The organism is Microbacterium sp. HA-8, assembly GCF_046111165.1.
In the GTDB taxonomy this organism is placed as follows: Bacteria; Actinomycetota; Actinomycetes; order Actinomycetales; family Microbacteriaceae; genus Microbacterium.
On the sequence record NZ_CP162025.1, the window covers coordinates 3,528,252 to 3,725,004 of the forward strand.

The 196,753-nt window shown below is 67.8% G+C and carries 178 protein-coding genes, 1 tRNA gene and 3 pseudogenes (1 of these 182 running past the window's edge); 70 read left to right on the top strand and 112 right to left on the bottom strand.

Annotated elements, in window-relative coordinates; genetic code table 11:
• The 7 genes in view from cysD to AB2L57_RS16880 are tightly spaced (at most 13 nt apart) and all read left to right on the top strand, a layout consistent with a single transcriptional unit that may run on beyond the window.
• A protein-coding gene (cysD, locus tag AB2L57_RS16850) for a sulfate adenylyltransferase subunit CysD (protein ID WP_409047637.1) crosses the window boundary here: on the top strand, positions 1 to 36 show its 3' end. It extends 909 nt beyond the left edge of the window; only the last 36 of its 945 coding nucleotides appear in the window; its start codon lies off the left edge, out of view; its stop codon occupies positions 34 to 36.
• Positions 36 to 1,358, top strand: coding sequence for a sulfate adenylyltransferase subunit 1 (locus AB2L57_RS16855; RefSeq protein WP_409047638.1), 1,323 nt, complete (start codon positions 36 to 38; stop codon positions 1,356 to 1,358). Before cysD ends, AB2L57_RS16855 begins: the two co-directional genes overlap by 1 nt.
• Before the next feature lie 13 nt (positions 1,359 to 1,371).
• Complete coding sequence (locus tag AB2L57_RS16860) at positions 1,372 to 2,208, top strand: ABC transporter ATP-binding protein (RefSeq protein WP_409047639.1); 837 nt, start codon at positions 1,372 to 1,374, stop codon at positions 2,206 to 2,208.
• The gene (locus AB2L57_RS16865; protein WP_409047640.1) at positions 2,198 to 3,052 is read left to right on the top strand and encodes an ABC transporter permease; all 855 of its coding nucleotides are present in this window, start codon (positions 2,198 to 2,200) and stop codon (positions 3,050 to 3,052) included. Before AB2L57_RS16860 ends, AB2L57_RS16865 begins: the two co-directional genes overlap by 11 nt.
• Positions 3,049 to 3,801, top strand: coding sequence for a uroporphyrinogen-III C-methyltransferase (gene cobA / locus AB2L57_RS16870; RefSeq protein ID WP_363331360.1), 753 nt, complete (start codon positions 3,049 to 3,051; stop codon positions 3,799 to 3,801). Before AB2L57_RS16865 ends, cobA begins: the two co-directional genes overlap by 4 nt.
• Positions 3,798 to 5,195: an FAD-dependent oxidoreductase gene (locus tag AB2L57_RS16875; RefSeq protein WP_409047641.1), complete on the top strand. Its 1,398-nt coding sequence runs from the start codon at positions 3,798 to 3,800 to the stop codon at positions 5,193 to 5,195. The genes cobA and AB2L57_RS16875 overlap by 4 nt, the downstream gene beginning before the upstream one ends.
• Complete coding sequence (locus AB2L57_RS16880; protein WP_409047642.1) at positions 5,192 to 6,175, top strand: NAD(P)/FAD-dependent oxidoreductase; 984 nt, start codon at positions 5,192 to 5,194, stop codon at positions 6,173 to 6,175. The genes AB2L57_RS16875 and AB2L57_RS16880 overlap by 4 nt, the downstream gene beginning before the upstream one ends.
• On the opposite strand, the gene AB2L57_RS16885 is transcribed toward AB2L57_RS16880, so the two are convergent.
• Together AB2L57_RS16885 and dcd are read right to left on the bottom strand one after the other, a co-directional pair.
• Entirely contained in the window at positions 6,169 to 7,875 is a 1,707-nt protein-coding gene (locus tag AB2L57_RS16885) for a BCCT family transporter (protein ID WP_409047643.1), read from the bottom strand. The genes AB2L57_RS16880 and AB2L57_RS16885 overlap by 7 nt on opposite strands.
• A gap of 25 nt (positions 7,876 to 7,900) precedes the next feature.
• A complete protein-coding gene (gene dcd, locus AB2L57_RS16890; protein WP_292813788.1) occupies positions 7,901 to 8,506 on the bottom strand; it encodes a dCTP deaminase in 606 nt (201 codons plus the stop codon).
• 215 nt (positions 8,507 to 8,721) lie between these two features.
• On the opposite strand from dcd, the gene AB2L57_RS16895 reads away from it, so the two are divergent.
• The 3 genes from AB2L57_RS16895 (at position 8,722) to AB2L57_RS16905 (ending at position 10,499) form a co-directional block, all read left to right on the top strand.
• A tRNA-Gly gene (locus tag AB2L57_RS16895) sits at positions 8,722 to 8,792 on the top strand.
• A gap of 52 nt (positions 8,793 to 8,844) precedes the next feature.
• Positions 8,845 to 9,411, top strand: coding sequence for an AAA family ATPase (locus AB2L57_RS16900; RefSeq protein WP_292810451.1), 567 nt, complete (start codon positions 8,845 to 8,847; stop codon positions 9,409 to 9,411).
• Between the two features lie 134 nt (positions 9,412 to 9,545).
• Positions 9,546 to 10,499, top strand: coding sequence for an aldo/keto reductase (locus AB2L57_RS16905; RefSeq protein ID WP_409047644.1), 954 nt, complete (start codon positions 9,546 to 9,548; stop codon positions 10,497 to 10,499).
• A gap of 74 nt (positions 10,500 to 10,573) precedes the next feature.
• Here the strand turns inward: AB2L57_RS16905 and AB2L57_RS16910 are convergent, their stop codons facing one another.
• Complete coding sequence (locus AB2L57_RS16910) at positions 10,574 to 11,416, bottom strand: ribokinase (RefSeq protein WP_409047645.1); 843 nt, start codon at positions 11,414 to 11,416, stop codon at positions 10,574 to 10,576.
• A 125-nt stretch (positions 11,417 to 11,541) separates the two neighbouring features.
• Here AB2L57_RS16910 and AB2L57_RS16915 point away from each other — a divergent pair, with 125 nt between their 5' ends.
• Positions 11,542 to 12,504: a nucleoside hydrolase gene (locus AB2L57_RS16915; RefSeq protein WP_409047646.1), complete on the top strand. Its 963-nt coding sequence runs from the start codon at positions 11,542 to 11,544 to the stop codon at positions 12,502 to 12,504.
• A 24-nt stretch (positions 12,505 to 12,528) separates the two neighbouring features.
• On the opposite strand, the gene AB2L57_RS16920 is transcribed toward AB2L57_RS16915, so the two are convergent.
• On the bottom strand, positions 12,529 to 13,428 hold the full coding sequence (locus AB2L57_RS16920) for an EamA family transporter (protein ID WP_409048642.1): 900 nt from the start codon (positions 13,426 to 13,428) through the stop codon (positions 12,529 to 12,531).
• On the bottom strand, positions 13,419 to 14,675 hold the full coding sequence (locus AB2L57_RS16925; RefSeq protein ID WP_409047647.1) for a serine hydrolase domain-containing protein: 1,257 nt from the start codon (positions 14,673 to 14,675) through the stop codon (positions 13,419 to 13,421). The genes AB2L57_RS16920 and AB2L57_RS16925 overlap by 10 nt, the downstream gene beginning before the upstream one ends.
• An 82-nt stretch (positions 14,676 to 14,757) precedes the next feature.
• Here AB2L57_RS16925 and AB2L57_RS16930 point away from each other — a divergent pair, with 82 nt between their 5' ends.
• Positions 14,758 to 15,063 carry a DUF2470 domain-containing protein gene (locus tag AB2L57_RS16930; RefSeq protein ID WP_409047648.1) on the top strand — a complete coding sequence of 102 codons (306 nt, stop codon included), beginning with the start codon at positions 14,758 to 14,760 and terminating at the stop codon, positions 15,061 to 15,063.
• 53 nt (positions 15,064 to 15,116) lie between these two features.
• Positions 15,117 to 15,773, top strand: coding sequence for a heme oxygenase (biliverdin-producing) (locus tag AB2L57_RS16935; RefSeq protein ID WP_409047649.1), 657 nt, complete (start codon positions 15,117 to 15,119; stop codon positions 15,771 to 15,773).
• Positions 15,774 to 15,785: 12 nt separating this feature from the next.
• Here AB2L57_RS16935 and AB2L57_RS16940 read toward each other — a convergent pair whose 3' ends face one another.
• On the bottom strand, positions 15,786 to 17,162 hold the full coding sequence (locus AB2L57_RS16940) for an ATP-dependent RecD-like DNA helicase (RefSeq protein ID WP_292810468.1): 1,377 nt from the start codon (positions 17,160 to 17,162) through the stop codon (positions 15,786 to 15,788).
• Positions 17,163 to 17,240: 78 nt separating this feature from the next.
• Between AB2L57_RS16940 and AB2L57_RS16945 the strand changes: the two genes are divergently transcribed.
• Entirely contained in the window at positions 17,241 to 18,356 is a 1,116-nt protein-coding gene (locus AB2L57_RS16945) for a hypothetical protein (protein WP_409047650.1), read from the top strand.
• A gap of 18 nt (positions 18,357 to 18,374) precedes the next feature.
• On the opposite strand, the gene AB2L57_RS16950 is transcribed toward AB2L57_RS16945, so the two are convergent.
• The 3 genes from AB2L57_RS16950 to AB2L57_RS16960 all read right to left on the bottom strand — a co-directional run bounded on the left by AB2L57_RS16950 (position 18,375) and on the right by AB2L57_RS16960 (position 21,185).
• Positions 18,375 to 20,354 (bottom strand): cytochrome c oxidase assembly protein, encoded by a 1,980-nt coding sequence (locus AB2L57_RS16950; RefSeq protein WP_409047651.1) that lies wholly within the window; start codon positions 20,352 to 20,354, stop codon positions 18,375 to 18,377.
• Between the two features lie 128 nt (positions 20,355 to 20,482).
• The gene (locus AB2L57_RS16955) at positions 20,483 to 20,770 is read right to left on the bottom strand and encodes an HU family DNA-binding protein (protein ID WP_292810473.1); all 288 of its coding nucleotides are present in this window, start codon (positions 20,768 to 20,770) and stop codon (positions 20,483 to 20,485) included.
• A gap of 265 nt (positions 20,771 to 21,035) precedes the next feature.
• Positions 21,036 to 21,185, bottom strand: coding sequence for a hypothetical protein (locus tag AB2L57_RS16960; RefSeq protein WP_292810475.1), 150 nt, complete (start codon positions 21,183 to 21,185; stop codon positions 21,036 to 21,038).
• Positions 21,186 to 21,198: 13 nt separating this feature from the next.
• Here AB2L57_RS16960 and AB2L57_RS16965 point away from each other — a divergent pair, with 13 nt between their 5' ends.
• Complete coding sequence (locus AB2L57_RS16965; RefSeq protein WP_292810478.1) at positions 21,199 to 21,978, top strand: alpha/beta fold hydrolase; 780 nt, start codon at positions 21,199 to 21,201, stop codon at positions 21,976 to 21,978.
• A gap of 64 nt (positions 21,979 to 22,042) precedes the next feature.
• Here AB2L57_RS16965 and rpsN read toward each other — a convergent pair whose 3' ends face one another.
• The 16 genes from rpsN to AB2L57_RS17045 form a co-directional block, all read right to left on the bottom strand.
• A complete protein-coding gene (gene rpsN / locus AB2L57_RS16970) occupies positions 22,043 to 22,348 on the bottom strand; it encodes a 30S ribosomal protein S14 (RefSeq protein ID WP_292810480.1) in 306 nt (101 codons plus the stop codon).
• 3 nt (positions 22,349 to 22,351) lie between these two features.
• On the bottom strand, positions 22,352 to 22,522 hold the full coding sequence (gene rpmG / locus AB2L57_RS16975) for a 50S ribosomal protein L33 (RefSeq protein ID WP_013584775.1): 171 nt from the start codon (positions 22,520 to 22,522) through the stop codon (positions 22,352 to 22,354).
• Positions 22,522 to 22,758: a 50S ribosomal protein L28 gene (gene rpmB / locus AB2L57_RS16980; RefSeq protein WP_047543954.1), complete on the bottom strand. Its 237-nt coding sequence runs from the start codon at positions 22,756 to 22,758 to the stop codon at positions 22,522 to 22,524. Before rpmB ends, rpmG begins: the two co-directional genes overlap by 1 nt.
• A 175-nt stretch (positions 22,759 to 22,933) precedes the next feature.
• A complete protein-coding gene (locus AB2L57_RS16985; protein WP_409047652.1) occupies positions 22,934 to 24,268 on the bottom strand; it encodes a DUF222 domain-containing protein in 1,335 nt (444 codons plus the stop codon).
• 75 nt (positions 24,269 to 24,343) lie between these two features.
• Entirely contained in the window at positions 24,344 to 25,114 is a 771-nt protein-coding gene (locus AB2L57_RS16990; protein ID WP_409047653.1) for a DNA-3-methyladenine glycosylase, read from the bottom strand.
• A complete protein-coding gene (locus tag AB2L57_RS16995; protein ID WP_409047654.1) occupies positions 25,111 to 26,529 on the bottom strand; it encodes a hypothetical protein in 1,419 nt (472 codons plus the stop codon). The genes AB2L57_RS16990 and AB2L57_RS16995 overlap by 4 nt, the downstream gene beginning before the upstream one ends.
• Entirely contained in the window at positions 26,519 to 27,439 is a 921-nt protein-coding gene (locus AB2L57_RS17000; protein ID WP_409047655.1) for a DUF1980 domain-containing protein, read from the bottom strand. Before AB2L57_RS17000 ends, AB2L57_RS16995 begins: the two co-directional genes overlap by 11 nt.
• Positions 27,432 to 28,505 carry a permease gene (locus tag AB2L57_RS17005; RefSeq protein ID WP_409047656.1) on the bottom strand — a complete coding sequence of 358 codons (1,074 nt, stop codon included), beginning with the start codon at positions 28,503 to 28,505 and terminating at the stop codon, positions 27,432 to 27,434. The genes AB2L57_RS17000 and AB2L57_RS17005 overlap by 8 nt, the downstream gene beginning before the upstream one ends.
• Complete coding sequence (locus AB2L57_RS17010) at positions 28,492 to 28,905, bottom strand: Fur family transcriptional regulator (protein ID WP_409047657.1); 414 nt, start codon at positions 28,903 to 28,905, stop codon at positions 28,492 to 28,494. The genes AB2L57_RS17005 and AB2L57_RS17010 overlap by 14 nt, the downstream gene beginning before the upstream one ends.
• A 10-nt stretch (positions 28,906 to 28,915) precedes the next feature.
• The gene (locus AB2L57_RS17015) at positions 28,916 to 29,779 is read right to left on the bottom strand and encodes a metal ABC transporter permease (RefSeq protein ID WP_409048643.1); all 864 of its coding nucleotides are present in this window, start codon (positions 29,777 to 29,779) and stop codon (positions 28,916 to 28,918) included.
• Positions 29,780 to 29,802: 23 nt separating this feature from the next.
• Positions 29,803 to 30,615, bottom strand: coding sequence for a metal ABC transporter ATP-binding protein (locus AB2L57_RS17020; protein WP_409047658.1), 813 nt, complete (start codon positions 30,613 to 30,615; stop codon positions 29,803 to 29,805).
• Positions 30,612 to 31,625, bottom strand: coding sequence for a metal ABC transporter solute-binding protein, Zn/Mn family (locus AB2L57_RS17025; protein ID WP_409047659.1), 1,014 nt, complete (start codon positions 31,623 to 31,625; stop codon positions 30,612 to 30,614). The genes AB2L57_RS17020 and AB2L57_RS17025 overlap by 4 nt, the downstream gene beginning before the upstream one ends.
• Positions 31,626 to 31,737: 112 nt before the next feature.
• On the bottom strand, positions 31,738 to 33,084 hold the full coding sequence (locus tag AB2L57_RS17030) for a dihydrolipoamide acetyltransferase family protein (protein WP_292810499.1): 1,347 nt from the start codon (positions 33,082 to 33,084) through the stop codon (positions 31,738 to 31,740).
• 136 nt (positions 33,085 to 33,220) lie between these two features.
• Complete coding sequence (locus AB2L57_RS17035) at positions 33,221 to 34,204, bottom strand: alpha-ketoacid dehydrogenase subunit beta (protein ID WP_292810502.1); 984 nt, start codon at positions 34,202 to 34,204, stop codon at positions 33,221 to 33,223.
• Positions 34,201 to 35,331, bottom strand: a complete 1,131-nt coding sequence (locus tag AB2L57_RS17040; RefSeq protein WP_409047660.1) for a thiamine pyrophosphate-dependent dehydrogenase E1 component subunit alpha — start codon at positions 35,329 to 35,331, stop codon at positions 34,201 to 34,203. The genes AB2L57_RS17035 and AB2L57_RS17040 overlap by 4 nt, the downstream gene beginning before the upstream one ends.
• A gap of 5 nt (positions 35,332 to 35,336) precedes the next feature.
• Positions 35,337 to 36,467 carry a histidinol-phosphate transaminase gene (locus AB2L57_RS17045; protein WP_409047661.1) on the bottom strand — a complete coding sequence of 377 codons (1,131 nt, stop codon included), beginning with the start codon at positions 36,465 to 36,467 and terminating at the stop codon, positions 35,337 to 35,339.
• Positions 36,468 to 36,566: 99 nt separating this feature from the next.
• Between AB2L57_RS17045 and AB2L57_RS17050 the strand changes: the two genes are divergently transcribed.
• Genes AB2L57_RS17050 through AB2L57_RS17060 form a run of 3 tightly spaced genes read left to right on the top strand, consistent with a single transcriptional unit; the run spans position 36,567 to position 37,592 of the window.
• Positions 36,567 to 36,773 carry a ribbon-helix-helix protein, CopG family gene (locus tag AB2L57_RS17050; protein ID WP_409047662.1) on the top strand — a complete coding sequence of 69 codons (207 nt, stop codon included), beginning with the start codon at positions 36,567 to 36,569 and terminating at the stop codon, positions 36,771 to 36,773.
• Positions 36,770 to 37,144, top strand: a complete 375-nt coding sequence (locus AB2L57_RS17055; RefSeq protein ID WP_409047663.1) for a type II toxin-antitoxin system death-on-curing family toxin — start codon at positions 36,770 to 36,772, stop codon at positions 37,142 to 37,144. The genes AB2L57_RS17050 and AB2L57_RS17055 overlap by 4 nt, the downstream gene beginning before the upstream one ends.
• Before the next feature lie 55 nt (positions 37,145 to 37,199).
• Positions 37,200 to 37,592, top strand: coding sequence for a phage holin family protein (locus AB2L57_RS17060; protein ID WP_409048644.1), 393 nt, complete (start codon positions 37,200 to 37,202; stop codon positions 37,590 to 37,592).
• On the opposite strand, the gene AB2L57_RS17065 is transcribed toward AB2L57_RS17060, so the two are convergent.
• A complete protein-coding gene (locus AB2L57_RS17065; protein ID WP_409047664.1) occupies positions 37,564 to 39,063 on the bottom strand; it encodes a hypothetical protein in 1,500 nt (499 codons plus the stop codon). The two genes, AB2L57_RS17060 and AB2L57_RS17065, sit on opposite strands and share 29 nt — an antisense overlap.
• Positions 39,060 to 39,314 carry a hypothetical protein gene (locus AB2L57_RS17070; protein ID WP_409047665.1) on the bottom strand — a complete coding sequence of 85 codons (255 nt, stop codon included), beginning with the start codon at positions 39,312 to 39,314 and terminating at the stop codon, positions 39,060 to 39,062. The genes AB2L57_RS17065 and AB2L57_RS17070 overlap by 4 nt, the downstream gene beginning before the upstream one ends.
• A gap of 186 nt (positions 39,315 to 39,500) precedes the next feature.
• Here AB2L57_RS17070 and AB2L57_RS17075 point away from each other — a divergent pair, with 186 nt between their 5' ends.
• Together AB2L57_RS17075 and purB are read left to right on the top strand one after the other, a co-directional pair.
• The gene (locus tag AB2L57_RS17075; RefSeq protein ID WP_409047666.1) at positions 39,501 to 40,052 is read left to right on the top strand and encodes a low molecular weight protein-tyrosine-phosphatase; all 552 of its coding nucleotides are present in this window, start codon (positions 39,501 to 39,503) and stop codon (positions 40,050 to 40,052) included.
• Positions 40,049 to 41,428 carry an adenylosuccinate lyase gene (gene purB / locus AB2L57_RS17080; protein ID WP_409047667.1) on the top strand — a complete coding sequence of 460 codons (1,380 nt, stop codon included), beginning with the start codon at positions 40,049 to 40,051 and terminating at the stop codon, positions 41,426 to 41,428. Before AB2L57_RS17075 ends, purB begins: the two co-directional genes overlap by 4 nt.
• A gap of 170 nt (positions 41,429 to 41,598) precedes the next feature.
• Here purB and AB2L57_RS17085 read toward each other — a convergent pair whose 3' ends face one another.
• Complete coding sequence (locus AB2L57_RS17085; RefSeq protein ID WP_409047668.1) at positions 41,599 to 41,907, bottom strand: amino acid transporter; 309 nt, start codon at positions 41,905 to 41,907, stop codon at positions 41,599 to 41,601.
• The gene (locus tag AB2L57_RS17090; RefSeq protein WP_409047669.1) at positions 41,904 to 42,575 is read right to left on the bottom strand and encodes an acyl-CoA synthetase; all 672 of its coding nucleotides are present in this window, start codon (positions 42,573 to 42,575) and stop codon (positions 41,904 to 41,906) included. The genes AB2L57_RS17085 and AB2L57_RS17090 overlap by 4 nt, the downstream gene beginning before the upstream one ends.
• A 98-nt stretch (positions 42,576 to 42,673) precedes the next feature.
• Here AB2L57_RS17090 and AB2L57_RS17095 point away from each other — a divergent pair, with 98 nt between their 5' ends.
• Together AB2L57_RS17095 and AB2L57_RS17100 are read left to right on the top strand one after the other, a co-directional pair.
• Entirely contained in the window at positions 42,674 to 43,114 is a 441-nt protein-coding gene (locus AB2L57_RS17095) for an iron chaperone (RefSeq protein ID WP_292810525.1), read from the top strand.
• A 73-nt stretch (positions 43,115 to 43,187) separates the two neighbouring features.
• On the top strand, positions 43,188 to 44,447 hold the full coding sequence (locus tag AB2L57_RS17100) for an NAD(P)/FAD-dependent oxidoreductase (protein ID WP_409047670.1): 1,260 nt from the start codon (positions 43,188 to 43,190) through the stop codon (positions 44,445 to 44,447).
• A 74-nt stretch (positions 44,448 to 44,521) separates the two neighbouring features.
• Here the strand turns inward: AB2L57_RS17100 and AB2L57_RS17105 are convergent, their stop codons facing one another.
• From AB2L57_RS17105 to AB2L57_RS17115, 3 genes are all read right to left on the bottom strand, one after another.
• Positions 44,522 to 45,313, bottom strand: coding sequence for an alpha/beta fold hydrolase (locus tag AB2L57_RS17105; RefSeq protein ID WP_292810528.1), 792 nt, complete (start codon positions 45,311 to 45,313; stop codon positions 44,522 to 44,524).
• A 36-nt stretch (positions 45,314 to 45,349) separates the two neighbouring features.
• Positions 45,350 to 46,819, bottom strand: coding sequence for an SDR family oxidoreductase (locus AB2L57_RS17110; RefSeq protein WP_292810530.1), 1,470 nt, complete (start codon positions 46,817 to 46,819; stop codon positions 45,350 to 45,352).
• 70 nt (positions 46,820 to 46,889) lie between these two features.
• Entirely contained in the window at positions 46,890 to 47,450 is a 561-nt protein-coding gene (locus AB2L57_RS17115) for a helix-turn-helix domain-containing protein (RefSeq protein WP_409047671.1), read from the bottom strand.
• A 66-nt stretch (positions 47,451 to 47,516) separates the two neighbouring features.
• Here AB2L57_RS17115 and AB2L57_RS17120 point away from each other — a divergent pair, with 66 nt between their 5' ends.
• A complete protein-coding gene (locus AB2L57_RS17120) occupies positions 47,517 to 49,148 on the top strand; it encodes an FAD-dependent oxidoreductase (protein ID WP_409047672.1) in 1,632 nt (543 codons plus the stop codon).
• 43 nt (positions 49,149 to 49,191) lie between these two features.
• Here AB2L57_RS17120 and AB2L57_RS17125 read toward each other — a convergent pair whose 3' ends face one another.
• The 3 genes from AB2L57_RS17125 to hxlB form a co-directional block, all read right to left on the bottom strand.
• Positions 49,192 to 50,520: an MFS transporter gene (locus tag AB2L57_RS17125; RefSeq protein ID WP_409047673.1), complete on the bottom strand. Its 1,329-nt coding sequence runs from the start codon at positions 50,518 to 50,520 to the stop codon at positions 49,192 to 49,194.
• Between the two features lie 206 nt (positions 50,521 to 50,726).
• A complete protein-coding gene (gene hxlA / locus AB2L57_RS17130; protein WP_409047674.1) occupies positions 50,727 to 51,350 on the bottom strand; it encodes a 3-hexulose-6-phosphate synthase in 624 nt (207 codons plus the stop codon).
• Between the two features lie 48 nt (positions 51,351 to 51,398).
• Positions 51,399 to 51,977 carry a 6-phospho-3-hexuloisomerase gene (gene hxlB / locus AB2L57_RS17135; RefSeq protein WP_409047675.1) on the bottom strand — a complete coding sequence of 193 codons (579 nt, stop codon included), beginning with the start codon at positions 51,975 to 51,977 and terminating at the stop codon, positions 51,399 to 51,401.
• Between the two features lie 100 nt (positions 51,978 to 52,077).
• On the opposite strand from hxlB, the gene AB2L57_RS17140 reads away from it, so the two are divergent.
• On the top strand, positions 52,078 to 52,902 hold the full coding sequence (locus tag AB2L57_RS17140) for a LuxR C-terminal-related transcriptional regulator (RefSeq protein ID WP_409047676.1): 825 nt from the start codon (positions 52,078 to 52,080) through the stop codon (positions 52,900 to 52,902).
• Positions 52,903 to 53,148: 246 nt separating this feature from the next.
• On the opposite strand, the gene AB2L57_RS17145 is transcribed toward AB2L57_RS17140, so the two are convergent.
• Positions 53,149 to 53,907 carry an SDR family oxidoreductase gene (locus AB2L57_RS17145; RefSeq protein WP_409047677.1) on the bottom strand — a complete coding sequence of 253 codons (759 nt, stop codon included), beginning with the start codon at positions 53,905 to 53,907 and terminating at the stop codon, positions 53,149 to 53,151.
• 153 nt (positions 53,908 to 54,060) lie between these two features.
• Here AB2L57_RS17145 and sigJ point away from each other — a divergent pair, with 153 nt between their 5' ends.
• The gene (gene sigJ, locus AB2L57_RS17150; RefSeq protein ID WP_409047678.1) at positions 54,061 to 54,993 is read left to right on the top strand and encodes an RNA polymerase sigma factor SigJ; all 933 of its coding nucleotides are present in this window, start codon (positions 54,061 to 54,063) and stop codon (positions 54,991 to 54,993) included.
• 34 nt (positions 54,994 to 55,027) lie between these two features.
• Here sigJ and AB2L57_RS17155 read toward each other — a convergent pair whose 3' ends face one another.
• Positions 55,028 to 55,294, bottom strand: coding sequence for a 2TM domain-containing protein (locus AB2L57_RS17155; protein WP_409047679.1), 267 nt, complete (start codon positions 55,292 to 55,294; stop codon positions 55,028 to 55,030).
• 117 nt (positions 55,295 to 55,411) lie between these two features.
• Here AB2L57_RS17155 and AB2L57_RS17160 point away from each other — a divergent pair, with 117 nt between their 5' ends.
• Complete coding sequence (locus tag AB2L57_RS17160; protein ID WP_409046856.1) at positions 55,412 to 56,623, top strand: integrase; 1,212 nt, start codon at positions 55,412 to 55,414, stop codon at positions 56,621 to 56,623.
• A 124-nt stretch (positions 56,624 to 56,747) separates the two neighbouring features.
• On the opposite strand, the gene AB2L57_RS17165 is transcribed toward AB2L57_RS17160, so the two are convergent.
• Positions 56,748 to 57,362 (bottom strand): TetR/AcrR family transcriptional regulator, encoded by a 615-nt coding sequence (locus tag AB2L57_RS17165; protein WP_409047680.1) that lies wholly within the window; start codon positions 57,360 to 57,362, stop codon positions 56,748 to 56,750.
• Positions 57,363 to 57,555: 193 nt separating this feature from the next.
• On the opposite strand from AB2L57_RS17165, the gene AB2L57_RS17170 reads away from it, so the two are divergent.
• Positions 57,556 to 57,969, top strand: coding sequence for a hypothetical protein (locus AB2L57_RS17170; protein WP_409047681.1), 414 nt, complete (start codon positions 57,556 to 57,558; stop codon positions 57,967 to 57,969).
• Positions 57,970 to 58,283: 314 nt separating this feature from the next.
• On the opposite strand, the gene AB2L57_RS17175 is transcribed toward AB2L57_RS17170, so the two are convergent.
• Positions 58,284 to 59,270 carry an aldo/keto reductase gene (locus AB2L57_RS17175; protein ID WP_409047682.1) on the bottom strand — a complete coding sequence of 329 codons (987 nt, stop codon included), beginning with the start codon at positions 59,268 to 59,270 and terminating at the stop codon, positions 58,284 to 58,286.
• Positions 59,271 to 59,362: 92 nt separating this feature from the next.
• Positions 59,363 to 60,253 (bottom strand): helix-turn-helix domain-containing protein, encoded by an 891-nt coding sequence (locus tag AB2L57_RS17180; RefSeq protein WP_409047683.1) that lies wholly within the window; start codon positions 60,251 to 60,253, stop codon positions 59,363 to 59,365.
• A gap of 154 nt (positions 60,254 to 60,407) precedes the next feature.
• On the opposite strand from AB2L57_RS17180, the gene AB2L57_RS17185 reads away from it, so the two are divergent.
• Positions 60,408 to 61,253 (top strand): aldo/keto reductase, encoded by an 846-nt coding sequence (locus AB2L57_RS17185; RefSeq protein ID WP_409048645.1) that lies wholly within the window; start codon positions 60,408 to 60,410, stop codon positions 61,251 to 61,253.
• A gap of 93 nt (positions 61,254 to 61,346) precedes the next feature.
• Positions 61,347 to 61,841: a flavodoxin gene (locus AB2L57_RS17190; protein WP_409047684.1), complete on the top strand. Its 495-nt coding sequence runs from the start codon at positions 61,347 to 61,349 to the stop codon at positions 61,839 to 61,841.
• Here the strand turns inward: AB2L57_RS17190 and AB2L57_RS17195 are convergent.
• A protein-coding gene (locus tag AB2L57_RS17195) for an IS5 family transposase (protein WP_409047506.1) occupies positions 61,824 to 62,721 on the bottom strand; the annotation gives its coding sequence in 2 pieces (ribosomal slippage) (positions 61,824 to 62,385 and positions 62,384 to 62,721; 900 coding nt in all). The genes AB2L57_RS17190 and AB2L57_RS17195 overlap by 18 nt on opposite strands.
• A 773-nt stretch (positions 62,722 to 63,494) precedes the next feature.
• Between AB2L57_RS17195 and AB2L57_RS17200 the strand changes: the two genes are divergently transcribed.
• The 6 genes from AB2L57_RS17200 to AB2L57_RS17225 all read left to right on the top strand — a co-directional run bounded on the left by AB2L57_RS17200 (position 63,495) and on the right by AB2L57_RS17225 (position 70,753).
• Complete coding sequence (locus AB2L57_RS17200) at positions 63,495 to 64,970, top strand: GH32 C-terminal domain-containing protein (protein ID WP_409048646.1); 1,476 nt, start codon at positions 63,495 to 63,497, stop codon at positions 64,968 to 64,970.
• A gap of 80 nt (positions 64,971 to 65,050) precedes the next feature.
• On the top strand, positions 65,051 to 66,385 hold the full coding sequence (locus AB2L57_RS17205) for an ABC transporter substrate-binding protein (protein WP_409047685.1): 1,335 nt from the start codon (positions 65,051 to 65,053) through the stop codon (positions 66,383 to 66,385).
• 106 nt (positions 66,386 to 66,491) lie between these two features.
• The gene (locus AB2L57_RS17210; RefSeq protein WP_409047686.1) at positions 66,492 to 67,370 is read left to right on the top strand and encodes a carbohydrate ABC transporter permease; all 879 of its coding nucleotides are present in this window, start codon (positions 66,492 to 66,494) and stop codon (positions 67,368 to 67,370) included.
• Positions 67,370 to 68,281 carry a carbohydrate ABC transporter permease gene (locus tag AB2L57_RS17215; RefSeq protein WP_409048647.1) on the top strand — a complete coding sequence of 304 codons (912 nt, stop codon included), beginning with the start codon at positions 67,370 to 67,372 and terminating at the stop codon, positions 68,279 to 68,281. The genes AB2L57_RS17210 and AB2L57_RS17215 overlap by 1 nt, the downstream gene beginning before the upstream one ends.
• A gap of 16 nt (positions 68,282 to 68,297) precedes the next feature.
• Complete coding sequence (locus AB2L57_RS17220) at positions 68,298 to 69,287, top strand: LacI family DNA-binding transcriptional regulator (RefSeq protein WP_409047687.1); 990 nt, start codon at positions 68,298 to 68,300, stop codon at positions 69,285 to 69,287.
• Positions 69,284 to 70,753 (top strand): glycoside hydrolase family 32 protein, encoded by a 1,470-nt coding sequence (locus tag AB2L57_RS17225; RefSeq protein WP_409047688.1) that lies wholly within the window; start codon positions 69,284 to 69,286, stop codon positions 70,751 to 70,753. The genes AB2L57_RS17220 and AB2L57_RS17225 overlap by 4 nt, the downstream gene beginning before the upstream one ends.
• A gap of 70 nt (positions 70,754 to 70,823) precedes the next feature.
• Here the strand turns inward: AB2L57_RS17225 and AB2L57_RS17230 are convergent.
• Positions 70,824 to 71,843 (bottom strand): annotated as a pseudogene (locus AB2L57_RS17230) (IS3 family transposase); the annotation flags it as partial.
• A gap of 88 nt (positions 71,844 to 71,931) precedes the next feature.
• On the opposite strand from AB2L57_RS17230, the gene istA reads away from it, so the two are divergent.
• Positions 71,932 to 73,494 (top strand): IS21 family transposase, encoded by a 1,563-nt coding sequence (gene istA, locus AB2L57_RS17235; protein WP_409047689.1) that lies wholly within the window; start codon positions 71,932 to 71,934, stop codon positions 73,492 to 73,494.
• A complete protein-coding gene (locus AB2L57_RS17240) occupies positions 73,491 to 74,237 on the top strand; it encodes an ATP-binding protein (protein ID WP_409047690.1) in 747 nt (248 codons plus the stop codon). Before istA ends, AB2L57_RS17240 begins: the two co-directional genes overlap by 4 nt.
• A 126-nt stretch (positions 74,238 to 74,363) precedes the next feature.
• On the opposite strand, the pseudogene AB2L57_RS17245 reads toward AB2L57_RS17240, so the two are convergent.
• Positions 74,364 to 74,707, bottom strand: a pseudogene (locus tag AB2L57_RS17245) (transposase); the annotation flags it as partial.
• Positions 74,708 to 74,851: 144 nt separating this feature from the next.
• Here AB2L57_RS17245 and AB2L57_RS17250 point away from each other — a divergent pair.
• Positions 74,852 to 76,282, top strand: a complete 1,431-nt coding sequence (locus AB2L57_RS17250; protein ID WP_409048648.1) for a glycoside hydrolase family 32 protein — start codon at positions 74,852 to 74,854, stop codon at positions 76,280 to 76,282.
• A 547-nt stretch (positions 76,283 to 76,829) separates the two neighbouring features.
• Here the strand turns inward: AB2L57_RS17250 and AB2L57_RS17255 are convergent.
• The 5 genes from AB2L57_RS17255 to AB2L57_RS17275 form a co-directional block, all read right to left on the bottom strand.
• A complete protein-coding gene (locus tag AB2L57_RS17255) occupies positions 76,830 to 77,750 on the bottom strand; it encodes a carbohydrate kinase family protein (protein WP_409047691.1) in 921 nt (306 codons plus the stop codon).
• Complete coding sequence (locus AB2L57_RS17260; protein ID WP_409047692.1) at positions 77,747 to 78,079, bottom strand: putative quinol monooxygenase; 333 nt, start codon at positions 78,077 to 78,079, stop codon at positions 77,747 to 77,749. The genes AB2L57_RS17255 and AB2L57_RS17260 overlap by 4 nt, the downstream gene beginning before the upstream one ends.
• On the bottom strand, positions 78,076 to 78,876 hold the full coding sequence (locus tag AB2L57_RS17265) for an ATP-binding cassette domain-containing protein (protein ID WP_409047693.1): 801 nt from the start codon (positions 78,874 to 78,876) through the stop codon (positions 78,076 to 78,078). Before AB2L57_RS17265 ends, AB2L57_RS17260 begins: the two co-directional genes overlap by 4 nt.
• Positions 78,873 to 79,907 carry an ABC transporter permease gene (locus AB2L57_RS17270; RefSeq protein WP_409047694.1) on the bottom strand — a complete coding sequence of 345 codons (1,035 nt, stop codon included), beginning with the start codon at positions 79,905 to 79,907 and terminating at the stop codon, positions 78,873 to 78,875. Before AB2L57_RS17270 ends, AB2L57_RS17265 begins: the two co-directional genes overlap by 4 nt.
• Before the next feature lie 113 nt (positions 79,908 to 80,020).
• The gene (locus tag AB2L57_RS17275; RefSeq protein ID WP_409047695.1) at positions 80,021 to 81,130 is read right to left on the bottom strand and encodes a substrate-binding domain-containing protein; all 1,110 of its coding nucleotides are present in this window, start codon (positions 81,128 to 81,130) and stop codon (positions 80,021 to 80,023) included.
• Positions 81,131 to 81,302: 172 nt separating this feature from the next.
• On the opposite strand from AB2L57_RS17275, the gene AB2L57_RS17280 reads away from it, so the two are divergent.
• Both AB2L57_RS17280 and AB2L57_RS17285 read left to right on the top strand, forming a co-directional pair.
• Entirely contained in the window at positions 81,303 to 82,310 is a 1,008-nt protein-coding gene (locus tag AB2L57_RS17280) for a LacI family DNA-binding transcriptional regulator (RefSeq protein ID WP_409047696.1), read from the top strand.
• A 250-nt stretch (positions 82,311 to 82,560) separates the two neighbouring features.
• Positions 82,561 to 85,980, top strand: a complete 3,420-nt coding sequence (locus AB2L57_RS17285; RefSeq protein ID WP_409047697.1) for a GH32 C-terminal domain-containing protein — start codon at positions 82,561 to 82,563, stop codon at positions 85,978 to 85,980.
• Between the two features lie 318 nt (positions 85,981 to 86,298).
• Here the strand turns inward: AB2L57_RS17285 and AB2L57_RS17290 are convergent, their stop codons facing one another.
• Positions 86,299 to 88,050, bottom strand: coding sequence for a PfkB family carbohydrate kinase (locus AB2L57_RS17290; protein ID WP_409047698.1), 1,752 nt, complete (start codon positions 88,048 to 88,050; stop codon positions 86,299 to 86,301).
• Positions 88,047 to 88,769, bottom strand: coding sequence for a TnsA-like heteromeric transposase endonuclease subunit (locus tag AB2L57_RS17295; protein WP_409047699.1), 723 nt, complete (start codon positions 88,767 to 88,769; stop codon positions 88,047 to 88,049). Before AB2L57_RS17295 ends, AB2L57_RS17290 begins: the two co-directional genes overlap by 4 nt.
• 250 nt (positions 88,770 to 89,019) lie before the next feature.
• Here AB2L57_RS17295 and AB2L57_RS17300 point away from each other — a divergent pair, with 250 nt between their 5' ends.
• Genes AB2L57_RS17300 through AB2L57_RS17315 form a run of 4 tightly spaced genes read left to right on the top strand, consistent with a single transcriptional unit; the run spans position 89,020 to position 91,038 of the window.
• Complete coding sequence (locus AB2L57_RS17300) at positions 89,020 to 89,373, top strand: MarR family transcriptional regulator (RefSeq protein ID WP_409047700.1); 354 nt, start codon at positions 89,020 to 89,022, stop codon at positions 89,371 to 89,373.
• A 52-nt stretch (positions 89,374 to 89,425) separates the two neighbouring features.
• The gene (locus tag AB2L57_RS17305; RefSeq protein WP_409047701.1) at positions 89,426 to 89,815 is read left to right on the top strand and encodes a hypothetical protein; all 390 of its coding nucleotides are present in this window, start codon (positions 89,426 to 89,428) and stop codon (positions 89,813 to 89,815) included.
• A gap of 28 nt (positions 89,816 to 89,843) precedes the next feature.
• The gene (locus AB2L57_RS17310; protein WP_409047702.1) at positions 89,844 to 90,248 is read left to right on the top strand and encodes a hypothetical protein; all 405 of its coding nucleotides are present in this window, start codon (positions 89,844 to 89,846) and stop codon (positions 90,246 to 90,248) included.
• Positions 90,241 to 91,038 carry a hypothetical protein gene (locus AB2L57_RS17315; protein WP_409047703.1) on the top strand — a complete coding sequence of 266 codons (798 nt, stop codon included), beginning with the start codon at positions 90,241 to 90,243 and terminating at the stop codon, positions 91,036 to 91,038. The genes AB2L57_RS17310 and AB2L57_RS17315 overlap by 8 nt, the downstream gene beginning before the upstream one ends.
• Here the strand turns inward: AB2L57_RS17315 and AB2L57_RS17320 are convergent.
• Positions 91,030 to 92,904, bottom strand: a complete 1,875-nt coding sequence (locus AB2L57_RS17320) for a DUF262 domain-containing protein (protein WP_409047704.1) — start codon at positions 92,902 to 92,904, stop codon at positions 91,030 to 91,032. The genes AB2L57_RS17315 and AB2L57_RS17320 overlap by 9 nt on opposite strands.
• A 193-nt stretch (positions 92,905 to 93,097) precedes the next feature.
• Between AB2L57_RS17320 and AB2L57_RS17325 the strand changes: the two genes are divergently transcribed.
• Together AB2L57_RS17325 and AB2L57_RS17330 are read left to right on the top strand one after the other, a co-directional pair.
• Positions 93,098 to 93,445: a hypothetical protein gene (locus AB2L57_RS17325; protein WP_409047705.1), complete on the top strand. Its 348-nt coding sequence runs from the start codon at positions 93,098 to 93,100 to the stop codon at positions 93,443 to 93,445.
• Positions 93,414 to 94,651, top strand: a protein-coding gene (locus AB2L57_RS17330) for an IS3 family transposase (protein ID WP_409047706.1) whose coding sequence is annotated in 2 segments (ribosomal slippage) — positions 93,414 to 93,693 and positions 93,693 to 94,651 — 1,239 coding nt in all. Because the reading frame shifts where the segments join, the coding sequence is not laid out codon by codon here. The genes AB2L57_RS17325 and AB2L57_RS17330 overlap by 32 nt, the downstream gene beginning before the upstream one ends.
• A 1,606-nt stretch (positions 94,652 to 96,257) precedes the next feature.
• On the opposite strand, the gene AB2L57_RS17335 is transcribed toward AB2L57_RS17330, so the two are convergent.
• From AB2L57_RS17335 to AB2L57_RS17375, 9 genes are all read right to left on the bottom strand, one after another.
• The gene (locus AB2L57_RS17335) at positions 96,258 to 98,108 is read right to left on the bottom strand and encodes an ATP-dependent nuclease (protein WP_409047707.1); all 1,851 of its coding nucleotides are present in this window, start codon (positions 98,106 to 98,108) and stop codon (positions 96,258 to 96,260) included.
• Between the two features lie 20 nt (positions 98,109 to 98,128).
• Positions 98,129 to 101,518 (bottom strand): DUF499 domain-containing protein, encoded by a 3,390-nt coding sequence (locus tag AB2L57_RS17340; RefSeq protein ID WP_409047708.1) that lies wholly within the window; start codon positions 101,516 to 101,518, stop codon positions 98,129 to 98,131.
• A gap of 5 nt (positions 101,519 to 101,523) precedes the next feature.
• Complete coding sequence (locus tag AB2L57_RS17345) at positions 101,524 to 104,355, bottom strand: DUF1156 domain-containing protein (RefSeq protein WP_409047709.1); 2,832 nt, start codon at positions 104,353 to 104,355, stop codon at positions 101,524 to 101,526.
• Positions 104,352 to 107,951 carry a helicase-related protein gene (locus AB2L57_RS17350; protein WP_409047710.1) on the bottom strand — a complete coding sequence of 1,200 codons (3,600 nt, stop codon included), beginning with the start codon at positions 107,949 to 107,951 and terminating at the stop codon, positions 104,352 to 104,354. The genes AB2L57_RS17345 and AB2L57_RS17350 overlap by 4 nt, the downstream gene beginning before the upstream one ends.
• Positions 107,952 to 108,021: 70 nt before the next feature.
• The gene (locus AB2L57_RS17355) at positions 108,022 to 108,204 is read right to left on the bottom strand and encodes a helix-turn-helix domain-containing protein (RefSeq protein ID WP_275277692.1); all 183 of its coding nucleotides are present in this window, start codon (positions 108,202 to 108,204) and stop codon (positions 108,022 to 108,024) included.
• A gap of 48 nt (positions 108,205 to 108,252) precedes the next feature.
• A complete protein-coding gene (locus tag AB2L57_RS17360) occupies positions 108,253 to 109,062 on the bottom strand; it encodes a hypothetical protein (RefSeq protein ID WP_409047711.1) in 810 nt (269 codons plus the stop codon).
• Entirely contained in the window at positions 109,055 to 109,462 is a 408-nt protein-coding gene (locus tag AB2L57_RS17365) for a hypothetical protein (RefSeq protein WP_195692258.1), read from the bottom strand. Before AB2L57_RS17365 ends, AB2L57_RS17360 begins: the two co-directional genes overlap by 8 nt.
• Before the next feature lie 47 nt (positions 109,463 to 109,509).
• Positions 109,510 to 109,890 (bottom strand): hypothetical protein, encoded by a 381-nt coding sequence (locus AB2L57_RS17370; RefSeq protein ID WP_409047712.1) that lies wholly within the window; start codon positions 109,888 to 109,890, stop codon positions 109,510 to 109,512.
• Positions 109,891 to 109,962: 72 nt separating this feature from the next.
• Positions 109,963 to 110,244 (bottom strand): helix-turn-helix domain-containing protein, encoded by a 282-nt coding sequence (locus AB2L57_RS17375; RefSeq protein ID WP_269268607.1) that lies wholly within the window; start codon positions 110,242 to 110,244, stop codon positions 109,963 to 109,965.
• A 213-nt stretch (positions 110,245 to 110,457) separates the two neighbouring features.
• Here AB2L57_RS17375 and AB2L57_RS17380 point away from each other — a divergent pair, with 213 nt between their 5' ends.
• Positions 110,458 to 111,099 carry an NYN domain-containing protein gene (locus AB2L57_RS17380; RefSeq protein ID WP_036295197.1) on the top strand — a complete coding sequence of 214 codons (642 nt, stop codon included), beginning with the start codon at positions 110,458 to 110,460 and terminating at the stop codon, positions 111,097 to 111,099.
• Between the two features lie 21 nt (positions 111,100 to 111,120).
• Here AB2L57_RS17380 and AB2L57_RS17385 read toward each other — a convergent pair whose 3' ends face one another.
• The 4 genes from AB2L57_RS17385 to AB2L57_RS17400 are packed head-to-tail and all read right to left on the bottom strand — an operon-like array spanning position 111,121 to position 116,858.
• Positions 111,121 to 111,537, bottom strand: coding sequence for a hypothetical protein (locus tag AB2L57_RS17385; RefSeq protein ID WP_409047713.1), 417 nt, complete (start codon positions 111,535 to 111,537; stop codon positions 111,121 to 111,123).
• On the bottom strand, positions 111,530 to 113,635 hold the full coding sequence (locus AB2L57_RS17390; RefSeq protein WP_409047714.1) for a hypothetical protein: 2,106 nt from the start codon (positions 113,633 to 113,635) through the stop codon (positions 111,530 to 111,532). Before AB2L57_RS17390 ends, AB2L57_RS17385 begins: the two co-directional genes overlap by 8 nt.
• A complete protein-coding gene (locus tag AB2L57_RS17395; RefSeq protein ID WP_409047715.1) occupies positions 113,632 to 115,446 on the bottom strand; it encodes a hypothetical protein in 1,815 nt (604 codons plus the stop codon). The genes AB2L57_RS17390 and AB2L57_RS17395 overlap by 4 nt, the downstream gene beginning before the upstream one ends.
• A complete protein-coding gene (locus AB2L57_RS17400; RefSeq protein WP_409047716.1) occupies positions 115,443 to 116,858 on the bottom strand; it encodes a tyrosine-type recombinase/integrase in 1,416 nt (471 codons plus the stop codon). The genes AB2L57_RS17395 and AB2L57_RS17400 overlap by 4 nt, the downstream gene beginning before the upstream one ends.
• 51 nt (positions 116,859 to 116,909) lie before the next feature.
• Between AB2L57_RS17400 and AB2L57_RS17405 the strand changes: the two genes are divergently transcribed.
• The 3 genes from AB2L57_RS17405 (at position 116,910) to AB2L57_RS17415 (ending at position 121,764) form a co-directional block, all read left to right on the top strand.
• Positions 116,910 to 118,577 (top strand): class I SAM-dependent DNA methyltransferase, encoded by a 1,668-nt coding sequence (locus AB2L57_RS17405; protein WP_409048649.1) that lies wholly within the window; start codon positions 116,910 to 116,912, stop codon positions 118,575 to 118,577.
• Positions 118,574 to 120,559: a DEAD/DEAH box helicase gene (locus AB2L57_RS17410; protein ID WP_409047717.1), complete on the top strand. Its 1,986-nt coding sequence runs from the start codon at positions 118,574 to 118,576 to the stop codon at positions 120,557 to 120,559. The genes AB2L57_RS17405 and AB2L57_RS17410 overlap by 4 nt, the downstream gene beginning before the upstream one ends.
• Before the next feature lie 149 nt (positions 120,560 to 120,708).
• A complete protein-coding gene (locus AB2L57_RS17415; protein WP_409047718.1) occupies positions 120,709 to 121,764 on the top strand; it encodes a GIY-YIG nuclease family protein in 1,056 nt (351 codons plus the stop codon).
• Here AB2L57_RS17415 and AB2L57_RS17420 read toward each other — a convergent pair.
• Entirely contained in the window at positions 121,735 to 122,406 is a 672-nt protein-coding gene (locus AB2L57_RS17420) for a winged helix-turn-helix transcriptional regulator (protein WP_409047719.1), read from the bottom strand. The two genes, AB2L57_RS17415 and AB2L57_RS17420, sit on opposite strands and share 30 nt — an antisense overlap.
• 69 nt (positions 122,407 to 122,475) lie before the next feature.
• On the opposite strand from AB2L57_RS17420, the gene AB2L57_RS17425 reads away from it, so the two are divergent.
• The 4 genes from AB2L57_RS17425 to AB2L57_RS17440 all read left to right on the top strand — a co-directional run bounded on the left by AB2L57_RS17425 (position 122,476) and on the right by AB2L57_RS17440 (position 126,139).
• Positions 122,476 to 122,862 (top strand): hypothetical protein, encoded by a 387-nt coding sequence (locus AB2L57_RS17425; protein WP_048544915.1) that lies wholly within the window; start codon positions 122,476 to 122,478, stop codon positions 122,860 to 122,862.
• Positions 122,859 to 123,191 (top strand): TfoX/Sxy family protein, encoded by a 333-nt coding sequence (locus tag AB2L57_RS17430; protein WP_147051082.1) that lies wholly within the window; start codon positions 122,859 to 122,861, stop codon positions 123,189 to 123,191. Before AB2L57_RS17425 ends, AB2L57_RS17430 begins: the two co-directional genes overlap by 4 nt.
• A gap of 75 nt (positions 123,192 to 123,266) precedes the next feature.
• The gene (locus AB2L57_RS17435; protein ID WP_409047720.1) at positions 123,267 to 124,253 is read left to right on the top strand and encodes an IS481 family transposase; all 987 of its coding nucleotides are present in this window, start codon (positions 123,267 to 123,269) and stop codon (positions 124,251 to 124,253) included.
• Between the two features lie 380 nt (positions 124,254 to 124,633).
• Positions 124,634 to 126,139 carry an IS1634 family transposase gene (locus AB2L57_RS17440; protein WP_409047721.1) on the top strand — a complete coding sequence of 502 codons (1,506 nt, stop codon included), beginning with the start codon at positions 124,634 to 124,636 and terminating at the stop codon, positions 126,137 to 126,139.
• Between the two features lie 571 nt (positions 126,140 to 126,710).
• On the opposite strand, the gene AB2L57_RS17445 is transcribed toward AB2L57_RS17440, so the two are convergent.
• Positions 126,711 to 127,043, bottom strand: coding sequence for a helix-turn-helix transcriptional regulator (locus tag AB2L57_RS17445; RefSeq protein ID WP_045246029.1), 333 nt, complete (start codon positions 127,041 to 127,043; stop codon positions 126,711 to 126,713).
• A gap of 78 nt (positions 127,044 to 127,121) precedes the next feature.
• On the opposite strand from AB2L57_RS17445, the gene AB2L57_RS17450 reads away from it, so the two are divergent.
• Positions 127,122 to 129,158, top strand: a complete 2,037-nt coding sequence (locus tag AB2L57_RS17450; protein WP_048809453.1) for a heavy metal translocating P-type ATPase — start codon at positions 127,122 to 127,124, stop codon at positions 129,156 to 129,158.
• Positions 129,159 to 129,197: 39 nt separating this feature from the next.
• On the opposite strand, the gene AB2L57_RS17455 is transcribed toward AB2L57_RS17450, so the two are convergent.
• The 15 genes from AB2L57_RS17455 to AB2L57_RS17525 all read right to left on the bottom strand — a co-directional run bounded on the left by AB2L57_RS17455 (position 129,198) and on the right by AB2L57_RS17525 (position 142,810).
• Positions 129,198 to 129,593, bottom strand: a complete 396-nt coding sequence (locus tag AB2L57_RS17455) for a DUF4307 domain-containing protein (RefSeq protein WP_045246023.1) — start codon at positions 129,591 to 129,593, stop codon at positions 129,198 to 129,200.
• 10 nt (positions 129,594 to 129,603) lie between these two features.
• The gene (locus AB2L57_RS17460; RefSeq protein ID WP_045246025.1) at positions 129,604 to 131,583 is read right to left on the bottom strand and encodes a cytochrome c oxidase assembly protein; all 1,980 of its coding nucleotides are present in this window, start codon (positions 131,581 to 131,583) and stop codon (positions 129,604 to 129,606) included.
• 129 nt (positions 131,584 to 131,712) lie between these two features.
• Positions 131,713 to 132,729 carry a c-type cytochrome biogenesis protein CcsB gene (gene ccsB, locus AB2L57_RS17465; RefSeq protein ID WP_045246027.1) on the bottom strand — a complete coding sequence of 339 codons (1,017 nt, stop codon included), beginning with the start codon at positions 132,727 to 132,729 and terminating at the stop codon, positions 131,713 to 131,715.
• Between the two features lie 313 nt (positions 132,730 to 133,042).
• Entirely contained in the window at positions 133,043 to 134,662 is a 1,620-nt protein-coding gene (gene lnt / locus AB2L57_RS17470; RefSeq protein WP_101305216.1) for an apolipoprotein N-acyltransferase, read from the bottom strand.
• Between the two features lie 3 nt (positions 134,663 to 134,665).
• Complete coding sequence (locus tag AB2L57_RS17475) at positions 134,666 to 135,607, bottom strand: cytochrome c oxidase assembly protein (RefSeq protein WP_045246896.1); 942 nt, start codon at positions 135,605 to 135,607, stop codon at positions 134,666 to 134,668.
• Positions 135,604 to 137,292, bottom strand: a complete 1,689-nt coding sequence (locus AB2L57_RS17480; RefSeq protein WP_045246897.1) for a cytochrome c biogenesis protein ResB — start codon at positions 137,290 to 137,292, stop codon at positions 135,604 to 135,606. Before AB2L57_RS17480 ends, AB2L57_RS17475 begins: the two co-directional genes overlap by 4 nt.
• Positions 137,273 to 138,040, bottom strand: a complete 768-nt coding sequence (locus tag AB2L57_RS17485) for a cytochrome c biogenesis CcdA family protein (RefSeq protein WP_045246898.1) — start codon at positions 138,038 to 138,040, stop codon at positions 137,273 to 137,275. The genes AB2L57_RS17480 and AB2L57_RS17485 overlap by 20 nt, the downstream gene beginning before the upstream one ends.
• Positions 138,037 to 138,636 (bottom strand): TlpA disulfide reductase family protein, encoded by a 600-nt coding sequence (locus tag AB2L57_RS17490; protein WP_135012743.1) that lies wholly within the window; start codon positions 138,634 to 138,636, stop codon positions 138,037 to 138,039. Before AB2L57_RS17490 ends, AB2L57_RS17485 begins: the two co-directional genes overlap by 4 nt.
• Positions 138,633 to 138,968 (bottom strand): DUF6804 family protein, encoded by a 336-nt coding sequence (locus AB2L57_RS17495; RefSeq protein WP_045246900.1) that lies wholly within the window; start codon positions 138,966 to 138,968, stop codon positions 138,633 to 138,635. The genes AB2L57_RS17490 and AB2L57_RS17495 overlap by 4 nt, the downstream gene beginning before the upstream one ends.
• Positions 138,965 to 139,498 carry a signal peptidase II gene (locus AB2L57_RS17500; RefSeq protein ID WP_045246901.1) on the bottom strand — a complete coding sequence of 178 codons (534 nt, stop codon included), beginning with the start codon at positions 139,496 to 139,498 and terminating at the stop codon, positions 138,965 to 138,967. The genes AB2L57_RS17495 and AB2L57_RS17500 overlap by 4 nt, the downstream gene beginning before the upstream one ends.
• Before the next feature lie 77 nt (positions 139,499 to 139,575).
• Positions 139,576 to 139,851 carry a zf-TFIIB domain-containing protein gene (locus tag AB2L57_RS17505; protein WP_045246902.1) on the bottom strand — a complete coding sequence of 92 codons (276 nt, stop codon included), beginning with the start codon at positions 139,849 to 139,851 and terminating at the stop codon, positions 139,576 to 139,578.
• Entirely contained in the window at positions 139,848 to 140,564 is a 717-nt protein-coding gene (locus AB2L57_RS17510) for a copper resistance CopC family protein (RefSeq protein WP_048809232.1), read from the bottom strand. Before AB2L57_RS17510 ends, AB2L57_RS17505 begins: the two co-directional genes overlap by 4 nt.
• Positions 140,565 to 140,577: 13 nt before the next feature.
• Positions 140,578 to 141,585: an NAD(P)-binding domain-containing protein gene (locus AB2L57_RS17515; RefSeq protein WP_231902747.1), complete on the bottom strand. Its 1,008-nt coding sequence runs from the start codon at positions 141,583 to 141,585 to the stop codon at positions 140,578 to 140,580.
• A gap of 11 nt (positions 141,586 to 141,596) precedes the next feature.
• The gene (locus AB2L57_RS17520; protein ID WP_045246904.1) at positions 141,597 to 142,265 is read right to left on the bottom strand and encodes a thioredoxin domain-containing protein; all 669 of its coding nucleotides are present in this window, start codon (positions 142,263 to 142,265) and stop codon (positions 141,597 to 141,599) included.
• A gap of 92 nt (positions 142,266 to 142,357) precedes the next feature.
• Positions 142,358 to 142,810: a hypothetical protein gene (locus tag AB2L57_RS17525; protein WP_045246905.1), complete on the bottom strand. Its 453-nt coding sequence runs from the start codon at positions 142,808 to 142,810 to the stop codon at positions 142,358 to 142,360.
• Positions 142,811 to 143,304: 494 nt separating this feature from the next.
• Here AB2L57_RS17525 and AB2L57_RS17530 point away from each other — a divergent pair, with 494 nt between their 5' ends.
• The 6 genes from AB2L57_RS17530 (at position 143,305) to AB2L57_RS17555 (ending at position 148,462) form a co-directional block, all read left to right on the top strand.
• Positions 143,305 to 143,610: a hypothetical protein gene (locus AB2L57_RS17530; RefSeq protein ID WP_409047722.1), complete on the top strand. Its 306-nt coding sequence runs from the start codon at positions 143,305 to 143,307 to the stop codon at positions 143,608 to 143,610.
• 2 nt (positions 143,611 to 143,612) lie between these two features.
• Complete coding sequence (locus tag AB2L57_RS17535) at positions 143,613 to 146,069, top strand: glycoside hydrolase domain-containing protein (protein WP_409047723.1); 2,457 nt, start codon at positions 143,613 to 143,615, stop codon at positions 146,067 to 146,069.
• The gene (locus AB2L57_RS17540) at positions 146,066 to 146,668 is read left to right on the top strand and encodes a hypothetical protein (RefSeq protein ID WP_409047724.1); all 603 of its coding nucleotides are present in this window, start codon (positions 146,066 to 146,068) and stop codon (positions 146,666 to 146,668) included. Before AB2L57_RS17535 ends, AB2L57_RS17540 begins: the two co-directional genes overlap by 4 nt.
• 40 nt (positions 146,669 to 146,708) lie before the next feature.
• Complete coding sequence (locus tag AB2L57_RS17545) at positions 146,709 to 147,134, top strand: DNA-binding response regulator (RefSeq protein WP_409047725.1); 426 nt, start codon at positions 146,709 to 146,711, stop codon at positions 147,132 to 147,134.
• Positions 147,135 to 147,193: 59 nt separating this feature from the next.
• Positions 147,194 to 147,634, top strand: a complete 441-nt coding sequence (locus AB2L57_RS17550; protein ID WP_409047726.1) for a zinc ABC transporter ATPase — start codon at positions 147,194 to 147,196, stop codon at positions 147,632 to 147,634.
• Between the two features lie 78 nt (positions 147,635 to 147,712).
• Entirely contained in the window at positions 147,713 to 148,462 is a 750-nt protein-coding gene (locus tag AB2L57_RS17555) for a hypothetical protein (protein ID WP_409047727.1), read from the top strand.
• Positions 148,463 to 148,858: 396 nt separating this feature from the next.
• Here the strand turns inward: AB2L57_RS17555 and AB2L57_RS17560 are convergent, their stop codons facing one another.
• From AB2L57_RS17560 to AB2L57_RS17580, 5 genes are read right to left on the bottom strand one after another with little or no spacing between them, the layout of a single operon-like run.
• On the bottom strand, positions 148,859 to 149,053 hold the full coding sequence (locus AB2L57_RS17560) for a hypothetical protein (RefSeq protein WP_101305229.1): 195 nt from the start codon (positions 149,051 to 149,053) through the stop codon (positions 148,859 to 148,861).
• Positions 149,050 to 151,467 carry a TniQ family protein gene (locus AB2L57_RS17565; protein WP_409047728.1) on the bottom strand — a complete coding sequence of 806 codons (2,418 nt, stop codon included), beginning with the start codon at positions 151,465 to 151,467 and terminating at the stop codon, positions 149,050 to 149,052. The genes AB2L57_RS17560 and AB2L57_RS17565 overlap by 4 nt, the downstream gene beginning before the upstream one ends.
• Complete coding sequence (locus tag AB2L57_RS17570; RefSeq protein WP_409047729.1) at positions 151,467 to 152,645, bottom strand: AAA family ATPase; 1,179 nt, start codon at positions 152,643 to 152,645, stop codon at positions 151,467 to 151,469. The genes AB2L57_RS17565 and AB2L57_RS17570 overlap by 1 nt, the downstream gene beginning before the upstream one ends.
• Positions 152,642 to 154,792 carry an integrase gene (locus AB2L57_RS17575; RefSeq protein ID WP_409047730.1) on the bottom strand — a complete coding sequence of 717 codons (2,151 nt, stop codon included), beginning with the start codon at positions 154,790 to 154,792 and terminating at the stop codon, positions 152,642 to 152,644. Before AB2L57_RS17575 ends, AB2L57_RS17570 begins: the two co-directional genes overlap by 4 nt.
• Before the next feature lie 34 nt (positions 154,793 to 154,826).
• On the bottom strand, positions 154,827 to 155,585 hold the full coding sequence (locus AB2L57_RS17580; RefSeq protein ID WP_198553656.1) for a TnsA-like heteromeric transposase endonuclease subunit: 759 nt from the start codon (positions 155,583 to 155,585) through the stop codon (positions 154,827 to 154,829).
• Positions 155,586 to 155,849: 264 nt separating this feature from the next.
• Here AB2L57_RS17580 and AB2L57_RS17585 point away from each other — a divergent pair, with 264 nt between their 5' ends.
• Complete coding sequence (locus tag AB2L57_RS17585) at positions 155,850 to 156,167, top strand: hypothetical protein (protein ID WP_045246937.1); 318 nt, start codon at positions 155,850 to 155,852, stop codon at positions 156,165 to 156,167.
• 111 nt (positions 156,168 to 156,278) lie between these two features.
• On the opposite strand, the gene AB2L57_RS17590 is transcribed toward AB2L57_RS17585, so the two are convergent.
• From AB2L57_RS17590 to dnaB, 6 genes and pseudogenes are all read right to left on the bottom strand, one after another.
• Positions 156,279 to 157,478: an IS30 family transposase gene (locus tag AB2L57_RS17590; protein WP_409048650.1), complete on the bottom strand. Its 1,200-nt coding sequence runs from the start codon at positions 157,476 to 157,478 to the stop codon at positions 156,279 to 156,281.
• 290 nt (positions 157,479 to 157,768) lie between these two features.
• Positions 157,769 to 158,704, bottom strand: a pseudogene (locus tag AB2L57_RS17595) (IS481 family transposase); the annotation flags it as partial.
• A 97-nt stretch (positions 158,705 to 158,801) separates the two neighbouring features.
• Positions 158,802 to 159,674 (bottom strand): SMODS domain-containing nucleotidyltransferase, encoded by an 873-nt coding sequence (locus AB2L57_RS17600; protein ID WP_054678985.1) that lies wholly within the window; start codon positions 159,672 to 159,674, stop codon positions 158,802 to 158,804.
• Entirely contained in the window at positions 159,671 to 160,609 is a 939-nt protein-coding gene (locus tag AB2L57_RS17605) for an S-4TM family putative pore-forming effector (protein WP_156366342.1), read from the bottom strand. The genes AB2L57_RS17600 and AB2L57_RS17605 overlap by 4 nt, the downstream gene beginning before the upstream one ends.
• Positions 160,606 to 161,430 carry an SMODS domain-containing nucleotidyltransferase gene (locus AB2L57_RS17610; protein ID WP_054678980.1) on the bottom strand — a complete coding sequence of 275 codons (825 nt, stop codon included), beginning with the start codon at positions 161,428 to 161,430 and terminating at the stop codon, positions 160,606 to 160,608. The genes AB2L57_RS17605 and AB2L57_RS17610 overlap by 4 nt, the downstream gene beginning before the upstream one ends.
• Before the next feature lie 97 nt (positions 161,431 to 161,527).
• Positions 161,528 to 162,868 carry a replicative DNA helicase gene (gene dnaB / locus AB2L57_RS17615; RefSeq protein ID WP_409048651.1) on the bottom strand — a complete coding sequence of 447 codons (1,341 nt, stop codon included), beginning with the start codon at positions 162,866 to 162,868 and terminating at the stop codon, positions 161,528 to 161,530.
• Positions 162,869 to 163,546: 678 nt separating this feature from the next.
• On the opposite strand from dnaB, the gene AB2L57_RS17620 reads away from it, so the two are divergent.
• Both AB2L57_RS17620 and AB2L57_RS17625 read left to right on the top strand, forming a co-directional pair.
• Positions 163,547 to 164,440, top strand: a complete 894-nt coding sequence (locus AB2L57_RS17620; protein WP_409047731.1) for a hypothetical protein — start codon at positions 163,547 to 163,549, stop codon at positions 164,438 to 164,440.
• A gap of 81 nt (positions 164,441 to 164,521) precedes the next feature.
• Positions 164,522 to 165,700, top strand: a complete 1,179-nt coding sequence (locus AB2L57_RS17625; RefSeq protein ID WP_409047732.1) for a hypothetical protein — start codon at positions 164,522 to 164,524, stop codon at positions 165,698 to 165,700.
• Between the two features lie 295 nt (positions 165,701 to 165,995).
• Here AB2L57_RS17625 and rplI read toward each other — a convergent pair whose 3' ends face one another.
• The 4 genes from rplI to rpsF form a co-directional block, all read right to left on the bottom strand.
• A complete protein-coding gene (gene rplI, locus AB2L57_RS17630) occupies positions 165,996 to 166,448 on the bottom strand; it encodes a 50S ribosomal protein L9 (RefSeq protein ID WP_409047733.1) in 453 nt (150 codons plus the stop codon).
• A 10-nt stretch (positions 166,449 to 166,458) separates the two neighbouring features.
• Positions 166,459 to 166,713 carry a 30S ribosomal protein S18 gene (gene rpsR, locus AB2L57_RS17635; RefSeq protein ID WP_292815389.1) on the bottom strand — a complete coding sequence of 85 codons (255 nt, stop codon included), beginning with the start codon at positions 166,711 to 166,713 and terminating at the stop codon, positions 166,459 to 166,461.
• Between the two features lie 105 nt (positions 166,714 to 166,818).
• Positions 166,819 to 167,331 carry a single-stranded DNA-binding protein gene (locus AB2L57_RS17640; protein WP_292815392.1) on the bottom strand — a complete coding sequence of 171 codons (513 nt, stop codon included), beginning with the start codon at positions 167,329 to 167,331 and terminating at the stop codon, positions 166,819 to 166,821.
• A gap of 4 nt (positions 167,332 to 167,335) precedes the next feature.
• The gene (rpsF, locus tag AB2L57_RS17645; RefSeq protein WP_409047734.1) at positions 167,336 to 167,737 is read right to left on the bottom strand and encodes a 30S ribosomal protein S6; all 402 of its coding nucleotides are present in this window, start codon (positions 167,735 to 167,737) and stop codon (positions 167,336 to 167,338) included.
• A gap of 285 nt (positions 167,738 to 168,022) precedes the next feature.
• Here rpsF and treS point away from each other — a divergent pair, with 285 nt between their 5' ends.
• On the top strand, positions 168,023 to 170,314 hold the full coding sequence (gene treS / locus AB2L57_RS17650; RefSeq protein ID WP_409047735.1) for a maltose alpha-D-glucosyltransferase: 2,292 nt from the start codon (positions 168,023 to 168,025) through the stop codon (positions 170,312 to 170,314).
• A 128-nt stretch (positions 170,315 to 170,442) separates the two neighbouring features.
• On the opposite strand, the gene kynU is transcribed toward treS, so the two are convergent.
• Positions 170,443 to 171,663: a kynureninase gene (gene kynU / locus AB2L57_RS17655; RefSeq protein WP_409047736.1), complete on the bottom strand. Its 1,221-nt coding sequence runs from the start codon at positions 171,661 to 171,663 to the stop codon at positions 170,443 to 170,445.
• A 19-nt stretch (positions 171,664 to 171,682) separates the two neighbouring features.
• Complete coding sequence (locus AB2L57_RS17660; protein ID WP_409047737.1) at positions 171,683 to 172,570, bottom strand: PaaX family transcriptional regulator C-terminal domain-containing protein; 888 nt, start codon at positions 172,568 to 172,570, stop codon at positions 171,683 to 171,685.
• A 146-nt stretch (positions 172,571 to 172,716) separates the two neighbouring features.
• Between AB2L57_RS17660 and AB2L57_RS17665 the strand changes: the two genes are divergently transcribed.
• On the top strand, positions 172,717 to 173,871 hold the full coding sequence (locus AB2L57_RS17665; RefSeq protein ID WP_409047738.1) for a hypothetical protein: 1,155 nt from the start codon (positions 172,717 to 172,719) through the stop codon (positions 173,869 to 173,871).
• 13 nt (positions 173,872 to 173,884) lie between these two features.
• Here the strand turns inward: AB2L57_RS17665 and AB2L57_RS17670 are convergent, their stop codons facing one another.
• From AB2L57_RS17670 to AB2L57_RS17695, 6 genes are all read right to left on the bottom strand, one after another.
• Positions 173,885 to 177,424, bottom strand: coding sequence for a family 43 glycosylhydrolase (locus tag AB2L57_RS17670; RefSeq protein WP_409047739.1), 3,540 nt, complete (start codon positions 177,422 to 177,424; stop codon positions 173,885 to 173,887).
• 250 nt (positions 177,425 to 177,674) lie between these two features.
• Positions 177,675 to 178,058: a DUF779 domain-containing protein gene (locus tag AB2L57_RS17675; protein ID WP_409047740.1), complete on the bottom strand. Its 384-nt coding sequence runs from the start codon at positions 178,056 to 178,058 to the stop codon at positions 177,675 to 177,677.
• A gap of 69 nt (positions 178,059 to 178,127) precedes the next feature.
• Positions 178,128 to 179,675 carry an aldehyde dehydrogenase family protein gene (locus AB2L57_RS17680; RefSeq protein ID WP_292812590.1) on the bottom strand — a complete coding sequence of 516 codons (1,548 nt, stop codon included), beginning with the start codon at positions 179,673 to 179,675 and terminating at the stop codon, positions 178,128 to 178,130.
• 146 nt (positions 179,676 to 179,821) lie between these two features.
• The gene (locus tag AB2L57_RS17685; protein WP_409047741.1) at positions 179,822 to 181,147 is read right to left on the bottom strand and encodes a GAF domain-containing protein; all 1,326 of its coding nucleotides are present in this window, start codon (positions 181,145 to 181,147) and stop codon (positions 179,822 to 179,824) included.
• Between the two features lie 332 nt (positions 181,148 to 181,479).
• Positions 181,480 to 182,907: a CCA tRNA nucleotidyltransferase gene (locus AB2L57_RS17690; protein WP_292812582.1), complete on the bottom strand. Its 1,428-nt coding sequence runs from the start codon at positions 182,905 to 182,907 to the stop codon at positions 181,480 to 181,482.
• Positions 182,908 to 182,930: 23 nt separating this feature from the next.
• The gene (locus AB2L57_RS17695; RefSeq protein ID WP_409047742.1) at positions 182,931 to 184,481 is read right to left on the bottom strand and encodes a methyltransferase; all 1,551 of its coding nucleotides are present in this window, start codon (positions 184,479 to 184,481) and stop codon (positions 182,931 to 182,933) included.
• Between the two features lie 168 nt (positions 184,482 to 184,649).
• Between AB2L57_RS17695 and AB2L57_RS17700 the strand changes: the two genes are divergently transcribed.
• The 4 genes from AB2L57_RS17700 (at position 184,650) to trxA (ending at position 189,959) form a co-directional block, all read left to right on the top strand.
• A complete protein-coding gene (locus tag AB2L57_RS17700) occupies positions 184,650 to 186,896 on the top strand; it encodes a DUF6049 family protein (RefSeq protein WP_409047743.1) in 2,247 nt (748 codons plus the stop codon).
• Positions 186,889 to 188,481 (top strand): murein biosynthesis integral membrane protein MurJ, encoded by a 1,593-nt coding sequence (murJ, locus tag AB2L57_RS17705; protein WP_292812575.1) that lies wholly within the window; start codon positions 186,889 to 186,891, stop codon positions 188,479 to 188,481. The genes AB2L57_RS17700 and murJ overlap by 8 nt, the downstream gene beginning before the upstream one ends.
• A gap of 133 nt (positions 188,482 to 188,614) precedes the next feature.
• Entirely contained in the window at positions 188,615 to 189,574 is a 960-nt protein-coding gene (gene trxB, locus AB2L57_RS17710) for a thioredoxin-disulfide reductase (RefSeq protein WP_409047744.1), read from the top strand.
• Positions 189,575 to 189,635: 61 nt separating this feature from the next.
• Positions 189,636 to 189,959: a thioredoxin gene (gene trxA / locus AB2L57_RS17715; RefSeq protein WP_292812570.1), complete on the top strand. Its 324-nt coding sequence runs from the start codon at positions 189,636 to 189,638 to the stop codon at positions 189,957 to 189,959.
• Between the two features lie 79 nt (positions 189,960 to 190,038).
• Here the strand turns inward: trxA and AB2L57_RS17720 are convergent, their stop codons facing one another.
• From AB2L57_RS17720 to rpmH, 8 genes are all read right to left on the bottom strand, one after another.
• The gene (locus AB2L57_RS17720; RefSeq protein ID WP_409047745.1) at positions 190,039 to 191,118 is read right to left on the bottom strand and encodes a ParB/RepB/Spo0J family partition protein; all 1,080 of its coding nucleotides are present in this window, start codon (positions 191,116 to 191,118) and stop codon (positions 190,039 to 190,041) included.
• Positions 191,118 to 192,092 carry a ParA family protein gene (locus AB2L57_RS17725; protein ID WP_409048652.1) on the bottom strand — a complete coding sequence of 325 codons (975 nt, stop codon included), beginning with the start codon at positions 192,090 to 192,092 and terminating at the stop codon, positions 191,118 to 191,120. Before AB2L57_RS17725 ends, AB2L57_RS17720 begins: the two co-directional genes overlap by 1 nt.
• A 1,163-nt stretch (positions 192,093 to 193,255) precedes the next feature.
• Positions 193,256 to 193,888 carry a 16S rRNA (guanine(527)-N(7))-methyltransferase RsmG gene (gene rsmG / locus AB2L57_RS17730; RefSeq protein ID WP_292814369.1) on the bottom strand — a complete coding sequence of 211 codons (633 nt, stop codon included), beginning with the start codon at positions 193,886 to 193,888 and terminating at the stop codon, positions 193,256 to 193,258.
• A 19-nt stretch (positions 193,889 to 193,907) separates the two neighbouring features.
• On the bottom strand, positions 193,908 to 194,429 hold the full coding sequence (locus AB2L57_RS17735; protein ID WP_409047746.1) for a protein jag: 522 nt from the start codon (positions 194,427 to 194,429) through the stop codon (positions 193,908 to 193,910).
• Between the two features lie 20 nt (positions 194,430 to 194,449).
• Positions 194,450 to 195,565 (bottom strand): membrane protein insertase YidC, encoded by a 1,116-nt coding sequence (yidC, locus tag AB2L57_RS17740; RefSeq protein WP_292814364.1) that lies wholly within the window; start codon positions 195,563 to 195,565, stop codon positions 194,450 to 194,452.
• A 3-nt stretch (positions 195,566 to 195,568) separates the two neighbouring features.
• Positions 195,569 to 195,928, bottom strand: a complete 360-nt coding sequence (gene yidD / locus AB2L57_RS17745; protein WP_409047747.1) for a membrane protein insertion efficiency factor YidD — start codon at positions 195,926 to 195,928, stop codon at positions 195,569 to 195,571.
• Positions 195,925 to 196,332: a ribonuclease P protein component gene (gene rnpA, locus AB2L57_RS17750; RefSeq protein ID WP_409047748.1), complete on the bottom strand. Its 408-nt coding sequence runs from the start codon at positions 196,330 to 196,332 to the stop codon at positions 195,925 to 195,927. The genes yidD and rnpA overlap by 4 nt, the downstream gene beginning before the upstream one ends.
• Positions 196,271 to 196,408: a 50S ribosomal protein L34 gene (gene rpmH / locus AB2L57_RS17755; RefSeq protein ID WP_045257399.1), complete on the bottom strand. Its 138-nt coding sequence runs from the start codon at positions 196,406 to 196,408 to the stop codon at positions 196,271 to 196,273. The genes rnpA and rpmH overlap by 62 nt, the downstream gene beginning before the upstream one ends.
• Positions 196,409 to 196,753 lie beyond the last annotated feature (345 nt).

The following is a 196,753-nucleotide window of genomic DNA, read 5'->3' on the forward strand; positions in this document are numbered from 1 at the left end:
GCCATGGAGGATCGCAAGAAGGACGGGTACTTCTGATGACCGCGACCGTGTCGACCGCGACATCCACGCTCTTCCGCTTCGCCACGGCCGGCTCGGTCGACGACGGCAAGTCCACGCTCGTCGGGCGACTGCTGCACGACTCGAAGGCGATCCTCGCCGACCAGCTGGAGCAGGTCGCGCGCACATCCGCCGAGCGGGGGTTCGCCCACGGCACGGGGTTCGACTTCGCCCTGCTCACCGACGGCCTGCGCGCCGAGCGCGAGCAGGGCATCACGATCGACGTCGCCTACCGCTACTTCGCCACGGGCACCCGCAGCTTCATCCTCGCCGACTGCCCGGGGCACGTGCAGTACACCCGCAACATGGTCACGGGCGCGACGACGGCGGATGCTGTCATCGTGCTGATCGACGGACGCAAGGGCGTGCTCGAGCAGACCCGCCGCCACCTCGCCGTGATCGCGCTGCTGCGCGTGCCGCACGTCGTCGTCGCGGTCAACAAGATCGACCTGCTGGCGTACGCGGAGGACGCCTACGCGCCGGTCGAGGCGGACGTCCGCCGCGTCGCCGAGGGCCTGGGCATCGAGGATCTGCACGTGCTGCCGGTGTCGGCCCTCGAGGGCGACAACATCGTCGAGCGTTCGCCGCACACCCCGTGGTACACCGGCCCGGCGCTGCTCGAACTGCTCGAGACTCTGCCCGCGCGTGACGACCTCGAGAGCGCCGACGACCCGTTCCGTCTGCCGGTGCAGCTCGTCCTGCGCCCGCAGGGCGGACTCAGCCCGGAGCTGGCCGCCGACCCCGCGCTCGCGGAGCGCTACCGCGACTATCGCGCGGTGGCCGGACGCATCTCCTCGGGTGAGGTGCGCGTGGGCGATGCCGTCGAGATCTTCCCGAGCGGCGTGCAGACGACGGTCGTGGGGGTCGAGGTCGCGGGCGCCGAGGTCGACGCCGCGATCGCCCCGACCTCGGTCGCGCTGCGCCTGGCCGACGACATCGACGCCGCCCGCGGCGCGCTCGTCGTCACGCCGGGGTCGCTGCCGCAGCCGCGGCGCACGCTCGAGGCCGAGCTGTTCCAGCTCGACGCGCGGGCGCTGACGACGGGCGCGCGCGTGCTCGTCAAGCACGGCACCGCGACCGTGCAGGCGATCGTGCAGCAGATCACGTCGCGTTACGACCTCGACGCGCTCGTGCACACACCCGCCGACGCCCTCGCCGCCAACGACATCGGCCGCGCCACCCTGCGGCTGGCCGCCGATCTGCCGCTCGAGGCCTACCGCGACAGCCGCGACGGCGGCTCGTTCCTCGTCATCCACCCCGCCGACGGCGCGACCCTCGCCGCCGGCATCGTGCAGGCCTGATCCCTTCGCCCTCATGACCGCCCTTCCGCCGCCGCACACCGTCACCGGTGCTCCGTCCGTCCGTCTCGGGCCGAGCTTCGATGAGGGCGTGCTGCTGCGCGCGCCCGCCCCGGTGCTGCCCCCCGCGATCCGGATCGAGAACGTCTCGCAGCGCTTCGGCGCGACGACCGTTCTCGAGGACATCACGCTCGATGTCGCCCCGGGCGAGTTCCTCTGCCTGCTGGGCGCCTCCGGCTGCGGCAAGTCGACGCTGCTGAACCTCATCGCCGGCCTCGATGCTCCCTCGGCCGGCCGGATCACGACCCCCGCGCCCGGCGCCGCCGTGATGTTCCAGGAGTCAGCGCTCATGCCGTGGCTGAGCGCCCGCGGCAACGTCGAGCTCGCGCTGCGTCTGCGCGGGGTCGGCCGCGCCCAGCGCCGCGCACGCGCGATGGAACTGCTCGACGTGGTCAACCTGGCGGATGCCGCCGACCGGCGCCCGCACGAACTCTCGGGCGGGATGCGCCAGCGCGTCGCGCTGGCGCGCTCGCTCGCCCAGGACCGCCCCGTGCTCCTCATGGACGAGCCGTTCGCGGCCCTCGATGCGATCACGCGCGACCTGCTGCACGAGGAGCTCGAGCGGGTGTGGCGCGCGACGGGACGCACGATCGTCTTCGTCACGCACAACGTGCGGGAGGCGGCCCGACTCGGCCAGCGCGTCGTGCTGCTCTCCAGCCGGCCCGGCCGCATCGCCCGCGAGTGGCGCATCGCCCGCACCGAGGGCCGCCGCATCGCGTCGCCCGAGGTGGGTGCGCTCGCTGTGGAGATCACCGATCAGCTGCGCACCGAGATCCGACGCAATGCAGCCTGACACCGATCTGCGCAGTCTCGAGGCCGGAAACGACCGCCTGCAGACGAACACGCCGACGCCGTCCCGCCCGATCCGGCGCGTGCTCGGGTCGGTGCTGCCGCCGGTGATCTTCATCGTCGCGCTCGTCGCGGTGTGGCAGGTCGCCGTCATGATCACCGGTCCCTCGCCCGACACGATGCCGTCGCCGGCTCAGGTGGCCGCGGCGCTCGGCGATGCGTGGGCGAGCGGCGCGCTGCCCGCCGCGGTCGCAACGAGCCTCGGCCGCGGCCTGATCGGCTTCGCCGCGGCGATCGTCATCGGCACAGTGCTCGGGCTCGTCCTCGCCGAGGTGCGGCCGTTGCGCCGCGCGATCGCTCCGATCGTCTCGGGGCTGATGGTGCTGCCCTCGGTCGCGTGGGTGCCGGCGGCGATTTTGTGGTTCGGCCTGACCGACGCGCTGGTCTACTTCGTCGTGTTGATGGGCGGGGTCCCCTCCATCGTCAACGGCATGATCGCGGGGGTCGATCAGGTGCCCGTGCAGCTGCGTCGCGCGGGCACCGTGATGGGCGCCCGCGGACCGCTCATGTCGCTGCTGATCATCCTTCCCGGTGCCCTCCCCGGCTACATCGCGGGGCTCAAGCAGGGGTGGGCCTTCTCGTGGCGCGGCGTCCTCGCCGCCGAGATCATCGCCGTGGGCGGCACGCTCGGCGCCGGCGTCGGCGCGCTGCTCCAGGACGGACGCGAGGCGTCCGATCTGGCCGCCGTGCTCGCGGCGATCCTCGTGATCCTCGTGATCGGCATCGTCGTCGAGCTCGAGCGGCGGGTGCTGCGCGGTCGCGGCCTGCTCCAGGGAGGGGCCCGATGAGCGCGCCGCGCGGTCGGGTGACGCTCGTCGGCGCGGGCCCCGGCAGCGCCGACCTGCTCACGGTGCGCGGCATGCGCGCGCTCGAGCACGCCGATGTCATCGTCGCCGACCGCCTCGGCGCCCGCGCGGTGCTCGACGAGCTGGATCTGGGCACCCCCGTCATCGACGTGGGAAAACTGCCGGGCCATCACGCCGTGCCGCAGGAGCGCATCAACGCCCTCCTCGTCGAACTCGCGCTCGAAGGCAAGCGCGTCGTGCGGCTCAAGGGCGGCGATCCCTACATCTTCGGCCGCGGCAGCGAAGAGCTCGCGGCCTGCCGGGATGCCGGCATCCCCGTCGACGTGATCCCCGGAGTCACGAGCGCGATCTCGGTGCCCGCGATCGCCGGCATCCCACTCACGCACCGCGGGCTCGCCACCGCGTTCACGGTCGTCTCGGGCCACGATCAGCTCGGCGAGGTCGGCGGCGGGCGCGACCACACCGTCGTGCTGCTCATGGGCGTGGGCACCCTCGGCCACTCCGCCCTCATGCTCGCCCGAGGCGTTCGCGGCGCCCAGTGCCCCGTCGCGATCATCGAGGACGGCTACGGCGAGCACCAGCGCGTCACGATCGGCACCCTCGACACGATCGTCGCCCAGGCCGCCCAGCGCCGCGTGCGAAACCCCGCGGTCATCGTCGTCGGCGATGTCGTGACCCTCAGCCCCTACGCCCCCGAAGAACTCTCCGCCAGAAAGGCCGAAGCCCTGTGAGCACTCTCAACCTCCGTGTCGCGATCGTCGGAGCCGGCCCCGCCGGCATCTACGCCGGCAACATCCTCTCCGGCCGCGTGGCCGACGCCGGCGGCACCGTCGAGATCGATCTGTTCGAGACCCTTCCGGCGCCCTACGGACTCATCCGGTACGGCGTCGCACCCGACCACCCGCGCATCAAGGGCATCGTCACGTCCCTCCACGAGATGCTCGATTCGGGCGTGATCCGCTTCGTCGGCAACGTCGAGGTCGGCCGCGACATCGCCCTCGACGAACTGCACGAGCGGTACGACGCCGTGATCCTGGCGACCGGAGCCATCCGCGACGTGCACCTCGACATCCCGGGCATCGACCTGCCCGGCTCGTACGGCGCCGCCGACTTCGTGGCCTGGTTCGACGGCCATCCCGACGTCTCGCGCGAGTGGCCGCTCGATGCGCGCGAGGTCGCCGTGATCGGCAACGGCAACGTCGCCCTCGATGTGGCCCGCGTCCTCGCCAAGCACGCGGTCGACCTGCGCTCGACCGAGATCCCCGACAACGTACTCGCGGGGCTCGAGGCCTCCGCCGTCACCGACGTGCACGTCTTCGGCCGCCGCGGACCCGCCGACATCAAGTTCACCCCCATCGAGCTGCGCGAGCTCGGCGAGGTGCCCGACGTCGACATCGTGCTCTACGACGAGGACTTCGATGGTGTCGACCCCGCGGCGGCATCCAACAACCAGCTCAAGGTCATGCTGCGCACCCTGCAGTCGTGGCGCGGACGCGAGGTCGGCACCGCCTCCCGTCGGCTGCACCTGCACTTCTACCACTCGCCGGTCGAGGTTCTGGGCTCCGACCGCGTCGAGGCAGTGCGTTTCGAGCGCACCACACCCACGGGCGATGGCAGCGTCGTCGGCACCGGCGAGCTGCGGGACATCCCTGTGCAGGCGGTCTACCGCGCCGTCGGCTACTTCGGCACCCCCGTGCTCGACGCCCCGTTCGACGAGGTGCGCGGCGTCGTGCCGAACGTCGAAGGGCGCGTGACGGATGCCGCCTCGGCGATCACCGCCGACGACGGGGGCACCGCGGTGCGCGGCCTCTACGCCACGGGCTGGATCAAGCGCGGACCGGTCGGCCTCATCGGCCACACCAAGAGCGACGCGATGGAGACCGTCGCGCACCTCGTCGCCGACGCCGAGGCGGGCCTGCTCGCTGCGCCGACCGAGACGGGCGACGTGCTCGACCTGCTCGCCGACCGCGGCGTCGAATACACCACCTGGCAGGGCTGGCTCGCCCTCGACGCGCACGAGCGCGAGCTCGGCGCGACCCATGAGTACACGCGCGAGCGCGTCAAAGTCGTACCCCGCGACGAGCAGGTGCAGATCTCGCGCGCGGACGCGCTGACCCGGTCGTGACCGGCTCGCCCGCGGGCGCGGCGCCGGCGGCGGGAGCCGTGTCGCCCGCGGTCGTCGACGTGCTCGTCATCGGCGGGGGTCCCGCGGGACTCTCGGCCGCGCTCAACCTCGGCCGCGCCCGCGCGAGCGTCGCCCTCGTCGACGCCGATCGGCCGCGCAACGCCGCGACCCTGCTCTCGCACGGATTCCTCACCCGCGACGGCGTGCCGCCGCACGAGCTGCGCCGCCTCGCGCGGGCCGAGCTCGAGGCGTATCCCGATGTGGTCGTCCACTCTCGCACGAAGGTCGTCGCGGTCGCCCACGCCGGCGATGGTCACGCCGATGCGCGCTTCGTCGCGACGCTCGAGGGACGCCGCGCGCCCGCGACGATCGCCGCGCGCGCCGTCATCGTCGCCACGGGCCTGCGCGAGACTCTTCCCGACGTGCCGAACATCCGCGGCTTCTACGGCATGTCGCTCTTCAGCTGCGCCGCCTGCGACGGCTGGGAACTGCGCGACCGGCCCCTCGCCCTCATCGGCGAGAGCGCGGATCTGGCCGACCGCGCGCGGCTCATCGCCCGATGGACGAACGCCCTGACCGTCTTCACGAACGGCTCGGACGCGCTCGGGGTCGACGGCGAGGCCGAGCTGACAGCATCCGGGATCCGCGTCGAGCGCTCACGGATCGCCGAGCTGCGGGGCGAGCGCGGGATGCTGTCGGCCATCGTGCTCGAGGACGACACCCGGGTCGAGGTCGCGGGCGGGTTCGTGCGCCCCGAGTGGCAGTCGGCGCTGGAGTTCCTCGCCCCGCTCGCGCCCGACCTCGACGAGGACGGGCACCTCGTCACCGACCGCGCCGGCCGCTCGAGCGTGCCCGGCGTCTACGGCGCGGGCGACGCGGCCGCTCCTGGCGCCCAGCAGCTGATCGTCGCCGCCGGCGCCGGCGCGCGGGTCGCCGCGGTCGCCGTGCACGACGCGCTCGGGGTGACGCAGGCTCACTGACCGGCGGCATCCCCCGCCTTCTCGTCCGCGGGGCGATCGCGACGCCGGAGGAACGGCGACCAGCGGATGCCGCGCTCGTCCTGCTGCTCGACCTCGAGCCCGTAGTGCTCGCCGATGTGATCGAGCAGCTGCGCGCGCTCGGCCTTGTCGTACGCGCGTCTCTCGCGCTGGAACGCGATGATCGTGGCCCAGCAGATCAGCAGCATCACGACGCTGAAGGGCAGGGCGATGATGATCGCCGCGGTCTGCAGCGCCGTCAGGCCACCGGCGATCAGCAGGGCGACGGCGAGGACGGCCGTGGCGAGGGTGAAGAAGGTGCGCACCCAGCGTGCGGGGTTGGCGTTGCCGCCCGTCGCGATCATGCCCATCACGAGCGCGCCCGAGTCGGACGAGGTGATGAAGAACACCGCGATCAGCACGATCGCCCCGATCGTCAGGACCGGCGCCGCGGGCAGGTACGTGAAGAGCTGGAACAGCGCTCCCTCGAGGTCGACGCCGCCCTCCGCCGTGGTCATCGAGCCGGGGTTCTGCAGCTCGAGGTACAGCGCCGAGCCACCGAGCACGGCGAACCACAGGATGCCGAGCAGCGTCGGCACGATCAGTACGCCCATGACGAACTGGCGCACGGTGCGGCCGCGGCTCACGCGCGCGATGAAGATGCCGACGAAGGGCGCCCACGAGATCCACCAGCCCCAGTAGAACGAGGTCCACGCGGCCTGCCACTCCTCGCCCGCCGTGCCCTGGAAGGCGCTGACGGTGAAGCTGAGGCCCACGAAGTTCTGGATGTAGGCGCCGATGGACTGCACCCACTCGCGCAGCAGGTACTCGGTGTTGCCCACGACCAGCACGAACAGCAGCAGGGCAGCCGCCAGGATCAGGTTGCCGCTCGAGAGCCACTTCATGCCGCGGGTGACTCCCGAGAGCACCGAGAGCAGCACGAAGACGGTGATGATCGCGATGAGCACGATCTGCAGGGGCAGGCTCGGCTCGAACAGACCCGCCGAATCCAGGCCCGCGCTGATCTGCAGCACGCCGAGCCCGAGCGACGTCGCGACGCCGAACATCGTGCCGGCGAGCGCGACCGCGTCGATCGTGTTGCCCCAGCCGCCGCGCACGCGCTTGCCCAGCAGTGGCTCCAGCGCCCAGCGGATCGAGATGGGACGCTTGCGGCGGTGGATCGCGTAGGCGAGCCCCAGCCCCACGACGACGTAGATCGCCCACGCGTGGATCCCCCAGTGCAGGTACGTCTGCGTCAGCGCCGACTGCGCAAGCTGCGCCGGCGTGCCCGCGACACCGGGACGCGGGTCGACGAAGTGGCTGAGCGGCTCGCTGACGCCGTAGAAGACGAGGCCGATACCCATGCCCGCCGCGAACAACAGCGAGAACCAGGCGCCCAGCGAGAACTCGGGCTCGTCGTCGTCCTTTCCGAGGCGGATGTCACCGAATCGGCTGAAGCCGATGAACACCGCGAAGACGACGAAGAAGGCCGCGATCAGCACGTAGTACCAGTTGAACGCGTTGACGATCGAGGTCTGGACGGTGTCGAAGAAGACCTCGGCCGCGTCTGGGAAGAGAATCGCGAAGGCGCTGAAGACGACGACGATCGTCGCCGCCGGCCAGAAGACCCACGGGGCGATCTTGCTGGGCACGGATCCCGGGGCGGTCCTGGCGGCGCGGTCGGCGGTGCTTTCGTTGCTCACGCCGCCCACCCTAGCGAGAGGGTGCTCAGGCGCCGAGGGATCCCGCGTCGGTGGTTCCGACATCCGTGCGGTGGAAGTTCTGGAACGACCGGGAGGCCGTCGGTCCGCGCTGGCCCTGATATCTGTTGCCGTACGGGCCCGAGCCGTAGGGGTTCTCGGTGGGCGAGGAGAGCCGGAAGAAGCAGAGCTGGCCGATCTTCATCCCCGGCCAGAGCTTGATCGGAAGCGTCGCGACGTTGGCCAGTTCGAGGGTGACGTGGCCGGTGAAGCCGGGGTCGATGAAGCCCGCCGTCGAGTGGGTGATGAGACCCAGCCGGCCGAGCGAGGACTTTCCCTCCAGCCGCGCCGCGACGTCGTCCGGGAGGGTGACCTGCTCGAACGTCGCGCCGAGCGCGAACTCGCCGGGGTGCAGGATGAACGGCTCGTCCGGGGCGACCTCGATCAGGCGGGTCAGCTCGGGCTGGTCTTCGGCGGGGTCGATGAAGGGGTACTTGTGGTTGTCGAAGAGGCGGAAGTAGCGGTCGAGGCGCACGTCGACGCTCGAGGGCTGCACCATCGCGGGATCGTAGGGGTCGAGTCCGATGCGGCGAGCGTCGAGTTCGAGCCTGATGTCACGATCCGAGAGCAGCACGGGGTCAGCCTAGCGACCGGGCGGCGGCGGATCCGGCTGCGCGGTCGGTCGGCTCTGTTCGGCTGCCTCAGTGGACAACATTCCGGACCTTCGCGCACAAGCCCTCGCCGATGCGTCCGAAAGCGCGTGTCCGGGCACATCGCTCCGGAGTGCTGACCGCGCGCGGCCGGCCTCTGCGGTGTTTGTTATGCTGGCCGGGCGCCGAAAGGCCTGCCGGGGATGTAGTTCAATGGCAGAACTTCAGCTTCCCAAGCTGATAGCGCGGGTTCGATTCCCGTCATCCCCTCCGAGAGCACCAACCCCGCCGCCGGCATGCGGGCAGAAGTATCCTTCTTGCCATGCTGGGCCCACATGATCCGCTGCCGTTCCGTCCGAGGCGCGTTCTCATCGCCGGCGTGTCCGGGACCGGGAAGACAACGCTCGCGGCCCGGGTCGCCGACGTCCTGGACGCTCCGCATACGGAGATCGACGGGCTCTACCACGGGCCCGATTGGACGCCGCGCGAGGAGTTCCTGCGAGACGTCGACGCGCTCGTGCGTGCCGACAGATGGACGACCGAGTGGCAGTACTCCAGCGCGCGGGCGACGCTTGCGGAGAACGCGGACCTGCTGGTCTGGCTCGACCTCCCCTTCTTCACGGTGACCTTGCCACGGGTGGTGCGTCGAACGGTGCGACGACGCATTCGGCGAGAAGTCCTCTGGAACGGCAATGTCGAGCCTCCGCTGCGGACGTTCCTCACAGAGCGCGAGCACATCGTGCGCTGGGCGTTCATCACGCGACACGCGTATCGCGCGCGGATTCCTCGGCTGCGCGACGATCACCCCCACCTGACGGTCGTCCGTCTGACGTCTGCGCGAGACATAGACACGTGGATGTCGGGGCCGCTCGCCCGGGCCGCCGGCTGACCCCCGGCGGACATCTCGACGACGTCCGCCGCGAGAGCGTTCGGAATGATGCCGTCGCCGCGTCGGTTGGCATAGCGGGGGACTCGGCCTGTGGCGGGCCGTGCGTTTCGCTCCCCGCTTCGGAAAGGACAGCAATGACCCTGATCGGCACATCAGACCTCGAGGTCTTCCCCCTGGCGCTGGGAGGCAACACCTTCGGCTGGACCTCCGACGAGCGCGAGTCCCACGCCGTGCTCGACGCCTTCGTCGAGGGCGGCGGGAACTTCATCGACACAGCGGACATGTACTCCGCATGGGTACCCGGCAACTCGGGCGGTGAGTCGGAGACGATCATCGGGTCGTGGATCGCCCGCCGCGGCGCCCACGATGACCTCGTCATCGGCACCAAGGTGAGCGCCCATCCCCAGTTCATGGGACTCTCGGCCGCCAATGTCGTGGCCGCCGCCGACGCATCACTCGCTCGGCTGGGCGTCGACGCGATCGATCTGTACTGGGCTCACTACGACGACGAGAGCACGTCCCTCGAAGAGACGGTCGCGGCGTTCGAGGGCCTGCGCACGGCGGGCAAGATCCGACACATCGCACTGTCGAACTACTCGGCCACCCGCGTCGCCGAATGGATCGGGATCGCGCAGGCGCACGGCTTCGCTCTGCCGGTCGCCCTCCAGCCGCACTACAACCTCGTCGCCCGCGAGCCCTACGAGAGCGAGTACGCGGCCCTCGTCGAGGCGAACGGCCTGGGCGTCGTACCGTACTTCTCCCTCGCCGCCGGGTTCCTCACCGGCAAGTACCGCACCCGCGAGGACATCGCAGGCAAGGCTCGCGAGGGCCAGGTCGGCGGCTACTTCACGGACGAGGGACTCGCGGTCGTCAGCACCCTCGACGACATCTCGACCGCCCGCGGCGTCGAACTCGCGACCACCGCCCTCGCCTGGCTGCAGGCGCAGCCGAACGTCGTCGCGCCGATCGCGAGCGCACGCACCGTCGAGCAGCTGCCGGCACTGCTGGCCGCTGCGTCGCTGTCGCTGACGCCGGACGAGCTCGCACAGCTCGACGCCGTGTCGGCCCGCGTACCCGCCGCAGTCTGAGTCGCGCCGGCGCCTGGGCCATCGCTCAGGCGCCGGCATCGATGAGCTCGAGCACCCGAAGACCTCTCAACGCGTCAGGGGGCGTAGCTCTGCAGCGGGCGCAGCGGCGACTGGGCCCCGAGATGCGTGACGGCGTCGGCGCCCACCGCGCAGGCGGCCCGCAGCGCGTCCTCCGCGCCCCAACCCGCGCAGAGCGCGAGGGTCAGCGCCGCGCAGAACGCATCACCCGCACCGACCGCGCTGATCGCGTGCACCCGCGGGGCGGGCACCCGCAGAACTTCGACCCCGTGCTCGCGCAGCGCGGCTCCTGCCGAACCATAGGTGACGGCGACCCGCCGCGCCTGCGCGAGTTCGGGCAGCAGCTCGTACTCCGTCTCGTTCACGATGAACAGGTCGACCCGCTCGACGAGCGCAGCCGGAAGCCGCACCGCCGGGGCCGCATTGACGGCGAGGAATCCCGGCACGGCCGACGCGAGGCGGGCCACGACATCCATCGGTATCTCGAGCTGCGCGAGCACCGCTTCGTCGTCGGCGAAGGCGACGCCATCGAGCGACACATCGGCGTTGGCGCCCTGACACACCGCGATCTGATTCTCGCCGCCGGGGTCGACGGTGATCAGGGCAGTGCCGGTGGCCGCATCGCCGAGCCAGACATCACCCGCACCGACGCCCGCGTCGCGCAGGTTCTGCAGCATCCACTGCCCGTCTCCGTCGTCGCCGACCGCGCCGATCATGCGCACCGGCGCGCCCAGCCGCGCGGCGGCGATCGCCTGGTTCGCGCCCTTGCCGCCCGGTTGACGCGTGAGGGTTCCGCCGAGCACCGTCTCGCCCGCCGCGGGCAGGCGCGGCACCGCGGCGGTGAGGTCGACATTGATGCTGCCGACGACGGCGAGGGGAGGCAGAGCGGGGGAAGGCATGAGCACATTCCACCACGCCCCGCCGCTTTGCTCCGGCCGTGCGCGGCGGGGTATAACCCATAGAGCACCCGGTACGCCCGGGCGCCCGACAGCGTGGTCGCCGCTCCCCCACCCGAAGGATCCGCATGACGACGCCCGCCCCCATTCCCGTCTTCCTCGACTGCGACACCGGCGTCGACGATTCCGTCGCCATCGCCTACCTGCTGGCCTCCCCCGCCGTCGACCTCGTCGGCATCGGCACCGTCAGCGGCAACATCGACTCGGCCACGGCCGCACGCAACACCCTCGACCTGCTCGCGCTGTACGGCCGCGACGACATCCCCGTCGCGATCGGCGCGCACGACCACCTCAGCCACCCCTACGGCGGCGGCGCCCCGTGGGTGCACGGCGACAACGGCATCGGCGGGGTCGACCTGCCCCGCAGCGCTCGCGAGCCCGTCGCCGCGTCGGCCCATGAGCTGCTGATCGAACTCTCGCACACGCACGCCGGCCGCCTGCATCTGTTGACCATCGGCCCGGTCACCAACATCGCCCACGCCCTCGAGGCCGATCCGACGCTGCCGACCCGCATCGCCGGCGTCACGACCATGGGCGGGGCGGCTCTTGCCGCCGGCAACATCAGCCCCGTCGCCGAGGCCAACATCCACAACGACCCCGAGGCCGCCGCGGCGCTGCTCGGAGCGGACTGGGACGTCACCCTCGTTCCGCTCGACATCACCGTCGAGCATTCCCTCGACGAGGACGACCGCGCCGCGCTGCTTGCCGCCGACACGCCGGGCCCACGCGCCGTCGGCGCGATCCTCGACCACTACTTCGACTTCTACATGCCGCTGTACGGCCGCCGCGGCTGCGCCCTGCACGACCCGCTCGCCGCAGCGATCGCCGCGGGCGCCATCACCCTCACCCGCGCCCCGCGGGTTCCCGTCGTGGTCGACACGAGCCAGGGCCCCGGGCGCGGCCAGACCATCGCCGATCTCCGGGGTCAGCGCCTCGGCGACCGCCACCACGAGGGCGCGCGCACCCGCGTGGTGCTCGAGGCCGAGGGCGAGCTCGCGCCGCACCTGATCGAGACGATCCTGCGCGGCTGAGGCGCAGCATCCCGCCCCCGCGGATCAGCCGACCGGCTGCGCGGCGGTTCGGGCGGCCCGTGCCGACGCGCGGACGGCGCCGATGCTCGCCAGCACCACAAGACCGATGCCCGCGAGCTCGAGCGGTGTGAGCACCTGCCCGAGCAGCACCCAGCCCGCGAGGGTCGCGGTCGCGGGCGCGAGGCTCATCAGCACGGCGAAGGCGGATGCCGGAAGCCGGCGCAGGGCCGTCAGCTCGAGCGCGTACGGCACGGCCGACGACAGCACCGCGACCGCGGCGCCCAGGGCGAGCAGTGTCGGCTGCAGCAGCGCGGAACCCGCATCGAGGACGCCGAACGGCAGCGAGAGGAGGGCTCCGATCGCCATCGCGATCGCGAGTCCGTCGAGCTGCGAGAACGCGCGCCCGACCCGCGCCGACGCGAGGATGTACCCCGCCCAGCTCGCCGCGGCGCCGAGCGCGTAGAGCACCCCGATCAGATCGAGATCGTCCCATCCGCCGCCCGCGAGGAGGGCGACACCCGCCAATGCGAGCAGCGCCCACAGCCAGGCCGACGCTCGGCGGGCGACGATGACCGAGAGCGCGAGGGGGCCCAGCACCTCGATCGTCACGGTCACCCCCAGCGGCAGCCGTTCGAGCGCGAGATAGAAGAGGCCGTTCATGACGGCCAGCACCACCCCGAACTCGATCACCGCGCGCCAGCCGGCGCGCCCGTGACCGCGCAGCGTGGGCCGGGCGATCGCGAGCAGGAGCATCGCCGAGAAGACCAGGCGCAGCATGACCATGCCGAGCGGCCCCACCTGCGGGAACAGCAGCACCGCGAGCGATGCCCCGACCTCCTGGCACGCGAGTCCGAGCACGACGAGGGTGACCGCCCCGGGCGCACCGCGTGCGGCCTGGCCGAAGCGGGGCGGACTCACCGGCAGATGTTGGTCTGCGAGACCGACTCGCGGTACTGCTCGGCGGTCCACGGCAGACCGAACTCGGGGGCCGTGAAGCCGGAGGTCGCGGGCGCCTTCGAGGCGATGGCGGCCAGCTCCCACGACAGGTCGCGGACGACGTCGGCCGAAGCCGTCGAGTTGTTGAGCACCACGACGACCGTCATTCCGGTCGCGGGATCGGCGAAGGCCGCGGTCATGTAACCGGGAACCGAACCGTACTGTCCGATCAACGAGCCGGCCTGCAGCGCGCCGCCCGTCGCGGTGAACCATCCCGGCGCGCCGCCGAACACGGGAAGCGGCTCTGCCCAGCGGTCGACGTCGGTCGCGGTCGCACCCACGGCCACGGCCTGCACGTAGCGGCCGAGGTCGGTCACCGTCGAGACGACACCCGAGTCGGTGTTGCCGAGGGATGCCGAGATCACCGTCATGTCGCGCGGCTCGGCGCAGTTCAGCGTGCCGTCGGGATTGTTGACGATGCGGTAGCCCGGCAGCGCGTGGTCGCTGGGAGCCGCGGCGCGGTCGCCCGGAAGCGACGTGCTCTCGAGTCCGAGCGGTTCGAACAGGTACCTGTCGAAGAGCACCTCGACGCGGGTCGTGGTGGCGCGCTCGAGGGCCATGCCCAGCAGCGCGTATCCCGCGTCGGAGTTGCGGTACTCCGTGCCCACGGCCGATCGCGGTTGGCCGAGACCGAAGGCGGCGATCTCGAGCGGATCCCAGACGCGCTCGGGATTGTCGATCCAGGAGCCGCCGATGACGGCCTCGTAGTTGCCGATTCCAGCCGTGCCGTCGCAGAGATCCTGCAGCGTGACGTCGGTGAGGTTGGGGTAGCCCGCGACGTAATCCACGACGGGGTCATCGAGCTCGACGATCCCTTCGGCGGCGACGGCGTACAGCACGTCGCACGTCATCATCCGGGTGACATCGGCCACGCGGAACGACATGTCGGCGTCGACGGGTGCACCGGCGGCATCCGCCCCGATGCCCGCGACCCAGCTGCCGCTCCACGGCGCCCACACTCCGACGATCGCGCCGGTCGAGGCGGTCGCGGCCATGGCGTTCTGCACCGCGGCGTCGAGCTGAGCGCGCGTGTCCTCGGGCAGCTCCGCCGCGGCCTGCTCCGGCGCATCGACCTCGATCTGCGTGTCGGGCGCGCAGGCCACGAGCAGCGCTGCGGCGGCCAGCACGGCCCCCGCAGCGGTCAGCGCACGGCGACGCATGCTTCGTGCCGCCATACTCACCCCCCGGTGTCGTCACCCGAGTTTAGTCAGGCGATTGTCACGGTTCGATCACGCGCGCCGCGCCTAGGCTGTGGGAATGCCGCATGCTTTCGACGACACCGTGGTGGCGGCCGTGCTGCGCCACATGAACAGCGACCACACCGACGACAACCTGCTGATCGTGCGCGCCCATGGGCGGCCCGACGCGGCCGGAGCGGTGATGACGGGCTTCGACGGCGACGGCGGCGAGTGGGATGTCGCGGGCCCGGACGGCGCGGTGGCGGCGCACCGTGTGCCCTGGCCGCACGGCCCCATCAGCGAGCGAGGAGAGGTGCGCCGCGAGGTCGTCGCGCTCTACGACGCCGCCTGCGCAGCCCTGGGCGTGACGCCCCGCCCGCACTGATCCTCCGGGAATTAGGGGTTAGGTCATCCTAAGTCGGCCGCTACACTGTCCCCATGTCGAACGTCGTGCCGTTCTCCGCCCTGCTCCGCGAGCGCTCGAGCGGTGCCCATTCCGACAGCGAGGGCCAGGGCTTCATGTCGGGCCTGCTGAAGGGCGAGGGCACGCGCGAGGACTACGTCTCGCTCGTCGCCCAGCACTACTTCATCTATGAGGCACTCGAATCCGCGGCCGAACGGATGAAAGCGGATCCGGTTGCGGCGGCCTTCATCACCGACAAGCTCACGCGCCTACCCGCGCTCGAGGCCGATCTCGAGTTCCTCGTCGGCGCCGACTGGCGGGAGCGGATCGCGCCGCTGCCCACCACGGTGCGCTACGTGGCCCGCATCCGCGAGGTCGGCGCGACGTGGGCGGGCGGCTTCGTCGCCCACCACTACACCCGCTATCTCGGCGACCTCTCGGGCGGACTGTTCATCGGTCGCATCATGCAGCGGCGGTTCGGCTTCGACACCAACGGCGTCGGGTTCTATCTGTTCGACGACATCGCCGACCCCAAGGCGTTCAAAGACGTCTACCGCGAGCAGCTCGACGCCGTGCCGTGGGACGACAACGAGCGCGAGCGGGTCGTCGACGAGGTGCTGCGCGCGTACCGCTTCAACACCGACCTGTTCCGCGATCTCGAGGCGCAGAAGGCGTCCGCGGCGGTGGCGTGAGGCCCTTCGGGCTCACAGCTCGCTCTGGCTGCGCATGAACCTCTGCACGTCGGCATCCACCCGGATGTCGCTCGGGCGCAGGGGGCGGGTGAGGTAGAGACCCTCGAGCGAGGTCAGGCGACTGAGCGCGACGTACGTCTGCCCGGGCGCGAACGCCCCCGAGCCGAGGTCGATGACCGCGCGGTCGTAGGTCTTGCCCTGCGACTTGTGGATCGTCACCGCCCACGCCAGGCGCAGCGGGAACTGATGGAACTCCGCGACGATCTCGCGCGAGATGCGCTTGGTGAGCGGCGAATAGCTGTAGCGGAACTTCTCCCACACCGCCGGCTCGACATCGTGCTCGTCGCCGTCGACATCGACGCGCACGGTACCGCCGGTGATGCGGGTGACGGTGCCGATGGTGCCGTTGACCCAGCGGGCCGGCTCCCCGAACGATGCCGTGTCGTTGCGCAGGAACATCACCTGCGCGCCGACCTTGAGTTTGAGATCCGCCTCGGCCGGGTAGGCGCCCTCGCCGCGTCCGAAGTCACCCGTGATCTCGGCACTGGCCGTCTGCGCGCGCCCCGGAAGCGCCTCGAGATGCCGATGGTTGATCGCGTTGACCCGGTCGTTGCGGGTGGCGAGGGTGATGATGGGGATCTCGGAGTCCTCGGGCACGGGAGGGGTGCGCGCGCCCGTGGCGTTGAGGACGCCCGCGATATCGGCCGTCACGTGGCCGTGCCGGACGGCGTTGAGCATCGCCTTGAAGGCGTCGTCGGCCTGGCGATGGATCGTGGCGAGTTCGTGGATGCCGAGCTGCGCGCCATACCGACCGAGGTCGGCGAAGCCGTCGAGCGCGCCGCCCGCCGACCCGGGCAGCTCGGCGGCTCCCGCCCACACGTGGGCGTCGAAGAACCAGAACGACCGGTAGTGGTCGCGGATGTAGGCCAGCTCGTCGCCCCGCGGGGGGACCGGCGCGAGCTGGTAGGGGTCGCCGAACATGACGATCTGCACGCCGCCGAACGGCTCGCCGCGACGGCCGCGCGCCTGGCGCAGCGACCGGTCGATGCCGTCCATGACGTCGGCGTTGACCATCGAGATCTCGTCGATCACGAGCGTGTCGATCGCGTTGAGGATCTTGCGCGTGGCGTCGGACTGCTCGAGCTCCTGATCGGCGATGAGACCGATCGGCAGTCGCAGCAGCGAGTGGATCGTCTGGCCCTCGACGTTGAGCGCCGCGACCCCGGTCGGAGCGCAGACGGCGATCTGCTTGGAGGTGTTCCAGGCCAGGTGCTGCAGGAGAGTCGACTTGCCCGTACCCGCCCGACCTGTCACGAAGATGTGGTCGCGCGTGTCCTCGATGCGACGGAAGAGCGCCTCCTGCTCGGCGGAGAGAGGCGGCGTGGTCACCGGTACATGCTAGACGCTGGCCTTGCGGCGCTCCGCGCTCAGCGCGATGTCTGAGGATGCCGCGCCTAGAATCGCTCTGTGCAGCAGGGGGCGATCAACACGGCGGATCAGCGCGCCGACGAACCGCACGATGCCCCTGCCCCCCGCCGCCGACCGGCCCGCGCACCCCGCTCTCCCCGCACGGATCTCACCGTGCTGGCACTCGTGGGCGTGCTCCTTGCCGCGGCCCTCGCCGCCGGGGGCACGATGCTGTACCGCGAGTTCTACAGCCCCACGGCCTTCGTCGAGCGCTACCTCGATCTGCTCGCGGCGGGGCGCGCGGCCGACGCGCTCGCCGTCCCCGGTGTGCGCGTGGCCGGGGCCGACCTCACCACGGCGGGGTTACCCGAGACGGCATCCGACGCGCTCCTGCGCAGCACGGCGCTGACGAGTATCGACAGCATCCGGCCGCGGGGAGAGACCACCGACGGCGAGATCACCCGGGTCACCGTGGACTACCGCGCGGGGGCGCACCGAGGGTCGACGACGTTCGACGTCGAACCCGCCGGCTGGGTCGGCGTCGTGCCGACCTGGCGCTTCGCGGAGAGCCCGCTCGCCGTGATCGACCTCACGGTGCGGGGGTCCATGTCGTTCGATGTCAACGGGTTCACGATCGACAAACGGCAGGTCTCGCCCCTCGGTGCCGACGCACCGCCCCTCGAGCCGGTGCCGCTGCTCGTCTTCTCGCCCGGGCTCTACCGCGTCTCGGTCGACACGGCGATCGCAGCGACGCCCGGAGTCGACGTGCTCGCCGACGCGCCGATGGCGGGCGTTCCCGTCGACCTGCAGGCCGAGCCCACGGAGGAGTTCACGACCGTCGTGCAGGAGCGGGTCGACACGTTCCTCGACGAGTGCGCGACCCAGCAGGTGCTGCAGCCGACCGGCTGCCCGTTCGGCTTCGTCGTGCAGAACCGCATCGCGAGCCTGCCGACGTGGACGATCGAGCGCTACCCCGAGATCACCCTCGAGCCCTCCGGCGCCGACTGGGTCGTGCCCGCGACCGAGGCATCGGCCCGCATCCAGGTCGACGTGCGGTCGCTGTTCGATGGCAGCATCCGCGAGGTGGACGAGGAGATCGTCTTCGGCCTGGACGCGACGATCACCGTGCTGCCCGACGGTTCCGCGTCGATCCGGGTGGGCTCGCCCGAGAGCTGACCCCGATTCGGGATGCTGTCAGCGGGCGCCCGTGCGCGCGTCGCGCTCCGCGAGCTTGGCGAGGCGCTCGTTGTAGGCGTCGAGTTCGGCGTCGCCCGCGCGGTCGGTGTGCCGGTCACGGCGCTTCTGCGCGCGCTCGTCGCTGCGGCTCCACTGGATCGCGACGACGATCGCGAGGATCAGCGTGGGGATCTCGCCGATCGACCAGGCGATGCCGCCGCCGATGTACTGATCCTCGAGCGGCGTGGCGCCCCACGTGCGCCCCATCGAGCCGAACCACTCCGCGACCATCAGGCCGGACTGCATCATGATCGAGATGCCGAAGAAGGCGTGCATCGCCATGACGCCGATCAGCAGCACGAGCCGGAACGGGTAGGGCAGGCGATAGGGCACGGGATCGATGCCGACGAGGGAGAGCACGAACAGGTATCCGGTGATCAGGAAGTGCAGGATCATCCACAGATGTCCCAGGTGGTCGTACAGCGACCACCGGAACAGGTCGGTGTAGTAGAACGCCCACAGCGAGCCGATGAAGAGGGCGGCCGCGACGAAGGGGTTGGTCAGAACCTTGGCGACGGGCGAATGCACGGCCCACAGGACCCACTCGCGCCCGCCCCGCGTGCCGTCGTCGCGCTTGCGCGCGGCGCGGGCGACGAGGGTGACGGGCGCGCCGGGAACGAGCAGCAGCGGGATGGCCATCGTCAGCAGCATGTGGCCCACCATGTGCACGCTGAAGAGGTAGTCCTCGTAGACCGCCACCGCGCCGCTGGTCACCCAGAACAGCAGCAGGATGCCGGCGCTCCAGCAGATCGTGCGATACAGCGGCCATGCGTCCCCGCGCCGGCGAAGACGCACGACCCCCGCGTAATAGAAGAACAGCGCGAAACCGCAGAGCAGCATCCAGAGCAGATCGACATCCCACGCGGTGAACCAGGATGCCGGGAGCAGCTCGGCCGGCAGCGGGGCGCCGGTGAGGCGCTCCGCGGGGGTGGGGTCGGTGATCGCGATGTCGCCGAGCGGCGGCGCCGTGCGCGCGAGCGCGGCGGCGACGCCGCTGGCGACACCCATGAAACCGAGCTCGAGGGCCACCAGACCCCAGAACGCGCCCGCAGCCGCGCGTTCGCCGATCCGCGCGATGAGCCGGCGACGGTAGAGCGCACCGAGCGCGCCGAGGGCGAGGAGCGCCAGCACCTTGACGACGACGAGCACCCCGTACGGCGATGCCAGCTGCGCCCATCCGCCGACGCTCAGCGCGGCCCGCGCATACCCCGAGAGGGCGACGACGACAAAAGCGACGAGCGCGATGCTCGAGTACCGGGGCAGGATGTACGCGAGGCGCGCGGGCGTGGTCGAGGCGCGCAGGACCACCAGCAGCACCAGGCCGCCGAGCCAGACGGCCGCGCCCACGATGTGCAGCGCGAGTGTGGTGACCGCCGCCGTGTGGTTGGCCGCGGCGCCGTCGTGGCTCGTCGTGGCCATCGGGACCAGCGCCGCGAGCGCGAGCAGGGTGGCCAGAAGGGTCGGCGTCCAGCTGCGCACCGCGAACGCGAGCACCGTGATCACGGCGCCCGCGAGCGTCGTGATCAGCCAGGCGCGGCCCACCTCGAGGTCGAGCAGAAAGCGGCCGAGCTGCTGCCCGAAGACCGCGTCGGCGCTCGGTGACGCGTTGAAGGCGTTGAGGAAGGTCAGGTACCCGGTCGCGCCGGCGGCGACGGTGAAGACCGCGGCCCCGATCGAGGCCACATCCAGCGCGGTGTCGAACTCCCCCTCCCCGGCCCTGAGCGCGAACAGGGCGAGCACGAGGGCACCCGCCATGGTCGCGGCACCGAGGTTGACGGCGAGGTCGGCCAGGGGCAGACCCCAGCGCACGACCGGACCCGGATCGCCGATGTCGAGCGGGGTCGCGCCACCGCCGAAGGCGAGGCCCGCGACGAGGGCCGCCACGGCGGCGGCGACGAGGATCGCGGGCCCGGCGACGCGCAGGGTTCGGGGGCTCACCCATCCAGCCTAGGCGCGGGTGCGAGCTGTGCGGACGCGGGAGCATGCACGGGAGCGTACGCGCCGGAAACGCGAACGGGGGGCACCGCGCGATGCGGCACCCCCCGTTCGGCGAAAGTCGCCGGTGACTACTTCGCGGCAGCCTTGAGCTTCGAGCCCGCGGTGACCTTGACGCGCTTGCCCGCGGCGATCTTGATCTCTTCGCCGGTCTGGGGGTTGCGGCCCGTGCGAGCGGCCGTCTCGACCTGCTCGAACGCGATCCAGCCCGGGATCGAGACCTTGGTGCCCTTGGCGACGGCCTCAGACACCGTCGAGAACAGACCGTCGACGACGCGCGAGACCGTGGCCTGGCTCTCGCCCGTGGCGCTGGCGATGCTCGCGACGAGCTCGGTCTTGGTGATGGACTTGTCGGCCATTGGGGATTACCTCCAGCGGCGGCGCACCGCCGCCTCATCTTCACTGACCGGGCCGGAACCGGCACCGGGTGGTCGATCGACCGCGTCGAATCTACCCCGATCGGGCACACTTCCGCGTATTTCCGCGGTTCTTCGCGCAATTCGGGCGTGTTTCGTGTGGCGGATGCTGCTGATGTGGCCCGTGCGACCGTCAGAGCGACAGCATCCCGGCCTTTCGGCCGCCTCCACGCGCACTCTCCCCGCGAGATCCGCGCGATCCCGCGGATCAGACAGGCGGTCGTGCGGCGTCGACCACGGCCTGTGCGGTGCGGAAGAAGGCGGGCGCCGCGCGCTCTTCGCCGTCGAGGTAGCCGCCGACGAGCGCCGCGTCTCGGAGCAGCACGAGGGATGCCGCCAAACCCCCCATCGTCCTCATCCACGGACTGTGGATGACACCCAAGAGCTGGAACACCTGGGCGGAGCGCTTCCGCTCCCTCGGCCACGACGTGATCGTGCCGGGCTGGCCGGGTATCGACGACCGCACGACGGCGGAGATCCGCCGCGACCCCTCGGCGTTGAAGGGCATCGGTCTTTCGGAGATCGCCGACCACTATGAGCGCATCATCCGGTCGCTGCCCGAGAAACCGATCATCATGGGCCACTCGTTCGGCGGGGTGATCACTCAGATGCTCGCCGATCGCGGACTGGGCATCGCGTACGTCGGCGTGACGCCGGGGCAGACCGCGGGCGTGACCACGCTGCCCCCGTCGACGGCGCGCACCGGCTTTCCGATCCTGCGCAATCCGTTCGCCAAGAACGGCGCGTCGCCGATCTCGAAGCCGCACTTCCACTTCACCTTCGGCAACGACCTCTCGCGTGCCGAGTCCGATGCGATCTGGACGGAGCAGGCGGTCAACTCCTACAACCGGGTGTTCTTCGAGGGGGTCGCATCGGCCTTCAACGAGAAGGGAGGCGTCACCCACGTCGACTACGACCGGACCGATCGGGCGCCGCTGCTGATCATCACCGGCGAGATCGATCACGTCGTCCCGCCCGCGATCGGCCGCGCGATCGTGAAGAAGTACCGGCGCTCCGGTGGCCCCGCGATCGTGGACTACAGGGAGTATCCCGGCCGCACCCACCGCATCGTCAGCCAGGCGGGCTGGGAGCAGGTCGCCGATGACACACTCGCCTGGGCCCTCGAACATGCACGGGTCGCGGCATCCTGAGCGGGCATGCAGAAGGGGCGGGAGTTCCGGAGAACTCCCGCCCCTTCGACGTGGATGCTGTGGCTTACCAGCTCGACTTGGTCACGCCGGGCAGCTCGCCACGGTGAGCCATGTCGCGGAAGCGGACACGCGAGATGCCGAACTTCGTGAGGACGCCGCGGGGGCGGCCGTCGATGACGTCGCGCGAACGCAGACGCACCGGCGAGGCGTTGCGGGGCAGCTTCTGCAGACCCACGCGCGCGGCCTCGCGCTGCTCGTCGGTCGAGGTCGGGTCGACCAGGGCCTTCTTCAGTTCTGCACGCTTGGTCGCGTAGCGGTCGACGACCACCTGGCGCTGCTGGTTACGCGCGATCTTGCTCTTCTTGGCCATGCTTTAGCGCTCCTCTCGGAAGTCGACGTGCTTGCGGACCACGGGGTCGTACTTCTTGAGCACGATGCGGTCGGGGTTGTTGCGGCGGTTCTTGCGCGTCACGTAGGTGTACCCCGTGCCGGCGGTCGAACGCAGCTTGATGATCGGACGTACGTCCTGGGCCTTCTTCGCCATCAGAGCTTCACACCCTTCGCGAGCAGGTCCTTGACGACCGACTCGATGCCACGGGCGTCGATGACCTTGATGCCCTTAGCCGACACGTTGAGCTTGATGTTGCGACCCAGCGACGGCACGTAGTACGTCTTCTTCTGCACGTTCGGGTCGAAGCGACGCTTCGTCCGGCGGTGCGAGTGGCTGATGTTGTGACCGAAGCCGGGAACTGCTCCGGTCACCTGGCACACTGCTGCCATGGTGATTACTCCCTCTGTACCGTGAGGCCGGACGGCCCCACCCAAGATCCCTTGTCTGCGCACGCCGACCCGCCTGCGCCGAGGCGTGAGAGGGAGGGAGTGCACGAACTGCGCGCTGGAGTGCGCACAGACAATCGCCAATACTAGCACGCCGGGCGTGTCGGCCCTCACGCCCTCACGCGGTGAGCGTGTATCGCGATCTGCCGGCGAGCCTCGGAGTTCTCCGCGCATCGACGCACGGCGGCGGCACGAGCCACACGGTCGCCTCGACACCCGGCCCGTCGATGCGGATCTCCCACCCGTCGGAGTGCAGCCGATGATGGCACCCGGTGCACAGAAGCACTCCGTTGCCGAGATCGGTGCGTCCGCCGTCGCGCTCCCACCACGCGAGATGGTGCACATGACACCAGGCGGGTGGCGCCCCGCAGGAGACGCACCCGCCGTCGCGCTCGGTGACGGCGAGCTTCTGCGCCGGCGTGAAGAGCCGCCGCGCCCGCCCCCAGTCGAGGATCTCGCTCTCGCCGCCGAGCACACACGGGATGACCTGCGCATCCGCCGCCATGCGGCGGACAGTCGATGCGGGCACGGGCTGCGCGAAACCGTCGATCGTCGCGCTGCCGACGCCGGCCTGCAGGTCGGCGAGGTCGACCCGTACGACGACCGTCGCGGTAGGCGCCGTCGGCACCGCCGCGCACCCGACCGCGTGCCGACAGAGGTCGGCGAGGGCATCCGCCTGCATCTGCCTCACAGAGCGCTGGTCGCGATCATCCGCACGGCCGTGTTCGTTGCGACGCAACCCCTCGCCGACGAGCGTGTCGATCGCCGCCTTGACAGGGGCGCCGGTCTCGGGATCGAGTCTGCCGGTGACCACCAGCATCCCGTCGCGCTCCTGGAGAACCAGCGACCGATCGGTGCGCAACTGTTCGTGTCGCGGCTCAATGCCGTCGGGGTCGAGATGCGCCTCGGCGCGGGCCAGGAGCTTGCTCAGCTCGTCGGGACGCATACCGGGCGCGAGCGCCACCAGCTGACATTCGGCCTCGTCGAGGCGGCCCGCGTCGATACGGAGGGAGAGCCGATCGAGCAGGCTCACGATCGCCGCTGCCGCCGTCACGCCGAGACGCCCCGAAGACACCGCGCCGGCGACGTGAGGATGCTTGGCGGGCAGCGCCTCGCCGGCGAGCGACATCCGCGGTGCGGTCGCCTCGCCCACCTGCACGATACGCACGGCTTCGCCGACGCTGGTGCCCGTGGCGGTCGAGATGAGCACGGCTGGCGAGGCGAACCCCTGTCGCTTGGCGAGCGAATCCTTGCCCAGCTCGCGCCGCGACTGTCTCGAAATCTCGGCCGCGACCGGCGCGAACGCGGCATCGACATGACGCTTGAGGGCGCCGAAAGCCTGCCCCACCGCCATCAGCTCGGCCGGGGACAGCGCCGATGCGGGACGATCACCACCCGCGGCCACGAGCGCGCGCAACGCCTCGGTGATGCCATCGACCGGGCTGGTGTCCATGACACGATGATAGTACACATGTTCGATTCTGATCAAGGTGCGAATGCGATCTATGTTCTAGAGTTCGCACGAGTCTCACGCGGAAGGAGGTGCCGCACCCCTGCCCCACCGAAACGAAGACACGGTCGGGTCGCCGGCGATCCAGAATCGCCAGGGAAACTCGTGCGTGCCGGCGACCCCCGCCACGCCCACACGCGGGCCCGCCGAAATGGATGCGGCGGCCGCGCGCGGCAGGTCCAACCGCGCCCGGGCACCCGCGTGCTCGGGTCCGAGCGCCATGACCGCTCCCTCGGCGGTGACCCCTCCCTCGGCTGCGACACCGCCCTCGACTGCGAGCCCGCCGCGTCCGACGATCGCATCGATCCCATCGTGGGCGGGGTGCCGCAGGCCCAGAGCCTGGCCGAGCCGGCCGGGTCCGCGGGCGAGGTCGCGCGCGGTCTGCGCCCGCGGACGGCGTCGCACGGCGACATCCTGCCCCTCGACGATCTCGCCCGCGCGCAGCAGCACTCCGCCGGCCACGCCGTCGGGGCCGCACACGACGTTGACGCACGAATGGATTCCGTGGCTCAGGTAGACGTACAGATGACCGGGTTCGCCCCACATCGTGGCGTTGCGCGCGGTCTGTCCGGCGCGCGCGTGCGAACCGGGATCGGGCACGGCCCCTGTGCCGAGCCCGTGGTACGCCTCGACCTCGGTCAGGCGCACGACGACGAGCTCGCCCTCGACCTGGGTCGCGAGCAGCCCGCCGAGCAGACGCGGAGCGATCTCGAGCGGAAGCGCCTCGAGATCGGCGCGGGTCGCCGGCCGATGTCCGCGACGGAACGTCGGCTCGCGCCGCTCGGTCACGGCATCGCCACGGCGCACCACGAGATGTCGGTGCCCTGGAGGGTCGTGACCACCTCTGCATCCGCCGTGTCGACGATCGTCGTCTCGAGCCGCTCCGGAAGGGGACGGGTGTAGAGGTCGTAGGGGTTCTCTGCCAGATCGGGGGCGACGATCACCGCCGCGTAGCGACCGCTCGGCGACGCGCACGTCTGCATGACGGCATCCCCTCGATCGGTGAGCTCCATTAGAGGGGTCACGGCGCCGTCCGCAGCGACGGAGGCGATGAGCTGCGACTGCGGAAAGCCGTCGGCGCCCATCTGCGTGAAGGTGCGCAGGGTCGCTCCCTCGACGGTCGGGGTGACGGGCCCCGGGATGCCGAGCGCCTCCGCGCCTTCGGCGGCGACGAGGGGCTCTTCCGAAAGGTCGGTGAGATCCAGCACGACGGTGCCCTCGGTGCGTTCGACGATCACTCGTCCCGTGCCGCGCTCGACGCCCGAGAGCGCCAGCGCGCCGCCCAGCAGCACCGGCTCGGCATCGAGGTCGCGGGTCTCGACCAGGCGCAACTGCCCGTCGAAGGTCAGCACGACAAGCGCGGAGGTCTGCGGCACGAACGCCCACTGCACGACGCGCGCGTCTTCGCCCACCTCGATCCGTGTCGGCTCGGCCGCGGGATCGTCCATGCGAGCGAGGTACAGCGCCGCCTCGATCCCGCCGCCCGCGCCGATGTCGAGGTCGGTGTAGGTGTAGCCGACGAGACCGCCGTGGTCGGCCGCCTGGAGCGTCGTGATCGTGCCCTCCCCGGGCATCGTGAACTCGGCGGGATCCCCCTCGCCCGTCACGACCGAGAGCGCGGCGGCCCCGTCCGCATCGGTCGTGTGCACGACGATGCCGTCGCGGGAGGCACGGAAATCCTCGATCTGCGCCGCCGTGTGCACCGGAACCGCCTCGTCGCCCGCGAGATTGCTGGAGAAGATGACATCGTCCTCGTCGGCCCGCCGCTGCAGCACGTAGAGGGGCGGGATGCCGGTGGTGAACGCGTGCGCGAGAGTCGCGGTCGGCCCGCCCCAGGAGCCCTCGACCCCCGTGATCTCGACGCGGTACTCGGTGTCGGGGTCGAGCGGATACGTGAACTCGACGGCGATGTTGCGCCCGGCCGCCTCGAGGGTGAAGGCGGCAGCGGGCTCTACACTCACCTGCGCGGGGTCGATCTCGGCGAGCGGCTGGTTGGTGGTGAAGACGATGCGCTGACCCGCGGCCTCGGCGGCGGCCTGGGCATCGACCGCGACGGCGCTGACCCGCGGGCCCTGAGCCAGGCTGACCGCGGCGCCCACGGCGCCGGCGACGACGAGGCCGGCGATCACGATCGCGAGCATCCGCGTGAAGCCCCCACCGGCACGGCGGCGACGCGCGGCGCGGGTTGCGGGCTCAGTACTCATACGGGTCCCCCGGCTCGGCGACCGCCTGCACGCTGGCCGGCTGCAGCACGAGGCCGCCGCCCTGCCTCGCGAATTCGCCCGAGACCTCCACCCATTGCCCCGGTTCGAGGTCGCCGTCCACGTCCCTCACCGTGACGGGGACGCTGGCGGCCTGGGCGTCGATGACGCAGTGCACGATGACGAGGCGCGTCAGGTCGAAGGTGCCGTCCTCGCCGGGCGCGACGAAGCCGACGAGAGTCGCGGGCTCGCCCACGAACCGCGCGGGATCCGTCGTGGTCGCCAGCACCGACGCCCACTCCCCCACGCCGAAAGAGGAGGTGTCGTCCGAAGACGCCAGCGCCAGCGTCGCCGAGGTCGAGAGCACGGGTGGCGCGCCGGTCGAGCGGGCGAGCGCGAGCTCCGCCGAGAGGGATGCCGGGGGCAGCGCGACCGCGAGCGTGACGAACACCGTCGAGATCACGGCCCCGATCGCGGTGGCCGCGGCGGCGAACGGCGCCCGACGGGGGGCGTCGGTGCGGTCGTCGTGCTGCTCGCCTGTCGCGAACTGCGGGTGGGATGCGCCCGGACCCGCACGATGCGACAGGCGAGCAGCATCCCGTGCCCGGGCGCGCGTGGGTGGGGCGGCGGCGGCGGCCGCGGCGGACGCGGGGGGCGCGGAGGCGGCATCGGGCGCGTGCCCACCGGCGTGGTCGTGCTCGTCGCGAGAGATCGGCACCGCGCACGAGGCGACGCCCACGACGAGCAGCAGGATCGACATCGACACCACCCACCAGGCCGCGTCGGGGTTGATGTACAGGCCGATGCGTCCGGTCGCCCACAGCCCCAGGGTCACGACGGCGAGGGCGCTCGCGAGCCCCACGCCGAGCCAGCGCAGGCCCAGCGCGCGCCCTCCGGTCCACCGGTCACGCAAAGAGGTTCACCCCCACGGCGATGACGAAGGCCGCGCTGATCACGACCGCCACCATGCCCGCGAGCGTGCGCGTCGTGAAGGTCGTGCGCATGAGCGCGAGCATCTTGACATCGACGAGCGGACCCACGAGCAGGAAGGCGACGATCGAGCCCGGCGTGAACGTCGAGGCGAACGACAGCGCGAAGAACGCGTCGACATTGGAGCAGATCGCGACCGTCAGCCCGAGCAGGATCATCGCGAAGATCGACAGCACGGGGTTCGAGCCGATCGCGATCAGCACGTCGCGGGGCACGAGCACCTGCACGGCGCCGGCGATCGCCGAGCCGATGATCAGCGCGGGCATGACGGCGCGCAGCTCGCGCACGAACAGTTCGAGGCTGCGCTGTACGCGCGTTCCGTGCAGGTGCTCGTCGAACGCGCACTCGGCACGGAACCGATCGGTGAGCAGGGCGTCGGGATTCGGATGCCGCGAGTACAGCCATCCGATCAGGTTCGCGACCGCGTAGCCGCCGAGCAGGCGTGCCACGAGGATGCCGCCGTCCCAGCCGAACGCCTGATGCGTCGTGAGGATCACGATCGGGTTGACGATGGGCGCGGCGATGAGGAAGGTCAGCGTCTCGGGCACCGTGAATCCGCGGATCAGCAACCCGCGTGCGAGCGGGACGTTGCCGCACTCGCACACCGGCAGGAACATGCCGAGCAGCGACAGCACCATGCGGCGCGCCCACGCCCGGCGCGGCATCCACATCTCGAGCAGTCCCGCCGGCACCCACACCTGCACGACGATCGAGAGCACAAGACCCAGGGCGATGAAGGGCAGGGACTCGATCAGCACGCTCAGGCCGAGCGTGAACCCGTCCTGCGCCCGCGTGGGCAGCGACGCCGAGAAGAGTGTCGGAGCCCACACGTCGATGGCGACGAGCACCCCGACGACGGCCAGGCCGATCGCGGCACCGATGAGCGGAACGGTCCCGCGGGCGTGCAGGCGCGCGGTACGCACGGGCGACGACCCGGTGGGCGCGGGATCCGGCGCGGTCGTCGTGCGCCCGCCGCTAGAGGCTGCCACGCTCGTCGGTCCGTGCCGTGGCGCAGGCCGTGCACAGCCCGAAGATGTCGACGACGTGCTCCGCCTCCGTGAATCCGTTCGCGGCCGCGGTGCGCTGCGCCCACTGCTCGACGTCGGTCGCCTCGATCTCGACGGTGAGGCCGCACGAGCGGCAGATCAGATGGTGGTGGTGTCCGGCGCTCACACACGCCCGATAAAGACTCTCGCCCTCGGGACTCTGTAGATTGTCGGCCTCGCCGCCCGCTGCGAGGTCGGCGAGTGCCCGGTACACGGTCGCGAGACCGATGCCGGTGCCCTCGTCGCGCAGGGTCGCGTGCAGCGACTGCGCGCTGACGAACCCCCGGGCCCCGCCGAGGGCATCGCGGACGCGGTCGCGTTGCCACGTGTTGCGCTTGGCCATGGGGAGAAGTCTAAGCCGCGGGGTGCTTGGAGACCGGTGTGCGCCGCCTGTGCGCGCCCGAAGAGCGGCGCCATGCGATCACCCGGCACACGACGTAGATCAGGAACGAGATCGTCGTGATGTAGGGGCTCACGGGCAGCGTGCCCGCGATCGCGAGCAGGATGCCGCCCACGGCCGAGACGAAACCGAAGCCCGCCGCGAGCAGCGGCACCGACACGGGCCCCGACGCCACCCGCATCGCCGCGGCCGCGGGGGTGACCAGCAGCGCCATGACGAGCAGCGCGCCGATGATGTGCACGCTCACGGCGACGATCAGACCGAGCAGCAGCATGAAGGCCATCGACACGAGCGTCGTCGGAACGCCGCGCGCGGCGGCGGACTGCGGGTCGAGCGAGTCGAAGCGCAGCGGTCGCCAGATGAGCACCAACCCGGCGAGCACGACGACGCTGATGCCGATGAGCCAGCCCAGCTGCCCGCTCTGCACCGAGACGATCTGCCCCGTCAGCAGGCTGAAGCGGTTAGCACTGCGGCCGCTGTACAACGACAGGAAGAGGATGCCCAGGCCCAGTCCGAAGGGCATGAGAACGCCGATGATGGAGTTGCGGTCGCGCGCGCGGGCACCCAGCCACCCGATGAGCATCGCGGCGACGATCGATCCGACGATGGATCCGGCGACGACATCCACCCCGATCAGCAGTGCGGCGGCGGCTCCGGCGAACGACAGCTCGCTGATGCCGTGCACGGCGAAGGCCATGTCGCGCTGCATGACGAAGACGCCGATGAGACCGCCCACGAGACCGAGCACCGCGCCGGCGAGGACCGAATTGGACACCAGGGCGAGGATGTCGCCGTAGTCGGCGAGACCGCCGAACATCGCCTCCCACACGTCGGCCCAGCTCACGGGTGCTCCTCCTCGTGGTGATGGTGGGACTCTTCGGCGTCGGGGGCCCCGACCACCACGAGCCGGCCACCGGCGCGCAGCACGAAGACGGGCGCGCCGTACAGGTCGGAGAGCACCCGGGAGTCGAGCACCTCGTCGGGACGGCCGAGGGTGAACCGGCCGCCCGCGAGGTAGAGGATGCGATCGACCTTGTCGAGCACTGGGTTGATGTCGTGCGTGACGAAGAGCACAGCGGCACCCGTGGCGCGACGATGACGGTCGATCAGGCCGATGACCGCCTGCTGGTTGGCGAGGTCGAGGCTCGTCAGCGGCTCGTCGCACAGCAGCAGCCGCGGGTCGTCGGCCAGTGCCTGCCCCGCGCGCAGCCGCTGCTGCTCGCCGCCCGAGAGCTGCCCGACCGGCCGATCGGCGAAATCGCGCGCGCCGACCGCATCGAGCAGTGCATCGACGCGCTCCCGATCGGCGCGGCGTGGGATGGGGAGGCCGAAGCGATGGCCGTTGACACCGAGCGCGACGAGGTCGCGTCCGCGCAGGGCGGCGTCGCGTGGAAGTGGACGCGACTGCGGGATGTATCCGATCCGGCGGTTTCCTGCGGCGCGCACCGGCTCGCCCAGCGCGGTGATCGCACCTTCCGTGAGCGGCTCCAGCCCGAGGATCGCGCGCAGCAGCGTCGTCTTTCCCGACCCGCTCGGGCCCAGCACCGCGAGGAACTCGCCGGGCTCGACCTCGAGATCCAAGCCCCACCAGAGCTCCCGCTCGCCGCGGCGCAACGCGGCGCCGCGGATCTCGAGGGGTCGCGCGGGACTCACTCGGTCAGCGCGGCCGAGATCGCCTCGACGTTCTCCAGCATCCACGAGATGTAAGTCTGGCCCTCCGGCAGCGTTTCGGAGAATTCGATCACCGGGATGCCGTCGGCCTCTGCCGCATCGAGCACCTGCGTCGTCTCGGCGCCGCCGGTCTGCGTGTTCGCGATCACGAGGGCGACCTCACCGGAGGACAGTAGGTCGAGCGCCTCGAGCAGGGTTGCGGGGGGCACGTCCTGTCCCTCCTCGACGGCCTCGCTGAAGGCCTCGGGCGTGACGTTGTCGAGTCCCGCGGCGGCCGCGAGGTAGACCGAGACCGGTTCGGTGACGAAGATCCGGGCACCGCCGTGCGCAGCATCCACCTCGGCGAGCGCTTCTTCGATCGTCTCGATCTCGGCGGCGAACGCCTCGGCGTTGGCCTCGAAGGTCGCAGCCTCGTCGGGAAGCAGTTCGGCGAGCTCCTCGGCGATCGCCTCGGCGACGTGCGCCATGGTGTGGGGGTCGTACCAGACGTGCTCGTTGAAACCCTCGATGTGGTCGTGGCCGGCGTGCTCGTCTTCTGCGTGCTCGTCTTCTGCGTGTTCGTCGCTGTGCTCGCCTTCCGTCTCGTCGTCGGAGTGCTCCTCGGCGCCCGGGTAGTCGTGCGAGAACTCGGAGGCGGTGATCACGTGCGCGCCGGCGCCGCTGGAATCGATGAGCGCGTCGATGAAGGAGTCGTAGCCTCCCCCGTTCTCGATGATGAGGTCGGCGCGCGACACCGTGAGCTGGTCCTGCGCGCTCGGCTCGAAGTCGTGGGGGTCCTGTGCCGATGAGGTGATGATCGCGCTGACCTCGACGGCGTCGCCGGCGACCTGCTGCGCGATGTCGGCGTAGACGTCGGTCGAGGCGACGACGGTGATCGCGTCGGTGTCGGCGCCGCTCGCGTCGGCATCGGCGCCGGAGGCGCAGCCGGCGAGAGCCAGGGCCGACACGGCCGGAAGGGCGAACAGAGGCAGGAGACGTCGAGTGCGGGTCACATGACGAGTCTAAAGCTAGTGATAATCATTCTCAAATTAAGGGATGCCGGGCTGGGCCCTTCGACGAGCTCACGGCGCGCGAGGCCTGCGCACCGGCCGAGGGCGCGCGAAGTCAGTCGAGGAGAAGGGCGGGCTCCTCGAGCACCGACGCGACGTCCGCCACGAAGCGGGAGACACCGTCGCCGTCGACCACGCGGTGATCGAAGGAGCCCGACACGGTCGTGACCCAGCGCGGACGCACCTCGCCGTCGACGACCCACGGCTTCTGCCGGATCGCGCCGAGCGCGATGATGCCGACCTCGCCGGGGTTGATGATCGGCGTGCCCGCGTCGACGCCGAAGACGCCGATGTTGGTGATCGTGATCGTGCCCCCGCGCTGATCGTCGGGCGTCGTCTTGCCCTCGCGTGCGGTGAGCGTGAGCTTCTCGAGTGCGCGCGCCAGCTCACGGGTGTTCAGCTCCTGCGCGTCCTTGATGTTCGGCACCAGGAGCCCCCGAGGGGTCGCGGCCGCGATGCCGAGGTTGACGTAGTGGCGCACGCGGATCTGCGCGCCCTCGTCGGTGTCGATCCAGGCGGCATTGACCATCGGCGTGCGGCGCACGGCCCAGATCACGGCGCGCGCCATGATCAGAAGAGGCGAGACCTTGACGTCGGCGAAGTCCGGCGAGGCCTTGAGTCGCTTGACCAGTTCCATCGTGCGCGAGGCGTCGACGTCGACCCACACCGACACGTGTGGGGCGGTGTAGGCGCTGCTGGTCATCGCACTGGCGGTGGCCTTTCGAACACCCCGCACCGGGATGGACTCCTCGCGAGAGGCGTCCATCGAGACCGCCGCCGCGGAAGCGGCCGGCGCATCGGCCGCGGTCGCAGCGGGGGCCGGAACGGGGATCGTCTCTTCCCGCACATCGCCCCACTCCGGAGTCTCGATGTTGCGGAACACGCTCGCCTGCGAGGCGTGCCGCATCACGTCGTCGCGGGTCACCTCGCCCGCGGTTCCGGAGGGCTGAACCGCCGTCAGATCGACGCCGAGATCCTTCGCGAGCTTGCGGATCGGGGGCTTCGCGACCGCGCCGACCGCCGCGGCGACGGGAGCCGCAGCGCGCGGGCGCCGGCGGGACTGCACATGGCCGCCCGTGCCGTACCCGACCAGCACCGACCCGCCGGCCTCGTCCGCGGCCGCGGCGGCCGGCGCCGGCGGCGCGGCGGGCGCGGAGGCTGCGGCGTCCGCGATCGTGATGATCGCCGCTCCGACCTCGACCGTGGCGCCCTCGTCGGCGAGCAGTTCGCCGACGGTGCCCGCAAAGGGCGAGGGCAGCTCGACGAGTGACTTGGCCGTCTCGATCTCGACGAGCACGTCATTGACCGCGACCTGGTCGCCCGGAGCCACCCGCCACGCGACGATCTCGGCCTCGGTCAGGCCCTCCCCGACGTCGGGGAGAAGGAATGTCTGGGTGCTCATCGAGTGATCCTCTCGGGTCTACGGGCACAACACTCCGGAGAACCGGAGTCGAGCGGGCGGTGTGAGCGCCGCGGCGCGACCCGCAGCAGCGTTGCTCCGGAGTGTTGTGCCGCCTGCGGGGTCATCGGTTGGTCTCTCAGTACGCCAGGGCCCGGTCGACGGCCTCAAGGACGCGGTCGGCGTCGGGCAGGTACACACCCTCGAGCTTCGCCGGCGGGAACGGGGTGTCGAAGCCCGACACCCGCAGCACCGGCGCCTCGAGGGAGTAGAAGGCGCGCTCCATCACGGTCGCCGAGATCTCGCTGCCCACGCTGACGAACCCGGGGGCCTCCTGCGCGTAGACCATGCGGCCCGTGGAGCGCACCGACTCGAGGATCGGGTCGTAGTCCACCGGAGACAGCGAACGCACATCGACGACCTCGCAGCTGACCCCCTCGCCCTCGGCGAGGGCGGCGGCCTGCAGCAGCGTCGTCACCATCGCGCCGTGCCCCACGAGGGTGACATCGGTGCCGCGGCGGACGATCCGGCTCGCGTGCAGAGGCAGCGCACGCGCCGACGTGTCGACCTCGCCCTTCTGCCAGTAGCGGCTCTTGGGCTCGAGGAAGATGACGGGATCATCCGAGGCGATCGCGTCCTGGATCATCCAGTAGGCGTCGTTCGCCGTCGACGGGCTGACGACCCGCAGACCCGGAGTGTGTGCGAAGTACGCCTCGGGGCTCTCCTGGTGGTGCTCGACGGCGCCGATGTGCCCGCCGTAGGGAATGCGGATGACGATCGGCATGCGGAGGGCGCCCTCGTGCCGATTGGTGATCTTCGCCAGCTGCGTCGTGATCTGGTCGAAGGCGGGGAAGACGAATCCGTCGAACTGGATCTCGAGGACGGGACGGAACCCGGCCATCGCGAGGCCGATCGCGGTGCCGACGATGCCCGACTCGGCGAGCGGGGTGTCGATCACGCGGCGCGAGCCGAAGTCGGCCTGCAGACCCTCCGTCACGCGGAACACCCCGCCCAGCGGACCGATGTCCTCGCCCATCAGCAGCACACGATCACTGTCTTCGAGCGCCTTGCGCAGCCCCGCGTTCAGGGCGCGGCTGAGCGGCATCGTGGTCGCGGCGCTCATGCCTGGCCCCCCTCGAAGGATGCCTCGTAGTCGCGCGACCAGGCGCGTTGAGCCTCCATCAGCGGGTGCGGCTCGGAGTAGACGTGCTCGAACATGTCGTCGGCGCGCAGGCCCTCGAGGGCCATCGTGCGCGCGCGGACGTCGGCCGCGACATCCCGTCCCTGCTCGTCGATGCCGTCGAAGAAGCCCTGCGCCGCCCCGCGCCCCTCGAGGAACGCGCGCATGCGCGCGATCGGGTCGCGCTGCGCCCATGCACGCTCTTCGTCGCTCGTGCGGTACTTCGTGGGGTCGTCGCTCGTGGTGTGCGCGCCCATGCGGTAGGTCACGGCCTCGATCGCGCGCGGTCCGCCACCGGCGCGCGCCTCGTCGAGGGCGGTGCGGCTCACGGCGTAGCTGGCGAGCACATCGTTGCCATCGACCTGCACGCTCGGGATGCCGTAGCCCGCCGCACGGTCGACGAGAGGCGCCTTGGACTGCGTGGCGACGGGAACCGAGATCGCCCACTGATTGTTCTGCAGGAAGAAGACCTGCGGCGCATCGAAGCTCGCCGCGAAGACCATCGCCTCGTGCACGTCGCCCTGACTCGAGGCGCCGTCGCCGTAGTAGACGATGACGGCCTCGTCGCGTTCGGGGTCACCCGTGCCGCACCGGCCGTCGAATGCCAGACCCATGCCGAAGCCCGCCGCGTGCAGCGTCTGCGAGCCGAGCACGAGCGTGTAGATGTGCGTGTTGCCGTTGGCGGGATCCGTCGGATCCCACCCGCCGTGGGTGAGCCCCTTCATGAGCCGGACGATGTCGACGGGGTCGACACCGCGGATCATGCAGACCACATGCTCGCGGTAGGAGGGAAAGAGGTGATCCTGCGGACGGGCGGCGTGGGCTGACCCCACCTGTGCCGCCTCTTGCCCGAAACTCGGCGGCCAGAGGGCGAGCTGACCCTGCCGCTGCAGGTTGGTCGCCTCACGATCGAAGGCCCGCACGACGACCATGTCGCGATAGAACCGCTCGAGGTCGGCGTCGCCGAGGGCGTCGATGATCGGTCGGTACTTCTCGGCGGCGGGGGTGGGCGCGAGTGTTCCGTCGGCCGTGAGCAGACGCACGACGTCCGGGGATTCGAGCGGGGTCACCTGCCCTAACCTAACGTTCCGGGAGAGGGGTGCCGGGGTAGGTTCTCGACAACGGATGCCGCAACCCGTAGGACCTTGTCGACAGATTCTTCCTCTCCGACGCTGATGCGGATGCCGTCGCCCGCGAACGGCCGGACGATCAATCCGGCACGCTCGAACTGCTCCGCAACGTCGAGGGTGCGCTCGCGGGTGGCGAGCCAGACGAAGTTGCCGTGCGGCTCGGGCACCGCCCAGCCGATCTCGCGCAGGGCGGCGGCGAGCCGGTCGCGGCGCTCCACGATCGTCGCCACGCGCTCGCGCAGCGCCTTCTCGACGGCGAGGCTCGCCAGCGCGGCCTCCTCCGCGTGCGCCGTCACCGACAGTGGCACCGCCGTACTCCGGGCCGCGTCGAGGATGCGGGGGTGGCCGATCGCGTAGCCGATGCGCAGGCCCGCCAGGCCGTACGCCTTCGAGAAGGTGCGCAGAATCACCACATTCGCGTGCCCCGTGAATCCTTCGGCGCCCAGCCCGTCGACGGCATCCGGGTCGGTGACGAACTCGGCGTAGGCCTCGTCGAGGATGATCAGCACGTCGGCGGGCACCCGCGCCACGAACCGCGCGAACTCGTCGCGATGCACGGCCGGGCCGGTCGGGTTGTTGGGGCTGCAGACGATGACGGCCCGCGTGCGCGGGGTGATCGCGTCGGCCATCGCGTCGAGGTCGTGTCGCGCGTCGGCGTCGAGGGGCACGGTGACGCTCGTCGCCCCCGCCACGGTGACCAGCATGGGATAGGCCTCGAACGAACGCCACGCGTAGACGATCTCGTCGCCGGGCCCCGCCACCGCGGAGATCAGCTGCGCGAGGATCGAGACGCTGCCGGCGGCGGCGTGGACAGCACCCACCGGCACGTCGTACCGGTCGGCGAGCGCGTCGCGAAGGCGCCCGGCTGTGGCGTCGGGGTAGCGGTTGATCGCTCCTGCCGCGTTCAGCGCCTCGAGCACACCGGGCAGCGGATCGAAGGGATTCTCGTTGCTCGAGAGCTTGTGCGCGCTCGCGTCGGCCTGCTTGCCCTGCTTGTAGGCCGGCAGCGCGGCGATCTCGGGGCGGATGCGCACCGGAGCGTCGTCGTGCGGGGGCGTGGGTGCGGCGTCGGTCACGCCGTCGAGTCTACGAGCGGGGGATGCTGTCGCCCCGCGTCCGCGCATGGTCGGCGAGGATCCGAGATGGTACCGATCCGGTATTGGTACCATTTCGGTATGGCAATGACCGTGCGACTTCCCGCTGACCTCGACCGCGCTCTGGATCGCATCGCCGAGGAAGAACATGTCTCCAAGCACTCGCTGCTCCTGCGCGGCGCGGAACTGATCGTCGCACGACGATCCCGCATCGATCAGGTGGATGCGGCCGTCGACTTCGTCCTGGCTCATGATGCCGAACTGATGAGCAGACTCGAAGACGCATGACCGAGTTTCTCCGCCTCGACGACGCCATGCACGTCGCACGACGGATGGGGTTCCACGTGCGGGATGCGGGACTACTCGCCTCCGCTCTCGCTCGCCCCGCGACGACTCTCTTCGGCGAGGACGCCTACGCGAGTCTCGAGCTGAAGGCCGCGGCATTGCTCGAAAGTGTCGTGCGAAATCATGCATTCGTCGACGGAAACAAGCGCAGCGGTTGGACGCTGACTGTCGCGTTCCTGTGGGTGAACGGGTATCGGCACGACTTCACCGCCGATGCCGCGTTCGATCTGGTGATCGGTGTCGCCGAGGGCGCGCTCGAGCTGGACGAGATCGCCGAGACGGTGCGCACTCACCTCGTGCCGCTCGGCGGCTGATCTGACCCCCCGAGCCCTCGCGAGCGCGAAGCGGCCCGTGCCAGACTGGGCCATCATGCGCTTCATCGTCCGCGTCGTCGTCAACGCCTTCGCCATCTGGGTCGTGACCCTGATGCCCGCCCTGCAGGTGTCCGTCACGCCCTTCGCACCCGGCGAGACCCTGCAGCTCGTGCTCACCCTGCTGTTGGTGGCCGCGATCTTCGCGATCATCAACACCGTGATCGGCACCGTCATCAAGGTGCTCGCCTTTCCTCTCTACATCCTCACGCTCGGCCTCATCTCGCTCGTGATCAACGGTTTTCTGCTGTGGTTCACGGCGTGGATCACGTCGTTCTTCGGCTTCGGCCTGGACGTCGGCGACTTCTGGTGGGGAGTGCTGGCCGCCCTGATCATCTCGATCATCAACTGGATCTTCGGCATCATCCTGCGGCCCCGGCGCGAGGACTGAACGACCCCTGCCGCCGCGCGGAGTACTCGGTCGACGTCACCCGCTCGGCCGTGCCGAGCTCGCTCCACAGTTCGGACAGACGTGCGGCGCGCGGATCGGGTGACGCATCGATCAGCCCGGCGGTCTCGATGTAGGCCTGCATGTGGTGCGCCGGGATGCCGAGATCGTGCGGTCCGGGGAGCGGGTCGGCCAGACGCTGCACCACCATGCTGCCCGGCGCTCCGATCGGCTCGGCGCGCGGGGGCCCCGCGAGGGCGGCGACGATGTCGTCGGTGTGGCGGACATCGACCGACAGCACGTTCGAGGCGACGGTGGACGGCGTCGGGGATCCGAACGCGACGACGGTGCGGACATCGAACTCCCCCGCCGTCGCCAGCGCCTGCCCGATCAGCGCCCCCTGCGAGTGCGCGAGGGCGTGCACCGGCTCACCCGGCGCGACTCCCGACTGGCGCATCGCCTCGACCACGGCGTCGTACGACGCAGACCCCTGCCCCGCGTACAGCTGCAGATTCGAGGCCATGTCGAAGGGATCACCCGCCGAGCGCGGCACGATCGCGCCGAACTCCTGCGTGCCCGTGATGTAGACCGCCCACTCGCGCGAACCGTCGGGCATGTCGTAGCGCTCGACCCTCACCCGCGAGTCCGCCCCGCCGGGGATCCGGGCGGCCGCGCCCGCGAGACCCGCCGGAGCACGCACCTCCGCTCGCGCGCGGACCGGCGAGACGACGGGCGGCGGGCCCGTCGGCGCGGCCGGCGCCCCCGCGATCGGAGGCGGCGGGCCCAGCGCGGGGCTGCGGCCGAGGATCGGCGGCGGTCCCGCGGGCGCGGGGCCGCCCGGCGACGACGCCGATGGGATCCGCGGTGTGCCCGGCCGCGCGGATCGATGACCGGCATTGAGCAGCCAGGCCGCGCCCGAGAGCAGCGCGACGCTCGCGCCGGCCGACGCCGCTCCCATCGGGCCGCCGAGCAGCCAGCCGCCGAGATGCGCCTGCGCGGCGAGACCGCCGGCGGATTCGGGCTCCCGCGCGGCGCGCGCCAGCCCGAAAGTCAGCACGGGGGACACACCGCCGGCCCATCCCCACCGGTCTCGACCCAGCGCGAGTACACGCTCCTCGATCGCCGCCCGCTCGATCGCATTCCCGGCCGCGGTCGCGAGCATGAGACGCGCCTCCAGTTCGACGATCTCGTACAGGTCGGCCGCCGCGCCGAGATCGCGGGCAAGCCCCTCGAGCCGGCCCGCGAGATGCTCGGCGGCCAGCGCCCCGCGCGCCAACGTGGCATCCGCGCCCCACAGCGCCGACCGCCCCTCCGCGCTCGTCAGGCCGGCGACGCATCGAGCCGCATGCTGCAGTCCCCGCCGCGCCTCCCGCACACGCTCGGCGAGCGCCGAGGCCGTGTCCCGCGCCGCGCGGAGGCTCGCCGTGTCGACGTGCACCGCGCCGCCGGAGCGGATGTCGAGCTCGTCGCTCACGACACCGGCGCCACGGATCGAGCAAGGACCCGCAGGTCGTCGCGTGCGGTGTCGAGCTCGCCCACGAGCGTGCGCGCCGCGCCACGGCACGCCGATGCGACATCGCGGAACGCCTCGGCCGCCGGGCTCTGCCACGCGACGCGCGCGGCCAGGACTCCGAGCTCGACCTCGATGGCCTCCAGATCCGACAGCGCCGTCGCCGCGGCGAGCTGCGCCTGGGCCACCAGCCCGGCACTCCACAGCGAGAGCACATCGGATCCCGACGCGGGGGGAGGAGGCGGGGGCGGCGGAGGCGGCATCCGCCCAGAATCGCCCGCGGACCGGGGGCGCAGCATCCACCCCGACGGTCTCGGGGAGAGCGCAGCGACGCGAGCCACTGGGGAGGACGTGCGGCCGTGCGCAGGGCGGGGGTGTCGGCGGCGGTGCATCCCGGCAGAATGGGGGACATGACGACGCCACCGGCTGCCGCGCCGTTCCGGGTGGTGTTCGTCTGCACCGGAAACATCTGCCGCTCCCCCATGGCCGAGGTCGTGCTGCGCACCCTCGCCGAGCGGGCAGGACTCGCTTCGCGCGTGCACTCGACCAGCGCCGGCACCGGCGACTGGCACGTCGGTGAGCGCGCCGACCATCGCACGCTCGCCGCGCTCGAGCGGCGGGGCTACGACGGCGGCCTGCATCGCGCCCGGCAGTTCACGACCGACTCGTTCGACACGAACGACCTCGTGATCGCGCTGGATCGCAGTCACGAGCGGATCCTGCGCGGGTGGGCGCGCCGCGACGACGACGCCGACAAGGTCGCGCTGCTGCTGGGCTTCGAGCCGCAGGCCACGGCCCTCGACGTCCCCGACCCCTACTACGCGGGCCCCGCGAAGTTCGATGAGGTGCTGGGTATGATCGAGAGCGCGACCCGCTCGCTGTTCCACCAGCTGGAGCCCGCCATCCGGCCGGGGTCGCGTCCCACCTCACTGCCGTACGGAGCCGGATCGTGACCACGCTTCCCCCTCAGCCGCTGAGCCCCCTCGACGGGCGCTACCGACCGGTTGTCACCGCGCTCGCCGACCACCTCTCGGAGGCGGGCCTGAACCGCGCCCGCGTCGAGGTCGAGGTCGAGTGGCTGATCACGCTGACGGATCGTTCCCTGTTCGGCACGCACCCCCTGCCCGACGACAAGAAGACCGCGCTGCGGGCGCTGTACCTGACATTCGGGCAGGCGGAGATCGACTGGCTCGCCGAGCGCGAGGCCGTGACCCGGCACGACGTCAAGGCCGTCGAGTACCTCGTGCGCGATCGCCTCGCCGCGCTCGATCTCGACGCGATCGCCGAGCTCACGCACTTCGCGTGCACGAGCGAGGACATCAACTCCCTCTCGTACGCGCTCACCGTGCAGCGCGCCGTCACGCAGGTGTGGCTGCCCGCGCTGCGTGCCGTGATCGAGCGTCTGAGGCAGCTCTCCGCCGAGCACCGCGACGCGCCCATGCTCTCCCGCACGCACGGCCAGCCGGCGACCCCGACCACGATGGGCAAGGAGCTCGCCGTCTTCGCCGCGCGCCTGCAGCGCGTCGCGGCGCGCATCGAGGCCTCCGAGTACCTCGGCAAGTTCTCGGGCGCGACCGGCACCTGGTCGGCGCATCTCGCCGCCGCGCCCGAGGTGAACTGGCCGCTCGTCGCCCGCGAGTTCGTCGAATCCCTCGGGCTCGACTTCAACCCGCTGACCACCCAGATCGAATCGCACGACTGGCAGGTCGAGCTGTACGACCTCGCGCGTCACGCGGGCGGGATCCTGCACAACCTCGCGACGGATGTCTGGACCTACATCTCGCTCGGCTACTTCACGCAGATCCCGGTCGCCGGCGCGACGGGCTCGTCGACGATGCCGCACAAGATCAATCCCATCCGGTTCGAGAACGCCGAGGCCAACCTCGAGATCGCAGGAGCGCTGTTCGGCTCGCTGTCGCAGACGCTCGTCACCTCGCGCCTCCAGCGCGACCTCACCGACTCGTCGACCCAGCGCAACATCGGCGTCGCCTTCGGGCACTCGCTGCTCGCGCTCGACAACCTGCGGCGCGGGCTCGGCGAGATCTCGCTCGCCGACGACCTGCTGCTGGCCGACCTCGACGCAAACTGGGAGGTGCTCGGCGAGGCGATCCAGACCGTCGTTCGCGCCGAGGTCGTCGCGGGCCGGTCATCGATCAGCGACCCCTACGCGTTGCTCAAGGAGCTCACCCGGGGCCGTCGTGTCGGCGCCGCCGACCTCGCCGCGTTCATCGGCGGGCTCGAGATCGGCGATGCGGCCCGCGAGCGCCTGCTCGCACTCACCCCCGCCACATACACGGGACTCGCGGCACAGCTCGTCGACGAGGCCTGAGCGACAGCATCCGTCGCGGCGCGTCGCGTTTCACGCGGCGAACCCACATTTTTGCAGCGAGCCACCAATCGACGCGTGGTGGGTCGCTGCAAAAGGGTGGGTTCGCCGGCCGCGGGCGCCCGAGGCCGGGTCGGGCACGGCCGCGCGGGCCCCGACCGGCGAGGCGCGCGTCAGGCCGTGGGGCCGGATGCCGGGGGCCGGTCGTCCTCCTCGGGCAGCAGCACCGGGCGGTCGATCGGGCGCTCGACCTCGGCGGGGTCGACCGCGAGAAGCAGCAACGACAGGCCGAGCAGCACCACGATGAAGGTGATGCCGGCGACGATCCCGGTGAGCGGCAGCGCGGACGCCGCACCGACAGCGGGCTGGAACCCACCGGCGGTCATGAAGGTCACGCCGCCCGCGAAAACGGCGCACGCGAAGGCGATGCCCAGCAGCTGCACGGGGCGCAACAGGTCTCGGCGGGTGGGTCGGTCGCTCATGCGTGGTCCTCGGAACGTGCGGGTTCGGGGGTGGATGCTGCCACCGGCTGCCGCGGGGAGAAGCCCGCGATCGCGAGGTACACCGCGACGATCGCCGCGTAGGCCCCGAAGACACCGACGGCGATGACCGTTCCCGTCAGGGTGTAGGTCGCGTCGGCTTCGGCGATCGTGTACTCCAGCGCGTACCCGGCGGGGACGAGGGCCGTTCCCGCGGCGAGCGCGAGCGTGATGACCCCGACCGTGAGGGTGTCGCGCGCCTCGGGCCGCGGCACCTCTGCACGGCGGCGATCGCGCAGTCCCGCGACGAGCTCGATCACGCCCGTGGTGAGGGCCCACACGATGATGATGCCGAAGAAGAGGGCGCTCGAGCGCCACGGACCGACGCCCGCGAGCATGCCCGCCACGAGCGAGAAGGCTCCGATCGAGACCGGCGCTGCGCGGCGGCCCGCGGGATAGGTGAGCCACCCGGCCGCGAAGAGCACGAGCGCGGTCGCGATGCCGAAGCCGCTGAAGACGGCGAGCCCCACAGCGGCGGAATGATCGCCCGAGAAGGTGATCATGATCGCCGCGATCGCCGCGATCGCGGCGCGCGAGAGCTGCACGTGGCGCAACGCGAAGCGCTGCGCGGGTGCGGCGGGGCTGGCGGCGGATGCGGACGGGCTGGACACGGCGGAACCTTGTGTAGACGTGGGGATGCCTCCAGTCTAGGTCGTGGCGCAGCGACGACCGCCGGGCAGCCGACGATCGGACGGACCGAGAGGACATCATGGCCGCGAATACGGACACCGAGACCGACGGCTTCACCGAAGCCGAGCGTGCGGCGATGAAGGAGCGCGCCGCCGAGTTGCGCGCGCAGAAGGGCGGCGCGAAGAAAGCCGATCAAGCTCAGGCCGTTCTCGAGAAGATCGCCGAGATGCCCACCGACGAACGCGCCCTCGCAGAGCGCGTGCACGCGATCGTCGTGACCACCGCACCCCAGCTCGATCCGAAGCTCTGGTACGGGATGCCCGCCTACGCCAAGGACGGCAAGGTGCTGTGCTTCTTCCAGGCGGCGACGAAGTTCGAGAGCCGGTACTGCACGTTCGGCTTCAACGACGGGGCGAGCCTCGACGACGGCGAGATGTGGCCGACGTCCTTCGCCCTCGTGTCGATGAGTGCCGCGACCGAGAAGCGGATTGCCGACCTCGTGCGGCGCGCACTCGACTGATCCGGCACCGGTCGCCTCCCCCGCCGGCGCCGCACCGGCCGCGACGGGGGCGGCGGCCCCTAGGCTCGATCGGGTGGAGACGCACGACGTCATCGTGATCGGAGCGGGCCTGGCCGGCCTGCGCGCCGCCGAACGTCTCGCGCGAGCAGGGCTCGACGTCGTCGTGCTCGAGGCGGCGGGCGCCGTCGGCGGGCGCCAGCGCACCGATCGCGTCGACGGGTTCCTGCTCGATCGCGGTTTCCAGGTGCTCAACCCCGCCTATCCCGCTGTGCGGCGCTGGGTCGACGCGCAGTCCCTGCGGATGCGCGCCTTTCCGGTCGGCGTGCGGGTGCGGCGTGCGTCCGGCTTCGCCGAGCTCGCACACCCCCTCCGACATCCACGCCGGCTGCGGGCCACGCTGCGCAGTGGGCTGATCGGGCCTCGGGATGCTGTCGCCCTCGCCCGCTGGACCACGCCGGTGCTGGTGCGGCCCGCGGCCGTCATCGGTGGTGCCGACCGCGCCCTGCGGGATGGCTGGGATCGTGTGGGCCTGCGCGGGCCCCTCCGCACGGAGGTCCTCGAGCCCTTCCTCTCCGGCGTGCTCGCGGAGGATGCCGGAGGGACATCGGACGCCTTCGCCCGCCTTCTGGTGCGGATGTTCATCCTCGGGCGTCCGGGTGTGCCCGATCGGGGGATCGCCGCGCTGCCCGCGCAGCTGGCCGCCTACGCGCGCGCGGCGGGTGCCGGCATCCGCGTGTCTCGGCGCGTGGGCGGCCTGTCCGCGCGGGGAGATCGCACGGAGGTCTCCGTCGACGATGCCGAGACGATGTCCGCGCGCGCCGTCCTCGTCGCGGTCGATCCGCGCGCACTGCCCGCGCTGACCTCGCTACCGGCACCGGCGATGAAGGGTCTGCAGACGTGGTGGTTCGCCGCGGAGGCCGTACCGGCGGCATCCCCCCTGCTCACCGTCGACGGGCGGCGCGACGGACCGATCGTGAACACCGCCGTGATGAGCGCGACGGCACCGTCATATGCACCCCACGGCATGCACCTCGTGCAGGCGACCTGCCTGCTCGGGGCCGGGCGACCCGCAGCCACGGAAGCTGTGGTGCGGCGGCAGCTCGTCGAGCTCTGGGGCTCTGAGGCCTCGACGTGGCGCCTGCTGCGGCGAGACGACATCGCCGACGCATTGCCGGCGCAGCCGGCTCCGCTGCGCACACGCCGGTCGGTCAGGGCCCAGCCGGGCGTCTACGTCGCCGGAGATCACCGCGACACGGCCTCGATCCAGGGTGCGCTGGTCTCGGGCGAGCGAGGCGCGCGGGCGATCATCGCCGACCTCGCACGCACGCCCTGAGCCCGGACCCGCGCCCCGAGCCCGGACCCGCGCCCTGAGCCTGTCGAAGGGCACCGCCCGCGCGGAACCCGCCCTCAGCCCGCCAGGAACTCGACTGCCGCGGCGCGGAAGTCGCGCGAGCCGGGGGTGTTGAAGTGATGGCGCCCGGGGATCTCGACGAACGAACCGTGCGGCGTGGCCTCGGCGAGGGCACGAGAGCGTTCGAGGATCGCGTCTTCGCTGCCCGTCGCGAACAGGATCGGCTGCCGAGGCGGATCGGCGGGATCCGGGTCGGCGTCGCCGAGGCGCATGCCCTCCGCGAGCGCCACGAGCGAGCGCAGGTCGTTGCCCGCCACGCGCTCGGAGAGCGTGACATAGTTGCGCGTGGTCTTGTCGGTGATCTCGGTGCCGTGCTCGACGAACGCGCGGGCCTCATCGAGCTTGAGGCGGCCGAGCGGCGTGCCATCCGGAATGCCGCCCAGAACCGCGCGCGAGACGCGCAGCGACTCCTCGACCGCCAGTTGCCACCCCACCCGTGCGCCGAGGGAGTACCCGACGTAGCGGGCCTCGTCGACCAGGTAGGTGTCGAGCACGATCTCGAGGTCTGCGATCAGGGCGTCCATCGTGTAGGCCCGGGGGTCGTGCGGTTTGTCACTCGCCCCGTGACCGCGCTGATCGACACCGACCACCCGATACCCCGCGCGCGTCAAATCTCGCACCCACCCGGTGTTGACCCAGTTGTCGCGGCAGCTCGATGAGAACCCGTGCACGCACAGCACGGGGTCTGCCTGCGGGTCGCCCCACGTGTAGGTCGCGATCCGGTGACCCTCGTTCGACATCACGAACTGGGGATCGGGCATCTCGGTCAGCAGGGAGGGGGCGGTCATGGCTCCCAGCATCCCACCTACGCACCCGGGCAGACCTCACCAGGAGCCGGGCGCGTAATCCTTGAGGAAGACGCCGAACACGTCCTCCCCGGCCTCGCCGCGGACGATCGGGTCATAGACCCGCGCGGCGCCGTCCACGAGGTCGAGGGGTGCGTGGAAGCCCTCCTCCGCCAGGCGGACCTTCGTCGGGTGGGGCCGTTCGTCGGTGATCCAGCCCGTGTCGACGCTCGTCATCAGGATGCCGTCGCTCTCGAGCATCTCGCGGGCGCTCGTGCGCGTGAGCATGTTCAGCGCCGCCTTGGCCATGTTGGTGTGGGGGTGGCCGGGGCCCTTGTATCCGCGACCGAACACACCCTCCATCGCGCTGACGTTGACGATGTAGGTGCGCCGCGCGGGGCTCGCCGCCAGGGAGACGCGGAGTTTGGAGACGAGCAGGAACGGGGCCGTCGTGTTCGCCAGCTGCACCTCGAGCATCTCGAGCGGATCGACCTGGTCCACCGACTGCGTCCACGAGTTGACGTCGTGCAGGTCGGGCACAAGACCTCCGGCGTCGATCGCGGTGCCCGCCGCGAGCCGGTCGAGCGAGCTGGATCCCGCCGCCATCGCCTGCTCGGTGAGCGCGTCGGCCCGCGCCGCCGCGGCCGCGAGCACGGGGTGCGCCGCGACCGAGCGCTCGAGCGCCTGCGGGTGCTGGTCATTCGTGTGCCCGAAGGTGACCAGCTCGGGCAGCGGCCCCTCGGGCAGGGGCGCGAGCTCGGCATCCACCAGCGGTTGATAGGCCCCCGGCGAGCGCCGCACCGTCTGCGCGGCGTTGTTGATCAGGATGTCGAGCGGCCCTGCCGCCGCGACGTCGTCGGCGAGGCCGATCACCTGCGCCGGGTCGCGCAGGTCGATTCCGACGATCTTCAGGCGATGGATCCAGTCGGCGGCGTCGGGCAGGCCGGAGAAGCGCCGCACGGCGTCGCGCGGAAACCTCGTGGTGATCGTCGTGTGGGCGCCGTCGCGCAGCAGCCGGAGCGCGATGTACATGCCGATCTTGGCGCGTCCGCCCGTGAGCAGCGCCCGCCTGCCGGTCAGGTCGGTGCGGGCGTCGCGTTTGGCGTGGCTCATCGCCGCGCAGTCGGGGCAAAGCTGGTGATAGAAGGCGTCGACCAGGGTGTACGGCTGCTTGCAGATGTAGCATCCGCGCGCCTTGAGGAGCGTGCCCGCCGTCGGCGTCGTCGTGCGGGTGCTGATCGGGATGCCGCGCGTCTCGTCGTCGATACGGTCGGGCGCTCCGGTGGCCGTGGCTGCGACGACGCTGCGGTCGGCGCGCTGGATCGCCTCGCGGATCTCGCGACGGCGTTCCTTCTTGACGGCCTTGAACATCGCCGCCGTCGCGCGGCGGACGGCGACGTAGTCAGGGTGCGTCTCGTCGACCGCGGCCATGCCCGCCAGCACGCGCAGGGTCGTGGCGAGGTCGGCGGGGTCGATGCCGCTCGGGGCGGCGGGGGGCTGGGAGGGCACACGCGATTCTACGCCGGGAGCGCGCGGACGAGGGGGCGGGCAGGCGCGCCGGGGCGCCGCGCGGGCTCAGTCAGTCGGCGGGAGCGGGAGCGTGCGTGTGGATGCGCGCGCCGTCGGCGTTGAAGATGCTCAGCACCTGGGCGGGTCTCGACCCCACCGCCGACATCGCGTGCGGCACGCGGGTGTCGAACTCGGCCGCCTCCCCGCGGGCGAGCACGAGATCCTGCGCACCCAACCGCAACCGCAACCGACCCGAGAGCACGTACAGCCACTCGAAGCCGTCGTGGGTGCGCAGCTCGGGCAGATCGACGCCGATGGGGTAGGTGATCCGATACGTGTGCACCGGTGAGTCCTCCGGCGCGAGCGGCGCGATGATCAGCCCGTCCCGATGGATGACGGGGCGCCGGACCCGCGGGTCGCGCTCGTGCTCGGGGAGCAGATCGTCGATGCGGATTCCGAGCTGACGCGTGAGCGGCAGCAGCAGCTCGAGTCCGGCCTGGCGCTTGCCCGACTCGAGGCGCGACAGGGTGCTCGCCGACATCCCCGCGCGCTCGGCGAGGTCATCGAGCGTCCAGCCGCGGGCCTTGCGCACCGCCCGCAGTCGCGGGCCGACCTGTTCCAGTTCGTGCACGTCCACCTCCTTGCCATTTCTGCAATCTTCTTTGCCGGAACAGCGTACTCGGCGCATGCTGGCCCCATGCGAGATACTCCCTGGGACGCGATCATCGTCGGCGGCGGGCCCGCAGGGCTCAGCGCGGCCCTCATGCTCGGCCGCTCCCGACGCCGGGTGCTGGTCGTCGACGCCGGCGAACCGCGCAACCGCTTCGCCGCGCACATGCACGGGGTGCTCGGGCACGAGGGCCTGCCCCCGCAGGCGCTGGCCGCCCGCGGCCGCGCGGAGGCCGAGGGGTACGGCGTCACCTTCCGGGGCGGACGTGTCGAGCGCGTCACCGAATCCGACGGCCTGCTGCGGGTCGGGATGCCGGGGGCAGATGTGCTCGAGACGCGTGCGCTCGTCGTGGCCACCGGCATCTCCGACGAGCTGCAGCCGATTGCGGGGCTGGCGCAGCGCTGGGGCACGAGCGTGCTGCACTGCCCCTACTGCCACGGCTGGGAGGTGCGCGACCAGCGGCTCGGCGTACTCCTGACATCACCCGCAGCGGTGCATCAGGCCGAACTCGTCCGGCAGCTGAGCCGATCCGTCACGGTGTTCACGGGACTCGTCGGCCGGCTCGATTCTGCCATCGAGGCCCGGCTCGCCTCGCGCGGCGTCGTGGTCGTCGATTCGCCGGTGGTCGAGCTCCGGGGCGTGGGGGGCGAGCTCTCGGATGTGCGCACCGAGGACGGCGCGATCTTCGGCGTGGATGCCCTTTTCACCACGGGAGCCCCGTTGCCCCACGACCAGTTCCTCGGCAGCCTCGCACTCGCACGCGCCGATACCCCCGCCGGCACTGTGCTCGAGGTCGATCCGCTCGGTCGCACGAGCAACCCGCGCGTGTGGGCCGTCGGCAACGTCGTCGCGCCGTACGCGAATGTTCCGTCCTCGATCGGCACCGGGTCGATGACGGGGGCGGCCGTCAACGCCGCATTGACCGCGGAGGACTTCGACCTCGCCGTGGCCGAGCGCGAGGGAGCGGGCGACGTCGCCGACGCGCCCCGCGCCCCGGACAGCACCGCCGGCCCCGCCGGCCCCGCCGGCCCCGCCGAGTTCTGGGAGCGGCGATACGGCGAGAGTGGTCTGGTCTGGTCAGGCCGCCCGAACGCCTCGCTCGTCGGCGTCGCGTCCTCCCTCGCCCCCGGGTCGGCCCTCGACCTCGGTTGCGGCGAGGGCGGCGATGCGATCTGGCTCGCCCAGAACGGCTGGCACGCCACCGGTGTCGACATCTCGACCCGCGCGGTGCGTCGGGCCTCCGAAGCCGCCCGGGCCGCCGGCATCCCGAGCGAACGCGCGCACTTCACGGCCGCCGACCTCGCCTCGTGGTCGAGCACAGAGCGCTTCGACCTGGTCGCGGCGAGCTTTCTGCAGTCGCCCGTCGCTCTGGCGCGCACCGAGATCGTGCGCAGGGCGGCCGACCGCGTCGTGCCGGGCGGTCATCTGCTGATCGTCTCCCATGCGGCGCCGCCGCCCTGGGCCCGCCACACGCACACCGACGGCCATGAGGGTCCCCGCAGCTTCCCGACACCCGACGAGGAGCTTGCCGACCTCTCCCTCGACGAGCACGAATGGCAGGTCGTCATCGCCGAGGTGCGCGCTCGCCCGGCGACCGATCCGACCGGCGCGTCCGCCACGCTGGACGATACGGTCGTGCTCCTGCGTCGCACGGGATGAGCGGGCCCCGCGACGATCAACGCGGGCGCCGCGGGGGATGCTGTCAGCCCCGCCCGTGCGGGCGCCTGGGCTTGTCGAGGCCCAGGTGTACGCGGGTGCGACGCCGCTCGAGCGAGATGAAGACCGCGCCGAGGATCCACAGCGGAATCTGGGTGAGGAACGCGATGCGGAAGGCATCGAGCGTGTAGGTGTCGGGCGTGCCCGCTCCCTGCAGGTCGAGAGCGAGTCCGATGAGGAAGATCGCGATCAGGCCCGCGAGGAATCCGCCGGAGTTCGTGATGCCGGTCGCGGTGCTGAGGCGGTGGCTCGGGTTGTGCGTGCGGGCTTGGTCGAACGCGATCATCGACGCGGGCCCCCCGAGCGCGAGCGCCACGACCAGCGCGTACAGCAGCCACAGCGGGGCCGGCCCGGGCCAGGCGATGACGACGAGCCAGACGGCCATCTGCACGGCGATGGCGGGCAGGACGAGCCACCGCGAGCGGATGTGCGGCAGACGGCTCGAGAGCTGGCCCATGAAGGGTCCGATCAGGATGCCCACGAGCACGAGCGTCGTCATCAGCAGCGCCGCCTCGCCCTGGGTGCGCCCCTCGCCGACCGTCAGAAAGGGCACGCCCCACAGCATGATGAAGGCGGTGCCCGCGAACGGCGTCGTGAAGTGCGACCAGAACGCCAGCCGCGTGCCCGGGTGCGACCACGCCGCCCGGATCCCCACCCGCGTGTCGACCGCCGAGGTCACGACCCGGATGGCGCCGGTCGACGTATCGACCGAGACGTCGGCCGACCGCTCGGGCGGATGGTTGCGGATCAGGGCGAACACGAGCACCGCGAAGAGCACGCCGAGACCGGCGACACTGCCGAAGGCGATCGTCCACGACGTGGCGTGCAGCAGGGCCGCGAGCGGAATCACCGAGACGATCTGCCCGAGCTGGCCGAGGATGCCGGTCATCTGCACCATCACGGGGCCGCGCTGAGCGGGAAACCACGTGGCGATCAGGCGGAGCACGCTCGGGAAGACGGCAGCGTCGCCGGCGCCCAGCAGCAGGCGCGCAGCGATCGCGATGCCGACGTTGGGCGAGAACGCCATCGCGAGCTGTCCGACCGCCATCAACACCATGCCGATCGTCATGATGGGCCGCGCCCCGTAGCGATCCAGCAGGAGCCCCACGGGGATCTGCATGGCCCCGTAGATGCCCAGCTGCAGCACGGCGAACATCGACAGGGTCGAGGCGTCGGCGTCGAACCGCTCGGCCGTGTCGACGCCGACCGCCGACAGCGAGGTGCGGTTGGTGACCGCGAGCATGTAGGCCGCGACGCCGACGCCCCAGATCAGCCACGCGCGCCACGACGGTGACGAGAGGGCGGTGTGCGGCACGGGGTCCCAGCGGTGGTGGCGGCGATGTGCATCCAGACTATCCAGGCGCGGGATGCTGCGCTCCGGGCCCGCGGGCCGCCCGTGGCCCACCCGTCTCGAACCCACACTTCTGCAGCGACCCCACATGCGTCGTCTGGTGGCTCGCTGCAAAAATGTGGGTTGGCGCAGAATCAGGCCGCGCCGGGTCGGGCCCCGGCCAGGCGGAATCAGGCCGCGGCGGCGCGGAGTTCGGCTGCGGCCGCGGCGACGTCCGGCGCGCCGTAGATGGCGCCCCCGGCCACGGCGATGCGGGCGCCCGAGTCACGCACGGCGGCGATCGAGCCGGCGTTGACGCCCCCCGCGACGGAGAAGGGCACACCTGCCGCACGGCCGGCCTCGAGCAGACCGTCGAGGGAGTAGCCCTCCTGCGCCTGCTCGTCCAGGCCCGCGTGCATCTCGACGAACTCGGCGCCGAGGGCGACGACCTGCTGGGCGCGGGCGGCCTTGTCAGCGATGCCGATCAGGTCGACGACGACACCCTTGCCGTGCTTCTTCGCAGCCTCGACCGCGCCGACGATCGTGCTGTCGTCGGCCGCACCGAGCACGGTGACCAGATCGGCCCCCGCGGCAAAGGCGATCTCGGCCTCGAGGGCCCCGGCATCCATCGTCTTGAGGTCGGCGAAGACGACCTTGTCGGGGTGCGCCTGCTTCATCGCCGTGATGACCGACAGCCCCTCGCTCTTGATGAGGGGGGTGCCGAGTTCGAGGATGTCGACGTGCGGGGCGGCGGCCGCGGCGAGGTCGAGGGCGGCCTCGGTGGTGAGGGTGTCGATGGCGAACTGGATCTTCATGTGTGTCTGCTTTCTGCGGGGAGTGGCGGACGGGTGCCCGCCCGGGTCTCATTCGAGGTTGGCGTGGCGTGGCCAGAGGTCGTCGGCCGATTGACCGCTGCGCTGCCAGAGGGTGTGGAACAGGGCGTCTCCGATCAGCGCGACGGCCTGCTCGAAGAGGCTGCCGGCGTACTGCACCGACGCGGCGCCCGAGCGGTCGAGCTTGTCGGCGGCGGGCACGACGATGACGGTGTCGGACAGCTCTGCCAGCGGCGAGCTCGTCGCGGTGGTGAGGGTGGCGATCCGGGCTCCCACGGAGCGTGCCGTCGTCGCGGCGCGGACGACCGCCCCCGTCGTACCCGACCCGCTCGCGGTGAGCAGCAGATCCCCGGCCTCGATCGCCGGCGTCGTCGTGTCGCCGACGACGTGCACGTGCAGTCCGAGGTGCATCAGACGCATGGCGGTCATCCGCAGGGCAAGGCCCGATCGACCGGCACCCAGCACGAAGACGCGCCGCGCGGCGCCGATCGCCTCGATGGTCGCGGCGAGCGCGTCATTCTGAGTCGCGGCGATCGCCTCGAGAGCCTGCGCCGTCTCGGCGCCGATGCGGCGAAGATCTCTCACGGGGTCGGAGATCGCGGTGTGCATCGCTCCATCCTGCGCCGGTGCGTGCGGCGGTGCGCTCCGCCGAAAGGAGAGTATCGCTAGCCGTTCGGCTAGTACTGCCTGTTCGAATAGGGTGGATGCTGTGACCAGCGCATCCACAGCATCCCGGTCTGACCGCGTGTGGATGTCGGATCACGCGCGAGCCCTCGCCGAACAGACCGACCGGCACGCGGTGACCCTGGAATCGCTGCTCGCGATCCTGCGTTCGACGCGGCTCGACGACCGCGCGGCGCGGCAGACGGCGATCGATGTGGCCGGGTCGGCGCTCGTCGCGCTGCGCAGCAGCGAGGACGAACGGCACCAGGAGCTGCTCGAGTCGGTCGTGGACGCCTTCGCGCACCTCAAGGCCGAGCTGCGCCCGCTCGTGCGCTTCGGCGAACTCGACGTGCAGTACATCGATCCCCCCGTGAACGGCCGCGCGCTGCCCGGCGATGTCGCCCAGGCCGCCCGCGCCATCGTGCGCAATGCGGTGCTCGCCATCGCCGACGGCGCGCAGGCGCGACGCGTGCGGGTGCAGTGGGACTGCGACGGACTCCATCTGCTGATGGGCATCCGGGACGACGGGCGCGGCGAGCTGCACGCGCACGACGATGCGCTGCGTCCCATCGTCGAGAACGTCGCCGCCCTGGACGGCGAGATGACGGTCTCGTCGACCCTGGGGTGGGGCACCGACATCGGCATCGCCATTCCGCTCGATCTCGCACCCGTGCCGTCACCGCTCGAGGATGCCGCCGAGCTGACCGAACGGGAGCGCGACGTGCTGCGCCATCTCGCCCTCGGCGCGCGCAACGCCGAGATCGCGCGGGCGATGGGCATCAGTCCGCACACGGTGAAGTTCTACGTGTCGAAACTGCTGCGTAAGGCCGGCGCCCGCAACCGCGCCGAGCTCGCGGCGCTGATGCGCTGATCCGGGCCCGTCGACCGCGGGCCCCGGGCCCCGCCCCCCGTTGCCGAGCCCCCGACCCGCCGCACCCTGGCGAACCCACATTTTTGCAGCGAACCACCACTCGTCGCATGGTGGCTCGCAGCAAAAATGTGGGTTCGGCATCCAGACCATCCCGACCATGCAGATCGCGCCGACCATCCCGACCATCCCGACCGCGCCGACCGCGCCGTCGCGACCGTCAGCCCACCGGGGAGGGGCGGCCCGGCATCAGGCGGCGGGGCGGGCGTGATCCGCACTGCGCAGCCAGTCATCGAACGTGATCGTGCCGCGGAGCGCACCGGCACCCCCGCGCAGCGCCCCCGAGGCGAGCCCACGCCCATACGATCCGGGCAGCCGGACCTCGAGCACGCGCCGGCGGATGCCGTCGAACGCCAGCTGTCGGCGGGCGAGATCGGCGAGCTCTTCGTCGCGCGGACCGACGAGGTCCGGCGCCCGACCGATGGGGCCCGCCTCGGCGAGCGCGACCAGGTGCGTTCCGATCTCGCGCGCTGCGACAGGACGCATGAGGGTCCGGGGCATGACGGCGATCGGCCCGCGCGAGGCCGCCAGCAGCTGCCCCGCGAACTCGTGGAACTGCGCGGCTCGCGCAATCGTGTACGGCACGTCCCCCGCGGCGACCGCCCGCTCCTGCGCCAGCTTGCCGGCGTAGTACGACGCGTCGATGCCGTCGATGCCCACGATCGACAGCGCGACGTGGTGACCGACGCCCTTCGCCTTCTCGGCCACCATCAGGTTGCGCGTGGCCGTCCCGAAGAAGGTACGCGACCGACCCGCCGACAGCGTGAACGTGTTCGTGACGTCGATGACAGCATCCACCCCGTCGAGCGCGACCTGCAGCCCCTCGCCGGTGACGACGTCCGCGCCGCTGCGCCTCGTGAGCAGGACGACATCGTGTGCCGCCCCGCGCGCCGCCTCCGCGACGTGGCGCCCGACCGTTCCCGTGCCGCCTGCAACCGCGATCCTCATGTGCGCTCATCCTCGCTCTCGCGCGACCTCCGAACGGCCGCTCCACTGAACCTGACGATGCGCGCAGGCGATGTGTGAGGCGACATGCTCACATTCTGAGCATGATCGTCGTCAGAGTAGGCAGTGGTGCCGGTCGATCGCGAGGAGGATTCGATGACCGAGGATCTGGATGCTGTGCTCAGCGAACGCCGGCGCCTGCTGTCGCTGGCGTACCGGATGACGGGCACTCTCGCCGATGCCGAAGACATCGTGCAAGAGACGTACGTGCGCTGGTACCGACTCGGGGAGGAGGAGCGCGGCGGGATCGAGAACGTCGGCGGATGGCTGACCCGCACCGCGAGTCGCATCGCCCTGGATGTGCTCGGCTCGGCGCGACGGAGACGGGAGCGTTACATCGGGCAGTGGCTTCCCGAGCCGGTGCCCGCCGACCTGTTCGCGGGCACCGCGCCGGCGACGGGGGACTCGGTCACCGCAGGGGCGCTGGCGGCGGATCCGCTCGAGCGGGTCACGCTCGATGACGCGATCAGCACCGCTCTGCTGATCGTGCTCGAGGCGATGACGCCCGCGGAGCGGGTGGCGTTCGTGCTGCACGACGTGTTCGGCATGCCCTTCGCGGAGATCTCCGACATCGTGGGGCGCTCACCCGCCGCCGTGCGCCAGCTCGCCGCGAGCGGCAGGCGACATGTGCGCGAGAGCCGGACGAGTCTCGTGCCGCGCGCTGATCACGATGCCGCCGTCCGCGCCTTTCGTGCGGCGAGCCAGACGGGCGACATCGACCAGCTCATGCGCGTGCTCGCGCCCGATGTCCAGCTGCGGTCGGATGGCGGAGGCGTCGTCAACGCCGCCCCGAACGTCGTGGCCGGTGCGGATCGGGTCGCTCGGTTCCTGCTCGGCATCGGCGCGAAGAACCCGGAGCTGGTAGCGAACGAACAGCCCGTCGGCGACGGACTCGGGCTGGTCATCCGCGTCGACGAGACACCGATTGGCGTCATGAGCTTTCACGTCGAGGGCGGCCTGATCACAGACGTGTGGATCATGCTCAACCCCGCCAAGCTGACCGTCTGGCTGCCGACCCGGTCACGGTGAAATACCGCAGAGCTGAATCTTCAGCCCGTTCGGATCAGGAGAGGCGGCGCATCTCGGACTGGATCTGCGACTCGCTCGGACCGCTGCGGCCGGGGCCGAAGGCACGGATGCCGGTGAAGGCCACTCCGACGCCGATTCCGGCGATCGGCCAGATGGGCCAGAATCCGCCCATTCCCGTGGCGACCCAGATCACCACGAACAGCGCCGAGAGCACGACCCACGTACCCAGCGCCGACCAGAAGTGCTGCTTCGCCTTGAGCCGCTGAACCGCGCGCGCCCTGAGGTCGTCCTCGTCAGTCATGGCTAGAGCATAGGGTGCAGCGTCCGCACGGACGAGACCACGACGAGACTCAGCTAAAAGGTCCGGGAAGGGCTGCGCGTGCCTCACGTAGGAATGTCCGCGTAGTTCCCTGGGGTGATGAGCAGGGAGTTGTCGATGGCGGCGCGCCGTGAGATCACGAAGAAGTTCGCCCGCGAGTATGCGAAAGCAGGCAAGGAAGAGAAGGGCCGGCTGCTGGACGAGCTTGTGCACGCGACAGGCTGGACGCGTGATCACGCGCGCCGCGCGATCCGTGCCGCGAACGCACGCAAAGGTGCCGCGCGCGATCAGCAGCGTAAGCCGCGTGAGCGGAAGTACTCCTACGATGCGCTCGTGGTGCTGCAAGAAGTCTGGCGGCTGTCCGGGCAGCCGTCGGGAAAGTACTTCGCGGCGATCATGGACGACACCCTCGAACGCCTCGTCCGCTTCCGTGAGCTCGGCAAGGTCGAGCAGCGGGTCACACCGGAGGTGCTGGACGAGTTGCGATCGATGAGCGCCGCGACGATCGACCGGTACCTGAAACCGCACAAGGACGCCGCCTACCCGGTCGCGGTCTCGGGCACGAAGCCGTCCCACATCCTGCGCTCTTCGATCCCGACGCGCACCAGCATGGACGCCCCGCTGACCGTCCCGGGGTTCCTGGAGCTGGACACCGTCGCGCACTGCGGCCACTCCCTCAAAGGCGAGTTCCTGCGCACCCTGACCGGCACCGACCCGGTCGCGGGGTGGACGATGCTGCGCACGATCCGCAACAACGCCTACGTGCACGTGCACGGCGCCCTGGAATGGATGGTGAAGAACGCGCCCGTCCCGGTCGCCGGGCTCGACTTCGACAACGGATCCGAGTTCATGAACTGGGGCGTGATCGCCTGGGCGGACAAGAAGGAGATCCCCGTCACCCGGGGGCGTCCCTACAAGCACAACGACAACGCGCACGTCGAGCAACGCAACGGCGACTGGGTCCGCAAACACGCGTTCCGCTACCGCTACGAGACCGAGGCGGAGATGACCCTGCTCAACGAGCTCTGGGATTTCGTGATGGCCCGCAAGAACCATCTGCTGCCCTGCGTGAAAGCGATCGACTGGACCCACACCGCAGCCGGCCGGAAGAAGCGCGTCTACGACAAGCCACGTACCCCCTACCAGCGGTTGCTCGACGCCGGTGTGCTCGACGAGAAGACCCGCGCCCGACTGGAGCGCGAGCATGCGAAGCTGAACCCGGCACGGATCACCCGACGGATCAACCAGATCCAGCAACAACTCATCGAACTCGCCGCCGCCCGCACCCAGGGCACCCGCCCCGCCGCCTGAGCTACGCGGACATTTCACGTGAGGCAAGCATCACTCACTCCCGGACATCTTGACGTGAGGCAAGACGGACCAAGTGGCCGTGGTGATCCTCGCGGCCGGTGAACGGCGGTCAATCGACGGATCGTCACGCGGACGAACCCTCCTCGATGACCGTCGCCACCGCCAGCCGGAGGGTCTCGCGTTCGAAGACGGTACGCGCCCCGTCGGAGGGGAGCGCCCGCTCGATCGAGATGCCGTTGAGCACCGAGCTCAGGAACCGCGCGTGGGTTTCGATCTCGCCGGGACGCACCGCCCCCTCGGCGCGAAGGAGATGCAGCCACTGCTCGATACGCCGACGGCCGCCCCGCTCGAGAGCAAGATACGTCTCTGCGTCGCCGACCGAGGGCGCCGACAGGATGTAGGCACGAAACGTCGTGCGCCACATCTCGCGGGCCTGCTCACCGGAGCCGACAAGGGCGAGGATCTGCCACAGGCACTCCGTCAGACGATCCACCGCGGGCCGGGTCGTGTCACGGATGGACTCATCAGCCGCGGCGACCCGGTAGATCCCCGCCACCACCGCATCGATCAACTCGCGCTGCGTCGGGAAGAAGTGTCGCAGTGACCCCGTGCTGACGCCCGCCCTGGCGGCCACCGCCCGAACACTGAGCTTCGCCGTCGGATCCTCGCCGAGCATCGTCGCCGCCGCGATCAGGATCCGGTCGCGCGTGGTCGGCGTCGCTCCGTCATCGAATTCCATGCATCCCTCCGCTGAGATCCTACTAGTACAGTGTGTTAGTTTGGGAACGCCTAGATTTAGTACAGCGTGATAGTGGGGAGTGGCCATGTCGACGTGGAGTGAACGACGCGCGAAACGACGCGTGCGACCGGGAGATGGGCAGTCTCTGCCACCCTTCCGCTGGTGGCAGATTCTTCACCGGTCACTGTTCTTCTTGGACACACCGGAAGCGCGCTACGCCGTCGACGTCCGTCAGCTGGGCGATGCGCGCGACGGAGAGGTGCGCGCACGGCTGTACCGCGACGGGGCGCAGACGGCGATCTCGACGCTGCCCGCACGCTTCGTCGTCGAGGGCGGCATCCTCGAGGTCGCCGTGGGTGGGTTCGGCATGAAGCGATGCCACCTCATCGCGCCCGACGGCTCGGAGACACTTCTCACGCCCCACCCCGAATCCGCGGAGGGGCGCCGAGCGCGACTTGAGCGCCGGCGCCCACGCCTCAGCCGGACGATCGCGGCCGCGTCGACGGTCATCGTTCTCGCGGGGGTCACGGTCGGCATGCTGCAGTTGGCCGATCCGGTCTCGCAGATCCCTCCGGTGCGCGCCGCGATCGGCACCATTCCGACGTAGGTGACACTGCCCCTCTGGGCGAACATCGCGATCGCGGTGGCGACGGCGATAGCCAGCGCCGAGAGGGCGCTCCGCCTGCGCAGCAGCTGGATCGACAACCTCGCGAATCGAGCTCGGCGAGCAGCCGCGGGCCCGGTGCCCGAGCGTGCGAGCCGTAGAAACTGCTTGGAGATGTCCGTGAGGACATCGGATTCATTCGCAAAACCGACGCGAATGTCCACGCTCTGGCTTGCCCTTCGCTATGTGACGTGTCCCCCGCCCGCGACTGTCAAGCCGCTGGCGTCTTACCAGCCAACAGTGATGTTGCGTTGCCGTCAGAAGCCGCCGGCGGCGCGGACCGTGTAGTGCTCGGTGAGTGCGGTGTGCTCGTCGGGGGTGAGGTCGATGTCGACGGCTGCGGCTGCGTCGTCGAGGTGGCGGGGCTTGGTCGCGCCGATGATGGGCGCGGCGACGACGGGATTGCTGAGCACCCAGGCCATCGCGACCTGCGCCATCGGGACGCCGCGTGTCTCTGCGATGCGCTGCACGGCGTCGATAACGGGGCGGTCGCGTTCGGTGTCGGCGAAAAAGCTGTTGCCCACGGGGTCGTCGGAGGAACGTTGGGTCTGTTCTCCGGCGGGGCGGGCGACGCGGCCCTTGGCGAGGGGGCTGTAGGGGATGCTGCCGACGCCCTGGTCGGCGAGCAGGCCGAACATTTCGCGCTCTTCTTCGCGGTAGAGGAGCGAGTACTGGTCCTGCATGGATACGAATCGGGTCCAGCCGCGCAGGTCCGCGATGTGCTGCATGTTGGCGAACTGCCACGTCCACATCGCGGACGCGCCGATGTAGCGGGCCTTGCCGGCCTTCACGACGTCGTGGAGTGCTTCCATCGTCTCTTCGATTGGGGTCTCGGGGTCGAAGCGGTGGATCTGGTACAGGTCGACGTAGTCGGTGCCGAGTCGGGTCAGGGATGCGTCGATCTGCTGCATGATCGCCTTCCGCGACAGGCCCGCTACATTCAGGCCGGGACCGGTGCCGGGCTTGTCGGAGAAGTGGGCCTTGGTGGCGAGGACGATCTCGTCGCGGTTGGTGAACTGGCGGAGTGCTTCACCGACGATGCGCTCGGAGTCGCCGTAGGAGTACACGTTCGCGGTGTCCCAAAAGGTGATGCCGAGGTCGAGGGCTTGCCGGAAGAACGGCAGCGCGTCGTCCTTGGGGAGGGACCATTGTAAGTGGCCGCTGGCGGGGTCACCAAAGCTCATGCAGCCGAGCGCGATGCTGCTGACCTTGAGGCCGGAGTTCCCGAGGCGGGTGTACTTCACGGGTCGATCCTTTCGATGGGCACGACAACGCCGGCCTGTGCGGCTGGAGTGTCGAGCGGGTGCAGGTGACGCGAGGGGTGAGCCCGCCGCGGTTACTGGGTCTTGGTGGGTGCCGTGGTCGGGTCGTTACTGGCGGCCCAGCTGGCGAGGACGCGGAGACGTTCTTCGGAGACCGAGGCGGGTTCGGTGACGTAGGTGATGATCGTGATGTCCGGTTCGCTGGCGAGGGTGAGCGCTTCTCCGGTGACTTCGACCTCTCCGACCGTAGGGTTGTGCAGGGTCTTCGTGGCGCTGGTGTGCAGCCGCACGTTGTGGGATGCCCACCAGGTACGGAACGGGTCGCTGCGGGTGGTGAGCTCACCGATGAGGTCGGTGAGGGAACGGTCGAAGGGGGTGCGGCCGGCTTCTATGCGGAACGCGGCGACCATGTCGCGGGCGACGCGCTCCCAGTCGTCGTAGAACTCCTGCGAGGACGGGTCGAGGAAGAGGTACCGGGCGAGGTTCGCCGGTTCGTTGCCGTTGGGGACCAGGGCCGGCATGAGGGCGGCGCCGAGCTGGTTCATCGCGATGATGTCGGTGCGTCCGTTCCGGGCGTACGCGGGCAGCTCGCTCATCCCGTCGAGGATGCGCTGTACCCGGTTGCTGGCACGGAACTTCGCGGAGGTGCGCTTGGGCGCGGGTCGCGTCAGGGCGTGCTCGGCGTTCGCGGCGCGGGCGAGGTCGAACAGGTGCTGCTCTTCGGATTCGTCGAGCTGCAACGCTCGTGCGACGGCGTAGAGGACGGATTCGGAGACGCCGGCGAGCTTGCCGCGTTCCATCCGGTTGTAGTACTCGGCGCTGACCCCGGCGAGGGTGGCGACTTCCTCCCGGCGCAGGCCCTTTACGCGCCGACCGGTCGTCGAGGCGGTGAGGCCGGCCGCTTCTGGGGTGATGCGGTCGCGACGGGTGCGGAGGAAGTCGCTGGCTTCGGTCCCGGTGTCCATATCGGCAAGCGTAGGCCGGGGCCGGCGCGGGGAACCAGACACTGCCAGTACACCTAATGCCACTGCCTGTTCCACGCGAAGGAACCTCTGTTGGATGAGATCACCGGCAGAACCGCAGCCGGTCCGCTTCTAGGAGGGAACGCTCATGAGCACCATCCCCACCGTCACCCTGAACACCGGCGCGACGATGCCGCAGCTCGGCTTCGGCGTGTTTCAGATCCCCGCTGAGGAGACAGAGCAGGCCGTCACCGACGCGATCAAGGCCGGCTACCGGCTCATCGACACCGCCGCCTCCTACGGGAACGAGGAAGCCGTCGGCCGTGGCATCGCAGCCAGCGGTGTGCCCCGCGAGGAGCTGTTTATCACCTCGAAGCTGTGGATCCAGCGCCGCGGCGAGGAGGGTGCCCGCGAAGCGATCACCACGTCCCTGCAGAAGCTCGGCCTGGACTACCTCGACCTGTACCTGATCCACCAGCCGTTCGGTGACTACTACGGCGAGTGGCGTGCGCTCGAGCAGGCCCACAAGGACGGCCGGCTCCGCGCGATCGGTGTCTCCAACTTCGCCTCCGACCGCCTCGTGGACCTCATCGCGTTCGCCGACGTCGTGCCCGCGGTGAACCAGATGGAGACGAACCCGTTCCACCAGCAGGTCGACTACCAGGAGCTGCTGCACGCCGAGGGTGTGCAGCTCGAGGCGTGGGCGCCATTCGCCGAGGGCAAGAACGACCTGTTCACAAACCCGGTCCTCACCGAGATCGGTGACGCGCACGGCAAGTCCGTCGCGCAGGTTGTGCTCCGCTGGCTGGTCCAGCGCGGTGTCGTGGTCGTGTCCAAGTCCGTCAAACCCGAGCGCATGCAGCAGAACCTCGACGTCCTCGACTTCGAGCTCACCGACGAGCAGATGGCGAAGATCGCCGAGCTCGAGGCAGGCGAGTCACTGTTCTTCTCCCACGTCGACCCCAACATGGTCCGCTGGCTCACCGGCCGCGCTGAAGCATAAGCATGCCCGTCCCGCAGCCCACCCGCAGACAGCTCCTGCGAACCGCCGCGGCTGCTGGCCGCCTGCACCCCACCCGAGACCGAAGGCCGCCCCGTGACCACGCCCTCCACCCCCGCGCCCAGCAGCCCGGTAGCGACGCTGCTGGTCTACTTTTCCCGCCCCGGTGAGAACTACTGGAACGGCGGCCGCCGCACCCTCGATGTCGGCAACACCGAGATCCTCGCGAACCTGATCCGCGACCAGATCGCCTGCGACGTGTTCCGCCTCGAGGCCGCCGAGGCGTACTCGGACCGCTACGACCCGACCGCCGCCCGCAACGTCGATGAGCAGAACAGCGACGCCCGCCCCGCGATCGCAGACGCCCTACCCGACCTGAACCCGTACGACCGGGTGCTGATCGGCAGCCCGATCTGGAACGTGCAACCGCCGATGATCCTGGCGACCTTCGCCGAGGGCGCAAATCTCGCGGGCAAGGTCGTCCATCCGTTCGTCACCTACGCAGTCAGCGGTCTCGGAAACACGGCCTCGTTCTATCGCGACTTGGACACTGGAGGCCGGCTCCGCGATGGCCTAGGGCGTGTCTCCTAACCGTTTGAGCCAGAGGGTGATGGCTCTGAGGACTGCTCCGCCGCGGTAGGTGAGGGCGAGTTTGTCGTATCTGGTGGCGAGTCCGCGCCATTGCTTGTCTTCGTTGAAGCCGCGTTCGACGACGTTGCGGCCCTTGTAGTCCTCGAGGTCGTAGCTGACAGGTCGGCCGCCGCGAGAGCCACGGCGCTGACGGTGTCCTTGCTGATCGGATGGCTCGGGGATCACAGCGACGATGCCGCGGTCGCGGAGATGCTGCCGGATCGCTCGGGATGAGTACGCCTTGTCGCCGCGGACGCGGTCCGGTCTGGAGCGGGGCCTGCCCGGTCCGCGCCGGCCGACTCTGAGGTGATCCATGAGCACCGGGAACATCGGCGCATCACCGGCCTGGCCGGGACCGACGAGCACGACCAGCGGCAGCCCCCGGCCGTCGACGAGGTGATGGATCTTCGTGCTCAATCCGCCGCGTGACCGGCCAATCGCGTGATCAGGCGGCTCCTCGCGCAGATTCTTGTAACTCGATAGAGCCCCCTGTGTCGCGCGGGAGATTCGTCGCGTGCTGATGAGCACGGTTGATGGTGGAGTCCACGCTGACGGCCCAGTCGATCTCGCCCGCGGCGTCCGCGTCAGCGAGGATCTCCGCGTAGATCCGATCCCAGGTGCCGTCGCCGCTGAACCGGCGATGACGCTTCCACGCCGTCTGCCACGGCCCGAACTCCGCCGGCAGATCACGCCACGGCGAACCCGTCCGATACCGCCACACGATCCCCTCCACCACCCGACGGTGCTCCTGGAACGGCCGACCGCCCTTGACCGAAGCAATCGGCATCAACGGCTCGATCCGAGCCCAAGCAGCATCCGAGAGAGTACGAGTACGCGACACACTCCTACCCTGCCCTCGACCCCCCAAGGAGCTTAGGAGACACGCCCTAGCCGTCCGCGGGGAAGACGTCCGCGACAGCGGCACTATCCCGACCGTCGAGCAGTGGTTGCGCAACTCCGACCTGCTCTGATCTGCCCGTGACTGCAAATGTCCAGAAAGACACTTCGGGACATTTGAACTCGGAATTGGACATGATCAGCCGGAATTTACAGAGCTGTAGGTTCTGATTCGAAATGGCAAGGAATGCCGTAGTTCCACGGCATTTGGCAGTAGGTTCCGGTTCACAATTCCACGAGAAATGGCGGATCCCTACAGGCGGTGTCCATCAGTTGATGCTCCTATGGTGTCAAGCCGACGAGTTGAGCCAGTTTTCGTGGGCGGTGACGCAGCCAGCGGCGGCGGATTCTCCAACGCGCATTCGGCCGACTGCGCACCCTCGAGCTGATCACCGGTAGCTGCGCAGCCAACACCGCCGCCGCCGAGCTCGGCGCCAACGCCGGCTGAACGCGATCACCTCATGAGCGCATCCGAATCTGAGCCACGGCACTGGCACGGAGGGTTTCCCGGGCATCGCACCCGGATCCATGCTCCCGAGCCCGTCAGCGGCCGCGGTCGCGGTCGCGCACATCGTCAACATAAGAGCTCCACTGTGTGCGCCAACCTCGTGATTAACCGCTTGACCACCGACTGTCGATCCTGCTAACTTCTGCGTAACCGTTTAACCACCTCGTGGTGGCGGTGGGACGCTTCAAGGCTCGACGATGAGGAAGTTCATGAACCAGCGAGGGTTTTTTCGACCGCCACAAGCCTGGGTTGGCGACGTCATTCCGTGGCAAGAGGACGGCACGTTCCACCTGTTCTACCTGCACGAGTCTCGCCAGACGCCCAAGGTAGGCATGCCGTGGCACCGCGTAGTCACAGACGACCTCACCGACTTCCGAGAGACCGGCGTCGCCCTGCCGTCTGGCGGTCCTGACGCCCCCGATTTCAACGTCTATACCGGCAGCATCGTCGTCGACGACGACGACGGAATCCATCACGTCTTCTACACCGGGCAAAATCCCGATCGGCGCGGCGCCGATGGCCTTCCGTTGCAGCTCGTGCTCCACGCCACCAGTCGAGATGGCATGGCCACCTGGCAGCGTCACCCCGAGCACACCTTCGGAGCGACACCGGGCTACGAGACCGCAGATTGGCGCGACCCGTTCGTGTTCTGGGATGCGGACGCAGGTCTGTGGCGCATGCTTGTGACCGCTCGTCATGCCGACGGTCCTGCACGACGACGGGGTGTTATCGCGCAGTGTGTGTCCTACGACCTGCGTCACTGGACTCCGGCCGAACCGTTCTGGGACCCCCGTCGCTACCTCGCTCACGAGTGCCCTGAGGTGTTTGAGTGGAATGGTTGGTGGTATCTCGTCTGGTCGGAGTTCAGCGAGTCGTTCACCACCCGGTACCGCATGTCGCGGAGCCTTCATGGTCCGTGGCACGTGCCGCAAAACGACACAATCGATGGTCGCGCCTACTACGCCGCCAAATCAGCCGCCCGGGACGGCCGGCGTTTCTTCTTCGGATGGATCTCCACGCGTGAGGGTGGGAATGATGACGGCGCATGGCAGTGGGCTGGCACCCTCGCCGTACTGGAAGCCGAGCAGGCTCTAGACGGCACCCTGCGATTCCACCCCCCGCACGAACTCACCTCCACCTTCAATGAGTCCGTGACAGCCCTGCCCACCGGCACCGTACTCTCGGCATCTGACGGCTATGCCGACCTGATCCTGCCGACAGAGATCCCAACGGCATTCCGAGTCGATGCTCTCTTCGACATTGCCTCCGACACCACAGAATGCGGCCTTCTGTTGCGGGCAAGCGAGGACGGCGACGAAGCGTACGTGTTGCGGCTCGAGCCGCGACGCGGACGCCTCGTGTTCGACCGTTGGCCCCGACGGGCGACCGGTGGCGAGCAGTGGCAGATCTCGGGCGACGTTCCTTTCGCCGTCGAGCTCGAGCGACCGGTCGCATTGCCTCCTGGCGAGCATCGGCTCGAGGTGATCGTCGACGGTGAGATGTGCGTCGCGACCGTCGACGGCGCCGTCAGCCTCAGCACCCGCCTTTACGACCGCACCAATGGGCACATCGGAGCGTTCGTCGGCGAGGGAACGGTCGTCGTGACTGAGCTCACGGTGACCGCGAGAGGCGCGTCGGAGGAGCCTTCGTCTCGAGTCCCCGCCGCGCTCGTCGCAACGGCTTGAGCCGGGAGCCTCCCCTGCACAAACACACCTGACCCTTCTTGACCCGTACCCGCACCAATAGATCAACGGAGATTACACACATGTTCAACGTCAAGCGCACCGCGACCTGGGTCGCCATGACCGCTGCTGTCACACTCGCACTCACCAGCTGTGCGGGTTCTGGAGGCGGCGGCGATCCCACCGATGTGAACCCTGAGGGAGAAGTCGAGCCCCGCGAGATCTCGTGGCTGCTCTCACGGCCCGCGGACGGCGGCGTCATCACCGCCATGCAGCAGATCGCCGACGAGTATGCTGCCGATCACCCCGGCTTCAAACTCAACCTCATCACCACACCCGACCGGCCCTCCTACATCCAGAAGTACGAGACCCTCGCCGCGGCGAACAAGTTGCCAGAGCTGTTCGACACTGACGCGACCCCGTTCGCCCAGAAGCTCGCCGAGCAGGGTCGCATGATAGACGTCGACGTGCTGCTCGACGACCTGGGCATGGCCGACGACTACCGCGAGGCGGCGCTGAACTACCAGCGCTTCGACGACGGGTCGCTGTACATGGTGCCGTTCGAGTTCCAGTTGGAGTTCTTCTGGTACAACAGCGACCTTCTTGCCCAGGCCGGCGTCGAAGTGCCCGCAACACTCGACGACTTTGCGCCGATGTGCGAAGCGCTGCGGGCCGAGGGCATCACCCCCATCGCGCTCGACGGCGCCGACGGCTGGCCCCTCGAGCGCTATATGGCGCACTACCCGTTCCGCCAGGCGGGACCGGAGTATATCCAGAAGCTTAAGACCGGCGAGGCGAAGTTCTCCGACGCCCCCGGCCGCGCCGCGGTGGAGTGGCTGTACGGCCTCGGACAGGCCGACTGCTTCCAGGAGGGCTTCTCTGCCACCGGCTATGCCGACGCGCAAGCCCAGTTCACCTCGGGCCGTGCCGCCGTCTACAACATCGGTACGTGGGAGCTGGCGAACCTCGCCACCGAGAACCTCGACGCTAGTGTCCGTGACGCCGTCGACTACTTCACCCTGCCCACGATCGACGGTGCCGTGACCGCCGACAACGAGTACGTCACCCCTTCAGGCATCGGCATGGCCATCAACTCGAGCACGTACGACCCGCTCGTGCGCGACTTCCTCGCCTTCGCGCTGGAGCGTTACCCCGCCGCCGTCGCTGAGACCGGTGCGCTCTCGCCCACCACCGACGTCGACACCGCGATTCCCGCCGACGCTACCCCGCTGTACTCGCGGGCCATCGAGCAGGCCGGCGACGTCGGCTCCGCCATCGCCATGCCGTGGGACACGCAGCTCGACCCTGCCACCAACACCCGCCTGCAGCAGGAGCTGACCCTCCTCGTGCAGGGCGACATCACCCCCGACGAGTTCATCGAGACGATGGACGCCGCTCTCGCCGAGAACGTCGGCTGACATGGCATCTGTCACGTTGACCGATCGGCCCGGGACAACCCGGGCCGATCGGTCCGGCTCCCGCCCACCCCGCCGGCCGACGAGACAATCCAGCTTGCGCTCCTCAATGCTGCCTCGTCGGTCCGGTCTGTCAGTAGCGATCTTCCTTGTTCCGCCGCTACTGCTATACGGCGCCGCAGTGCTGCTCCCGATTGTGCAGTCACTCGTGCTCAGTCTGTTCTCGTGGGACGGGATCACCGACCTGGCGTTCGTCGGGCTGGACAACTACGTCAAAATGTTCACCCGCGACGACGTGTTCTGGACGGCGTTCGGCAACGCCCTTGGCTACCTCGCGATCTGCCTCATACTCCAACTGGGCGGCGCCCTCGCCGTGGCCGGACTACTCACCGCCCTTCCCCGCGCCCGTGAGCTGGTCAAGACCCTCTATCTGCTACCCGCGGTGATCTCTACCGTGGCGATCGCGTTCCTGTTCATCCGCATTTACTCGCTCGAACCGGTCGGCCTCTTCAACCAGCTGCTCGCGTTCGTTGGCCTCGAGAATTTGCAGACGGCCTGGCTGTCGAATGTGCAGACCGTGCTCGCAGCCGTCTCTATTCCGGAGGGCTGGCGTTTCACCGGCCTCTACATGCTCATCATCTACGCCGCCCTCATCGCGGTGCCCAAGGAGCTCGAAGAAGCCGCACGCCTGGACGGGGCCTCGTGGTGGCAGACGTTCTGGCGCATCAGGTTCCCCTACATCCGACCGGTATGGATCACAACCACCATCATGGCCACCACGTTCGCCCTGCGCGGATTCGACATCCCCTACCTGCTTACTAACGGGGGTCCCGGTCAGGCATCCGAGCTGCTGACGACGTACATGTACAAGACTGCATTCGTCCACACCGACTACGGCTACGCCAGCGCGATCTCGGTGTTCATCGTGGTCGAGTGCCTCGTCGCCGTTGGCCTGATCTTTCTGCTGCTGCGTCGGAAGGACGCATGATGTCGACAACAATGACCCCACCACTGGCGGCACCCGCCCCGCCTGCCCAGGAGGCCGGCCCTCACCGGCCGCACCGTTCGCCCCGACTGCGCCTGCAGCGGACGCTTCTCACCGTGACCGTTGTGCTCATCGTCATCGTGCAGGTGTATCCGCTGGCGTGGCTCTTCCTTACAAGTTTCCGCACGGCCTCGGACTTCGCTGGAGGCGACCCGTTCGCCTTTCCGTCCGAATTCACCCTCGAGAACTACGCGCGAGCTTTCGAAACGGGAAACCTGTGGCTGAACATCGTCAACAGCCTCATCGTCACCCTCGGCGCGAGCGCCCTCATCGTCGTGGCAGGCATGATGGCCGCGTTTGCGCTGCAGGTGCTCGGGTTCCGGTTCAGCAACCTGGTCCGCTCGCTCTTTCTGCTCGGGATCATCGTGCCGGTGCAAATCGCGCTCGTACCGCTGTTCATCGACTACTCGCAGATCGGACTACTGGACACACACCTGTCGATGATCCTGCCGTTGGCTGCGTTCTCGTTGCCGATGGGCGTGTACCTGTTCGCGTCGTTCTACCAGTACATTCCCCGCGAACTATACGAGGCCGCCTCGCTGGACGGTGCCGGTCCGTACCGGATTTTTGCGCAGATCACAGCGCCGCTGTCGGTCAACACGATCATCACCGTGGTGCTGGTCAACAGCATCTTCATCTGGAACGACTTCATCTTTGCGAACACGTTTGTGCTGTCGGACGGTTTGAAGACCATTCCGCTGGGGCTGCAAAACTACATCGGAGCGATGGGGAACACCGACTGGACCGCCACGTTCGCCGCCGTGTGCGTCACTGTCACACCGTTGCTGCTGGTCTTCCTCGTGTTGAACAAGGCGATGATCGCCGGTCTCGAGAGTGGAGCGACTAAGGGATGAGCCAGGTGGACCACCGATGAGCATCACGATGCGCGACGTGGCGCGGGTCGCACACGTTTCCGTAGCCACGGTTTCACACGTCGTCAATGACAAGCCCGGTGCTCGCATTGGTGACGACGCCAGGCGTCGCGTGCTCGACGCTGTCGCCGAGCTCGGTTATCGCCCGAACGCGCTCGCTAAGACGCTCTCGCAAGGCGGCTCTCGGTTTATCGGATTGGTCGCGGATGCCATCGCGACGACGCCATTCGCCGGTCAGATCATTCACGGCGCCCAGGACGAGGCGTGGCGACATGGGTATGTGTTGCTCGTCGCCAACACGGAGGGCAACGTCGCCGCGGAAAACGACGCTATCGCGATGATGCTCGAACATCAGGTTCGAGGGATTCTGTACTCGACGTGGTACCACCGCGAGATCGAGGTGCCCCCGCCGCTGCAGCACACAGACACGGTGCTGGTGAATTGCTATGCCGCCGGCGACGCCTACCCGGCTGTCGTGCCTGACGAAGAACAGGGCGGCCGCACAGCCACCGAAGAGCTGATCGCCGCCGGCCATCGCCGCATCGCCTTTGTGAACACCACGTCGCCCTCGCCTGCCCAGACAGGGCGGCTCGCGGGATACGTCTCGGCTCTTGAGGCGGCGGGTTTCGACTACGACGCGTCGCTCGTGTTCGAAGCGGAGTCGGCGCAGGAAGGCGGGTATGCGATCACATCCGCTGTCATCGAGTCAGGTGCCTCTGGAGTGTTCTGTCACAACGATCGAGTCGCGATGGGACTCTACGACGGCCTCCGTGAGCGCGGCCTGCGTATCCCCGAAGACATGGCCGTGATGGGCTTCGACAACCAAGACGTCATCGCGGCGCACCTGCGTCCACCGCTGTCGACGGTGGCTCTCCCGCACTACGAGCTCGGCGCGGCAGGCGTGCGGACACTCCTCGGGCTCGAGTCGGTCACCAAGACGGATCGACTGCTCGTGGCATGCCCATCGATATCTAGGGCTTCGCTGTGAGTCCCCGGCCTCGCTTTCACCTCACACCCGCACGCAATTGGATGAATGACCCGAACGGACTTGTGTATGTCGACGGCACATGGCACGCGTTCTTCCAGCACAACCCCGAAGGCACCGACTGGGGCAACATGAGCTGGGGTCACGCCAGCAGCACTGATCTTGAACACTGGCGTGCACACCCTGTCGCGCTGCGTCACAGCGACGACGAACAGATCTACTCCGGCTCGGTGGTCGCTGGGGATGACGGCACTCTCACGGCGATCTACACGAGCGCCTACGCCCGAGGTATCCAGGCCCAATCGCGCGCCGTCAGCCACGACGGCGGTGACACCTGGACTGTGGATGTCTCCAACCCGGTTCTCGACCGCGGCTCCAGTGACTTTCGCGATCCAAAGATCGTGCGGATGCCCACTCGCCCCGAATCCGGCAAATGGCTCATGGTCGCCGTCGAAGCGGTCGAACGACGGGTGCTGTTCTACGCCTCGGACGACCTGCGAACATGGCGCGAGACCGGATCATTCGGTCCCGTCGGCCCTGACGGCGTGGTGTGGGAATGCCCCGACCTCGTACGCCTGCCACTCGACAACGACCCAGCCCAAACGCCGTGGGTCCTGCTGCTCAGCACCAACCCCGTCGGTGCCGACCCCGACCCCGCCGGATCGGCGATGCACTACGTCGTCGGCTCCTTTGACGGAGAGACCTTCACCACACAGAACACCGGGCTGGAGCGACTCGACCACGGCCGCGACTTCTACGCCGGAGTCACATTCGACAGTGCACCCGGTGACGAAGCGATCATGCTCGCGTGGATGAGCAACTGGCGCTACGCCCACGTCGTCCCAGCAACCACCTGGCGGGGCGCAATGTCACTCCCCCGGCGACTATCGCTGCGCACAATCGACGGCCAACCACGGCTCGTACAACACCCGGCGTCACCCGTCGTCCGCCAGCTCGCCGACACCGCGGCCGCCACCGATCCAGCCGAACCGATCACAATCACCCTGCACGCTCTCATCGAGCTGCGCTGGACTGCCGACATCGCAGGCAAAGTACGGCTTCACCTCGCGGGAGACGGCGACGCCTCAGCGGACATCGTCTTCGACCCAACTGCCAAGACACTCAGCGTGACACGCGCCGGCGAAGCCGCTCAAGCGTTGCACCCCGACTTCGCCTCCACCAGCACCGCACCGCTGCACGGAGGAAGCCGCACGGGACGGCTGCTTGTGAGCCTCGACGGGCCACTCCTGGAAGTCTTCATCAATGACGGGGAAACCACCGTGTCCAACCTCGTCACGCTCGGTTCCGGCACGGTCACCCTGACGGTGACTACCGAGGAGCCGGGATCCCTCCGCACTCTGACCTTGGTGATCGCCGAGATCAACACCTCCGAGTCCGGGGTGGAAGCGGACTCGGCCTTCACAACTGTCTCACCCCTGTCCTCATCTCTGACAACCACAAGGAAGTGACAGCCATGACGATCAACATCACCCGTCGCGCTCTTCTGCAGGGTGAAGCGCCCCAGGTTCTCTGCCGCTCCTATACGGGGTGCGGCTCTCGGATGAGGGTCGCATAGTGGGCTTGCTCGAACTCGGCGGGTGGGACGTAGCCGAGGCTCGAATGAAGCCTACGAGTGTTGTACCAGTCGACCCAGCCGGCCGTCGCGAACTCGACGTCTGCGACCGTCCGATACGGGCCGTCGTGGAATACCGTCGTGCGGATGCACTCGGCTTTGTAGAGCCCGTTGATCGTCTCCATCAGGGCGTTATCGTATGCGTCGCCGACAGACCCGATCGAAGGTGCGATGCCGTCCAGGGCGAGTTTTTCGGTGTAGGCCAGAGAGACGTATTGAGATCCAGCGTCCGAATGTGCCCTCAACTGCTCAGGGTGGATTGGATGCCCTTGCCGACCTCGCTCCCACAGGGCCATCCGCAGCGGGATCATCACGAGCTCGACGTGCTTGGTGGTCTGTGCGTGCCACGCGACGATGCGTTGTGAGTAGACGTCGACGATGAACGCGACGTAGACCCACCCGGCCCAGGTCCGACAGTAGGTGAAGTCCATCACCCAGGTGTGATCGGGTCGCGGCGCGGTGAAGTCCCGATTCAGCAGGTCTCCGGCACGGATTCCGTCTTTGGCGGGGATCGTGGTGCGGATGCCCTTGTCGCGGCGGATTCCCGACAGCCCGAGCCAGCGCATGGCCCGATCGACTGCACCTCGGGATGCGTTCGGGATCACCGTTCGGCGGATCAGCGCGGTCATCTTCCGCCGCCCATAGAGCCCTTCCGGCGTCAGCTTCCGCACCTGCCGTCCACCGATCTCGACAGTGGTCCACGCGGCGTCGCGGACGGCGCCGTGGACCTGCGCGTCGGTGACCGTGCGCGCCGCGATGACGCCGTGCCGCTGAGCTCGGTAGGTGCGCGCGGCGATCTTGCAGCCCTGCTCGCGCAGGACCCGGCAGATCGACTCGACCGCGTGCCCCTCGGTGAGTATTAGCGTCTCTGAGCGCCACCGGTATTGCGGTTGAGCACCGTTTCTCCGTGGTCGCGATTTCCTCGTTGAGCACCACCGAATATTTGCGTTCGGCACCACCTTCGTAGGCTCCTTCTGCCGCGTGGCCTATCACGCGGCAGAAGGAGTTGTTCGGGTGGTACGCAGGATCAAGGTGAAGCTGGTGCTCAGGCTTCGCGCGGAGGGGTTCTCGAAGCGGCAGATCGAGGCGCAGGGAATGTCGCGTCACTCGGTGATCGCGGTGTTCGAGGCCGCTGATCGGGAGGGGATTGATTACGACGCTGTCGCCGGTCTCGATGACGCGGAGGTGTATGCGCGACTGTTCCCCGGGCGAGGTGAGCACGACAGTGTTCACGCGCAGCCGGACTGGGATCGGGTCCACAAGGAGCTCGCGAAGGTCGGAGTCACGCTCAAGCTGCTCCATGGCGAGTACGTGGACACCTGCAGAAGCCGGGGTGAGCCGGCGATGGGCTACGACCGGTTCTGTAAGTCCTACGGGCACCACGTGCTCATCGCGGGGGCGGCGTCACGGGTCGGTCACAAGGCGGGCCAGTCGGTCGAGGTCGATTGGTCGGGCAAGACGATGCAGCTGACAGACCCGGTCGCCGGGCAGACGACGCGGGTCTATTTGTTCGTCGGCGCGTTGCCGTTCTCGCGGTTCGCGTTCGTCGAGCCGACGTTGGATATGAAGCAGGACACCTGGCTGCGCGCTCACGTGGCGATGTTCGACTGGTTCGGCGGTAGTGTTCCCCGGATCGTCCCGGACAATCTGAAGACCGGGGTGATCTCCCACCCAGCGGAGGGTGAGGTGGTCCTCAACGACGCGTATCGGGAGCTCGCGGCGCACTACTCCGCCGCGGTGCTGCCGGGGCGGATCAAGAAGCCGAAGGACAAAGCGAGCGTCGAGAACACCGTCGGCAACATCGCCACCTGGGTGATCGCCACGCTCCGCAAACAGACATTCGCGACGTTGCCGGAGTTACGGGCGGCGGTCTACGAGCGGATGTCGGCGTTCAACGCCGAACCGTTCCAGAAACGCGCCGGATCCCGGCTGGGTGTGTTCGAAGGTGAGGAGAAACCGCTGCTGCGGCCGCTGCCGGCGGTCCCGTTCGAGATCTCCCGGTGGGTCTACGCGCGTCGGGTCCAGCGCAACGGGCATGTGGTGTTCGAGAAGAACTTCTACTCCGTCCCCTACGTCCACATCGGCCGCGCCGTCGACCTGCGGATCACCGACACCACGCTGGAGGTGTTCACCGGGCAGGACCGGCTGACCAGCCACCTACTCGCCCCCGTCGGGATCGTGAACGAGTACCGCACGCATGACTCGGATCTGCCCGACGGTCCGCAGTATCGGCAATGGGACGCCCCAAGAGTCCGGGAATGGGCGGCGAGGATCGGAGAGAACACCACGACCGTGATCAACCGGATCTTCGAGTCCGTCCCCGTCGACGAGCAGGGCCTGGGCGCCGCGTTGGCGGTGCTCCGCATGACGCGCCGCTACTCCGCGGCCCGGGTCGAAGCCGCCGCCGGCGTCGCTCTGGCCCGGGTGAGGTCGCCGCGCTACGCGCACCTGCGGCCCATCCTCGAGACCAAGCAGGACGACCCCGGCAACCGTGATGCCTGGGCGACACCCGGGACCCCACCCGAGCCGACGGGGTATGTCCGCGGCGCCGACTACTACGCGGGACAGACCCGATGAGCCGGCTCGATTCGGAGACCAAGCGGAAGCTGCGCGAGATGGGCGTCTCCCCGCTGGTCGACGCGTTCGAAGTCCAAGACGACACCCTCACCCTCGGGATGGTGTTCGAAGAACGCATCAAGCTCGCCGTCGACGACGCCCACGCCACGTTCACCCACGCCAAAGTCGAAGGACTCATCCGCCGCGCCGGGCTGCGCTACCCGAACGCGGACCTCCGCCGGGTCGACATGCTCGAACGGCGCGGCCTCGACAGGGGTGTGATCGCGCAGCTCGGCACCTGCCAGTTCATTACCCGGCAGCAGAACGTCGTATTCCAAGGCTTCACCGGATCGGGGAAGTCCTACCTCGGCTCGGCGCTGGCGAAGCAGGCCTGCCAGCACCGCTACCGGGCGCACTACATCCGCATGCCCGACCTCGAAGAGACCTGGGCGGTCGCCCGGGACCGGCCGGCGGGAAAGGAGAAATGGTTGCGGAAGTACTCCACCTTCACGCTCCTGGTGATCGATGAGTGGCTACTCGACACCCCGACCGACGACACGAGAACCATGCTCCTCGAGCTGCTCGAACGCCGCTACGACGCCACATCGACGGTGTTCTGCACCCAGTACGCGAAGAAGGACTGGCACCAGCGCCTCGGCGGCGGAGTCCACGCCGACGCGATCATGGACCGCATCGTCCACAACACCATCTGGATCGAGACCGGCGAGGTGAACATGCGCGAACACACCGCCGCGGTCAGCTGAGTCCGACGCCGGTGAGCACCTTCCCGACGGGCGGTGCTCACCGGCAATATCAGCCGGTGCTCAACCGCGATATCCAGTGGTGCTCAACCGCAATAACCAGCGGTGCTCACGGGTCCAAATACTCACCTCGGCTCTCATCGTGTCGATGAAGCCCAGCATCAGTGGTTGCGGGGGTCGAGTTCCCCCACGAAGAAACTCGTCGCTGCTTTCAAGATTGCGACGTCTTCTCGGAGGCGCTTGTTCTCCGCTTTCAACTTCTTGATCTCGGCGTGCTCGACCGAGGTGACACCGTCTCGGGTGCCATCGTCGATATCGGCTTGCAGCACCCACCGGCGCACGGACTCGTGGCCGACACCGACCTGGCGAGCGACGGCCGCTGACGCGGCCGTCAACGAGGGATACTCCGACCGGTGCTCACGCACCAAACGGACCGCCCGGTCACGGAGGGCGGGATCGATCTTCTTCGGCATGACATACATCCTTCCAACTCAAAAGGATGCGGCATCAAACCTGGGGCGCTTCAGGGCGCCGGCATCGGGGCCTTCGGACTCGTGCTTGCCGACAACACCCCCCTCGCCGCCTACGCACAGAGCTCGCAGCGCGCCGTCTACCACATGACACCACCAACGGCGTGGCTATGCGACCCGCAGCGGCCGATCGTTACGGGTGGCCAGTACCAGATGTACTACTTGCACTCCGATGTCAACAACGGCCCCGGCGGTTGGGACCACGCCACCACCGACGGGGTCAGCTTCACACATCACGGCACTGTGATGCCCATCGCTGACGGTGTCCCGGTATGGTCGGGCTGCCTCGTTGTCGACGAAGCAAACACCGCAGGGTTCGGCGCCGGCGCCGTCATCGCCCTAGCGACCCGCCCCACGGACGGCATCCGGCGATACCAGGAGCAGTATCTGTACTGGTCAACAGATGGTGGATTCTCGTTCACCATGCTGCCCGACCCCGTGCTCATCAACACCGACGGCCGATCAGCACAGACGCCCGCCGAGATCGACAACGCGGAGTGGTGCCGGGATCCCAAGGTGCACTGGGACGCCTCTCACGGCGAATGGGTGATGGCGCTCGGCCGCGCCCGATACGCAGGCTTTTATACCTCTCCCGACCTGCGGAACTGGACCTGGCGCAGCAACTTTGACTACCCGAACCCGCAACTCGGCGGCATCGAATGCCCCGACCTGTTCGAAATGACCGCCGACGATGGCACACGCCACTGGGTTTTCGGCGCGAGCATGGACGCGTACGGCGTCGGACTGCCGATGACGTATGCGTACTGGACGGGCGCATGGGACGGCACGCGCTTCGTCGCCGACAACCTCACGCCCCAATGGCTGGACTGGGGGTGGGACTGGTACGGCGCCGTCACGTGGCCCACCATCGAGAATCCCGACACCCGTCGGCTCGCAATCGGATGGATGAACAACTGGAAGTACGCCGCCCGCGACGTGCCCACCGACGTTACCGATGGCTATAACGGACAGAACTCCATCGTCCGCGAACTGCGCCTCGCCCGCCAGACAGGCGGCTGGTACAGCCTGCTGAGCAGCCCGATCGCCGCTCTCGCCGGACGAGCGAGCTCGACCGTTACCCTCCCCGACCGAACAGTGAACGGGAGCGCTGTCCTTCCCTGGAACGGCCGCGCCTATGAGCTTGAACTCGACATTTCCTGGACAAACGCCACGAACGTCGGGGTTTCCGTCGGGCGCTCGGCTGACGGCACACGGCACACCAACATCGGCAAGTATGGCGCAGACCTGTACGTCGACCGCGGGCCTTCCGAACGCGCCGGCTACAACCTGGCACCATATACCCGCGCCGCCGCACCGATCGACGCGAACGCCCGCTCTGTGCACCTTCGCATCTTCGTGGACCGACAGAGCGTAGAGGTCTACGTCAACGCCGGACACACCGTGCTGTCCCAGCAAGTGCACTTCCTCGACACCGACACCGGAATCTCGCTCTACACCGACGGAGGGCCTGCACAGTTCACCGGGATCACCATCCGCGAATACACCACGCCACTCTGATCGCACTGAACCACGGTCTCCAAAATCGTCGTCCCCCGTGCTGAGAAGGCCCGCTGCGGAGTGCCGCCGGGCGGCGATTGTAGAGGCGAAACGTAGCCGGTTGACGCATCGCGTGGCTCAATCTGTGACGCGTGGCCCCTCGCGCAGATGCAGTCCTTCGGGTGGGTGATGTTGACTGGATTGATCTTGCGTTGGGTGCGGCCGGCAGGCGCAGGTGCGCTCGGGGGACGATGTCGAGTTCGGCTCAGACCCCGCAGACGGCACGGCCTGCTTCGAGCGTTGCCCGGGAGCACCCGCTCGACGGTGGCACCGCGACCGGCAATCAGGCGCCTGCTCGGGGCTCCGGCGTGCTTATCGACATATGTGACGACCAAGCCGCTATCGATCATCATGTGCCAGATGACCGAGCGTAGATCGCGGCCCGTGCAGGCCGATGCCGTTGCCCCAGCCAGCGGAATCGCCTCCCCATGCTTTGAGGTCTGCTGCTGTCTGACGCAGCGGACCATCGTCACCCGGGATCCGCCCGATCCTCGCGACAGCGGGTCGGTTATCCGGTGTACGAAGGGGCGTGCTGATCTATATCGTGAGCCCAGGGAAGATCTGCGCCAGCTCGGGAAACGGTAATGGCGGCGGCATGCACAGCGTCAGTGCCAACGTGGAGAAGCTGTGTGCGATCCAGATCGCGTGTGCCGGTTCTCAGCACCGAGTGGATGATCGATGCCATGAAAGTGTCCCCCGCACCGATCGTGTCGATCGCGTGAACCACCTCCGCCGGGATGCGAACCCTGTGGTTGGGTGTGGCAATCACGGCCCCTTCGGCGCCGAGGGTGATCGCGACCAGTCGTGGCCCGTGCTCGAGCACGGCATCTATCGTGAAGTCGATACCTTGATGGGGGTAGAGCCAGGCCGCGTCCTCGTCGCTCATCTTGACGACGGTGGCCAAACCGGCGGTCTTCTCGAATGCCGCCACAGCCGATGCATGGTCATCGAGCAAAGCGGGTCGGATGTTCGGGTCGAAGGTGATCTCGACTGCACCGGCCTGCTCGAGTGTCTCCTGCACCGCGGTCGCCCCCGGGTGAAGAAAAGCCGCGATCGATCCGGTGTGGATGAGTCGAGCTGCAGTCTGCGGAGGTGTAAAGCTGTCCCAATGAACGTCGAAGACGTACTGCGCTTGTCCGTCGGTGCCGATATGAGCGGCGGCGGTGGATGTCGGCCGTGCCGTGATCGACTGAGGCAGCACGTGTACGTGTGAGGAAGCGAGATGATCGGCGATGACTTGTCCGTATAGGTCGTCACCGATCTGAGTCAGAAGCGCCGTAGGAACACCTCTTCGGCCCAACCCGAGCGCAACGTTCGCGGGACTCCCGCCCACGTGTTCGGTCGCCCAAGAACCTTTCTCCACGACATCGACCAGAGCTTCGCCGATGACCAGCACCTCTGGAACGAATGACGCGGCCGCGTTGGTCACTGCTGGTCCAATCTGGTGAGGAACGTGAGCTCGCTGCCGGATCCTTCGATGAGCGGCGTGAGCGATCCGTTGAACGTCTGCCCCTCCGCGGCTGCGAGGTGCGCATCGAAGGCGGCGCGGTCACGGTACTTCTCGATGACGACGAACTGCGTCGAGTCGCTCTTGCGGTACACCTCGAACAGGTCGTTCCCGGGTTGGCTGCGGACGACTTCAGCGTAAGCGAGGATCAGGTCCTCGACTTCTCGGATGTGCGCAAGCTTCGCAGTGAACTCGGCGTACAGGACGACTTCTGCTTCCCGTGTCGCGCGTCCGGTTTCGAGGTCGGTCATGCGGTGGCAGCCCCGGTCATGATCGCGACAGCGTCGGTCATGGAATGAGACTGCGGTGTGATCGTCGCAGCTTTCTTCCCGAGACGCTGCACATGAATACGGTCAGCAACCTGGAACACGTGCGGCATGTTGTGAGAGATCAGGATGACCGGCACACCATGCTCCTTGAGCCGGCTGATGAGTTCGAGAACCTGATTGGACTCGCGGACGCCGAGCGCAGCGGTCGGTTCGTCGAGAATGACGACTTTCGATCCGAAAGCGGCCGCGCGGGCCACGGCCACAGCTTGCCGCTGTCCACCGGAGAGGTTCTCGACGGCAACGGTCACGTCCTGCAGCGTAGAAATGCCAAGCTTCTGGACCTGGTCGCGGGCTTCTTTGCGCATCCCGTTCTTGTCCAGGGCTCGGAACACCGACCCGGCCAGACCAGGCTTGCGGCGCTCCCTTCCCAGGAACAGATTGGAGGCCACGTCGAGCGCGGGTGAGACGGCGAGGTTTTGGTAGACCGTTTCGATGCCGGCAGAGCGCGCGTCCTGCGGGCGCTTGAAATGCACGTGCTCCCCGTCCAGGAGCAGCTCGCCCTCGTCTGGGATGTAGGCACCGGTGAGGCACTTGATCAGGGTCGACTTTCCTGCGCCGTTGTCGCCGATGACTGCGAGGACTTCGCCGGCATGCAGTTGCAGGCTCACTCCGTCCAAGCCGACGACACGGCCGAAGGTCTTCACGAGTCGTCTTGCTTCCAGCACGGGCGTACCCGCTGGCGTGGGTTCAGGGGTGACGGCGTCTTCGATGAGGGTCACTTGCGTACCTTTCTGATCCACTGGTCTACGGCAACGGCCACGATGACGAGAATTCCGATGGCGAGAGTCTGGTAGAGGCCATCGACGCCGGCGAGGAACAGCCCGTTGCGGAACACCCCGACGATGACTGCGCCCAGGAGTGTGCCCCAGATCAGGCCGCGGCCGCCGAAGAGGGAGGTGCCGCCGATGACGACGGCGGTGATGGAGTCGAGGTTGAGGTCGGCGCCGGCGTTGGGGCTTGCCGCCCCGGATCGGCCGATCTGGATCCATGCGGCGACGGCGAGCACCGCGCCGGCGACGACGTAGACGCTCATGAGTACCTTGCTGGTGGAGATACCGGCCAGCCGGGCGGACTCTGCATCATCACCAACGGCGTACACGTGCCGACCCCAGGCGGTGCGACCCAGGACGTACGCGACGATGGCGTATAGGGCGAGCATGATCAGCACACCGACGGTGAGGCGGACGTCTCCGATGGGGAAGGCGGTACCGGTCCACGTGAGCAATTCCGGCATCTCGGCTCGACGGATGGTTTGACCGCCGCTGTACAAGAGTGTCAACGCCACGAACACGTTGAAGGTGCCGAGTGTGGCAATGAACGGGGGCAGTTTCACCCGCGTGACGAGGAACCCGTTGAGAGCTCCGGCGGCCAGAGCAGCCATGAGACCGACGAGCAGAGCGATGGGCGCGGGAAGGCCGTTTTGGTAGCTGGTCTGCGCCATCACCATCGAGGCGAGAATCATCGCCGCCCCGACGGAGAGGTCGATCCCGGCGGTGAGGATGATGAGCGTCTGTGCGATCGCGACCGTGCCCACCACGGACACCTGGTCGAGCACGAGGGAGAGATTGGCGGGAGCGAAGAAGCGGGGGTTGATGCTCCCGAAGACGATGATCGCGAGAATCAGCACAATGGCTGGGCTGATCGCGGGATAGCGGTGCAGCACTCCACGGATACGGTCCAAGGGGGTGCGTCGGTCGAGGAACTCGGCGGCGAGATCGAGCGTCGAGGTGGGCGGGGCGGGTTGAGTCACAGGTCACTTCCGTCGATGGCGACGCCGCTGGCGCCTAATGGTTTCGGGCGGGGCGGGTCGCGGCCGGCCGGTTTGGTAAGACCGGCCGGCGGCGACCCGGGTGGAGTGGGTGCTTACTCCCCGCCCCAGCAGATGTCAGCAGCTTCGGTGGTGTCGATGGACTCCACCCCGTCGACGGGGGTGTCGGTGACGAGCGCGACACCGGTGTTGAAGAAGTCCAGACCCTCGGTCGTCTCCGGTGCCGTTCCGGTGTTCACGAGCTCAACGATGGCCTCAACCCCGAGTTCGGCCATCGCTACCGGGTACTGCTGGCTCGTGGCGTCGATGACACCCTCTGCCACCTGTCCGACGCCGGCGCAGCCGCCGTCGATGGAGACGATGATGACGTCGTCGGGGCCCTTTCCGGCGGCCTCGAGTGCCTGGTACGCGCCGTAGGCGGCCGGCTCGTTGATGGTGTAGACCACGTTGATGTCGGGGTTCTTGGCGAGGAGATTCTCCATCGCGGTGCGCCCGCCGTCTTCCGCGCCCTGCGATGCCTCGTTGCCGACGATGGTGTAGTCGCCGCCCTGGCCACCGCTGTACGTGCCAGTGGGCTCTTCGTCCCCGTTGGTGGCGTCGTCACCCAGGTCGATGCCCAGTCCGTCGAGGAAGCCCTGGTCGCGGTTGTAGTCGACGCTCACCACCTTGTCGTCGAACAGGTCGATGAGACCGATGACCGCGTCGCCGCCGGCCAGCGTCTCAGCCGTCCACTGCCCGATGTACTGTCCGGCCAGGAAGTTGTCGGTGGCGAAGGTGATGTCCACGGCGTCGGCAGGATCGGGGACGGTGTCCAGTGCGATGACGAACAGACCTGCGTCGCGCGCTTTCTCGATCGCATCGAGCACTGCGGGCCCATTCGGGGTGATCAGGATGCCGGCATCGCCCTTGGAGATGGCCGCTTCGATCGCCTGGATCTGGGTGTCCTCGTCGCCGTCCTCCCTGCCGGCCGCGAGGGTCAGGCTGACGCCGTTTTCCTCCGCCGCCGCCTGCGCTCCTTCCTGCATGGCGACGAAGAACGGGTTCGAGTTCGTCTTGACGATCAACGACACCCCGATCTCGTCGCTGCCGCTGTCGCCGGTCGCCCCGCCTGTCCCCCCGTTGTCTCCACCAGCGCAACCGGCCAGACCAAGAACCGCCACGGTGGAAACAGCTGCGAGTGCCAAGGCGGGACGCTTGGCGTTCATGTGATTCCTCATTGAATTCCTCTCGGGCATTCGACGTCCGACTGACATCGATGTCAATAGACGTTCGTACTGCACTCCTGCGATAGCGTCAAGTATTGCAACAGAGAGTGATGAGAACGTGACAACGATGTCGGACCCGTCCAGTCCCCGCAGCCGCGGGCAACGCACGACCATGAAGCAGGTCGCAGCCCTGGCAGGTGTGGGCGTGAAAACGGTCTCGCGCGTGTTGAACAACGAGCCCAACGTCTCCGCGGATACCGCCTCCCGCGTGAACGCTGCGGTGCGAGCGTTGGACTACCAGATTGACCTCCAGGCAGGAAGTCTGCGACGCGTCGACGGGCGTACGAAGACGCTGGGTTTGCTTGTCGGTAGCGTGGACAACCCCTTCTCTGGCTCGATCCAACGTGCCGTCGAAGACACAGCTGCGCGCCGGCAGACCGCGGTATTCGCCTCGAGTCTGGACGATGATCCGAGCCGAGAGGAGTCAGCCGTTCGCGCGTTCCTTCAGCGTCGCGTCGACGGGCTGATTCTGACTACCGCCCGACCCCGGCCCGATTACGTCGGCACCCTGCACAGTCGCGGCATACCCGCCGCGTTCATCGATCGGAAACCGGTCGACGTCGATCTCGACTCCGTCACGAGCGATAATCGCTCCGGTGCCGAACGAGCCACTGCGCACTTGATCCGCCATGGCCACCGCCGGATAGCTCTGCTCGCCGACCGCAGCGATCTGGAGACCGCCGCTGAACGCCACCGGGGCTTCCTCGACGCGATCGGTCAAGCTGGAATTCCGACAGCCGACACCTCTGTCGTCATGGGACTGCACGACGAACGCGCAGCGCACGAGGCCCTCCGACATCTGCTTGCTTCCCCGGAGCCGCCGACGGCGGTTTTCAGCGCACAGAACCTCGTCACGGTCGGAGCCGTGCACGCCCTACGCGAGGCTCGGATGCAACATTCCGTTGCGCTGATCGGTTTTGACGACGTGCCCCTCGCTGACCTCCTCGACCCCGGCATCTCAGTTATCGCCCAGAATCCATATGAGATCGGACGGGTAGCTGCAGAGCGTGTGTTCGCCCGTCTGGACGGAGACGACAGCGAACCCGAGCACATTGTCATCCCGACCAAACTCATCACCCGAGGAAGCGGCGAGATCACCGCACCGCGCTCCGCACGCTGACAGCTCGCAGGCGCTGACAACGATGACACTGCACTAGATTTCGTCGTTGCGTTGTCCAGTGGACAGGCCCTACTGTCTGACTCCAATGACCTGACATCGATGTCAACAGCTGCTTCACGGCGGCACGCACAAAGGAGCGCGTGTGAACACTCACACACAACTCTGGACCACCAGAACGGCGTCGGCTCGAAGCCGCGCACGAACGATCACCGCCGCCATCACCGTCGCGCTAGCCGCGTCGCTAGGAGCGGTGGCCATCTCCCCCGCTCACGCAGCGGCCGTCCCACCTGGCGACGAGGCGTACCGCCCGTTGGTGCACTTCTCTCCCGAACGCAACTGGATGAACGATCCCAACGGTCTCGTTTTTCACGACGGCGTCTACCACCTGTATTTCCAGCACAACCCCAGCGGTGACCGGTGGGGCAACATGAGCTGGGGACACGCCACCAGCCCGGATCTGCTCACCTGGACAGAACAACCTCTGGCCATCCCACAGACCCTGAACGATCAGGGGGAGGCCATCGAGAGCATCTTCTCCGGCTCCGTGGTCGTCGACGAGAACAACACCTCCGGATTTGGAGACGGCACCAACACGCCCCTCGTTGCCGTCTACACGAGCGCATACGAACCCGCCCATCCGACCCTCGCCGGGCGGCAAGCGCAGTCCCTCGCGTACAGCCTCGACGACGGCTATACCTGGACCAAGTTCGAGCAGAACCCGGTCCTGGACCGCGGATCAGCGAACTTCCGCGATCCGAAGGTGTTCTGGTACGACGGACCCGCCGGCGCATATTGGGTCATGGTCGCCGTCGAGGCGGTAGACCACAAGGTAGTGCTGTACAAGAGCTCGAACCTGCGTGAATGGGAACACCTCTCCGACTTCGGCCCCGCCAACTCGACCGGCGGCATCTGGGAGTGCCCTGACTTGTTCGAGTTGCCCGTGGACGGCGACCCGACCACCACCAAGTGGGTCATGGTCGTGAACCTCAACCCCGGAGCAGTTGCTGGTGGCAGCGGCGGACAGTACTTTGTCGGCGATTTCGACGGCACCACCTTCACCAGCGAAACCACCCAGGGCGCGCAGGACACCCCTGTCGGAAACGTCTTCGCAGGCTTCGACGATGGCGACTTCGACGGATGGACAGTTGCCAACGAACCGGGTAACTGGAAGGACGGCCCCTGGGGTCTCGCACCGACAGCAGGAGCCCTGGACGGTCAGAGCCCTGTCACCGGTTTCATCGGCGCGGGACTGGTGAACGGCTTCCACGACGGCGACTGGCCGGTCGGCACCCTCGAGTCTCCCGCGTTCACCGTGTCCGACTCGCACATCAACCTCCTCGTCGGCGGCGGTCGCCACCCTCACGTCAACGACGCCCAACTCACCAACGAACCCCCGGCCGGCACGACCGTCTTCGACTTCGAAACCGCGGACGGGCAAACCCTGGCAGACACGGGATGGCATATCACCGGCGACTTCGCCACCGACCCGACACGCAACCCCTCCACCGCGGGCGGCGAGTACTACCTGGGCGCAAAGCGGATCAACACGTGGGAGGGCGGCCCGCGGGGCGACGACAACACCGGCGAGCTCCTCTCGCCCACGTTCGCTCTGGACGGCGACTACGTGTCATTCCTCATCGGCGGCGGAAAGCGCTCCGACGGCACCCTGCAGGCCGAGCTCGTCGTCGACGGACAGGTCGTGCGATCACAGACCGGCCCTGAGGCCGGCGCATTGAACTGGGCGTCTTGGGACGTGTCGGACTTCGCCGGCCAGCAGGCACAGATCCGAATCCGTGACGACGCCACCGGCGGATGGGGTCACCTCACCTTCGACCATGTCGTCGTCGGTGATACCCCCGCCAAGGTGCGCACGGACGAGACCTCTATCAACCTCATCGTCGACGGTGAAGTTGTGCGCTCCGCGACAGGCTCCAACAGCGAAACCCTCGACTGGGCAAGCTGGAACGTCACCGAGTTCGAGGGACAGCAAGCCACCATCCGTGTCGTGGACAATAACCGTTCCGGATGGGGACACATCCTCCTCGACCAGGTGATGTTCGCTGACCAGGCCGCACCCACACGGCTGGAAAGCTACGACTGGCTCGACTGGGGTCGGGACTATTACGCCACGGTGTCGTACTCCGGCACCCCCGACGAGAGCTCCCGCGTAATGCAGGGGTGGATGAACAACTGGGACTACGCCAACGACATCCCCACCTCCCCGTGGCGCAGCTCGATGGCACTTCCCCGCGAGGTCGCCCTCGCCAGTACCGAGGACGGTCCGCGTCTCACCCAGAAGGTAGTGGCGCACATCGATGACCAGCTCGACACCGCGAACACGCAGACCCTCACCGACGTAAACATCGACGGCGAGACGGATCTTCAGCTGGACGGGGACGTGGTGAAGATCGACGTCACGCTGCGTCCCGGAGATGCGGAACAGGCGGGGATCACCGTCTTCGGCGACGCCACCTCCGGCACCCACATCGGCTACGACACCACTACCGGGCGGGTGTTCGTCGATCGACGCGACTCCGGGAACGTGGACTTCCACCCGGCCTTCGCGTCCGTTCAGGATGCACCGGTCGCACTCGAAGACGGCACCATCACCCTCGAGGCCTACCTCGACCGGGCGTCCGTCGAATTGTTCACCGCGGACGGGCGCACCACCATCACCGACCAGGTATTCCCCAACGCCGGTGCTGACCAGATCAGTGCATGGTCCAAGGGAGGCGCAGCTGTGATCGAAAGCATCAGCGTCACACCCATCACACCCACCATGTGGAAGGTCCCGCCCGCCATTGAGGCTCCGGGCGCACCCACCGCGGTGACCGCCACCGCAAAGACCGGAGGCGCAACCATCGCCTGGACGACACCGGCCAGCGACGGCGGCTCCCCCATCACTGAATACCGCGTCTACCAAGAAGGAGTAGACGCGCCCGTAGCGAGCACCACCTCACCCATGGCCGCCGTGACTGGACTGAACCCCGGCACGACAGCTCGGTTCGCCGTCACCGCAGTCAATGCGGCCGGTGAGTCCCCGAGATCGGACTGGTCCGCCACGGTGACCGTTCCCGATGGCGCGACCGCCAAACCAGCCAAGGGGACGCTCTCGCACGACAACGGGTGGGACACCGGCCTCGCCGACGGCGACTATAACGTCACCATGAACCTGTGGTGGGGGCAGAACGCGACAAGCTTCCGGCTCTACGAGAACGGCACGCTCATCGCCACCGTCCCGCTCGAATACGGCGGCACCGCCGCACAAACCGCGAGCGTCCCCATCACTGGGAAAAAGAACGGCACCTACGTGTACACCGGCGAGCTCGTCAATTCGAAGGGCGTAACAACTACCTCGAGCATCGCAGTCAAGGTGACACAGGCCACACCGGCGACTCCCGTCCTCAGTCACAACAACTACGACGGCGACGGCAGCTACACCCTCACCGCCAACCTCTGGTGGGGGACCAACGCCACCAGCTACCGGTTCATCGAGGGAGACACCGTAATTGCCGAAGGAACGCTCACACCCCGCACCCCGCACGCACAGACAGCACGAGCTGAAGTGACCGGAGCCAGCAAGGGAAAGCACACCTATCGAGTCGAGTTCACGAACGCCGCCGGCACCACCACAAGCGCGCCGCTGACCGTCAACGTGCTCCGCCCATAGCGACGGGCACCGGCGAGGGGGAAGCAAATGCTGATGCGGCGTTTGCTTCCCCCTCACTTCGCCGCATTCACTTTCACCGTCTGAGTCGGCTGGGAGTGCATTGCGCCATCGAGCGCTCTCACGGTGACGCCACCCTGCGCACACACCGTCCCCGGCGCCTTGTGCGCACGCATGAAATGACGCACGAGCATCACCGCGACGTCAACGGGCGCGCACTGGCATTGACCGCTCGATCCGCTCGGCCTCTGCGTCAGCAGAAGCCCTAGGAACTCCCCGCGCAATGCCAACGATCCGACAAAGAGTGGAGGATACTGCTCGTCAGGAGCGCCAGGGCGGGTCGGCGCCCGGACGGGACACGGTGACCGCCGCGGCGCGCGCGCAGCTCTCCAGCATCGCGCCCACCTCGCCCAGGTCGAGTCCGGCCAGGACGTCCCGACCATCGGCTTCACCGGCGCGCGCGACGACCTCAGCGATCAGGGTGCCCATGAAGGTGTCGCCCGCGCCCACGGTGTCGACGACCGTCACGATGGGGGCACCGATCCGCACCAGGCCCTGAGGCGTCACGGCATCCGCGCCATCCCCTCCCCGGGTGACGACGACAACCGACGGGCCGCTCTGCGACCACACGCGCGCGGTATCGAGAGGATCGCTCTGCGGATAGAGCCAGCCGAGGGCCTCGTCGCTCGCCTTCACGATGTCGGCCAGGGCGACGATCCGCTCCACGCACGCGCGATGCGCATCCGCGGCGCCGAGCAGCGCCGGGCGCAGATTCGGGTCGTAGGTGACCAGCAGCGACGCATGATCACCGCGCACCCTACCGACCCGTCGACCCCGCCGGCGCCGAGCCCCAACGACTGTTGAGCACGAGGGACCAATGCCGAGAAGTCTTCGCGATCGGTGTGAGATCCCGAGCCGCTGGCACACGCTCGCGACATGGATCGACATGAACGGCTTGCCGTGATCGATGATGATCGTGTCGGGAAGGATGCCGGGGCGGCGGAACCGCAGCGCCTTGAGGTTCTCGACGTCGATGACGATGTTCTCGGGCACGCCATGGAAAGGCCAGGCGGCTCGGTCCCCCCACTCGGCCGGCATCTCGCGCGGCGACAACGCCTCCATCAGCACCCCCGCGACATCCACCGCCTTTGTTGAGACAGGTGCGAGGCGAAGCCCGAGGATCGACCTGTCGTACAGGTCGAGAGCAACCGTCAGCTCCGCGCGCATCCACTTTCCGGTAACGGGTGCGACGCCGAAGACGTTGAGGGGCGTCGTGTCGAGAACGACGTACTCACCGGGTCTCGTCGCGACCAATCGTCCGTACGGCACGGGCGGCCGCGTTTCGATGGATCGCTGGGTCCGCATGCTGGCGCCGAACGTGCCCTTCCCGCGGGTGAGCTCGGCGACCGCCTCACGAGCTGTGGACTCGGAGGGGATCCGGACGTCGGAATTCGGGTACTCGCGCTTGACCCTCGCCAAGACGATCGCGAGAGTGGTCGTGACGCTGCGTTTGGCGCCGCGGACGTTCTCCTCAACGACGCGTCGGCACATGTCGACCCAGCGCGGATCGAGCCCGGAGAGCGCAGGCGTCCACGACGTCTTCCGGAAGTCGAGCAGCGCGAGATCCTCGCCTTCGTCGAAGCGATCGTCCCACCGCTTCAGTGTCTTCGGGCTGACCCCGAGCTCTGCGGCCTTGGAACGACGGCGCTCGTGGATGGTCGTGAGCCTCGGGTTGAACTCCGGTCGAGGCTCGTGCGGCTGGGCAAGAGTCGGGATCCCTGACGCAAACCCGGTGCGCATCTCTCGGACGTGCGCAGCCTTCCGCCTTGCCTCGTCGCGCTGCTCTTCCGTCGCGTCTGCCCAGATCAGGGCGAGCGGTGTGAGCGCGGCCTGCTCCGACGGCAGACCGAAGGCGTCAATTGCGTCGCGCAGAAGCTCGACGAGCCGCACGCGACGGGTCTTCTTGGCGCCGTCGACGAGGACAACGGCGTCGCCCGCGATCTCGATGACGGTGCAGAGACAGCCGTCGAACGAGACGGTGCTGCCGATGCGGATATCGAAGGTGTTGCTCATGGCGTCTCCAATGCGGTGTGGTTGGCAAGGGCGGATGTGAGGTCGCAGAGAATCGAGCGGCGCCAGAGCAGGTGGAGCACGACCGCCCGCGCATAGGGGATGTCATCCAAGGCGGCTCCGGCGCTCCGCATGGCCGTGCCAAGTGTGGGCGCCTCGCAGATAGCCGCCTCGACGACTCCCACGTCGCGTCGGGGGAACTGCCAGAGGCGTCGATACCCCGCCAGGAACCGGACGTTGGAGAGCAGCGTTGGGTCGGGTTCTGTGACGATCCGATATCCCCATCCGCGGGATCGGATGATGTCGCCCGCCCACCGGAGAGCACCCGCGATCTCCGGATTCTCCAGCCGGCGCTTCGGCTTGACCTCGATCACCGTGAAGCGATGGTCGTCGTGCTCGATCATGTAGTCGGGCACGTAGCTTCGCTCAACACCGTCTCGATCGGCGATCAACTCGAATGGCTGCGATGCGATCCGAACCGCCCGATGGTCGAAGTCCTCGAGGAGAAGCGCCGCGAGCTCGAGGCGACTCTCGTACCCGACGAAGCCTTCCGTGGTGGCGCACCAGTAGCGCCCTGGGTAGTGCCGCTGTCCCCGATGCCAGCGGAACGTCCGCCGAGGCTCGGCCTCGAAAACGCGTCGAGCCCCGAGATCCGCGAGGTTGCCCCGCTCGAGGTCATTCCCGTCGAGTCGCAGCGTGTACTGCGGTGGCGATGTTGGCACGTCAACTCCTACGAGTCGCGAATAATGAGTCATAACTCTTGATTCGTTACCGTACGGAGGTCTCTTCTGTTCTTAAGGTTCGACACGCGGGTCGAGTTCTTCGCGTTGGAGTTCTCGCGCATGCCGATGGCTGCGAGCAGTGAATGTGACATTTACGCTGGGGAAGTCAGATACACAACACGCGCCACGCCGTCGGACCACGCCCCGCGATGCTCCTGCTGCGCTGAGCGCCTCATGCGAAAATGAGGCGGTGGAGACCGTGCCGAGCGAACAGAGCGAGGAGCTCTCGAAGCTTGCCTTCGGAAGCAACCACATGCTCGCGCTCATGGCCGAGATCGCACGGTCCCCCGACGGAAAGTTCTCCACGCCCTCCGTCGCAACAGCCACCGGGCTGTCGACCAGTACGATCCACGCCCTGCTGAAGCGCCTCAAGCAGTTGGGGCTTGTCCGGCGAACGGATGAGGTCACCCCTGAGCGGATCAGGATCTATCAGCGCGCGGTGCACCCGACGTGGGACTACGCACTACGGCTTGAAGCAGAGGCAGACGCACGCGCAGCCGGAACGTTCACCATCCAGTGGGAAGCAACCACGGCGGGTCGTTAATAGACACTCACGAAGATCCTCGGATGCCTAATCGGTATGGCATCCTTCGTCTATGAGCGTCGTCGAGGACCACTACGAGGCATTCGCGACTGCGGCTGAGGACCCGTACCTTGGCGCCCTCCTTGGGACGATCGATGAGCCCGGCGGAACCTCGACTGCCAATCGCGCCGGCATGCTCACGGTGGCCTGGTGGGACGAACATGGCAACGGACCCACGTGCGCCGAACTCATCGAGGCGGTCTTCGAGATCGACGATTGGGATGCCGCGATCGAGGATCCCGGACGAACACTCTTCGAACGCCACGAACAACGCGACCTGCTCCAGCGATGGCTCATCAGCTACTGGACCCGGCTCGGAACGATTGCCTTCATACCTGGGCATGACGATGTCGTCAGGCCCGGCCGCATCGCGATCGGCGCCGAAGGAATCGAGTCCGAGTAGATTGGCAAGTTCGGATCGAGGAGGACGCGTGCGAGAGCTCATCATTGGCGGTCCCACCATCACGGTCTCCCATATCGAGACCGAGGCGACCGAGTACGGCGACATCCAGCGCTACCGCATCGACGTGACTGGCTCAGATGCCGTCACCCACCTGTCGAGCCTGCGCTCGTCGCCCAACGTCGACGCCCGTGTCATGGCGTCCGTGATCGACACTGAGCTCCTCCTCGGCTACGAAGGGAGCAGAGAGTCCGGCCTCCTGCGCGATCCTGGGATCCGCGCCTGGCGCGACCAACACCGCCCCCTCATCGAACAGGCGCTGGATCGGCTCCGCGACGAGATGAAGGACCTTCCTCCTGAGCCAGTGAGCAACGTGGAACGGCTCCTCCTGCGCGCCTTCGACATGAACGGCGACGACGAGGTTCGCGATGCTTGACTATCCGACGTTCGACTTCGATCAAGTCGACTTCGTCACCTCCGACACCCACTTCAGCCACGCCCGCATCAGCGAACTCGCCGGTCGGCCGTACTCCACCGTCGAGGAGATGAACGACGACCTTGTGCGCCGATGGAACGACACGGCCTCGCCCAGCAGCGTCGTCCTCCACCTCGGTGACGTGGCGCTCGGCCCGATCGAGGAATCGATCGCGCTCACCGCTCGGCTCAACGGGCGCAGGCTGCTCGTACCCGGGAACCACGATCGTGTCTCGCCCGCGACACAGTCGAAACGGGCGATCGAGCGATTCCTGCCCAAGTACGAAGCGGCGGGGTGGGAGATCCTCCCGGAGGTCATCGAGGGCACCCGCCGCGGGTACAGGATCATCGCCTCGCACTACCCCTACGCCGGCGACAGCCAGGAACAGGATCGACACACGTCGCATCGCCCACGCTGGGACGACGGCATCCCACTTCTCCACGGACACACCCACGCGCGGGACTATGGCCCGAACGGGCATCAGTTCCACGTGGGCGTCGATGCGCACGACTTCGCCCCGATCCCGTTCAGCGTCATCGACGCCTGGATCCGGAGCCTGCCCGGAATCGAGACTCGGCTGCAGACCGCGGTCCGCGAGGCGCGGGAGGTCATCGCCGACCTGGACGACACGCCGCCGTCGAACATGGACTTGATGTTCTTCATGCAGGCGTACGACGAACTTCACATGCACCTCGAAGAACTGCTGGAGGCGCTCAGATCGCAGACCTCGCCCGAACGGCGCTCAAGCTAACGGCGACGCTGGCTCGGGCATCGCTGCTGGTGGTGGTCCCCAAATGCGAATCGCAACCTCAGCCAGGTCTGTCGATCTGGACGCGATCTCGCTCTCAGTCCAGGCGTCTGACGCGGCGATCGCGTAGTTGATCACAAGGCTTCGCTGCTTCTGGAACTCTGGGCGCTTGATGTCCCAAGACAGATTCGACACCTCGTTGTTGAAGGTCCCTGTGACCAGGGTGAGATTGCCGATGCGGTCGACCGCCGAACTTCGCTCACGGCTCCTGACCACCCAATCTGGATCGGACTCATCCGCCACGATGGGCGTGGCGTCCTCGGCTAGCAGTGGCCAGTGCGCCGCCCACGAGCGTGGCATGACGTGTTCGATCTGGAGGTTGTCGTACTCAACGATTGCGTCGGGCTCGTGGGGGTCCTCGTCCCGAAGATGCTGGTCGATCGACCCGAGGAGCAGGCGGATGCGAGCCTGCGACATCCCGTTGTAGAACTGTCGACCCCCGAACGCGCGGCGCACGTCGTCGTCGGTCGGCCAGGCGAGCACGCCTACTTGGAGCGCTCCTTCAACTTCGTCTGCGATCGGGCGGCCCTCGCTCAGCGCAGTTTTCGCCTCCTTCAGCACCTTGGCCAGCAGTGAGCCGTAGCCGCGGGTCTGCCAGCCGACGAAGGCGCGACGAAGCGCCCACGACTCGATGGCCAGAACGGTCCGCACATGGTCGTCCAGACTCAGCTGTGAGTCGTCCAATGTCGCGAGCCACGTCAGGAGCGGAACCGCAGTGGTGATGTCGAGCGCGCGGAGCCTTCTATATGCCACGGTGAGGCGCCGAGAGGGCGCCGGCAGCCTCTCGTAGATGGTTTGGTACGCCTCCGCGAAGGCGTTCAACTCCTCGAGAGCCTGCTCTGTCGACGGGCCGTCGTTGAGATACGTCCTTGCCTCCCGGTAGAGGTGCCCGACGTTGGCCTCCTCGCCGAGCGCGGCCGTAAGCCAAACGGAGAGCAGCACATCGCGACGTCCGCGCGCAGCGTGGCCTCGCCCCACATTCTCCTTCCACCACTTGTCGTCAAACTGTGCCCAGTACGCGTTGTATAGCGACTCGACGTCCTCTTCATCGAGTTCAGCGCGTAGGAAGAGAAGGTTCTTGACCAGGTCGATCGCAGACAACGGAGTCTGCCTGCCGTTGAGGACCTCGAAGATCACCTGGGCATCGTCGTTCTCGTCGAGATCAATGACAACCAGTTTGAACAGGCTCGACACTGCGTCTGCCAACGCGGCCAACCGAGTCGGGTCCACCTCATCCTCGACAAGGGCGTACTCTCTCGACGCCTCGGCGAAATACCGCCTCGCCTCCAGATAAAGATGGTCCGTATCAGCGTTGGTTTCGGCATCCCCCATTGCGGAAGGCCAGACCTCTCGATCCTTGCGCCGTGGCCAAAGCTTGTAGATCTCGTCGGGCGTTTCGACGACGTCGTCAGGGTTGAAGAGCATCCGTTTGACGGACTTCGCACGCTCGCTGCCAGTCTCGTTCAGCACATCGAGGAGGCCGCGGACGAGCAGCTGAATGGTCGTGAGCCGCTGCTGGCCGTCAATGACTGATCGCAGCGCAACGCCCCCCGTCGCGAAAGGAAGGCTCGCGCACACGATCGCACCCAGGAAGTGTGGAGAAATCGACTGCTCTTTCGACTTGAGCTTCGAGCCTTCCTCTCCACTCGTCCGGACGTCGATGAGCCGGTCGGCCGTGGTGGCAAGGTCGTCGAAGAGCAACTCCCACTGACCCTTCCGTGTCCACTCGTAGTCCCTCTGGAAGGTAGGGATCACATAGCGGCGCTCGGGCTTAAGGATCTCCTGCAGTGGGTAGGTCTTGGCGTCCAAGTCCGTGCGCTCCTCGTTGCCTTACATCGTCGACGTAAGTCGAGATTAGGGCAGCCGCTGTCTCCTCGTATCGAGTGGAGCGTCGAGCGGACGCGGAGGGGATCCTGCTGACGTACCCGCAGACCTCCGCGGAATCGCTCCCCGCAATGACAGGATTGGGTGCCATGGGGAAGCCGAACATTGGAACCGCTGCGTGAGCAAAGGAACGCGCGCGCTCGCGTTGAGCGCGCCCCAGGCGATCTCGTGGACAGGCTCTGCGCCCACGGGTGCGAAGCTCGACAGAGTCTTTATCGGATCGGATCCGGATGGGCTTGGCGGGATCCAGGTAGCCACGGTAACGGTGGCGTCAGCACCCACCCGCACCCTGCTCGATAAGCTCTTCGCACTCCGAAAGGGCAACCGCGCGATCACACTCCTGCTTGCTGCAACCGACGGGGTGACTACCTGGCTCTACGGGCCAGTGAATCGCGCTGGGTTTCGTTCCGTTCTTGAAGTAAGGATGGAACCTGATGAACCAGAAGTATTCACCGGAGATGCGTGAGCGTGCGCTGCGGATGCTGGATGAGGCCAAGCCCGACCACCCGAACCTGATGGCCGCGGTACGGCATGTTGCGGACCTGCTCGGGATGAGCGCCGAGACGCTGCGGGTCTGGCACCGTCGCCGGGAGGTCGACGCCGGCGAGCGTCCGGGCGTGCCGACCGATGTCGCCGAGGAGAACAAGCGGCTGCGGCGGGAGAACGCGGAGCTGCGGAAGGCGAACGAGGTGCTCAAGGCTGCGAGCGTGTTTTTCGCGAAGGAGCTCGACCGCCCCTCGACGAGATGATCCGGTTCATCGACATGCACCGGGATCAGTTCGGGGTCGAGCTCATCTGCCGCGTCCTCAAGGACGCGGTGCGAGGGTTCCTCACGTCCCGCGGGTATCGGGCCGCGAAAGCCCGCCCGGCGTCGGCGCGGCAACTGAAAGACGAGTCGCTCGTGCCCGAGGTCGCGCGGCTGCACGCGGAGAACTACGGCGTCTATGGCGTGCGGAAGATGCATGCGCTGCTGCGCCGGCAGGGCTGGGACGTCGGCCGCGACCAGACCGCCCGCCTGATGCGGCTGGCGGGAGTGCGTGGGGTGAAGCGGTCGAAGAAGGTGTTCACGACGAAGCCCGATCCGACGATCCCGCAGCCGCAGGACCTCGTGAAACGGAACTTCACCGCGCCCGCGCCGCGCAGGTTGTGGGTCGCGGACATCACGTATGTCGCGACGTGGGCGGGATTCGCGTACGTCGCGTTCGTGGTCGACGTGTTCTCCCGGAAGATCGTCGGCTGGAACGTCGCGTCGACGCTGAAGGCCGACGTGCTGCCGCTGCAAGCGCTGAACATGGCTGCGTTCACCGCGACCGGCCCCCTCGACGACCTCGTCCATCACGCCGATCACGGGTCGAACTACCTCTCCGTGGTCTACACAGACCGGATCGTCGAGATCGGCGCGAAGCCCTCCACAGGGACCGCGGGCGACAGTTACGACAACGCCCTCGCCGAAGCGGTCAACGGGCTCTACAAGACCGAACTGATCCGCCGTCGCGGACCCTGGCGGACCATCGAGCAGGTCGAACTCGCGACCCTCGAATACGTGTGGTGGTGGAACAACTCCCGCCTCCACGGCGAGCTCGGCTACCGCACCCCCGCCGAGGTCGAGGCCGCGTACTACGCTGGCCAAGAATCAGCCCAACTAGCGATCGCTGGACAGGGAAACCGATAGGAACGAAACCCAGGGCGATTCACAGACCCACAAGCAGCAAGTATTGAGTTGGCGGCAGACCAAGCCGTACGCCAACTCCAGTCCGTTCTCGACGAGCCAGACTCGACCGCCGCTTTCAACCGCATTGCGGCTCTGCGAAAACAAGTTGACTCCGGTGGCGTTGGTTGGACCAACAACGGGCTCTTCGCCAAGTACCACCTGGAGCACAACGTACCCGCCCGCGCAGACTGGACCTCGCGGGGCGCGGACGCGAAGCCGCTACTTGGGCTCCGGGGGTCGCAGCTAATCGAGGCTCTCGGGTTCAGAACGGCGCCCGGAACCGGTGGCACCCTCATTCTCACGAACGCCGCCGGCACGTCCAACGCTCCCCGCGCAGTTGCGGTGCTCCTCGATGAGACCGAGCACTTCGATGCGAAGTCCTCGCGCTACCAGCTCACGCCGATCGCCTTCGGCCTCGCCGTCGCGCAGCGCCGCGATCTTCCGTGGGTCGTCGGCCTTCGTAAGGATCAGGTGCGTCTCTACCCGGGCAAGGACGGGGTGGGCGTCGGGCAGAAAGGTCAGGTCGAGACCTATTTCGAGATCGACTTATCGGCGATTGACGATGCACAAGCCGCACTGCTCACCCTGGTCTTTTCCGCCTCTGCGCTCGCTCAAGGAGGAACTACCGAGGAACTGCTTCGGGACAGCGCGCGCTACGCGACCGGCTTGGGAGTCCGCCTACGGCAGCGCATCTACGAAGAGGTGGTTCCACCGATTGCCAAGGCAATCGCCGATCGCCTGCCCAAACTCGGCCTGGACATCGATGCCCACGGCCTCCAGGTCGCCTACCGGCTCACCCTCAGGATCCTCTTCCGCCTCCTCTTCCAAGCGTATGCGGAGGATCGCGGGTTGCTCCCCTCCGGACGCAACGAAGGCTACGACGCGAACAGCTTGAAGACAATCGCCCGCCGGAACCTCGACACCGATGCGGACGACTTCGGTGACGCGTCGTCGATCTGGTTCGACCTCGTTCAGGTGTGGAACGCGATCGATCAGGGCAATAGGCAGTGGCAGGTGCCCGCGTACAACGGCGGGCTCTTCGCGGCCGATGGCGACCGCAGCGAAGAAGGCGCACTGCTCGCGCTACTGTCCCTCCCCGACTCCGTGCTCGGTCCGGCGTTGCAGCGCCTGCTCGTTGATGCCACAGACGAGGGTGTGCAGGGACCCGTCGACTTCCGAGCTCTCAGTGTCCGCGAGTTCGGCACAATCTACGAAGGCTTGCTCGAGTCCAGCCTCTCGATCGCGGACTCCGACCTTACGACCGATCGAAAGGGTGCATGGGTTCCGGCGACCGCCAACGACGACGTTGAGGCCGCGAGAGGCACCGTCTACTTCCACGGCGCCTCGGGCGAACGGAAGTCGACGGGGTCGTACTTCACACCCAAGGTCGTCGTCGACCATCTGGTCGAACGATCGGTGGTGCCCGCGCTCACAGCGCACCTCGACGGCGTCGCCGCGACTCTCGCCAAAGGAAAGACAGTCTCGCGCACGGAGTTCTTCGATTTCAGGGTCGCCGACCCGGCATTTATGCGCAAGTCGGATGTCTCACGAGACACCGAAGTATCGGTCAGGCTGGCGCTTGGAGGTTCAAGTCGGTCGCTCTGCTCTCCCGCGAGAACTCGAGCCACCACCCTGCGAAGGCGGCAGGCGCAATCACTTCCAGCCTGTGCACGCCTTCGCCGACCGGAAGGACTTTGACGAGGCGCGCGTCAGCCTGGGCCGATGTTCCGACCGGCGAACGAAACTGGGCCGATGGGTCTTCTCGGAGGGCCTCCATGATCGAGTGCGCGACTCTTTCCACGGCCACTGCGAGGAGCGTCTCGACGTCGCCATGAAGGTCTAGCTCGTAGGCGGACCAAAGTGCGGCCGGGTCGAGGTCACAGCTCACCGAGGCTGCGGCACGTGCCTCAGCGACGCCTTTGCGATCGATAGCCAGAACCTGCTCCAACGTGCCTTGCGGATGTGCCCACACACCGTGGTCCGCAAGCAAGGTGAGGAGCCGCGCCTTCCGGATTCCCTCCGCAGTCGACTCGTCGTCGAGACCGGCCAACCAAGCTCCCCGCGATGCGGGATCGCTCGGAATCCTGGCTTCATCCGCCCTACGGATCAGAGGACGCAGCACGGTTGAGATCCGACCGGGGCTCTCGGCGAACGTCTTCGTGATCGTACTTGAAAGTCCCGGCAGTGAGTCGAGGGTGCGCTGCATTTCAGGGTCGAACAGCGCGTCGAGATCACACACCGCGCGCACGTCCAAGCCCAGCTTCGTGCAGATCTCCAGCCAAAGGGCCACCCCGCCGCTCCCGCCGCAGTCGACGAGATCTGTCTGCGCGACCACTTCCGCCGACGCGACGCGTGTAAGAGCAGTGGACATCGCGGCGACATCCGTCACACCCTCGAGCAGAACAGGGCGGGGCGAGAACACGATGTCGCTGACCAGCTGTGGATTCTGTGCGAGCGAAGCCTCCACTCGGTCCGCTTGCACATCCAAGACGCTCTCGCTCATCCGGCGCGGGGGCGTGCCTGCGCCGAAGACCCAAATCGACGCCAAGTCGCTGGCGAGTCGTGGCCGCAAGAAGCTCGGCTCATGCGTGACCACTATCGCGGATCGTCCGGACTGCTCGCATTCTCTATTCAGTTCGGCGAGCCACAGCCTGGCCATGGAGGGGTGCAGGTGGAGTTCCGCCTCATCGACAACAAGCAGCCGCCAGTCACCTCGATAGACCGCGGCCAGGAGGACCACCAGCTCGCGAAGGCCGTGACCCTCGTCTCGAAGCAACGAGTACTCCACTGATCCCATGCGCACATACGGGTCTAGGAATCCGGCTGTCTCGCGCAGTTCGATGGATCGCCCCAGAGCGCGACGGATGAATGCTGCTACGCGTAGCAGCACCTCCGGCTCCTCACGAAGCGCATACAGCTCGGTGGTCGCGAGACCAGCGAGCCTTGCCATCTCGAGGATCTGACGGCGTTCTTCCTCGCCGATTGGCACGCCGCGGTACTCGGTGGGTGCTGAACCCCAGCCGTGGTTAACAATGTTCATCAACCCGACTAGGCGATCGGTGGTCAGGAGCCGCTCGCCTGTGGCCAGAGCGATCGCGCGAGCAGCCTTTGACTTTCCGCTGCCGTTGCGGCCAACGAAATACTGAACAGGATGCGACCAGTCCGAGACCTCGATGAAGTCGCGCTCCGAGCCATCCGAGTCGATCCCAAACACGCCGGCACGTCTGATGGTGACCGAGTCAGGGAACGCGCCTCCGTCACTCGGCATCCGCGAGATGGACGTTACCTGGAGCGGAGGCTCCCAGGTGTGGTTGGCGAGGAACTGCTCTGCAGCTTGCGTCTCACTGGCAGCTTCAACCTGCTGACGGTCGATACTGCTGCCATTCGGCGCAACCGCCGATACGAGGAATCGGGTCATCGATCCGGTCCAGACTCTGGTCAGTTTTCGAAGCCGGAGCTCGGGTCGAACTTGAGTACGCGCGCGTTCTCGGAGATCGTGCGCACCTCGCCCTCGTCGAAGCCGTCGCTCTTGCTGGCCTGGATGTCGATCGTGATCTCGAGTCTCGCGCCAGCGCCCGCGAGTCGATCGATGATCTCGCGGGTCACGTTTCCGATGTCCCTCGAGTACCGATCCGGGTCGACCTTCACAGAGCCGAAGTAGCGGCTCGGGCGTCGCGGTGCAACGACGTCTTCGTTCGTCGTCGACTCGTCCGCTTCTTCATCGACAAGGACGATGTCGATCGGGCCAACCTCCGCGGCACCCTCCTCAGCCGCGCGCGCAGCAGCCTCACGAGCCGCGGCGATGCGATCGGCGGACGCTTGCTCGTCAGCCTTGTTCCAGTCCACGAGGAGCGTGCTGTCGGTCACCTGGATCGCGGTGTTGTGCGCTGGAGGCACGATCAGCCCCCGGTAGCGACCGGCTTCGGTGTCCTTCGCCGTTGCGATCGCGAACTTCTCGCCGTCGACGAGGACGGAGTTGAGCGAACGTTCGATCGCGGAGTCGAGAGTCTCCCGGCGAACGAGTCGCGGCAAGTACACGTACCGGGTGAAGTAGCCCCACAGCTCGCCGACGCTGATCTCGCCCTTGTCGCGCCACAGCTGTCCGAGCTCCTGATGCAGTGTGGCACCGAGGATCGGCGCACCGAGCTCCGTCACGAGCTGATCGTCGCGGGACAGCTTCGCGGCGACACGCTCCGCGAGAGAGCGGCCGCTCGAGTCGGGCACCTTATCCGTGATCAGCTCGAAGGGTTTGGTGGCGTCGAACTGCTCAGGGTAGACCGCCCACACGAAGGTGTCGCGGATCCGGTCTGACACCGTCCGGTCGAGGCGCGTGACCCAGTCGTCGGTCTGCTTGCGCTGCTGCACCGACAGGTTGAGGCTCTCGCTGGTCGCCTGCACACGCTTCCACGCGAGGTAGCTGCGCGCGGCGGCCTCCAGGCTCTCCAGCTCGCCTTTGTCGGCGACGAGGAAGACGAGGGTGTTGCGATGCACGCGCTGGCTGGCGCCCTTGGTCTCGATCGCGTCGCGCACCCACTGGTGGGCGGACGAGTCGGCGCCGTCCGACTTCCGCCGCGAGTGGCGCGGGTGAACAATCACCAGTCGCGCATCCTCGAGGTCGGGGACGTCGGCGCTGGATGCCGGGGCGACGTGTACACGATCGAACACACCGCGCGCGCGTTCCTCGCCGCGGAGGCGATCGGTGATCTCGTTCCACACCGTCTCGACGTCTTCACGGAGCCGCTCGGCATAGTCGTTAGCGGTCTTTGTCACCGATGGCTGGGTATCGAACCAGTAGTGGCCCTGCTCTTCGTAGAAGTACGTCGAGCGCTGAGCAAGTAGCTCGATCGCACTGCCGAAGTTGCCGAGGGTGTCACCGGGTGCTGCGGTTCCGAGCCAGACGTACTGCTTGTCGAGACCCTTTCGCGACGCCTTGATCCTGGGCGCGGCGCCCATGAAAATCGTTCGCGCGATCCGCTGCGTCACGAACCTCTGCCCCAGGTTGGGGCGGTCCAGGTCGATCTGCTGCGCCATCGATCCTGGGCCGTCGATGTCGGAATCGATGATCGGCTTCCACTGATCCTCGAGGTACTGGGTGAGGTCGGTGTTGACTGTCGTCGCCTCCAGCGGCACGTTGCCGGGGAGGATCAGCGGGGACGTGTCGTTGGATGCCCACAACTCGTGCACGATCGACGACACGAGCTTGAGCACGCCACGGGTGCGCTGGAAGCGCTCTAGCGTGGACCAGTCCTCGTACAGGCGGTCCAGCAGCTCAGGGTGCAGTGGATAGGACGCCCGGATGCGCTGCTCGTAGTCATCGCTCGGCGCCGCGGCATCCCGCGGGAACAGGGCGGTGTTGCTGCGGTACAGGGTGACGAAGCTGCGCGCTACGGCGGAGATCGTGGTGAGGCCCTCAGCGTTCGGCGCCTGGAACAGCCGGCGGCGGACGATCTCGAACGACTCGTCCTTGCTCGACGGTCGCCACTGGTCGGCGACCCGGCGGATCACGTTCTGCAGGCGCTCCAGTGCGAGCTGGCCGTTGGCGCCGCCGATCTCGATGTCGCTTCCGCTACCTGCATCACCGGTGTCGGATGCCGGGATCGAGACGACGAGCATCGCACCAGGCACCGACCGAACGACTTCGGTCAGCGACTGCGCGAATGTGAACTGCGTCTCGAACGAGCCAGACGGAAGCTCCTTGTCCGTGACGAGCTGCCGCGCGTACGCGACCCACTCATCGATGAGGATCAGCGCCGGTGAGTACTTCGCGATCAGCGTGCGCAGCGCTTCGCCCGGGTTCGTCCCTGCTCGGTCGTCCTCGGCGATCAGGTCGTAGGCCTCGCGGCCGCCGAGCTGCCAGGCGAGCTCGCCCCAGAGCGTGCGGACCTCGGTCCCGTCGTCCTTGATGAGCGGTGATCCTGCCTTCAAGTACGTGCCGACGAGCGCGACGCGCTTCACTCCCAGCGCAGCAAGTTCCGGGTTTCCGGTCTCAGCGATGAGCTCCTGCAGCTCCTGCGGGAAGTCCTTCGCGGGCGTGCCGCTGAACAGGTGGTACAGGGCGAGCATCGAGTGGGTCTTGCCGCCACCGAAGTTGGTCTGGAGGTTGACGACCGGGCTCGCGTTGCCGTCCCCGCCGCCCACGCGTCGGAGCGCGCGCGACAGCAGATCCCGCAGACCTTCCGTGAGGTACGTGCGGGTGAAGAACTCGACCGGGTCCCCGTACTCGGGGCTCGTCGCCTGACCTGTTCGCACGAGATGCAGGTCGGCAGCGAACTCGGATGCCGTGAACTCGCCGCGTGCGACATCATCATGCGGGCGGATCACCTCGCGCCAGGGCCGCAGACCCGAACCCGGGTCGAGTGTCACCGTCGTCCGCTTGACCTGCTTGCGCGTCTGATCCTCGAAGACTGTGCGCTGCAGGTCGACCCGGAGCTTGCGGACGTCCTCGGCGGAGTCGACCGCGCCGACTGCGTGAAGCAGTCGCTCGATCGTGTCGAGCGCGCGTGCCGCATCATCAGAACTGAATGGCTCGTTGTGAGCCCACAAATTGCGCGTCTCGCGCAATTCGGAGCCGAACCCCTGCTGCGCACGCGACAGCACATCCTTAAACCGGTAGCCCTGCTCGGTGATCGCGCGAAGCTGCACCTGCACGTCGTGCTTAGTCAGCGTTCGGGCCGGCCCACCTCGGCGCTGCGCGTCCTCTTGCGCCCACGCGGCAGGCCAGTCGGACGTGCCGTACGCGGCGGTCATCACCTCGTCGATCGAATCGAGCAGACCCTCCGACAACAGGTCGAAGGCCTTTCCTACGCGATCACGGTTGTTCATCGCCATCGAACTCAGTCCCCATCCTCATCGAAGTCGAACGCCTGCTGAACGGCTCGTGGTGACCCGGCGTGCTTCCGCGCCTGCTCATTCACGTCACCCCATGCACTCACCAAGCCGTTGAAGAGAATCGCGTCTTTGGTATCGCGCTTCTTCTCGGCCTCATGGAAGAGCAGGAACCCCAACTCCTTCACCGCGTCGAGATTTACCCTTGTCTGCACCGAGGGGAGCATCTCCGCAACCCGGTCGACACCGTGCTTGGCCATCACCGCAGCCAGACGAATGGTCGCCTCCCAGACGCTAACGCGCTCGTCCGCGCTCACGTCCCACGCGTCTTCGAGCTGAGTCGGGGAGAGCAGCCGCGCCTTCCCACCCTTCGCCTCGAAGATGCCACCGCGCTCGAGTGCACCAATCGACGTGTCAGACGAGCGCGCGAGCTGATCGGCGATGCCGGAGCTTTCCTGCTTCCAGCCGTATTGGCGGTACCACTTGACCGCGAATCGTGTATCCGGATCGAAGTCTGACTCCTGCTCTCCGATCACCTCGTCGAGGGTGGCGTTCACCAAGAGAAGCGCATCCTTCACGCTCATGTCTGATCCGTCCGCCTCGCGAACACGGGCGTATCGGGAAAAGACAGACACGCCTGGCCCGATCGCGGCTTGCGCCAGGTCGACTGGTGCAATCGTGCCTTGCATCAGTGTCTGGAGGGAGCGTGGTAGCTCGGCTTTCAACGCGGCGACGAATGCCCGACGCGTTGTTGCGGTCGCGTCAGCCGGGCGCGGTCGACACGCAAGTACGATCGATGAGGCTAGGACGTTCAACCCGTGAGACATCATGCGGCCGCCGCCTTCCGTTCGCATCGGCCATGTCGCAGTGACCTCCCAACCGGAGCTGATCAAACCGTCCAGCAGCGTATGCCATCCCGTTGATGCGCTCCCCTCCGCTTCCGCGTCCTGCTGCTTGTAGGCGTAGTACACAGTGAGTGGAATCTCGGTGTTGGCTGTCTCCCTAATGCGTTCGAACACGCGGTTGAATCCTTTGACAAAGAACTCCGCGGCATGCTTGGCATCACCGTGCCTGTGGGGATTCGCTACGAGTTCCTCGCTCTTTGGCGTGAGGAGAGTCCCGAGTGTGGCCGGGAAGAACTCACCGATCGATCGTCGGAGCCAAACGTAGAAGAAGTCCGAAAGATCGGAGTAGCCGATGTTGTCGTAGTACGGCGGATCGGTCGAAACGGCGAGGCCGGTGTACGTCCTGGATGCGGCGTCAGCCTGTCGAATCTCACCTGCGGGAGTATCCCCAAGAGAGAATCCATACCCTGCAAAGGCGTTCTTGAAGCCTCGAAGGATGACTGCGAGCGAACCCGATGACGTGGAGAAGGGATTGGACTCCGCGTAGTCCCAGACCATCGGGATAGCCTGCCGATTGAAGAGATTCCTCGGGCATTCCGCCTGAGGTTCCCAACGACACAGCGAATTGTTCAGGTCCGCGAGCTTGTCGACTGCTGCAGCCAGATAGGTCGCGACTGCGTCAGCGTACGCGACGGCACCAGTGCCGCCTTGCTCGAACGATGTGCCTTCCGGCCATCCTGCCTTCCGACAGTCATCCAGGACGCGGGCGCGAGCTTCACCTACCAGCTCGGACAATGTCGAGAGCATCGTCAACTGGCGGTTGGTGTATAGATCTGCCCACCGGTGCATTCCATATGTTTGCGTCTTGATATCGCGGGGATATATCCCGATCTCCATGTCCAGCACGCCTTCGGGTGCGTCGACCTCCGCCGCAGCCAGCTGGTCGGCGCTTGCGTTGAAGTAGACGCGGCCCCGGTCGCCGTCGGCCGCGATAGCGACCAGGTGGCGACCAATGCGGCCTGCACGCCCTTCGTCTCGAACGTAGGCAAGTGAGAATGGAGTTCCATCAGCAACGGATGCACCGCCGCGTCGTCCCACAGTGCCATCGGAGGCAGGCGCGCGCCCATCAGCTACCTCATACCGAATCCCACCTTCAGTCACTCGTGGCTCAAGGTGCTTCTCCCGGCCGCGCTTCTTGCTCAGCGTCCAAGAGCTAATCAAGGGAGTCTCGATCGGGTTGGCCGGGTTCGGACTACGCACAGTCCTTGCCCATATCCATGCGACGACTGTGTGCTCGGTACCATCGGGGGACTTGATCTTGGGGTACATGTGCCCGAGCCGACGCTCCCCTTCGGCACGGAGCCACTCGCCATACTGAGCCACGTCTTCTGCGATCCCCTGAGTTCCGGTCCATCCGGTGACTTGGCCAGCCGCCGACGGGCTCACCGGTGCTCGTCCGGCAAACCTAGGGGGAATCTCCACCAATGCACGATTGATCATGACTGCGACCGGATTGAGGTCAGAAGCGTGGGCCTCAAGTCCCAGCCGTTGCGCCTCAAGCGGAATCGTCCCCCCGCCCGCAAACGGGTCCAAGATCGCCGGCATCCTGCCCCCGTTACTTTGACGAATCGCCTTGCGCGCCTCGGCAAGCAGCGCGGGGTCACTCGAGTTCTCCCAGACGCACAGTTCTTCGAGCAATCGATGGAGGCGTGCCCGTTCCGTCGCCTGTGCCTCCGCGGTTGGGAACATATCCGGATTGGCGGACGGATCGTCAACGAGCTGAGCGAACAAGACTGCACGCGTGTTTACGTGCGGGCGACGAGCCCACCAATGATGAAACGTTGCGGGTTTGGATTGACGTATCTTCGCCTCACGCTCAGTCTCTCGGTTGATGATCTCAAGCGGCAGAGACGTCTCGATGAGCTTCTTCTTCGGCGTCGGGTTCACTAGTGCGTCTCTCGTAGGCTGGTTGGTCGTCTCGATCGGATCAGTCATCGCGGTGGGCCTCCGCGATCCCAGTAGTCGCGCCACTCCTCGTTGTATGACCGCGTTGTCGCGGACGGCTCGATGTGGGTGAACGCGTCTAGCACGTACCGGAGACGATCTCGCTTCTCGCCGTCCGGCGACACGAGGACGAGGGCGAGTCGGTGGCGGTCGCCTTGCGTCTGGGCGAACGTGACCTCGTTCGTCGTGATGGTGAATGTGTCGGACCCCTCGATCCGACCCTTCACCTCGATGTAATGAATGCGCCCGTCTGGATCGAACGACTGGATGTCGTATCCGGGGTTGTTCCTGGGCATCTCGTGTGGTGTGCGGCCGAGTGCGCGTTCGGTGGCGAGAACAGCCTCGACGGCGCGACGTTCGACGAGCTCGGTGTTGCGCGCGAAGGTCTGAGGCTCGGCATCCCGGTCGCCGGTCGACAGATGCTGGCTTGGAATGACGAGTGCCGAGCCACGGACGACCGCGGGCAGCGCAACGAGTTGCGTGCTTTCGTCGAGTGCGCGAAGCCGCATGTCGAGTCGTTCGTCGAGCTGGCGTGCCCGCTGAAGCGCGGCGTCGGCGCGGACGCGGCCGACGGTTCCAGCGCGCTCGAGTGCTTCGAGGCGGTTGTGCTCGCGGTCCCAGTGGTTGATCTCGGCGAGCAGTCGTTCCTTGACCTGAACCCGGGTGCGGTCGACGTCAACGGCGATGCGCGCGGCGAGTTCGTCCATACGGGGTGCGAGTCCGTCGCGGTACGCCCACGTGCGGATCGAGCGTTCATGGTCGCTCTTCGCCCACTCGTCCGCGAGAACCTCGGCGATTGCCGCAGCCTCACCAGCGTGTGGTGCGTCGTAATCGAGGTAGGGCGGGGCCGCGGCGAGGGTGACTGTGCCTGCTGTGTCGAGGACGGGGTAGTCGAAGTGGTGCGACACGGTGTCGGCGTCGGGGGTGGCGTTCTGGATGCGTTGCTCGACCGCGTACAGCAGTGCCGTGTGGTCGGACTGCTGTTCGCGGCGATCGACGAACACCGTTCCTCGCTTGAGTACGGGGCCGAGGTCTTCGATGGTGAGCTCGATAACCGCTTGAAGGAGCGGGTGGCCGGGCGCGAGGAGCGCGGCCTGCGTCTGATTCTCGGGGCGAACGTGTGCGGTCTCGAACGTGACCCGTTCGTACCGTTCCGGCACGGGCGCCCACCGGTTGAGCCTGCGTGCTGTGTCGATGACGCGCTGAGGCACACGGGTGATCTCGTACCGTCCCTTCTCGCGCCGGCGGATGCGGCCGCCGAGGCGTTCGAAGGCGGGGATAAAGAAAGCTGCGATGTACCCGGGCTGCAGGCGTCGTTCGCGCGCCTTCTCCATCCGCTCACGGATCTCTTCGAGGTTGAGTGACGAGTACATCTCGGGGTGCAGCGCGCGCTCGGCGACCATGGTGTCGAGACCGTGGGCGACGCTCGCGTCGATGACACGGTCGAGCTCGGCCTTGCGTTCAGGCTCGTCGCCGTACCGAATCGCCTCGATCAGCAGTTCACGGAGCGACTTCTCCTGGAAGGCATCCGCATCGCCAAGGACGTTGAAGAGGTTGCCGTTGTACGCGATCGACATCTGGTCGATCTTCGACAGCAGCCGGGTGAACACGTCCCCTTCGCGGGTGTCCTTCGCGACCATGTTCCACAGGTGGCACACCTCGCGCTGGCCGATGCGGTGGATGCGGCCGAAGCGCTGCTCGATCCGGTTCGGGTTCCACGGCAGGTCGTAGTTGACCATCAGGTGCGCGCGCTGCAGGTTGAGGCCTTCACCCGCGGCATCCGTCGCCAGGAGCACGACAGTGTTGCGGTCGTAGGTGAACTGCTCGCGTGCCGCCTTGCGATCTTCACGGCGGGTGCCTCCGTGAATCGTGATGACCGACTCGGGGCGACCCAGCTGGGTCGTGATCTTCTGCCGCAGGTAATCGAGGGTGTCCTTGTGCTCGGTGAAGATGATGATCTTGCGCGGCTCGCCTGAGTCGTCGTGGACGAGAAGCTGCTCGTCGAGGATGGTGCGCAGCTGCACCCACTTCTTGTCGTCGTCGAGCAGTCGGACGCGGCGTGCGACGCGGATGAGGTCTTCGAGGATCGCGGTCTCGGTGCGCAGCTCGCCGATGGATTCGGCCGCCGTGGCGAGATCGACGACCTGGTCGACGCGGGCCTCGAACTGTGCTCTTTCTTCTTCGGAGACCTCCTCATCGATGTCATCGAAATCGTCGGGGTCGAAGCTTGGTGCCGAGTTTGACGCGTCCTCGAAGTCGAGCGTCACGCGGCCGCTCGACCATTCGTCGATGGTCGCCGTCATGGAGGTGCTGTATCGGGCCTCGTCCGTCGCACGCTGCCACTCCCGCAGTCGCGCCTCGAGGCGCGCTTGGCGTCGCTCGAGCGATCGGAGGATGGCTTCCGGACTCGAGGCGAGGCGTCGCTGCAGCACGGTGAGCGCGAATCCCACGTTGTTGCCGCGCTTCTTGTCTCCCGCCTGCGCGAGGCGTTCCGCGCGACCCATCTCCGTGCGGACGTAGCCGGTGACCAGCTCGTACAGTTCGCGTTCCGGGTCGCTGAGTTCGTACTCGACCGTGTACGCGCGACGCTCGGGGAAGAGCGGCTTGCCTTCGAAGGTGAGGAGCTCTTCCTTCACCATGCGCCGCATCAGGCCCCGTGTGTCGGTGCGGTGCACGCCGGCGCGGAACTGGCCTTCGAACCGGTCGCGGTCCAGCAGCGACATGAACAGTTGGAAGTCTTCTTCCTTGCCTGCGTGCGGGGTTGCGGTCATGAGGAGGAAGTTGTGCGCGGTCTCGGCGAGCAACCTGCCCAGGCGGAACCGCTTGGTCTCGTCGACCTGACCGGCCCATGACGAGTAGTGCGCCGACATGCGATGCGCCTCGTCGACGACGACAGCGTCCCAGGTGACGTCGGAGAGCTGTTCGATCAGGTCGTCGCTGCGGGAGAGCTGGTCCATGCGCGCGATGAGGAACGGGTGCTCGGCGAACACGTTGCGGCCTTGTGCGTCGTCGACCATCTGACGGTTGAAGATCTCGAAAGAGAGATCGAACTTCTGCGACAGTTCTTCCCGCCACTGCTCGACGAGGCCGCCCGGGGCGACGATCAGCGCTCGTTCGCAGTCGGCGCGGAGGATGAGCTCCTTGAGGTAAAGACCGGCCATGATCGTCTTGCCGGCGCCAGGGTCGTCGGCGAGCAGGAACCGCAGCGGGATCCGCGGGAGGAGTTCCTCATACACCGCGCGGATCTGATGTGGCAACGGATCGACGTCCGAGCTGTTCACCGCCGCCATCGGGTCGTAGAGCGCGGCGTACTTGATGCGCAGCGCCTCGGCCGCAAGACGGAAGTCATCAGGGTCGCCGTCGAACGCGGGCGCGTTGCCCATCTCCGTGACAAGTTCGAGCTTGCTGGCATCCGCATCGGTGACCATGCGTTCACCGGTGCGGCCGGAGTCGTCACGGAAGAAAATCTCGACGAGTGCATCATCCAGCGGCGTCACGCCGACGAGCGTCACCGGCTGCCCGGGCATGACGCCACGCAGGCGTTGCCCAGCGCGCAGCGAGGCGAGCGTCACCGCAGGTTCATCCACGTGGTTCCTCCCCTGGAAAATGGCAAGTCGATCAGGATACGTCGGGCCGCCGACATCTCGGCCGGCAGAGTCAATCCGGCGATCCGGCATCCCCCTTGCGCACCCAGTCGTCGACCTCGCTCGCCTGGAACTTCCACAGACGCCCGACCTTGTGCGCCGGCATCCCCTTCTCGGAGATCCAGGCGTAGACCGTGTCTTTGGTCACGCCCAAGTGCTCAGCGATGTCGTCGGCAGAGAGCCACGGCTCGGACATTCACGCCCCCATGCGGATTGAGCCGGATGTATCCGGGTATGGCCGATCCTATCGGGAACCCTGACCGTCGTCGCCTTTGACTTGCTCGACGTCGTCGACGGCGGCCAGCAGTTCTTCGAGGTGCATGTGAAGTTCGTCGAAGGCCTGCATGAAGAACATCAAGTCCATGCTCGATGGCGGCGTGTCGTCCAGGTCGGCGATGACCTCCCGTGCCTCGCGGACTGCAGTCTGCAGCCGCGTCTCGTTTTCAGGCAAGCCGCGGATCCAGGCGTCGATCACGCTGAACGGGATCGGCGCGAAGTCGTGAGCGTCGACGCCCACGTGGAACTGATGACCGTTCGGGCCGTGGTCGCGCGCGTGAGTGTGCCCGTGGAGGAGCGGGATGCCGTCGTCCCAGCGGGGGCGATGTGATGTGTGACGATCGGTGGGCTGGCTGTCGCCAGCGTAGGGATAGTGCGAGGCGATGATCCTGTACCCGTGGCGGGTTCCCTCGATGACCTCCGGGAGGATCTCCCAGCCCGCCGCTTCGTACATGGGCAGGAATCGCTCGATGGCTCTCTTCGACTGCGTCGCGGGCGAGACGCGGTCGTGGTTGCCGGGGACGAGGAGTCGGCGTCCGTGCAGGTGTGCGGTGAGCGGAAGGGATTCAGCGATCGCTCCGAGCGCGAGATCTCCCAGGTGCAGCACGACGGAGTCAGGAGCGACAACGTCGTTCCACCGGCCAATCAGCGCGGCATCCATCTCCGCGACGGTTGAGAAGGGACGGTCGGCGAGCTCGCTGATGCGGGCATGACTGAAGTGGGTGTCAGAGGTCACGAAGTCGACTTGGTCGAAGTCGAACCAGGGGTACTCACGCATCGCCAGGATCCGGGGCGTCGGGATCCATCTCGAAGGCGCGAAGCAGCGTTCGTTCGAGGTCGCTGACCGGCTCCGGCGGCATCCCAGCGATCTCGTCACGCAGCTGACCGAGAGCGGCCTCGATTGCGGTCCGATGCTCGTCGCGCCAGGCGCGAACGCTCGGATCGCGGAGGACTCCGTCGTCACGACTGCCCGGATAGTCGAGCAGGAGCTCGGTCTCGATCGCCGACGCCATTGCGCGTGCATCGACTGCGCTGGTCATGCGGAGAATCGAGAGGTGGGTCGCGGCGTCCGAGCCCGACACCTCGACGAGGTAGCGCTGGATATCGCCATCCTCGCCGTGCGTGGTCGCGACGAGCGAGACCGTGACCGTACGGCCTGCGATTGAGATCTCGCGCATGCTTCCTCCTCGACGTAGAACCGGCCAACCTATCAGGCGGTGATGGATCAGTCAGTCTCCGGCTCGGGATAGATTCGTCCCGGCCGTACGACGTCGTCGTGTCCGGGGATGAAGGCGATCGCGCCCAGTCGGGTCCAGTAGCTGATCAGCCAGCGTTGGATGAGCTCGGTCTGTTCACGGCGTTCGAGGAGTGTCCGTCCCGGGTCTTCGATGACGTCGTCCCACGCGATGCTCGTGAACATCGCGTTCAAGAGTTCGGTGCACGACGGCCCAGTGCCATGTGTGTCCCACCATGCGATCGTCAACCTGCCGGCTTGGGCTGCGGTGCTGGATCCGGCGGGCTCCTCGATCGTTCCGATCAGGGCGGTGAGGTAGGGATCTTCCACCGCCATGACGAACGACTCCTGGTTGAGTTCCGCAGCGCCCATACAGTGCAGAATGCCATACAGATTAGGCCTCTCTTGGTAGTCGCGGACTGTCACCCGCAACGCAGAAGGGCTTCAGCGGATCGTGAGGTCGGGCGTCGCGCTGGGCAAGAGGTCCGTGAGCTGAACGTCGAGCACCTGAGCTACCGCCAGCAGAGTCTTGACGGTCGGATTCGCGGGAGTTCCGGGCTTCGACTCGCCCTTCTCGAGCTTCTGGTACGTGTAGCGGCTCAGGTTGGACTCGTACGCCACACGGTCCTGGCTGTACCCGACACGCGCTCGCTCCCGCTGGATGTTCTGGCCGAGCTCGCGAGCGTAGTGGTCCCACGCATCAGGCGAGGTCGCGGGAGAAGGCACCCCTCAAGCGTCACGATTAGGCCTCTGCAGTAAGGCCTAATCTGTATGGCAATCTCGATGGCTCGATGACCCGGCTCGGACACAAAGACGCCCTCCACGAGGGAGGGCGTCGGGCCACGGTTGGGATGAACAACCGGGCGGGGTGTATCCACACTATACACACGATCGCTGGTAGGAAGGTGATCACCTCGTGCACCGATATGGAGTCGTCTGTTGTCAGCCTCACCCGTTCCTGGACCACCGCACGAGCGCCTCATCGTCTACATCGACGGCTTCAACTTCTATCACGGCATGCACGACAAGTTCGGACGCTCCACGCTCTGGATCGACTTCGTCGCACTCGCGCAGAGCCTGCGTCCACGCAGCCACATCGTCGCGGTGAAGTACTTCACCGCACCTGTGCTGGGCGATGCGGGCGCGGCCAGTCGTCAGGCCTACCATCAGGCAGCCGTCGCCGCGCGTCACACCAACGTCTTCAGCGTCACGCAGGGCCGATATCAAGCGAAGACCGTGACGTGCTTCAACTGTCGCGCAACGCGTACGGTGCACGAGGAGAAGGAGACCGACGTCAACATCGCCGTTGCTCTTGTGGGCGACGCCGCTGCGAACGCGATGGACTCGGCACTGATCATCAGCGCCGACAGCGATCTTGCGCCCGCGGTCAGGGCGGCCAAACAGTTCCGCCCGCACATGTTCATCGGCGCCGCCTTCCCACCCAAGCGGTTCTCGAGCGAACTCAAGCAGCTGATGCCCGCGTCGTCGCAGATCGGTCGCGACAAGATCCGCCAGGCTCTTCTGCCCGAGAGCTTCACCGTCGGCGCGACCACGTACACACGACCTCCGAAGTGGCGATGATGCGAACGAGGTAGCCCCCCGTCACCTGCGGCGTGGGTCCGCGTTCGGTCGCTTCATCGGAGTGATGTTGCGGCTCGGGTCGTCGCCACGCAGCAACTGGTTCTCGACGTGCAGCTCGGCGACGGCGGTTGCGGCGATCGTCAGCTGTGCTTCGAGGCTGCTCACTCGCTCGCGGAGCTGTTTGATCTGGGCTGCACGATCGGCCAGCGAGCTTCGCAACGACTCGATCTCACGATCTCGCGGCTGGGACCCGTCGACGCGACGTGCCCACTCATCCATGACCGCAGTCGCACGGTTCATGGTGGCGCGGCTGACGCCAGCTTCGCGATAGAGGTTCTCCTTGATGAGGCGTCCGTCGGTGCGGATCGCCGCGCCGGTGAGCAGGCGCTCCATCGCGCCGCGCAGTTTGCGTTCGGTCGCGGCAGAGATCTCAGGCATCCGTGAACTTCCTCGTGATGCGGCGAACGTCCTCAAGCTCTGTCTCGAGTTGTTCGCGATTGTGTGGTGCCATCTTGCGGTCGCGCAGCTTCGCGACGAGGTCGCGTTCCTCCGCGATCCAGATCGGCGCGTGCTCCTCGGTGACGACGGAATTGCCGCAGGCGGTGGGTTGGCAGCGATTAGGCATGACGCCTCCTGCGGCTGCTTCGGCGGGCAGCCCCGTCAAGCACGCCGCCTGCTCAGGGATGCCGAGGCAGTGGTTGACGGTTCCCCATCGGAGCGTGCTGAAGCGATCGCGCAGGAGCGCGCGCAGTGTGCGCTCGTCGCCGACCTTGACCTCGTTGCTTGCGACGGCCTCGACCTTCTCGAGCCCGTCTCGGAAGCGCTGTGCGCCTGCGCCTGCGAGCCTCATCTCGTGGTCTTGGTGGGAAGACCAGGCGCCGACCAACCGTGACGCGACAGCTTCCTGAAGCTCATGCTCGAACTCCGCGGCCCACTCCGGCGTCTCGCTCGCGTACCCGGAGGTCGTGCCGTTCGCAACGGCGCGTCGCGCAGCGTGCTTGAGCTGGATGCCGAGCGCAATCTCGCCGTCCGGCTGTTGCGCGGTGATCACAGCCATCGTCCGCCGGAACATGTGCGGAGCGAGATGAAACGCGGGGATCGGCTCAAGGCCGGCATCCGGCGATTGACCATTGAGTTGCGAGATGAACTGTTTCAGCTCACTGTGACGATCGAACCGACCTGCACCATCCTCCGCTCGATGCTCACGACGAACGGAGCTGAAGACGTCGTCGCCAAGAGCAACTCGTTCCGCGACAGCGATTGCCTGCGCAACAGGTTCGATGATCCACCAGTTGCGCCGCTGCATCCCGCGTCGCCCCTTCCGGAGCTGGGAAGTGACGGCGGGCGCGCCGTACGACGTGGTGAGCGCCCCCTTCTTGATGCTCAGCAGTTCCGAGTCGCGCATCATCGTGAGAGCCGCACAGAAGACGTAGCACGCGTTACGGAGGAGCTTCAGTTGGACTCGGATCGTCGCCGGGTCGAATCCGTCGATCCACGGACCGACGGATCCATCGGCGCGTTCGATCGCCGTCGCTTGCGTGGCGAGCCCACCGCGCGCGGTCGCGAGCGTGCCGGAGCCGATCGCGTCGACGATGTCCTGACGTCGGCGGAGGACGTCAGGACGGTCCAACTCGGAGAACATCTGCTTGCTGTGCCCATCGGAGACGAGCAAGGAAAGAAGTGTCCAGTGGATCTCGCCCTCGCGGAATCTGCCGTACGTCATCCGATGCAGGGGCACCCGATTTCCGGGCGTTACGATCCATCGCGCGAGCGTGTCCTCGGGGTGTCGTACCTTCACGCGCTCGGCTTTGGGGCGGTCGAGCGCCGACCATTCCGCGGCGGCCGCAAAGATGTCGTGCGAGAACACGTTGATGTACTGCCAACACGCCCGCAGGAGCGGCCACCACACCTGCGGTGGAATCACCGGCGTGCTCAGCTCGGCGCTGGACTTCTGCCCGCTGAGCGCGATCGTGTGGAGATCTCCCCATGGACGGAATGGGATGCCTCCGCCAGAGAGGACTGCCGCGTAGGTGTGCAGTTCGCGAACAGCATCGACTGCTTGTCGCGTTCTGGAGGGGATCCCCATCGTCTTGACCTCAGTGAGGAAGCCGTCGAGGTGCGACTGATGGAGATCACGGAGTGGAGTGTCAGGGAGGTTGTCGGCGTACCACGCGGCGAACCGCTTCAGGCCCTCGAGCTTGGAACGGATCGTCTTCACATGGGCGGGCGTTGCTCGCAGATAGATCATCTGCCCGCGCAGCACGGGATGCACGGGGTTGAGAAGTGCCATTGCGAGTTCGCGAGCACGAAGGTTCCACTCACCGATGAACGAGTCGAACAACAGCACCGCGGAATGGCGGCCCGCAGCAGGGTTCCACCCCAGGGCGCTGAGGTCCCAGCGATCCTCATCTCCGAAGAAGGGGATGGGGAAGTCATGTTCGAGGTGTCGATCTGAGATGACCGCCGTGTCGCTCGCCCAGTAGTCGCTCGCGAACAGCGACACCGGCTCGGCAGAGTACTCGCGATCGACGCTCACAGGTGGACTCCTCTCTGGGAGAGCGGCACATGGACAGAGGCGGTCTCGCACGCCGTCCGCGCGTTCTCGATCTCCGTCGGGGAGAACTCGTGGAGGATGCGTTCGACGTTGACCAACTGCTGACCGTGTACCGCCGCGAACTGGGCCGGGGGCATCTCGTTCTCGTGACCGCGGAGAATCTCTCGGTACGCGAGGACTCGCGGCAGGTGATCTGCGAACACGATCGCGTTCGGGCACGCGAAGCACATCGATGGCCGATGCTCGCAGAGCCGCCCCGCCGGCGTGAAGGGCGATTCGTACGGTGACGTGCACTGAGTCACGTTGATTCCCTGGTCGGTGGCGCTCGAGGCCAACTCGGCGGCTGCGGCAGCACCCAGGTCGCCTGCTGCGTCGTCGACGGTGCTGGCCGCAGCACGAACGAAGACCGGCCCTCGTACTCGATCGAACACCTGACTCTGCGCCGCGTTCACTGCGTTGCCGGCCAGAACATGCACGGTTGTCGACTGCGCGTAATGGCGTTGGTAGACAGCGATGCTGTGGTCGTCTCCCGCCGCGGCGTCAGCGCTGCGGAGCACTGCTGCACGAACACTCTTCACTGTCTTACGTAGCCGGCGGGAATCGTATGGCTTTGATATCTCGGGCGAGATCGACATCAGAAGCGACGTGAAGGGGCGGCGCGAGAATGACTCCTGGCGCGCGACGAGATGCCTGGACGCGGTGCGCTGCACGGTGATGAACAAGGCGTCCGCGTCGGAGCAGCCCACCTCCTTTGCCTCCTCCCGAGCTGCCTCGGTGACAGCGATCAGGCGAAGTATGAGATCCCCTGCTCTCCACCCGGTGCCATCGCGAGACCCGGTGATCGCGCATCGCACGGTTCGAGTTCGGTGGGCTCGCGCCTTGTGGAGCCGTACGCGGACCGAGTCTGTCGTGTGCTCGATGTCTGTGAGTCGAACGTCCGACCACTCTTCCGGCGCCGCACCACTCTCCAACTGCAGGAGTGTGCGAAACGCAACGAGGTCCTCGCTGGACGGATAGAGGTGGGTCAGTAGTCGTCGCGTGATCCGGCCGGCATTGGCGCGGACCGGTGACTGTTCGAGCGCGAAGTCGTCGTGGAGGTCGTCGAGCACACCTGATGCGCACGCGCGGAGGACATCAGCCTCGATCGACGCTCCGGGACGTCGTCCGAGATGGCGAATGCCCCACAGGACATCGGCGCTTCGTTCCCACCCTGTGCTTCGGGGATCGTCTGCGCTGGCGAGCAGCCGACGTCCGACTGCCAGACGAGCCTCCAATTCGCGGATTCGGGCGCGGCAGGCGTTGCGAATCGCGAGTCGCTCCGCGTTCGAGAACTCATCGAGCGGCGTGGAGTCGCCGCCCTGGTGCAGCACGTGCGCCTGCGCCCAACGGAGCGTGGCGTCGCTGACGTCACGACAGTTCGCTGCGTGGACGCGGACGAGAGCGCGGATCTGTCTGCCGTACTTGTACGGGATCGCGCTCTCCGGCGGGTAGTTGCCGGCCAACGCGGATTCCCACGCGTGCAACGCGTCGATGAGGGCGAGTCCCGGCGTTGCGAGACTCACAGTTCGCGGGCAAGCGTCAGGTAGACCGCGCAGAAGGCTCATCAGCGCCCGGCGGTACTGATACGCGGTGCCGTCGGTGTGACCCATGGCTCGACGCATGTCGATCAGCGCATCCGCGAGCTCAGCCGCAAGGACGGGGTGTGCGAAGTCGAGCGGGGCGAGTGTTCCATCGACGTTCGCGGTCGGAAGAACGAACAGCATCTGCCGCGGGGTGAGGTCGATGTTCGTCACGCGACGTTCCGATCAGCGAGGACTGCGTCCGCGTATGTCATGCCCTCGTCGCTCCAGCTCTCGAATACGTCCTGGATGAGCGCATCGGTGTCCTCGATGTAGCGCAGGTAGACCATGGTCGTCGCCGGGTTCGAGTGCCCCAGCAGCCGCTGCACTGTAAGTCGCGGGTTGATGGCGATGTGCTCGGAGATCGTGGCTGGTCCCACGTTGCCTGCCCGTCGCTCCGCCTCGCGGGCCAGCGCCACATCGGTCAGCGATTTCAGGAGCACGACAGCGAAAGTGTGGCGCAGATCGTGCGGAGTGATCCGTGCACGGCGACCGCCCATCTCGTCCTGAGCGAGCCTCAGAGCACGCCCGCTTGCAGCCTCGAACGTCGCGTGCCATTGCCTGCGGCTGATCGGCAAACCGCCTCGACCGACGAACAGCCCCAGCGCCTCCAGCCCGTGGTCCCGCTCGATGACGGCAATTCGTCGCAGGTGCGGAGGCAGCTGGTGCAGCCGCCATCTCGATCGCCGCCCATTCACCCGGCCTCGCAGGATGCCTGCCGACACGTCGATCTCGTCGACGACGAACAGCTCGGAGCGGCGTCGCCAGAGGGAGGCAGCTGACGCGCGGACGACCGCTCGGCGCTCCGTCTGCCGGTAGAGATCGACCGCCCGAAGCGTCGTGAGGGGGACGTGGACGCGTCGACGCTTCTGGTACTTCGCGCACGCCTCGAGCAAGACGGAGATGCCGGTGCCCGTCGGCGGCGGGACTTCAGCGTCGAGCAGTGTGGAGAACTCACCGAGGCGCATCCCCGTCGTCACGGCCAGCTGCGCGCCCGCCTTTGACCGCAGGCTCGTTGTGCCCCGCCAACTCTCGTCCAGATCGCCCGCGGCGGTTCGTCCGCCGAGACCGACGTCGAGGAACGTGCGCCACTGCGCCTGCGTCAGCGGCCGAATGTCGGGCTCGCTCCTCCAACGCATCCGGAGCGGCGACGACCTTCCGATGGTGATCCACGGTTCGCGCTGGATCTGCCCGGTCTGAGTGAGCAGCTGGTAGATCCCGCGTATCACGACCACGTCGCGTCGCCACGTCGCCGGCGACACCGGGCGCTCGGAGCCGCTCAGCCGCCATTCGCGGAACGCGACGATGTCGTCGCTCGACGCATGGATCACGTCGGTCTGTCGCGTGGCGAGGAACGACGCAAACCGCCTGGCGTCGTATGCGTACGCGCGCAGCGTCGCCGGGTCTGTCGACGCTGCGACGATCCGGAAGTACGTCAACCACGGCTCAACCGGCCGCCACCGATCGTCAAGGAGGATCGGCATCCCCTCGGGGAGCGAACGGGTGCGCGAGTAGATGTCGCTGGCGCGCGCGTCGAAGTCGGTTGAGGGGGCGAGTTGGTGGTCGACGAAACGCAGATACATCATGCTCCGGGGGTGCAGTCGGGTGGGTCGTTGAGACACTGACCGAACGTACACATAACGGCATGTGGCTCGGGAAACTTCCTCGTCATCGCGTACAAGGAGCTACGCCGCCTCGAGCACGCGATCCTCGAGCGCCTCGCCGAGCTGGACGAGAAGCACCGCGTGCTGTTCGCGGAGTCGAAGATCAACATCGAGAACTTCTTCGGCATTGAGATCGACGACTTCGCCGTCGAGGTCGCGATCCTGTCGTTGTGGATCGCCAAGCATCAGATGAACTCTGAGTTCAAAGACAAGTTCGGCGTCTCGATCCCACTGATCCCGCTAAAGGAGGCCGGCCAGGTCAAGCAGGGCAACGCGACGCGCATCGACTGGAACGACGTCTGCCCGAACGACGGGACGACCGAGATCTATCTGATCAGTAATCCTCCCTACTATGGATCGAAGCGGCAGACCGTCGAGCAGCGTAATGACTATGAGTACGTTCCGGACGGTCAGACTGTCTCAAGGAATCTGGACTACGTGTCGTTGTGGTTCGTACGCGGCGCTCAGTACATCACGCAATCACGTGCTGAGCTCTCGTTCGTGACGACGAACTCGATCACACAGGGTCAGCAGGTGCCTCTCTTGTTCCCGCAGATCTTTGATCTGGGCCTCGAGATCGGCTACGCGTACACGTCGTTCAAGTGGACCAACAACGCCAAGCGGAATGCTGGCGTCACGGTATGCGTCATCAATCTGCGAAATACCGACTCTCGGCAGAAGACCATCCACTCGCATGGGCTCGAGATTGCGGCGTCGAACATCAACGGCTACCTCGCTGACAGCAGCAACGTGTTCATCACAGATCGGCGAAAGGCGCTGTCTGATATCCCGCCGATCTCGAACGGCAGTATGCCGAACGACGGAGGGAACTTCCTCCTCAAACCGCAGGAGTGGCAACGAATCACAACGGCGGATGAACGAGCCACCCGGTATACAAAGGCGTTCATTGGAACTGAGGAGTTCATCGACGGCAGAGAGAAGTACGCAATCTGGATCTCCGAACCCGACGCCGATGCCGCGCGCAGAGTTCCGGAGATCGACCGCAGGATCCAGCGGGTTTATGAGCATCGCGCGGATAGCAATCGTCTGGCGACTCAGAAGCTGGCACTGGTCCCCTGGCGCTTCGCGGAGGTTCGATACCGGGCGACGGACTCGATCTTGATTCCACGTCACTCTTCAGAGCGGCGCCACTACATTCCCATGGGCTACTTGGGGCCGGACACGGTCATCGGGGACTCCGCGAGCGCGATCTACGGTGCGGAGCCGTGGACGTTTGGCCTTATCACCTCGCGAATGCACATGGCTTGGACTCGAGCTGTCGCAGGAGCACTCGAAGATCGCATCCGCTACTCCAACACGATCGTCTACAACAACTTCCCCGTTCCGTCGCTGTCGGACACCGTGAAGGAAAAGCTTGCTGTCGCCGCGCTGCGCGTGTTGGACGTTCGCGAGTACCACTGCGAGCAGACGCTCGCCGAGCTCTACGACCCAGACAAGATGCCCGACGATCTACGCGCGGCACACGCCGAGGTCGACGCGCTGGTCGACTCGATCTACTCCAAGAAGCCGTACGAGACCGACGAGCAGCGACTGTCCGACCTCTTCGCGATGTACGAGCGTATGACCGCCGAAGAGACCGCGAAGGTTTCGGCGAAGAAGACCAGGGGGACCCGCAAATGAACGCGATCAAGAAGCCCGTCAACATCGTCAACGTCACCTACGCCCAGACCAAGGCATCGGTGAACACTGACATGCTCGGCATGCGCGAGATGCAGCAGCGGGTGTTCGCGCAGCGAGACGCCCAGCACCTGCTGGTGAAGGCCCCGCCGGCTTCGGGCAAGTCGCGCGCGTTGATGTTCGTGGCGCTCGACAAGCTCTACAACCAGGGCCGCAAGAAGGTCATCGTCGCGGTGCCTGAGCGCTCGATCGGCGCGTCGTTCGCCCCGACGGCGCTGACGAAGCATGGCTTCTGGGCCGATTGGGAAATCAAGAACGAGAACAACCTCTGCGACGCGGGATCGTCGGCCGGAAAGGTCGACGCGTTCCTAAGATTCCTCGAGGGCTCCGACGCGACGCTGGTCTGCACGCATGCGACGCTGCGGTTCGCCTTCGAGAAGCTGGCGCCAGACGCTTTCAACGGCACCGTGCTGGCGATCGACGAGTTCCACCACGTCTCCGCTGACACCGAGAGCTCGCGCCTGGGCGCGCTGCTGCGCGACGTGATGAACGGCTCCGACGCGCACATCGTCGCGATGACGGGCTCGTACTTCCGCGGCGACTCGGTGCCCGTCCTCTCGCCCGAGGATGAGGCGAAGTTCACGCCGGTGACGTTCAACTACTACGACCAGCTCAACGGGTACGAGCACCTGCGCTCACTCGGTATCGGCCACCACTTCTATCAGGGCAGGTACACCGACGCGATCGGCGAGGTTCTCGACCTCGACAAGAAGACGATCGTGCATATCCCGAACGTCAACTCCGGCGAGTCCACGAAGGACAAACTGGAGGAGGTCGGCTTCATCCTCGACACCATCGGCGAGGTCGTCGACGAAGACGAAGACACCGGCATCATCAGCGTGCGCCGGAACGACACGGGCGAGATCGTGCGCGTCGCGGACCTCGTCGACGACACCGACCAGAAGAAGCGCGGCGACACTCTCCATTTCCTGGCGCACACGGCGTCGAAGGACCGCGACGCGGTGGACGTGATCATCGCCCTGGGGATGGCGAAGGAGGGCTTCGACTGGCCGTTCGCCGAGCACGCCCTGACCGTCGGGTACAGAGCCTCGCTCACTGAAGTCATCCAGATCATCGGCCGCGTGACCCGCGACTCCGAGGGCAAGTCCCACGCCCAGTTCACGAACCTCATCGCAGAGCCCGACGCCTCGCAGGGCGAAGTCAAGGTCTCGGTGAACAACATGCTCAAGGCCATCACCGCGTCACTGCTGATGGAGCAGGTGCTGGCACAGAACTTCCAGTTCAAGACGAAGAAGTTCGACGGCGACGATGTGAAGAAGCCTGGCGAGCTGAAGATCAACGGCTTCAAGGAGCCCTCGACCGCGCGCGTGACGCAGATCATCGAGACAGACCTGAACGATCTGAAGGCGACAATCTTGCAGGACGACACCTTCGCCAAAGCTGCCGCCGGGTCGGTCGACCCTGAGACGACCAACCGGGTGCTGATCCCCAAGATCATCCGTGACAAGTACCCGGACCTCACTGAAGGTGAGGTCGAGGAGGTGCGTCAGCAGGTGGTCGCCGACTCGGTCATCAAGACCGGCGAGGTGCGCGAGGTCGGCGACAAGCGTTTCATCAAGCTCGCCGAGAAGTTCGTGAACATCGACGAGCTGAGCATCAACCTCATTGACTCGGTGAACCCGTTCCAGCGCGCCTTCGAGGTGATGTCGAAGTCGGTCACGCCGTCGGTGCTGAGGATCATCCAGGACCAGATCGCGGCCACCCGGATCGAGTTCACCGAGGAAGAGGCGCTGGCGCTGTTCCCGAAGATCCAGACCTGGGTGAAGGTCAACGGGCGCCGTCCCGATGTGCGCGCCGAGGATCCGAACGAGAAGCGTCTCGCGACCGCGCTGCTGTTCCTTCAGAAGCTCAAGCAGCAGCGCGAGGCCGAGAAGCGCGCGACAGAGGTGGTGACCGAAGCGTGAGCACGGATGAAGACATCGGGCCCGTCGACTTCATCCTGACCGACTTTCAGGCGCTTCTCGAGGCCGACGTTGACGGCCTGCTCGATGCACCGGAGAAGCCCCAGAAGATCACGTCGTCCGATCGCCTCGAGCGAGCGTTCCTGGAGATCGTGGAGTTCTACCGGGCCCACGGCCGGGTGCCAAGCTCATCGACCCGCGAGATCGCCGAGCGCAAGCTCGGCGCGAGACTCGACGGCTTCCTCGCCAGTGTCGAGCGGGCCGCTGCCGTCAAGCATCTGGATGAGTTCGGTCTGCTCGAAGCGCCGCAAGCTCCAGCGTCGATCGACGATTTGCTTGAGGGCGACGAGCTTGACGACCTGCTCGGCGATGACGGCGGCATCCTCGACGTTTCGGACCTCCCGACCCGCCGGAGCTCCGAAGCGCCCGACTCGGTAGCGAAGCGCACGAAAGCGCAGGACTTCGAGAACTTCGAGCACCTTTTTCGCGCCAAGCACTCCGAGCTGAAAGAGGGAACGATCACGCTGGCACCCTTCAAAGGCGTGCACACCATTCAAGAGGGCCGGTTCTTTGCCCTGAACGGCATGCTGCTCTTCGTCGCCGAGGTTGGCGAATCGCTGTCGATGGTCGTCGGCGGCAAGGCGGAGCAGAAGCAACGGCTTCGTGTGATCTTCGAGAACGGGACTGAGTCCTCTTTGTACAGGCAGTCGCTCTCGATCCGGCTGCACGAGCAGGCAGGGCGCGCGCTCGTCCGAGCTGGAGCGTCAGCTGACGACATCCTCGACGGCGATGTCGAGACCGGACACATCTACGTTCTTCAGTCGCTCAGTACCGACCCTCTGGTTGCGAACATGGAGGATCTGCACAAGATCGGCTTCTCGACCACAAGCGTCGAGCAACGCATCAAGAACGCGGAGAGGTCGCCGACCTACCTCATGGCCCCCGTGAAGGTTGTGGCTGACTACCGGCTCTACAACGTGAAGGCGTCGTGGCTGGAGCATCTTCTGCACCGGGTCTTTGCGGAGGTACGGCTGGACCTCACCCAGGTCGACAAGAAGGGCCGGAACTACGACCCCTCGGAGTGGTTCGTCGTTCCCTATGACGTGATCAACCAAGCGGTGACGATGATCATGTCCGGGGAGATCACGAACTACGTCTACGACAAATCCGAGCGTCGACTAGTTGTACTGACCGGGGACATTAGTTGACGCGGGCGGGGGCGGTGGGAGCACTCGCGTCAAGGTTGCGGCATCACCAGCGACATGCACACCTTGGGCGATAGCAATGGGTAGGGGCATTGCGCCTTGCAGGAGGGCAACCAGGATCGGCCCCGGCCCTGTTATCGCCGCCAGGGGGCTGGCGTCGCGCTGACAGGGGGCCACCGTGATGGTGCCTCCGGCTGCGGTGAGGTCGAAGCCGTCGTCGAAGGTGCCGAACCGGATGACGACCGCGGGATCATCCGGTCGGTGATCCTTGAGGAGGAAGCGAGCTGGCTGGCTGAGCCAATGCATTTGGAAGATCGCGTCGCTCGGCGCATCCGGAACTGTCGGGGCACCCCACCTCAAAAGCTCACGCAGCACTCCGTCCAAGGCCCGGCCGCGGTCGGTGAGCTGGTATGTCGGCGTGCCCGAGGTGCCTGATGAGGGCTCGCGAATCACGACACCGTTCGTCTCGAGGTCCCGCAGGCGTTGGGTGAGCAGGTTCGTCGCAATGCCAGGCAGGCCGCGCTGCACTTCACCAAAGCGCAGTTCACCCCCGATCAGGAGCTCCCTCACGATCAGGAGAGTCCACCGGTCGCCGACGACATCCAGCGCGCGGGCGATCGAGCAGAGCTGACCGTAGGACTTCACGTGACCCCCTTGACTTTCTCAAGTATCTGCTTGAAAGTATCAAGCACCATTGTCACACCAAGGAGAGTCATGCCTGCCACGCTGTCTTCCGAAGCGCCACAGGTCCTCAAGGACTACTACCGGATCCTCGAGTCCGGCACCGATGACTACCAGGACGGGGCCACCCTGCGGCCCCTGCTTGGCGACCACCTCGACTTCACCGGCTCCCTCGCTGGACATCTCCCCGATGCGACCGAGGGCTTCCTGATCGGCGTAGCCGGCTTCATCGGGACGGTCCAGGAGATCGAGATCATCCATGACGTGCACAGTCCTCACGGATCGGCCGTGCTCTACACCGCAACCATGCCCGGCGGCCCGATGACCTTCGCGGAGTTCTTCACCTTCGACGGCGGGCGCATCACGTCCTTGAACCTGCACTACAGCGGACCCGAGTACATCGAAAAGGGCGGGCGATGACGGCCCAGAAGGACCTTGTCGAGCGGGTACGTGAAGCGCTAAGTGACCGCGACCCTCGCGAGGTGCCGATGTTCGGCGGCGTGTCCTTCATGGTCGAGGGACGCATGGTCGTCGCCGCGCGCCGGGATGGAGCGCTCCTGCTACGCATTGATCCCACGGCCGCGAAGGATCTGCTCGCGCGCCCCGGCTGCCACCCCGCGCTGATGGGGACAGACCGCCCCATGGGCGACGGCTGGATCAGCGTTGAGCAGGCTGCCCTCCAGGGTGCCGGGCTCGATGCCTGGCTCGAGCCGGCACTCTCCTTCCACGAAGCGCAAGACGCCAAGTAGAGCACCCTCCCCACCCCCATTCATCGGTGGCCGGCCGCAAACGCGGCCGGCCACCGATCTATTTCAGGAGACACCTTGAGCCATCGCAATGCCGCACTGACCCCACGCCATCGTCTGCGAGTCGCTCGACTCGTCATCGAGGACGGATGGCCGATCAGCGAAGTCGCTGCCCGTTTCCAGGTGTCGTGGCCCACCGTGAAGCGGTGGGCCGAGCGCTACGTTGCTGGCGAGCCGATGCAGGATCGGTCGTCGCGGCCGAAGTCTTCACCGAATAAGACGAGCACGAAGATAATGAAGCGGTGCGTGAGCCTACGAATGCGCCTGAAGGAAGGGCCCGTCCAACTCGCGTCCCGGCTCGGCATCGCCCCGTCCACGGTCCACCGGATCCTCAAGGGAGCCCGCATGAATCGGCTCTCCTACGTCGACCGTGCCACCGGCGAGGCGATCCGCCGGTACGAACACAACCATCCTGGTTCTCTCGTGCACGTCGACGTGAAGAAGCTCGGGAACATCCCCGACGGCGGTGGCTGGCGCTACGTCGGCCGACGCCAAGGAGAGAGGAATCGCGTCGCCACCCCTGACAAGCCGAAGAACAAGTGGCGCAACCCCAAGCTCGGGTACGCGTTCGTGCACACGGTCATCGACGATCACTCCCGCGTCGCCTGCACCGAAGTCCAGGACGACGAGACCGCTGCCACTGCCGTCGGGGTCCTGCATCGAGCAGTCGAGTGGTTCTCCAACCGCGGGGTTGCTATCGAGCGGGTCTTGTCCGACAACGGTGGTGCCTATCGGTCCAACCTCTGGCGAGACACGTGCGAAGCGCTCTCGATCGTTCCAAAGCGAACACGGCCCTACCGGCCGCAGACCAACGGCAAGGTGGAGCGCTTCCACCGGACCATGGCCGATGGGTGGGCGTATGCACGGTGCTACACCAGCGAACAGGAACGCCGCGACGCTCTCACCGGCTGGCTCCACCACTACAACCAGCACAGGCCCCACACCGCCTGTGGCAACCGACCGCCCTTCTCACGATTGATCAACGTCTCCGGTCAGTACAACTAGTCGAGCGTGATCGATGACCTCGAGGAGCCGGCCATCTAGGAGCGGCACTCCTCTGGGGAGTCATCCCTGGCGTTGAGAGGATCGTAGCTGCGCGCTCTTGGGTCAGCTCTGATCCCAAGCCTCCACCAGGTACCAAGAGTCGTCAGCGAGAGTGGCGACGGCGCTGACGCCAGCGGTTGAGAAGTTGGACTTGATCTCCTCCCCGCGGGCGTGAAAGAGGTACGGGTAGCCGCCATCGTGAAGCAGTTGCGCCCGCCCGTCCTCAGACCTGACTCGTGCCATTTTCTCGTGATTCTGGTTTCGGGGGCTTGGGATCGTTGATTTTCCGGGGGTGTTGGTGTCCGTGCGGGGCACTAACCGCGTCGATTTAGACTCGCTCGGTGGGGTTGTTTGTGCGGAAGGTGAGGACCGCGTCTGGCGCGACGGCGGTCCAGATCGTCCGCAAGCATCGTGGGGTCCGCACGATCGTGGAGCACATCGGCTCCGCGCACGACGACGCGCAACTGGCCGCGCTGGTGCAGATCGCGAAAGAACGGATCACCGTCGGGCAGCTCGCGTTCGACCTCGACGCGTTGACGCCGACCGCGCCGACTGGGGTGGCGCCGATCGTGACCGGTTCCCGGTCCCGAGTGATCTGGGAGGTGCTCGAGAGCGCATATCGACGCCTCGGGTTTCATGCTGTGGTCGACGACGACGTGTTCATGAAGCTCGTCCTCGCCCGTGTGGTCGAGCCGACAAGCAAGGCCGACACGATCCGGGTCCTGGACGAACTCGGGGTCGAGGCGCCGGGGCTGCGGACGATCTGGCGAACCCTCGCGAGGTGTGTTGAGCAGGATTGGAGGGGCAAGCTCGCCACCGCCGCCTTTGCACATGCGACCCGGCACGGCCAGCTGAAGCTGGTGCTCTACGACGTCACCACCCTTTACTTCGAAGCCGAAGACGAGGACGCGCTCCGCAAGGTGGGGATGAGCAAGGAACGCCGCGTCGACCCGCAGATCGTCGTGGGGATGCTCGTCACTCCGGACGGGTTCCCGCTCGAGGTCCACGAGTTCCCCGGCAACACCGGTGAGACCCTTACCCTGCTCCCGGTGCTGCGCGCGTTCCAGAACCGTCACCAGGTCGATGATGTCGTGGTCGTTGCGGACGCCGGCATGCTGTCTGCCAGCAACTTGAACCAGATCGAGGATGCCGGGTTCTCGTTCATCGTCGGGTCCAGGATCAGCAAGGCCCCCTACGACCTCGCCGAGCACTTCGATCGGCACGGGGGTGTCCTCTACGACGGCGGCACCCTGGAATCGAAACGGATCATGGGCGTCGGGCCGAACGCACGGGAGCGGCGGGTGGTCTATCACTACTCGGCCAAGCGTGACCGGCGTGACAACCACACCCTGGACAAGCAAGTCGAGCGGGCGCAGAAGATCGCCGACGGGAAGAGACCGCTGAAAAAGGACCGGTTCGTGAAACTCACCGGCACCCGCCCCGCGGTCGATCAAGCCCTTGTCGACCGGGCCCGCCAACTCGCCGGATTGAAGGGCTATGTGACCAACATCCCCGCGATCCGGCTCCCCGGCGGCGAGATCGTGGCGGCGTATCACGAGCTGTTCCAGGTCGAGGCGTCGTTCCGGATGGCGAAGACCGACCTCCGCGCACGACCGATGTTTCACCACGAAGCCGACTCGATCCACGCGCACCTCACGATCGTGTTCACCGCCCTCGCGATCTCACGCCACCTCCAAGCCGCCACCGGCGTGAGCATCCGCAAGATCGTCCGCACCCTGCGGCCGCTGCGCGACGTCACCATCCGCATCAACGGGAACGAACTGACCGCAACGATCCCGCCCGGAGCCGAAGCGCACGCCATCCTCGAGGCCACCGCGGGGCACTAACTTGGCACGACTCAGGTCAGAGGCACTCAGCAGCTTGTCGACCCAGGCTCGATAGGGCACATATGCAACACGGCGCGAGATGAGCGTGCCGAGGTAGCTCGTCCGCTCCTCATACGGAATCTCGCTGATGCGACGAAGGTCCCGCTCGCTGATCCCTGAGCGGACCTCGTGCACGTGCGCGTTATACCCGAGCATCAGTCGATCCCCTCGCTCCTCAGTCCATACGTATCTGGCCGGGTGCGTTCGAGGCGCGATGGACCGAAATGTCCATATGGACACACCGTGGACATTTCATATGCGAAATGGACAACTTCGAAAAAAACCTACAAGAGCTGTAGGTTCCCGCTCGAGATGGCGAGGAATGCCGCGATTCCACGGTAGTTGGCTGGGGTTTCGGGTTCAGGATTCCGCGAGTAGTGGCGGATTCTTACAAGAGCTCATGGCCGTCGCGGCGATCGGCTACACACCATGCAGCGTGTCCGAACCGGCAGCGACGCGCTCTCCCCGGCCGCAGCAGCGCCCCCCGACGTGAACGGGAATACTCTCGTCAATCGGGGAGCTCCGGCAGGCGTCATCCTCCGCCGGGCAGATGCTCGAGGTGCCCGATGGCCTCCTCGAGCAGTTCGGAGACGTGGTCGTCGAAGAGCGAGTAGTGGATGTGCCGGCCGTCGCGCGTGCCAAGGACCAGGCTCAGATGCCGCAGCAGCCGCAAATGGTTCGATGTGGTCGTCTGTCCGATGTGCAGCTGTTCGCTGAGGTCGGTCACGGTGCTCGGCTGAACACTCAGCGCGCTCAGAATGCGCAGCCGCACAGGTGACGCCAGTGCCTGCATGATCTCGGCGAGACGCTCAGCATCCGCTACGGACAGGGTGCCTGCTTCCCGACGCGTCTCAGTACCGGCCATGCTCACCATTGTGCCCTCCGACCACGATAATCATTCACAACTACAATATATCATGATCTTGTGATGTATCCTGGTCGCATGACTGCTTCTTCCCCGACGACTACCGCGCCCGCTGCGGAGACGCACGACCATTCCCACGGTTCGGCCCGGTGGGAGCTGTGGTTCGCGATCGCCGCGGGCGTGACCTACGCCGGCGGGATGATCGCCGAGTTCGCGTTGGGGCTGCCGATGGTCGGGTGGCCGTTGGTGTTCTTCCTCGCCACCTACTTCTTCGGTGGGTTCTTCACGTTCCGCACCGCGATCGCCTCGACGATGCGAGGGAAGTTCGAGGTCGACTTCCTCATGCTGGTGGCCGCGATCGGCGCCGCCCTCATCGGCCGGTGGGCGGAAGGGGCGGTGCTGCTGTTCCTGTTCAGCCTCGGCCACGCGCTCGAGGAATACGCCCTCAGCCGTGCCAGCAAGTCCATCGAGTCCCTGGCCGAGCTCGCTCCCCGCAGCGCCCTGGTGCGCCGCGGCGGGGACGAGCCGGTGGAGGTGCCGGTGGAGGAGATCGTCGTCGGCGACATCGTCGTCATCCGCCCGAACTCCCGCATTCCCTCAGACGGGTTCGTGATCTCCGGGGTGTCCGCAGTGGATCAGTCCGCGGTCACCGGGGAGTCGATTCCGGTGGAGAAGGAGCCGGTGGCCGACCCGGAGCGGGCGATGCGCACCGTCGACACCCTGCCCGCCGCCAACCGTGTGTTCGCCGGCACCGTGAACGGGTCCGGCGTGCTCGAGGTCGAGGTCACCGCGACCTCCGCGGACTCGACGCTCAGCAAGGTCGTCGAGCTCGTCCGCTCCGCCGACCAGGCCGCCTCCCCCACACAGCAGTTCATCGACCGGTTCCAGCGTTGGTACGTGCCCGCCGTGATCCTCGGGGTCGCCGTCACCCTCCTGATCTCCTGGCTCGCGTTCGCGCAACCGTTCCCCGACGCGTTCTACCTCGCCATGACCGTGCTCGTCGCCGCCAGCCCCTGCGCGCTCGCGATCGCAACCCCGGCCGCGGTGCTGGCAGGGGTCGCCCGTGCTGCGCGTGCCGGGGTGCTCGTCAAGGGCGGCGCCCCGCTCGAGACGCTCGGGCGGGTCAAGGCGATGGCGTTCGACAAGACCGGCACCCTGACCTGGGGTGCCCCCCGGGTGACGTCCGTCACCCCCGCCGCCGACGTGCCCGAGTCCGAGCTGATCCGCACTCTGGTCGCTGTCGAAGCGCTCAGCGATCACCCGCTGGCCGAGGCGATCGTCCGCGACCTCGAGCCCCGCGTCCCCCAGGCCGAGCGCCTCACCGCGACAGACCTGAACGCGGTCGTCGGGCGTGGCGTCACGGCGACGATCGACGGCGAGCGGGTCGACGTCGGCAACCTGCGCATGTTCGACGAGCAGCAACTCGCGCTGACCGGCACGCTCGCCGACGCGTACACGCAGGCGCGGGACTCCGGGCAGACGCTGATGATCATCCGCCGTGGCGACCGGTTCCTCGGCATCGTCGGCGTGATGGATGCGTCCCGCGCGGAGTCCGCCCAGGTGCTCAGCGCGCTCCGGGGCGCGAACGTGGGGCAGCTCGTGATGATCTCCGGCGACAACCAGCGCGTCGCCGACGCGGTCGGCCGGGAAGTCGGCGTCGACACCGCGATCGGCGAACTGCTCCCCGAGGACAAAGTCGCTCAGATCACCCGCCTCGCCGAAACCCACCGACCGATCGCGATGGTCGGCGACGGCGTCAACGACGCCCCCGCGATGGCCCGCGCCGACGTCGGCATCGCGATGGGCGCCGCCGGCTCCACCGTCGCGTTGGAAACCTGCGACATCGCGCTGATGAGCGACGACCTCGGCCGCGTCCCGTTCGCCGTGCGGCTCAGCCGCGCCACCAGCCGCATCATCCGGCAGAACCTCATCGCCAGCCTCGCGATCGTCGCGTTCCTCATCCTCGCCACCTTCCTCGGCCTGAACATCGGCGCGGTCGTACTCATCCACGAAGGCTCCACCCTGATCGTCGTCGGCAACGCACTCCGCCTGCTCAACTTCGAGCGCGGCAAAGAGCACCACGGCATCGACCACGAAGACAGGCCCACCGCTTGAGAGACTCAGCCGGCGCAGGCGACGGCCTCCCTTGCGCGGCTATGTGGCCCAGCAGGATTGCACGGTGCCGGTCGTTGCCTGCGCGACGGTCGGGATGGTCTCCACGAGTGCTCGTGTGATCTCCTCGGACGCGGGGTACTCGATGACCCGCCAACCGACGATGCCGAAGTCCTCATCCAATGCCTGCACCGCGCATGCGAACGACGTCCCAGCGGGTGGCGTGGCTTGGAAGGATACGGTCACGGTGCGCGCATCGACCAGCTCGTATCCGGTCTCGTCGAATCCGACGTCGTCGAGCGAGTTCGAGACAGTCAGCCACGAAAGCCCGGCGACAGACAGGATTGCCGCCGTCGCGACGGTGACCCAGAACACGCGGCGGCGGATGGGCCGCGGTCCCCGACCGTAGCGGTCGGCGAGCTCCTCTTTCGTCGTCACGTAGTGCGCCCTATCTGCGGCTGCGAGCATCGCGGTCGGCGAGCTCGGTGAGGCGTGCGTTGTAGGCCTCGAGCTCGGCTTCGCCGGTGCGGTCGGCGTGCCGGTCTCGCCGCTTGGTCTCGCGGTCGTCGCTGCGACTCCACTGAATCGCGACCGTGATCGCGAGGATCAGGGTGGGGATCTCACCGATCGACCACGCGATACCGCCGCCGGTGTACTGATCCTCGAGCGGTGTGACACCCCAGGTGCGACCCATCGACCCGAACCAGTCGGCGACCATCAGCCCCGACTGCATCATGATGGCGATGCCGAAGAACGCGTGCATCGCCATCACACCGATGAGCAGCAGCAGCCTGCCGGCGTAGGGAAGCCGCCACGGCACCGGGTCGATGCCGATCAGGGAGAGCGCGAACAGGTAGCCGGTGATGAGGAAGTGCGCGATCATCCACTGGTGGCCGAGGTGGTCGTACAGCGACCAGCGGAACAGGTCGGTGTAATAGAACACCCACAGTGAGCCGATGAACAGGGCGGCCGCGACGAACGGGTTCGTCAGGATGCGGGCGACGGGCGAATGCACCGCCCACAGGATCCACTCCCGCCCGCCGCGGGTGCCGTCGTCGCGTTTGCGGATCGCCCGGGCGGCGAGGGTCACCGGGGCGCCGGCGACCAGCAGCACCGGGATCGCCATCGTGAGCAGCATGTGCCCCACCATGTGCATGCTGAACAGGTAGTCCTGGTAGACGTTGACGACGCCGCCGGTGACCCAGACCAGCAGCACCATGCCGGCGACCCACATGATCGTGCGATACACAGGCCACGCGTCGCCGCGCCGGCGCAGCCGCCACACCCCGGCGAGATAGAAGAAGATCGCGAACCCGGCGAGCACCGCCCACAACATGTCCACGTTCCACGCGGTGACCCACCGTTCGATCGTGAGCTCCGGGGGCAGCGGGGCACCGGTGAGGCGTTCTGCCGGCGAGGGGATCTCGGGAAGCGGGGCCGGGTTCGGTGGCGGAGTGCGGGCCAGCGCTGCGGCGGCGCCGCTGGCCACACCCATCAGTGCCAGCTCGAACGCGATGAGCATCCAGAAAGGGCGGGATGCCGCGTCGGAGCTGCGCATCCTGCCGATCAGGCGGGTGCGGTACCACGCCCCGAAGAGGCCGAGGCCGACGAGCGCGACGACCTTGATGCCCAAGATCGCGCCATAGGGCGAGAGCAGATCGGACCACTCCTGCAGGCCGATGGCGGCGCGCACCGTGCCGGACACGGCGACGAGCACGAACGCGGCCAGAGCGATGCTCGAGTAGCGGGCGACGAGATCGGGGATGCGGCGACGGTCGAGGGCTGGACGGACGGCGATGAGCAGCAGGAGCCCGCCGAGCCACACCGCGGCGCCGATGATGTGCAGGATGAGCGCCATCATCGCCTCGTGGTGGAAGGCGTCATCGCCGGAGTGCCCCTGCGTGCCCATCGGCACGAGCGAGGCCACCGCCACCAGGGCGACCAGAAGCGTCCCGACCCAGGACCGCACGGCGAATGTCAGGACGGTGAGGGCGGCGCCGGCGACCGTCGTGATCAGCCATGTCCTGCCGACCTCGAGCTCGACGAGGAACCGGCCGAGCTGGGCACCGAACTGGGGGCCTGCGTCGATGGCCGGGTTGAACACGCTGAGAAGCGTGAGGAACCCGGTCGCGCCCGCGGCCACGGTGAACAGGGCTGCAGAGATCGACGCGGTATCGAGGGCGACGTCGAACTCGCGCTCACCGGCCCGCAGCGTGAACAAGGCGGTCACGAGCACACCGACCATGCCCGCGGCGGCGAGATTCACGACCAGTTTCGTGACCGGAAGCCCCCAGCGCACAACAGGGCCGGCGTCGCCGAGTGGGATCTGCGCAGCACCCCCACCGAACCACAACGCCCCGACCAAGGCGATGAGTGCGACCCCGCCGAGGATCGCAGGCCCTGCGACCCGCAAGACGCGAGGAGTCATTCCTGTCGCGGTCGGAGTGACCGCTGTCCGCGTTCAGTGGCATCCGCACCCGTGGTGGCGGGAATCGAGAGTATCGGGGTCATGTGCGTGCTTTCGGCTCGGGCAAGAGGGCGGGGCAGGGGTGCGGGGTCATGTGAGCCCGGAGTAGGAGTGGAGGCCCTGGAAGAACATGTTCACGATCGTGAAGTTGAACAGCACCGCGACGAACCCGATGATGGACAGCCAGGCGGAGCGGGTGCCGCGCCAGCCGCGGGTCGCGCGGGCGTGGATGTAGCCGGCGTAGAGCACCCAGATCACGAACGTCCACACCTCCTTGACATCGAAGCCCCAGTAGCGACCCCAGGAGTCGTTGGCCCAGATCGCGCCGGCGATCAGGGTGAACGTCCAGAACACGAACCCCACGATCGCGAACCGGTACGCGAGGGACTCGAGCACGTCGGCGGCGGGCAGAGTGCGCAGAAACCCAAGACCGTCGGCGCGGGCAGTGTCCGAGGATGCTCGGGTGCGGCGCTCCCGGCGGGCCTGCAGGAGCTGGGTGATGGAGATGCCGCAGGCGATCGCGAACAGGGCGGTGGCCAGGGACGCGACGAAGACGTGGATGACCAGCCACACGCTCTTGAGCGGATCCATCAGCGGAACGACCTCGACGTAGAACGAGACCGTCGCGCCACCCAGCAGCAGCACCACCATGCCGATCAGGAACGCACCGAGGAAGCGGAGGTCGTAGCGGCGCAGCACCAGCAGGTAGACGGCCACGATCAAGACCGTGCCGGTCAGCGCGAACTCGTACATGTTCGCCCACGGCACCCGCTCCGCGGCGATGCCGCGCAGGATGGTGCCGGCCAGGTGGAACAGGAACGCGAGGACCGTCAGCGACGTCCCGATCCGCGCCCACAGCAGCCGTTGACGCTGCGCGGGCGGCGTGCGAACACTGTCCACCGACCCACTCTGGGCGTTGTCCGTCTGCTGGCCCGCCCGTGCGGTAGCGCCGGCCAGGACCGGCTCCCGCTGCGGGACGCTGGCGGGGACGGAGCGCCCGGCCAGGTCGATGGTGTACGCGATGAACGCGAGCAGGTAGGTGGCGATCGCCGTCCACACCAGCAGCAGTGAGATGCCGTCGAGGGAGAGCGCGTCGGTTCCGGTCATGGCAGGGTCGTCCTCTTCGTCGTTGCGGTCAGGGGGTGCCCGCGAGCGGGGTGGCGCGGTAGATCCGTGCACATCGGTCAGCCCGCGTTCGCTTCCAGCCAGGCCAGCGAGTCCACGGCCGCGCTCAATGTTCCCGCCGTCAGCAGAGTGCGCCGGCTCACCCCGGCCCGGAATGCGCGGCTCTCCGCGGGCGTGGGCGCGCACCCACACTCCTCCGCCGTCAGGTCACCAGGAAGGGTGAGATCGCTGCCCGTCGCCAGCGTTCGCAGCGACCAGGCCAGTCGACCTCCGGCAGGCCTCATCCGTGGCGTGTTCATGGGTGCCTCCCCGGATCAGTCGAACGATCTGCGGCGGCCGCACGCGTGCGGGCACGGTGGGAGAACCCCGCCGCGGTGAGAGCGCCGGCGGCAGCGAGGACGATGAGAGCGGTGAGCCAGGGACCGAGGATCACCGCCGGGGTGAGTCCGGTGCGCAGCGGGACGGTGGTGATCGACGCGTCAACGGTGTCGACGCCGATGCTGTCGACGGTGGTGCCGTCCGGGGTGATGACCTGGCTGGTGCCCACCGTGGAGACGTTGACGACCGCGCGGCCGGTTTCGATGGCGCGCATCCGGGCGAACGCGAGCTGCTGCAGGTTCTCGTCGGTGCCGCGGAAGTCGGCGTTGTTGGTCTGGAACACGAACACCTCTGCGCCGGCGCGGGCACCGTCCCAGATCACGGCGTCGTAGATCACGTCGAAGCAGATCGCCAACCCCACCCCGACGTCGCCGACCTGCACGAGCGGCGGGTTGCTGCCGGGGGTGTATTCGCGTTGGATCAAGCCCACCAGGTCGGGGACGATCAGCTCGTAGAACCACCGGTCCGGCACGTACTCGCCGAACGGGACCGGGTTGACCTTGTCGTGCCACTGCCGGCCCGTGGGATCCGCGGTCCACAGCAGGGACGTGTTGAAGACATCGTCGCCGCGGGTGGTGGCGGCGTTCATCAGCAACGGCGCCCCGGCCGAGCGCACGACCCGGTCCAACGCCTCGGCGGCGGCGGGATCACTGAGCGGGTCGGCGTCGACGCCGCCCTCCGGCCAGGCCAGCAGATCCATCGGCTGCCCGTACAGCGGCACCGTGGCGGCGGTCTGCGCGGCCAGGACGTCGCCGGGCACCTTGTCGTCGAAGTACCCGGTGGGGCCGTTGCCCTGCACCCATCCCACGCGGAACTCCCCGGCCGGCGCGGTGGGGAACTGCGGCGCTATCACCAGGAGAGCGGCGACGCTCACAGCAGGGTGCAACCCGAGCATGAAGCGGATGCCGCCGGCGCGGATCCACTGCACCACAGAGGCGCACAGAATGACGATCAGCAGGGACAGGCCGGTCACGCTCGTCCACGACACGGCCTCCGCGAGCGGGCCGCCCACCTGGGTCATCCCGAGGCGCGCCCACGGGAACCCGGAGTACGGCCACGCACCCATCACCACCTCACGGGCCGTCCACAGAACCCCGATCAGCGGCGGTACCGCGAGCAGCTGCACGAGGCCGCGGGCCGGATAGCGGGCGGTCCACCGGTAGGCGAGCGCGATCGGCACCGCGCCCGCGCCGAACAGGACCGCTTCCAGCCCGGCGAGGGCAAGCCACGGCACCGGGCCGAGGAACTCCCCCACCCACACCAGATGGGTCGTGTAGAACACGGCGCCGAACACAGTGCCGACCAGCAGCGCCCCGCCGATGCTGCGGCCGATCAGGGCCACCAGGGCGACCGTGACACTCACGAACGTCAACGGCCACCACCCCACCGGTGCGGAGGCGAGATCCAGCAGCAGGCCGGCGGCCGCGGATGCCAGCACCGCCGCCCACACCGGCAGCGACCATGCCGCCACGGTGCGGCGCGGCGTCTCCTGCTCCGGCGCGGCGGCCGGGGCGGGTGTCGGCAAAGGCGTGCGCATCGGTCAGGTGTCTTTCTGGTGGAGTCGGGTGAGGTAGTCGTTGTACGCGTCGAGCTCAGGGTCGCCGTGTGCGTCGGCGCGACGGTCGGCGGCGACCGCTTGGGCGGTGTCGTCGCGGAACCAGCGGTGCATGACGTAGATGAGCATCAGCAAGGTGGGGGCCTCGCCGTAGGACCAGGCCAGCCCGCCGGCGAGGCGCTGGTCTTCGATCGGGTCGATGCCCAGCGCGCTCGTCGGGCCGGCGAACCCGTCGATGAGGGTAGTGGTGGCCATCATCAGGAAGACGCCGAAGAAGGCGTGCAGGGCGGCCTCGGCGAACACGTCCAGGGCGCGGCCGCCGTGGCTCATCCGCACCGGCAGCGGGTCCGACGACAGGATCGGGATGGTGAACAGCATCCCGGCGACCAGGAACCCGACCTCGAGGAGGGTATGGCCGGTGACGGTGGACAGGATCGGATCGGCGAAGTTCGCCAGGTACAGACCGTAAAACGCGGCCAGGTATAGCGGCACCGCCAGCCACGGGCTGAGCAGCCACCGTGCGGTGCGACTGCGTAGCCCGGCGTGCGCGGCGCGGAGCACCAGGAGACCTGGGCCGTGGTGCGGGGTGGCGCGCAGCAGCAGGGTGCCGGGAGAGCCGAGGACCAGCAGCGGCGGGATCGCCATCATCAGGGTGAGCTGCTGGAACATGAACACCGAGAACAGGGCGTACCCGAAGTTCTCCACCGCCAGGCCGGTGACCGCGGCGAGGGCGACGCAGCCGAGCAGGAAGCTGACCGTCCGCCACACCGGCCAGCCGCGGCCGCGGACCCACATCCGGATCGCACCGGCCAGGTAGGCGACCGCGAGGAGTCCCGCGAGGAGCGGTAGCACCGGAGCCGGAAGCGGGGCCGGGGTGAGGAACCCGCCGAGGGTCGGCGGGGCGTCCGGGATCCACACGGTCGTCACGGTGTGTCCTTCGCAGGCTGGTCTACGCCGAGGGCGTGCGCGTGGCGGGTCGCGAACTCGTCGACGGCGCGCGCCAAAGCGGGGTCTTCGCCGCGGGCCAGTCCCGCGTACTCGACGTGCACACCATCCGGGGTGGTGCGGGCTTTCACCCAGAGCCGGCGGCGGGGCACGAACAGGCCGGCGAACAGGCCGAGGGTGGCGAGCACGGAGAACGCGAGCACCCAGCCGCTGCTGGGGTCGCGTTGGATCTGCAGCGACGCGAACCGCTTCACCGGCTCCTCCGCCGTGACCTCCTCCCAGGTGATCGTGCCCCACCCGTTCGGCAGGTCGACGGTGGCGCCGGGGGTGAGCTCAAGGGAGTCGGCGGCGGTGTCGCCGCCGGTGTGCTGGGTGAGCCCGTCGACCTCGAGCGTGTACACCGACCTCGGAGTGCCGTCGTCGATGCCGAGATCCCCGCTGAACACGTTGAGAGTCAGCACCGGATTGACCACGTCCGGGTAGACGGAGGTGAACGCGCCGGAGGGCAACACCCCCTGGGTGGGGTAGAAGAACCCGACCAGCCCGACCTGTTCGGGCAGCCCGTCCGGGATCTTGATGATGCCCAGCGAGGTCATGTTGGAGTCCTGCGGCAGGAACGGCTGCGACTCGCTGTACACCACCTCGCCGGCGGCGTCGCGGATCGTGAGGGTGGGGGCGTAGCCGTTGCCGAGCAGGTAGATGCGATCGCCGTCGACGGTGATCGGGTAGTTCACGATCACGCTCTGCGCCCGATCGTCCTGCCCGGGTTGGCGGATGGTGATGTCGGCGGAGAAGTCTCCGGCCTGGCCTGCGCCGGGGGTGCCGGGCAGCCGGTAGGAGACCTGGAAGTCGTCGAGGGTGAGCGAGTAGGGGGCAAGGCCCGTGCCGTCGACGAAACGGCCGGGGTTGAACGAGGAGTAGTCGCTGAGCGCGTTCACGAACGTGGTGCCCTCCACCACCACCCGCTGCCCGGTATACGCGAACGACCCGCCGATCGCGACCGAGACCAGCACGCCGACGAGGGCGACGTGGAAGATCAGGTTGCCGGTCTCGCGCAGGTAGCCGCGCTCGGCCGACACCGACGCGGCTCCGCGGGCGTCGTATCGCTCCACCCGGTATCCGGCCTTGCGCAGCTGCTCTGCCGCGACGTCGATCGCGTGCGCGGCCGGGTCGGTCCTCCCTTCCTCTCTCGGCAAGGTCAGTTCCCGGTACTCCGAGAGCCGCGACAGCCGGGCCGGGGTGCGAGGGGGGCGGGAGCGGAGCGCCTTGTAGTGGTGCTTGGCGCGCGGGATCACGCAGCCGATCAGGGAGGTGAACAGCAGCAGATAGATCGCGGAGAACCACGGCGACAGGTACACGTCGAACAGGCCGACCGCATCGGCGAGGGGGAACACGTCAGGGTTGTCCCGCTCCCACTGGATGACACCGTTGGGGTCGGCGCTGCGCTGCGGGAACAGGGACCCGGGGACGGCGGCGATCGCGAGGAACAGCAGCAGGACCAATGCGGTGCGCATGCTGGTCAGCTGCCGCCATGCCCACCGCAACCACCCGGTGATGCCCAGCGCCGGCTGGGTGATCTCCGTCGCGGATTCGCTGTCGGCGTGGTCGCCGGGGCGTAGCGGGTCGGCGGTGACGTCGATGCCGGTGTCAGAGCGGGAGGGGGACATTGATCACCACCTGTTGCAGCTGCGACATCAGTGCCGTCCACAGCCCGGTCACCATCAGCAGGCCGAGGGCGATGAGCATGGCCCCGCCGATGATGTTCAGGGCGCGGATGTGGCGGCGCAGGAACGTCACCGATCGGGACGCCCACCCCCATCCGGCCGCGAGGATCAGGAACGGGATGCCCAGGCCCAGCGAGTACGCGAGCCCGAGCAGGCCCGCGCGGGCGGGGTCACCGAGGTTCCACGACATAGAGATGATCGCTGCGAGCGTCGGGCCGATACAGGGGGTCCAGCCGACGCCGAGCGCGAACCCGAGAAGCGGCGCCCCGATCAGCCCGGTCCTACCCTGGGCGCGAGGGCGGAGGGTGCGCTGGGCAATGCCGAAGAAGCCGAGGAACACCAGGCCGAGGGCGATGATGACGACCCCGAAGACGCGAGTGAGCACATTGGCGTATTGCAGCAGCAGGTACCCGAAGGTGCCGCCGAGGATCGTGACGGCGACGAACACCACGGTGAACCCGGCGATGAACAATGTCACGCCCAGCAGCAGCCGCGCGCGCTCCGCCGTCACCGTGCGCCCCCCGTCCAGCGTGGGGGCCGCGGTCGTCGTGGTGGTGCTGCCGAGGTAGCCGAGGTAGCCAGGCACCAGCGGCAGCACGCACGGGGACACGAACGACACCAGCCCGGCGAGGATCGCGACCGGGATCGCGACCCACAGGGCGCCGTCGACGATCACCGCTCCCGGATTCATGAGGTGTCCTCGGCGAGGGTGTCGGCGACCAGGGTGGACAGGATCGACGCGCTGGCCAACTGCCCGATGATCCGCGCCGCGACCCGCCCCTCCTGGTCGATGACCAAGGTGGTGGGGGTGGCCTGGATCGGAGTGACCTGCGCGAACGCGAGCTTGACCCGCCCGTCGTTCACGTCGATCACGCTCGGGTAGGTGACGTTGTTGTCTCTCGCGAACGACAATGCGGTGGCTGGCTGGTCGTAGGTGTTCACCCCGAGGAACGCCACACCCTGGTCCTGATACTCCTGCCAGACCTCCTCGAGCATCGGGGCTTCGACGATGCACGGCCCGCACGCGGCGTACCAGAAGTTCACCACCAGCACCCCGCCCCGGTAGTCGTCACTGGACACCGTCTCCCCGGTCTCGGTGACGCCCTCGAACACCACCGGCTCCCCGCGGTCGGCATCCGGGATCTCGACGATCTGGAAGTCACCGGCGATGTAGCCCTTCTCGTTCCCGTCCCGGTACTGCTGCGCGAGCGAGTCGCTGGACGTGCACCCGGCCAGCAGCAGCGCCGCGACCAGCGTCACGGCGGCAAGGACGCGGCGGCGGATCATGCGCGCTTGACCTTGATCAGGGCGCCGGCGACCAGAAACACGACTGCCGCGACCGGCTGCGCCGCAGTCCACACCGGGCCGGTGAACGGGAACGGGAACACCGGGTTCCAAATCACGGCGATCACGACGAACACAGGCAACCACCACCACTGCCGCGCCTGGATCGCGAACCACCCCACGATGACCGCGAAGATCGCGGCGACGAACAGCACAACGGTGAACCAGTCCCCGCCCATCAGTACCGGCGCGAGGAACAACACCGCCGCCGCGAGCAGCCCCGGCGCGAACGCGTTGCGCTGGTATACGGACGAGGTCCGCTGCTTCGCCATCATGACCCGCTCACCACGGAGCCCGTCGCAGGCGCCGCGCTGTCCGCGCTGACGCGGGAGCGGCGGTGTCGGGTCCACAGGCTCAGGCCGAGGACGATGACGCCGGCACCGAGGGCGACGTCGGCGAGGTTGCCGATGAACAGGTTCCCGTAGGCGAGGAAGTCGGTGACGTGCCCGACCCCGAACCCAGGGGGGGAGAACAGCCGGTCGATCAGGTTCCCGATCGCGCCCCCGAGGATCAGGCCGATCCCCATCGCCCACCATCCGGTCCGCGCCCGCGCGGCGGCGACGACCAGCAGCACCACGGCACCGACCCCGAGGAGAGTGAGCAGCCCGGTGACCCCGGCTCCGAGGGAGAGGATCGCGCCGGGGTTGAACGCGAGCTGCAGCCCAAGCAGATCCCCCAGCAGCGGGATCCGCTCCTCCTGACTCAACCCTCCCAGTGCGGCCGCCTTCGTCGCCTGGTCGACCAGGACCACCACAGCGGCGGCCAGGCACGCGACCGCGAACCGCCGGGTCTGCTCACGAACCATCAGCGGCTCCTCCTGCGTTCGCGAGGGCCGCTGATAACCCGGTCATCAGACCGGCTATCAGGAAGAGGTTTTTGGTGTCAGAAGTCGAAGAGGTCACCGAGGAACCCTTCCTTCCGCCGACGCCCGGAGCGACCGTGATGATCCCTGTCGCGGTCAGAACGGTGGTCGCCCTCGCGCGGATAGGGGGCGGTGCTGGTTTGCCGGCCGCCGCCGGCAAGGTCGGCGGCGCGGTCGATGATCTTGTCGAGCTCGCCACGGTCCAGCCAGACGCCCCGGCACTGCGGGCAGTAGTCGATCTCGACCCCGGAGCGTTCCGTGATCAGCAGGGCGGTCCCGTCGACCGGACATTTCATGAGGGGTTCTCCTTCTGTTGCTGGTCGTCGGCGGTTCCACCATCCGCGGCGGCCGCGGCCGCGGCTGCTCGGTCGCGGCGACGACGCTCTCTGGCCACCATGAGCACGACCACCAGCGCGCCGCCCAGCACGATTACGCCACTCAGGACCGCAAGGACGGGGAGGAGTTCCCCACCTCCGGATGGCCCGTTGTGAACCTCTCCGGACGTATTGGCGGCAGATGTGGGAGACGGGTCGGGTGTCTGCTCCTCGGTCGCTTCGGGGGTAGGGGCGCTGGTGGGGACGGTGACCGCTTCGACGGTGTACTGGTACTCGTTGCTGATCGGGTGCCCGTCGCTGGACACGACCCGCCACCGCACCGTGTACACGCCCGCCTGACCAGGCGTCACCGCCTGGGTGACCGTGGTCCCGTCGATGACCGGATCCCCCGATGCGATGTTCTGCCCGTCCGGGGCGACCACCTCAATGATCACGGCGCTGAAATCGGTGAGGATCTCGCCGCTGAACGTCAGCGAAATCTCCTCCGGGACCACGCTGACCGTGGATCCGGCTTCCGGGGAGGAGGAGACGATCTCATCGTGCGCGGCTGCGGGCGCCGCGGTGGCGAACAGGAGCCCGGCGGCCAGCAGCAGCGTCGTCAGAGTGGACAGGAGGAGGATGCGTCTCCGTGAGCCGGATCGGTGCGGGTGTTCGTGGTCGGTGACGGTGGTCAAGGCGGTGGTCCTTTCAGGGCCGGTTGATGATGTGCTGGGCGATCGTCGTCGCGTCTTTCCAGACCCCGGCGAGGGTGTCGGAGCCGCGGCCGCCGTACTGCGGCATCCCCGCCACGAACAGCCCGGGCAGGCCGGTCAGGGTGCGCCGCGGCCGGTCGACGCGGGCCGGTTCCGGGAGCCAGTCGTCGCCAGGGGTGTAGCCGGTGGCGAGGATCACCGAGCGGGGGGATGCCTGCGTGCCATCGGCGAAGGTCACCCCGGCGCCGGCCGCGTCCTGCACCGCAGCTGCGATCGTGACCCCGACGCGGCGCAGCTGCTCATAGCTGTCGCCGAAGATCGGCTCGGGGCGACGCTCCCGCGAGAACAGCGGCACCCTCTCCCCCGCCGCGGCGGGATAGCTCATCGCGGGGCGATGCTGCCGCCGGGTTCGCACGGACAGCGTCACGGTGTGCGACGCGGACAGTTCGCGGGCCAGCTGCACACCGCTGTTCCCGCCGCCCACGATGAGCACGTCGCCGACGGGGATCTGCTTCGGGTACAGGTACTCGCTGCTGTGCAGCACCACCCCGGGCATCGTCAGCAGAGACGCCCACTCCGGAATCCGCGGGTGCGCGGCCGCGCCCGTCGCGCAGATCACGTTGCGGGTCTGCACCTCCCCTGCCGTCGTCGACAGCAGCAGAGTCGAGCCGTTCCCGCGATGCTCCACCCCGGTCGCCTGGATGCCCCAGACCGTCTCCACGCCCAGCCCGGCTTCCACGAAGGTGAGGTAGTCCGCCATCTCGTCCACTCGCGGATGCCGGCGCTGGTCACCCAGCAGCCGCCGCGGAGACAGCGCGCTATGCCGGGCGTCGCTGAGAAGCTCCATCGAATGCCACCGTGAGGACCAGGAACGCTGCCCCGTGCTGGCGGCGTCGATCACCACAAACTCGTGCTGCGGCCGCAGCCCTTCCGCGGCCAGAGCCGCGGCAACCGCGAGCCCAGACTGCCCGGCGCCGACGATGATCGCCCGCCGATGCGTCAAACCCGCCCGCATCACCGGCCACCGTTCACCGCAGCCTGGATGGCGTTCTCGAGGTCGTCCCACTCCTGCAGCTCGAGCAGCTCACCGTCGAGGAAGAACGTCGGCGTGCTGCTCACCCCGAGCGCCTGGCCCTCCTCGAAATCCAGCTCCACCCGCTCCGCCGTAGCCGGGTCCGCCACGGCGGCGTCATAGGCGGCCATGTCCAGACCGATCTCCTCCGCGAAGCCACGGAACAGGTCGGCGCGAGACTCCTGCGCCTCACCCCACTCCGCCTGCGTCTCGAACAACCGGACATACATGTCCTCGAACCGGTCCTGCTGCGCGGCCGCTTCCGCCGCGACCGCCGCGTTCTTCGAATTGAAGTGACCGGGCAGCGGGAAGTAGCGGACCACATACGTGATCTCCCCAGCGAACTGCTCCCGCATATCCTCCACGATCGGGAAGAACGCGCCACACGCCTCGCACTCGAAGTCGAGGAACTCCACCAGGGTGACAGCGCCCTCCCCGCCGTCGTCGAGGACATGCGAGCTCTCCCGCACCACCTGCGGGGATGCGTCACCGCCCCCAGATGAAGGTGGAGCGGACTGGCTCTGATTGACAAGGACATAGATCAACGCGGCGATCACCATCACCACCACAACGGCAATGGTGACGAGCGTCGCCTTCACAGGGGTTTTCATCGGGTACTCCAAACCAAGACACGGCACAGGACAGAACCCGGGCACGCAGCCCGGGACGAAGCGCCACCCGGAAAGGATGGCGTGCCACAATGTCAGGTTCGGGAAAGACCCAACTGCGTCAACGAAAAGACAATCGGGTGAGCACGGGCAGCCGGCGCCGGAAGCAGCGAAGGCATCCGTGGCCCGTCACCGAGAACCGGAGGCATCCGCCGACGCCACAACCCCCGCAGCACCACCATGAACGTCAGCCCGCACAACACGCCCAACATGCACAGCGCAGCGCCCACCAACGCGTTCGGCCCAGAAACGACGCCACCGGCGACCGCCTCATGCTCGACTGGGGCGTCTGCCACGGGCTCGACGTGGGGGTCCATGAACCCAGAAATCACCAGCGGAACAGGAGTCGAACCGTCCGCCTCTGTGTGACCCGTCGCTGCCAGACCCAACATCAGCAGCAGCGCCAAACCGACGCTGGTAATGAGCCTCATTATCAACAATTGCTCATTCAGCGTCGTGGAGCGCGGAGTCCGGGCCGAAGAGACCATCGCCCACAGCCTACCGTGCGCACCTAAACCCATTCGGAGCCCGGTTCACCCGAGCACGGGAGCGCCGGCAGCGCCGGCCGGGTCCGGCGCGGCTAGCCGGTCAACCAGGACGATGACGACGGCAACGGTGGCGAAGGTGGCTTTGATGGGGGTCTTCACAAGGGCCGGTTCCAAGTCGGGCGGTGTTCTGCCACCGCGGGGCGAGGGGTCGGTGGTCAGGCGTGGGCGGGTTCGGGCTGGCGAGCGGGCACCGTGGCGAGTTGCCGTAGCGCAGCGGGGCGACGGGCGGCGCGGACGCCACGAGCAACAGCGACGATACTCACTCGACGTACCAGGAAGCCGCGGCTGCACCGTGGGGACTCGAACTGCGAACGGTCTGGGCGAAGTCCGAGGGGTATAGCTATCCCGCTGCAGTCGAGCTGCTAAGCGTGGGCCCCCACGCAGTCCCCGCCGGGGTCGCCGTTATCGCGCGTACGTATCGCTCAGTGCCCCCGTTGACCGTCGACATCGATGGCAACCAGGTCAGCGCCGACCCTGAGACCCCGCAGAATCGCATGATCGATCGCGTGTTCAACCTGAATGCAATGCTCCCGGCAGGTGAAACCATTCTCATCTCACTCACCCCCGAAGAATCAGATACGACGACCTCGAAGCCGTCGATCTCGCAAGTAGGTCAAGTGTTCGCCCTCATACCGGATGACGCCGCTGTGGAAGCACGCGCCACCGGGAGGCTATCGGTCGCCGCTGTCACATCGTCCGGGACCGAACTGACCGACTCCTCTGCGTCGCGAAAGGCATAATTGTGGTCGACTACATGGTTCAGCACACCCAGAATTGGTTGAACGCCACATACGGTGGACACCCGCAGTGGAACCACGTCACGGAAAGCGGGTTCACTGGATGGGAGACCATTTTCGGTCTCATTCGGGGTCTCCAGATTGAGTTGGGCATCAACACTCTCGCAGACAATTTCGGCGCTGGAACGACAAGTGCCTTCACGTCACAGATCGGCGCTGTCTCGGCTTCGACGAGCAAACCAAATGTTATACACCTGGCCCAGGGTGCACTCTGGTGCAAGGGGTACGTCGGTGGATACGCATGGGGGACCTACGACGGCGTCGTGCAATCATCGGTCCAGACCCTGACCACAAACATGGGGTTGACGCCCGCGACCTCGATCTCCCCGAAGGTCCTGAAGAGCCTGATGTCAATGGATGCCTACACACTGCTCTCTGGCGGAACGAACGAAAAGCGCGCGGTCCAGCAGTGGCTAAACGGGAAGTTCAGCAATCGTTCCGCCTTCAATATCCTGCCGTGCGATGGTCTGTTCTCACGAAACACGCAACAAGGCATGATGTACGCCATCCAGTACGGGCTGAACATGTCGGATAGCGTCGCGAACGGAAACTTCGGTCCCGGCACCAAGACTGGCCTGCAGGCCAACGCCAACGTGAGCCAGGGCAGCACCGACTACGACAAGAACTGGGTGAGGCTCTTCCAGGGCGCACTTCGGTTCAACGGATATGCCAGCCCGTTCTCAGGCAGCTTCGACGCAGCAACCACCAGCGCGACTCGGGACTTCCAGCAGTATGCTGAGCTCCCTGTACATGGCTCCGGCGACTACCGAACATGGGCGTCGCTGCTCATCAGCACCGGTGACGAAACCCGGCCAGGCATCTCCAGTGACATGTCCACTCAGCTGAATGCAGGACTCTGCAACGCTCTGTATTCGGCGGGCTACCGAACCGTCGGACGTTACCTTACGGTTACCAGCAAGCGTTACCTCCCCGGCGAGCTGAAGACAATCTTCGACGCGGGGCTCGAGACTTTTCCGATCATGCAGGAGGCCGGCACATCGATCGGATACTTCAACAAAGAAATCGGCGAAGGGCACGCTCAGCAGGCGGCGCGAAGACTCCGTCAGCTGGGCTTCGCTGCTGGCACGACCGTGTTCTTCTCCGTTGATTTCGATGCGACAGATGACGCGATCAGCGCTGCCGTCATTCCATACTTTCAGGGAGTGAAGGAGCGCCTCGCGAGAACACGCGTGGGATACAAGATCGGCGTCTATGGAACGCGCAATGTGTGTGCGCGGCTGATCAACGGAGGGCTGGCGGAAGAAGCCTTCATCGCGTCGATGTCCTGGGGTTGGAGCGGCAACCTCGGATACCCACTGCCGCCGGCATGGTCGTACGACCAGATCCAGAACTACGCACTCGCAGGCACCAGCGGATTCACACCAGACGGCACGAGCATGGAGATCGACAAGAACGTCCAGTCATCGCGCGCTAGCCCAGTAGGAAAGTTCGACGTGCTCGCAACGCCGCTCGTGGCGGGAGCATTCGATCGTTTCTATTGGATGGTGACGCATCTCACGGTTCTAGCGGAGATCACGGGGTACAACATCGGACTGACCGATCAATCTCACGCGGTGCTCTATTATATCCAAGGCAAGAACGCTGAGTACCTCACCGCAAAGTTCGTTGCCTACCTACCACCGCCCGTGGGCTTCGCGACCGACTTCTTCAACAGCTTCCCGAGCTGGGCGACAGCCCAGGAGAGCACCGCTGCAGAGACCGACTTCGTCGGATCGTTCGCGGTACCCGGCGGCACGCCCGCCACGACTCCACACCTGGCGGTCACCGCCCGCGGGTACCTGAAATACGGTCGTCCGACAACTGGTCAGCGGTCGACCGCTGAAGTGGCTGATCTCGGAGGTTGGGTACTCGACCTTGTGACGCTCTGGATCAATTTCGCGGAGGATGCCACCATTCCCCACCCCGCGACGTACAGTGCCACCAAGACCTGGTTCGCGAAATACCTCGGAGTCCGGGACTCAAACGAGTCCACACAGAAGAGCTTCAGCTTCGACGACCTCGTTGGGGACATCGACGGCTACCTGATCGGCTCCCTCGCGAGCGACACCCCCAATCGTCCACTCGACGACGTCGTTCGCGAGATTCGCACCAACATCGCCGCCGACCCGCTGTGGCGCTACAGCGCGTTCTACTCGCAGCGCTTCGGCAGCAGCATCGCGAACGCCAAGGCCGCCGCAACCGATGTGTTCACCTCAGGGAACATCTTCGTCGACACTGCTGTGAGATTCACATTCGACGGCATCACGATGGACGTCCGCAGCGGGTACCAGGGGCCAGGGATCCCGCCTACGGCGACTGAACTCAATGCGATCTCCGATGTCTGGGCTACTCTGGTTTCCACCATGGCAACCTCAGGCGCCGGCGCGGCGCCCGCGCCATGAGACGGCTCGCATCGGTCGTCGCCATGCTCGGTGTCCTGTTGTTATGGGGCTTCGTCGGGGCGGTGAGCTTCTTCGCGTTCGTATCGACGAGCGGTGTGGGACTTGCCGCCTCCGTTGGGCAGCTCAGTATCGGTCAGAACCCGGTGCCATGGGCTGGGGCTGCGCTTCTCCTCACGGGACTTAGCGCGCTCGTGCTCTACCTGGCGCTGTACTGGCGAGCGCGCAGCTCACTTCGAGTGGCATGGGTCGTGGCCGCGGTTCTCGGGGCGCTGCTCGCGCCCGTCGTCGGTGCGTACGCGTTCATCCAAGCGCTCCTGCTGACCAGCGCCACTCGTGGCCCCCTCACGGAATCCAGTTACGAGAAGGACCTCCTCGTGGAGGCAGCACTGCCGAGCTGGACATGGTGGCTGCTCCTGCTGATCGTCGGGTTCATCGCGACGTCAGTGTTTCTCGGTCGAGGCCCTCGGATAGCCGCGACGGCAAACGACAGCGCACCACGACGATTCGCCTGGTACGTGTACGCGGCACTCAGCACTGTCCCTTTGTCCTGCGTAGGGGCCTTGGTCACAACGTTGCTCTTCTCGGCAGCACCGGGATGACCGACGCTGTCGGCCGCTCCGCCGCCGACAGCCCCCGATCTTGGACGAGTACGCCTTCGGAGTTCTCCGCGCGGGGGCCAGTGCCTTCCTCGTCGAGACTGCAACTCACGACGAACTCGTGGATGCCGTACGCGTCGTCGCTCGAGGCGAGACCATCGTGACGCCCCGCATCACACGACAGCTCATTGACGCCTACACCGGCCGCGACCAGCCCGCCTCGGGCCAACAGGGCCCCTCCGTTCTGTCCCCCCGAGAACGCGACGTGTTCAACGCGATCGCGCTCGGCCTCTCGAACGGCGAGATCAGCCAGGCATTGCATCTCTCACCCGCAACGGTGAAAACGCACATCAACCGTGTTTTCGCCAAACTCGACGTCCGAGACCGCGTACAGGCTGTGATCTTGCTCACCAGCTCGGTCTCACCATCGGTGGTCAAGCGAACTAGTGCGCGAACGCGGCGGGGCTGAGCCCTAGACGCCGCGGTCTCGAAATGAGACATTTCTCTGTTCTGCTTCGGGAGGTCACCATGGGCGACGATGAACCGGCGTTCGATTGGGAAGGCGTCATCCGCGAGATGATCACGCGTGCGACCGAGACGGCGTCCACCGAACCGGGTGTCTACAAGATGCCCTGCGGTGAGTGTGTGGTCGATTTCTTCATCACCGCTGAGGGCGAGGAGCACTGGCTCGTCGCCGGGGACGAACGCTCCTACACTCGTGAGACCGTCGCGATCACCCGTCACGGAGACCACCCGTGGGAGCGTCTCTACACACTCGCTGACGCGGCCAGAGAACTGGCGAGACTCGCCGCGGCGAACGGCGGCGACATCGACCGAGTTCTCGTGGAGCTGGTCGAAGCGATCGACGACCGCGAGGTCGCACGCGTTGTGCGTGAGCGCGACGGCATGAGCGCTGGACCGCTCGAAGATGTCGCGGCACGCTTCGGGGTCGACCTCGATGATCTCTAGGAACATCTACACCTGTCTAGCGAAACGATAGATATACCTAGATTTCGCGAGCGCCGCGCTCACCGAAGGAGGGCCGCAGTGAACGAGTATCCGTGGTTCGATTTCGACCAGGTCGACTTCGTCACCTCGGACCAGCATTTCAGTCACGCACGCATCAGCGAACTCGCCGAGCGACCGTTTGCGACTGTGGAAGAGATGAACGCCGAGGTGGTGGGAGCGGACGACACCGTCCTCCATCTCGGTGATCTCGCGCTCGGACCGATCGAAGAATCCGTCGGGCTGACCGCGCACCTGAATGGGCGACGGTTTCTCGTGCCCGGCAACCACGACCGGGTTTCGCCGGCGACACAGTCAAGGCGCGCGATCGAACGGTTCGCCCCGCTGTACAAGGCGGCCGGGTGGAGCATCCTCCCCGAGGTCATCGAAGGCACCCGCCGCGGGTACCGGATCCTGGCATCCCACTACTCGTACAGCGGCGACCCACACGGCACCGACCGGCACACAACCCACCGCCCACGCGCGGATGATGGTGTTCCGCTGCTGCACGGTCACACGCATGCCCGCGATCACGGCCCGCACGGGCACGAGTTCCACGTCGGCGTCGACGCGGACGACTTCACCCTTATCGACGAATGGGTCCGCAGCCTCCCGGGGATCGAGACGCGCCTGCAGGCCGCGACCCGGGAAGCGCGCACGGTGTTCGCCGATGTCGTTGACGGCGAGACGCCGGGATCAGACGCGCTGTTCTACATGCAGGGATGCAACGAGCTCGTCATCGTTCTTGAGGAGCTTCTCGACGCGCTCCCTTCGTACGAGGCGAACGGGTAGCCGGGAACAGGTCGCCGTTCGCGGTGGGTCCAGATCGGAGGGTGCGGGTCTCGGTCCGGTAGCGCACCCATCCCTGCCTCCGCCAATGCACCATCACAAGGCTTCGAACCGCCCGTGACGACCACGCCTCCTCATGGTCGACGTAGTCGGCGTCTTGGGTGGCGAGCTCGGTGAACAGTTCGCGGAACGTCGGCGGTTCGCCGTGCTCACGGGTGTACCGGTGGATGATCTTCACAGCGCGACGCGCCCACCTCGGCGCGGTCTTCGCTGACGTGAGCTCGGTGAACAGCGGCGCCAGGTGGGGTGCCGACCACGGCTTTTCGGTCCACCCGGAGTTGTCCCACTGCATCGTGTCGGGCTGGAGGACCGGCTCGCCATCCTCGGTAGAGCCGGGGCTCACCGCCGCGCCTCGGGGTCGACGGACGCGCGCAGTGAACCAGCGGGCGTGGTCGGCGGGGAGCTGAGCTCAGTCTGTGACCCGGCGTCCTCCGTCACGGCCATCAGCGCCGCGGTGTACTTCTCCCCTGTCACCTTCATGCGCTCCCGTGCTGCCCGTTGCAGACGACTGGAGGTCCGCTTCTTCTCGGTCATGATGCCTTCTTCTCTTCGGTAGGTGATGTGGTCTGGGTATGGGGGTCGGCGGCGAGGGCGCGATGGAGCTCGCGAGCGAGCCGTTCGCCGAGTGGGGTGAGGCGCATCGGCCTGTTGCGTGCCGCGGCAACGAACAGGCCCCCGCCGACGTCGGCGCCGAGGCTTGCGAGCTGGGCGCTCAGTGAGCTTTGGGTCGTGCGGATGGTCGCCGCGGCGGCGCGCACGTTGTCGTGCTGTGTGGCGATGAGGAATCGGCGCGCGCGTTCGATGGGGTGGCGGCCGACGAGGGCGCGCTGGAGGAGCCGTGACCGGCCGGCCAGTGGGTGAGGGGTGCGGTCGTGTGGGCCGGGTCGCATCGCGATACCTGCCGCTTGGATGCGGTGCGCGATCGTGGGAGCGCTGCAGCCGACGAGCGCCGCGATCTGTCGCAGCGTCATCCCTTCCTTCTCGTACCGCTCGCGCAGCCAAGCCTCGTCGATGACGAACGTGATTGGCCGTCCGCGGCGGGGACTGCTGTTGCCGTCGGCGAGCACACGCGACACCGTCTGCCGCGATACTCCCGTCCGCCGTGCGAGCTCATAGGTGGTCGCGCCCTCACCGTATTGGGCGATGAGTTCGCGGCTGCGAGATGGTGTGTCGAGTGCGCCACGGACGGGTCTGGCCGTCGCCCACTCACCGACGGGGTCGCTGCGGACGGCGGGTTCGATGTGCGTCGACAGCGGGGGCGCCCAGCTGAGTGGCTCGTCGATCCCTCGGCGGAGCAGGAAGGCGCGGCCGATATCGTTCAGCTCGCGGCGCACGGTGTCCGGCAGCGTCTTCGTGAACGTCGTGACCGTCCGCGGAGATATCCCGGCCGCGTCCCATGCTTCCGGTGCGCGTCGCATCGAGTTGCCGGTGATGGCCCGGTAGAGGTGGGCGCGCGCATGGCGGTGTCGGGCGCCGGAGCCGGGTTGGACATTCAGTCGGGCGCACAGCTGCTGCCATTCCTCTTCGGGAAGGAGTTCAGTGCAGTCGAGTCTGCGGCGGCGTGCGTAGTCGATCGGTGTCTCGTGGCTGTCGAGGTAGGCGGCGAGGTTGAGGATCGCCGCGAGGGCGGGCGTCTCCGCGCCCGGCCTCCCGAACTCGCGCATCACATGAGTGACCTGACGAATGGGCGCCGTCGAGTCCAGGAGGGCGAGGGCAGCGGAGTGGGTCAGCCGTGTGCCGGTGAACACGACGGCCGCGGCCAGCGCGGAGGCGGCGACGTCGCCGTTGATGCGGCGTGGGGTGAGCGCGTTCGTCCATTCATCCCAGAGTTGTGCGGGCACCTTCCGTGCCCGCTCTTCCGGGTTTACGTCCGAGGCTGGCGCAGCTTGTAGGAACAGCGTCGGTCGTCGGGTGCGTCCGAGGGACGCGGCGATCAGTCGCTGCAGCTGCGGCGTCTGACCGGTGTACGACGTGCTCACCGCGAGGCGCCCAGCCAGCAGCCGAACCGCACGGTCGGGGTCTTCGAGTGCGGCGATCGCGATCGTCGTACCGACCGCGCCGCCGGCCGCTGTGGGCGGTCCCGCCCACGTCCACTCATGCTTGTCTCGAGGCACCGCCGCGAGGAGGTCCGTTTCCAGCTCTGGCATGTCGAGGTCGCCGCCATCGCAGAGCGTAACTCCTGCGGCGCGGGTGAGGAGACGGATGTCTTCGAGGACGGTGATCGCGGGTTGCGGGGCGTCCGCATAGATCCCGAACCGGCCCTCGCCGGTGGAGAGGATCTGCATCATTCGGCGCTGTGCGTGGAGCGCCGGGTCGGGTGCGGCGATGCGTTCGGGATGCGCGGTGAGGTCGCCGCGGCAGCGGCTCGCGATCGGGCCCGTCCCGGCACCGGCGACGGGATTGTGGCAGTGCCCGGGATGTGGGATCCCGGCGAGCGGGTGCCCGGTGTGACGCGGTGGCTTGTGGCACACCGGGCAGTTGTCGGCGAGGATGCGGCGGTGTCTGACGCACGCGAAGGTGAATGGGAACTGCCACGACATCCGCCACCTGCCTCCGGAGTCCGCCAGGCATTCGGGGCAGTACCGTCCCGCCATCCCGCCGACGGGGCAGCGGAAGCTGATCCGTCCCTGCCGGGTGTAGCGGATCGCGTGGCGTGCGAACCGCATCCGCGTCATCTCCTGGAACTGCGCCGCCGGGATCCCCGTCGACCGCTCCAGCCGGGACGCCTGCTCATCGGTGAGCTCGGTCGCCCACTGCGCGGCCATCCACGATGTCGCTGACACCGCCCTGCCGCCCTCCTGCTCCACCAGGCCGAGCGCGCACGCCATCTCCGCGACAGTCGCGCGGTTCGCGGCCGCCGAGGCCTCCAGCCAGGAGTCGAACGGCTCATCCGGCAAGGGGCGGACCCGGAACGGAAGGACGCGCACGGCACCGGCCGTCTCGCTCATCAGGCGGCCTCCTCGCCGGTCTCTTCGGCGCCGTCGCTCTTCAGTCGGCGTCGGCGCCGCTCACGGCGTGCCCGATCCTCTTGGTCGTGCTTGGCCTGCAGCTCGGTGCGCTCCGTTTCTGCTCCCTCGTCGATGCGGATGTCGTCGAGGAGCTTCCGGTCGATCCGCTCGGCGCCGGTGCGGATGGCGCGGGACGCGCCGCGGCGGATGAGGTCCATGAGCGAGCCGATGTTGCCGGTGGTGCGGGCAAACAGGTACCGCGACATGTCGACGAGCATCCCTTCGTGCGCGTCCGCGAGCACGAGGGCCTGTTCGATGTGCCAGAGCAGGCTCTCCCACTCCTGGCGGGTCTGCTTGGTGCGCAGGCTGTACGGGTCGAGGCTGAGCACGGTCCAGCGGCGGAACGTCTGCGCCATCGCCGCTTCCTTCCCGGTCGCGCCCTCGCCGACGAGGCCGCGTTCGCGGAGCGCGACGCCGGCGAACAGGAAGGTGGCGCTGTACTCGTTGGACAGCCACTTCAGCTGGTTCGCGACCTCGACACCGTCGCGGGTGCGCATCTGGATGAAGTGCAGATCGTCGATGATCACGAGGCGGGTGTCGTGCCGTTCGATGCAGTCCGCGGCCGCCCGCGCCAGATCTCGGCCGGCCATCGAACGGTGCAGGATGCCCGCGGTCGCGGGGTGGGCGTAGAACCCGAGGATCATCATGTGCAGGCCCTTGATCGTGAGGCGCCCTGGGACGGTGATGTGGCAGACCGGGAGGTGGAGGATGTCGCGATCCTCGTCGAGGTACTCGCCCACTTCCGCGATCCGCTGACGGTGGAAGTCGCGCCCGAACGTGTTGACCACCGTCGACTTCCCGAGGGCCGGTGGGGCGTCGAGGGCGGCGGCGGATTTGACCCGGTCGGAGTCCTGCAGGTTGCTGTCCAGGATGTCGCCCAGTTGCAGGTGCACCCCGTGCACCTGCCGGGTGCGCAGCAGGATGTTCGCGTGCCACGCCCGCCGGTCCGCGTTGTACCGCGCGAACTCGTCCGGGCCGAGCGATCCGAGCTGCTCGGTCGTTAGCAACGCGGGCTTATCGCGCGGGGGACGTTCGGCGAAGTCCTTCCATCCCTCGTAGGTCGACAGGCTCCGCTGCCGGCGAGGCGCGTCGTGCTCGCCCGGGACTGTGGCGGTCATTGGATCATCTCCATCGGCTCGAAGTGGTAGTCGGATCGGATCGTGGGCTCGTCGATGTCGTCCTCGTCGTCGTCATCGCCCGTTTCGGGAATGTCGACGCGCTTGCGTGGGTCGCGGACCTCGCCGGTGAGCTCCCGTCCGAGATCTGTGGTGGGGTTCAGTTCGGCCTCGAGCATCCGCTGCACGGTGCGCAGCGACCACACCCCGTCAGCCGCGGGATCCTTCTCGTTGAGCTGCGCGGCCATGCGGGAACTCATCCGCCTCTCCGATGGGGTGAGCGCGCGTCCCGCGCCCCAGTCCTCGAGCAGCTGCGCGGCGACGTCGTCGACCTGAGAGGGGCGACCCTGGCGGATCGCGATCTTCTTCGCGTACTCCAGCGCGTCGAGGCTGAACGGTGTGTCGAAGGCTCCCTTGTGCTCCCACTCGAGGGTGTGCCAGGTGCCGTCCTCGGGGTCGTGGAAGTAGATCTGCGTCAAGTCGTCGGGGTTGACCACGAACGGCCACTCCGTGCCCTTGTCTCGGTGGATCGACCGGGCGCGGTTGCGGTACTTCGCGACCGAGTCTCCGGTGTAGCGCAGCTTGTGGATCTCGACGCCGTAGTGATTGAACTGCCGTTTCACCACCGGCAGCAGCTCGAGGAGAACGCTCCGGTCGATCGGCATCCGCAGTTGCCCGGCAACGGCGAGCCCCTGGTCGTATCTCTCGGCGGGGCTGAGCTTGACGCCGGGGAGGCGGGGATCCTCGAGGGAGTCGTGGGGTCGGAGGTGGTAGACCGTCGCGACCCATTCGCGGATGATCTGCTCCAGCTGCGGGACCGTGTAGACCGCGTCGGCTTCGACGTCGTCGCCGCGGCCGCCGACGTCCGCGCCCTTGTAGCCAGGGAGTTCCTGGAGGAACGTGTCGAGGGTGCGGAAGAACCTCTCGACAGGGCTCTTGTCGGTGGGCTGGTAGACGCGGGCCGGCTGGATGGATATGCCCAGGCGTGCGCACGCGCTGGTCACGTGCTCCGAGAGGTACGGTGCGCCGTGGTCGACGATGATCGTGTCGGGCAGGATCCCCGCACGGACGAACCGCGGGACGCGGATGCGCGTCGGGTCGACGAGCACGGAACCGGCGACACCGTGGAAGGGCCATCGTGCGCTCGTGCCCCACTCCGCGGGAGTGTCGAAGGGTTGGCACGCTTCCATGAGCACGCCGGATACGTCGATGGATTTCGTTGAGCCGGGCGTCAGCCGCATGCCGAGAATGCAGCGGGAGTAGAGGTCGATCGCGACCGTGAGGTCTGCGGCGACCCACTTGCCCGTCACCGGGGCCACGGCGAAGACGTTGAGCGGCGTCGTATCGAGGAGAACGTATTGGCCGGGCGCGGTGGCGTGCAGGCGTCCGTACGGAGCGGGCGGCCGGTTCGCGTTGGAGCGCTTGCGCTTGGTGCTCCCGGAGAAGGTCGCGCGGCCACGGGAGAGCTCGTCGAGGATCTTGTATGCGGCGCTTCGAGAAGGGGCGGCGACGATACCTGGCCCGTGGGTGCGGTCGGCTCGGGCGTTGACTCTCGCGATGATGATGCTTTTCGCGACCTTCGACTCCGGCGTCTGCTCATCGATGACCTCACGTGCCGCCGTGACCCAGCGGTCGTCGAAGTTGACGAGCAGATTGCCCGGCTGCGCCTTGCGGTGATCGATCAGTCCGATCTCGCCGGCATCCTTATACCGCGCCACCCACCTCGCGACGGTCCGGCGACCCTTACCGAGCTCGAGCGCCTTCGCCGCGATCCGCTCCTCGATGCGACGCTCCGGATGGTAGGCGAGCTTCGGTTCGCCCTCACGTGCGATCTCGGCCGCCCCCGACCGGTAGCCGGTGAGGACCTCTCGCACATGATCAGCGCGCTCGGCGGACACCGCGCGGGCCGCGTCGCTGGCATCGGCCCAGACGACACCCAGTGGAGCCGCGTCCTCATCGCGACTGCTTCCGGGGATGCGTGTCGTACCTCCCTCAGCGCGGGGGCGCAGGAGGTCGATCATCCGCAGGCGCCGAACCTGCCCAGTTCGGGTACGGACGATGACCGCGCCCTCGCAGATCTCCGCAACGGTGCAGGCATCGCCGTCGTAGACGATGTCCACGCCGGGTTTCAGGGTCCACGTGCTGCTCATCGCTATCTCCTTCAGGTGTTGAGGGGGTGGTATCTCAGGCCCGCGTCACGATGCTCGTGGCGCTCAGAAGTCGAGTCAGGTCGGTGCTCAGCCGGCGAGCCCACAGCAGGTGCAGGACAAGCGCGCGTGCTGCGAGAAGCCCGCCGGCGACGGCCGGAATCGCGCGCACCGCCTCGCCGAACGCCATGGGCGATCTCAGCTCGCCGAGCGCGCCGGTGACGTCGCCGTCGGCGAACTGGAAGGGTCGGCGGTAGCCGGCAAGGAACTCGACGTTGCGTAGCAACACCTCATCCGGCTCGGATTGGACGCGGTACTCCCACCCGTGGGGTTCGATCACGCGCCGCGACCAGCTCAGCGAGTCACGCACCTTCGGGATGGTGAGCTTCGCGGCGGGCTTCACATCCACCACGCAGACGGTTTGGTCCGCGTGGACGATCAGATAGTCGGGAATGTGGCGACGGCGTGTGCCCTTGTCCTCCCCCTCGAGGAGGAACGGCTGAGACAGGATCCAGTCGACGCGAGGGTCGAAGTCGGCCAACAGCAGGTTCGCGTACTCGAGCCGCGACTCGTATCCGACATGCGATTGCATGGTTGCCGACCAGTAGCTGCCCGAGAAATGCCGCTGCCCCCGGTACCAGCGGAAATCACGCCACGGGACGGCGGCGTCGAAGACGCTCAATCGAGCTGACTGCAGCGGAACAACGTCCACCTCGCCACCCGCTTTGCGAACCATCAGCCCGACATCCGCCGGGAACGCTCCGCCCCGCGTCCCGAGTTGCTCGCGCTCCGTCATGAAGCCAGCGTGAGGGTCGAATCGGTCCGGGAGAATGCACGCTGCCGCCATAGATTCGCGAAATACGATTCAGGATCTCGCTCTTGCTATCACGGGTTAATTCGGTATATGCGAGTCACGAATACCAGTGAATGTGACATTCACTGTAGTGGACGTCACATAGATAACAAGTCACCGTCAGGGATACAAATATAGGGACCACAAAATCAACGCCCACAGGCCGGCCTGAAGCCCACGTCGGCCGCGTGTGCGACACTCAAGGACATGACCATGTTGGAGCCCATCGCGCCGGAGGAATCCCGGCTCGTCTTCGGCAACAGCTACATGTACAGCGTCATGGTCGAGATCGCCGGGCTACGCGGCGAGAAGTTCTCATCGAAGACGATCACCGACGCCACGCGGCTCTCCCCTGGCATCGTGCACCCACTGATCCAGAAGCTCCGCCGAGCGAACTTCATCGAGTTCGTCGAGCGCGTGCCCGGAGAGCGGACCATCCTGTACCGCGTCCGCGAGAATCCCTGGTGGAATGCGGCGAGCCAGTACGTCGAAGAGGATCGCGCTACCGAGCGCTCCGCATCCTGACGGCGACGATCGCGCCCGATCTGAGATCGCGACCGTTAGCTGTACTTCCCCGTGACGTTGTGAACGCGGGCTGAGGGGGTCTGGCCGCCGATCCCGGTGTGGGGCCTGCGTTCAACCGGTCGTTGCAACACCGGGTTGTTGAAGCGAGCGTAGCTGCTCCTCGAACACCTCGGCGGGTGTCTTCCAGTCGAGGGCCTTGCGTGGCCGGTTGTTCAGCGCGAGAGCGACCGCTTCGAGGTCTTCCGCGGACCAGCGTGAGAGGTCGGTGCCCTTCGGGAAGTACTGTCGCAGCAACCCGTTGGTGTTCTCGTTCGTCGGCCGTTGCCAGGGCGAGTGGGGATCAGCGAAGAACACCTTCGTGCCCGTCTCGAGCGCGAACTGGACGTGGGCGGAGAGCTCCTTGCCGCGGTCCCACGTGAGCGTCTTCCGGAGCTGTTCGGGGAGCTTGGTCATCGTCGCGATGAGCGCGGCGTTCATCGCGACGGCGCCGTAGCCGCCCAGCGCAGGACCGTTCTTGACCGGTGGGATCTCGCCATAGCCTTCCAGCCGCGGCAGATGCACCAGCAGGGTCGAGCGGCTCTTGCGCTCGACGATCGTGCCGATCGCCGACCGGCCGGTGCCGATGATCAGGTCGCCTTCCCAGTGCCCAGGGACGGCGCGGTCCGCAGCCTCTGCGGGGCGTTCGGAGAACACGACATCGGCGGTGACGTGCCCTTGCGGCCGGTTCTGCGCTCGAGCCCGTGGCCGCCGGAGTGCGCGGCCGGTTCGCAGGCAGGTAACGAGCTCGCGTTTGAGCGCACCACGGCCTTGGATGAACAGCGACTGGTAGATCGCCTCGTGGCTGATGCGCATGGACTCATCATCCGGGAAGTCGACCTCCAACCGATGCGAGATCTGCTCCGGGCTCCACGCGATCGCCCACCGCCTGTCCTGCCGGTGCGGCTTGTTCCGCCCCTTCCATGCCAGCGGCTCCGGGCCAACGACGACGCTGCCATCAGGCCGGCGAACGTTGCCGGCGAGACGGTCCTGGACGTACTCGCGCAGCCTAGCGTTGGTCACCAATCTCGCCGCCTTCGGTCGTTTCGCCGCCTGCTGCGCCTTCCACTGCGCCACCAGCGCCCGGTATTCCTGCTTGCCGCTGCGCGTAGCGGCATTGCGGCGCAGCTCGCGGGAGATCGTTCCCGGGTCGCGGCCGATCCGGCGCGCGATCTCACGCACCCCGACATCCTTGGCGCGTAACAGCGCGATCTCCTCGCGCTCTTCGAAGGACAGGTAGCGACCGCTGGGCTCGGCCAATGAGATCGGTGGCATGCCGCCAGCGTGGCGAAACCAACGGGTCCCGACCGGCACGGACACGCCCACCTTCAGCGCCGCCTCGGCCGAGGTGATGCCCGTCGCGATCAGACACCAGAACTGCCGCTGCACCGCCCGCGAGGGCTCAGGTCGTCCAGGCGAACGCATCGGCGGCCGCAACGCTCGATCCGCACGCCACTGCCGACGCGCACCCTCAGGAACCTCGCTCGTCTTCGCGAGCCAATCCTTTGTCGCCACTGCTGAACACCTCCACGATCAAGGTGTTGCGACGACCAGTTGAATTCGCCGGGTCTGTGGTGATTGTAGTGATGCAGCCAGGTCTCGTATGCCGCGGCTCGCTCTGCTTCGCTGGCGTAGGGCTTGGCGTAGGCCCATTCGGCGGCGAGGGTGCGGTTGAAGCGTTCGACCTTCCCGTTGGTCTGCGGCCGATACGGCTTTGTCCACTTGTGCTTCACACCGTCGCCGAGCGCGTCCGCGAACGCGTGTGACCGGTAGCACGCGCCGTTGTCTGTCATCACGGCGGTGACCGTGACTCCGAGGCTCGCGAAGAACGCGTTCGCGCGGGTCCAGAACCCTGCCGCGGTCTCCTTACGTTCGTCGTCGAGGATCTCCGAGTACGCGACTCTCGAGTTGTCGTCGACGGCGTGGTGCAGATACCGGTAGCCGCGGGAGCCGGCCGCTCCTGCCCGTGCGGCCTTGTCACGGACGGATCCCGCGGCACGGTCCTGCGCCGATCCGCGGCCGAAGGCGCGCCAGCCGCCGCCATCAGGGATCCGGCCCTGCTTCTTGATGTCGACGTGGATCAGCTGGCCCGGTCTTGCGACCTCGTACCGCTTCGGCGTCGGCTTGCGGACTGGCAGCCCGGTGGCCTGATCGATGTTCACGAGCTTCGGCATCCCATACCTGGCCAGCACCCGGCCGACCGTCGAGCGGGCGAGGCCCAGGTGATACGCGATCCGGTGCGGACCCCACCGGCGGGTGAACCGCAACGACACGATCCTCCGCTCCGTCTTCCGCGGGAGCCGGTTCGGCGAGGTCTGCGGCCTGAAGCTGCGGTCCGTCAACGGCAGCCCAGCCCGATACCGGTCGACCCACCGTTTCGCCGTCGCGGGCGAGCACTGGAACCGTTCCGCTACCCGCCGCAACGACCAGCCCCGATCCACGACGAGGACAGCAAGACGACGACGCCCTTCCGGCGTCAAAGGCGCGTTAGCGTGAGACACGAAGACCTCCGTGGTCAGGATGCGAGTGTGGTAACCCACATCCTGCCCGGAGGTCTTCGCCTACCTCACCCGTTCACAACCTCCCGGGGAAGTACAGTTAGCTCGTCGGAAAGTCGGGTCCGAAGACGACGGCCCATTGGCGCTTAGCCTCCGCGTGGTCCGCACGCTGCTCCGCCGCAATCGCATTCGCCGCGCGTACCCGCGCCGACTCTAGGGCTTGCACGACGTCCTGGTGCGCAGTCCATGACAAGTAGCCGCTCAGGTTGCCGCTCTGCCCTCCCGGATCCGCCACTGCCAACCTCGTCTGTGACCACTCGAAGAAGCGCAGCACCGCGACGCGATGATCAGTCCCGAGCTGCCCGAAGACCGTCGCGGCTACCGTCTCGAGATGGAACGACCGCAGTCGTCGTGAGTGTGCGCGATTCCACGCCTTCAGGAGCCGAATCACGGGCGACAACTGGTAGCCAAGATCACGGTGGCGATCCGCGTACCAGTTGGAAGCGACGAACGGAGCGGTGCTAATCCATGTGCCGTCACCCGCAGGCAGCTTGTAGACCCCGCCGCCGACCTCGAATACGGGAGCGATGTCAACGTGACCACCTCCCTCATAGAACACGCGCACGGCCTGCCCCCGAGTCCCGACCTGTTGAACTGAAAGCCCACTGTAGGCCGCACGGATGCGATAGATGAAGCTCTGCGAGTCCCACTGATACGTGTTCCACGCGTTCTTCACGTTCGAGAACACTGCCAGGACGTCGACATCGTCAAATGGTCGGATGATCGTGCCCTTCGCGGCAGAACCCATCATCTTGCACTCGGAAAACGGAAGATCGGACGAGGATGGGAAGGCTCCACTCAAGCGCTCCTCAACGCCTCGCCTCCTCGCCGGAATCAACGTTCCAGTCTGGTAGGCCGTGGCCGTCAGGCTCTCCTGAAAGCTCGCGAACGCCTGGGCTGTCGTCAGCGTCACACATCCTCCTCGTTTGGCCGCCCCATGGTCAGATCATCAGCGGCGGCATACATCGCCGCTTCGTTCCTCGGCCTCAACAGTCGGTAGAGCCAGTTGGGGATCTGCGGCGTGGTCTGGCGGAGCTCGTAGATCCGTTCCTGCCAGACCAGCAGCTCCTGACCATCCACAGGAGCTGCTCCGGTAAGCAGGCGCGACTCGATGGTCGCGGCGAGATCCCGGCGATCTCGGGCAGCCAGGAATGTGCTGCGGATGTACTCAAATGCATCGAGGCACGCTGGCAACACGGGGAGAAGCACTCCCACGAGGAACGTACCCAAGCTGAGTCCCGCCGCCATGCTCACGATCGTCATCAACAACGCCCACCCGAGGCTTGCGCTGGCCCAGACGGCCACGGTGGCACGAAGTAGACGATCGGAGTACGCAGCGTTTGCTCGCTGGGACACGGCGACCGACGTGGCCCCTGACGCGCCGGGACTGATCGGATACCAGTCGAGAAGCTTCTCTCGTCGCGCGATGGCGAGGGTCTGTGCACGATCTCCGGCTATGGCGGCGATGTCCTCGCGGGTTGGCGCTGTCGTTCGGGCAATCGTCACGGGCATGGCGAAGACGTAGCGATCGAAGTCCTCCTGGACCGCAGCTGCCCTCCCCATCTTCAGGGTCTCACCCCACGCGAATGCTGTCCGTCCAAAGAAGAGCCAAGCTCCCGCGACGGCGCCGACGACGACCGCTGCCTGTGGGACGATGATGGCCAGCACGGGCGCTGCGATGCCAATGATCATCACGCCGACCCATCGAGCGGACTGCCATCGCTTCGCGACGCTGTATATGCGACGTTGCGCGATCAGCAAGCGGAGCGCGTCCATGTGATTCTGCCGCTCGCGCATCGTGGCGCTCGTTGGCGGCGTATAGTCGCGGCCCGCGTGCGAAGCCGTCATTGGTTGAATAGAAGTTTGAGATCGTCGATGGACTCGGCGCTCTTGCCGGCGACCCAGTGCGCCTTGGCACGACCCGCGCGCGCTACTGCTGTGTTCAGTTTCGAGAGAGCGTCCGCCGTGTTCGTGTCGGATGAGCACGCGGTGAAACGCGAACCCAGTCCTGTCGGATCGTTCATCGCGGCCAGCCCGACATCCTGGAGATGCTTCAGCGCGCCATGGAGATCCCAGACCGCCGAATACGTGTCCTGCCCATCCATGTACTTCGCGGCCCGCATCTCCAGGTAGCACGAAGAGATTGGAACGTTGCGCTTGTACTTCCAGACCTTCAGCTCGCGCGCCAGCTTCTTGACGGCACCACTGTGCCGACTGTTCACCCCGTTGACGTACGCGTTGTGGTCCTTGGGATGTGTGAGCATCCACCCCCCGGAAGGATGCGCGATCCAGTGGCCGGTCGTTGCCGGGTAGCCCGGCACGACTTCGACGGTTCCATCCGAGAACTTGCATACGACGGCGGGTCGACGCGTACTGATTGTGGTGCTCGGAAATCGCCTCTCCAGACTGCTCTTCACCTTCTCGAGCATGGTCCAGATCGACTCCGGACGGATCCCCTTGAGCGACACCAGGTAGTCCGCATCGCTGTAGATCCAAACGCCGGTCCCATGTCGTAGCGATCCAATCTCAAACATCTCGCGCACGCCAAGGTCGCTGTCGAGCCGCGACTCGATGGACGCGCGATGCCCTCGGGCCGCGTCGAACTGGGTCGAGCTCGGCGTGTACTTCGCGTTGAGGTCAGAGAGCCAACCGATGGGGGTGTCGCCCACCTATCAATCCTTCCGTCCACAGCAAATGGCAGGGATGCCAAGTGCCTGCCAACTACCCGTGGAATATGTCATTTCGGCGTGGAACCTACAAGAGCGCTCAGACCGCGGGCGCCATATCGGTGAAGCGCGAGAAGTGGCCCTGGAATGCCACCGTCACCGTGCGGGTCGGGCCGTTGCGGTTCTTCGCGACGATGAGATCGGCCTCGCCGGCACGCGGGCTGTCGGCCTCGTAGGCCGATTCGCGGTGCAGCAGGATGACCATGTCGGCGTCCTGCTCGAGGGAGCCCGATTCGCGCAGGTCGCTGATGGCGGGCTTCTTGTCTTGACGCTGCTCGGGACCACGGTTCAGCTGCGAGAGCGCGATGACCGGCACCTGCAGCTCCTTGGCGAGCAGCTTGAGCGCGCGCGAGAACTCCGAGACCTCCTGCTGCCGGCTCTCGACGCGCTTACCGCTCGTCATCAGCTGCAGGTAGTCGATGACGACCATCTTGAGACCCGCGCGCTGCTTGAGACGGCGGCACTTGGCGCGGATCTCGACGAGCGTCATGTTCGGCGAGTCGTCGATGTAGAGGGGGGCGTCGTTGATGCGCCCGCGGGTGGCGGCGATCGTCGTCCAGTCGCGCGAGTCGAGCGTGCCCTTGCGCATCGTGTGCAGCGGCACGGCACCCTCGGCGCTCATCAGGCGCATCGCGATCTCGCTGCGCCCCATCTCGAGCGAGAAGAAGATCGTGGGCAGATTGTGGCCGATCGATGCGGCGCGCGCGAAGTCGAGCGCGAGCGTGGACTTACCGAGGGCCGGGCGCGCCGCGATGATGATGAGCTGGCCGGGGTGCAGCCCGTTGGTGAGGTCGTCCATCTCGGCGAAGCCGGTGGGCACGCCCATCATCATGCCGTCACGGCCGCGGGCTGCCTCGATCTCTTCGACGGCGGCGTCGACGGCGATCGTGAGGGGAACGTAGTCCTCGGTCTCCTGCGAACCCGTCACCGAATAGATCTCGGCCTGGGCGTTGTTGACCAGGTCGAGGGCCTCACCCTGACCCGAGTAGCCCATCTGCACGATGCGGGTCCCGGCATCCACCAGTCGACGCAGCAGCGCCCGCTCGGCGACGATCGTGGCGTAATAGCCGGCGTTGGCCGCGGTCGGCACGATCGAGGTGAGGCTGTGCAGATAGTCGGCACCACCCGCGCGCTGCAGATCGCCGGTCTTGATCAGCTCGTCGGTGACGGCGACCACATCGGTGGGCTCGCCGTGGGAGTAGAGGGTGAGCAGCGCCTCGAAGATGACCTCGTGCTTGGGCACGTAGAAGTCCGGGCCGCGAAGCGTCTCGACGACGTCGGCGACGGCGTCTTTCGACAGCAGCATGCCGCCCAGGGTGCTCTGCTCGGCGAGCAGGTCGTGCGGTGGGGTGCGCTCAGTGGTGCGGGGGCCTCCGCCCATCCGCTCCTCGGAAATGTCCGCGATCGACACCCGCACTCCTCTCCGCCGCCATTCGGCATGTTTCCGCTCTCGCGGACACTGTGCGCCCCGGTCGGTGCGCATCGTCGTGCACCCTGACGGACGCACCTCGCTTTCGCCGAACACGGAGGCCGTCACTGCGCCTCGATGTCCCTCGCACCAGCACAGCAGAGCCCTCCGACATCCGCCCGACAGACATCGTCGGGCCTCCCCCGAAAGTGCGTTTCCTCACGGTATGGGCCGCCCTGACGGAGCGCAAGACAGCCTGTGGATAACTCTGTGGAGAGAGTCGGCAACACGCCGCCCTGCCTGTGGATGGAACCTGTGGAGAACTAGATGAGACGGCTCTCATCTACGAAATAATGGGACTTTTGACCTGGGGTTTGCTGTTTCACAGCCTGTGGAATCAGAATCAGTTGAACCGTTGATTGAAGGTTGCCCTTAGTGACTGTGGGGTGTGTACAACTCTGGGGGGATTTGTCCCCCAAATGGGGGATAGCGCAACCCGGCGCTCGTCCCGGGCGTGTCGGCGATCCCGCCCCCGGGCGTGTCGCGAATCTGCGCTCGAGGGGTTTACACCAAGCGATATATGGGCGTATCGTCGCCGCACGGCGGAATCCGACGTCCGGGTCCGCACGAGTCCGACCGGGGGGTGAGGGCATGAACGTCGCGCGCGGCAGAATCGCGAAGCGTGGCCGGTGGACCGCCATCGGTCTCGGCGTCGGCTTCGCCTGGGCCGCCCTCACACTCTTCGCCGCACCCGACAGCGCGTCGGCCGCCGCCACGGACGACACGGGCGAACGCGGACTGCTCGGCGTGATCACCTCGACCGTGGACGGCATCGGCGAGACGGCGAACTCGCTCGTCACAGACGTGAATGCTGTCGCCTCGGCCACCCTCGACGTCGTCGAGCCCGCGGTGGCCCCTGTGGTGACACCGGTCGTCACCCACCTCCCCGAGCCGGTCGCTGCACCCGTTGCGAACCTCACCTCGACCGTGGCCGAGACAGCAGACGCGGTGACGGGACACGTCACCGCGACGATCACGCGGATCGACACGGCGGTCGTGAGCGCCGTGAACGGCACCGTGGGCGCCGTGGCGGAGGCGACGGCGGGCGCCGGCACGACACTGCCGCCGATCACTCTTCCCGATGTGCCCGGCGTCGCGACACCGCAGGCGCCCCCGACGCTCCCGCAGGCCGTTCCACTCGCCCCCGCCGCCATCACCCCCGTCACCACTGCCGCGCCGACTCCGATCGCCTCACCGGCGTTCTGGGGGAGCCTTGCCGCGATCGCGGGGGTTGCCGGCGTCGCGGCCGTGGCCCCCGGCATCCCGGGTGCGTTCTCCGGATCGGGTTCGGGCGGCCTCGGCGCGCCGGCGGGTTCGGCGAGCGGCGGCAGCTGGAATTCGGGTTCCACGGGACCGGCTGCCCTGGTCGGCGCACTGCTGTCGACGGCGTGGACGGCCGCACTCATCGCACTCGACCGCGCCCGCAGGGCGGGCCTGCGCCTGCCTGGCGCGCCCGTCTTCGCCACTGACACCACCCCTGACTGAGGGGCGCTCCGCCGCGTTCGCGCGGCAGATGCACTCGCGCGCTTCGGCGCGCTCTTCCCCAACTCAGTCAGGAGAATCATCATGCACACCTTCATCAAGCGAGCGCTCCTCGGGGCGTTCATCGGCGGCGGCATCGCCGTCCTCGGAGCGGGGGTCGCCCACGCGGCCGATACGACCGGCGACGACGGGCTGCTCTCGGGCACCCAGGCGCTGCTCGGGGTCGAGGCTCCCCTCACGATCGGCGGCAACGCCATCTCTGTCCTCGGCGACTCTTCGTCGGCGGACGCCGGCACGACCGCTCCCGCGCCGCCCGCGCCCACGCCGGCGGACAGCACGTCCGGAGACGGCGGCGCCGGATCGGGCACGCAGGCGCTCGTGACCGTCTCCGTGCCCGTCACGGTGGCAGGCAACGGCATCTCGGTACTGGGCGACAGTGCGTCCACAGGCGCGCAGACAGCGGCGCCGACCGCACCTGCCGAGCCCACGACGACGGATACTGCCTCGCCGACCACGTCGGGCGAGGACGCGATCGCGGGAGGCACCCAGGCGATCGCGCCGATCACCGCGCCCGTCACGGTCGGCGGCAACGCCATCTCGGTCATCGGCGACAGCGGCACCGACCGGTCGAGCACCGGCGGCGCCGGCGTCGGCGGCACCGGCGTCGGCGGCACCGGCCCTTCGGGCAGCGCGCCGATCACGGCAGGTGACGACAGCATCCTGAGCGGAACTCAGGTCGCGGCGGCGGTCGCCGCACCCGTGACCGTCGGCGGCAACGCCGTGTCGGTGCTCGGCGACAGCGCGTCTTCGGGCGCGACGTCGGGTGAAGCGATGCCCGGATCAGCGGGCACGGACGGTAGCGACCCGGCGACAAGCGGTGCGGACAGCATCCTGGGCGGAACGCAGCTCAGCCTGCCCCTCGTCGCTCCCGTCACCGTCGGCGGCAACTCCATCTCGGTCATCGGCGACAGCACGACGACCGAACCCGTCACCGGCCCGGCGAACCCGGGCACGACCGACCCGGGCACGACCGACCCGGGCGAGCCGGGCGACCCGACGATCCCCGGCACGCCCGTCGAGGGAACGGACGGGGCGATGCTGACCGGCGGGCTCGCCTCGATTGTCGGCACACCCGCGGGCGTCGAACTGGCTCAGACGGGCGGCAACGGCGGCTCCGCGCTGCTCGCACTGGCCGTGGGCGTCGCGGCGGTCGCCGTGGGCCTCGGCCTGCGGCTGCGCGGGCCCGCCCGCTCGCGGCGCTGACCCCGGCGACGCTGACCCCGGCGACGTCGCGCTCGTCGGCGGCGTTGGGGCGTTGAAACCACGTTGGGGCGTGCTGCAGCGCGCCCCAACGTCGCCCTGACGCCCCAACGCCGAAGACAGGCCCCAGTTGGTCCCAACGCCGAGGACACAGCGCGCCCCGCCCCTCGCGCGTCGACGCCGCGGCGCCAACCGCCGCCGACCGCCGACCGCAACGCGCACCGCCCCGCGCCGAAACGACGGATGCCGCGGGACCCCGAGGGGCTCCGCGGCATCCGCGTGCGCAGATGCGCCGTGCTTACTTGGCGGCGATCACCTGGAGGGTGATCACGGCGGTCAGGTCGTCACGCAGACGGACCGTGGCCTCGTGCTCGCCCACCGACTTGATCGGCGACGGGAAGTGCACCTTGCGCTTGTCGATCTCGCCCAGGCCCGCGGCCTTGACGGCGTCGGCGACGGCGTCGGTCTTGACCGAGCCGAACAGGCGCCCCTCGGCGCCGGCCTTGACGACGAGGCGCACGCGAGTGCCTTCGAGGGTGTTCTTCAGCGCCACGGCCTCTTCGTGGTCGTGGATGGCGCGGGCCTCGCGGGCGGCGCGGATGGACGCCACCTGCTTCTCGCCACCGCGCGTCCACGCGACGGCGAAGCCCTGGGGGATGAGGTAGTTGCGGGCGTACCCGTTCTTGACCTCGATGACGTCACCGGCGCTGCCGAGTCCGGCCACCTCGTTCGTGAGAATCAGCTTCGACATGGGTTACTCCTTAGCGGCCGGCGCCGGCGTAGGGCAGGAGCGCCATTTCGCGGGCGTTCTTGATCGCGGTCGCGATGAGGCGCTGCTCCTGCACCGAGACACCGGTGATACGACGGGCACGGATCTTGCCGCGCTCCGAGACGAACTTGCGAAGCGTGGCGACATCCTTGTAGTCGATGACGCCGACGCGGGTCGGCTTCGCGGGGGCGGCGTTCTTCGCGCCCTTCCGCGGCTTGCGGCGATCGCCGCTGGACTTTCCAGCCATGGTCTTCCTTCAGGTGTGAGGTCGGATGCTGCGGCCCGGTCTGTCGCCCGGCGCGCCTCTCGGCTCGCGGGCAGACCGGATGCGGCATCCGGAATCTTGTCTTCTTTAGAACGGGGTGTCGTCGCCGTAGGACCCGGGGGTGCTCCACGCGTCGGCGCCCGACGAGGCGTTGCCGCCCGCGTTCGTCGATGCGGGCGTCGCCCACGGCTCTTCGGTGACCTGCTGGCGGTTCTGACCGCCACCGCCGCCGCCACTCGACGCGCGCGTGACCTGAGCGGTCGCGTAGCGCAGCGAGGGGCCGATCTCGTCGATCTCGAGCTCGATCGCGGTGCGCTTCTCGCCCTCGCGCGTCTCGTATGAGCGCTGCTTGAGGCGACCGGTCGCGATCACGCGCGAGCCCTTGGTGAGCGAGCCGGCGACGTGCTCGGCGAACTCGCGCCACACGCTCGCGCGGAGGAACAGCGCTTCGCCGTCCTTCCACTCGTTCGCGGCACGGTCGAAGTTGCGCGGCGTCGACGCGATCGTGAAGTTCGCGACGGGGAGCCCGTTCTGCGTGTAGCGCAGCTCGGGATCGGCGGTCAGGTTGCCGACCACGGTGATGATGGTCTCACCGGCCATGGCGTCAGACCTTCGCAGCCTTGGCGTCGGCGGACTCGGCGCGGCGGGCGGGAGCAGCAGCCTTGCGGGCGGCCTTCTCGTCGGAGCGCTTCTTCTCGGCGGCGACCTGGGCGATGGCCTCTTCGGCACGCAGCACCTTGGTGCGCATGACGGCCTCGGAGAGCTTGAGCTGGCGGTCGAGCTCCTGAGTGGCCTCGCTCGTCGCGGTGAAGTTGACGACGGCGTAGATGCCCTCGGTCTTCTTCTGGATCTCGTAGGCCAGGCGGCGCCGGCCCCAGATGTCGACGTTGTCGATCGAGCCGCCATCGTTGGTGATGACCTTCAGGAACTTGTCGAGGCTCGGGGCGACCGTGCGCTCGTCGAGTTCGGGGCTCAGGATGACCATGAGTTCGTACTGGTGCGTCACTAACCCACCTCCTTCGGACTAGAACGGCTGCCGGGCATTTCCCGGCAGCAGGAGGGTGTGTGCACGTCATCCGGGCTCACGCGGGCAGAGCCGCAGCCGGACAACCTTTGCAGTCTACCCGAACCGGGCGGTTCCGCCGAACGCAGGCCCCGGCATCCATCTGTCATCAGCGTCATTACCACGAGGCGGCGGGTCGGCGCAGGTGCCTTGACGTAGGCACAGGCCTGCGTAGTTTGGGCGGCATGCAGGTTTTTCGGCGGGGGCGATCAATGAGCGAGGGCCGCGATGACGGATGACGACATGGGCGGCACGGCGCCACCGGCGGACGGGGCGATCGAGGGGCACGACGTCGCCGAGGACACATCGACCGGGACGATCCCCGAGATCAGCTACGACGAGCAGCTCTACCCGGCACGGCCACGGCGCCTGCGTCCGCGCGACCAGCTGCGCCGGAGCAATCTGCGCCGGTTCACGACCGACCCCCGCACCGCGATCGGCACCAACCCCTCGTACGTCGAGTGGCTCGTGCGTCAGTCGATGCTCAAGGACGCCGACGTGCTCAGCCGTCAGCTCTCGGGTCAGCCCAGCATGTGGCGCAACCCCTATGCGCGCCCCGACGCGCGCCGGGCGATCACCACCGCGGATGTCTGGTTCACGGCGTATCCGATCTCGCTGATCACGCGCCCCGGTCAGTCGTTCCTCGACGCGCTCGGCCAGGACGCCCTCTGGGACGCGTTCGAGCGCATCGGCATCAATGCCGTGCACACGGGCCCCGTCAAGCGGGCGGGCGGCATCAGCGGATGGCAGGAGACTCCGAGCGTCGACGGCCACTTCGACCGCATCTCGACCGAGATCGACCCGCTCTTCGGCGACGAGGAGGCCTTCCGCCGCCTGACCGACGTCGCCGATGCCCACGGCGGCAGCGTCATCGACGACATCGTGCCGGGCCACACCGGCAAGGGCGCCGACTATCGCCTCGCCGAGATGGCGTTCAAGGATTACCCCGGCATCTATCACATGATCGAGATCCCGCCCGAGGACTGGCACCTGCTGCCCGAGGTGCCTGCGGGGCGGGATGCTGTCAACCTCGATCCGTCGTCGGAGCACGAGCTGGCGGAGCGCGGATACATCATCGGCGAACTGCAGCGCGTCATCTTCTATACACCCGGGGTCAAGGAGACCAACTGGAGCGCGACGGACATCGTCACCGGCGTCGACGGACAGCAGCGCCGCTGGGTGTACCTGCACTACTTCAAGGAGGGCCAGCCCTCCATCAACTGGCTCGATCCCACCTTCGCCGGCATGCGCCTCGTGATCGGAGACGCCCTGCATTCGCTCGGAGACCTCGGCTCCAGCGCGCTGCGCCTGGACGCCAACGGGTTCCTCGGTGTGGAGAAGAGCGCCGAGGGCCTGCCGGCGTGGTCGGAGGGGCACCCGCTCTCGCACGCCGCGAACCACATCATCGCCGGCATGGTGCGCAAGGTGGGCGGGTTCACGTTCCAGGAGCTGAACCTCACGATCGAGGACATCCGCGACACCGGCGCCGTGGGTGCCGACCTCTCCTATGACTTCGTCAGCCGTCCGGCTTACCAGCATGCGCTCGCGACCGGAGACACCGAGTTCTTGCGGCTCGCCCTGCGGCAGTCGCTCGAGCTGGGCGTCGAACCGGTCGGTCTCGTGCACGGCATGCAGAACCATGACGAGCTGACGTACGAGCTCGTGCACTGGGCGACGCTGCACCGGGACGATGTCTACTCGTTCCGAAACCGCGAGATCCCGGGCGCGCAGCTGGCCGAGGAGATCCGCGCCGACCTCACCGAGAAGCTCACCGGTGCGGCGGATTTCAACATGGTGTTCACGCAGAACGGCATCGCGTGCACGACCGCGTCGCTCATCGCAGCGACGCGCGGAGCCACGACGCTCTCGGACATCACGGATGACGACATCCCGGCCATCCGCGACGCGCACCTGCTGCTGTGCAAGTACAACGCGTGGCAGCCGGGCGTCTTCGCACTCTCGGGTTGGGACCTGACCGGCATGCTCACCCTCGATCGGGCCGAGGTGCGCGACCTGATCGACTCGGGTGACACGCGGTGGATCGAGCGCGGCGCCCACGACCTGCTCGATGCGGCCCCCGATGCGCAGCGTTCGCCCTCCGGCATGCCGCGGGCGCGGTCGCTGTACGGCTCGCTGCCCGCTCAGCTCGCCTCGCCCGACTCGTTCGCGTCGCGCTTCGCCGAGGTGCTCGCCGTGCGGCGGGAGCACGGCGTGGCGATCGCGACGCAGATCGACGTACCCGACGTCGCCCACCCCGGCATGCTCGTGCTCGTGCACCGTCTCGACGACGGGCTCGGCGACGAGGGCGCGCCGATCCAGCTCACGGTGCTGAACTTCACGGCGGAACCCATCGAGGGAACCGTCCACAGCGAGCAGCTGCCTGTGCGGCACGCCGTGGTGGACGCGCAGACGCACGAGGTGGTCAGCCGGGTCGACGATCTGCAGAGCTTCATCGTGCACCTCGAGCCCTACGGCGGCCTGTTCCTGCTGCTCACCGAGGAGGAACCGTCGGCCTCCTGACGGGCGCGGGTGCGGGCGGGGTGACGCGGCCGCTGTGCCGTGCGGGTGGTGGGATGTCCCATTTTCTGTCGCCCTGGCGGCTCGCCAGCGACAGAAAATGGGACATCCAATGTCGCCGTGCGGGGGTCCTACTCCTCGGGCTCGCGCAGCGCGGCGGCGATCGCCGCGATCGTCGTCTCGACCTCGGCGAACGACGTCGACAGCGGCGACATGCCCAAGCGGATGCCCGACGGCGGGCGGAAGTCCGGGAGGATGCCCTCCTGCCACAGCCGCGGCACGAGCTCGGCGAACCGGGGGTGATCGACCGTGATGTGTCCGCCCCGCACACTCGCATCGCGCGGCGACGCGAGCACCGCACCGAGCGGGACCAGGTGCCGGTCCACCTGCGCGATGGCGTACTCGGTGAGCGCGATCGATTTCGCCCGGATCGCGGCCATCCCCGCCTCCTCGATCAGCTCGAGCGTGGCCTGCATGGCGAGCATGCCGAGGATGGGCGGCGTTCCGCTGATGAAGCGACGGATGCCGTCGGCGGGCTCGTAGCCCTGGCCCATGCGGAAGGAGTCCTTCACGCCCATCCATCCCTGGATCGGCTGGACGGCGTCCGGGATCAGATCGGCGCGCACGTAGAGGAACGCGGGCGAGCCCGGACCACCGTTGAGGTACTTGTACGTGCACCCGGTCGCGTAGTCCACGTCCCAGGCATCGAGTTCTATGGGCATGACGCCGACGGAGTGACAGAGGTCCCAGACGACGAGCGCACCGGCGGCGTGCACGGTCCGGGTGATGCCGGGCACATCCGCGGCGTAGCCCGAACGATAGGCGACGTGACTGAGCACGACCACCGCCGTGTCCTGACAGATCACCCGCGCGACATCGCTCGCCGTGACTCCGGCTCCGGCCTCGGTGTCGATCCACCGGATCGTCCGGCCCGTCTCGGCGGCGATCCCTTCGACGATGTACCGATCCGTGGGGAAGTTTCCGCGATCGATGACGATCTCACGGCGGTCCGGTCGCGCGGCGAGAGCGGCGCGGATGAGCTTGTAGAGCGAGACCGTCGTCGAGTCGCCCACGATCGTCTGACCGGGACCGGCGCCGAGGGTCTGCGCCGCGATCCGGTCACCGAGCGTGAGCGGCAGATCGAACCAGCGCTCGCCCCATCCGCGGATCAGGCGGGTGCCCCATTCGCCGCGCACGAAGGCGGCCAGACGCTCCTCGAGCACGCGCGGGGGCCGGCCGAGCGAGTTGCCGTCGAGATAGGCGGCGACGGCCGGGTCGTCCGATGCCACGAACCGCTCTCGGAAGGTCGCGAGCGGATCGTGCGCGTCGAGGTCGAGAGAACTACGGTTCATGTCTTAATGGTAACGTCCGTCACATACTTGATAGAGGGCGGATCGCGTCACGCCCGGGATTGTCGATGCGTGTGCCCGTGACCTGCGAGACGAAGTCGGTCGCAAGGCCGCTGAAGCGTGCGCGCAGGGTGTGCAACAGGGCACTGCTGTCATCTCCCGGCCAATCGGGAGGGAGCAGATCCGCGGGCAGGCCGGGATCGATGTACGGCACGATGCGCCACGTGTCGATGCTGCGGATATAGATCGAGAACGCCTCGAGGGGGCTGATGACAGCATCCATCGCCCGCGCGCCGTCCGGGCCGTGCTCGGTGAGGAACTGCTCGTGATGGCCGCGGATCTCGTCGAGGTCCCACCACTGCGCGACAGCTGCGGCGAGGGGTCCCGCGACTCTCGGGCGCTCGGTCACGAAGACGGTGGCGTGCTCTCTCACCTCGAGTTCGGCCAGGATCTCCTCGACCTCCTCGAGCAGGTAGGCCGGGCAGATCCACAGGGCGGGCGACACCGTGCCGCAGCCGATCCAGTGCAGGCGCCGGCGCAGCTGATGGCGAAGGTGCCGGTTCTCCTCGGGGATCGAGAACGACACCAGGCACCAGGCGCTGTCGGCGCTCATGCTGCGGGGGTAGTACACCCGCCGGTCTCCGCGGGCGAGCATGGGCACGGCCTCGTCCACCAGCCGGTAGCCGGCCACGCGGTCGCGGGTCTCGGGCACGAGCAGGCCCTTCTTCTTCACCCGCACGATCGCAGTGCGGGTGCGGGGATCGGGCACCCCGAGGGCGTCCATCAGCTCCAGCAGGTCGGCGACCGACACCCATCCGCCGAGCTCCCGGACGTAGATGCCGACGATGGTGCGCAGCAGAGACGTCGTACTCCCGGGGCGGGAGTCCATGTCGTCGAGGATCTCGCTCACCGCGCCTCCCGCATCTGCCGTCGTCCGGCCTTGACTGTATCGCGATCGCGACGGGCGTTACGTTTCCGAACGGTTTCGGGCGGGTGACACGGGCCTGGACCCCCGCGCGCGTGGCACGGCGCGGCGACGACGCTTAGCGTGGAACGATGAGCGCCCCCGCCTTCGACGCCCGCCCGCTCACCGACTCCATCGACCGACGCGCGATGCGTGCACACCTGCAGCAGATGCGCGCGCAGGGGCGCGGCGGTTCGGTCTGGGGTGCATCGACCGTGCAGGGCGTCATCGTCTTGATCGTGTTCGGTGTGTTCGCGCTGGGGGTCGTGGGGGTGTTCATCAGCACGGCCGTGGGCATCGCGTCCGCCATGGTCTCGACAGGGGTTTCCTCGGGCGCCCTCGTGCTGCTGCCGCTGGTCTTCGTCCTGGGTATCGCCTCGGTGATCGTGTTCGTCATCGTGCGGGTGCTGCGCGGCCGAGGCGAACGCGAGTACCGGCTCGACCGCTTCGCGTCCACGAACGCGATGTCCTACGTGTCCGCCCTGGCCGCGCCCGCGCTGCCGGGGATCATCTTCGGGGTCGGCAGCTCGCGTCACGCGAGCGATCTGGTCCGGGGTATGCGACCCCGGTTCGTGGAGTTCGCCAACTACCGGTACACGACCGGGTCGGGCAAGAACCGCACGACCCACCGCTGGGGCTATGTCGCCGTCCGCCTCGACACCCCGCTGCCGCATATCCTCCTGGATGCGACCGGCAACAACGGACTCTTCGGCTCGAATCTGCCGACGAGCTTCGACCGCGACCAGCGCCTGCGCCTGGAGGGCGATTTCGACCGCTATTTCTCGCTCTTCTGCCCTCGCGGCTACGAGCGCGACGCGCTGTACCTCTTCACTCCCGACATCATGGCCCGCTTCATCGATCACGCGGCCGAACTCGACGTCGAGATCGTCGACGACTGGCTGTTCCTCTACGCCAAGCGCGACCTCTCCACCCTCGACCCCGCGACGTGGGCGTGGCTGTTCTCGGTCGTCCGTGCACTGCTGGACAAGCTCGACCAGTGGTCACGGTGGCGCGACGATCGCCTCACCCCCGCGACCGCTGCGCCGGTCACGGCCGGACCCACGCCGGAGGGACCGGATGCTGCGGTCACAGCATCCGGTCCCTCGTTCCCGCTGCCGGCAGCTCAGCTGAGGCCGCCGCCCGGCGTGGCCCGCGAGGGCCGTCGGCTCACGCGTAGCGTCTCGTGGCTCTCGATCGCCGCCGTCGTGGTCGTCTTGGCGTTCTGGGTGTTCACGATCGTCCTCTGACCCGACGGGCGGGTCAGTCGGGACGCGCCACGGTCAGCACCTCCCCGAGCGGGCCGTTCTGCTCGAGGCGGACGATGCCCGGCACCGCCGACTCGTCTACGCGGGACGGGTCGGCCCAGTACCCGTGTGCGGGATTGCGGAAGAACGTCATCCACATGTCGCCGTACTCATCGGCGAACATGTTGTTGTGTCCTGCCGCGACGCCGGCGGTGTAACGCGCAGAATAGGGGCCCTCGAACGAGTCCGCCACCGCGACGATGGCGTCGTAGTTCTCGCGCACGCCCGTACCCGCCAGGTAGGTCGGCCCCGTCGCGGCGCTCGGCCGCCACGCCCAGGCCGCGTGCATCAGGTAGTACTTCTCGCCCACCTTGGTCACCGTCGCCCCCTCGAGATAGGGCTCGGGCGCGTACTTGCGCTGCGTGAAGGTCGGCAGATCCGTCGGCGTGACGAGGTTCTCCATATCCGGAGTCATCTCCGAGTAGAGGTCGTTGTGCAGCACCAGATAGGTCTTGTCGCCGTCATCGAAGAGCCCGCCGTCGATGTGGTAGTACTGCGGGTTCGCCGCGCGCACGGGCTCACCCAGCGGATGATCGATGTTCGCCTCGATGTTGCGATAGGGCCCTTCGGGTCCGCCTTCGCTGGCCAGGATGAACGACCCCGTGAGGGTGCTCTGGTCTCCCATGCAGGCGACGAGGTACCAGGTCCCGTCGATGTAGTGCAGCTCGGGAGCCCACGCGTTACCCGCCTTCGTGGCCGGATCGTCGGGATTCTTGTAGGCCTGCCAGTCGGTCACGACGGTGCGCCCCGGGGTGTTCTCCCCGATGAACTCCGGCGACCAGACTTTGCCCTTGGGCTGATCGGGACGGAGGCCCGTCGTGTCCACGAGGTCCCACGGTCCCTCCAGCGATCGCGCGATCCACACGTAGATGCCGTCGTTCCACGGGGCCGCCTTGTCGAGCCCTTCGGCCCGCGTCGTGCCCGTCGCGACGTAGAGGGTCTCGCCCTCGACCTCGAAGGTGTTGACGTAGGTGTCGCGCATCCACACCCGACCGAGCTCCTCGTCCTGCGGACGCAGTTCGAGATCCAGGAGCATCGAGTTGTCGTCGCGGGGCATCAATTCGCTGCGCCCGTCCGCCGCGCCATACGACATCGGGATCGGCCAGCTGGCCGGGAATGCGCGCGCATCCCCTCCCATGGCGTAGGTGCGCACGTAGTCGAACTCCGCCGTCGCTCCCGGGGCGTTCATCGACACCAGGCCGATACGCAGGTCACCCCGTGTGGCCATCGACCACACGCCGCCCCACTGCCAGTTCTCACCATCGGTGCTGGAGGCCATCCGTACGTCCCACTCGCCGTTGTCGGCGTCGAGCTGCGCGTACAGCCGCAGCCATGTCGTCTCGGCGGGCGCCGCCCCGAACATCGGACCGTTCGCGACCGCGGTGGGCGGTGTCGTCGTGGGTCGCTCCATCTCCTTTCCGAACTCCGTCTTGTGCAAGAACTCCCCCTTGCGATTGAGGGGCAGCACCGAGTGCATGAGCTTGAGGTATCGGTCATCGGTCTCGTACAGCACGATGCCCGCCTGCTGCGCCGCGCGGGTCGCATCGAAGGTGAGCTTCGTCTCGACGATGAAGTCCTCCCTCGGAGCGTCGCGCAGCAGCACCGGGGCGGTGTTGTTCGCGAGATGCAGTTCCGATCCCTGGGTGGGCCACACGAGCGACCCGTCCGTGACAGCGGGTGCCGACGCGGGGCGGCGCACCCAGCTCCACGCGTCGTCGCCCGCCTCGGGCGCTCCCTGCACGTCGAACTCGTCCGAGTAGTCCTCGAGGAGCCCGCCCGGCTGCGGATCGGCGACCCGCTCGGTCACCGGTTGGTGCAGGGCGGCGACGCTGATGTTGTCGGCGTCGGCGGCAGAACCCACGGCGACCGCACCCACGGTGCCGTGCGACGTCACCTGCTTCGGCACGTCGAGAGAGACCTCGGCCAGCGCATCGCGCAGGTTGTCTGCCGACACTTCGGCGTGAAGCCGGTCGCCGCGCCACTCGATGACGACGGTGTGCCAGGTCTCGTACGAGAATCCGGCGGGCAGCGGTGCCGATCCCTCCGTCACACGGCTGCCGTGCACCGCCTCGAGCCGCAGCTCTCCGGCGGCGCGATCAATCCACGCCGTCACGCCGTTGACCCCCCGTTCGCCGGCCACGAGCCCGACGGCTCCGGAGTCGCCCGCGGCGAGACGCAGGTCGGCCTGCACGCGCTGGTCGCCGCGGACCTGGGTCGTGCTCGAGAGCGAGGTGGATGCTGTCTTGCCGGGCTTGCCCGGACCTCCGGGCCTGGTGCCCGTCGCTTCGGCGAGGCGCGCGTGGGCGCCGGCGTCCACGTCATCCGCCAGCTCGACCTGACCCGAGCGTTTCCAGCCGTCCAGCCCGTCGGCGAACGACGTGCCGACCTGACCCGAGGTCACCGGGGCGGGCTCCGCACCGTTCGAGGGACCGGCGCCGGCGCGGACGACGGGCCAACCGTCGATCCAATCGAGCCTGTCGATCATGAGCGGGCGCTTGGAGAGCGTGAGCCGGCCGTTGCGGGTGTCGACCGGTGCGAAGTCCGGGTCGTCGGTGGGGATCGCGTGGTAGACGAGCCAGTCCTGTCCCGACAGGTCGGTCTGGATCGCGTTGTGGCCGGGACCGGCGAATCCGTTGCCGTTCGAGGTGAGCACGAAGCCGGCCTTCGACGAGAGCGCCATGAGATCGATGCCCTCGTCGTCGACGAAGGGTCCGGTCGGGCTGTCGCCGCGCCCGACCTTGACCGTGTAGCCACTGAAGGCTCCGTCGCAGCATCCCGCGTCGGAGTACATCAGGTAGTAGTAGCCGTCGCGGCGCACCACGAAGCCGCCCTCCATACGCCTGCCCTGGGCGATCTGGGTGACCTCGCCCTCGAGCGCGGTGGCGTCGGCATTCATCTTCGACACGCAGATGACGTCATAACTACCCCAGTAGAAGTAGTGGGTGCCGTCGGTGTCGGTGAACATCGCCTGATCGATGTTTCCCGTGGGGCACCCCGCGACGGGAGCGCCGCCCACGAGCAGACCGCGATCGGTCCACGGCCCGACGGGCGTCTGCGCCGTCAGCAGTGCCACGCCTCCGTTGGAGAGGGAGTAGGTGAGGTGGTAGAGGCCGTCGATGTACCGGATGTCGGGTGCCCACGGGCGCGTGTTCGCTGCCCAGTACCCCGGTAGGGCGGCGTCGGCGGGGTAGACATCGCCCGCGTAGTCCCACGACACCATGTCGTCGGAGCGGAGGACGGGCAGGATGTGCTCGCCGGTCTCACCCTGGGACTGGAAGATCGGGTTCGTCGTCCCGTACGCGTACCACGACCCGTCTTTGCCGCGGATCACGGCCGGGTCGGGAAATGTGTCGACCGTGCCCGCGCTGACGGGGTTGGTGTAGGTCGAGCCGGCGCTCGCCGGGGGCTCGGGTGGCGCCGGTGTCGCAGGCGGTGGGGCGGCCGCCGCGGGCAGGCTCGAACCGATCAGCAATGCCGCCGCGAATGCGGCGATCATCGGGGGACGAACGGATCTCCATCGCATCGAAGTGCGTCTCCTTCTCCATCGAAGCGTCGCGCGCACGCACGACGACGACACATGCGGGGCATGCGTCGCGAACAGCGACGAGCGCCCGATGCGCCCGTCCTGCATCGACGCTTCCGATCATCCGAGAGTGGCCGGCGCGTCGTTCGTTCCATCAAAGGGAGAAGGGATTTTTCCGTCAAGAGTCCGACGGAAAGGAGTTTTTGTCGCGAGTCGACCGTGATCACTCGGACGGCATGAGGGCCAGATCCTCGAGCTCGTGCTCGGTGAGCATCCGCGAGCGGATGAGGAACCGCATCCCGGTCGGCCCTTCGACACTGAAGCCCGCACCCCGACCCGGTACGACGTCGATGGTCAGGTGCGTGTACTTCCAGTACTCGAACTGCGACACCGACATGTACACCTCGATCGGATCGTCCACGCCGGCGTCGATCGTGCCGAGCAGCACGTCCGAGGGTCCCGTGACGAACATGCCGACGGGGTAGCACATGGGGGCACTGCCGTCGCAGCACCCACCCGACTGGTGGAACATCAGCGGCCCGTGCTGGGCGGTCAACTCCCGAAGCAGGGATGCTGCCGCCGCGGTCACCGCGACGCGTTCGGTCATGGAGGTCCTCCTTCGTGGGTTCGGGGGCGGGTGCCCGGGGGAAAGAGGCACCCGCCCCGGGGCGTCGGTTCAGAAGAAGCCCATGGGCCCTTCGGCGTACGACACGAGCAGGTTCTTGGTCTGCTGGTAGTGATCGAGCATCTTGAGGTGGTTCTCCCGTCCGATGCCCGACTGCTTGTACCCGCCGAACGCCGCGTGCGCCGGGTACTGGTGGTACGTGTTCGTCCACACGCGCCCGGCCTCGAGGCCGCGTCCGGCGCGATATGCGGTGTCGCCGTTGCGACTCCAGACGCCCGCGCCGAGGCCGTACAGGGTGTCGTTGGCGATCGACATGGCGTCGTCGAATCCGTCGAAGGAGGTGACCGAGACCACCGGCCCGAAGATCTCCTCCTGGAAGATGCGCATGTCGTTCGTTCCCTCGAACACGGTGGGGGCCACGTAATACCCCTCGGCCAGATCGCCGCCGAGGTCCACCCGCTCGCCGCCGGTCAGTAGCTTCGCGCCGCCCTCCGTGCCGATCTGGATGTACGAGAGGATCTTCTCGAGCTGGTCGTTCGATGCCTGGGCACCGATCATCGTCGCGGGGTCGAGCGGATTGCCCTGCACGATCTTGCCGACCCGCTCGAGCGCGTCGCCGAGGAATCCGTCGTAGATGGAGCGCTGGATGAGCGCCCGCGACGGACACGTGCAGACCTCGCCCTGGTTGAGCGCGAAGAACGTGAAACCCTCGAGCGCCTTGTCGTAATAGTCGTCCTTGGCCCGTGCGACATCCTCGAAGAAGACGTTCGCGCTCTTGCCGCCGAGCTCGAGGGTCACGGGGATGAGGTTCTGCGACGCGTACTGCATGATCAGGCGACCGGTGGTCGTCTCGCCCGTGAAGGCGACCTTGCGGATGCGCTTGTGCTGCGCGAGAGGCGCGCCCGCCTCGATCCCGAACCCGTTGACGATGTTCACGACACCCGCCGGCAGCAGGTCGCCGATGATGTCGAAGAGGAACAGCAGGGATGCCGGGGTCTGCTCGGCAGGCTTCAGCACGACGCAGTTGCCGGCGGCGAGGGCGGGGGCGAGCTTCCACGTCGCCATGAGGATGGGGAAGTTCCACGGGATGATCTGACCGACCACACCGAGCGGCTCGTGGAAGTGGTAGGCCACGGTGTCCTCGTCGAGCTGGCTGAGCGAGCCCTCCTGCGCCCGCAGCACGCCGGCGAAGTAGCGGAAGTGATCGACCGCGAGGGGGATGTCGGCGGCCAGTGTCTCGCGGATCGGCTTGCCGTTCTCCCAGGTCTCGGCGACGGCGATCTTCTCGAGGTTCGCCTCGATGCGGTCGGCGATCTTGTTGAGGATGTTGGCGCGCTCGGCGGGACTCGTCTTGCCCCATGACGCGAACGCCTTCCAGGCGACATCCACCGCTCGATCGATGTCTTCGGCGGTGCCGCGCCCCACTTCGCAGAACGGCTTGCCGGTGACCGGGGAGATGTTCTCGAAGTACTCGCCCTTGACGGGGTCGACGAACTCCCCACCGATGTAGTGGCCGTAGCGGGAGCGGTACTCGGCGAGCGCCCCGCGCTGGCCGGGGGCGGCGTAGACGCTCGAGACGCCCTCTTCGACGATGGTCATGTCTGTCTCCTTCGACGTGTCATGAGTGCCCGGCGTGCCCGCCGGGACGTGTGCGTCGACGCTAGGCCGCGCGACGTTGCATCGGGTTGCGAGGCCGTGCCCCGGCATCCATTGCTGTCGGTATCACGCCGCTGAAGCGGCCCGGCTCACGCCTCGAGGCGAGTGAGCCGGGCGACCAGTCCGGCACGTCGCGGAGAGCGCTGCGGCAGCAGACTCAGGCACAGTCGCAGCACCTCGACGTCTTCAGCGGCATCCTCGGTGTCGGCGTATCCGAGCAGCACCTCGGCGCTCGCCTCGGCCATAAGAGCCTCGCGCAGCGCGAGACGCGCGCCCTCGCGCACCTCCTCGACACCCGGTGCCACCGAGTCCGGCAGCACGGCGCCGCGATAGGCGGCGAGCGCCACACGGTGGGCCCCGCGATCCAGCAACGACAGCACGTGCTGCGCGTCGGTCTCGAGCTCGGCGGCGAGGCGATACGGGCGGGATGCCGGCACGAGGTGCGGTGCGGTGCGCTCCAGGACCTTGCGCAGCCGCACCATCTCGGCGCGCAGTGTCTCGGGGGCGGCATCCGGTCCGTAGACCAGCTCGGCGAGGGTCTCGGCGGAAAGACCCTGGCGATGGGTCGCTAGCACGAGCAGGATCTCGGCATGCCGGGCAGTGAGCTCGATGACGGTGTCGCCGCCCTCGGTCGCGACCTCGAGCAGCGCCCGATCACGTCCCAGCACGCGCAACATCGATCGCATCGCTCGAGTTGACGGCCGCGACCGCGCGCGGGCGGGGGACGGCCGCTCCGCACGCGCCCGCAGCCGTGCGACGAGCAACTCGCCCTCCACCGCCCGGGCCGTGGCATCCACGAGCAGCTGTGCTTGCGGGGTCACGGCGCTCGCGCCGCCCGTCACATCGATGACGCCGACGATGCGCCGGGTCTCGGGGTCGTGCACGGGGGCGGCGGTACAGCTCCAGGGCTGGACCAGCCGGTTGTAGTGCTCCGCGCCGCGGATCTGCACGGAGCGATCCAGGGTGAGCGCGGTGCCGGGTGCCGCCGTCCCGACGGCCGCCTCCGACCAGTTGGCACCGGCGACGAATCCCATCTCACCCGTGAGTGCGCGCACGTGGCGGTCGCCCTCGACCCACAGCAGCCGTCCGGCCGCGTCGCCGACAGCGACGGCGACACCGGCGTCGGCAGCGTCGCCGGGAAGCAGCAGCGCGCGGATCATCTCGAGCACCCCGGCGAGCGGGTGCGTTCGCCGGTACTCCTCGAGGTCGGCCGCGGACAGGTCGAGCGGAGGGGGCGCCTCGGCACCGACGAGCACCGCGAGCGATCGTCGCCAGGACTCGCGCACGAGGGGGCGCACGTCGAGGAGTCGCGGATCGGTGGGATTGCCCTGCACGAACTCGTCGTGGGCGCGCTCGATGAGCAGGCGTGAGGTCTCGGGCGAGACATCCCGGCGCGGTGACCAGGGCGACGTCATGAGGCTCCGATCGTCATCGGTGGAGCGCGTGCGCGTGTGCGACCAGTGTAGGTCGCACACGGAGTCCGGGGCCCGGTCGAGGTTCGCCCCGATGACGCTCCCGCGCGCCCCACCCGTCCCGCCGTCGCTGCGACCCGATCGCATCGTCGCCGCGACCCGATCGTCGCCCGGCCCCGACCCCGCCGTTGGGGCGTCAGAATCACCGTGGGGCGTGCTGCTCCGCGCCCCAACGTAGCCCCAACGCCCCAACGCAGACGGCACCGCGCGTCAGACGGCCCCGGCGCGCGCGACCGAGCATGCGGGATGCTGCCCCGCCGCCGCCACGCGAAGGCTCAGCCCTGCTCGGCCCACCAGTCGCGCAGACGCCTTTCGGCCTCGGCCTCATCGAGCACACCCTCGTCGAGCCGCAGATCGAGCAGGAAGCGATAGGCACGACCCACGTCGGGACCGGGACGAAGACCCAGCACCTCCTGGATGCGGTTGCCATCCAGGGCAGGTCGCATCGCGTCGAGCTGCTCCTGCTCGGCGAGGTCGGCGATGCGGCGCTCGATGTCGTCGTAGGCCGCGCGCAGACGCGCGGCCTTGCGGGCGTTGCGCGTCGTGACGTCGGCGCGGGTGAGGATGTGCAGGCGCTCGAGCTGGGCTCCGGCATCCCGCACGTACCGTCGCACGGCCGAATCGGTCCACGCTCCCTCGGCATAGCCGAAGAAGCGCAGGTGCTGGTCGATCAGCTGCGTCACGGCCCCGATCGTGTCGGTGTCGAAGCGCAGAGCCTGCAGCCGTTTGCGCGCGAGCCGGGCCCCCACGGCGTCGTGGTGGTGGAAGGTCACGCCCCCGCGCGGTTCGAGCTTGCGGGTCGCGGGCTTGCCGATGTCGTGCAGCAGCGCCGCGAGCCGCAGTGCGACGTCGGGCGCCTCGCCCGGGCGCCGTTCGCGCTCGAGCGCGATCGCCTGACGCAGCACCGTGAGCGAGTGCTCGTAGACGTCCTTGTGGTGGTGGTGTTCGTCGACCTCGAGCCGCAGCGACGGCACTTCGGGAAGGAACTGCTCGGCCAACCCCGTGTCGACGAGAAGCCGCAGCCCCGGATCGGGATCATCGCACTGCAGCAGCCGCACGAGCTCACCCTGGATGCGCTCGGGGCTGACGATCGACAGACTCTCGCGCAGTGCGCCCATGGCCTCGGCGACCGAGGCGTCGACGCTGAAGCCGAGCTGCGCGGCGAAACGCGCCGCCCGCAGCATGCGCAGCGGGTCGTCGCCGAAACTGACCGCGGGCTCGGTCGGTGTGCGGAGCACCCCAGCGAGAAGGTCTTCGACGCCGCCCGTGGGATCGATCAGCTGGGGACCGGGCACGCGCAGAGCCATCGCGTTGACCGTGAAGTCGCGTCGCACGAGGTCGCCCTCGAGGGTGTCGCCGAACTTCACGAGCGGCTTGCGCGTCTCGCCGTCGTACGCATCGGCGCGGTATGTCGTGATCTCGACCTGCTCGCCGCGCACCCGCGCGCCGATCGTTCCGAACGCGCGACCGACGTCCCACTGTGCCGTGCTCAGGGGGGTGACGATGCGCAGGATGTCGTCGGGCAACGCGTTCGTCGTGAAGTCGAGATCGTTGGTGACGCGGCCGAGCAGGGCATCGCGCACGGGTCCGCCGACGACGGCCAGCTCGAATCCCGCGTCGGCGAAGGCGTCCGCCAGCTTCGCGACGATGGGGGACGCCGCCAGCTCACCGAGACGGCCGAGGCCCTCGGCCATGCTCACCATGCCCCCAGCCTACCGACGAGCACTCACCCGCCCGCGCCCTCGGCGTCGGCGAGCTCCAGCATCCCGTCGTCGATCAGGCCGCGCACCCTCGGCAGCAGATCGGCGCGCAGCATCCCCGCCTCGACCTCGAGCAGGTCGGCGACCGCGTCGATCAACGTGCCCAGCGGCAGGTCGCCGTCGCATGCGCCGACCACTCCCGCGAGCGCCGGATCGACCGAGAGCGTGCGCCCGAATCCGCCGCCCTGGCGCAGCTCGATGACACTCGGGTCAGGTGCCCCCGGCACCAGATGGCGGGCCTCGGTGACGTCGGGCGCGACCCGCAGGGTGGATGCCGCCAGTCCGGCATCGTCGAGCACGACCTGTCGGTCGTGCGCCTCGAGACACGCGGCGAGATGTGCCCCCAGCGAACCCTCGGACACCGCGGTCGCGACACGTTCGTAGCGGGCGAGCGCCGGCATCCCGGGCCTGCGCCGCCGGAGCAGCACGTAGCCGAAGCCCACCTCACGCACGCCGCGGTGGGCGAAGTCATCGAGCCACGCGCCGAGCAGCTCGTCGTAGGCGTCCGAGCCTGCGACGGTGCCGCCGTCGCGGATCCAGAGCTCGGCGTAGGCGATCGGATCGAGGCGCTCGCGTTCGATGACCCACGCGTCGAGCGGGACGCCGCTCGCCTGCACCCACGCCCGCACGCGCTCGAGTCCGTCGCCATGGGACCCGTCGCGGTACTCCCAGTTGCCGAGCAGCTGCGCCGTGCCGCCTTCGACGAGGTGCGCACCCGCACCGCGCACGAAGGCCTCGACGAGCGCGTCTCCGACCAGCCCCCCGTCGCGGTACTCGTACGCGGGCACACCCTCCCGCCGCGGTGTGATGACGAACGGCGGGTTCGACACGATGCGATCGAACACCTCGCCGGCGACGGGCGCGAACAGGCTCCCGGCGCGCGTGTCGATTCCTGAGATCCCGTTGATCAGCGCGTTCATCCGGGTGAAGCGCAGCGCACCCTCCGAGATGTCGGTCGCGACGACCAGGTCGGCGACCCGGCGAGCGCGCAGGGCCTGGATGCCGCATCCCGTCCCCACATCGAGCACCCGTGCCGCGGGGGTCGGCAGCTGGAGTCCCGCGAGGGTCATCGACGCGCCGCCGACGCCGAGCACATGATCCTCCGGCAGCGGCCCACGCAGGACGCTCTCGTCGAGGTCGCTGGCCACCCACCACTCGCCCGCGCCCTGATCGTCGACATAGGCCTGCGGACGCACCGATGCCAGCGGGTGCACGAGCCCGTCGTCGCCCTGCGCCGTGAGTCCCAGGGCGTGCAGCCCTGCGACTCGGGTGCGGGGCAGGGCTGCGTCGACGTCGTCTCGGGAAACGGGCTCACCGAGGCAGAACAGGCGCGCGAGCGTCGCGGCGGGCCCCTGCGATCCGGCGAGCGCGCGGCGTGCGGGCAGGTTGCGGCCGCGGCCCCATGCCTCGTCGGCGGCGACGCCCCACAGTCCCCGCAGGCGCGCGGCGGTGTATGAAGCTTCGGCGAGGTCGGCGGCGAGCGCTGCGCAGCGCGTCGGGTCGGGCACGGGGATCACCCCCCCATTCAACCCCGCGGTGCGTGAGCGCGCAGGACCGAGCCGCGCCGTGCCGCACTCCCGGGTCGTTCAGAGGTTGCGCCGTAGACTCGAACGCAGCGTGCGGTGCCCATCGCGCGACCCCTCACCCCCGGACCCACCGTGACGCAAACCCGCATAGGTTCCGGCGTGCGGCACGATCCCTCGCGCTCGGCCGTTGCGCCGCCCACCGCGCCGACCCTGCGTGCGCTCGCGCGGCGTGTATTCGTCGCGATGCTGGCGGCCCTCCTGCTGGTGCTGGCCCTGCCGGCCGGGTCGGCGGCCGCGCTCGCACCCCCGCTGCAGGCGACGCCATCCCCGAGCCCCGAAACCGCCGATCCCACTCTCACTCTCGTGCCCCTCTCCCGCGGCATCGTGCAGCAGGGACAGCCGCTCGCCGCATCGATCGTCGTCGACAATCCGAGCGATGAGTCCCTGCCCGAAGCGTCGGCGACCGTCGAACTCGCCGACGCGCCGGTCGCCTCGACCGAGGCCCTCGATGTCTGGCTGACCTCGGGCGTCCTCGAGGGCGGCACCCAGGTGATCGACCGCCCGGTGCTGCCCGCTGTCGAGGCCGGAGACAGTGCCGCCGCCGCGGTATCGCTCGCAGCCGACTCGCCCCTGTGGCAGGGTCGCGCGCCCGGCGTGTATCCGTTGCGCGCGACCTATCCCGGCGGCCTGGTCTCGCGAAGCGTCATCGTGCTGCAGGATCCCGCCGCCACACCCGCTGCGGCCTCCATCGGGGTGATCGTCCCGATCACGGTCGACCCGCGCTCGCAGGGGCTCCTCACCGCCGACGAGCTCACCGAGCTGACCTCCACCGAAGGCCGACTGACCGCCCTGGTCGACGGGGTCAGCGGCACCTCCGCCATCCTCGCGGTCGACCCCGCGATCCTCGCCTCGATCCGCGCGCTGGGCACCTCGGCCCCCGCGAGCGCACGGGAGTGGATGCTGCGCCTCGACGCCCTTCCCAACCCGCGCTTCGCCCTGCAGTTCGGCGACGCCGACCTGTCCGTGCAGGCCGACGCGGGCCTGACCGAACCGCTCGAACCGACCAGCCTCGACTATGCGGTCGACGCCGACGACTTCGCCGCCGACGACCCCGATCAGGACGAAGGCTCCGGCCTGCCGGACGTGTCGCCCAGCCCGACCCCGTCGCCGACGGCGTCCCCCGGCGAGCAGAACCCGGTCGAGCTGCCCGATTTCGACGAGCTGACGACGGTGAGCGGGGCGCAGGCGTCGGTCGGCTGGCCCGCGGAGGGAGAGGCTTCAGCAGAGACGGTCGCGACCATCGCGGCATGGATGTCGTCGCAGGAGGGGGCGGCAGCATCCGCCACTCTGCTCTCGTCGGGTGCCGTCGCGCGTGCGTCCGTACAGGCGGGCGGGCAGACGGCCGACGGAGCCCGGACCCTCGTGTACGAGCAGCCGGCTTCGGCGGCGCTGCGTGACGCGGTGCAGACCGGCGACGTTCCGCGCGCCGCGCCCCTGGCCGCCCTGACCGCTCACCTGGCGCTGCTGACCGCCGACGCGACCGGTCCCGTGCTGCTGACCACGGGCCGCCTCGACAGTCTCAGCGGCACGTCACTGCAGGGCGCGCTCGCCGCGGTCGCGGGATCCCCCGGTGTCGCCCCCGCCTCGCTCGACGACCTGCTGCAGGCCGGTCCGGCCGACGTGACCCCCACCGGCACGCCGAACGCCGAGGGCGTCGCGGCCCTGCAGAACCTGCTGTCGACCGAACAGCGCCTCGACGAGTTCTCGATCATCATCGACGACCCCGCGCTGATGACGGCGCCCGAGCGCACGGCGATCCTGCAGCTCATCGGCGCCGCGTGGCCGGGCGACCCCGAGTCGTGGCGGCAGGCGCTCTCCGCGCACGGGGAGCAGTCCGAGGCGACCCTGACCGCCGTGTCCATCCCGCAGCCCAGCACGATCCAGCTGATCACCCCCGAGGCGCCCCTGCGCTTCTACGTGCAGAACGATCTGCCGTGGGCGGTCACCGTCGACCTGCAGGCCGTTCCCGACAATCTGCGGCTCGAGGTCGAGCGCACCACCTCGGTGCGGTCGCAGCCGGGGGTCAACACCACCGTGCAGGTGCCCGTCCGCGCTCGCGTCGGCAGCGGCGAGGTGCTGATCGAGCTGCGGCTCGAGAGTGCGTCGGGGCAGCAGATCGGACCGACCAGGTACGCCGAGGTGCAGGTGCGCGCCGACTGGGAGGGCATCGGCGTGGTCGTGCTCAGCACGCTCGTCGTGCTGCTGCTCGGTGCGGGCCTCGTGCGCACGGTGCTGCGTCGCCGCCGCGCCCGGCGCACGGCACGCAACGACTCGGGACCGGCGCAGGAGAGCGCATCCGAGCCGGCGAACGACGACCCGCATGCCGGAGACCCGCCCCGTGGCTAGCCTCGGCCGCGCGAGCGCGATCCTCGGCGCGGGCACCCTCGTCTCACGGATCACCGGCCTCGTGCGCTCGGTCGTGCTCGTGGCCGCCCTCGGATCGGTGGGGTCCGGTGTCGCGGACGCCTTCGCGATCGCGAACCAGCTGCCCAACAACATCTATGCGATCATCTCGACCGGCATCCTGACGGGCGTGATCGTGCCCCAGATCGTCCGCGCCGCGAAGCACGCCGACGGCGGCGGCGCCTTCATCTCCAAGCTGCTGACGCTCGGCACCGTCGTGCTCGTCGTCGTCACCGGAGGGGCGACCCTCGCCGCCCCCCTCCTCGTGCAGCTGTTCGCGACCTTCCGAGGCGACCAGCTCGCCCTCGCGATCGCCTTCGCCTACTGGTGCATCCCGCAGCTGTTCTTCTACGGTCTGTACGCCCTCGTCGGCGAGACACTCAACGCGCGGCGCGTCTTCGGTCCGTACACATGGGCGCCGATCGTCAACAACGTCGTCTCGATCGCCGGATTCGGCGCCTTCATCGCGCTGTTCGGCCCGCACCAGACCGCGGTCGAGATCTGGACCCCCGCGATGATCACCCTCATGGGCGGCACCGCCACACTCGGCATCGCCGCACAGGCACTCCTGCTGCTGTTCTTCTGGCGACGTGCCGGCGTCCGCGTTCGACCGGACTTCGCCTGGCGCGGCATGGGCCTGCGGCACATGGGACGGCTCGCCTGGTGGACGTTCCTCATGGTCGTCGTCGGCCAGATCGCCGGCCTCGTGCAGACCCGCATCGTGACCGAGGCCTCCGAGGCGGGGGCATCGATCGCGGCAATGAACTACGCCTGGTTCATCTTCATCCTCCCCTACTCCGTCATCGCCGTCTCGATCGGCACCCCCTACTTCACCCAGCTCAGCGAGCACGCGGCCGCGGGGCGCGACGACGACGTGCGCGCCGACCTCGGGGCCAGCGTCACGAGCCTGAGCTTCTTCATGGTGGGCGCGCTCGCGGCGCTGGCTGCAGCATCCCTGCCCGTCTCGCGCATCTTCACCGAGTCGGCGGCCGATGCGGTGCCCTTCGCCCAGGTGCTCGGCGCGTACCTCGTCGGGTTGATCCCGCTGTCGATCCTGTACATCGTGCAGCGCACGTTCTACGCCTACAACGACACGATCAGGCCTTTCCTGTTCACGCTCGTGCAGGCCGTGCTGGTCATCGCCACCGCGCTGATCGCGGGCGCGATCCTTCCTCTCGAACGCCTGGCGGCGGGCATCGCGCTCGGGCAGTCCCTCGCGGGTGTCGTGCAGCTCGCCGTGGCGGTGTGGCTGCTGCGACGGCGCCTCGGGCGCCTCGGCATGGCCGGATCGCTGCGCGCGCTCGTGCGGTTCGGCATCGCGGCGATACCCGCCGCCCTCGCCGGGTGGGGCGTCTTCGTCTGGGCGGGCGGCCTGCAGGGGTGGATGCTGGAGTCCCTGTGGACGGGCGTCGCCGGCACCGCGGTGATCGGGTCCGTCTCCCTGCTGGTCTACGTCGGCGCGCTCGCGCTGCTGCGCGCACCGGAGCTCGCCGTGCTGGGTTCGGTGGTCCGTCGTCTGCGGCGATAGTGAGGGCACCTGAACGGCGCGTGAACCTCTTTCGCAGGCTGGAAGCAGCCGGGGCCGGGGAATGCGCGCGGGATACGATGTGTTCCACGCTCTGGATGCCACCGCTCCAGGACGACTGCAAGGGAGAGCACACGTGCGTCAGGTCATCATCATCGGCTCCGGGCCCGCCGGTTACACCGCGGCGATCTACGCGGCCCGCGCCAATCTCGAGCCGCTCGTCGTGGCGAGCTCGGTCGAGGCCGGCGGCGAGCTGATGAACACCACCGAGGTCGAGAACTTCCCCGGGTTCCCCGAGGGCATTCAAGGCCCCGAGCTCATGGAGAAGATGCAGAAGCAGGCCGAGCGTTTCGGCGCCGAAGTGCTCTACGACGACGTCGTCGAACTCGACGTCGAGGGCCCGGTCAAGCGCGTCGTGCTGGGCAGCGGCGCCACTCACGAGGCATCGTCGATCATCTTCGCCACGGGCTCCGCCTACCGCAAGCTCGGTCTCGAGGGCGAGGATCGCCTGTCCGGCCACGGTGTGTCGTGGTGCGCGACCTGCGACGGCTTCTTCTTCCGTGACCGCGTCATCGCGGTCGTCGGCGGCGGAGACTCGGCGATGGAGGAGGCGACGTTCCTGACCAAGTTCGCCTCGAAGGTCTACATCATCCACCGCAAAGACACCCTGCGCGCCTCCAAGATCATGCAGGAGCGGGCATTCGCAAACGACAAGATCGAGTTCGTCTGGAACAGCGAGGTCGCCGACGTCCTCGGCGAGGCCGCGGTAACGGGAGTCACCCTCCGCTCCACCGTCGACGGATCGACCCGCGACCTCGCGATCGACGGGCTGTTCGTCGCGATCGGCAACGACCCGCGCACCCACCTCGTGCACGACAAGCTCGAACTCACCCCCGAGGGCACCATCCGCGTCGACGGACGCTCCTCGCGCACGTCGGCTCCGGGCGTCTTCGCCGCGGGCGATGTCATCGACCCCACGTACCGCCAGGCTGCCACCGCCGCCGCAAGCGGCACGGTCGCGGCCCTCGACGCCGAGCACTACCTGGCCGCCCTCGCGCAGCTGACCGACGCCGGCGGAGGCCAGGCAGCTGCCTGAGCGGAACAACCCGACGCCTGCGGGCGTTGACGCCAGGGAAACCCCTAGACAAGGAGACACCATGACCGCCAAGGCCACCACCTCGAACTCGTGGGAGCAGGATGTGCTTCAGGCCGAGGGGCCCGTCCTCGTCGACTTCTGGGCTGAGTGGTGCGGCCCCTGCCGCATGGTCTCGCCCATCCTCGACGAGATCCAGTCCGAGCACCCCGACAAGATCACGATCCTGAAGCTCAACGTCGACGAGAATCCCGACCTGGCCATGAAGTACCAGATCACCTCGATCCCGGCCATGAAGGTCTTCCAGGGCGGCGAGGTCAAGCAGACGATCATCGGCGCCAAGCCGAAGTTCGCGCTCGAGCAGGATCTGGCCGCGTTCATCGGCTGAGATCTCACATATTCATCGATGAAGGCCCGACTCCGGCGTGGGGATCGGGCCTTCATCGTTCGTCGCTTCGGTGCGCGGGTCATCCCTCGCTGTAGGCGGACTCCCCGATCTCGGACAGGATGCGGTTCAGATCCTGAACGCTCGCGAAATCTATGATTACCTGGCCTTTTCGTGATGTCAGGGAAATCTTCACGCGTGTGTTGAAGCGGTCGCCCAGCCGCTCGGCGACGTCGTCGAGATGGCCTCGGCGCGCGCCGGCCTGCGGCTTCGGCAGGCGCCGGCCCCCCGCATCCCGCCCCTTCGCGACGGCCTCCGCCGCACGCACCGAAAGATCTTCGTTGACGATCTTGTCGGCCAGTCGCTGCATGGCGTCGCCGTCGTCGAGCGACAGGATCGCCCGCGCGTGCCCCGCCGAGAGCACACCGGCCGCCACCCGCTGCTGGACCGGCACGGGCAGCCGCAACAGGCGGATGGTGTTGCTGATCTGAGGACGTGAGCGGCCGATGCGACTGGCCAGCTCTTCTTGCGTGATTCCGAAGTCCGCAAGAAGCTGCTCGTAGGCCGACGCCTCTTCGAGCGGGTTGAGTTGGGAACGATGCAGGTTCTCGAGCAGGGCATCTCGCAGCAGATGCTCGTCCTGCGTGTCGCGGACGACAGCGGGGATGCTGTCGAGGCCAGCCTCGCGCGCGGCGCGCGTGCGCCGCTCTCCCATGATCAGTTCGTAGGTGCCGGTCTCCTCGCTGCGCGGGCGCACGACGACGGGCTGCAGCACGCCGAACTCGCGCACGCTGTGGACGAGTTCGGCGAGATCGTCGGGGTCGAAATTGGAGCGAGGCTGCCGGGGATTGGGAACGATGTCGTGCGGGTCGACGTGGACGAGTCGTGCGCCGGGCACCTCGACGAGGATCTCACCCCCGGGTGTGTCCGAATCGGAGTCGAGGGTGTCGTGCGAGTCCCGGGTGGCGGGCGCGGAGGCCGGACCATCGAGCACCGACCCGGTCTCCTCGGGCGTCGACGTCGGAGCGCCTTCATCCGACGACGCAATGACCGCAGTGCGCTTGCTTCCGGGGAAGAACACATCCACGGGCCGCGACTCGGCATCGCTCGTCGGGATCAGAGCTCCGATACCCCTGCCCAACCCGGTCCTCTTCGCGGCCATCAGCGTGCTCCTTCGTGGTTCACGGCGTCTCGCGGCGAATCGGCCGCTCCGCGCCGGGTGATTTCGACCGCGGCTTCGCGGTAGGCGACGGCTCCCGCAGACCCTCCGTCGTAGGCGACGACCGTCTGCCCGAAGCTCGGCGCCTCAGACACGCGGACCGAGCGCGGAATGACAGTCCGGAGAACCTGGTCTGCGAAGTGCTCGCGCACCTCGTCTGCGACCTGTTGCGCGAGTCGAGTGCGTCCGTCGTACATGGTCAAGAGAATCGTCGACACGTGCAGCGGCGGGTTGAGGTGCTTCTGGATCATGCGCACGCTTCCGAGAAGCTGACTGAGTCCCTCGAGGGCGTAGTACTCGCACTGGATCGGAATGAACACCTCATCGGCCGCGGTGAACGCGTTGATGGTCAGCAACCCGAGTGAGGGTGGGCAGTCGATGAGCACGAAGTGAACCGGCTCTTCGCTGGCCGCGAGGTAATCGTCGAGTGCTGTGCGCAGCCGATGCTCACGGGCGACCTGCGACACAAGCTCGATCTCGGCGCCCGCAAGGTGGATCGTGCTCGGCGCACACAGCAGATTCGGGGATTCCGGGCTCACCTGCACGATGTCACTCAGCGGAAATTCGTCGATGAGCACGTCGTACACACTCGGGATGTCGGCCGTGTGCGGCACGCCGAGCGCCGTCGACGCATTGCCCTGAGGATCCAGGTCAATGACGAGCACTCGTGCGCCGATGGCGGCCAGGGCGGCCGCGATGTTCACCGCAGTTGTGGTCTTCCCAACCCCACCCTTCTGGTTCGAGACCGTCATGACGCGGGTTTTCGTGGGGAGTTCGACGGTGACAGCAGCAAGGGCACGCTTGCGGGCACTCAGATCGGCCAGTTCGCGGGCAAGAGGGGTGTCATCGACGAGAGAGGCGGATGCGGGGGCATTCGCGTGCTCGGATTGTTCCACGTGAAACGCTCCACAACTCATTCGGGGACACTCCACTCTAATCGTCCTCGGGCGTGCACCCCGTGCATTGCTGACGGCGGCGTGCGCGGCAGACATCCGCGTTCGTCATCCCGTTTGGCTCGAGACGTTGCCCGTCTCGAGTTTCACGTGAAACGGCACGTAGAGGGACCGCCCGGTGCCCATAGGTCAGGCCCGCGCGTGGGACCATCTCCCCTGTATCACAGCGAGGAGATGACGGGCACGTTTCCGCTACCCCCGACAACGTGCGCCTGGACCAAGGCGCTGGTCCGCGTTGTCCTGTTTCACGTGAAACGACAGCGTCATGCACGACCAGCCGAGCGTCGGTCGTTTCACGTGAAACTCACCACACTGCCCACGAAAGCGTCACCTGGACCCACATGCCTGTCGAGTTTCACGTGAAACGGTTGCATCGCTGACCAAGATTCGTCTGGATCGCGCACGCCTGACACTTCGCGTCAAAAGTTCCGCGTACCGCGGATATTTTCCGTATGTTCCCCCGACTGGGGGATCGTCGTCGGCGCTCACACACACGACGTCGGGAACACCGTTCACCAGCTCCCTCGTGTCGGCGCTCAGCGCGCCGTTCATCCGGCTTCGCCGCGCCGGGCCGGCTCCAATCTCGTACTCGGACTCCGGTGTGATCCCTCTCCACGTGAGATCCGTCTCGGCTCACGAGGACACGCCTCCGCCACTATCTACCGGACCGATCCACGCACCCCCTGCTCAGCAGAGGGGGATTGCCGAGCAAAGGTCTGTCTTCGGCGCTCACAACCTCCGCTCGGCAGACTCCCTCTCCTCGGAAGAGCGGCCCTGCGCCGATGCCTCACCCCGCCGGCAGCCGGGACCCGCACATCGCGCGCCTCTATTGCGCGGCCCACGCCCATGACGTCTGCTCGATCTGGGCTCACCCCGCCGAGTCCGCCCGCCACTGCCTGGACAACCTCGGCCCGCCACAGCTCGGGAGACTTCTCGCCGCACAACCCGGCAAGCTCTGCCCAGTAGAGGGAGATCGACCGGCAGAGGTCCATGTCCGGCATTCACGCACTCCGTCTCGCGTTGCGCCAGCCGAGCATGCACGGGACGACGCGCGTGGTGTTTCACGTGAAACGCCCACCGGCGCCCCGGCTCTGCGCGCACGAACCGGGTTCGCGAACGAGAAGTGATCAGCGCCCGACGAACGCCCGCACCACACGAGTGGGTTCGGTGATGACACCTTCGCCCACAACCTCCACACGGACATCGCGCAATCCGAAACGTCTAATCTGCTTCGCCGCGGTCTCGATCTCCGCCGGGGCGGTAGCGCCTTTCAGCAGCACCATCTCACCACCCGGACGAAGGAGGGGGGCCGTGAGTGGGATCAGTGTGCGCAGCGCCGATACGGCGCGAGCGGTGACTTGATCGAAAAGCGGCTCGGGGTGATGGTCCTCGGCCCGAGCACGCACGACGGTGACGTTGGAGAGCGCGAGACGGTCGACCTGCTCATTCAGCCACATCACGCGCCTCTCCATGGGCTCGATCAGAACCCAGTCGACGTCAGGGCGCGCGATGGCCAGCACAATGCCGGGCAGTCCGGCACCCGAGCCGACATCACCGACCGTGTTCCCGGCGCCGAACAACGGGGCGATGACGGCGCTGTTCAGGATGTGGCGGGTCCACAGACGCGGGAGCTCGAGGGGTCCGATGAGTCCTCGCTGTTCACCCTCATCGGCGAGCGCGCGCGTGAAGTTCCGGGCAGCGTCGACGCGGTCAGCGAAGAGGACCGCGGCTTCGGCCGGCTCCGGCTCGTAGTCGGTCACAGATGTTCCACGTGAAACGTCAGCCGCGACGAATCACGGTGTGACGTTCCGCGCCCTCGCCATACGACTCCGACACGAATCCCCGCTCGGCGACGATGTCGTGGACGAGCTTGCGTTCGTAGCTCGACATCGGCGGCAGAGATGCCTGGCTCGCTCCCTCGTCGATCTTCTCGATCGCGCGGGCGACAAGAGCCTCGAGTTCACTCTGACGGGTGTCGCGTGAGCCTCCCACATCGAGGATCAGCCGCGAGAAACGACCCGTCTTGTTCTGCACGGCGAGCCGGGTGAGCTCCTGAAGCGCACGAACGGTCTCGGGATCCGCCAGAGGCTTCAGCGCGTCGGCTCGACCCTCGGATGCCTCGACAGAGACATACGCGCGTCCGGCGCGCACGTCCAACTCGATGTCACCGTCGAGGTCGGCGATGTCGAGCAGTTCCTCGATGTAGTCGGCGGCGACGTCGCCTTCTTCCTCGAGGAGGGCGACGGACGTCTCCTCACCCGGGGGGACGGTCTCATCGAACACGTCTGATGTGGTCGTCATGGCGTGGATCCTCTCGGGGGTCAGGCGCGGGGCTTGGCGGGTCCGGCGGACGGCGGACTGTCAGCCGGGGGAGTGGATCCGGCATCCGGATCCGCCGACGCTCCGCTCGCCGACGTCGGGCGCGTGTGCTGTGACTGCTTCTTCGCCCGCTGCTTGCTCATGGGCTGCTGGCGCTTGGGCGCCGCCGCCTTCGCCTTCTCGGCCTCGGCGAGCAGGCGCTCTTGCTCGGCACGGTACTTTTCCATCGGCACGACCTTGCCCGAGGAATCGATCGCCTTGCCCTTGCGCGCGAGTCGTTCCTCTCGGGCCTTCGCCGCATCGGACCCGGGTGTGGGCATCTCGCGGATGACCACGAACTGCTGCACCATCGTCCAGATGTTGGAGGTGAACCAGTAGATGACAACACCCAGCGGGAAGAACACACCCGAGAAGATGAAGGCCAGCGGCAGGATGTAGAGCATGATCTTCTGCATCTGGTACGCCTGGCCGGTCTTGGCCTCGGGCGACAGATTCTTCGAGATGATCTGCAGCTGGGTGAAGAACTGCGACACGATCATGAGGGCGACGAGGACGATCAGGATGATGATCGCGACGGTGTTGCCGGTCTCGAACGCGTTGATCAGTGTCTCGTGCAGTGACGCGACTCCGAACAGCCGGGCGTCGTAGAACTCCTGCGTGAGCTCGTTGTCGAGCAGACCCACACCGCTGAACGTCGGGTCGTCGCCGATGCGCTGCACGTCGTTGAGCACCGAGAACAGCGCGAAGAAGATCGGCATCTGCACGAGCAGAGGCAGGCAGCTCGACACGGGCGTCGTGCCGTGCTTCTTGTACAGGGCCATCGTCTCGCGACTCATCGCCTCCCGCGAGAGCTGGTCGCGCTTCCCCTTGTACTTCTCCTGAACTTTTCGCAGCTCAGGAGCAATTTCCATCATCTTTCGCTGGCTCTTGATCTGCCGCACGAAGAGCGGGATCAACGCCGCGCGCACGACGATCACGAGACCCACGATCGAGAGAACCCAGGTGATGCCCTCGGCCGCAGGCAGCCCCATCGCGGTGAACAGCCAGTGCCAGGCGACGAGCACGAGCTCGACCGCCCACTTCAGCGGCCAGAGGATGATTCCGATCAGATCCGGCACGGATCAGTCCTTTCTCAGGGAAGAGGGCACGACGAAGCCCCGGGGGGTCAGGTCGTTTCCGACGTTCTCGCGCACGGGCACGTCATCGATGCCGCCCTGCGCCCACGGATGGCACCGCGCGAGGCGGGATGCCGCCATCAGGCTGCCGCGGAGCACTCCGTACTGCTGCACCGCTCCCACCGCATAAGCCGAGCAGGTCGGGTAGTACTTGCAGACATCGCCGTAGAGGGGCGACACCGTCGCTCGGTAGACGATGAGTGCGGCGATCGCGGTGTTGCGGGGCACCAGGCAGGCTGCACGCCAGGCGTGTCCGGCATCCAGATACCCGTGCCCCGTCATGGCTGTGGGCAGCGGAGCGCTCATACTCGGCTCCTCCTCACACAGCGGGTGACCTCGGCGTTCAGCGTCGAGAAGTCCGCGCCCGCCGCTCCCGGCAGGGCACGGATGACGATGTCACGACCCGGGGGAACGTCATCGACGAGCCGCGCGCACGCGGCCTTGAGACGGCGACGCACCGTGTTGCGCACGACGGCATTGCCGACGCTCTTCGCGACGATGAAACCGAAACGCACGTCTTCGCCCGATCGGACGGCGACGTGGGTGACCGTATGGGCTCCGGCACAACGAGTGCCCCTGCGGACGACGTGTCTGTAGTCGTCGCCGCGGGTGAGGCGATGAGCCCGGGCCAGCACCGCGGTTCTGGTGTTACGCCGAGAGCTCGACGCGACCCTTGCCGCGGCGAGCGGAAAGGATCGCGCGGCCGGCACGCGTGCGCATGCGGGCGCGGAAGCCGTGCTTCTTGGCGCGGCGGCGGTTGTTGGGCTGGAAGGTGCGCTTGCTCATAGTGTCACTCCGGGAGACGAGTCACCGGGACGTGGGCGACCGGAGACGTTCAGGGCGGGAGATGGATGCCGCGAGGGCATAAGTCAACTTCCTAAGGGTACGCCCTCATCCCCGAGCCCACAAACCGGGAGGCGGAACGCGACATTATCCCGAGGTCCGAGTTCCGATCCTGGCAATGACACGCCGGCGCGTCCTACAGTGGATTTTGCTCCGCGAGCGCGCGTGGCTAGCGTGATCCGCGGCAGTTATCCACAGGTTCGGCGACGGCATTCGCGCGGCCGCCCGGGGAGCCGTCCACAACAATCCACATTTCGCCCACAAGGCGATCCACACCCGGGGGGGGCC

Excerpts from the sequence above, each read along its gene's own strand:
- AB2L57_RS16855 (WP_409047638.1), top strand. The coding sequence starts at position 36 with ATGACCGCGACCGTGTCGACCGCGACATCCACGCTCTTCCGCTTCGCC.
- AB2L57_RS16860 (WP_409047639.1), top strand. The coding sequence starts at position 1,372 with ATGACCGCCCTTCCGCCGCCGCACACCGTCACCGGTGCTCCGTCCGTC.
- AB2L57_RS16865 (WP_409047640.1), top strand. The coding sequence starts at position 2,198 with ATGCAGCCTGACACCGATCTGCGCAGTCTCGAGGCCGGAAACGACCGC.
- cobA (WP_363331360.1), top strand. The coding sequence starts at position 3,049 with ATGAGCGCGCCGCGCGGTCGGGTGACGCTCGTCGGCGCGGGCCCCGGC.
- AB2L57_RS16900 (WP_292810451.1), top strand. The coding sequence starts at position 8,845 with ATGCTGGGCCCACATGATCCGCTGCCGTTCCGTCCGAGGCGCGTTCTC.
- AB2L57_RS16905 (WP_409047644.1), top strand. The coding sequence starts at position 9,546 with ATGACCCTGATCGGCACATCAGACCTCGAGGTCTTCCCCCTGGCGCTG.
- AB2L57_RS16910 (WP_409047645.1), bottom strand. The coding sequence starts at position 11,416 with ATGCCTTCCCCCGCTCTGCCTCCCCTCGCCGTCGTCGGCAGCATCAAT.
- AB2L57_RS16915 (WP_409047646.1), top strand. The coding sequence starts at position 11,542 with ATGACGACGCCCGCCCCCATTCCCGTCTTCCTCGACTGCGACACCGGC.
- AB2L57_RS16925 (WP_409047647.1), bottom strand. The coding sequence starts at position 14,675 with ATGGCGGCACGAAGCATGCGTCGCCGTGCGCTGACCGCTGCGGGGGCC.
- AB2L57_RS16930 (WP_409047648.1), top strand. The coding sequence starts at position 14,758 with ATGCCGCATGCTTTCGACGACACCGTGGTGGCGGCCGTGCTGCGCCAC.
- AB2L57_RS16935 (WP_409047649.1), top strand. The coding sequence starts at position 15,117 with ATGTCGAACGTCGTGCCGTTCTCCGCCCTGCTCCGCGAGCGCTCGAGC.
- AB2L57_RS16955 (WP_292810473.1), bottom strand. The coding sequence starts at position 20,770 with ATGGCCGACAAGTCCATCACCAAGACCGAGCTCGTCGCGAGCATCGCC.
- AB2L57_RS16960 (WP_292810475.1), bottom strand. The coding sequence starts at position 21,185 with ATGAGGACGATGGGGGGTTTGGCGGCATCCCTCGTGCTGCTCCGAGAC.
- AB2L57_RS16965 (WP_292810478.1), top strand. The coding sequence starts at position 21,199 with ATGACACCCAAGAGCTGGAACACCTGGGCGGAGCGCTTCCGCTCCCTC.
- rpsN (WP_292810480.1), bottom strand. The coding sequence starts at position 22,348 with ATGGCCAAGAAGAGCAAGATCGCGCGTAACCAGCAGCGCCAGGTGGTC.
- rpmG (WP_013584775.1), bottom strand. The coding sequence starts at position 22,522 with ATGGCGAAGAAGGCCCAGGACGTACGTCCGATCATCAAGCTGCGTTCG.
- rpmB (WP_047543954.1), bottom strand. The coding sequence starts at position 22,758 with ATGGCAGCAGTGTGCCAGGTGACCGGAGCAGTTCCCGGCTTCGGTCAC.
- AB2L57_RS16985 (WP_409047652.1), bottom strand. The coding sequence starts at position 24,268 with ATGGACACCAGCCCGGTCGATGGCATCACCGAGGCGTTGCGCGCGCTC.
- AB2L57_RS16995 (WP_409047654.1), bottom strand. The coding sequence starts at position 26,529 with ATGAGTACTGAGCCCGCAACCCGCGCCGCGCGTCGCCGCCGTGCCGGT.
- AB2L57_RS17010 (WP_409047657.1), bottom strand. The coding sequence starts at position 28,905 with ATGGCCAAGCGCAACACGTGGCAACGCGACCGCGTCCGCGATGCCCTC.
- AB2L57_RS17015 (WP_409048643.1), bottom strand. The coding sequence starts at position 29,779 with ATGTTCGGCGGTCTCGCCGACTACGGCGACATCCTCGCCCTGGTGTCC.
- AB2L57_RS17030 (WP_292810499.1), bottom strand. The coding sequence starts at position 33,084 with ATGAGCACCCAGACATTCCTTCTCCCCGACGTCGGGGAGGGCCTGACC.
- AB2L57_RS17035 (WP_292810502.1), bottom strand. The coding sequence starts at position 34,204 with ATGAGCGCCGCGACCACGATGCCGCTCAGCCGCGCCCTGAACGCGGGG.
- AB2L57_RS17050 (WP_409047662.1), top strand. The coding sequence starts at position 36,567 with ATGGCAATGACCGTGCGACTTCCCGCTGACCTCGACCGCGCTCTGGAT.
- AB2L57_RS17055 (WP_409047663.1), top strand. The coding sequence starts at position 36,770 with ATGACCGAGTTTCTCCGCCTCGACGACGCCATGCACGTCGCACGACGG.
- AB2L57_RS17060 (WP_409048644.1), top strand. The coding sequence starts at position 37,200 with ATGCGCTTCATCGTCCGCGTCGTCGTCAACGCCTTCGCCATCTGGGTC.
- AB2L57_RS17075 (WP_409047666.1), top strand. The coding sequence starts at position 39,501 with ATGGGGGACATGACGACGCCACCGGCTGCCGCGCCGTTCCGGGTGGTG.
- AB2L57_RS17085 (WP_409047668.1), bottom strand. The coding sequence starts at position 41,907 with ATGAGCGACCGACCCACCCGCCGAGACCTGTTGCGCCCCGTGCAGCTG.
- AB2L57_RS17095 (WP_292810525.1), top strand. The coding sequence starts at position 42,674 with ATGGCCGCGAATACGGACACCGAGACCGACGGCTTCACCGAAGCCGAG.
- AB2L57_RS17105 (WP_292810528.1), bottom strand. The coding sequence starts at position 45,313 with ATGACCGCCCCCTCCCTGCTGACCGAGATGCCCGATCCCCAGTTCGTG.
- AB2L57_RS17120 (WP_409047672.1), top strand. The coding sequence starts at position 47,517 with ATGCGAGATACTCCCTGGGACGCGATCATCGTCGGCGGCGGGCCCGCA.
- hxlA (WP_409047674.1), bottom strand. The coding sequence starts at position 51,350 with ATGAAGATCCAGTTCGCCATCGACACCCTCACCACCGAGGCCGCCCTC.
- hxlB (WP_409047675.1), bottom strand. The coding sequence starts at position 51,977 with ATGCACACCGCGATCTCCGACCCCGTGAGAGATCTTCGCCGCATCGGC.
- AB2L57_RS17145 (WP_409047677.1), bottom strand. The coding sequence starts at position 53,907 with ATGAGGATCGCGGTTGCAGGCGGCACGGGAACGGTCGGGCGCCACGTC.
- sigJ (WP_409047678.1), top strand. The coding sequence starts at position 54,061 with ATGACCGAGGATCTGGATGCTGTGCTCAGCGAACGCCGGCGCCTGCTG.
- AB2L57_RS17155 (WP_409047679.1), bottom strand. The coding sequence starts at position 55,294 with ATGACTGACGAGGACGACCTCAGGGCGCGCGCGGTTCAGCGGCTCAAG.
- AB2L57_RS17160 (WP_409046856.1), top strand. The coding sequence starts at position 55,412 with ATGAGCAGGGAGTTGTCGATGGCGGCGCGCCGTGAGATCACGAAGAAG.
- AB2L57_RS17165 (WP_409047680.1), bottom strand. The coding sequence starts at position 57,362 with ATGGAATTCGATGACGGAGCGACGCCGACCACGCGCGACCGGATCCTG.
- AB2L57_RS17180 (WP_409047683.1), bottom strand. The coding sequence starts at position 60,253 with ATGGACACCGGGACCGAAGCCAGCGACTTCCTCCGCACCCGTCGCGAC.
- AB2L57_RS17200 (WP_409048646.1), top strand. The coding sequence starts at position 63,495 with ATGAACCAGCGAGGGTTTTTTCGACCGCCACAAGCCTGGGTTGGCGAC.
- AB2L57_RS17205 (WP_409047685.1), top strand. The coding sequence starts at position 65,051 with ATGTTCAACGTCAAGCGCACCGCGACCTGGGTCGCCATGACCGCTGCT.
- AB2L57_RS17210 (WP_409047686.1), top strand. The coding sequence starts at position 66,492 with ATGCTGCCTCGTCGGTCCGGTCTGTCAGTAGCGATCTTCCTTGTTCCG.
- AB2L57_RS17215 (WP_409048647.1), top strand. The coding sequence starts at position 67,370 with ATGTCGACAACAATGACCCCACCACTGGCGGCACCCGCCCCGCCTGCC.
- AB2L57_RS17220 (WP_409047687.1), top strand. The coding sequence starts at position 68,298 with ATGAGCATCACGATGCGCGACGTGGCGCGGGTCGCACACGTTTCCGTA.
- AB2L57_RS17240 (WP_409047690.1), top strand. The coding sequence starts at position 73,491 with ATGAGCCGGCTCGATTCGGAGACCAAGCGGAAGCTGCGCGAGATGGGC.
- AB2L57_RS17250 (WP_409048648.1), top strand. The coding sequence starts at position 74,852 with ATGACACCACCAACGGCGTGGCTATGCGACCCGCAGCGGCCGATCGTT.
- AB2L57_RS17260 (WP_409047692.1), bottom strand. The coding sequence starts at position 78,079 with ATGACCGACCTCGAAACCGGACGCGCGACACGGGAAGCAGAAGTCGTC.
- AB2L57_RS17275 (WP_409047695.1), bottom strand. The coding sequence starts at position 81,130 with ATGAACGCCAAGCGTCCCGCCTTGGCACTCGCAGCTGTTTCCACCGTG.
- AB2L57_RS17280 (WP_409047696.1), top strand. The coding sequence starts at position 81,303 with ATGAAGCAGGTCGCAGCCCTGGCAGGTGTGGGCGTGAAAACGGTCTCG.
- AB2L57_RS17290 (WP_409047698.1), bottom strand. The coding sequence starts at position 88,050 with ATGAGCAACACCTTCGATATCCGCATCGGCAGCACCGTCTCGTTCGAC.
- AB2L57_RS17305 (WP_409047701.1), top strand. The coding sequence starts at position 89,426 with ATGAGCGTCGTCGAGGACCACTACGAGGCATTCGCGACTGCGGCTGAG.
- AB2L57_RS17315 (WP_409047703.1), top strand. The coding sequence starts at position 90,241 with ATGCTTGACTATCCGACGTTCGACTTCGATCAAGTCGACTTCGTCACC.
- AB2L57_RS17335 (WP_409047707.1), bottom strand. The coding sequence starts at position 98,108 with ATGACCCGATTCCTCGTATCGGCGGTTGCGCCGAATGGCAGCAGTATC.
- AB2L57_RS17340 (WP_409047708.1), bottom strand. The coding sequence starts at position 101,518 with ATGGCGATGAACAACCGTGATCGCGTAGGAAAGGCCTTCGACCTGTTG.
- AB2L57_RS17345 (WP_409047709.1), bottom strand. The coding sequence starts at position 104,355 with ATGACTGATCCGATCGAGACGACCAACCAGCCTACGAGAGACGCACTA.
- AB2L57_RS17355 (WP_275277692.1), bottom strand. The coding sequence starts at position 108,204 with ATGTCCGAGCCGTGGCTCTCTGCCGACGACATCGCTGAGCACTTGGGC.
- AB2L57_RS17360 (WP_409047711.1), bottom strand. The coding sequence starts at position 109,062 with ATGCGTGAGTACCCCTGGTTCGACTTCGACCAAGTCGACTTCGTGACC.
- AB2L57_RS17365 (WP_195692258.1), bottom strand. The coding sequence starts at position 109,462 with ATGCGCGAGATCTCAATCGCAGGCCGTACGGTCACGGTCTCGCTCGTC.
- AB2L57_RS17370 (WP_409047712.1), bottom strand. The coding sequence starts at position 109,890 with ATGGGCGCTGCGGAACTCAACCAGGAGTCGTTCGTCATGGCGGTGGAA.
- AB2L57_RS17385 (WP_409047713.1), bottom strand. The coding sequence starts at position 111,537 with ATGCCTGAGATCTCTGCCGCGACCGAACGCAAACTGCGCGGCGCGATG.
- AB2L57_RS17400 (WP_409047716.1), bottom strand. The coding sequence starts at position 116,858 with ATGATGTATCTGCGTTTCGTCGACCACCAACTCGCCCCCTCAACCGAC.
- AB2L57_RS17410 (WP_409047717.1), top strand. The coding sequence starts at position 118,574 with ATGAACGCGATCAAGAAGCCCGTCAACATCGTCAACGTCACCTACGCC.
- AB2L57_RS17425 (WP_048544915.1), top strand. The coding sequence starts at position 122,476 with ATGCCTGCCACGCTGTCTTCCGAAGCGCCACAGGTCCTCAAGGACTAC.
- AB2L57_RS17430 (WP_147051082.1), top strand. The coding sequence starts at position 122,859 with ATGACGGCCCAGAAGGACCTTGTCGAGCGGGTACGTGAAGCGCTAAGT.
- AB2L57_RS17445 (WP_045246029.1), bottom strand. The coding sequence starts at position 127,043 with ATGGCCGGTACTGAGACGCGTCGGGAAGCAGGCACCCTGTCCGTAGCG.
- AB2L57_RS17450 (WP_048809453.1), top strand. The coding sequence starts at position 127,122 with ATGACTGCTTCTTCCCCGACGACTACCGCGCCCGCTGCGGAGACGCAC.
- AB2L57_RS17460 (WP_045246025.1), bottom strand. The coding sequence starts at position 131,583 with ATGACTCCTCGCGTCTTGCGGGTCGCAGGGCCTGCGATCCTCGGCGGG.
- ccsB (WP_045246027.1), bottom strand. The coding sequence starts at position 132,729 with ATGACCGGAACCGACGCGCTCTCCCTCGACGGCATCTCACTGCTGCTG.
- lnt (WP_101305216.1), bottom strand. The coding sequence starts at position 134,662 with ATGCGCACGCCTTTGCCGACACCCGCCCCGGCCGCCGCGCCGGAGCAG.
- AB2L57_RS17480 (WP_045246897.1), bottom strand. The coding sequence starts at position 137,292 with ATGTCCCCCTCCCGCTCTGACACCGGCATCGACGTCACCGCCGACCCG.
- AB2L57_RS17485 (WP_045246898.1), bottom strand. The coding sequence starts at position 138,040 with ATGAATCCGGGAGCGGTGATCGTCGACGGCGCCCTGTGGGTCGCGATC.
- AB2L57_RS17490 (WP_135012743.1), bottom strand. The coding sequence starts at position 138,636 with ATGATCCGCCGCCGCGTCCTTGCCGCCGTGACGCTGGTCGCGGCGCTG.
- AB2L57_RS17495 (WP_045246900.1), bottom strand. The coding sequence starts at position 138,968 with ATGATGGCGAAGCAGCGGACCTCGTCCGTATACCAGCGCAACGCGTTC.
- AB2L57_RS17500 (WP_045246901.1), bottom strand. The coding sequence starts at position 139,498 with ATGGTTCGTGAGCAGACCCGGCGGTTCGCGGTCGCGTGCCTGGCCGCC.
- AB2L57_RS17505 (WP_045246902.1), bottom strand. The coding sequence starts at position 139,851 with ATGAAATGTCCGGTCGACGGGACCGCCCTGCTGATCACGGAACGCTCC.
- AB2L57_RS17520 (WP_045246904.1), bottom strand. The coding sequence starts at position 142,265 with ATGAAAACCCCTGTGAAGGCGACGCTCGTCACCATTGCCGTTGTGGTG.
- AB2L57_RS17525 (WP_045246905.1), bottom strand. The coding sequence starts at position 142,810 with ATGGTCTCTTCGGCCCGGACTCCGCGCTCCACGACGCTGAATGAGCAA.
- AB2L57_RS17540 (WP_409047724.1), top strand. The coding sequence starts at position 146,066 with ATGAGACGGCTCGCATCGGTCGTCGCCATGCTCGGTGTCCTGTTGTTA.
- AB2L57_RS17550 (WP_409047726.1), top strand. The coding sequence starts at position 147,194 with ATGGGCGACGATGAACCGGCGTTCGATTGGGAAGGCGTCATCCGCGAG.
- AB2L57_RS17560 (WP_101305229.1), bottom strand. The coding sequence starts at position 149,053 with ATGACCGAGAAGAAGCGGACCTCCAGTCGTCTGCAACGGGCAGCACGG.
- AB2L57_RS17565 (WP_409047728.1), bottom strand. The coding sequence starts at position 151,467 with ATGAGCGAGACGGCCGGTGCCGTGCGCGTCCTTCCGTTCCGGGTCCGC.
- AB2L57_RS17570 (WP_409047729.1), bottom strand. The coding sequence starts at position 152,645 with ATGACCGCCACAGTCCCGGGCGAGCACGACGCGCCTCGCCGGCAGCGG.
- AB2L57_RS17575 (WP_409047730.1), bottom strand. The coding sequence starts at position 154,792 with ATGAGCAGCACGTGGACCCTGAAACCCGGCGTGGACATCGTCTACGAC.
- AB2L57_RS17580 (WP_198553656.1), bottom strand. The coding sequence starts at position 155,585 with ATGACGGAGCGCGAGCAACTCGGGACGCGGGGCGGAGCGTTCCCGGCG.
- AB2L57_RS17585 (WP_045246937.1), top strand. The coding sequence starts at position 155,850 with ATGACCATGTTGGAGCCCATCGCGCCGGAGGAATCCCGGCTCGTCTTC.
- AB2L57_RS17590 (WP_409048650.1), bottom strand. The coding sequence starts at position 157,478 with ATGCCACCGATCTCATTGGCCGAGCCCAGCGGTCGCTACCTGTCCTTC.
- AB2L57_RS17605 (WP_156366342.1), bottom strand. The coding sequence starts at position 160,609 with ATGACGGCTTCGCACGCGGGCCGCGACTATACGCCGCCAACGAGCGCC.
- dnaB (WP_409048651.1), bottom strand. The coding sequence starts at position 162,868 with ATGGGCGGAGGCCCCCGCACCACTGAGCGCACCCCACCGCACGACCTG.
- AB2L57_RS17620 (WP_409047731.1), top strand. The coding sequence starts at position 163,547 with ATGAACGTCGCGCGCGGCAGAATCGCGAAGCGTGGCCGGTGGACCGCC.
- AB2L57_RS17625 (WP_409047732.1), top strand. The coding sequence starts at position 164,522 with ATGCACACCTTCATCAAGCGAGCGCTCCTCGGGGCGTTCATCGGCGGC.
- rplI (WP_409047733.1), bottom strand. The coding sequence starts at position 166,448 with ATGTCGAAGCTGATTCTCACGAACGAGGTGGCCGGACTCGGCAGCGCC.
- rpsR (WP_292815389.1), bottom strand. The coding sequence starts at position 166,713 with ATGGCTGGAAAGTCCAGCGGCGATCGCCGCAAGCCGCGGAAGGGCGCG.
- AB2L57_RS17640 (WP_292815392.1), bottom strand. The coding sequence starts at position 167,331 with ATGGCCGGTGAGACCATCATCACCGTGGTCGGCAACCTGACCGCCGAT.
- treS (WP_409047735.1), top strand. The coding sequence starts at position 168,023 with ATGACGGATGACGACATGGGCGGCACGGCGCCACCGGCGGACGGGGCG.
- kynU (WP_409047736.1), bottom strand. The coding sequence starts at position 171,663 with ATGAACCGTAGTTCTCTCGACCTCGACGCGCACGATCCGCTCGCGACC.
- AB2L57_RS17665 (WP_409047738.1), top strand. The coding sequence starts at position 172,717 with ATGAGCGCCCCCGCCTTCGACGCCCGCCCGCTCACCGACTCCATCGAC.
- AB2L57_RS17670 (WP_409047739.1), bottom strand. The coding sequence starts at position 177,424 with ATGATCGCCGCATTCGCGGCGGCATTGCTGATCGGTTCGAGCCTGCCC.
- AB2L57_RS17675 (WP_409047740.1), bottom strand. The coding sequence starts at position 178,058 with ATGACCGAACGCGTCGCGGTGACCGCGGCGGCAGCATCCCTGCTTCGG.
- AB2L57_RS17680 (WP_292812590.1), bottom strand. The coding sequence starts at position 179,675 with ATGACCATCGTCGAAGAGGGCGTCTCGAGCGTCTACGCCGCCCCCGGC.
- AB2L57_RS17685 (WP_409047741.1), bottom strand. The coding sequence starts at position 181,147 with ATGACGTCGCCCTGGTCACCGCGCCGGGATGTCTCGCCCGAGACCTCA.
- AB2L57_RS17690 (WP_292812582.1), bottom strand. The coding sequence starts at position 182,907 with ATGGTGAGCATGGCCGAGGGCCTCGGCCGTCTCGGTGAGCTGGCGGCG.
- trxA (WP_292812570.1), top strand. The coding sequence starts at position 189,636 with ATGACCGCCAAGGCCACCACCTCGAACTCGTGGGAGCAGGATGTGCTT.
- AB2L57_RS17720 (WP_409047745.1), bottom strand. The coding sequence starts at position 191,118 with ATGGCCGCGAAGAGGACCGGGTTGGGCAGGGGTATCGGAGCTCTGATC.
- AB2L57_RS17725 (WP_409048652.1), bottom strand. The coding sequence starts at position 192,092 with ATGAGTTGTGGAGCGTTTCACGTGGAACAATCCGAGCACGCGAATGCC.
- AB2L57_RS17735 (WP_409047746.1), bottom strand. The coding sequence starts at position 194,429 with ATGACGACCACATCAGACGTGTTCGATGAGACCGTCCCCCCGGGTGAG.
- yidD (WP_409047747.1), bottom strand. The coding sequence starts at position 195,928 with ATGAGCGCTCCGCTGCCCACAGCCATGACGGGGCACGGGTATCTGGAT.
- rpmH (WP_045257399.1), bottom strand. The coding sequence starts at position 196,408 with ATGAGCAAGCGCACCTTCCAGCCCAACAACCGCCGCCGCGCCAAGAAG.